This is a genomic window from Pseudoxanthomonas kaohsiungensis (genome assembly GCF_010211765.1).
Lineage (GTDB): Bacteria > Pseudomonadota > Gammaproteobacteria > Xanthomonadales > Xanthomonadaceae > Pseudoxanthomonas > Pseudoxanthomonas kaohsiungensis.
This window is the reverse complement of record NZ_PDWO01000001.1, coordinates 111,190-341,875: the sequence shown is the minus strand read 5'-3', so window position 1 is coordinate 341,875 and position 230,686 is coordinate 111,190. Positions and strand designations below refer to the sequence as shown.

Below are 230,686 nucleotides of genomic sequence, written 5' to 3'. Positions count from 1 at the left end.
CTGGAGCGCTACTCGCGCCACCTGCGCCTGGACGAGGTGGGCGTGGAAGGCCAGCGCCGGCTCGAGCGATCGCGCGTGCTGCTGGTCGGTGCCGGCGGGCTCGGTTCGCCGGCCGCGTTCTACCTGGCCGCCGCCGGCGTCGGCCACCTGCGCCTCGTCGACGACGACGTGGTGGACCGCAGCAACCTGCAGCGGCAGATCCTGCACGTGGAAGCGGCCATCGGCCAGGCCAAGGTCGAATCGGCGCGCGAGCGCCTGGCCGCGCTCAATCCGCGCGTGGTCGTGGAGGGCATACGCGAGCGGGCGACATCGGCCAACGTGGAGGCCTTGCTCGAGGGCATGGACGTGGTCGTGGACGGCTCGGACAACTTCCCGCTGCGGTACCTGCTCAACGACGCCTGCGTGAAGCTGGGCAAGCCACTGGTGTACGGCGCGGTGCAGCGCTTCGAAGGCCAGGCCAGCGTGTTCGACGCCGGCCGCCACCGCGGGCGTTGCCCGTGCTACCGCTGCCTGTTCCCGGAACCGCCGCCGCCGCAGTTCGCGCCCAGTTGCGCCGACGCCGGCGTGCTGGGCGTGCTGCCGGGCATCGTCGGCCTGCTGCAGGCGAACGAGGCGGTCAAGCTGCTGCTGGGCATCGGCCAGCCGCTGGCCGGACGCCTGCTCCAGTTCGATGCGCTGGCGATGCGGTTCCGCGAGGTCCGGCTGGCGCCCGACCCGCAATGCCCGGTCTGCGCGCCGGGGCGGCCGTTCCCGGGTTACATCGACTACGCTCGGTTCTGCGCGACGGGCGGCTGAGTGCCGTCCTCCATTCGACGGGCCGGTGGCCCACGCGCCCGCGCTTGCGCCGGCACACCTGGAGGTGAATGAGGATGGCCGTGGAAAGCGCGATGGGCGACCAGCTGGTCCGCGTGGTGGGGCTGCTGGGCGCGGCGGTGGTCATGGTGCCGCTGTTCCGGCGGCTGGGCCTGGGCTCGGTGCTCGGCTACCTGGCCGCGGGCCTGCTGATCGGGCCGTTCGGGCTGGGCTGGTTCAGCGATCCGCAGGCGATCCTGCACGTGGCCGAACTGGGCGTGGTGATGTTCCTGTTCGTGATCGGCCTGGAGATGCGACCCTCGCACCTGTGGAGCCTGCGCGGGGAGATCTTCGGCCTGGGTTCGCTGCAGATCGGCACCTGCATCGCGGTGCTGACCGGGGTCGCGCTGCTGTTCGGCCTGCCGGGCAAGGCGGCCTTCATCGGCGCGGCCGGCTTCGTGCTGACCTCCACGGCGATCGTCATGCAGCTGCTGAGCGAGCGCGGCGACATCGCCTTGCCGCGTGGGCAGAAGATCGTCTCGATCCTGCTGTTCGAGGACCTGCTGATCGTGCCGCTGCTGGCCCTGGTGGCGTTCATGTCGCCGCTGCCGGACACCGGCGCCGACAGCCGCTGGCTGGGCGTGGTCACCGCGGTGGCGGCGCTGGCGGGACTGGTCGCCGCCGGCATCTGGCTGCTCAACCCGCTGTTCCGGCTGCTGGCCGCGGTCAAGGCCCGCGAGGTGATGACCGCCGCAGCCCTGCTGGTGGTACTGGGCTCGGCGCTGCTGATGGACGTGGGCGGGCTGTCGATGGCCATGGGGGCCTTCCTGGCCGGCGTGCTGCTGTCCGAATCCACGTTCCGGCACCAGCTGGAGGCCGACATCGAGCCGTTCCGCGGGATCCTGCTGGGCCTGTTCTTCCTGGCCGTGGGCATGGCCCTGGACCTGCGGGTGGTCGCCTCCAATGCCGGCCTGATCCTGTCGCTGGTGGCCGCGCTGATGCTCGCCAAGGGATTGGGCATCTATGCGGTGGCCCGGATCATGCGCAGTCCGCATGCCGAGGCGCTCGATCGCGCGGTGCTGATGGCCCAGGGCGGTGAGTTCGCCTTCGTGTTGTTCGCCGCCGCCGCGGCAACCGGCGTGATCGACGCGCGCACCAATGCCAACCTGACCGCGGTGGTGGTGTTGTCGATGGCGTTCACCCCGCTGGTGGTGCTGGCCGTGCGCCGGCTGTTGCCGGACCGCAGCGGGCCGTCGATGGAGGGCATCGATGAAGCGCAGGACCTGGCCGGCAGCGTGCTGATCATCGGTTTCGGCCGCTTCGGCCAGGTGATGAGCCAGTCGCTGCTGGCCCGCGACGTGGACGTGACCATCATCGATACCGACATCGAGATGATCCGCAGCGCCGGCGAGTTCGGCTTCAAGGTGTACTACGGCGATGGCACCCGCCTGGACGTGCTGCACGCCTGCGGCGCCGACAAGGCGCGCGCGATCGCGGTGTGCATCGACGACCGGACCGCGGCCAACCGCATCGTCGAGTTGTGCCGCGGCGAGTTCTCCCAAGCCCGCCTGCTGGTGCGCGCCTTCGACCGCGAGCACGCACTGGAGCTGGTCGCGCTGGGCGTGGACTACCACATCCGCGAAACCTTCGAGTCGGCGGTGTTGTTCGGCCGCGCCGCGCTGGAGGAGATCGGCGTGGATGCGGACGAGGCCCAGAGCGTGTCAGAGGAGGTCCGGCGCCTGGACGCGGAGCGCTTCACCCTGGAGGTGGCCGCCGGCGACGTGCGCGCCGGCCGCCCGCTGATCATCGGCAATACCGCGCCGGCCACGCCTACGCCATTCACCACGCCGCGCCGCGAGTCGCAGCGGCTGGACCGGGCGGATGGGCGCGCCGAGGCTACCGACGCGTAGCGCCGGGTGGCGGTCCGTCGGCCGTGCGCATGAACCGGGCGAGCGCGGCGCCGTAGCGCCCATCGTCGGAGAGGTCGTTGTGGCCGGCCCCGGCGAAGTCCACCACCCGGGCCGGGCGCGGCAGCGCCTGCAGCAGGCGGTCGGTATTGGCCGGCGGAACGACGGCGTCGCGGCCGGCGCGCAGGACCAGCACCTCGCCGCCGAAGTCCTGCAACAGTTCCGCCGAAGGGTAGCGCTCGTGCATCAGCCAGCGTACCGGCAGCCACGGGTAATGGGCCTGGCCGACCTCGGCCAGGCCGTCGAACGGGGTGACCAGGGCCAGCCGCGCGACCGGACGGTGGGCGGCGACGTGCGCAGCCACGCCGCTGCCCAGGCTGCGGCCGACCACGCCGATGTCGCCGTCGGGATGGTCGCGGCGCACCCGGTCGTAGATCGCCAGCGCATCGGCCAGGATCGCCGCCTCCGAAGGCTCGCCGTCGCTGGCGCCGTAACCGCGGTAGGCGACCAGGTAGACGGTGCGGTCGGTGAACCAGTCGGCGAACGGCTCCCGCCATGACTCGACGCGCTCCGCGTTGCCGCCGAAGTAGAGCAGGGCGTCGCGCCGCCCGGGGTTCACCCGCCAGCCGCGCAGCCGGATGTCGCCCACCGGCACTTCGAAATCCGTCTGGGTCGCAGCCACCCGGGTGTGGGCCGGGTAGTAGACCAGCGCGTCCTGGCGGGCGTAGAGCAGGGCGGCAATGGCGGCATAGCCGAGCAGGATCAGCAGGCCCAGGCGCGCCGCGACCGGCCACCGCCGTGGCCGCTCAGCCATGGCGGCCGCGGGATGCCTCGAACGCCGCCAGCTGCTCCGGGGTGGCTTCGGCCTGGTGGCGCGACTTCCACTCGGCGAACGGCATGCCGTAGACCGCCTGCCGCGCCTGTTCCTTGTCCATGGGCACGCCAGCCTCCTGCGCCGCCTCGCGGTACCAGTCGGCCAGGCAGTTGCGGCAGAACCCGGCCAGGATCATCAGGTCGATGTTCTGCACATCGGTGCGTTCCTGGTTGAGGTGCTGCAGCAGCCGGCGGAATGCGGCCGCCTCCAGTTGTACGGTGTCGACCATCTGCTTTCCCTACCTCGCCACAGCCGAATCAGGGACAATGTGCCCACTCCGTGCTCCCGCCCGCAAGTTCCCCGATGACCGCTCGCATCCTCGATGGCCGCCGCGTCGCCGACGCCCTGCTCGACGAACTCAAGGTCCGGGTCGATGCCCGCCTCGCCGCCGGCCGCTCGCGACCGGGCCTGGCGGTGGTCCTGGTCGGCGCCGACCCGGCTTCGGCCGTGTACGTGCGCAACAAGCGCAAGGCGGCGGCAAAGGTAGGCATCGAGGCGTTCGACTACGACCTGCCGGCCGGCACCTCCGAGGCGCAGGTCCTGGCCCTGATCGACCAGCTCAACGCTGACCCGAAGATCCACGGCATCCTGGTCCAGCTGCCCCTGCCCGGGATCGCCGATGCGTCCGGCCTGATCGGCCGGATCGACCCGCGCAAGGACGTGGACGGCTTCCATCCGCAGAACGTGGGCCACCTGGCCCTGCGCCAGTTCGGCCTGCGCCCGTGCACGCCGCGCGGGATCATGACCCTGCTGGCCCACACCGACCGCCCCGTCCGCGGTCGCAACGCCACGATCGTCGGCGTGAGCAACCACGTCGGCCGGCCGATGGCGCTGGAACTGCTGATCGCCGGCTGCACGGTGACCAGCTGCCACAAGTTCACCCCGCACGAGGTGCTGGAAGCGCGCGTCCGCGATGCCGATGTCCTGGTGGTGGCGGTGGGCCGGCCGGGCATCGTCCCCGGCGAGTGGGTCAAGCCCGGTGCGGTGGTGATCGACGTGGGCATCAACCGCCTCGACGACGGCCGCCTGGTCGGCGACGTCGGCTACGAGGCCGCCGCGCAGCGCGCCAGCTGGATCACGCCGGTGCCCGGCGGGGTCGGCCCGATGACCGTGGCCACCCTGATGCAGAACACGATCGAGGCGGTCGAAGCCCTGGAACGGCACGGCTGATCGATCGCTCGCGGCCCGAAATCACGGGGCCGCGGGGCGGCAGGCCCCCGATCCGCCATGGGCCGGCCTGGTGGCGTTACCCGACAAGGCGGGCCGACCCGGGCGGTGATCGCCCCATGCCGCGGGCGGCGCGATCCCGGGATGCAGCGTGCCGCTTGCAAGGCTCGCCGGGCGGGGGTGCTTGGGGCGTATAATGGCGCGCTTCCCCACATCCGGGTATGCCGATGCTACGCATCCAGGCCGAAGCGCTCACCTACGACGACGTCTCCCTCGTCCCCGCCCATTCCACCGTGCTGCCCAAGGACGTGTCGCTCACGACGCGTTTCACCCGGGACCTGCGCATCAACCTGCCGATCGTGTCGGCGGCGATGGACACGGTGACCGAAGCCCGCCTGGCCGTGGCCATGGCCCAGCTGGGCGGCATCGGCATCCTGCACAAGAACATGACCGCCGAGCAGCAGGCCGCCGAGGTGGCGAAGGTCAAGAAGTTCGAATCCGGCGTGATCCGCGACCCGATCACGGTCAAGCCCGAGACCACCATCCGCGAAGTGCTGGCGCTGACCCGCGCGCGCAACATCTCCGGCGTGCCGGTGGTCGACGAATCGGGCCAGCTGACCGGCATCGTGACCCGCCGCGACATGCGCTTCGAGACCGAGCTGGACGACCCGGTCCGCCACATCATGACCAAGAAGGACCGCCTGGTCACGGTGAAGGAGGGCGCCGAAGACGGCGAAGTGCTCAAGCTCCTGCACAAGCACCGGATCGAGAAGGTGCTGGTCGTCAACGACGACTACGCCCTGCGCGGCCTGATCACGGTCAAGGACATCCAGAAGAAGACCGACAACCCGAACGCCGCCAAGGACTCGTCCTCGCGCCTGCTGGTCGGCGCCGCGGTAGGCGTGGGCGGCGACACCGAGCAGCGCGTGGAGGCGCTGGTGGCCGCCGGCGTGGACGTGATCGTGGTCGACACCGCGCACGGCCATTCGCAGGCGGTGGTCGACCGCGTGGCCTGGGTCAAGAAGAACTTCCCGCAGGTGCAGGTGATCGGCGGCAACATCGTCACCGGCGAAGCGGCGCTGGCCCTCTACGACGCTGGCGCCGACGCGGTGAAGGTCGGCGTCGGCCCGGGTTCGATCTGCACCACGCGCGTGGTCGCCGGCGTGGGCGTGCCGCAGATCACCGCGGTCGACCTGGTGGCCGAGGCGCTGCAGGACCGCATCCCGCTGATCGCCGACGGCGGCATCCGCTACTCCGGCGACATCGGCAAGGCGATCGCCGCCGGTGCCTCGACCGTGATGATCGGCGGCCTGTTCGCCGGCACCGAGGAATCGCCGGGCGAGATCGAGCTGTTCCAGGGCCGCAGCTACAAGAGCTACCGCGGCATGGGCTCGCTGGGCGCGATGGAGAAGGGCTCCAAGGACCGCTACTTCCAGGACGCCTCCGACGCCGACAAGCTGGTGCCGGAAGGCATCGAGGGCCGCGTCCCGGTCCGCGGCCCGCTGTCGGGCGTGATCCACCAGCTGATTGGTGGCCTGCGCGCGACGATGGGCTATGTCGGCTGCGCGACCATCGAGGAGATGCGCAGCAAGCCCAAGTTCGTGGTGATCACCGGCGCCGGCCAGCGCGAGAGCCACGTCCACGACGTGCAGATCACCAAGGAACCGCCGAACTACCGCATGGGGTGAACGGACGCGCTTGCGAGGCACTGCCCCGCGCGTCCGCGAACGCCCGGCCCGCAAGGGCCGGGCCGGGCAGCCACCCCCGACCGGTCCGCCACGGATGGCGGCGACAACCCACATCAACCAAGAGCCGCGCCGCCCGCCGATGACCGACATCCACAGCGACAAGATCCTCATCCTCGACTTCGGCGCGCAGTACACCCAGCTGATCGCCCGTCGCATCCGCGAGCTCGGCGTCTACTGCGAAATCTGGGCCTGGGACCATGACCCGGCCGAGATCGCCGCATTCGCGCCCAGGGGCATCATCCTGTCGGGTGGCCCGGAGTCGACCACCGTCGACGGCTCGCCGCGCGCGCCGCAGCAGGTGTTCGACAGCGGCCTGCCGATCCTGGGCATCTGCTACGGCATGCAGACCATGGCCAAGCAGCTCGGCGGCGACACCGAGGCCGCCGACCAGCGCGAATTCGGCCACGCCGAGGTCTCTCTGGTGGCCGCCGACCGCCTGTTCGAGGGGCTCAAGGACCACCCCGGCTCGCCGCCGCGCCTGGACGTGTGGATGAGCCATGGTGACCACGTCTCCATCGCCCCGCCGGGCTTCACCGTCACCGCGAAGACCGACCGGATCCCGGTCGCGGCCTTCGCCGACGACGCGCGCCGCTGGTACGGCGTGCAGTTCCATCCCGAAGTGACCCATACCAAGCAGGGCCAGGCGCTGCTGCGGCGCTTCGTGGTCGATATCTGCGGCTGCCAGATCCTGTGGACGGCGGCCCACATCATCGAGGACCAGGTCGCGCGCGTGCGCGAGCAGGTGGGCACCGACGAGGTGGTCCTCGGCCTGTCCGGCGGCGTGGACTCTTCGGTGGTGGCCGCACTGTTGCACAAGGCCATCGGCGACCAGCTGACCTGCGTGTTCGTCGACACCGGCCTGCTGCGCTGGAAGGAAGGCGACCAGGTGATGGCGATGTTCGCCGCCGAAGCCGACAAGGGCGGCATGGGCGTGAAGGTCGTGCGCGTCGACGCGCACGAGCGCTACTTCAAGGCGCTGGAAGGCATCGCCGACCCGGAAGCCAAGCGCAAGATCATCGGCAACCTGTTCGTGGAGATCTTCGAGGAAGAGTCGGGCAAGCTGAAGAACGCCCGCTGGCTGGCCCAGGGCACCATTTACCCCGACGTGATCGAGTCGGCCGGCAGCAAGACCGGCAAGGCCCACGTCATCAAGAGCCACCACAACGTCGGCGGCCTTCCCGAGCACATGAAGCTGGGCCTGGTCGAGCCGCTGCGCGAACTGTTCAAGGACGAGGTGCGCCGCCTGGGCGTGGAGCTGGGCCTGCCGCGCGAGATGGTCTACCGCCATCCGTTCCCGGGCCCCGGCCTGGGCGTGCGCATCCTGGGCGAGGTCAAGCCCGAGTACGCCGAGCTGCTGGCCCGGGCCGATGCGATCTTCATCGAGGAGCTGCGCGCCTGGGACCTGTACGACAAGACCAGCCAGGCCTTCGCCGTGTTCCTGCCGGTCAAGTCGGTGGGCGTGGTCGGCGACGCGCGCGCCTACGAGTGGGTGATCGCGCTGCGGGCGGTGGAAACCATCGATTTCATGACCGCGCACTGGGCGCACCTGCCGTACGAGTTCCTCGGCCGGGTGTCCAACCGCATCATCAACGAGCTGCGCGGGGTGTCGCGCGTGGTCTACGACATCAGCGGCAAGCCGCCGGCCACGATCGAGTGGGAGTGACCGCGGCGGCGAGCCCGGTCCGGGACCACGGCCGGTAGAAGAAGCGACAGGAGCCTGACATGCGCAACAGACCTTTCGGCCGCACCGGCCGCAGCGTGGCCCCGATCGGCTTCGGCGCCTGGGCGATCGGCGCGGCGTGGGGCAAAGTCGACGATTCCGAATCGGTGGCCGCGCTGCATGCCGCGCTCGACGCCGGTCTGGACTTCATCGACACCGCGGACGTTTACGGCGACGGACATTCCGAGCAGCTGATCGCGCGCGTGCTCAAGGAGCGGGGCGGCGCGCGCCCGTTCGTGGCCACCAAGGCCGGTCGCCGGCTGCCGGAGCAGACCGTGGCCGGCTACAGCGCGCAGAATCTCGAAGCCTGGATCGATCGCAGCTTGCGCAACCTGGACTTCGATGTGCTGGACCTGGTCCAGCTGCATTGCCCGCCGACCGACGCCTACTACCACCCCGAGGTGTTCGAGCGGATGGAGCGCCTGGTCGAGCGCGGCAAGCTGCGCCACTACGGCGTCAGCGTCGAGCGCGTCGAGGAAGGCCTGAAGGCCATCGAGTACCCCGGCGTGGCCAGCGTCCAGATCATCTACAACATGTTCCGCCTGCGTCCGGCCGAGCTGTTCTTCCGCCAGGCGCAGCGCCGCAACGTGGCGGTGATCGCCCGCGTGCCGCTGGCCAGCGGCATGCTCAGCGGCAAGTTCGGCCGCGATACCCGTTTCGAGGACAGCGACCATCGCCAGTTCAACCGGCACGGCGAAGTGTTCGACGTCGGCGAAACGTTCTCCGGCGTGCCTTACGAGGTCGGCCTGGCGGCGGTGGAGAAGCTGCGTCCCCTGGTGCCGGAAGGCGCGACGATGGCCCAGCTCGCCCTGCGCTGGATCCTGATGGACGAGGCAGTGACCGTGGTCATTCCCGGCGCGCGCACGGCCGCCCAGGCGCTGGGGAATATCGCCGCGGCCACGCTTCCCGCGCTGTCGCAGGCGACCCTGGACGCCGTGGCGCAGGTCTACGACCAGGACATCCGCCCCCACGTGCACCAGCGCTGGTGAGAGGGCGCGGATGGGGGGCATGAGCCAGGACGACCAGGCCACGCTCGACGAGCGCTGGATGCGCCACGCCTTCGCCCTGGCCGAGCGCGCCCAGGGCGAGTACGACGAGATCCCGGTCGGCGCGGTGCTGGTCGGTGCCGATGGACGGCTGCTCGGGGAAGGCTGGAACCGCAATATCCTCGACCACGATCCCAGCGCGCACGCAGAGATCGTGGCCATGCGCGAGGCAGGGCGGGCGCTGGGCAACCACCGCCTGGTCGGCAGCACCCTGTACGTGACCCTGGAACCGTGCGCGATGTGTGCGATGGCCCTGGTCCATGCGCGGGTGGCCCGCGTGGTGTACGGCGCGGCCGATCCCAAGACCGGCGCCTGCGGCAGCGTGTTCGACATGCTGGCCGATCCGCGGCACAACCATCGCGTGCAGGTGTCGGGTGGCGTGCTCGGAGAGGAGGCCGGACGCCGGCTGAGCAACTATTTCCGGGCCAAGCGCGGCCGGCCGTTGCTCTGAGTCGCGCCGTCGTCGCAAGCGCGCCGGCGTCATCGGGACCGGATCTGCCATCGCCGGGCCGTGGCTGGTAGAGCGGGGCTTGCCCCGCTGCCCGTTGCGAGGCGGTCCTGGCACGTGGGCAGCGGGGCAAGCCCCGCTCTACGCGTGCATGCGCAACGACGTGCGGCCTCAGCCGGGCTTGCGCTTGCCGGGGCGGTGGTCCATCTCTTCGTTGATCGCGGTCACCGCCAGGGTCGATTCGCGCGCCAGGAGCAGGCTGGCGGCGAACATCGACAGCACGCCGGCCGAGGCGAGCAGGATCGGCAGCGATCCCAGCCGGTGCCCGGTGAAGGTATCGACCGAGACCGCCAGGCTGGTGCCGACGAAGCAACTGATCGCCACGTACAGCAGCTGGCCGGCGCGCAGGATGTTCAGGCTGCGTCGGCGCTGCAGGGCGATGCGCCGTTCGTACAGCGCGCGCTCGCCGGCGTCGTCGACGTCGGCCAGTTCGCGCAGCAGGGTGCGGGCCCGGTCGATGATGCGCGCCAGGCGGTTGTTGGCCGACAGCAGCAGCGAGGCGGTGGCGGTGAGGAAGAAAGCCGGCGCCAGCATCGCGGCCAGCACGGCATGGGTGTTGGAGGAGTCCATGGGCGGGCGGTTCCGGGGGGCTGCGTTATCATGCCAGTCCGCGCGCGGCTGGCAAGCGCGCAGTACCGCGAAGCGAGGACGCATGGCCATTGCAGCAGCACAGGATCGCCTGATCTGGATCGACCTGGAGATGACCGGGCTGGATACCGGCAACGATTCGATCCTGGAGATCGCCACGGTCGTCACCGACTCGCAACTGCGCGTGCTGGCCGAGGGCCCGGAGCTGGCGATCGGCCATCCGGCGGCGGCGCTGGAGGCGATGGACGAGTGGAACCGCAACCAGCATCGCAAGTCCGGCCTGTGGCAGCGCGTGCTCGACAGCGAGGTGAGCCTGGCCCAGGCCGAGGCGCGTACCGTCACGTTCCTCAACGAGTGGGTGCCGGCCAAGGCCTCGCCGATGTGCGGCAACTCGATCTGCCAGGACCGCCGCTTCCTGCACCGGCTGATGCCGCGGCTGGAACAGTATTTCCACTACCGCAACCTGGACGTGAGCACGCTTAAGGAACTGGCCCGGCGCTGGGCCCCCGACGTGCTGGCCGGCGTGCGCAAGCAGGCCGCACATACCGCGCTGAGCGACGTCCACGACTCCATCGAGGAGCTGCGCCACTACCGCCGGCACCTGGCGAAGCTGGCGACCGACTGACCGCTCCCTGCGGCGATCCGGGCCAGGTGACGGAAGGCCAGGAAGGGATTCGGCGGCAGGAAAGCTCCCCAACGAAGAAGGCCCACCGATCGGTGGGCCTTCCTGCATCCGGCAGTACGGATCGCGTCAGCCGGCCTTGGCCCGGGCCAGGCGCAGCCAGGTGTCGACCACCGTGTCCGGGTTGAGCGACACCGATTCGATCCCTTCGGCCATCAGCCATTCGGCCAGGTCGGGGTGGTCGGACGGGCCCTGGCCGCAGATGCCCACGTACTTGCCCTTGGCGCGCGCGGCCTTGATCGCCATCGACAGCATCTTCTTCACCGCCGGATTGCGCTCGTCGAACAGGTTGGCGACGATCGCCGAGTCGCGGTCCAGGCCCAGGGTCAGCTGGGTGAGGTCGTTGGAGCCGATCGAGAAGCCGTCGAAGATCTCCAGGAACTCGTCGGCCAGCAGCGCGTTGGACGGGACTTCGCACATCATGATGATCTTCAGGCCGCGCTCGCCCTGGCGCAGGCCGTTGGCGGCGAGCACCTCGATGACCTTGCGGCCTTCCTCCAGGGTGCGCACGAACGGGATCATCACCCACAGGTTGTCCAGGCCCATGTCGTTGCGGACCTTGAGCACGGCCTTGCATTCCAGCGCGAAGGCGTCGGCGAACGACGGATCGACGTAGCGGCTGGCGCCGCGGAAGCCGATCATCGGATTCTCTTCCTCCGGCTCGTAGCGGTGGCCGCCGATCAGGTTGGCGTACTCGTTGGACTTGAAGTCCGACAGGCGCACGATCACCGGATGCGGTGCGACCGAGGCCGTCAGCGTGGCGATGCCTTCGGCCAGGCGATCGACGTAGAAGCCGACCGGGTCGGAGTAGCCGGCGATCCTGGCGTCGATCTTCTTCTTCGTCTCGGCGTCCTGCTTGCCGTACTCGAGCAGCGCCTTGGGATGCACGCCGATGTGGCTGGCGATGATCATCTCCAGTCGCGCCAGGCCGATGCCGGCATTGGGCAGCTGGCCGAAGTCGAACGCGCGCTCCGGGTTGGCGACGTTCATCATGATCTTCAGCGGCGCCGGCGGCATGTTGCCCAGGTCCGTGGTGGTGCGCTCGAAGGGCAGGGCGCCGGCATAGATGAAGCCGGTATCGCCCTCGGCGCAGCTGACCGTCACTTCCTGGCCGTCGGCGATCTTCTCCAGTGCGTTGCCGGTGCCGACCACGGCGGGCACGCCGAGCTCGCGGGCGATGATCGCCGCGTGGCAGGTGCGCCCGCCGCGGTTGGTGACGATCGCGCTGGCGCGCTTCATCACCGGTTCCCAGTCCGGGTCGGTCATGTCGGCGACGAGCACGTCGCCGGGCTGCACGCGGTTCATGTCGTCCAGCGAGCGGACCACGCGGGCCACGCCGCTGCCGATCTTCTGGCCGATGGCGCGGCCCTCGGCGACCACCTCGCCGCGCTGCGAGAGCGCGTAGCGTTCGATCTGGGTGGCCTTGGCGCGCGACTTCACCGTTTCAGGGCGCGCCTGCACGATGAACAGCTTGCCGCTGACCCCGTCCTTGGCCCATTCCACGTCCATCGGCCGGCCGTAATGCTGCTCGATGACCAGCGCCTGCTTCGAAAGCTCCTGCACGTCCTCGTCGGACAGCGAGAATTTCGAACGCAGCTCCGCCGGGGTCTCCTCGGTGCGCACGCGCTCGCCGGGGGCGTCCGAATAGACCATGCGGATCGCCTTGCTGCCGAGCGCGCGACGCAGGATCGCCGGCTTGCCCTGCTGCAGGGTGGGCTTGTAGACGTAGAACTCGTCGGGATTGACCGCGCCCTGCACGACCATCTCGCCCAGGCCGTAGCTGGCGGTGACGAAAACCACGTCGCGGAAGCCGGACTCGGTGTCGAGGGTGAACAGCACGCCGGAGGCGCCGACGTCCGAACGCACCATCAGCTGCACGCCGGCCGAGAGGAACACGTCCTCGTGCTTGAAGCCGTGGTGCACGCGATAGGCGATGGCGCGGTCGTTGTACAGCGAGGCGAACACTTCCTTGACCTTGTGCACGACGTCGTCGGCGCCGGTGACATTGAGGAAGGTCTCCTGCTGGCCGGCGAAGGACGCGTCGGGCAGGTCCTCGGCGGTGGCCGAGGAGCGCACCGCGACCGCGACGTCGCTGCCGCCGTTGTCGGCCGAAAGCTTGGCGTAGGCGCTACGGATGTCGCGGTCCAGTTCCGGCTGCAGCGGGGCGTCGATCACCCAGCCGCGGATTTCCTTGCCCGCGGCGGTCAGCGCCGGCACGTCTTCCACGTCCAGCGTCGCCAGCCGGTCGTAGATGCGCTGGTGTAGGTCGTTGTGGGCGATGAAGGCCTTGAACGCCTCCGAAGTGGTGGCAAAGCCGCCAGGGACCGACACGCCCAGGTTGGCCAGGTGGCCGATCATTTCGCCGAGCGAGGAATTCTTGCCGCCGACGCGGGCCAGGTCGGCCAGGCGCAGCTCGTGCAACCACAGGATGTTCTGGTTCAAGTGCGAGGCTCCATGGAGCCACCGCCCGGCCGGGCAGTGGCCGCCGTCCCGAGATATGTGGAACCGTTATGATGCGCCCCAGCATCGGGGCATATCAATCTTGTAAATGCGGCCGTTTTGGTGTGAGACGGAGAAAACGATTCCATGACCAGCAGCCGCCCGGTGTTCTACGTGTCCGATGGTACCGGTATCACCGCCGAGACCATCGGCCACAGCCTGCTCACCCAGTTCAGTGGCATGCAGTTCCTGACCGACCGCCTGTCCTTCGTCGACGATCCTGACAAGGCGCGCGAGGCGCGCGACCGCATCCATGCCGCCGGCGTCAAGCACGGCGTGCGGCCCATCGTGGTCAACTCCTGCGTCGACGTGCAGCTGAGCATGATCCTGGCCGAGAGCGGTGCGTTGATGCTGGACGTGTTCGCGCCCTTCATCGAGCCGCTCGAACGCGAGCTCGAGCAGCCGCGGCAGGCGCGCGTGGGCCAGGCGCATGGCATGGTCGACTTCGAGACCTACCACCGGCGCATCAACGCGATGAACTATTCGCTGACCCACGACGACGGCATGGCCTTCGACTACGAGGAGGCCGACGTGATCCTGGTCGGCGTGTCGCGCGCCGGCAAGACGCCCACCTGCGTCTACCTGGCGCTTCACTACGGGGTCAAGGCGGCGAACTACCCGTTGACCGACGGCGACCTTGAAAGCGATCGCCTGCCCCCGCGGCTGAAGCAGTGGCGGCGCAAGCTGTTCGGCCTGACCATCGATCCGGAGCGGCTGCAGCAGATCCGCCAGGAGCGGCGGCCGGACTCGCGCTACGCGAAGCTCGAAACCTGCCGGCGCGAGGTGCAGGCCGCCGAGGCGATGTTCAGCCTCGAGCGCATTCCCACGCTGAGCACGACCCATACCTCGATCGAGGAGATCTCGAGCAAGGTCCTGTCGACACTGGGGTTGCAGCGGGAGATGTACTGAGCGCCGGGCCGCGCCGGCCTCCCCAAGGTAGGCCCGGCACGGGCCGCGGTCAATGCTGCCGCGTTCGCATCGCAGCGTGTAGCATCGGTCGCATGCAGCAGGTCACCCCCATTGGCGCGCGCATCCCACGATTGAGCCGGTTCGGCTGGCTGATGGGCCTGTACGCGGAAAACCATGCGCGCCTGCAACGGCTGTTCGCGCCGGCGCGGCTGGGCGAGGGCAGCTACCTGTCGCGGGTCGGCGATGGCCTGGACGTGCGCCTGGATGTACTGGAGCGCCACCCGTACACCCTGGAACTGCGCCTGACCTACGATCTGCGCGACCCGCTCACCGGCGAGCCCGATCCTTCGGCCTACCTGCGCCTGTACGCCGATGCGCGGCAGGTGGAGACCACGCATTGCTATGTCGGGCGCCGCTGGCAGGACGTGATCGGCCTGTACCCACCGCCGGCCGAGCTGGTCGGCCACCGGTTGCGCATGAACACCTTCCTCGGCAAGTGGCTCGAATACCTGGCCGAGCGCGGCCACGGCGTCGCCACGCTGGCACCGGCGCCGCCGCGCGGCGACCTGCCGGCGCTGCAGGCGCGCGAGGCGGCCCCGCAGTAGCGCCGGCCGAACCGTGGCGCCCTCCATTCCCCTGTCGGTCCTGGACCTGGCGCCGGTGTGCGAGGGCAGCGACGTGGCCGCCGCGCTGCGCGACAGCCTGGCCCTGGCCCGGCACGTGGAGGCGCTGGGTTACCGGCGCTTCTGGCTGGCCGAGCACCACAACATGCCGGGCATCGCCAGCGCCGCCACCGCGGTGCTGATCGCCCACGTCGCCGCCGGCACGCGCACGATCCGGGTCGGCGCCGGCGGGATCATGCTGCCTAACCACTCGCCGCTGCAGGTCGCCGAGCAGTTCGGCACCCTGGCCGCACTGCATCCGGGGCGGATCGACCTGGGGGTGGGGCGGGCGCCCGGCACCGACCAGGCCACCGCGCGTGCGTTGCGCCGCTATTTCGAGGGCGCCGACGCTTTCCCGCAGGACGTGCGGGAGCTGCTCGGCTACTTCGAGCCGGTCGAGCCGGGGCAGGCGGTGCGCGCGGTGCCGGGGGCGGGCCTCGAGGTGCCGGTGTGGATCCTGGGCTCGAGCCTGTTCGGCGCGCAGCTGGCCGCCGCGATGGGCCTGCCGTTCGCCTTCGCCTCGCACTTCGCGCCCGACGCCATGGACCAGGCGCTCATGCTCTACCACCGCGACTTCCGTCCCTCCGCACGCCAGCGCCAGCCCTACGCCATGCTGGCCGTGAACGTGGTCGCCGCGGCGACCGACGCCGAGGCCCGCCGGCTGTTCACCACCGCCCAGCAGGCCTTCGTCAACCTGCGCCGCGGCCGCGCCGGGCTGATTCCGGCGCCGATCGACGACATCGAGGCCTACTGGACGCCCGAGGAGAAGGCCGGGGTGGAGCGCGCGCTGGCGTGCAGCGTGGTCGGCGGGCCGGAGACGGTGGCCAAGGGGCTGGCGGCCTTCGCCGCGCGCCACCGGCCGGATGAGCTGATGGTAGTGGCCAACATCCATGACCCGCAGGCGCGCCAGGAGTCCTACCGCATCGCGGCGCAGGCCTGGGGCCTGCAGGCGCCCGCCTGAATAGGGACCTCCGCCGGACTCGCTATTCAGGAAAAATCAGGGTATCGTGCGCGCACTGTGTTTGCTTTGGTCACCGTGGTTCGTGGCCTGATGGACCGATCTGACGATCGCTACATCGTTCCGCTTTGCCTAACACCTGCAACCCAGTACCGACCCGGGGGTTCCGTGGCCGGTTTTCCATATCCAAGTTGAGGAGTTAGCAAAATGTCCGATCGTCAGACCGGTACCGTGAAGTGGTTCAACGACGCCAAGGGCTTCGGCTTCATCACCCCGGAGAGCGGCGCCGACCTGTTCGTGCACTTCCGCTCGATCCAGGGCAATGGCTTCAAGTCGCTGCAGGAAGGCCAGAAGGTCTCCTTCATCGTCGTGCAGGGCCAGAAGGGCCTGCAGGCCGACCAGGTGCAGGCGCTGTAATAGCGCCGACCCGCCGCAAGGCAGGTCACCACGAAACGCCGGGGGCGCGAGCCTCCGGCGTTTTTCGTCATGGCGCCGGCGAAATGCGAGGATGACGGTCCCGCCCCACGGACCGCCCATCGCGATGATCACCGTCCACCACCTGGAGAGCTCGCGCTCGCAGCGCGTACTCTGGCTGCTCGAGGAGCTGGCGCTGCCGTACCAGCTGGTGCGCTACGCGCGCGACCCCAAGACCCTGCTGGCGCCGCCGTCGCTGCGCGCGATCCATCCGCTGGGCAAGTCGCCGGTGCTGGTCGACGACGGTCATACGCTGGCCGAGTCCGGCGCGATCCTCGAGTACCTGGTGGAGCGCTACGACACCGGCCACGCGCTTTCGCCGACGCCGCTGCCGGTGGATTCGCCCGAGCGGCTCCAGTACCGCTACTGGATGCACTACGCCGAGGGCTCGGCGATGCCGCCGCTGCTGCTGACCCTGGTCCTGGCCCGCATCCGCGACGCACGCATGCCGTTCTTCGCGCGTCCCGTCGCCCGCAGCATCATCGGCAAGGCCATGGCCGGCTTCGTCGGCCCGCAGGTGAAACTCCACCTGGACTGGATGGAATCCTCGCTGGCGCGGTCGGGCGGCTGGTTCGGCGGCGAGCGCTTCACCGCGGCCGACATCCAGATGAGCTTTCCGGTGGAGGCGGCGGCGGCACGCCACGGGTTGGCGGCGCATCCGCAACTGGCCGGCTTCCTGCAACGGATCCATGCCCGGCCGGCCTACCAGCGGGCGCTGGCGCAGGGCGGGCGGTTCGCGCTGGCGGGTGGTTGACGCGATGTAGGAGCCGATTCATCGGCGACACGGGCATCGCGGACACGAGGAAGTCGCCTGTGCCGACGGCGTCGGGTCGCCGATGAATCGGCTCCTACAAAAGGCGGAATCCGTCCCCATCTCGGTTGCATGCACATCGAATTCGACAATGCGTTCCTGCGCGAGCTGCCGGGCGACCCGGAAGCCGGCCCGCGCGTGCGCCAGGTGGAAGGGGCCGCCTGGTCGGCGGTCGCGCCGACCCCGGTGGCGGCGCCCCGGCTGCTGGCCGGTTCGGCCGAGGCGGCCGCGCTGGTGGGGCTCGATACCGCCGCATTCGATGCGCCGGAGTTCGCCCGGGTGTTCGCCGGCAATGCCTTGCTGCCGGGCATGCAGCCGTGGGCGGCCAACTATGGCGGACACCAGTTCGGCAGCTGGGCCGGCCAGCTCGGCGACGGCCGCGCGATCTCGCTCGGCGAGGCGCTGGGCCCGGGCGGCGGGCGCTGGGAAATGCAGCTCAAGGGCGCCGGGAAGACGCCGTACTCGCGCTTCGCCGACGGGCGCGCCGTGCTGCGTTCCTCGATCCGCGAGTTCCTCTGCAGCGAGGCGATGCACCACCTCGGCGTACCGACCACGCGTGCGCTGTCGCTGGTGGGTACCGGCGAGCCGGTGGTGCGCGACATGTTCTACGACGGCCATCCGCAGGCCGAGCCGGGCGCGGTGGTATGCCGGATGGCGCCGACCTTCCTGCGCTTCGGCAGCTGGCAGTTGCCGGCCTCGCGCGGCGACACCGCGTTGCTGCGCGGGCTCGCCGACTACACCCTGCGCCACCATTTCCCGGAGCTGGCCGGGCAGGGCGCCGCCGGCGACGCGGAGTGGTTCGCCCAGGTGTGCGAGCGCACCGCCTGGATGGTCGCCGGATGGATGCGGGTCGGCTTCGTCCACGGGGTGATGAACACCGACAACATGTCGATCCTCGGCCTGACCATCGACTACGGACCGTACGGCTGGGTCGAGGACTACGATCCCGACTGGACGCCGAACACCACCGACGCACAGGGTCGTCGCTACCGCTTCGGCACCCAGCCGCAAGTGGCCTACTGGAACCTGACCCGGCTGGCGCAGGCGCTGGCGCCCCTGTTCGCCGATGTCGCGCCGCTGGAGGCGGGGTTGGCGCGTTTCGGCCAGGCCTGGGACCGGGCGCAGCGCGACATGGTCGCGCGCAAGCTCGGCCTGGCGCAGTGCACGGACCAGGACCTGCGCCTGTTCGCCGAGCTGCAGGCGTTGCTGCACGAGGGCCAGCTGGACATGACCCTGTTCTTCCGTCGGCTGGCCGACGCCGACACCGCCGCGGACGCCGCCGTGGATCCGTCGCGCTTCGGCGAGGCCTTCTACGAGCCCGCCGCGCGCGCGGCGGTGGAAGCGCCGCTGCGCGACTGGCTGGCCAGGCGGCTGGCGCGGCTGGCGGACGATCCGCTGGATGCCGTTGCGCGCCGCGAACGCATGCGCCTGGCCAACCCCTGCTACGTGCCGCGCAACTGGCTGGTGCAGGAAGCGATCGACCGCGCCGCCCAGGGTGATCCGGACGGCGTGAGCGAGCTGCTTGAGGTGATGCGCCGCCCCTACGAGGAGCAGCCCGGTCGCGAGTCCCATGCCCGCCGGCGTCCGGAGTGGGCGCGCGACCGCGCCGGCTGCTCGATGCTGTCGTGCAGCTCCTGAGCGCGCGGTGGCAGGGCCGGCCGCGGACCGGCCAGGAGGCCCCGCTTCCGCCGGCTCGGCGGTCGCTGCGCTAGCATTGGCGCCCACGCAGACACGGACCGGACCGATGGACGATCCCACCCTGGCGTCCGACTGGGCGTCGCGGATAGTCGACGTGCCCGACTTCCCGACGCCGGGCGTGCTGTTCAGGGACATCATGCCGCTGCTGGCCGATGCGCATGCCTTCGCCGCCATGCTGGCCGCGCTGGCTGCGCCGTGGCGCGAGGCCGGCATCGAGGCGGTCGCCGGCGCCGAGTCGCGCGGCTTCATCCTCGGCGCGGCGCTGGCACGCGAACTGGGCGCCGGCTTCGTTCCGTTGCGCAAGCCCGGCAAGCTGCCCGGCCGCCTGCTCGAGGAAGCCTACGCGCTGGAATACGGGAGCGACCGCCTGCAGCTGCAGGCCGGGTGCCTGCCGGCCGGGACGCGCGTGCTGCTGGTCGATGACGTGCTGGCAACCGGCGGCACCCTGGCTGCCGCTGCCCGGTTGCTGCAGCGGCAGGGCGCGCAGCTGGTCGGCGCGGCGGTGCTGATCGAGCTGGCGGAGTTGCGCGGTCGCGAGCGCTGGCCCGGCGCCATCCCGCTGCACGCGTTGCTGTTGCGCTGAGCCGGACGACCCGTAAAACGGCGCGCGAGGCTCAGTGCCGTGGCCGTGCCGCGCGCGGCGCCATCCCGGTCCAGCGCTTGAAGGCGCGGCGGAACTCGCGGGGATCGTGGAAACCGATGGCGGCGCCGACCGCGGCGATGTTCGCCGCCGATCCGGTGAGGGTGGCCGTGTACGGCGAGAACCTGCTCGACAACCAGTACGTGAGCGGCCTGGGCACCTACGGCAAGACCGTGCTGGGCACGGTCGGCGCGCGGCTGACGCCGCCGCGGGTGTGGGGCGTGGAGTTCACCGCGGGGTTCTGAGCGGAAGGATCGGCGGCCTGGCACCGAAGGCGGGCCGCCGGTCGCTCAGAGCGGTCGCACGCGGAAGCGGCGACCCTTGATCTTGCCCGCTTCCAGCTGCTTCAGCGCCCGCGGCGCCTGTTCGCGGGCGATGGCCACGTAGGAACGGGTGGCGTGTATGGCGATCTTGCCGATCGCCTTGGCCGGCAGTCCCGCCTCGCCGGTGAGCGCGCCAAGGATGTCGCCGGCGCGCAGCTTGTCGGTCTTGCCGCCGTCGATGCGCAGCGTCGTCATCGGCGCCTGCACCGGTTGCGCCGGGCGACCGGTGGCCAGGGGCGAGGCCTCGCGCGGCGGCGGCGCGTCCTGCGCGGCGGCGACCATCTCCGCGCGCGCGTTCTCGCGCGGCGCCACCAGGCTCAAGGCCAGCCCCTTGCGGCCGGCGCGGCCGGTGCGTCCGATGCGGTGTCGATAGGCATCGACGTCGGTGGGCAGCTCGTAGTTCACCACCGCGGCCAGGTCTTCCACGTCGATGCCACGCGCAGCCACGTCGCTGGCGACCAGGACATTGCAGCTGCGGTTGGCCAGCTGCAGCAGCACCTCGTCGCGGTCGCGCTGTTCCATGTCGCCGTGCAGGGCCAGCGCGGAGAAACCGAACTGGCGCAGCGAGCCGGCCACTTCGTCGACGTCCTTGCGGGTATTGCAGAACACCACCGCCGATTCGGGCCGATAGCGCAGCAGCAGGCCGGCCACCGCCTTCTGCCGGTAGGCCGGTTCGACGTCGAAGAAGCGCTGCTCGATCGCCGGCGCGCTTTCGGCGCCTTCGTGCGCCACTTCCACCGGCTCGCGCAGGAGCTGCCGGGCCAGCTCGCGGATCGGGTCCGGGAAGGTCGCCGAGAACAGCAGGGTCTGGCGGTGCCTGTCGCAACGGCCGGCGATCTCGCGAACGGGTTCTTCGAAGCCCATGTCAAGCATGCGGTCGGCCTCGTCAAGCACCAGCGTGCGCACGCCGCCCAGGTGGAGTACCCGTTTACGGGCAAGTTCCTGGATCCGGCCCGGCGTGCCGACCACCACCTGCGGGTCGTGCGCCTGCAGCGAGGCGACCTGCGGTTCCAGCGCCACGCCGCCGGTGAGGATGCTCAGCTTGAGGTTGGGGATGCCGGTGGCCAGCTTGCGCAGCTGCTTGCCGACCTGGTCGGCAAGTTCACGGGTCGGGCACAGCACCAGCGCCTGCGCGCGCGACACGGAGGGATCCAGCCGCTGCAGCAGGCCCAGGCCGAAGGCGGCCGTCTTGCCGCTGCCGGTGGGAGCCTGCGCGATGAGGTCGCGGCCGTCCAGGATCGGCGGCAGCGAGGCGGCCTGGATCGGGGTGGCGGTCGTGTAGCCCAGCGCGTCGAGGCCGGGGCGCAGGGCAGGGGAAAGGGGCAGCGAGGCGAAGTCGGTCATGCGCCATTTTCGCAGGTCGCGCCGGCCAGCGGTGAAAGCTCCCGGTCCGGCCGACGGGTGCACGCCGGTACAATGCGCACATGCCCCTGATCACCCTCCAGAACGTCGACTACAGCGTCGGCGGCCCCTTGCTGCTGGAACACGCCGACCTGTCGATCGAGCCCGGCGAGCGCATCGCCCTGATCGGCCGCAACGGCGCCGGCAAGTCGACCCTGCTCAAGCTGCTGGCCGGCGAGCTGCAACCCGACGACGGCCAGGTCCGCGTGCAGGCCGGCGTGCGCGTCGCGCGCCTGGAGCAGGAGGTGCCCGGCGGTACCGAAGGCAGCATCTTCGACGTGGTCGCCGGCGGACTGGGTGACCTGGGCGCGTGGCTGGCCGAGTTCCACCATCTCAGCCACGCGGTGGAGTTCGATGCCGCCGCCCTGTCGCGGGTGCAGGCGAAGATCGACGCGGCCGATGGCTGGGCGCTCGACCGGCGGGTGGGCGAGGTGCTCAGCCGCCTCGAACTGGACGGCGAGGCGGTGTTCGCGCGCCTGTCCGGCGGCATGAAGCGCCGGGTGCTACTGGCGCGATCACTGGTCTCGGCGCCGGACGTGCTGCTGCTGGACGAGCCGACCAACCACCTGGACATCGAGGCGATCGACTGGCTGGAATCGTTCCTGAAGGAGTGGAGCGGCAGCGTCGTGTTCGTCACCCACGACCGCCGCTTCCTGCGGGCGCTGGCCACCCGGATCGTCGAGATCGAACGTGGCCAGGTCAGCAGCTGGCCGGGCGACTGGGCCAACTACGAGCGCCGGCGCGAGGAGCGCCTGCACGCCGAGGCGCAGGAGAACGCGCGCTTCGACAAGCTGCTGGCACAGGAGGAGGTGTGGATCCGGCAGGGCATCAAGGCCCGCCGCACCCGCGACGAAGGCCGCGTGCGCCGGCTCAAGGCGATGCGCGCGGAGCGTTCGCAGCGGCGCGAGCTGGCCGGCAACGTGCGCATGGAAGCGGCGCAGGGCGAGTCCTCCGGCAAGAAGGTGGTCGAGGCGCGCGGCATCTCGTTCGCGTACGGCGACCGGCCGATGGTCCGCGATTTCTCCACCGTGATCCTGCGCGGCGACCGGATCGGCCTGATCGGGCCCAACGGCAGCGGCAAGACCACCCTGCTCAAGCTGCTGCTGGGCGAGCTGCAACCGCAGGGCGGCGAGGTGCGGCCGGGCACCAACCTGCAGGTGGCGTACTTCGACCAGTACCGCGCGACCCTGCGCGAGGACTGGAACGCGATGGAGAACGTGGCCGGCGGCCAGGACTTCGTGGAACTCGGCGGCAGCCGCAAGCACGTGCTCGCCTACCTGCAGGACTTCCTGTTCACCCCGGAGCGCGCCCGCGCGCCGATCACCCGCCTGTCCGGCGGCGAGCGCAACCGGCTGCTGCTGGCGCGCCTGTTCGCCCAGCCGTCCAACCTGCTGGTGATGGACGAACCGACCAACGACCTGGACGTGGAGACGCTGGAGCTGCTGGAAGAGCTGCTGGCCGACTACGCCGGCACGCTCCTGCTGGTCAGCCACGACCGCGACTTCCTCGACAACGTGGTGACCTCGACCCTGGTGATGGAAGGCGACGGCCGCGTCGGCGAGTACGTGGGCGGCTATACCGACTGGCTGCGCCAGCGCCCGGCGCCAGCGGAGGCCTCGGCGCCCAGGCCCGGAGGCAAGCCCGCCGTTCCCGTTGAGGTCGCCGCATCCACCCCGCAGCCAGCCGCCGGCCAGGCCACCCGGCGCAAGCTCAGCTACAAGGACGCGCGCGAGCTGGAGCAGTTGCCGGCCCGGATCGACGCGCTGGAGGCGGAACTGGCCACGCTGGCCGCGGCGATGTCCAGCGCCGGCTTCTACCAGCAGGACCCGGGCGCCGTGGCCGCCCACGCCCAGCGCATGGCCGTGGCCCAGGCCGAGCTGGACGCGGCCTACGCGCGCTGGGCCGAGCTGGACGGCTGAGGCGCCAGGCGACTACGGGCCGGCCAGGAACGCCCAGAACGGCACGTCCGCTTCGGCCCACCACTGCGAGGCTTCCTGGAGGATGCCGAGCAGGACGTCGGTTTCGTGGGGCAGCGCCGCATGCAGCTGCGCGGTGCCGTCGAACAGCAGCGCATAGCCGGGGGCCGGCAGCCAGGACAGGTCGCGCAGCGCGTCCATCAGCGCGTCCCAGTTGCCGCCGCGGCCGGCCGGCAGGTCCAGTACGGTGGCCAGGCGCAGCAGCAAGGCGCGCTTGCCGTCGCAACCGGCCAGGTCGATGCGCAGCGCCAGCAGCCCGGCATCGCGGGCGGCGGCGGCCAGCGCGGGCAGGTCGGCGGAGTCCACCTCGAAGACGCCGGCCTGCGACGGATCGCCCAGGCCGATGTCGAATCCGGATTCGCTCATTGCATCGTTCCCGCCGCCGGCGGCTGGAAGCGCCGGAAGCTTTCGTAGTGGTCGGCGGTGTAGTACCACTCGCGCGGCGGTTGGCCGCCGGTCACGATCCGGCGCGCGCCGCGGTGCGACAGGCCGGGCGTGGGCACCGTGTATTCGCGGTAGTAGCCGCGTTCCTTCAGCGGCAGGCGGCGTTCGCGGTTGCCGAACACGCTGCCGTCCTGGCGATGGACGAAACGCCCGCCGCGCTGGATCCGCGCGATGACCGGCGCCGCCTCCGGGGGCAGGAACGCGGGCAGGGCGGTGGTCGCGCCTGCCTGCGCCGGGGCGGATGGCGTGGACCCGCGATCCTGGCCCGGCCCCAGGACGCCGGCCAGCGCCGCCAGCAGGAAGAGGGCGGCGAGCAGGGGCAGCAGCAGGCGGCTTCGCTGGCGCATGGTGCATGGACGGGCAGCAGGAATCGGACCGCAGTATGCGCGCGACGCTGCCGTGCTGTTTGAACGCCGGCGCACGCGTTGGCGGCGCTTCACGCCGGCAGAACCGCGCCTGTCGCATCCTGCACGCCCGCATCGCCCCGGCGCCGGGATGCAGCATTCTTCCCCGCATCTTGGTTGGGCGCGCCGGCATCCCTACACTGTGGCCTGCCGCGCCCCGCGACCGCCGGGCACGAAATCCAAGGAGACCACCGTGGCCTATACCCTCCCCGAGTTGCCGTATGCCTACGATGCGCTGGAACCGCACATCGATACGGAGACGATGAAGATCCACCACACCAAGCACCACCAGACGTACATCAACAACGTCAACGCCGCGCTGGAAGGCACCGAGTACGCCGACCTGCCGGTCGATGAGCTGGTGAAGAAGCTCAAGACGCTGCCGGAGAACCTGCAGGGACCGGTGCGCAACAACGGCGGCGGCCATGCCAACCATTCCCTGTTCTGGACGGTCATGTCGCCCAAGGGCGGCGGCGAACCCAAGGGCGACGTGGCCAAGGCGATCGACAAGGACCTGGGCGGCTTCGAGAAGTTCAAGGAAGCCTTCACCAAGGCCGCGCTGACCCGCTTCGGCAGCGGCTGGGCGTGGCTGAGCGTGACCCCGGACAAGAAGGTCGTGGTCGAGAGCAGCGCCAACCAGGACACCCCGCTCAGCGAGGGCAACACCCCGATCCTGGGCCTGGACGTGTGGGAGCACGCCTACTACCTGAAGTACCAGAACCGTCGCCCCGACTACATCGGCGCGTTCTACAACGTGGTCGACTGGGACGAAGTCGAGCGCCGCTACCAGGCCGCGATCAAGTAACCGGCCGCTTCCGGCTCCCGGCCGACCCCTGCACGGGGGCGGCCCGCGCTGGCCAACGCCCCCGCGTGCGACGCATGCGGGGGCGTTTTCGTTTGTGCCGCCTGCACCATACCCCCGCCCTGCCGCGGCTCCTTCCGGAGCCCGTCAACGGGACGCCGTGCTCCTGATCCTGCTCCCGCGGTCCGCGAGCCTTTCCTTCGGGCGTGGAGATCCAAAAACGAAGGCCCCGGCATCGCTTTCCGGCTCCCGGCCGACCCCTGCACGGGGGCGGCCCGCGCTGGCCAACGCCCCCGCGTGCGACGCATGCGGGGGCGTTTTCGTTTGTGCCGCCTGCACCATACCCCCGCCCTGCCGCGGCTCCTTCCGGAGCCCGTCAACGGGACGCCGTGCTCCTGATCCTGCTCCCGCGGTCCGCGAGCCTTTCCTTCGGGCGGGGGAGATCCAAGAACGAAGGCCCCGGCATCGCTGCGGGGGCCTTCCAGGTCAGGACTGCACGATCCGGCGGTCAATGCGTCGCCGGTTCGCCCTTGCCCTGCTTCTCCAGCCATTCCTTCGACGGTTCGTCCAGCTTGTCGCCGAGCATGCGCCGGACCACGATGAAGAACACCGGGATCAGCAGCAGGCCCAGGAACGTCGCGAAGATCATGCCGCCGATCACGCCGGTGCCGATCGCATGGCGGGCGTTGGCGCCGGCGCCGGTGGACAGCGCCATCGGCACCACGCCCATGATGAACGCGAAGGAGGTCATGAGGATGGGGCGGAAGCGCAGGCGCGCGGCCTCGATCGTCGCCTCGCGCAGGGTCTTGCCGGCCAGCCGCTGCTCCACCGCGAACTCCACGATCAGGATCGCGTTCTTGGCGGCGAGGCCAATGATCGTGATCAGGCCGATCTTGAAGAAGATGTCGTTCGGCAGGCCGCGCATCAGGCTGAACATCACCGCGCCGAGCATGCCCAGCGGCACCACCAGCAGCACCGCCACCGGGATCGACCAGCTCTCGTAGAGCGCGGCCAGGCACAGGAACACCACCACGATCGACAGCACCAGCAGCAAGGTGGCGGCGTTGCCGGCCAGGATCTCCTGGTAGGACATGCCGCTCCAGTCGTAGCCGAAGCCGGCCGGCAGGTCGTTCTGGACGATGTCCTCCATCATCTGCATCGCTTCCCCGGAGCTGTGGCCCGGGGCCGGCGAGCCGACGATGTTCACCGCCGCGTAGCCCTGGTAGCGGCTCAGCGACGGCGGCCCGGTGATCCACTCCGAATCCACCACCGTGCTCAGCGGGATCATGCCGCCGCCGGTGCTGGGCGTGTAGAAGCTGTCCAGCGATTCGGCGCCGGTGCGGAACGGGGCGTCGGCGCGCAGGTTCACGCGCTTGATCCGGCCTTCGTAGAAGAAGTCGTTGGCGTAGACCGGGGCCAGCATCAGGCTGATGGCGTTGTAGATGTCGCTGACCTGCAGGCCCATCGACTGCGCCTGCACGCGGTCGACATGCAGCTGCAGCTGCGGCGCGTCCTCCAGGCTGTTGGGACGGACGCCCACCAGCGCCGGGTTCTGCCCGGCCTGGCCCAGCAGCATGTTGCGCGCCTGGGTCAGCGCCGCCTGGCCCTGGCCGGTGCGGTCCTGCAGCCACATGTCGAAGCCGCCGAACTGGCCCAGGCCCTGCACGGTGGGCAGGTTGACCACGAAGATGGTGGCTTCCTTGATCCCGAACAGCGCGCCGTTGGCCTGCTGGATGAACTCGGGCGCGGTCAGGTCGCGGTCCTCCCACGGCTTGAGCCGGATGAAGGCCATGCCCACGTTCTCGCCCTGGCCGACGAAGCTGAAGCCGGCGACCTGCATCATGCTCTGGTAGCCATCGATGCCCTGCAGGCGCCCGCGCATGTCGTCGAACACGCGCTGGGTGCGCTGCAGCGAGGCGCCCGGCGGCAGCTGCACGATCGCCATGGCGTAACCCTGGTCCTCCTCGGGCAGGAAGCTGCCGGGCATGCGCGTGAACAGGAATCCGCACAGGATCGCCAGCACCGCGAACAGGACCATCCAGCGCGGGGCGTGCTTGACCGCGCTGCCGATGTGCCCGACGTAGGTGTGGCTGACCTTGTCGTAGTACTTGTTGAAGGTGCGGAACACCCAGTTCGAGTTGGCGTGGTGGCTGGGCTTGAGGAACGTGGCGCACAGCGCCGGGGTGAAGCCCAGCGCCAGGAACGCCGAGAACGCCATCGCGATGGCGATCGTCAGCGCGAACTGCTTGTAGATCTCGCCGGCCGCGCCGCCCTGCAGCGCCGAGGGGATGAAAACCGCGGCCAGCACGACCGTGATCGCCACCACCGCGCCGGTGATCTGGTCCATCGCCTTGACCGTGGCGTCGTAGGGCGACAGTCCCTCCTCGGTTATGATGCGCTCGACGTTCTCGATCACCACGATCGCGTCGTCGACCACGATGCCGATCGACAGCACCATCGCGAAGAGGGTCAGCTGGTTGATCGTAAAACCAATGATCGACATGCCCAGGAAGGTGCCGAGCAGGGCGACCGGGATCACCAGGGTGGGGATGATGGTGGCGCGGATGTTCTGCAGGAAGATCAGCATCACCAGGAACACCAGCACCACGGCCTCGACCAGGGTCTTGACGACCTCCTCGATCGAGATCTTCACGAAGGTCGTGGAGTCGTACGGCGACATCCAGGTCACGCCCTGCGGGAAGGTGGCCTGCAGCTCGTCCATCTTCGCCCGAACGGCCTCGGCCACGTTCAGCGCGTTGGCGCCGGGCAGCAGCTGCACCGCGAACGCGCCGATCGGCTTGCCGTCGAACTTGGTGTCGAAGCCGTAGGAGCCGGGGCCGAAGCTGACCCTGGCCACGTCGCGCAGGCGCACGGTCGAGCCGTCGCTGTCGGCGCGCAGGATGATGTCCTCGAACTGCTCCGGCGAGCTGAAGCGGCCCTCGGCCGAGACCGTGGCGGTGAACGCCTGGCCCTCCGGCGCCGGGTCCGAGCCCACCGAACCGGCGGCGAACTGCACGTTCTGCGCGCGGATGGCGGCCAGCACCTGGCTCGCCGACAGGCCGAAGCCCTGCAGCTTCTCCGGGTTGAGCCAGATGTTCATGGCGTACTCGGCGCCGAACTGCTGGATGCTGCCCACGCCGGGGATGCGCGAGATCTGGTCGATCACGCGCGAGCCGTTGATGTCGTTGAGCTGGTTGCGGTCGACCGCCGGGTTGTCGGAGATCAGGCCGACCACCATCAGGAAGCCGGCGTTGGCCTTGGCCACCACCACGCCCTGCTGGGTGACTTCGGTGGGCAGGCGCGGGGTGGCGAGGGCGACCTTGTTCTGCACCTGCACCTGGGCGATGTCCGGATCGGTGCCGGTCTCGAAGGTCAGGGTGATGCTGGCACCTCCGGTGGCGCTGGACGACGAGCTGAAGTAGAGCAGGTGGTCGATGCCGGTCAGCTGCTGCTCGATGACCTGGGTGACCGCGCGCTCGACCGTCGACGCGCTGGCGCCGGGATAGCTGGCGCTGACGGTGACCTGCGGCGGGGCGATGTTGGGATAGGACTCCACGCCCAGGCCGAGGATCGCGATCACGCCCGAGAGCGAGATCAGGATCGCCACGACCCAGGCGAAGACCGGGTGGTTGATGAAGAACTTGGGCATGGGTGGGCGTCCTTACTCGGCCGGAGCGGACTTGGCCGCCTCGGACTCCCGATCGGGCGCGGGCGCGCCACCAGCAGGAGCCTTGGCCGGTGCCTGCGGGGCGGCGCCCGCCTCGGCCGCCTGCGGCTGCCAGGGCTTGGCGGTCGCCGGTGCGCCTTCCTTGACCTTCTGCACGCCGGACACGATGACCTGGTCGCCCGTCTCCAGGCCGGCGGTGACGATCCACTGGTTGTCGCGGGTGCCGCCGGTGGTCAGGTTCCTGCGCTCGACGTTGCCGTCGGCGCCGACGACGCGGGCGAAGGCGCCGTTGGCGTCGCGCAGCACCGCCTCCTGCGGCACGAGGAACACGTCGTGCAGCTCGCCCATGTTCACCTTCAAGGTGACGAAGCTGCCCGGGAACAGCACGTAGCCGGGATTGGGGACCTGCGCGCGCATGGCGACCGCGCCCGTCTGCGGATCGACCGTCGTGTCCGAGAAGTCGAGCGTGCCCGGCTGCTCGTGGACGCGGTCGCCCGGCAGCACGACCTGCACGGAAGCCTTGCCGGCGCCCACCAGCGACACGTTGGCCGCCGCGCGCAGCTGGGCCAGTTCGTTGGAACCGATCGAGAAGTTGGCGTAGAGCGGATCGAGCTGGTCCACCGTGGTCAGCAGGGTCGCCTCGCCCTGGCCGACCAGCGCGCCTTCGGTCACCCGCTGCTTGCCGGCGCGGCCGGCGATGGGCGAGGTGACCTTGGCGTAGCCCAGGTCGATCTGCGCGTTGCGCACGCTGGCCCGGGCCGCCTCGACCGCCGCGCCGGCGCTGCGCTCGGCCGCCACGGCGTTGTCCAGGTCGTTCTGCGAGACGAACTTCTGCGGCACCAGCTTGCGCGCGCGCTCGGCCACCGCGCGGGCGTTGGCGTAGGTCGCCTCGGCCTGGGCCAGCTGGCCCTGGGCCACCCCGAGCGAGGCCTGGAGCGGCGCCGGGTCGATCTTTCGCGCACGTCGCTGCCTTCCTCGTACACGCGCCGCAGCAGCACGCCGGGCACGCGCGCGCGCACGTCGGCGCTGCGGTAGGGCGACAGCCGGCCGACGAGGTCGCGGGTCAGCGGCACGGTCTGCGGCTTGACCTCGATCACGCCGACTTCCGGCGGGGGCGGGGCGGCGGCCTCGTCCTTGCCGCCGCAGGCGGTCAGCGCGAGCAGCCCGCAGGCAAGGAGGAAGGGGGAGTGGAGGCGCATGGGAACTCCGGGGAAGGTGGGGGCTGGAGGGGGATTCAGGTACGCGAAACAGGCGGTGCGAAGGCGCGCAGGAAGCTGTCGACGGCGAATTCGGCCCACTGTGTCTGCAGGTCGGTTGTGTCGCGGTGAGGGACCAGGAAGCGCTGCCGGTCGAAGTCCAGGCCGACGATCATGCCCAGCAGCAACTCGGCCGCCGAGTGCGGATCGTCATGCCGCAGCAGCCCGCGGCGCATGGCCTGCCGCAGCCACGTGGCGAGGCGCTCCTGCAGGCCGTCTATCCATATGCGGTAGAGCGCCCGGACCTCGTCCGGGAACTGGGCGGCCTGGCCGGTGAGCAGCCGCGCGGTGCCGATGGTGCCCGGCTCCGACAGGCGGGCCAGGTGGTCGCGCGCGAACGCGACCAGCCCCGGGCGCAGGCTGGCCGCGTCGGGGACGCCGGCCAGGACGACGGCCCTGCGGCTTTCCTCGCTGAGCACCTGCATCAGCAAGGCCTGCTTGGAGCCGTAGCGCGCATACAGGGTCTGCTTGGAGCAGCCTGCGCGCGCGGCCACCGCGTCCATGCTGACCTGCGCGCCCTGTTCGCGGACCAGCGCGCGCACGGCGTCGTGCACCTGCTGGTGGCGGGCGTCGTCGACCGGTCGGGGGGGTGGCGGGGGCTGGGGTTTCCATCGGGACTGGACTATACCGTCCAGTTTACTAATGTGGAAGAGGCGATTTCTTCCGTCCTGCAGCAAGGCTGCGATGGTGCGCGCGGCTACAATGCGCGCACACACTTCCCGCGGAGTTTCGTTCCCATGAAATCCAGTTCCTCCGGTGGCAAACGGATGGCGAAGCCGGCAGCGGCCGGCGCCCGGGCGAAGAAGGCGGTCGCACCGGCCGCCGCGGCCGTGGGCCGCTTCTCGCTCGAGCCGGTGTACGCCGCGGCGCGGCGCCTGGTGCCGGCTGCGCGCCAGGCCGAGCTGCAGGAATTCCTCGGCGAGTTCTACCGGCGCCTGGAGGAGGACGAGTATCCGCAACACGCGCCCGAGGCCTGGGCCGCGATCGGCGCCGACATGCTCCAGTTCGTGCGCCGGCGCCAGCCGGGCACCGCCAACGTGCGCGTGTTCAACCCGACCCTGAAGGCCAACGGCTGGGAGTCGGCGTACACCGTGCTGCAGATCGTCAACGACGACATGCCGTTCCTGGTCGACTCGGTGAGCATGGCGCTGGCCGAGATGGGCGTGGGCGTGCACGTGCTCGGCCATCCGCTGGTGCGCATCGCGCGCGACGGCGAGGGCAGGCTGCAGTCGGTCGGCGACGGCCGGCCGGAATCGCTCATGCTGCTGGAGATCGACCGCCAGGCACCGGCGGCGATGCGCCAGATCGAGCAGCGCATCGGCGAGGTGCTGGCCGAAGTCCGGGGCGTGGTCGCCGACTGGGGCCTGATGCGCGAGCGCATGCAGGTGCTGGCCGACGACCTGGCCACCCGGCGCATGCCGGTGGACGATTCGGGGCGGCGCGAGGCGCAGGAATTCCTGCGCTGGGCCGCGGCCGACCACTTCATCCTCTACGGCTACCGCGAGTACAAGGTGGTCAAGCAGGACGGCGAGGCCGTGCTCGCGCCGGTGGACGGCTCGGGCCTGGGCCTGATGCGTGGCAAGGACAAGGCGCCCCCGCGGCCGGTGAAGTCGCTGGCCGCGCATGGCCTGAACCAGTCCGGGGCCAGCGAGGCCCTGATCCTGACCAAGACCAATGCCCGCTCGCGGATCCACCGCAAGGGCTACATGGACTACATCGGCGTGCTCGAGTTCGACGCCAAGGGCGCGATCACCGGCGAGCAGCGCTTCCTCGGGCTGTACACCTCCAGCGCCTACAACCGCCGGCCCTGGGAGATCCCGCTGGTGCGCGAGCGCTACGAGCACGTGATGCGCCGCAGCGGCCTGTCGCCGAGCAGCCACAGCGGCAAGGCGCTGCGCCATATCCTCGAGACGCTGCCGCGCGAGGAACTGTTCCAGGCCGGCGAGGACGAGCTGTACCGCACCGCCACCGGCGTGCTCGGCCTGCAGGAGCGCGTGCGCAGCCGGCTGTTCCTGCGCCGCGACCGCTACGGCCGCTTCTTCTCGGCCCTGGTCTACATCCCGCGCGAGCGCTTCAACACCGACGTGCGCCTGCGCATCGAGGCCCTGCTCAAGGATGCCCTGCAGGGCGAGCAGGTCGACTCGAGCGTGGTGCTGGGCGAGTCGCCGCTGGCGCAGCTGCACCTGATCGTGCGCCCGCGCGCGGGCGCGGCCGCCGAGCTGGACACCACCGAGCTCGAGCGCCGCCTGGCGCACCTGCTGCGCAACTGGCAGGACGACCTGCGCGAACTGCTGATCGCCCGCCACGGCGAGGCCGAAGGCCTGCGCCTGGCCAACGGCTACGGTCGCGCCCTGCCGGCCGGCTACATCGAGGACATCTCGCCGGAGCTGGCCGCCAACGACGTCGAGCAGCTGGCCGCGCTGACCGGGCCGGACGACCTGCGGCTGAGCCTGCACACGGTCGCACGCGAGGGCACCACCGGCCTGCGCCTGAAGCTCTACCGCCAGCACGACGACATCCCGCTGTCGGACGTGCTGCCGCTGATGGAGAACATGGGCCTGAAGGTCATCTCCGAGCACCCGTACCGGCTGCAGGCCAGCCTGCCGGAGGGCGGCAGCCAGCCGATCTACATCCAGGACTTCGAGGTCGAGCGGGTCGGCGGCGGTGGCGACATCGCCCAGCTCGCGCACGAGTTCGAGCAGGCCTTCGCCGCGATCTGGTCCGGCCGGGCCGAGAACGACGGCCTCAACCGCCTGGTGCTGTCTGCCGGCCTGGCATGGCGCCAGGTCGCCCTGCTGCGGGGCTACTGGAAGTACCTCCTGCAGACCGGCGTGCCGTTCTCGCAGAACTATGTCGAGGAGACCCTGGGCCGCTACCCGCTGCTGGCGCGCCTGCTGGTGGAGCTGTTCGAGGCCCGCTTCCATCCGGCCACCGGCCGGGAGACGGCCGCGGAGATCCGCGCCGGCCAGCTGCGGCTGGTCGAGCAACTGCGTGCGCTGGCGGCCGGTGACGAATCGACGGTCAAGGCCCTGCAGGAAGTGGTGGACGCCCGCAGCGGCGACCGCGACGCGCAGGAACGCACCACCCGCGCCACCTTGCTGAAGCTGCTGGACCGCGTCGCCAGCCTCGACGACGACCGCATCCTGCGCGGCTTCATCGGCGCGATCGACGCGACCCTGCGCACCAGCTACTTCCAGCTGGGCAGCGACGGCCAGCCGGGCCACTGCATCAGCTTCAAGTTCGATTCGGCGCTGGTGCCGGACCTGCCCAAGCCGCGCCCGTACCGCGAGATCTTCGTCTACGGACCGCGCGTGGAGGGCGTGCACCTGCGGTTCGGCCCGGTCGCGCGCGGCGGCCTGCGCTGGTCCGACCGCCGGGAGGACTTCCGCACCGAGGTGCTGGGCCTGGTCAAGGCGCAGATGGTCAAGAACACGGTCATCGTGCCGGTTGGCGCCAAGGGCGGCTTCTTCGTCAAGCAGCCGCCGGCCTCCGGCGACCGCGACGCGGTGCTGGCCGAAGGCGTGGCCTGCTACAAGCTGTTCATCCAGGGACTGCTGGACATCACCGACAACATCGTCAACGGCAGGATCGTCCCGCCGCGCGACGTGGTCCGCCACGACCAGGACGACCCGTACCTGGTGGTGGCCGCCGACAAGGGCACCGCGACGTTCTCCGACATCGCCAACGGGCTGGCCATCGCGCATGGCTTCTGGATGGGCGATGCGTTCGCCTCCGGCGGCTCGGTCGGCTACGACCACAAGGGCATGGGTATTACCGCCCGAGGAGCATGGGAGTCGGTCAAGCGCCATTTCCGTGCCCTGGGACGGGACTGCCAGAGCGAGGACTTCACCTGCGTCGGCATCGGCGACATGTCCGGCGACGTGTTCGGCAACGGCATGCTGCTGTCCCGGCACATCCGCCTGGTCGCCGCCTTCGACCACCGCCACATCTTCCTGGACCCGGATCCGGACGCGGCGCGTTCGTTCGCCGAGCGCGAGCGGATGTTCGGGTTGCCGCGTTCCAGCTGGGCCGACTACGACGCACGCCTGATCAGCAAGGGCGGCGGAATCCACCCGCGCAGCGCCAAGTCGATCGAGATCACCCCCCAGGTCCGCGCAGTCCTGGGCCTGGACGACGGCGTGAAGTCGCTGACCCCGAACGAGCTCATGTCGGCGATCCTTTGCGCACCGGTGGACCTGCTCTGGAACGGCGGCATCGGCACCTATGTCAAGGCCGCCAGCGAGCAGCACTCGGACGTCGGCGACCGCGCCAACAACGCGCTGCGCGTCAACGGCTGCCAGCTGCGCTGCCGGATCGTGGGCGAGGGCGGCAACCTGGGCATGACCCAGCTCGGCCGCATCGAGGCCGCGCAGGCCGGCGTGCTGCTCAACACCGACTTCATCGACAACTCCGCCGGCGTGGACACCTCCGACCACGAGGTGAACATCAAGATCCTGCTCAACGACGTGGTCCGCTCGAAGAAGCTGACCATGCCGGCGCGCAACAAGCTGCTGGCGTCGATGACCGACGAGGTCGCCCGGCTGGTGCTGTTGGACAACTACCGGCAGAACCAGGCCATCAGCCTGATGGAACGGATGAGCGTCAAGCGGCTGGGCTCCAAGCAGCACTTCATCCGCACCCTCGAGGCGCAGGGCCTGCTCGACCGCCAGATCGAATTCCTGCCTTCGGACGCGGAGCTGTCGGCGCGCAAGGCGCGCGGCCAGGGCCTGACCCGTCCGGAACTGGCGGTGCTGTTGTCGTACTCCAAGCTGGTGGCCTTCCAGCAGATGCTGGACTCGGACATCCCCGAGGACCCGTACCTGTCCAAGGAGCTGCAGCGCTACTTCCCGGTGCCGCTGCAGAAGAAGTACGCCGCGCAGATGGAGAAGCACCGCCTGAAGCGCGAGATCATCGCCACCGCGGTGACCAACCAGACGATCAACCGGATGGGCGCGACCTTCCTGCTGCGCATGCAGGAGGACACCGGTCGCAGCCCGGCCGAGGTGGCCAAGGCCTACACCATCAGCCGCGAGGTGCTGGGCGCCCGCGACCTGTGGACGCAGATCGACGCGCTGGACGGCAAGCTGCCGGAGGCCTCGCAGATCGACGCCCTGCAGGTGATCTGGAGCCTGCAGCGCTCGTTCGTGCGCTGGCTGCTCAACCGTCCCGGCCAGATGCCCAGCATCAGCGACGCGGTGGAGCGCTACCGCGACCCGTTCAACGACATCCGCGAAGCGTCGGGAGTGCTGCCGGATTCCCAGCGCCCCGCCTACGAGGCCGCGCTGCGCGAATGGCGCGACAAGGGCATGCCGCCGAAGCTGGCCCAGCAGCTGTCCGAACTGCCGTACCTGGAGCCGGCGTTCGACATCATCGAGCTCGCCCGCTCGCGCAAGCTCAAGCCGGTGGATGTCTCGCGCGTGCACTTCCGCCTGGGCGACGCGCTGGGCCTGCCGTGGCTGTTCGAGCAGATCGACGGACTGGCGGTGGACGGCCGCTGGCACGCGGTCGCCCGCGGGGTGATGCGCGACGAGCTGGCCGCGCACCATCGCGTGCTCGCAGGCCAGGCCATGTCGCTGCCTGGCCACGACGCCGACGCGAAGGTGCGCGCCTGGCTGGATCGCGACGATCCGACCCTGCGCTTCACCCTCGGCATGCTGGCCGAGCTGTCGGACCAGAAGTCGCTCGACTATCCGACCCTGTCGGTGGCCGTGCAGAAGCTGGGCCAGCTCGCCGCACGCGGCTGACCGCCGGAAGGGACGCCGGCCGGTGCCGGCGTCCCTGCTGGACATCCGTTCGCCGCGACCGGTTATCCTGCCGGCTCCCGACGGAGATCGTGATGAGCGCCAGCCCCCGCATCGCCTTCCTCGCCAGCGGCGCGCCCAATGCCCAGCAGGCGCTGGAGGCGATGGTCGCGCGCCACGGCCAGCGCCCGCCCGAAGAGGCGGATGTGATCTGCGCGCTGGGCGGCGACGGTTTCATGCTGCAGACGCTCCACCGCCACGGAGGCCTGGGCAAGCCGGTCTACGGCATGAAGCTGGGCACCGTTGGTTTCCTCATGAACCATTTCAACGCCGATGACCTGCTCGGGCGGATCGCCGCCGCCGAGCCGGCCAAGCTGCGCCCGCTGGAGATGGTGGCGCAGACCGAATCCGGCGCCAGCACCGGCTCGCTGGCCTACAACGAAGTCTCGCTGCTGCGCCAGACGCGGCAGGCCGCGCATGTGCGCATCCACCTCAACGGCCAGCCGCGGCTGGACGAGCTGATCTGCGACGGGGTGATGGTGGCGACCCCGGCCGGCAGCACCGCCTACAACTTTTCCGCGCACGGTCCGATCCTGCCGCTGGGCTCGCACACGATCGCGCTGACGCCGATCGCCGCGTTCCGCCCGCGTCGCTGGCGCGGTGCGATCCTCAAGGCCGACACCGAGGTCCGCTTCGAGGTGCTCGACCCGTACAAGCGCCCGGTCAGTGCCACCGCCGACTCGCACGAGACGCGCGACGTGGTGGAAGTGGTGATCCGCGAGTCCACCGATCGCATGGTGACGCTGCTTTTCGATCCGGAACACAACCTGGAAGAACGTATCCTGAGCGAACAATTCGTGGTATGACGTAACGCGCCGGCCCCAGTGCCGGCCCGCCGGGCGAAGTGGACGTGCCTTCCCGGCGCGACGACAGAACCAAGTCATCGAGCTTCAACGGAAGGGGAGGGGTCCCGTGAAGTTGGCGTATCTGATGCTGCTCTGCGCCATGTCGGCGCAGGCGGCTGCTGCATGCATGTTCACGAGCAACGTGACGCCGTTCGCTGCGGACACGTCGTCGCTGGTCGACAACGCCGGCATACCGGCGCCGGAGGTCGAGGCGTCCAGCCTGACCCGCGGCATCGGCGGCGGCGCGACCTGCGATTCGCTGGGCTTCATGTCGATCCAGCTCAAGTGGCCGCGCGGAAGCGACTACGACCTGGACGAGATCGGCTTCGAGTACCGCGTGGTCGGCGGTGACGCGCCCGCCGGCATGCTGCCCGAAGCGGTCGTCGTCGCGCCCGTCTCCGGGCGCAGGGTCGAACACCAGTTCACCTGGCAGGACGTGCCGGCCGGCGAACAGAAGCCCTTGTACCTGCAGCTGGAGGTGGGGGCGGTCACCCGCGACCGGCAACGGGGCGCGCCGGCGCGGGTCACGGTGCACGCCCCCGGCAGCTGACGTCGCCGGCGCCCGGCGGCGGCCGGTTGCGGGATAATGCCGGCATGGCCCGACCCGACGACAACAGCCCCCGGTTGCTCACCATCGCAGTGACCTCGCGGGCGTTGTTCGACCTGGAGGAAAGCCACGCGTTGTACGAGCGCGAGGGCGTGGATGCCTACGCCGACTACCAGCGCCAGCTCGAGGACGAGGTGCTCGAGCCGGGCGTGGCGTTCCCGGTGGTGCGCAAGCTGCTGGCGCTCAACCGCAGGCTTCCGCCCGGGGCCCCGCAGGTCGAGGTCATCCTGCTGTCGCGGAACTCGGCCGACACCGGCCTGCGCATCTTCAACTCGATCCAGCACCACGGGCTGGGCATCGTGCGCGCGGTGTTCACCGCCGGCGAGCCGACCTGGCCGTACGTGGCCCCGTTCGGCACCGACCTGTTCCTGTCGGCCAATCCGGAATCGGTGCGGCGTTCGCTGCAGCACGGCGTGGCGGCGGCGACGATCCTGCCGGCGCGCGCGGTCAATGCGCCGCGGGACCAGCTGCGCATCGCCTTCGACGGCGACGCGGTGATCTTCGGCGACGAGAGCGAACGGATCTCGCGCGAACAGGGCGTGGAGGCGTTCGGCCTGCACGAGCACCAGCGCGCGCGCGAACCGCTGTCCGGCGGCCCGTTCCGCAGCTTCCTGTCGGCCCTGCACGAAATGCAGGCGCTGTTCCCGCCGGGCGAAGACGCGCCGGTGCGGACCGCGCTGGTGACCGCGCGCTCGGCGCCGGCGCACGAGCGGGTGATCCGCACACTGCGCGAGTGGGGCGTGCGCCTGGACGAGGCGCTGTTCCTGGGCGGGCGCGCCAAGGGGCCGTTCCTGGCGGCGTTCGGCGCGGACATCTTCTTCGACGACTCGGCGCACAACATCGACAGCGCGCGCCTGCACGTGGCGGCCGGCCACGTGCCGCATGGCGTGGCCAATCCTGACTGAGTGTCGGCGCCGCGGCGCGGCGTTCGACGCGGGCAGCTCGTCGACGACTCGGCGCACAACATCGACAGCGCGCGCCTGCACGTGGCGGCCGGCCACGTGCCGCATGGCGTGGCCAATCCTGACTGAGTGTCGGCGCCGCGGCGCGGCGTTCGACGCGGGCAGCTCGTCGACGATTCGGCGCACAACATCGACAGCGCGCGCCTGCACGTGGCGGCCCGCCACGTGCCGCACGGCGTGGCCAACCCCGATTGAGCGTTCAAAGGCCGGGCCGGCGCGCGGCACAACCCCGCTGGGCCAGGCCTGCCGGCTTCAGCCGGTGGCTGCGAGCGGGCGCGCGCCGGCCAACTCCAGCAGGCGACCGGCGATGCGGGCCAGCGGCAGCACTTCCTGCGCCGCACCCAGCCGGTAGGCCGCGCCCGGCATGCCCCAGACCACGCTGGTCGCCTCGTCCTGGACCAGGGTCGCCGCGCCGGCCTGGCGCAGCTCCAGCAGGCCGCGCGCGCCGTCGTCGCCCATGCCGGTGAGGATCGCGGCCACCGCGTTGGCGCCGGCGTTCTGCGCGACCGACCGGAACAGCACGTCGACCGCCGGCCGGTGCCGGTTCACCGGCGCACCATCGTCGATCCGGCAACGCCAGCGGGCGCCGTCGCGGATCACCCGCAGGTGGCGGTCGCCCGGCGGCAGGTAGGCGTGGCCGGGCAGGATCGCCTCGCCATCCGACGCCTCGCGCACGAGCATCTGCGAGTGCCGGTCCAGGCGCTCGACGAAGGCGCGGCTGAAGCCGCCGGGGATGTGCTGGGTCAGGACGATGGCCGGCGCGTCGGGCGGCATCTGTTCGAGCACCACGCGGATGGCTTCGGTGCCGCCGGCCGACGCGCCGATGGCGATGAGCCGGTCGGTGGTGCGGAAGCGGGCGGCGGTGGCGATCGGCGGGCGCGGTGCGGCGGTCGCTTCCAGCCGCTGCGCCGGACGGGCCAGCGGCTGCACCCGGGCGCGCGCGGCCGCCTTCACCTTGGCGATGATCTCCGAGGCGTAGTCGCCCAGGCCGCGGGCGACGTCGAGCTTGGGCTTGGTGACGAAGTCCACCGCGCCCAGCGCCAGCGCCTGCAGGGTGATGTCGGCGCCGCGCTCGGTCAGCGAGGACACCATCAGCACCGGCATCGGCCGCAGGCGCATGATGTTCTCCAGGAACGCCAGGCCGTCCATGCGCGGCATCTCCACGTCCAGGGTCAGAACGTCGGGATTGAGCCGCTTGATCTTCTCGCGCGCCAGCAGCGGATCGGCGGCCGCGCCGACCACCTCGATCTGCGGATCGCTGCCGAGCAGCTCGGTCAGGATCTGCCGCACCACCGCCGAGTCGTCGACCACCAGTACCTTGATCCTGTCCATCAGAACAGCTCCACGCCGCCGCTGACCGGGGTGCGCGACAGCCGCGAGCGGATCGCCGACTCGGTCGCGGCGACCTCGGCATCGTGCGCATGCGGCATGCGGTTGACCATGACCTTGCCGGTCTGCGGGAAGAAGAACACCTTGCGCGGGTGGATGCCGCGCAGGTCCTCGGCCACCACCGGGATGCGCTCGGCGGCCAGGTAGGCCAGCACGAAGTCGGCGTTGCGCGTGCCCACCGGATTGCTGGTGAAGCCCTTGAGCACGTTGGCGCCACCGAAGACCTTGGCCTCCAGCCGCTTGCGGCTGGCGCCGCGCTTGAGCAGCTCGTTGATCAGCACCTCCATCGCATAGCTGCCGTAGCGCGCCGGCGCGCCGTCGCCGGTGTTGCCGTCGGGGAGCAGGAAGTGGTTCATGCCGCCGAGCTGCAGCATCGGGTCGCGGATGCACGCGGCCACGCAGGAGCCGAGCACGGTGACCAGGGCGGTGCCGTCGTCGACCACCAGGTACTGGGTGGGAAGAAGCTTGGCCGCCGGGACCTTGAACTGCGGGTCGCGGTAGCGCATCACCTCGTCGGCCTGCAGGGCGACGTTCATGCGCGCGCCGCCGGGTTGCGGCGGTACAGCGTGCGCCCGCAGGGCTGGATCAGGTCGGCCGCATGCAGGTAGTTCTCCGAGTGCCCGGTGTAGAGCAGGCTGGCCGCGTCCATCTGCGGCAGCAGCCGCGAGAGGATGGCGCGCTGGGTGGGCTTGTCGAAGTAGATCATCACGTTGCGGCAGAAGATCGCCGCGAACGGGCCGCCCACGTCGTAGCGTGGCTGGAGCAGGTTCAACGGCCGGAACTCGACCAGCGCCTGCAGGGCCGGGTTGACCCGGCAGCGCCCTTCGTTGGGGCCTGTGCCGCGCTGGAAGTAGCGCTTGCGCAGGTCCTCGTCCAGGCCGGAGATGCGATCGATGGCGTAGACGCCCCGCTGGGCGGTGGCCAGGACCTGGGTGTCGATGTCGGTGGCGAGGATGCGCACGGGCGGCGCCAGCGTGCCGAACGCCTCGCAGGCGGTGATCGCCATCGAGTAAGGCTCCTCGCCGGTGGACGCGGCGCACGACCAGAGGCGGATGGTGCCCTGGCCGCGCCCGAGCTCCTGCAGCTGGGCGTCGAGCCGCTCGAAGTGGTGCGGTTCGCGGAAGAACGCCGTCAGGTTGGTGGTCAGCGCGTTGGTGAAGGCCTGCCACTCCGCGCCGTCGGGGTCGGCGTCGAGCTGGTCGAGGTACTCGCCGAAATCGTGCAGGTCCAGCGCGCGCAGGCGCCGCGAGAGGCGGCCGTAAACCATGTCCCGCTTGCCCGGCGCCAGGGCGATGCCGGCGCGTGCGTGGATCATCTGGCAGACGCGGCGGAAATCGCGGTCGGAGAAGGGGAATTCCCTCTGGTCCGTCGGCGGGTGCGGCAGGTGGGTGGCGCTCATCTGGGTTCCGGCATGGGCGGAGGTAGGGTTCTGTCCCACCAGGGATATCGGCGCGGCACGACCGAAGTTGATGGACGCCCGGTGCGGTGCTGCCGATCCGCGCGCGGCAGGAAACGGGGCGTGGCGCTTGCCGCTTTCCCCGATCGAAGCCACAACCCCGACGATTGCCAGGGACGCCGTACCCAAGGGTGATGGCTCAAGTGGCACATGGATGTGCCACGGCCCTTCGTAAAGGCAGGATGTCGTCCCGAAGGGTGGGCCATCACCCTTGGGTGCGGCGGCCCCGGAAGGTGCCAGCGCTTCAGCCAGCTACTCCGAAACCAGCACCCGACCGGCGATTGCACGTGGTGAAGAAAAAAACCCCGGCAGGTGCCGGGGCTTTTCGGGGTCACAGGCGTTGCCGATCAGAACTCGGCCCAGTCGGCCTCGTTGATCACGGTGGCGGCATTGCCGGTCGCGCGCGGCGCGCGCGCGGCGGCCTTGCGCGCCGGGAATGGTACCGGTGCCGGCGTCGCTTGCACCGGCGCCGCACTGCCGCCGCCCTCGATGCGGAACACGGCGATGGCCTGTGCCAGGCTGGCGGACTGTTCCTCCATGGCGCGGGCGGCGGCGGTGGCCTCCTCGACCAGGGCCGCGTTCTGCTGGGTGGTCTCGTCCATCTGCACGATGGTCTGGTTGACCTGCTCGATGCCGGCGGCCTGCTCCTGCGAGGCGGCGCTGATCTCGGCCATGATGTCGGTCACCCGCTGCACCGAGGCCACGATCTCGCCCATGGTCTTGCCGGCCTGCTCGGCCAGCGCGGCGCCGTCGGCGACCCGGCCGGTGGAGTCCTCGATCAGCGACTTGATCTCCTTGGCCGCGGTGGCGCTGCGCTGGGCCAGCGAACGCACCTCGGTGGCGACCACGGCGAAGCCGCGGCCCTGTTCGCCGGCACGCGCTGCTTCCACCGCGGCATTGAGCGCCAGGATGTTGGTCTGGAAGGCGATGCCGTCGATGACCGAGATGATGTCGGCGATCTTGCGCGAGGAGGCCTGGATGTCGGCCATGGTGGTGACGACCTGGCCGACGACCTGGCCGCCCTGGGAGGCGACTCCGGCGGCGCCGATGGCCAGCTGGTTGGCCTGGCGGGCGTGGTCGGCGTTCTGCTTGACGGTGGAGGTGAGCTCCTCCATCGAGGCGGCGGTTTCCTCCAGGTTGGCGGCCTGCTGCTCGGTGCGGCGGGACAGGTCGTTGTTGCCGGAGGCGATCTCGGTGGAGGCGGTGGAGATGGCCGAGGAGGCGCCCTGGATGCGCGAGACGATGGAGGTGAGCTGGGCCACGGTGGCGTTGGCGTCGTCGCGCATGCGGGCGAACACGCCGTGGAAGTCGCCGTCCATCCGCGTGGTCAGGTCGCCGTCGGCCACCGCCTTGAGCAGGGCCGAGACCTCGTCCAGGTTGCCGTCGGTGGTTTCCATCAGCTGGTTCAGGCCCGCGACCATGGCCCGGAAATCGTGCTGGTAGGCCTGCGCATCGCCGCGCTGGGAGAAGTCGCCGGCGGCGGCGGCCGCGGCCAGGCGGGTGATCTCGGTGTTGATCGCCGACAGGTTGCGCTTGCACAGGTCCATGGTGTCGGTGATGACCGCCTTCTCGCCGGGCAGGCGGTCCATGTCCACCGACAGGTCGCCGGCGGCGTACTGGCGCATCACCTCCACGGCGCGCATCTTGACGCCGATGTGCTGGGCCACCAGCGCATTGGTGTCGCGGACCATGCGGCCGTAGTCGCCCGGGAAGCCGCTGTCGTCGATGCGGAAGCTGATCTGGCCCTCGTCATGGCGGACGGTCATCTCGGCCTGCGCGGCGAGCACCGCCTTCAGCTGGTCCTGCATGGTGCGCATCGAGGCCAGCAGGCGGCCCGCCTCGTCGCGGCCGTCGGCGCTGATCGCGTTGTCGAGGCGGCCCTGGGCGATCTCGCCGGCCACGCGCGTGGCGCGCTGCAGTGGACGCGACACGGCGCGGGCGATGGTCCAGCCGAGCAGCCCGGCGAGCAGGCCGAGCAGGCCCATGCCGGTCCAGATCGCGGCCACGGTGCGGGCATGCGCGCTGTCGGCGGCCGCCACCTGCGCATCCAGGCCGTCCACGTTGTACTTGATCAGCGCCTTCAGCGCGCCGGCGAACTCGCGCCGCGCCGCCCGCGACGCATCTTCGGAAATCGCCGTGGCGGTGGCGAAATCGTCGGCCGCGATCGCCTGGGCGATGTTGTCGTGCGAGCTGAAGTAGGCCGCGCGGGCTGCCTTGACCTTGTCGTAGAGCGCGAGCTCATCGGCCTTGGACTCGGCTTCGATCGCGTTGTACTCGGCCTCGGCTGCCTCGATGCTGGCGCGGGTGGTGGCCAGGCGCTTGTCGTAGTCGGCCAGTTCCTCGGCGTTGCCCTGCCGGCCCAGCTGCGCCAGTTCGTAGGTGCGGTACTCGTTGAGCAGCGAGAGCATCTCACCCAGATGCACGACCGCGGGCATCCAGTTGCTGCTGGTCTGCTTGATCTGGTCGTGGGCGGTGTTCAGCCGGAGCAGCGAGAAAAGGCCCAGGGCCACGGTCATCGCCGTGGTGGCGACGAAGGCCAGGGCCAGCTTGCGCGCGATCGGCAGGTCGTTGAACCACTTCATGTCGGTATCTCGTCTCGGTGGCGGCGCACCGCGGGGCGGGCGCGCACGGATCGATTCCGTGCATCCGGTATAGCGGCGCCGTGCACGGCGACTTGACGGGAGAATCCTGAACGTGCCTGGCACTTCCGGTATGCGGTGTTGCGCTCTCCCGCGCGATTGCCGCGGGATTGCGGCGGATGCGCCGCAGAAGGTGCGCACGAGGCGTCACGCAGCAGAAGCGGAGTAGTCGTCGTCACAGGAGCGGCAAACGCGAGCCGCAGTCCCTCGGGCGTCGCCGGGAGTGGCGCGGCGGCTGGCGATACCGGCCGGCGGATGCGGGTCTGCCGGGCTCAGGCCGCCTGCGGCAACTGCTGGCGCAGGCGAACCAGGCCGCCGACGTCGACGATCAGCGCGACATGGCCATCGCCGAGGATGGTCGCGCCGGAAATGCCGGGCACGCGCCGGTAGTTGCGCTCCAGGTTCTTGACCACGACCTGCTGCTGGCCGACCAGCTCCTCGACCTCGACCGCCAGCTTCTGCCCGTCGCCCTCGACCACGACCACCAGCGGCTCGGGTCCGGCGTCGCGGAAGCCGTAGTGGTCGGCGAGCGAAAGCATCGGCAGGTACTCGCCGCGCACGCGCAGCACGCGGCCTTCGCCGGCCACGGTGCGGATGTCCTCGGGCTGCGGCTGCAGCGCCTCGAGCACATGGTTGAGCGGCAGGATCAGGATCTCGCCGCCGGTGGACACGACCATGCCGTCGAGGATGGCCAGGGTCAACGGCAGGCGGATCACCACGCGGGTGCCGCGGCCGATGCCGCTCTCCAGCTGGACCTCGCCGCCCAGCGCCTGGATGTTCCGGCGCACCACGTCCATGCCCACGCCGCGGCCGGACAGGTCGGTGACCTGGTCGGCGGTGGAGAAGCCGGGCTGGAAGATCAGGTCCCACACCTGCGCGTCGGTCGGATTCTCCGGCACCTGCAGGCCGCGCTCCTGGGCCTTGGCCAGGATCCGCGCGCGGTCGAGGCCGCGGCCGTCGTCGGCGACTTCGATGACGATGTGCCCGCCCTGGTGCGAGGCGGCCAGGGTGATCGTGCCGGTCTCGTCCTTGCCGGCGGCGCGGCGCACGTCCGGCGCTTCCAGGCCATGGTCGATCGAGTTGCGGACCAGGTGCACGAGCGGGTCGGCGATCTTCTCGATCAGGCCCTTGTCCAGTTCGGTGCCTTCGCCGACCGTGCGCAGGCGGACCTGCTTGCCCAGGCGTGCCGAAAGGTCGCGGACCAGCCGCGGGAAGCGGCGGAACACCGCGTCCACCGGCAGCATGCGCACGCCGATCACGGCTTCCTGCAGGTCGCGGGTGTTGCGCTCCAGCAGCTCCAGGCCGGCGGTGAGGCGCTCGGACAGCGACGGGTCCAACCCGCCGCTGACCTGCTTGAGCATGGCCTGGGTGATGACCAGTTCGCCGACCAGGTTGATCAGCGCGTCGACCTTGTCGACGCTGACCCGGATCGAGGATTCGGCCTCGGCGGTGGCGGCCGGCGTGGCCGGAGGCGCGCCGGTACCGGACGCCGCCGGAGTGGCCGCCACGACCGGCGCGGTGGCAACCGCGGCGGCCGCGGCGGCCGCCTGCGGCCGGATGTCCAGCTCGCAGTCGTCCACCACCCAGGCGAACACGTCATCGATGGCGCTGCGCGGCACCTTGCCGCGCAGGCCGAGGTCCCAGGCGATGCACGCTTCGAGCGGATCGAGCTGGGTGAATCCGGGCAGGCGTTCGAGCCTGGCGTCGACCTGCAGCGGGCCCAGGTGTTCGAGCTCGCGCAGGATGCGCAGCGGATCGTTGCCGCTCATGAACAGCGAGGGCGCCGGGGTGAAGGCGATGTCCCAGCCGTCCGGTTCGGGCGTGGCGGCGGCGGTGGCCTGCGCGGTGCCGGCGCCGGCGCCCAGTTCGCGTTCCAGCCGTTCATGCATGGCGGCCACCGTGGCCGGGTCTGCCGGCTTGCCATGTTCGGCTTCGGCCAGCAGGGCGCGCAGCACGTCGACCGAACCGAGCATCGCGTCGACCGCGCTGGCGGCCAGCGCGCGCTTGCCGCCACGGACCTCGTCCAGCAGGGTTTCGAGGACGTGGGTCAGACCGGCCATCTTGCCGAAGCCGAACGTCGCGGCGCCGCCCTTGATCGAGTGCGCGGCGCGGAAGACCGAGTTCACCACTTCCGGATCGACGCTGCCGCCCTCCAGCGCGAGCAGGCCGGACTCCATTGCGTCCAGGCCTTCGCGGCTTTCCTCGAAGTAGGTGGCGTGGAAGCGTTGCAGGTCCATGCTCATGGCGACGCGGCTCGTGGGGGCGGGTGGCGGCGGAACTCAGCCGAGGACTTTCTGGACGGTGGCGACCAGCTGCTCGGGGTTGAACGGCTTGACCAGCCAGCCGGTGGCGCCGGCGGCCTTGCCTTCGGCCTTCTTGTCGGCCGCCGATTCGGTGGTGAGCATCAGCATCGGCGTGAAGCGGTAGTCGGGCAGGCCGCGCAGCGCCCGGATCAGCGAGATGCCGTCCATGTTCGGCATGTTCACGTCGGTGACGACCGCGTTGAAGCGCTGGCCCTGGGCGCGGCCCAGCGCGACCTGGCCGTCCTCGGCTTCGTCCACCGCGAAGCCGGCGGAAGTCAGGGCGAAGGAGACCATCTGGCGCATCGACGCCGAATCGTCCACTACCAGGATGCGTGCGCTCATGCGGCTTTCTCCACAGGGTTCTTCTTTTCCCGTCCATCGACGGTCGGTTCGTTGCTTCCCAGCCCGAGCGTGCCGCCCAGGCCAAGCAGGCGCGCGGCGTCGCGCAGCGGTTCGCTGCAGCTGGCCAGTTCGGTGCTGCGCCCGTGTTCGGCGCGGCTGCGGTAGAAGGCGCAGAGCACCTGCATCGCCGCGGTGTGGACGCGGCGCACCGCGCCGCCGTCCAGCGCCACCGCCGGGTCGTCCAGGTGCGCCGCCAGGCGCTCTTTGAGGTCGGCGCTGGCCTCGATGCCGAGGTCTTCGCCGAGGGACACGGTGTTCATCGCGTCTCCGCAATCGGGTTCAGGACAGGTAGCGGCCGGCACGGGCCGGTCTTTAGCGCGCACCGGCGCGGGCCGGGTCGAGCAGGCCGGAAGCGTCGAGCAGGATCACCGGATCGCCGGACTGGCGGGCCACGCCGCGGAACAGGTCGCTGTGGATGCGGCCGGCGCGGGTGCGGTCGGGCGCTTCGATCTGCTGCTCGGTGAGGTTGACGACATCCTCGACCGCCGAGACGCGCAGCCCCAGGGTTTCGCCCTTCTCCTCCAGCACGACGTAGCGGGTCGCCGCCGTGGCCGGCTGCGGCGCCTGGCCCAGGTGCACGCCGAGGTCGAGCACCGGCACGACCTGGCCGCGCAGGTTCATGATGCCCAGCATCGCCGGTGGCGTGCCGCGCAGCGGCAGCAGCGGCGTGGGCAACACCACTTCCTGCACCTTCAGCAGTTCCAGGCCGTAGGCCTGGCCGGCGCAGCGCAACCGCAGCCAGCGCGAACTGCGGTCGGCGGCGCGGCGGTGCGGCAAGCCCGGCTCCTGCGCCGACAGCGCGGCGATGGCCGCCCATGCCGGAGGGGCGGGGGATGCCGCTTCCGCGGAGCGCGGCGCCATGGCGGGCGTCGTCGGGGCCGGGGCCAGGGCGACCACGGCGGTCGGGGCGCGGGCCGGAGCGGGCGGCGGACGGTCCACGAGCAGCCCGTCCAGGTATTCGTCGAGGGCCGCCACCGCGCTCATGCGGCACGCTCCATGGGTTCGGCGTCGCCCGCCAGGATCCAGTCCAGCGCCCGGCGGTAGCTCGACAGGGCCCGGCCCGGATAGCCGCCGTCCTCGCCCACCGGCTGCACCAGCAGCTCGGCGTTGCACAGACGGGTGTCGACCGGGATCGCGTCTTCCCAGACCCGCTCGCCATGGTCGTCCTGCATCTTCCGCAGCGCTTCCTGGCCGGCGCGGGTGCGGCGGTCGTACAGCGTTGGCAGCACCGAAACCGGCAGCGGCCGCCGGCGCGAGCGCTCGACCATCTCCGCGGTGCGCCGCATGCCGGCCAGGCCGTGCAGCGCCAGCGGTTCGGCCTGGGTGGGAATGACCACCCGGTCGGCGGCGGCCAGTGCGTTGATCATCAGCAGGCCCAGCGTGGGCGGGCAGTCCAGCAGTACGTAGTCGTGTTGCCCGCTGTGCCGGGCCAGCGCCTGCGACAGCGCCAGGCCAAGGCCGGGCTGGTTGGCGCTGCGCCGCTCCAGCGTGGCCAACGCGGTCTGCGCGCAGACATGCGACAGGTGCTCGATCCGGCTGGGCCGGGCCAGGTCCGCCAGCGTCTGCGGCGGGGTGGAGAACAGGTCCAGCACCCCTTCCGGCGCCGGGTCCGCGGCGACGCCGAAGGCCCGGGTCAGCGAGGCGTGCGGGTCCAGGTCGACCAGCAGCACGCGCTGGCCGCGCAGGGCCAGGCCGCGGCCCAGGGCCAGGGTGGTGGTGGTCTTGCCCACGCCGCCTTTCTGGTTGGCGATCGCCCACACTCGCATCGGTCAGGTCCTCGTCCTAGGGATTGGCGCCGACCGCCACGCTGCCGGCACCGGCGACGGGGGATGCGTCCATCGTGGATATCGGCGCGGCGGCGGCGGTCTTGACCGCATCGTCGCGGCCGGCGTCGTCCGGGGCGGCCAGCACGATGAGCACCACCCGGCGGTTGCGGTTGCGGCCTTCGTCGGTCAGGTTGTCGGCCCGCGGCCGGTACTCGCCGTAGCCGACCATCGCCAGCCGCTCGGGCGCCACGCCCTGGGCGGCGAACAGGTGCACCACGCTGGCCGCGCGCGAGGCCGACAGCTCCCAGTTGGACGGGAACTGGGCGGTGGCGATCGGCTGGTTGTCGGTGTAACCCTCGACCCGCACCGGGTTGGGCGTGTCGTGCAGGACCGCGGCCAGCTTGGCCAGCACGCCGCGCGCCGACAGGTCCAGCGAGGCCGAACCGGTGTCGAACAGGATGTCGCTGTTGATCTCCACCTCCAGCCACAGCTCCGACCGCTTGACCGTGATCAGCCGGGCCTCGACCAGCGAAGCCAGCGCGCCTTCGATCTGCGAGGCGATGTCGCCGAGCTGCCGCTGCGCGCGTTGCACGGCGCGGGTATCGGCCATGTCCATCGGCTGGCCGGTGCGCAGGTGCGAGGCCAGCGAAGGCAGCAGCGTGGGGTTCGGGGCGGGCGAGGGCGCCGACGGACCCTGCTTGGCGCCGGACTTGATGGGCGAGGGCCGGTCGTAGTCCGAGCCCTGCTGCTGGTGGTTGCCCACCTGCACCGGGTTGATCGTGCGCGGCGCGCCGCCGAAGGCCGCGGTCAGCGCATCGGCCATGACCCGGTACTTGCCCTCGTTGAGCGAGGAGATCGCGTACATGACCACGAAGAACGCCAGCAGCAGCGTCATCAGGTCGGCGTAGGGGATCGCCCAGGCCTCGTGGTTGCCGTGTTCCTCGTGCTTCTTCTTGCGCGCCATCGCTGCCGGGCCTCAGTGCAGGAAGCCGGCGAGCTTGGACTCGATGTTGCGCGGGTTCTCGCCCTGGGCGATGGCGATCAGGCCTTCGATGATCATCTCCCGTTCGCCGGTGCGGCGGGCGATCACGCTCTTGAGCTTGGACGCCATCGGCAGGAAGAACAGGTTCGCCGAGGCGATGCCGTAGATGGTCGCGGTGAACGCGGCGGCGATGCCGTGGCCGAGCTTGCTCGGGTCGGCCAGGTTCTTCATCACCGCGATCAGGCCGAACACCGCGCCGATGATGCCCAGCGTCGGCGCGTAGATGCCCATGCCTTCGAACACCTTGGCCGCGGCCAGGTCCTGGTGCTCCTGGCTGTCCAGGTCGATTTCCAGCATGTGCCGGATCTGCTCGGGCTCGACGCCGTCGACCAGCATCTGCAGTCCCTTCTTCAGGAACGCGTCGTCCTGTTCGGCCACCTGCTGCTCCAGGCCGAGCAGGCCCTGGCGGCGGGCGATGTTGCTCCACTCCAGGATCTGCGCCATCAGCGCCTCGCGGTCGGCGGCCGGCGGCTTGAGGATCCAGCCGACGATCCGCAGCGCCCGCTTGAACACCGTGGGCGGGGTATGGACGAAGATCGCCGCGACCGTGCCGACGATCACGATGACGAAGGCGGCCGACGACCACAGCGAGCTGAGGCCGGCACCCTTGAGGATGCTGCCACCGACCAGTGCGACCAGCGCCAACAACAGACCGACAAGGCTGAGGATGTCCATGGACCCGCTATCGGCATCCCCCGGGCGGGACTTGAGCCGGCGCGGGCGTTACCCTTGCCCCGGGCCGCATCCGCGGCGTGGTGCGGAGACCGGCGATGACCCTGGAATTGCGTTGCCAGTGCGGCCAGCTGCAGGGCCGCGTGGACCTGGCGCGGGCGCAGGCGCGGGCAATCTGCTATTGCAGGGACTGCCAGGCCTTCGCCCGCTTCCTCGGCCAGCCCGGCCTGCTGGACGCGGCCGGCGGAACCGAGATCCTGGCCATGGCCCCCGATGGCGTGCACATCGATGCCGGTGGCGAACACCTGGCCTGCATGTCGATGAGTCCGCGGGGGCTGCTGCGCTGGTACGCGGCGTGCTGCCGCACGCCGCTGGCCAACACCTCGCGCGACCCCGGGCTCTATTACACCGGCCTGGTGGCCGCCTGCGTGCATGCGCGCCCGGGCGAACTCGACGCCGCGCTCGGCCCGGCCGACCGCCTGGTGGCCAATACCGGATCGGCGACGCGCCCGGTGAAGTCGGCGCCGCTGCGCTTCCTCGTCGGCGGCGTGCGCATCTTCCTCCCGGCCATCCTTGCGCGCCTGCGTGGCCGCCGCGCCGCCGCGCCGTTCTTCGACGCCGCGGGGCAGCCGGTGCGCGAACCGCAGGTGGTCAGCCGCGAGCAGCGCGAGGCTTTGCAGCGCGGCTGAAGCCAGCGGCGGACCCTTCTGCTGCATCGCGCCCGCTTCGGGACCGGTGCGCTCGACCCGTGATCAGGTCAGCGCGGGTCCGCGGGCGAGTGCGCCTCAGCTTGCGTCGCGTTCGTAGAGCGGGGCTTGCCCCGCTGCGCGGTGCGGGCGGCGCGGCCAGCCGGGCAAGCCCGGCTCTACGTGATGCGGGCCGCCGTCAACGGTGGCCGCCCGGCTTGTGCGCCCGCAGCCAGGCGGCCGCGGCTCGGCCGGCGCGCAGGCCGCTGGCGAAGCACGCGGTCAGCAGGTAGCCGCCGGTCGGGGCCTCCCAGTCGAGCATCTCGCCGGCGCAGAACACGCCAGGCAGCGCGGTCGCCATCAGTCCCCCGTCCAGCGCCTCCAGGCGCACGCCGCCGCCGCTGCTGATCGCCTCGGCGAGCGGCCGCGGACGCTGCAGCCGCAGCGGCAGGCGCTTGAGCGCGGCGGCCACGCGGTCCATGTCCGCCAGCGAAGCGGCATCGAGCACCTCGCGCAGCAGCGCGGCCTTGACTCCGTCGACACCGGCCTGCCGGCGCAGGTGCTCGCTGAGGCTGCGCCCGTTGCGTGGCCGGCCCAGCTCGCGTCGCAGCCGCGCCAGGTCGCGGCCGGGCACCAGGTCCAGCCACAGCGTCGCCTGGCCATCGCGGGCGATCGCGTCCCGCAGCGGCACTGACAGTGCGTACACCAGGCTGCCTTCGATGCCGCTGGACGTCGCCACGCACTCCCCTTGCAGCGCATGTTCCCTGCCGTCCGCGCCGATCCAGTGCGCGATGACCGGCTTCAGCGGCGCGCCGGCATGGCGTGCGGCGAAATGCGGGCTCCAGTCGACGTCGAAGCCGCAGTTGCTCGGCAGCAGCGGTGCCACTTCCACGCCGCGCCCGGCCAGCAGCGGCACCCAGGCGCCGTCCGAACCGAGCTGCGGCCAGCTGCCACCGCCCAAGGCCAGGACCGCCGCTGCGGGGCGCACGCGACGCTCGCCGTCGGGCGTGTCGAATCGCAGCGTCGTGCCGTCATCGTCCCATCCCAGCCAGCGGTGCTGGACATGGAACCGCACGCCCTGGTCCTTCAACCGGCGCACCCAGCCGCGCAGCAATGGTGCAGCCTTGCGGTCCAGCGGGAACACCCGGTCGGAGCTGCCCACGTAGGTCTCCACGCCCAGGCCGCGTGCCCATTCGCGCAGGTCGTCGGCGCCGAAATCGCGCAGCCATCCGGCCAGCGCCTGCTCGCGCGCGCCGTAGCGTCGCGCGAAGCCGGGCATCGGTTCGGCATGGGTCAGGTTGAGCCCGCCTTTGCCGGCGATCAGGAACTTGCGCCCGACCGAGCCCTTGCCCTCGAACACATCGACCTCGACCCCGGCCGCACGCGCGACCTCGGCGGCCATCAGTCCGGCCGGACCGCCGCCGATGATGGCCAGCCCGGGCAGTTCGGACGGGGATCCGGGCGCGGCCATGGCGTCAGTGCGGCTTGACGTCCAGCAGTTCGACCTCGAACACCAGCGAGGCGTTGGGCGGGATCACCCCGCCCGCGCCGCGGCGCCCGTAGCCGTAGCCGGAAGGAATCAGGAGAGTGCGCCGGCCGCCGACCCGCATGCCGGCCACGCCGTCGTCCCAGCCACGGATGACCTGGCCGGCGCCGAGCAGGAAGGTGAACGGCTCGTTGCGGTTGCGCGAACTGTCGAACTGGGTGCCACGCCTGTCGGGGGCACTTTCGTCGTAGAGCCAGCCGGTGTAGTGCACGGTGACGTCGCTTCCGGCCGTGGCCGTCGCGCCGGTGCCGACCCGTTCGTCGATGCGCTGCAGCTCGGCGACACCGCCTCCGGGTGGGACGCTGTCCGGTCCCTCGCACGCGGCGAGCAGCAGGGTGGGAAGCAGGAGGAGCAGGGCGGCGAGGCGGCGCATCGGGGCAGGTCTGTTCGCGGGGCGGCAAGGGTAACCGATGGCGGCCCGGGCGCCGCCGGCCGCTATGATGCGCCCATGGCGAAACTGCTCTTCCACCTGCGCAACGTGCCCGACGACGAGGCCGACGACGTGCGCCAGTTGCTCACCGCGCACGGCTTCGACTGGTACGAGACCCGGCCCGGACCCTGGGGGATCTCCGGTGGCGCGCTGTGGCTGCGCGACGCCGACGCCCATGCCGACGCGCGCCGCCTGCTCGACGACTACCAGCGTCGCCGCCGCGAGCAGGCCCGCGAACGGGAGGCGCGCGAAGGCCGCCAGGGCTTCCTGGAGCTGTTGCGCGAGCGTCCGGAGTTCGTGCTGCCGCGGCTGGCGGCGATCGTGGCCCTGGTCCTGCTGGTGCTGGCCTTGCCCTGGCTGCTGCTGCGCTGACCCGACCGACGCGGCCGCTGCCTGCGTCGGTCGCGTCCTGGTCAGGTCTGCCGTGGAGCGCGGCCCTACAATGCCGCCATGCTCAACCTTGCCGCCTACCACTTCGCCCCAGTGGACGACCCCCGAGCCCTGGCCGACCGCCTGCATGAGGCCGCCAGCCTGGCCGGGCTGAAGGGCACGATCCTGGTGGCGGGCGAGGGCATCAACCTGTTCCTGGCCGGCGAGGACGCGGCCTTGCGCGGCTTCGTCGCCGCGCTGCGCGAGGACCCCCGTTTCGCCACGCTGCAGGCCAAGTACAGCCACAGCGAGCGGATGCCGTTCGCCCGGCTCAAGGCCAAGGTCAAGCCGGAGATCATCAGTTTCCGCGACGACCGCGCCACGCCGCTGGCGGCCGGCCGTCGCGCGCCGGTGGTCGATCCGCCGACCCTGGCCCGCTGGCTGGCGCAGGGCCGGCGCGACGATGCCGGCCGGCCGGTGGTGCTGCTCGACACGCGCAATGCACAGGAGGTCGAGCACGGTACCTTCGCCGGTGCGCTGACCCTGCCGATCACCCGCTTCACCGAACTGCCCGGGGCGCTGGCCCCGCACCGCGATGCGCTTCGCGGGACGACCGTGGTCAGCTTCTGCACCGGCGGCATCCGTTGCGAGAAGGCGGTGCTGTGGATGCACCAGGACGGCATGGACAACGTGGTCCAGCTGGACGGCGGGATCCTCGGCTATTTCGAGCAGGTCGGCGCCGCCGGCTACGACGGCCGCTGCTTCGTGTTCGACGACCGCGTGGCGCTGGATCCGCAACTGCAGCCGCTGGCGGACTGAGCGCCGGCCGGGCGCGGACCGGCGCGGCACCGCACCCGCGAAGTTTTTTCAGGGGAAGGCTTGCGCGTTCACAAAAGCCTGCATACAATTTCGCTCCTCAGCTCGTGGGGCCATAGCTCAGCTGGGAGAGCGCTTGCATGGCATGCAAGAGGTCGCCGGTTCGATCCCGGCTGGCTCCACCAACTCCTCGCCGCGTGCGGCAGGAGGGGCAACAGGTTCCAAGTCCCCATCGTCTAGAGGCCTAGGACATTACCCTTTCACGGTAGCGACCGGGGTTCGAATCCCCGTGGGGACGCCAAACGGCAGACGGGCCCGCAGCAATGCGGGCCCGTTTTCTTTGGTGGCATCCGTCCTTTCGGGCGGCTTGCCGACCAGGGATTTGCCGGCTACCAGGCGTCAGCGCTGCTGGCGATGCTGTTCGTCCTGCGGACGCTGCTGCTGGTTGTCGCCCTTCTTCTGCTGATCCGGATCCTGCCACTGCTGCTGCTGGCGATTCTGGTCCGGCTGGCCCGAGGTCTGGTTCTGGCGGTTCTGATCGTTCTGGTTCTTCTGGTTGCCCATGATCGTCATCTCCGATGGAGCGGTCGGGTGACCGCACGGACAGGCTAGGGCGATGCGGGTAAAACGCAGGTCGACCGTCCGCTAGCGTGGCGTGATGCGTTCATCCGCGTGCCGCATGGGCTTAAGCATTCATGCCGCCGCAGGCCGTCGTTCAGCCCGGGCCTGAACGGTGGTTCAGGCGCGTTGCTTGATCCCCAGGCTGTAGCGTCCTGCCGCACCGGCATCCTTGTGCCGGACCGTAAGCCAGTAGTAGCCGGGCTGGAGCTTGCGCACGAGCCGCGCGTTGCGGCCTCGACCCAGGTCGTCGTCCCAGGCCAGCACCGCGCCGCGGTCGCCCGGGCCGTGCAGGGTAAGCACGGTGTCGGTCGGTCCTTCGGTAGTGATGATGAAGGTCGCCGCCGCGGCGACCTCGAAGTGGAAGCTGTCCACCTCGCCGGCCAGAGCCAGGTCGGTCTCCACCCGCGCCCCGCCGATCTGCAGCTCCTGCATCGCCGGCGCGTTGCGCGGGTACTGGCGCCTCATGAACTCGATATCCGTGGCCGAGAACTCGGTATTCCAGCCGATCGCGTAGGAACCGACGGTCAGCGAGTCGGGCACCGCGTACTGCATGATCGAGGCCGGATCGAAGGCGCTGTGGTTGGTGCTGTCCTCGTCGTAGACCTGGAAGATGTTGAAGTCGACGTCGTCGCGGTCCCAGCCCTGCTGCGCGTAGTAAGCGTAGACCTTGGGGCGGTCCCAGGGGATCTTGCCCGACGCCGCCGGATTCTGGTGCTCGTGGATCATGCCGAGCGCGTGGCCGAACTCGTGGCGCACCACGCGCTGGTATTCGCGCAACGGGGTGTCCGGCTCGAGCCAGCCGTAGTTCATGGTTGCCTCCGATGCCGGTACGGTCAGCGCATCGGTGCCCACCGTCGACCAGGAGAATCCTTCCTCGGCGAAGCTGATCCGGATCTGCGCCGGGCCGCTGTCGACGAACTGCAGCTGCAGGTTCGCCAGGGCCTCCCACTCCTTGGCGATGTCGCGCACGCGCGCCTGCACCTCGGGACGGCCGTCGAGGAAGCGGACCCGCAGCGTGCGCCCGTTCTGCCACAGCTTCATGCGCTCGACCGCGGCACGGGTCCGCCCGGACCCGGCGCGCATCGGGGTGATGCGCAGGTTGTCCACGCGCTCGGCGCTGGCCGCTTCGTCGGATGCTTCGCGCGCGGTGTCGGCGTGGGTCAGGCCGGGGACATACGGCGAGCAGATCCTGCAGGTGTGGGCCATGGGGGTCCTCGATGCGGCGATGAGTGGGTGCGGCGACGCGGGAATGCGGATCAGGTGTCGTCGTTTCCCGTATCCGGTGCGACCCGGATCCAGCCTTCGCGCAGCTCGGCCGGGCTCTCGGGCAGCAGGGCGGCCTGGGTGGCCGCCAGGATCGCGTCGGTGCGCCAGGTCGCGGGCGTGTCGCGCCAGAGGAAGTTCTGGTCCTTGCCGAACACCGACACCTTGGGCAGGCGCACCTGGCCTTCGACCGCCAGGTCGGTCTCCACCAGCACCGGCCCGGTGCGCAGCGAGGGCGCGATCGCCGCCAGCCCGGGACCGACCCAGTCGCGCGCCAGTGCCAGCTGCTTGCGCGGCAGCACGCCGGAGGTCAGCGTCGCCTTGCCCGACGGATGCATCAGCAGGGTGAGGGTGACGCGCTGGCCGATATGCAGCTGCAGGGTATCGGCATCGTCGCTGCCGGCGATGTAGGGATGGGCCAGCGGTTCGTTGGCCGGCATGCCGGCCGGCGGCGGATAGAGGCCGAGCTGGCCGCGGCTGCGTCCGGACTCCGTCGCCGCCCCGGCGATGGCCTTGTCGACCAGGCGGAAACGCGAGTAGTCGTCGTCGACGAAGAAGCCGAGCACGCCGTCGTCGCTGCGGGTGACCTCGCCGATCCGCACCGGGAACGCGTAGCGCGCGGCATCGCGTTCGGCCTGCTGCCATTGCTGCGCGTGCACCGGGTCGGACAGGTCGATGTCGTCCGGCGGACGCAGTTCCAGCCGCAGCTGCGCGCGCACCACCGCGATCGGGCGTCCGACCAGCCCCGCCACATGCTCGCTGCCCAGCGAAGCGAAGCTGTCCACCGACCACAGGGTGGCGTCGATCGCGCGCAACATCGCCGACAGCGCGCTCTCGTGCGGACCATCCGGGTCCAGCGCGCTGCCCTGGCGCGCGGCGGCATCGGCGGCAACCAGCGCGACGGCCAGGTCGCCGAGCGCCTTCTGCGCCGGCGCCAGGCCGTAATGCGGCCCGGCATCGGCCGGGCCCTCGCGGCCGGCGGCGATCTCCCACATCACGCCGCCGCTGCTCGGCTCGTGCAGCAGCTCGCCCACGGGCGCACCGCTGGCATCGAACATCTCCAGGCTTTCGTCCAGGTGGTCGGGCATGAGGAAGCCGGCGACCGGATTGACCTGCAACGCCGGTTCGATCTGGTCCACGCGCGCCTCGATGCCTTCGGCAGCGGGCGGGGTGCCTGCCTCGACCAGCCGGAACAGCCAGCGGGCCGGCCGCAGCAGGCGCGGCGGCAAAGCCAGTGCGCCCGGCTCTCCATCCAGCGAAGCGCGTGCCGGCGTCCGCACGGCATCCACGGGCACCTCAAGCGTGCGACCGAACGCGTCGAGCAGTCGCGCGCGGGAGAGCTTCAGCCGCCCGGCGAGCAGGGCATGCGGGGCATCCTCGGGTACCGGGTTGGCCACGCCGGCAGGCGTGGCCGGGCGGCGCAGGCCGTCGCTCGAGCGCAATCCAAGCAACTGGTGGCGCAGGCCATCGAGCGTGGCGGTCACCACGTCCAGGCCTTCGACCGCGTCGGCCAGCGTGCGATAGCTTTCCTCCAGGGCATCGTCGACCTGTCCGGCGTGTGCCCGGTCCAGCGCCTCCTCCTTCTGCAGCCAGTCGTCGATGGCCGAATGCAGCGTCTTGGCCGCACCCGTGGTGAGGGGCGAGCGGCCGCGCACGTACGCACTGGCGCCCTCGATCGCCAGGCTGGCGTTCTCGAGGTCGACCGCGCCCAACGACCAGGCCTGCAGGCTCGGCGGATCCAGTCCGTCGATGGCGACCTCCCATTCCAGCCACAGCGGTATCCACGGCTGCGCCCAGGTGGTGACGCCGACCGGATCGGGGTCGGCGCCCTTGAACAGCGAGAAGCGGCGCATCTGGTCGGCGACCCGCTTCTGCTGCTGCCAGGCGCCGGTGCGCGCCTGCTGGCGCGCGGCCATCGCACGCGCCGGCGTGGCCCGCGCCAGCACCGGATCGAAGGCCACGGTGGCGCCGTCGTAGGTGCCGTCGCGGCCGTAGCGCAGCGCCGATTCGGCCTTGAGCCGTTTCAGCAGCGCGGTGCGCCCGGTACCTGGCGGCGCGAGTGCCGCGGCGATCCACTCGTCGTGGTACGGGTCGTGCAGCAGGGCCTCGCGCGCCAGCGCCAGCACCTCCGATGGCAGCGAGCCGTTGCCGAGCGAGGCGATGAAGCGGTCGGCGGCGATCACCCCGTCGATCGAGGCGACCACGTGGCTGGGCCAGCGGCAGGTGAGCTTGCCATCAGCCGAGAAGCGGCCGTCGCTGCCGTGGCGCAGGCTGCGTCCGGCGCCGCGCACGGCCAGCATCGGCTCGGTCGGGAACGCATGGCGCGGCGCGGGCCGGTCGACGACGCGCGCCTCGGTGGGTGCCAGGACGTCGCCGACGCGGGAGCGGGCCAGGTCGCCGATCAATGCCTCGCTGGCGATCATCAGCGAGGGGCGCGCCTGCAGGGAGAAAATAGTCTGGGCCTGCAGCATCGGGCCCTGCGCCGCCGCACCGGTTTTCTTCAGGTGCGTGGCGCTGGCCTTGGCGCGCTTGCGGCCCACCCCCAGTCCGCCGACGCCGCCGGTCTGCACGCGCTTGAGGTAGCGGTCGTTGCCCGCCGAACCTGCGGGCAGGGACGCGAACGCCGCGCCGTGTTCGTGCTCCTCCAGTTCCACCGCGCCGTCGGCCGCGCCGAGCCGGTCGACCTTCTGCGCGGTGAACGCGGTCAACAGGCGATCTGCGCTGCGCCGCTCCTCCGGGCTCGCGCTGGCGGGCACCGCGAGCGCGGCGAGCAGGTCGTCCTCCTGCAGGCCCAGGGAGACCTCCAGCGAACGACTGTCCGGACGCCGGTCCAGCGCCGCCGCGCCGCGCACCGGCACGCCGTGGATCACGCCGTGCAGCAGGCTGGAACGCAGCTGCCAGGCGGGCGCGACGAAGCGCTCGACCGCATCGTTGGCGAAAATCGAGGCGGCCACGTACGGCTGCACCGCCAGCACGTTCCTGTCCAGCGGCACGAAGGCGCTGGCGCTGGCCGCTTGCGCGGCGGCGCGTGCCCGCCCGGCGGACTTCTTCGTCGGCCGCGGCGTGTCCCGGCGCCCGGCGCTGGACAGGCCCAGCGCCTTGCGCAGGTCGTCCTGGGCCTGTTGGCGGCTGCGCTCCCCGGCCTCGTCGCCCCATTCGTAGAGCAGGCGCCAGCGCAGGCCCTCGAGCAGTTCGTGCAGGCTGGCCCTGTCGCGCGCCGCATCGAGCGGATCGCGCGCTGCATCGCTCCACCAACCGGCGACCACGTAGCTGGCGCAGTCCTCTTCCACCCCCGGGCGCGCCAGTGCGTCGGCATCGTCGAGCGGATCGTGGAAGGCAAAGCGGTTGAGCACCGCGTCGTAAACACCGGACCAGGCCACCGAGCCGCCGACGGTACCGGTCAGCGCGTCGGCGTCGATCGGCGTTCCGGCCGGCGTGGCTGCGTTGGAAGCCTGGCCGTCCTCGGTCCATTGCGCCAGCGGAACCGCGACCGCCCGATCGGCTTCCAGTACCCAGCCGGTCACCACGGGGCGATCGGCGCCGCTGGGCAGCAACAGGCGCAGCACGACCCAGCGGTCGGGCAGCGGCGGCAAGGCCAGCCGGTTGGCGCTGCCGTCACCGGCTTCCTTCAATTCGCCGCGCAGCAGCGCGTCGGGCATGGCCCAGTGCAGGTGCACGCCAGCCGGACGCGGCTGCCCGGGATCGAACGGATCGGGCATGCCGTCCTCGACGTCCTCGACGGTCGTGCCGCCGGCGCCCGCGACCAGCATCGGCAGGCGCACCATCGGCTCGCTGCTGCCGGCGGGCACGTACAGGGCCTGCACGTCCACCGGCACCAGCAGGCGCCGCTCGCGCAACAAGTACTTGTCCCAGGTGGCGATCTCGCCCAGGTCGATGGCGGCGCGGTCGGCGGCCAGGAAGCGCTTGCTGCGCAATGCCGCGATCGTGGCGGCGTTCGGGTTGGCGGCCGCGCCGGCGGGTACGGGAGCGGCGTCCTTGCGGGTCCTGCGGCTCATCACGGACCTCCGTCGAGCTTGGACAGCAGCGTGGTTTTCCAGATGTCCAGGGCGACGGTCACCTTGAACTTGTCCAGCGGATAGAACCGCTGCTGCTCCTGGTTTTCCGGATCGCCGAACACCTGCCGGTACGGGAAGCGCAGCATCTGCAGGGCGAACTCGTTGGATTCCAGGGTGCCGCCGGAGTTGGGCGCCTTCGCTGCCAGGCGCCTGCGCAGCTCGTGCAGGTTGATCACGCCCGGTGCGTTGGCCCGGAACGGAACGGCCACCGAGTTGGCGTCCACCAGCGAGGTGAGCGGTGGCACGCTGTCGCCGTTGTCGCAATCGCGCACGTGCAGGCGCGACTGGCTCGCGCCCTGGCCGTTGCGCGTGGTGCGTACGCCGAACTGCAGGCCCTGGCGCGGCTCCTCCACGTGCACCACCGCCGGCACGCCATCGAACAGGACCAGCAGCACCGACGGCGCCAGCCGTTCCATGCGCAGCACCTTCATCCGGTACGGGCTGGACTCGGCCAGGGTGGTGAGCTGGTTGTCGGGCATCGAGTCGACCGAATAGGCGCGTACGTGCAGGTTCGGCCAGCCGGAAACCAGGCGCGAGCGCATGACGAAGCCAGTAATCGCGCCGCCATCGGCCTTGAGCAGCTTCTCTTCCTTCGGGCGGCGGATGTTGCGCTCGGCTTCGTCGACCTCCTTGCGGATATGCGGATAGGCCGCTTCGAGCTGGGCGCGGTCGGCGCTGCTGATCGTGCCCACGCTCAGCGCGCCCTGGACCAGCGCATCGGTCCACGCACGGTCCAGGTGGAAGAAGCGGACCGACTCCAGCGGCAGCAGTCCGGCGTCCGGCACCAGGTAGCTGAAGGGCACGCCATGCAGCAGCCGCAGGCGGCCGAGGAAGCGACGCAGTTCGCCGGGAACGACATGGGTGCCGTCGTCCGGGTCGTGGTCGGTGACCAGGTCGGCGTACTGGGTGGCCTTGGTCGCGGCCTTGAGCGCCACGTTCGCGGTGATGGCGAATTTCATGGCGCGTCCTCCATGTCGTCGTCGTCGGCGGGTTCGCTGGCCAGCGTGTCGAGCAGTTCGTCCAGTGCGTCGCGCCCGTGCGCGGCCGCGGCCGCCGCGCGTCCGCGGGCGGACCCGCGCAGGATCGCCTTCTTCGGCACGGCCACCTCGAGCGTGCGTTGCAGTTCGCCACGCAGCGCGGCCTGCAACGCCGGCAGCACGATCTTGTCCGATGGCGCCCGGCCGGGGCTGGCCAGCGGCGCCGCGGTGGCGTCCAGTGCGGCCAGCACGCCGACGCTGTCGGCCTGCTTGCGCAGGGCCGCGAGGTCCAGCCCGAGGCCTTCGGCGATGACGGCGTCGAGGTCGCCCGATACGCGCAATGGCCGACCCGGATCGGCGACCGGACGGCGCGTGCCGAACGTGGCCACGGTGTCGCGCGCGAATCCCTCGATCGCGTGCAGGGCGACCAGGCGCCCCAGGTCCACGCGCGTCCCGGCCAGCACCGGCAGGTCGAAGTCGACCAGCTCGGCCAGCAGTTCGCGCACGCGACCGGCGCCGAACTGCTCGCCTCGGAAGCGCAGCAAGGCCGATACCACCGACAGCTGCGACAGGGCCATCAGCCGGCCGATCTCGAATGCCGAGGCCAGGCCCAGGTCTTCGCGCCCGTCGGGAATCACCCGGCGCAGCTGGTCGGCCGAATGCGCCAGCGGCGCGGCGCCGGGGGCGGCCTCGCCGTTGCGCGCAGTGGGGAAGGGCACGCACGGGCCGCGATACCAGGCGCGCACCGGATCGCCGCGACGGGTGCGGTGGTCCAGGCCGATGTGGCCGGTCTGCACCAGTTCGGGTGTCGATGCCGTTTCGGGCTGCTGCTCGGGCAGGGTGCCGAGCAGGCCCACGTCCAGGTCCTGCATCAAGGTTTCGAAGCTGACGTCGCCAGCGGTGGTGAACGACCAGTGCGCCAGCACCGGAAAGCGCAACACCTTCTCCCGCGCATACAGCTCGATCGGCAGGCGGAAGCCCCTGGCCATGGTGTCGCGGACCAGCAGCCTGGCGTCGGGGTCGCTGGCCGCGGCGGCCACCTGGGCGGTGACCGGCGACCATTGCCGGGTTACCGGCACTTCCTTCATCGCGGCCGCGCCATCCAGCGCGGCGCCCATCGCCGAGGCGTGGACCTTGGGTGGATTGGCCGCGGCGGCGATGGGCACCTCGCGCGAGTCGCGGTGCACCGGCTGCGGCAGCGGCAGGCCGCCGAGGACGCGCAGGTCCGGACTCTGCGCCTGCAGCTTGCCCAGCACCGACCAGTCCTGGGCCAGCTCGAACACGAAGCTGTCGGCGATGGCCTGCGGCGGCGGCAATGCATCCAGCTGGCCTTCCAGGTTGACCAGGCACGCCATGTAGCGCACCGCCTTGCCGTTGGCGTGGTCGAACACCGGCAGCCGGTTGGCCAGCACGACCGCCAGCCAGCCATCGTCGTCGCGGTTGGCCAGTTCGGTGTCGTTGACGTCCACCTCGCGCACGTGGGCCAGCAGCGGCAGGTCTTCGCGGGTCGGAAAGATCTTTCGCACGACCGTTTCGGTCACCGCCAGGTACAGACCCTGTTCGACGTCGCGATCCTCGGGGTGGAACAGCGTCGTGCCCGGCGTGACGCACTCGCCGACCGCAGTGGCGGTGGACAGCTCGGCTTCGCCCTCGGCCACCACCACCAGCGCCAGCCAGGGCGTATCCGATGGATCCAGACCGCCGGCCGGATTGCGCTCCCACGGCAAGGTGCGTCGCTTGAGCACGACCTGCGGCAGACGTTCGCCGAACGCGCCCTCGGCATTGGCCGGCGGGAAGCTGGACAGGATCTGGTCGGTGGGCATCGTGTAGCGCGGCGAGGACACCTGGATGTGGGTGACCTCCGGTTCCACGTCGAACGGCGTGCCGTCCTGCCGCGTCCGCAACTGGTAGCGACCGGCGGTGAGCCGTGGCATCACGTTCGAGTGCAGGATGAAATGGCCTGTCTGCGGGGGCATCAGCGTCGCGCTCCATTCTTGGCTGTCTTGCGGGGCCGATTGGCCGCGGGCTTGCGCGCGGCCTTGCCGGTCGCCGATGCGACCTCGATATCCAGCGGACGACCGGACTGGGCGCGGGCGGCGATGCGCGCCTGGCGGCTGCGCACCGGTCCACGCCACGCCAGCCGGCTGCTCGTGTCGGTGCCGGCCACCGGCGTTGCCGCGAACGGGGCGACCACCGCATCCAGTCCGCGCGCACCGATGCTGGCCACCGCAGAACGTGCATCGATGCCGGTGGATGCCATCACTCCGACCAGCGACCAGTCGTCGTCGCTGGCGATGGTGACGACCACCGGCCTGTCGCCGTCGGCGACGATGTCGTAGGCCAGCACGCTGCGGTTGTCCATGACCAGCAGCACCGGCGGCCGGTCGCCGGTGGCATCGCGCGCTCGCACCGCGCCGTCCAGGCCCAGCAGCAGTTGCCGCGCCGCGGACGGGTCGCCGGCCAACGCCGGATCGTCGAGCACCACCAGCACCATGCGCACCGGATCGACGAACGTGGTGGCCACCGTGCCGGTCCCGCGGGCCAGCTCGGCACCGCCGACCCAGCCGGCGTGCTGGCGTTCGCGATGCAACGCCAGGCGCTGTCCGCGCGCGCGGACGACGCAGCCCGGGCCAATGGCGGTGGACCAGCCGGCGTAAGGCAGTTGCATGCCGGCATGCCAACCCGACAGCCCGTGCGCGGCAACGGTGTCGACCTCGGGTGTTCCCAGGCCGATCGCGACGATCCGCTCGGTGCCCACCGGCACTTCCAGCGTCGCCGACGCCTGGCCGCCGCCGACCCGTGCATCGGCCAGCCAGCGTCCGCCGTGCGCGAGCAGGACCACGCGTGCAGGCATGCCACTGACCGCCAGGTGCGGTCGCGGCCCGGAGCCGGCGACGTCGGCGCGTGCATTGGGCAGCTGCAGGACCACGGTCTGGCCGGCGGCCAGCGATGCGCCGGCAGGCGCAGTGGCACGGCGGCTGCGCGTGGCCGGTGCTGCCGCGGCCATGGCAGTGGCGAATCCCTCCAGCGCCGCCTGCTGCGCCGAGCCATGCCGGGCCACACTGGCCGTGGCCGCATGCGCGATCGCGGTAGGCGGCAATGCATTGGACGCCAGCACCGTGCCGCCGCGCAGCGATTGTGCAGGCGTGTCGATCACGGTCAGGCGCGCGGCGATCGACCGGCTGCGTCCGGCATCGACCGCGGCCAGCGTCGGCGGTGCGATCCGCCAGCCCTTGGCCGAGCCCTTGACCGTCGTGCGTGCCTTCGGCGCGACCGTCAGCCCGACGGTCGCGCCATCGAGCAGGCCGACCACGACCGGCGCATCGATGAAGTGGTCATGGTCGGCCACCGCGGGCGGGTTGGCGGCATCGGGCACGACCGTGGACTGGGCAATCTCCAGCCCTTCGGTCAACGCACCCACGCGCGGCGGGGACTGGCGTTCGCCGCGCAACGCGGCCAGTGCCGTGGGCGTGGCACTGCGCGACAGGTACTGGCGTGCGATGGCGAACGCGGCGGCAGTGTCGGCCGGCTGCTGCACCAGCGCGGCGACCGACTGCGCCGCGGCCAGCTGGGCCTGGATCGCATTGGGCCTGCGGCTGAACGGAAGTGGCTTGCGCTTGCCGATCTCCACCTGGTGGTAGGCGATCTGCGGGCCGCCGCCGGAGGGCAGGGCCTTGCACACCAGCTCCAGCTCGTTGAGCGCCCTGACCATCTCGCCCTTGGGCACCTTGCGCGCATTGGGATCCTGTTCCGGCCCCCATACGCCCAGTGGGAAGCTTCCGTGGGGGCGTGCCTTGTCGTCGAACGGGAAGCTGCGGTCGGCGCCGTCCGCGCGCCATGCCAAGGCGATGGTGGAGGTGGCCATGGCCGCGCCCATCGGCGCCACGCCCAGCCCGGCACTGGGCGGGTGCGGGGTCGACGCCTGCTGCCCGGGCTGCGGCAGGGTGCGCGCGACGCCGGTGGCCGGCACCGTGGTGGTGAAGGTCATCGAGAACTCATTGACCACCACGAACGGCCGCGACGCGGAGCCGTCCGGGGTGGAGTCTTCGCCGCGCGCAGGCAGCGCGCCGGTGTTGACCATCACCGCGTGCGGGCGCGCCTTGCCGTTGTCGGCCGCTTCCAGGTACTTGGCGACGAACGCTTCGGACCCCAGCACGTTGCGGTCGGCCTTCTCGCTGCCGCCGAACCTCACGGTCAGTTCGATTGGCCCGACCTCGAAGGTCGCGCTGCCGCGGAAGTCCGGGCCCAGCACGTGGATGCGCGCACCGATGTTGATCGAGAAGGTGATCTCGCCGAACAGCCAGGTGTCGATGGTCACGCCCGCGGCGATCCGCGCATAGGCGCTGACGTCGTAATGGAACGGATCGAAGAACACGATGCCGTGCGCGCCGAACTTCACCTCCGCCCACGCCGGGCCGAAGCGCGCTGAGACCTCGAAGTCGCCGCCGGCCATCAGCGCCTCGGAGGTCAGCGCGAAGTAGGTGCCGGCCTTGATGACGATGTTGCTGCCGATGCTCCAGCGCAGGCCCAGGCGCGGCACCACCGGGTAGCCGTCGCGGTGGAAATCAGGGTGGTAGCCGCCCAGGGTCAGCACGAACTCGCCGGCGCGCTGTCCCTTGAACCAGATCACGTAGGCGAAGCCGCCGGTGATCTTGACGTCCTCGTACAGCAGCCAGGAGTTGTCGGTGAGCTGGCCCTGCACCCATAGCACGCCCTCGCTGCTGGAGAACCGCACCAGCAGCGCCAGCTCGATCGACACCAGCGCCGCCTGCGGCCGCGGCAGCGCCATGCGCGCCAGGCCGAGCAGGTTGATGTCCAGGCCGTCGCCGATCTGCACGCCGACCACGGCGATGCCGTCCACCAGCGCGAAGCTGTTGAACGACATGCCCGCCGCGAACCAGAACGTGCCGCGCTGCATCGGGAAGTAGGACCCGAGCTGGCGCAGCTGGGTCATCGGATCGGCGGGGGAGGCGGCGATGTCCAGCGCCTGGATCAGCGGGTAGTCGCCGAACCTGGCCAGGTCCGAGGGCAGGCGCAGCTGGCGGTTGATGCCGAAGCCGCCGCCGATGCCGGTGAGGAAGAAGGCCGGCGGGCCACCGATGGGCCCGTTGACCGCGCCGATGGCGAAGAAGGCGGTGAACTTCTGCCCATCCTGTTCGCCTTCGCCGTAGCCGCCATAGACCGTCAGTCCGTAGACGGCGAAGCGGCCCAGCAGCATGCCCAGGTACTCGACGCCTTGGGGAGTGGCCTGCTTGAGCAGGCCGCCGGCGAGGGAGACGCCGCCGATGTCGGCCGAGACGGCCAGCCCGGCCAGGTCCACCTGCCAGCTGCCCGGGTTGAAGAAGTCGTCGTTGCCGGCCAGGTAGGTGATCTGCAGGTCGTCGACCGCGCAGGTCAGGCCGAACATCGACACCGACCCGTCCATCAGCAGCGAGATCCGTTCCAGCCGGCCCTGCAGCGAGGTCGCGCCGAATCCGACCTGCTCCAGGTACAACGGGCCGAAGCCGCGGCGGATGCCGATCCACCACGGACCCGCCCCGTCGCCGGCCGACAGCGACACGTTGACCGCACCGCCGTCGTGCGCCTGGATCGCCAGCGCCGGCGAGAACGCCGGTTTCGGCGGCGTCGGCCCGGTGTCGCGCATGATCCCGGCCGCGATGCCGTTGCCGCCCTGCGCGCCGGAGGCGGCAACCGCCAGCTCCGAGAACTGCAGCTGCAGGCCCCAGTCCGCCGGTGTGTCCCCATCGACATTGGCGAACACGTGCAGCGCCACCGAGCCGATGCCGATGCCCGCATCCAGCAGCGGCGCGCCGGAGCGGCCCACGCGCAGGCCGACGCCGCGCACTGCCAGCGAAGGCTTGAACGCCAGCGGACTGGTCTTCACCAGGCCCACGAACAACCCGCCATCGTCGCCGCCGGCGCTGGACGTGATCCAGTCGGCGTCGGTTTCCAGCCACAGGCAGACATCGCCCTCGACCAGGGCGAAGCGGTCGGCGATGCCGACCTGCAGTCCGATCCGGCCGCCGTCGCGGGCGATGCCGAGGGTCAGGCCCTCGATCGTGACCTCGAACTGCGCGTCGGCGATGTTCCCGAACAGCACCTGCACGCGTTCGAGCAACGTGTCCGGGTCGAACACCCCGTCGATCAGCTGGTCCGGATCGGCGGCATCCAGCAACACGCCCTTGAGCAACGCGCGCACGTCCGCGCCGCTCGTCGTGCCGAACGGCGTGTCAAGCAGGTCCTGCACCGGCTGCTGCTGCATCGCCATCGCGGCGACCACGTCGGCGACGACATCGACGACGCGCAAGGCCACCTGCGCCGGGTCGGCCGTGGCGATCGCCTCGGCGAGCAGGCCATCGCTGGCGACGATGTCGAACCCGCCGCCATCCAGGCGCCAGCGTGCGGCGAAATGCCGGGTGTCGTCGGCCGACAGCCCGACCATCACCCGGCGCCCGCCGACCGGCGCGGTGCCGACCGCCAGGCTGGCGAACGGGCGCAGCAGCACGCCGCCGGCGTCGATCCGCGCCGGACCGATCGCCACGGCCAGTTCGTCCAGGCCGGCCGCGCTGACCGCCAACGCCAGGCCCAGGGTTTCGATGCCCGGCACGGCGATGGCGGGCGCGCCGATGCGCACCCGGCCTTCGGCCGGGCGCCAGGCCAGCGTCACGCCGGCGACGGTCACGTCCAGCTGGGTCGGTACCGCGGTGGCCTGCACCGCGGCGGGCAGGAAGTCATCGAGCAGCGGCCCGATCGCCTGCAGCGCGCTGCCGGTGAGGGTCGGGATCGCACCGGCCAGCGCGGCGGCCGGATCGGCGGCCCACGCGCGCAGCGCCTGCGCGTCGAACCGGGATGGCGTGCCACGGCGCAGCGCCAGCGCATCGCCGACGGTACGCACGAGATTGCCGGGCGTGCCGGACAGCCCGGCCAGTTCATCGAGCAGGTGCGGCAGGGCCGCCTCGGCAACGCTGGACAGCGCCCCCAATCCGGCGAACGGCACCAGCGGGATGTCCGCACCGCTTTCCGGCCGCAGCAGCACGCGCAGGTCGCCACCCTCGAGCGCGATGGCCAGCGACTGGCGGCCGCCGACCGCACCGGCCAGTCCCAGGCGCGTTTCAAGCCCGATCCGCGGCGCGCCGGATGGCGCAATCGCCAGGGTCGCGCCGATGCCGCAGGCCAGGCGACCGCTAATGGCAGGCGCGGCAGCCCAGCTCGAGGAATCCACGTCCAGGGCCAGGCGCGCGCCGCCGCCATCGACCGCTACCGACAGGGCCACGCCGGGCGCGAGCGCCAGCGGCTGGCCGTCGCTGCCGGGCAAGCCCAGCATTGGCCGCAACGAATCGAACAACGCCTGGATGCGCACCGGATCGGCGGCCAGCGCGCCGCTGCTCTGCAGCCAGGCGACCGGATCGGCGAACATCCCGGCCAGCGGCCGCAGGGCGCGCTGCGCATCGCCGGCCGCACCATCGAGCATGCCCAGCGTATCGAGCACGCCGTCGAGCAGCGGCCGCACCGCGTCGTCGGCCCGGCGCATGGTTTCCACCGCCGCCTGCGCGGCGAGGCCTGGCGCCGCGCGCGCGGCCATCCGCGCCAGCGCCTGCGGGTCCGGCGCCGGCCACAGTTCGACGATCTCTTCGCTGCCGCCGGGCAACTGCCAGTCCAGTGCGATACGCAGCGGCGCCAGGTCCAGGCGCAGCTGCAGACCGCCGACCATCGGCAAGGCCGCATTGCCCAGGCTCGCATGACCGGCGATGCCATCGGGGCCGGCGGACAGGTCCAGCTCCCAGTCGAATCGGCCATGGCCTTCGCCTTCGACATAGGCACGGCGTGCGGGCAGGTCGATGCCGATGCCGCGCTGGCCCAGCAACGAGGCCACGGCGATGGCCAGTTCCACGCCTTCGCTGGCCAGGCGCTGGCGCAGCAGGCCCAGCGGGTCGTGGACGAACTGGTCCAGCGCGTCGCCGACCAGGCTGCCGGCGGCATCGAGGATGCCGAGCGCCCTGAGTACCTGCGACAACGCCAGCGAAGCCTGGCTGGCCAGGTCCTGGGTCAGGCGCTGCATGGCCGCCGACAGCAGCACGCGTGCCTCGGGCAGGATCGCGGCGACCGCATCGGCCGTGCCGGTCACCCTGCCCAGGGTGAGCGCTTCCCAGGCCTGGCCGTAGATGCGCGCGTCGTGCAGGACCACGCGCGAAACCGCCTGCGCATCGCCCACCAGCGGCACGGTCAAGGCCACCGAAACCGCACGCAGTTCGATGTCGTGCGCGCCGACGATCCAGCCGGTCGCGTCCTCGATCCGCAGGCGCACGTGCAGGGCGCGGGCCAGTTCCGGCAACCCCTCCAGGTCGCAGGCGGCCAGTTCGAGCTCGGCGCTGCCGCTGATGCGCAGCGTGCCGGCGGTGTTCACCGGCAGCGGCCAGCGCAGGCCGGCGCGGATGCCAGCGGCCGCGGCTGGCGCCGATGCGGTGCGCACACCCAGTGCGGCCGAAACGATCGTGGTGAGCGCACGGGTCACGTCCGCCTCGGACAGCACGCCGAAGATCGCCGCCACGCGCAGGCCGGCACGGGGATCGGGCAAGGGGTCGGCCGGCAGGCGCAGGTCGATCCCCGGATCGGCCTGCGTGGCCAGCTCCATCAGCGATTGCACCAGGCCGCGACCAAGCTTGAGGTCCGCCGAATCGGCGCTGTCAGGCGCGGGCAGCAGCCGCTGCAGCAGCCGCAGCGCATCGGCGGTGGGCTGGATCGACAGGGCGGTGAGCGACACCGGCGAAAGCGGCGTGCCGAGTGTTACTACATCGGTGACATGCGCGCACGCCGGGTCCTGCGCGGCCAGGCGCGCGGCATGGCCGGCGCCGGCCACGGCGACTAGTGCGACCTGGTTGTCGACCCCATCCAGCTCAAGCAGCCAGCGCTGCAGGCGCCGCGCCTGTTCGGGCGTGCCGTCGCTGCTGGCATTGCTCCCGCGGCAATCGGCGCGCGTGCCCAGGGCCACGAACCACTCACCGGTGGCCGCGGCCGGCAGCGCGAACATCGACGCATCCAGGCCCGCACCGCACAGGTCGATGCGGCGGCCGGCCGGCGCGTCGGGCCAGGCGTCGCTGCCGATCGCCACGTGCACGACGGTGGTCAGCGTCCGGCCCAGCAACGTCGGCAGGTCGATGCGCCCGTGCAGCTGCACCGACGACAGCGGCGCGGTATGCAGGCTCACGCCCGGCGGCGCGGTCGCCGGCATCACGATGCGTCCGTCGCCGCCGGCCCAGCGCTGCACCAGCGCGGTCAGCCCGCCTTCGACATCGCGGCCCTGCAGCAGTGCCTGCAGGTCGGCCGACAGGACCGAGCGGGCGAGCAGGGCGGCATGCAATGCCGCAGCCGACAGCCCGTCGTCTCCGGCTTGCCACCCATCGAGCAGCTCGTCGAGCGCCGGCACCACCGGCGGCATGCCGTCGGGCGCGAACCACAGCGCCAGCTCGGGCAAGGCATCGTCCAGCGCGATCCGGTACGGATCGTCCGGGCGTCCGATGCCCTGCAACGCGCCGGGCAGCGAGGGCGTGCCGGCGAACAGGTCCGCGGCCACGGCCAGTGCGCGCTCGCGCAGGTCGCCGGTCAGCAGCGACGGCAGCCAGGTGCGCAACGTGGCGGCCGGATCGTCGACAAGGTCGGCCAGGCGCAGCCGATGCGATGCCGGCGAGTCCGGCGGCGCATCCCAGCCCAGTACCGCGGCCAGTTCGGCGGGGAACCCGCCGGCCAGTCGTCCGATCTGGCCGGCGAGGGCTTCCACGCCATCCCAGTCGGCCGGCGTCAGATCGACGCTGCCATCGGCGGCGATCGCCGGCAGCTTGATCGGCCAGTGGCTGGCACTGCGATGCAACGCCAGTTCGGGCGCGTCGGCGGTCACCGACAGGCCAGCCGCAGGCGACCAGCCCACGCGTAAGCCGACATGGCCGGCTTCCAGCGCCAGGCCGTCGGCCAAGGTCAGTCGTGCCAGCGGCGATCCTCCGTGCGAACGCGTCGCCAGCAGCGCGTCGACCTGCCCGAGCAGTTCGATGCCGCGCGCCGCCAGGTCGATGCGGGCCAGGCGCGCGGCGATGCGCGATTCCACCGTCGAGACCGGACCGAGCGAGGCCACGCGCGTTTCCACGCCCAGGTCGACGAACAGGACATCGCCATCGCGCCACAGCTCCAGTTGCAGCGGCCCGGCCAACGCCAGCCGCCAGGGCTGCGCGCGCGTGCCTGCACCGGTCACCGGCAGCGCGTCCTGCGCGGCATCGGCAACGGCACGGCGCAGGTCTTCGAGCACGCTGGTCGCTGCCGCGGGCACCGCCAGCAGCGAACGCCAGTAGTCGGCGACGGCGGCGAGCGGATCGCTCAGAAGTTGCTGCGCACTGATCGCGCCCACGCCCGCCGGCGGCGCCAGTCCGGTCAGGCGACGCACCAGCGCCAGCGCATCGCCGAGGCCTTCGAATATCTCTTCGGCGATCTCGTCCAGCGCGTCGGCGGCGATCTGCCCGGCCGCGCCCATGACCGCGTCGGGCGTGCCCAGGTCCAGGGTGCCGTAGGAGGTGCCGCGCAGCACCACGCCATCGGCGGCCAGCACGAAGGTCAGCCGGCGCGAGGTATCCAGGGCGAAACCCAGGCGCAGCGTTTCCGCGCGGGCTTCGGGGGTGTCCAGCAGCGGGCTGGCGGCCGTGCCTGCCGCCGCCCACAGTCCCAGCGAGGGCAGGGCGAGGGCCTGGCCGCTGACCAGGTCCACCCGCATCAGGTCCGCGCGCGCTTCCACCCGCGCCGTGCCGTCGCCCAGCAACACCGACAGCGCCGGGGTCAGGCAAGGGTTGCCGGTCGGGCCATTGTCCACGCGCAACGCCAGTTCCAGTTGTGCCGCACCGCCCAGGTCGAAGCGGGCGGCACCGCCGGACACGCTACCGCCGAGCAGCGAAGCCAGGTGGCCAAGCCAGTCGGTGCGCGCCGCGGCATCGAGCAGGATCCCACGCACCCAGTCGGCGATGGCCAGGGCGCCGCGCGCCGGCAGCGCGGTGATCGGAAAGTCCGGCACCTGGTCGCCGTCGGACAGGCCCAGCAGCCCGGCCAGCGCGGACAGCTCGGCCGAGGCACCCGCCGCATCGGCCTGCGCCTTGACCAGCGACAGGACCAGGTCGAGCAGGGCGTCATCCAGTTCGTCGGCGCCGTTGGCCGACACATGCACATCGCGCGGCGCAGGCGCGCCGGGCAGTTGCAGGCCTTCCAGCAACAGTCCGAACACCGGGCCGGCCGGATCGGAGGGCGAGGTCGGCAGTTCGATTTCCAGGCCGATGCCGCCCAGCCGCGCCTGCCCGGGCACCGGAGCCGCATCGTCGAGGGTGATCGTGCTGCCCAGGCGGATCCGACCGCCGACCGAGCCCAGCAGCAGCGGCTCGACCGTCGGTCCGCCTTGCTTCTGCGCGCGGAACAGCGGGATGGCCACCGTGGTGGCCGAGCTCGGCCCGGTGGTCGAACAGCGCAGGCCGAGGCCGATATGCAGGCCTTCGGCAGGCCGGTCGTCCACGGTAATGGCAACCTGCAGTGGCGGGTCGTCGAGTTCGAGCAGCGGCAGCCAGGTGACGCCGTTGTCGGTGCTGCGCTCGTCGCCGCCCATCGCCTCGTCGATGAACGCCATCAGCGCTTCGCGTTGCGCCGGGTTGGCCAGCATCGACTTGAGGGATTGTTCGGGATTGGCGAACCAGTCCTGGTTCGGATCGCCGTCCGCATCGAACAGGCCCAGTGCCTTGCCCAGCTGGCCCAGTACGCCGAAATCGTCGGTGCCCAGGCTCATGGCTTCACCGCCGGGCTCTTCGAGGTGCTGGACTTGAGCGTGCTCGAACCGGAGAAGCGGAACCGGGCCATCGGCACGATCTCGATGCCCTGCCTGCGCGCCGACAGCTCCACCGGCACCAGCAGGTTGCCGCGCTGGTCCTTGCCCACCGCGGCGGCCATGCCGCCGACCAGTTCCAGCAGGCAGTTCCAGGCGAAGGCGACCAGCGCCTCGCTCCAGGCCGCCACCACCGGCTCCGGTCCGCTGGGACGGCCGGCGGTGGCCGCATACAGCCCGGCCGGTGCATTGGGTGAGCCGACCGCGAACAGCACGCCGACGTTGGCCTTGCCGACCTGGTCGCAGCGCACCGGCAGGGTGACCAGCAAGGTGCCATCGCCCGCCTGCACGCTGACCGCGGCGAAGTTCACCGCCAGTTCGCTGTCGCCCTGGACCCAGACCACCTCGGTGCGCTTGGTGGCGCGGAAGAATCCGGCGGCGCGCCGCGCGGCAACGCGCAACAGCGGGTCCAGTCGTGCGGCGGCGATGAACACGCCGGGAAACACGTCGCCCTCGGCCGTCCTAGTGCGCGTGGCGGCCTGGGGCAGGCGGCTGGCCTGGCGCTCGGCACGGATGAAGTCAGCGAACTCGGGAGCGACGGTCTCGGTCATCCGCGGAGCCCTCCAGTGGCAAGCGGGCAGACAGGCAGACGTGCGGCGCATGGCGTCGCAGGTCTTGCAGCAGGGGGAGCAAACGACAGTTGCCCTCTGTCCAACGCAGGGTCGCCGGGCGTCCGGCCAACGGCCGCATAACCATTCATTCCGGTGCTTTTGCGTCGCGCGAACGCCTTGGACCGCCTGCGGTTCTTGCGGATTCCGGGCGCGCATGCCGCGCCGGGGCGCCGGCGTGCCCGGATTTGCAATCGGGCGGGGCGGGGCACAGGATGGCCCGGACCGCCGCGACCGCGGCCCATGGGATGGGGTGGGGTATGGCATCAGCCGACGCGAAGATGTCCCGGTTCCAGCTCACCGCGATGGTGGTGGGCAGCATGGTCGGCGCGGGGATCTTCTCGCTGCCTCGCACGTTCGCCGGCGCCACCGGTCCACTGGGTGCGGTGATCGCCTGGATCATCGCCGGCACCGGCATGTACATGCTCGCGCGGGTGTTCCAGTTCCTGGCCGAGCGCAAGCCGCACCTGGATGCGGGCGTGTTCGCCTACGCAAAGGAGGGATACGGCGACTATCCGGGCTTCCTGTCGGCGTTCGGCTATTGGATCGGAAGTTGCATCGGCAACGTTTCCTACTGGGTACTGATCAAGTCGACCCTGGGGGCGTTCTTCCCCGTGTTCGGCGACGGCAACACGCTCGTGGCGATCCTGGTGGCGTCCGTGGGCATCTGGCTCTTCCACTTCATGATCCTGCGCGGCATCCAGCAGGCCGCCGCGCTGAACATGATCGTGACCATCGCCAAGATCATCCCGATCCTGGTGTTCATCGCCATCCTGTTCGTCGCCTTCAAGATGGACATGTTCCGCTTCAACTTCTACGGCGGCGGGCTGGAAGGCAGCATCTTCGACCAGGTGCGCGCGACCATGCTGGTGACCGTGTTCGTGTTCCTGGGTATCGAAGGCGCCAGCGTCTACTCGCGCTATGCCAAGGAGCGCAAGGACGTCGGCTTCGCCACCATCGTCGGCTTCGTCGGCGTGACCTCGCTGATGGTCCTGGTCACGCTGCTGCCGTACGCGGTGCTCCAGCGCGAGGACATCGCCGGCATCCGCCAGCCGTCGATGGCCGGCGTGCTCGAGGCGGTGGTCGGCCCGTGGGGCGCGGTGTTCGTCAGCGTCGGCCTGCTGATCTCGGTGCTGGGCGCCTACCTGGCCTGGGCGCTGATCTGCGCCGAGGTGATGTCGGCCGCCGCGCGCACGCGCGACATGCCGGCGATCTTCGCCCGCGAAAACAAGGCCAAGGTGCCGGCGGCGGCGATGTGGGCCACCAGCATCGTGATCCAGGTGATCGTCATCACGACGTACTGGTCGACCGATGCCTTCGCGTTGATGCTCAACCTCACCAGCTCGATGGCGTTGATCCCGTTCCTGCTGGTGGCCGGCTACGCGATGCAACTGACCACGCGCGGGGAGACCTACGAGACGAGTGCTTCGGGGATCCGCACGCGCGACATCGCCATTGCCGCGGTCGCCACCGTCTACACCGGTTACCTGGTGTACGCGGGCGGACTCAAGTTCCTGGTCCTGTCGGCCATCCTGTATGCGCCGGGCAGCCTGCTGTACGTCTGGGCGCGCCGCGAGCAGGGCAAGAAGGTATTCGAGCGCACCTCCGACATCGTGATCCTGGCGCTGGCCACGCTCGGCGCGATCGTGGGCGTCTACTGGATCGCGACCGGCTACATCGTCCTGTAGGGCGGCATGGCCGCACCGGCCCCGCAACGAACCGCCCCGGCCGAGGCCGGGGCGGTGGTTCGCGGCTCTGGCCGGCCTGTGACGTTACAGGCGGGTGACGCGCGTGGTGACGCCGTCGGATGCGACGTTGACGCGATCGCCGGCGCGGAACTGGTCCGGGCTGCCTTCCTGCACGACCGCCACGGTGCGGCCGTTGTCCAGCTGCACGGTGACTTCAACGCCGGGACGGGTGGTGCCGGCCATGGCATTGCCGGCCGCGCCGCCGGCGACCGCGCCGCCGACGGTGGCAGCGGTCTGGCCGCGTCCGCCACCCACCGTGTTGCCGGCCAGGCCGCCGAGCACCGCGCCGGTGGCGGTGGCCACGCCGCGCTGGTCGTTCTGGATGTTGACGGCACGGACCGCCGTGACGGTACCGGCTTCCACGTTCTGCGCACGCCCCGCCTCGGAGCGGGTGAACGTGTTGGGACTGCTGCTGGTAGCGCATCCGGATGCGACCAGCACGCCGATGACCAGGAACGCGCTGCCGATCGTTGCCTGAAGCTTCATATGCTCCTCCTTGCGTTGTGGAAGTGGAACCGCGGTGGGTTGGGACACTTCGGTCACGCCTGCCAGCGGGCATGGGGCGTGGATCTGCGAGGGCGACGGCGCCGCAGGAATGAACGGATGGACCCTTCATACTCCCCATGCACCGGGTACACAAGAGCCGCTGCAGCATCGTTGCAGCGCGGCAATCGACACGCCGCCGCGGCCGGTGTAAACATGGCTCCCGGCACGACCCGCCGCGCCGCGGCCCTCGCGCCGGCCGGTTCCAGCAAGGATGCCGGCGGCCGCAAGCCACACATCGCTAGGGAGACTCGAAATGTCCGGTTACGCGTATGGCGTCCATTCGGAAGTCGGTGTTCTTCGCAAGGTGCTCGTCTGCTCCCCCGGCTTGGCGCACATGCGCCTGACGCCGCGCAACAAGGACGACCTGCTGTTCGACGATGTGATGTGGGTCGACAACGCCAAGCGCGACCACTTCGACTTCGCCTCGAAGATGCGCGACCGCGGCGTGGACGTGGTGGAGATGCACCAGATGCTGGCCGAGACCGTGGCCATGCCCGAGGCGCGCAAGTGGATCCTCGACCACCAGATCAACGCCAACGAAGTCGGCCTGGACGTGATGGACGACGTTCGCGCCTACCTAGACAGCCTGCCGCCGCAAGAGCTGGCCAACGCGCTCATCGGCGGACTCAGCGTGCTGGAGGTGCCGGACGAGTTCGCAGGGCCCGTGCTCAAGGCCGCGCGCACGGCGCCGGACAAGTTCGGCTACCTGCTGCCGCCGTTGCCGAACATGCTCTATACCCGCGACACCACGTGCTGGATCTACCAGGGCGTGACCCTCAATCCGCTGTACTGGCCGGCGCGCCACGAGGAGACCATTCTCACCACGGCCATCTACCGGTTCCATCCGGACTTCACCAGCGCCGATTTCCCGGTCTGGTACGGCGATCCCACCGTCGACCACGGCAACGCGACCCTGGAGGGCGGCGACGTGCTGGTGCCCGGCAACGGCGTGGTGCTGGTCGGCATGAGCGAACGCAGCTCGCGCACCGCGATCCTGCAGATGGCCAGCTCGCTGTTCGCCAACGGCGCGGCCGAGAAGGTGATCGTCGCCTCGATGCCGAAACTGCGTTCGGCGATGCATCTGGACACGGTGTTCACGTTCGCCGACCGCGACGTGGCCACGTACTTCCCCAGCATCGTCGACCAGATCACTCCGATCACGCTCCGGCCCAGCGACAAGAAGCCCGGTTTCGAGGTGACGGTGGAGAAGAAGCACTTCAACGACGTGGTCGCCGAGGCGCTGGGATTGAAGAAACTGCGCATGGTTCCGGCCGGCGGCGACCACTACGCAGCCGAGCGCTCGCAATGGGACAGCGGCAACAACCTGGTCGCGATTTCCCCCGGCGTGGTCCTGGCCTACGACCGCAACGTGACCACCAACACCGCGCTGCGCAAGGAAGGCATCGAGGTGGTCACCATCGTCGGTGCCGAGCTCGGGCGCGGGCGCGGTGGCGGGCACTGCATGACCTGTCCGCTGATCCGCGACCCGATCTCGTTCTGACGCCGCCAGCCATGGCCGGCGCAACGGGGGAGGGCAGCGGCAGGGCCGCGCCTTCCTGGCAGCGGTCTTCCCGGGTACCTCCAGGGTCCAGATGAACACAGCCACGCGCGTCGCCTTACTTCGCTCCCGCAATCCTTCGCCCCTGGGCACTTCGGTACTGGCGGTGGCGTCGACCATGGTCCTGCTGGCCGCCGCGCCGGCCATGGCCCAGGTCGACACCGATCCCATCGCCGACCTGATCGACGAACCGGGCAGTGCCGGCCTGGGCTTCCTCTACCGCTTCGAGGAGTCGCCGTACCTCGATGCCGGGCAGCGCACCGACCTGCTGCCCCTGTACCTGTACGAAGGCGAGCGTTTCTACCTCAACGCCGATCGCGCCGGCATCAAGTTCATCGACGACGACACCCACCGCTTCGATGCATTCCTGGCCCGACGCCTCGAGGGCTTCGCCGAGGACGACATCCCCGACGTGCTCGAAGGCATGGAGCCACGCAACGCCGGTGCCGACCTCGGCCTGCGCTACCGCCACCACCTGCCCTGGGGCACGCTGCGCGCGACCGCGCTGCGAGACGTCACCGACACCTCCAACGGCAGCGAACTGCGCCTGGGCTACTCGTACACCTGGGCCGGCGACCGCGGGAACCTGCGCCCGGACATCAGCGTCTCGTTCCGCGATGCCGACCTCAACAACTACTACTACGGCGTCGAAGCGGACGAAGCCACCCCGGATCGCCCGGCCTACGCCCCGGGCAGCGGCGTGGACGTCACCGTCGGCCTGTACGGTACCTGGAGTTTCTGGCAGAACTGGCGGCTGATCGGCGGCGTGGCGGGCACCCGCCACGACAGCGCGATCGAGGACAGCCCGATCATCCGCGACGGGCTGCAGCCGGCGATCTTCGCCGGCGCGGTCTACGACTTCGGCACCGCGATAGCCCGCTGGGACGACACCGACGTGCCGCTGCTGGCGAAGGTATTCTACGGGCGCGCGGCCGGCGACGGCTGCCACATGGTCAAGATCATGACCCTCAGCTGCACGTCGCTGGACCACGACATCCCGAGCAGCGTCACCGGCGTGCACGTGGGCCGGCCGTTCGTGGAGCGCATCAATGGCTGGCCGATCGACTTCCACGGCTACGCTGGCTTCCTTTACCGCAACGAGATGAACCGGATATCGCCGGACGCCTGGCAGTTCGACGCGTACATGAAGGGCTTCTTCTACGGCTTCCCGTGGAGCGACCGGGTCAATACCCGCATCGGCATGGGCGCGGGCATCTCCTATTCCAACCACGTGCCATCGCCGGAAGTGGTGAGCCAGGCCCGGCGCGAGCGCCCGACCTCCAAGCTGCTCAACTACCTGGATCCGAGCATCGACGTCAGCCTGGGCGACCTGTTCGGCAACAAGGACTGGAAGCAGACCTACTTCGGCCTGGGCATCTCCCACCGCTCGGGCATCTTCGCCAGCTCGCGGCTGCTGGGCAGCGTGAACGGCGGCTCGAACTACATCTACGCCTACGTCGAGACCACGCTGTAGCCCGCCGCGGCAGCAGGCATCCGGGCGCGACCCGGATGCGGCCACTCCCGGCGCGCCAGGATCACCGACGCGGGTTTCAGGCGCTTCTGACCCGGTGCGCCGGCGTTTCCCGCGGGCGCCAGCCTGCGGCGGTGCATACGCTGCAGGCATGCGACCCCATGCACGCCGCGCGATCCTGCTGACCCTGGGCTGGCTTCCCTTCACCACGGAGGCGCAACAGGTGTTCAAGTGCGTCGCGGGGAACGAGATCGCCTACCAGTCAGCCCCATGCGCGGCGGGGCAGGCCACGGAGAAGACCTGGCAGCACGGGACCTACGCGCCGCCCGACGAATCCCACCTCCAGCGCATCCGGCAGATGGAGGCGGCCAGCCGCCAGCGGGACAAGGAGTGGCGCGGCAGCCCGGGTCCCGGGCGGTCGGGCTCCAGGCGATCTCGGACGAGCGACGGTGGCGCCAGCGGAAAGTCCTCGATAGGACGCTGCGAAGCGGCCAAGGCCCGACGCGACCGCGAGCTCTATCAACTGGGCCCGTGGCGGACGATCAAGGACCTGCGCAAGCGGGATGCTGCCGTGGCGGAGGCGTGCAAGCCTTGAGGCGCGGCGCGGCGCGGCGGGTCTTCGTCCGCGCCGGCGCGACGCCACCGCTTTGCCAGGACGCCGGCGTCGGGGCCTGCACCAGCTCGAAGCGCTTCGCCTAGGGGCTGTCGTGGAGGGCGCTGCGGCGCGCACCGGGGCTACGGGCGGTTGTTCCAGGCGGTGGCCCAGGTGACCCCCGACCAGGGCGGCTGCGCCGTTTGAACTGCGCGGAGGGCGTGCATCTCGCGTTGCGCCGTCTTGGCACGCCGCATGACGCTTGTGCTCCAGCGGCGCGGCGCCTAGCTCGACGCGCTCGTTGCCTGACCAGCACGGCTGGCGACCCTGGATTCACGTGGGTCTCCCAGATTGCCTTCGAAGGCCGGGCCACCCGGCCACAAGCGCTTCACCCAATGCGAGATGACATCCGCAGCCGCTTCGGGATTGCGCGCCCACCCGAAATGCCGGCGCCAGCGCCCGCCGTAAACTGCCCCCTCCAACACCACCCGCTGCACGCAGGCCGACCGTAGCGGTGCGATCAACTCGATCTGGGCGCCTTCCGGCGCCACCAGGTCGCCGTGGACGCCGACTGCGAGGACCGGCAACTGCAGAGAGGACATAGCCTTCGCCAGTTGCGCTTCGTCGACGCTGCTTCCCTCCAGGCGATAGCGGCCTGTCGTGGCGTTGTAACCCCAGTCGCGCATCAATCTTCTCGGCTGGTCTCCGCCGAACCCGAGCATGTCGCCCGGGTACCACGGTAGTAGTCCGGCGGCCAGGCGGATCAGCCGCACGATCAGGCGTGCCTTGAGCCTGGCTCCGGGAGGCCAGGCGCGATGGTGGGCGGTTCCGGCTGCAATGAGTACCAGCCCATCCGGCGGTTCGGGCATCCGGGACGAGGCGAGCAGGGCCAGCTGGCCGCCGAGGCTGTGCCCGCAGAGGATGACCGGACGGCCGGGAAACCGCTTCCGGATGCCAGTGACGATGGCGGGGATCTCATGCTCCACGATCTCGCGGTACCCGAAATCGCGCGCTCCGCGGCGCCGGCCGCCGCCGCTGAGCAGGTCGCAGGCGAGGGCATGCACCTGTGCGCGTAATGCAAGCGCCTCGGTGAAGCGGGAGTAATACCGACCCGCGACTCCCATCGCGGGAAGGACCACCAGGACGGGAACGGAATCTGCAGTGGACATGACATCACCTCCGGAAGGGGCGACACGATCCCTTTCCGGCGTCCCTTGCGCGTCTCCGACCGGTCAGTGGGTCGCCTGCCACCCTCGGCCTGGCGCGCAGGGGACGCCCGAAGGACGCGGGTTGCAGAAGCTCAAGGCGGGTCTCCAGCCCGCCTTGTCCGTCCCACCTGTCTCCCAGGATCACGACATGATTTGGCCAAAAGTGCTGATGTACTCGTTCCTCCCTGCCTTCCTCCTGCTGGACCTCGCGCGAACCGCGCATGGCGATGGCCTGCGCTCCTGGCGCGTGCGGGCGGCCCTGGTCAGCGGGGTCACGTTCGGGCTGGCGCTGGCCGCCGGCTTTGCCTACAAGGCGTTGCTGGGAGGATTCCATCTGCTGCCGGGCGATCGGTTGGGCCTCGTCGGGGGCATCGTCGTCGGCGCGCTTTCCTACGACCTGCTGCACTACGCATACCACCGTATGGCGCATCGAAGGACGTGGTTGTGGCGGATGGGGCACCAGATGCACCACAGCGCGGAGACTGTTGACGCCTGGGGCGCGTACTTCCTCCATCCGCTCGATGCATTGGTGTTCCTGCTGATCTCCAATACGCTGCTCGTGCCCGTCCTCGGCCTGGACCCGCTTGCGGCTGCGTGGGCGGTGGCGATCATCCGCTTCTGCGTCGTGTTCCAGCATGCGCGGCTGCGGACTCCGCGATGGCTGGGATGGTTCATCCAAAGGCCGGAGAGCCACGGCATCCATCACGAGCGTGGGGTGCATGCCTGGAACTACGCGAACTTCCCGGTATGGGACATGATCTTCGGGACGTATCGCAATCCGCGCGAGGCTGTCGCCACGGCCCATGGCTTCTATGACGGCGCGTCCGGCCGGATCATCGACATGCTCGCGTTCCGCGACGTGGCGCAGGAGATTCGCACGCCGGCCACAGGTTCCCGCGTCCCATGAGCGCCGCGCTGGTGGTTGCCGCATTCGCAGCGTCGGCGTCGGCGCTTCTGGTCTCGCATGTATTGATGCCAAAGCGGGTCGGCAGGGTACACCTTGGTGGCCACTACACGCGGCTGTCGCTGGAACACGACGGGCGCTGCCGGACTTATGGTGTCTACCAGCCCCGATCAGGCGCCACCGGCGAGGGTCTGGTGGTGGTGCTGCACGGATCGCGAGGCAGCGGTGCAGGGATACGGCGCTGGACGGGCAACACCTTCGACCGGCTGGCCGACGAACTGGGCATCGCGATCGCATACCCCGATGGATGGAAGGGCCACTGGAACGACTGCCGAAAGGCGGGCGCTTACGCCGCCAAGGCGTTGAACGTCGACGACGTCGGCTTCATCGACCGCCTGGTCTCGGCACTGGCCCCTGGGGGGCGCGTTGCCGTAGTGGGCTACTCGAATGGCGGCTACATGGGCCTGCGCTGGGCAATGCAGGGCGCACGCACGCCACAGGGGCTGGTGATGGCGGGTGTTGCACACGCAGAAGTAGCCCAGACGCAAGTGGTTGATTAATAAGCGCGCGATGAACAGATTGTCCATGATTGCTGCGTTGTCCCCAGCACTTTCGTCTCCTCAGTTATCAACGCCCCGCACTCCGCACACCCCAACGTCAATGCCCCGCACTCACGCCTCCCCACTTTTCGACGCTACGCACTGAAATCTGGTCACTTTCCCCGGGGCTGGGTCCATTTCAGACCAGCTGAGGCGGTCAGCAGGTCATTGGCGTCCTCATAGGTGCTCATGGACGCGAATGCCACCCAGACACAGGGATTGCCATCTAGCCTCGCCAGTGCCAATGGAACGGTCAGCTGGAGCCTCCTTTTATGCCCTGCATAAAGCTGCGGGACATACCTGGCCAAGATCGCCCGAAGACCTTCTGAGTAGTTTCGGCAGAGGACGTCGCACTGAACGCGACGGAGCAACCCCAAGGTCTGCTTGCGAAGACCCGCCGCCAGACCGGGCACATCGATAGCAAACGCATCCTCCAGGTGCACCAGGAACCTTGCACACACGGGATGGACTGACTGCAAGTTGAGAAAACGCTGATCGCCCATGGCCAGTGGGGGAAGGGAGCACACCACCGCCGAGGCCTGAGGTCGAAGCGGCTCTTCGTTCTCCTCAGCCACCATGCCAAGGAAGAAGGTGCGCTCACGAGGGCTCAGACTTCCTGGAGGCAAGGTAAGGGCTATTTCCCTTACCACCGAAGCGCAGCCGTTCTCCATGAAACGCGGCAAATGCAGCATCCTGGGAACAGCGTCTCGTAACCCCATCATCCGCCGCGCATCCTCAGCGGGACTCAACCGTTCGGAAGGCAGTTCTCGCTGGTAAGCGCGAGCAGGCGTGGGCGAGGGTGCGGATTCCGGCCGTCGTAACGTCGCCGGCAACTGCACCAGCTGGCTTAGCGCATGAGAACTCGGAACCTCGGGTGGGGTACCCACCAGTATTTGGCAGTGACGCATGGTTTGCGCCCACGTGAGGTAGGTATCCAGATAGCGCTCGGCCCCTTCGACAGGACGGCTGAGTCGGGCTGCGGCGGATTCGTTGAGAAGATCCATCCCACACGAACATGTCAGCAACTTCCGCCCAGCTCCGCTGGTCATGGCTAGGCTGCCGTCGCAACGGGGACAGTTCGTTCTCAGGTTGACGCCATGCCATGGGCAGTGGCTGATCCAAGGAAGCTGGTGGACATGGCAGTGGTAGCCTAACCGGATGCATGCCACGCAGTACCGTAATGGCGTCGTCACAGCGCTCGGCACCTGGTGTTCCCGGTAGGGCTTCCAGATCGCCGGATCCCACGTATTCGGGAGTTCGAGTTTGAGTGCTGCAGCCATGGCCTGGCGACGGCTTGGCGAGGTGGCAAGGACGTGGTGCAGGTCATCGTCCCGACGCACATAGAGACCGAAGAAACTGCGGAAATCAGCCGAGTTCAGTTGATTGAGGCGCGTTAGCCGGAGCAAACAACCGAACGCGGATTGGGCTGGCACCAACTCGAATCGATCCCCCACCAGACGCATCGGCATAGTGGATAGCGCGCTCATTTCCGCACCCGCTGCCGAGCATGTTCGAAGAATGCGAAGGCCGACGCTCGTAGGCCAGACCGAATGTCATCTCGCGTGAGTCCTGTGAAGTCTGGTCGATCACCGGCTACGTGGACGAGTACGTGATAGACGAAGACCTCGAAGGACACCATCAACCAGTCACTCGGGACGGCTAGTTCTTCCTGAGCGCAGAGTAGTTTGATCTCGGCGAGGATCGGATCGCGTTCCTGCTCCAAGCGCCACCCGTTTGCAAATGCCCGGGTTGCAAACGTTTCGCTAGCGGAAGGAGAGTCCACATGTGGATGGCGCAAGCCTTGGTCATACTCCCGGAGCGCCAAGGCAACATCACAGGCGTCTTGTTGATCCTTGTCATATTCGGGAATCTCCCACAGCAAGCCGGTGAACACGTGACGGTCAACGAAGTAACGCCCGTAAATATGCGGCGGAGCCAAGGAGGCGAGATCGTCGGCACCGCCACGTTTGTTGTCGTTCTGGCAGACAAAAAGGAAGAACAGGCTCAGACTTCCATTGAAGTGATTGTGGACCTTCGCAATGTGTTCGTAATCCTCGAGTGTGAGCAGTTCGGCCGACTCGACAACTATGATGACGAGATCAGCATCGGCGCGCCCCGCCTCTTCCTCGACCGCACGTATGATCCTGGCCGTGGAGTCTTGGGCATTGGCATTGCGAGCGCCCTTGAGTCCCATGCCAAGAACCATTTCGCGCAAGAAATTGCCCTCCGTATGTCGGTCCGGACTTCCCGCGACCATGCGCAAGAAGCCGATGTTGTAGGGACGCCATTTGAGCGTGAGTTCCAGGATGCGGGCCGCCGTGGTCTTGCCGGCGCGGCCAGAGCCTATGATTCGAAAACTCGGGCGGCCGTACATCAGTGCCAGTCCAAGATCTTGAGCCAACCGATCCTGAGGGCGGGTGATGATGTTGGGGCGAACTCGCCGGTTGAGAGGATGCGTTTCCAGGGTCATGTGAGCTACCTCAGCGCAACTGGAAACGGCCCGCCGGCGGGCGCATGCCAGCAAGCGGGGCAGAGGTATCACGCGAAGACGGCGCGGGGCGCGCGACAGCGGGAACATCCCCACTCAAGATCAGTCCGCTCGCCCAAGAGCGCATCTTGGCGGCCTCTGCGCGTACGCCGGCGTGGTACGCCATTACATTGTCCTGATGCAGAGTGTCCTCTGTCGTACGTGCCAGCGGGTTCCGATTCCACGCAGCGGCGCGGATACGAGTAGCGAGGGAATGGGGCACCTGGTTGTACGGCGCCATGACGTGCAGCGTCATCAGACGCTTGCCTTCATCGCTCCACAGGGTCATCTGACGGATGTCTTCCGGATTTTCATACGTAGCCGTAAAGCTATCACCGAGCAGCCCCCATTGACCGGTTAGCTGAGGCGAGCGATAGCGGCCGTAGTCCTGATAGACCAATGGCGGCACCCCGCTGGATTGTGAGCCTTTGATCGTCACCTGCATGCGCTGGACCGTGAGACGACGCGCGTGCTCTTCCGTATCCGGGCACCGCCATAGCAGGGCCCCCGATGCCAGGTGGCCATCGATCAATTCCTTGGGCGACCGCGGCTCGCGTGTGCTGAGACTGGAAACGTTATGGGCGGTGACATAGGTGTCGATCAGGTCTTCCATGAACTCCACGATCAGGGGATAGCGATCGCCTTGCAGCGTGGAGATGGCGTACTTGCTGCCCTGTGCCGTCTCCGGCATGAAGCCGCCGGCGATGTAGCGGAGCAATTCGTTCTCGATGATCTTGAACAGGGCCTCGATATGCGCTCGCCCCTGACCCATGCCGGAGCGGCCGAAATGCAGAATGCCCAAGTAGTAGTCCACCAGGTTTTCCAGCGACATCTTGGCCAGGTGGCTACTGTCGTTATCCAGTGCCGCCATCACACTTCGCGGCACGAGCCCATCCTGCAGATAGCAAGAGGGCATCCACGCGCGCGGCGAGTAGCGCATATCGGGCAGGAGAAGTTCGCGCGGAGTCCAGGGCCGGAGCGCCTTGGCGAACAAGGCCAGGACATCCAGTCGATGGTACTTGCGTCCCACCACCAACGACCATGCCAGAATGGCGCCGCTTGCAACGTCGACGATCACTAAGATCCACAACTGCTTCACGCGCTCCAGGCGATAGGTGCCGTCGGCCAGCGGCATCGCCATCCACGCCTCGACGTCAACCCGGTGCTCGTCAAACTCGATCCGATCGAACGGTTTCAGCGCAAACAAATGTTCGATGCGCGTAACGCTCGGGGCCTCGGGTTGCTCGGAGGCATACTCGGCCTCGCGAGTTTCCCGCATGCGACGCAGGCAGCTTTGTAGTGCACGGCGTCCACCATCAACCGTGTTGAGGGGATACGCGTCGGCATAGCCGTTGTCGCGTAGCATGGTGGCCATCGCCGTGTACAAGCGATTGAACGCAGGACTACGGCGTTGTCGATTGGGTAGGGCCCCTTTGAACTTTTGCACCAGGCGGCCCAGTTCAGGCAAGGCTTGCAGGACCATCTCGAACGCGAACGCATGGGCCTGCTGTGGCATGACCGCATGGCGGGGTGCCCGAATGGAAAAGCGCTTTTGCGGGATACATACGTCGTAGCCGATACGGCGCCCCGTCAACTCGCAACGCTGCACTGCATACCCAATCATGCGCGCCAGCGTCTTGCGATCTATAGCGTGGCGGGTCGCTACGGCCGACACACTAGCGCCTTCCAGGAGGCTATCCATGGCGCGGATGCGGTTATCGATGACGGCCCATTCCTCGTCCCCGAATGAGGCCTTGTTCGGCTTGGGGCAGGCGCGGATAGCCTCAACATCGGCCTCGGTCAACTGTGTACTCATCGAGCCGTACTCCAGATCAGTGAGCGTCGCATCAGTCGCCGCGTTGCATCTGTGGTCAACACCCCCAGGTAAATCAACTCGGCAACCACGATCAGCACGTGGCTGGGCGGGAACATCGCCAGGTCCTGTTGCAGCTGGTCGATCGTGCAGCGGGCATAACGACGTACGGCGGTGATCACCTCATGGCGCATCACCAGGTCGGCTTTGAGCCAGGATGCTGATTGCACCCAAGGCAGCAGCTGAAACGCCAGCTCGACGTGATGCTCCCGATTGCGCACCTGATCTTCCGTCACCAGTTGCAGATCAATGCCCGCGCCGTGGGCCGCCGCGCGTAACCGATCGATTTGTCGGGGGCGTCGGCGCCCGTCCGAACCAGGTAGCGTATCCGCGTCGGGAATCAGTAGCGCAAAGTGCTCACGTCCAGTGTTGTGTCGCCACCAGAAGGAGAGTTCGACCTGCTTCTCACCGACCTCGAGGTAGCGCGGTCGTTCGGTGACGGCGGTGACGCTTGGATCGAATTCCAGCTGCAGCCGGAACCCCAGCTGGAACGGACCGATCACGTCGACCTGCCGGTTCTCCTTGCAACTGCGAAAGCTGAAGACATCGAGTCGCTTGCGCTCAGTGCGGCTCAGCTCCCGCGCCGTGAAGTGACGCGGGTGTGCATTGTGGAGGGGGCTGGCCAGATCGACCGGCACAGCCTCCTTCCTCGGGGCGGCATGTGCCGCCCCGTTCTCGGAGTTCTCCAACATGTAGCCTCCCGGGCCTGGTCAGGTCGCGTTGGACTCGACGGCTGGCCGCGGGGCGCGCGGGCGCAGAGACCAGATCCGGAAAGCTTCTACGGCACCATCGGCGGTGACCCACACATCTGCGACTGCCCGCAATGCTCCGCAGGTGAGCTCGTGGCGATAGCGTCGCAACCCGCCCGGGCTTTCGGTAGGCGTCAGGCCGTAACCGGCAAGAATCTCATTAAGCGTGCTGCCGCGGGGAATGCCCGGCAAATCCGCTTGGAGGGGAGACGAAGGGTGGTCCCTCGACAACAGGGGGGCGAAATCGTTCATGGTGACAGCTCCAGAAGAGCCCCTTGCGGGGCGGGGGTTGACCCACGACGCAAGCGGGCTCTAAGCTGGAGGTGTTCGAGGCCTCCGGGCATCGCCGGCCCCTGTTGCAAGCAGGGGCCTTTTCATTTGCGGGGTAGGAAGTGATGACGCCTCGGGGTGTGCTCACGTTCCGGTCCCCGGAAGCGGGCGCCCAAGTTGGCAGGTCAGAGACGGATCGCAAGGATCCGTAGATTGGTTGTCGGTCCGAGCCACCAACCACTGGGCGACATCCAGCGTCAGAGCAAATCGCCCTCGGCGCCCCTCGATCCTGAACACCCTAATCGGAAGGCGTTGCTCGCGGCGCGCTTTGTCGAACGCTGCCTGCGTCCGGAAACCCAGGCTCCGAACCAAGTCTCGCCCGCCGATCAATGGGCCGTACTGTGCGATCAGGCTGGCTCGGTATTCTTCAAGGGCAGCCACCTGCGCAGTTTCCGGTTGAGGAATCATTGGTGGGATTGCCCAGTTGACGTAAGGCGCGGATAGTCACGATTCGGTGTTCTCTATTCCATCCACGTGACGCGAACGAAGCGGGCGTCACGTGGATTGACTGGGTTCGCAAGTTAATGGTATGGCCGCCCCTCTATTCAGCGAATGGGACATTCACAACCATTGCGGGTAAGACAGCCGTCCGGCGGATCCATGGATCGCATGGTCGCGTGTGCTCGGGGGGAGGCTTGCGCGGGAGTCTTGTCGGCATTCTTTGGCGTCACCGATCCGAAGAGCATTGATAGCCGGTTGGGTCGACGGACCAGAAGTCAGGGCGATGCCCGATTGCAAACTACGGGGATTTCGCGCTCGTGGCTCGAGGGAGCGCGCCCCAGCGACACAGTCGTCGATGCGCTTGAAGGGCCCACCTTGCGTGCGGATTTCCGGCGGATGCGTGACTTGCCGCTATGGCAATTGCTAGACACCGATGGTGGCGATCTCGCAAGGCGCGCCGATGAGGTGATTCGCAGCTCACCAGATCCCATGAGGCGACTCATGGAAGGGATAGGCGTTAAGTCCGGCGGAGAGAACTCGCGAACGCGCTTACCTGTCAGTCAACACATAATCCAGAGTCTTCGGGGGTACGATTCGCTTCTCGATTTTGATGCCCCTGACCTTGAAAATCTCACGTGCTTGGTGGCATGCGCACGCCACGGCGAACTTCAGAAGAGGAGACCTGCGCATAACTGCTTCCTTGCATTCATTTGGTGTGGCTGCGCGAATGGTTGCGGTAGATCCGGCTTTTGCGCGAAGTCATTGTAAGTTCTACACCGCCTTATCGAATGCATTGCTTCAACGTATCTCAGTAGGGGGTCTGGAGTTTGCCGTAACTAGGTCGGATTTTGATGAGGCGGTTGCGGCCGCACGTAGTGGGGCTCAAGCCGCCGGAACAGCGGTTGAAACATTTCTTACACTTCGACGTCTGCTCAGCAGTCCTGAAGCCAAGGGGGACGGACTCGCCAAGCTTGTTCCCGACCAAATGGACGCGCGCGAGTTTTGGACCAGATGCGCTGCGCTTATACGAAGCGAGAAGTGTGACGCCGTTTGGGCAGCCAAGCGCATTGGTCGAGAGTGGTCTGATGGTCGGAGGGGCGCTGTAAAGCGTCAACCGCGTAGTGCCGGAGGAGGTGCGGCGCAGCTCTACGCCACCCTTTGACCTGGTGTTGGCCGCGCTTTGAAGGCGCGTGCCACCCGTGTGAGAGAGCCGCAGCCGCCACGGCCACGTCGTCCTTATCATGTCGAGCGCAGTCTCATGGAATCTGCGAGATGGATATCTCAACTCAATAATATCGCTGAATCGACGCGGCAGGGGATCGAGGCAACCTGGGTACAGAATTAGCCTTCGGATGTCGGTTGGAGAATCACCGAATATTTCAGCACGACTGAGGCTAGGGCTGTTGAAGGCGAGCTGCCACTAGTTCCCTTGCAATCCTTGCAGGCCCTTCGTCTGGCGACTGCTCTGCAGAACCCGCGGAGCTACGGGCCTGGTCGGCGTAAGTCTCAAGGAACATTGCCGTGTGGAACCGATACTTGTGCGCCTCGCTCGGCAGCTCTATGTCTAGTTGCTTGGCAATCAGCTTGGCGTAGTTGAGCTGGGCCTCGGTCGGTGCCTTCAGGTCCCAGTCCATGGTGTCCGCCAGAAGCGATTCCAGACGTTGCTCGAGCTTCTTGACGAAGGTGTCCCGCACCCGTCGATCGCGGATCCGCTCGTACTGGATCGTCAGCGCCTCTTCCAGTCGCGTCGAGACGTACAGCTCGAGCGACATCTCGACGCTGGGATTTACCAGATAGAGGGCCATTGCTCGATGCCGGAGGGTGGGGTGGCGCGCCTGTCCTGGGTTGCGTGGGTATGCTACATGATTTTCATGTAACCGGTAGCCGTGCCATAGATTCCGTGGTCGCCCCTCCCTGGTGCGACCATGGCTGCCAAGACGATCTACAGCGAGGCCTACCGGCAGCTGGTGCAGGACCTGCGTACCCTGCGCGAGCAGGCCGGATGGTCGCAGACCGCGCTTTCCCATGAGATGGGTTGGCCGCAGCAGCGGCTGTCGGCGGTGGAGGCCGGGGCCCGGCGGCTGGATGTCCTGGAGTTCCTGCAACTGGTGCGCGCCCTGGGCCTGACACCTGAAGCGGGGATCGGCCTGGTGACCCGCGCCGAGGCCAAGGCGCCCGCGTCGCGCCCCGCCAAGCGGGACCGGTAGCCGGGCGTTCGTCGGACCTCGGCGGCCAGTGGGAGGAACGGGGTCCGGGAGTGCCTTGAGCGCGCGCCCTCGTGCGGACGATTAGGGGCCGTTATCGTGGCTAGCAGCCGACAAGTTCGCCTGCGCTGCGTGTTTTTGCGTCCGGCGGCCTCCAGATACCGTTCGAGGCTCATGAGCGGCACCCCGGTTCCGGACATGAAACCTGGGCGCTGCCCGGCCGGCGCAGTGCCCCCAGGATGGTGCACGTTCCGCGCTCGCCGCCGGCGCAGTCGGCAATGACCCGTTCCAGTTCCGACGCCATACGCTGCAACTCTGCGATGCGCCCCTGGATATCGGCCAGATGGGTGCGGGCCATGGCGTCGACGTCGCGGCACGACATGGTGGGGTCGTCGTCCAGGCGCAGCAGGCTGCGGATCTCCTCCAGGCTGAAGCCCAGCTCGCGCCCTCGGCTGATGAAGCGCAGCCGGTCGACATCGGCGGGGGTGTAGGAGCGATAGCCGCTGTGCGTGCGCTTGGGCGGCGACACCAGGCCCGAGCGCTCGTAGTAGCGGATGGTCTCCAGGTGGCAGCCACTGGCGGCGGCCGCTTCGCTGATCTTCACGTGCTTGACTCCGTAGCTACTACAGACTTTATCCTTCGCCGCATTCCGCCGCCACCCTGGCCGGGTGGCATCTGTTCGACGAGGACCCCGATGAGCGATTGCGGCTGCCACCATGAGGCAAAGAACGCACAGGAGCGGCGCGTACTGCGCATCGCCCTGGTGCTCAACGCCGCCATGGCGGTGATCGGCGGCCTTGCCGGCTGGGTCGCCCAGTCGACCGGCCTGCTGGCCGACGCCCTGGACATGCTGTCCGACGCCACCGCCTACGCGATCGGCCTGGTGGCCATTGGGCGCACCGCCCGCTTCAAGGCGAACGCGGCCTGGCTCAGTGGCAGCGTGCTGCTCGTGCTCGGTATCGGCGTGCTGGTGGAGGTGGGCCGGCGCGTCGTCTATGGCGCCGAGCCGCTCAGCGGCTGGATGATCGGCACCGCGCTGCTGTCGCTTGCGGTCAACGTCACCGTCCTGCGCCTGCTTGCCCCGCTGAAGGCGGGCGAGGTCCACCTGCGTGCCACCTGGCTGTTCACCCGCGCCGACGTGGTGGCCAACATCGGCGTCATCCTGGCCGGTGTATTGGTACTCTGGCTCGCCACCCCGTACCCGGATTACGTCATCGGCACCCTGATCGGCCTGTACGTGATCAAGGAAGCCATCGAGATCCTCGGCGATGCCCGCCGTGCCTGCGCCGAATCGAAATCGCCCTCTGCATGACCTCGCGCCGTCCCCCGCTGTCCCTCTGTCGCTGGCTGATGCTGGCGGCATTGGCGTTGAGCGTGGTCCTGCAGCCGGTGCTGGGCTCGGTGAGCGAATTGCACGAGCTGTCGCACGGCGCCGCGAGCGTGCACGACATCAGCGAAACCGGAGCGCCCGATGAAGAGGGCAATGCCGCCGGCACGCTGCACGTCATGCACCACTTGGCTCACTGCTGCGGGCATGTGGTGCCTACACCCGCTGCACCGCTGGTGCTGCCCCGGATCAGTCACAGCGAACCCACGAACCTGACGGACTCGGGCCTTGTGCCTAGCGGGCGATGGCTCGCCCCCTTCCGACCTCCGATCTCGGCCTGACGCCCCACCGGCGCTGATGCCGGCTTCTGGCCCTTTCCGATTGGAGTGTTTCCATGTCTGTGCGACTTGCGGCGTTCGCCGCACTGGTCGCCGTGTCCGCCATTGCATGGCCGGCGAACGCGGCTGATCGACTCTCCCTGGACGACGCATTTGCGCGCGTCGCCGAATCCCATCCCGATCTGCGCCTGCTCGGGGCGCGACACAACGTGCTCGCCGCCGAACTGGGCCGCGCAACCCTGCGCCCCCCACTGGTCGCCGGCGCCAGCGTCGAGAACGCTTTCGGCACCGGCGAGGCGAGTGGCCTGAGCGGCGCGGAGCTGACCCTGACCCTGGCGTCGGTGCTGGAGCGTGGCGGCAAGCTCGATGCGCGTCGCACGCTGGCGCAAAGTCGCATCGATGCCCTGGCGGTCGAGCGCGAGGCCCGGCGCCTCGACCTGCTGGCGGAAGTCGCGCGTCGCTACTTGGCGATGGTCGCCGCGCAACGCCAGCGCGAGATCGCCGAGCTCGACATTGCCCAGCGGCAACGTACCGTCGCCGGAGCGCGGCAACGGCTGCAGGCCGGCGCTTCGCCCGAGTCGGTCGTGCTGACCGCGCAGGCGGCCCTGGCCCGAGCGGAGTTGGATCGTGCCCGTGCCGAGCAACGCCATGCGGCGGCGCGGCAGCACCTGGCCGCCCTGTGGGGCGAGCGATCACCCACCTTCGACGCGGTGGCTGGCGACCCGACGGTCCTGCCCGAGGTGCCTGCGTTTGCCACCCTGGCGAGCTTGCTGGAACAGACGCCCGAGCTTGCGCAGTTCGTCGGTGAGCGCCGTATCCGTGAGGCGCGCCTGCAACTCGCGCGTGCCGATGCCAAGGCGGATCTGGATTGGGAAGTCGGCATCCGCAGGTTGCAGTCAACAGACGACTTGGCCCTCGTGGGCAGTGTGTCGATGCCGCTGGGCGCGAGTCGCCGCGCGCAGCCGGAGATCCGCGTGGCCGAGGCCGAACTCACCGCGCTGGAGATCGAACGCGAGTCCAAGGGGCTGTCGCTGTATTCGACACTGGCCGAAGCGCACGGGCGCTACCTCACGGCGCAGGTGGAGCTGGATCGGCTGCGCACCGACGTGATGCCCAAGCTCGCCAGGGCCGAAGCGGCGGCCGAGCGCGCCTACCGCGCCGGGGCCATCAGCTACCTGGAATGGGCGCAGTTGCAGTCCGAACGCACCGCCGCGCGCAAACAACAACTCGACGCCGCGTTTGAAGCCCAGCGCGCCCTTATCGAAATCCAACGCCTGACCGGAGCGCCTTTCGTGGCGGCACCGACACGGGCGACGCAAGGAGACACCCCATGAAGTGGATGCACCGGATCAGCGCGCTGACGCTGGCTGTCCTGTTGGGCGCTTGTGGCGGCGCCAAGCCCGCGGGTGAGCCCGGCCATGAAGACGAATCGCAGGCCGAAGCGGGCGGCCACGAAGAGGAAGGTCACGAAGAGGCGATGGATCGCACCACCATCGCCGCGAAGGTGGCGCAGGACGCCGGCATTCGCGTTGCACCGGCTGCCGCCGGGGTGATCGCCGACGAGCACGAAGTCCAGGGATTGCTCACGCCCGTCGAAGGCCGCGTCGCCAAGGTCATGGCGCGCTTTCCCGGCCCGATCCGTACGCTGCGCGCCAACGTGGGCGACCGCGTGCGGGCCGGGCAGCCGCTGGCCACGATCGAGAGCAACCTGAGCCTCACCACCTACACCGTGCCTGCGCCGATTTCCGGCGTGGTCCTCGCGCGCAACGCGTCGATCGGCACGGTCGCCGGCGAGGGCGCGGCGCTGTACGAGATCGCGGACCTGTCGGAGCTGTGGGTGGACCTGCACATCTTCGGCGCGGACGCACAGCACATCACCGCCGGCGTACCGGTGTTGGTTACCCGCATGAGCGATGGCGTCACCGCCGAAACCACGCTCGAACGCGTGCTGCCGGGAACCGCCACCGCGAGCCAGAGCACCGTGGCGCGTGCCACGATCCGCAACCTCGACGGCCTGTGGCGGCCGGGTTCCGCGGTAAAGGCGCGGGTGACGGTCGATCACCAGCCCGTTAACCTCGTGGTCCCGCTCGGCGCGCTGCAGACCGCCGGCGAGGACGATGTGGTGTACGTGCGCCGGGGCGACACCTACGTCACGCGCCCGGTGCGGGGCGGGCGCCGCGACGCACAGCGCGTCGAGATCGTGTCCGGCCTGAAGGCCGGCGAGCAGGTCGTGGTCGAGCAGAGCTTCCTCGTCAAGGCGGACATCGAGAAATCGACCGCCGAGCACGAGCACTGAGGTCGCCGCCATGCTCGAAAAAATCATCCGATTCGCCATCGCGCATCGGTGGCTGATGTTGCTGCTCACGCTCGCCCTGGTCGGGCTGGGCGTGTGGAGCTTCACGAAGCTGCCGATCGATGCCACGCCGGACATCACCAATGTCCAGGTGCAGATCAATACCGAGACGCCGGGCTACTCGCCGCTGGAGGCCGAGCAGCGCGTCACTTTCCCCATCGAGACGGCGCTGGCCGGCCTGCCGCGCCTGGACTACACCCGATCGCTGTCCCGCTATGGCCTGTCGCAGGTGACCGTCATCTTCGAGGACGGCACCGACATCTACTTCGCCCGCCAACAGGTATCCGAACGCCTGCAGCAGGTGAAGTCGCAGCTGCCGGAAGGATTGGACCCGGACATGGGGCCCATCGCCACCGGCATGGGCGAGATCTTCATGTACACCGTCGACGCCGATCCGACGGCGCGCAAGCGGGACGGCACACCGTATACGGCCACCGACCTGCGCACCCTGCAGGATTGGGTGGTGCGTCCGCAGATGCGCAATACGCCGGGCGTTACCGAGGTCAACACCATCGGTGGCTTCGAACGGCAGATCCACATCACGCCGGATCCGGCCAAACTGGTGGCGCTGGGCTTCACCCTGCATGACGTGGTCACGGCGATCGCGGCCAACAACCAGAACGTCGGCGCCGGCTACATCGAGCGCAACGGCCAGCAGTTCCTCGTTCGCGTACCGGGCCAGGTTGCCGATCTCGATGCCATCCGTGAGATCGTGCTGGACCGGCGCGAAGGCGTGCCGATCCGGGTACGCGACGTGGCGCTCGTGGGCGAAGGACCGGAACTGCGTACGGGTGCCGCGACACAGAACGGCCGCGAGGTGGTCATCGGCACCGTTGTGATGCTGGTGGGCGCCAACAGCCGGGAGGTATCGCAGGCCTCCGCGGCGAAGCTCGAAACGGCAAACGCGAGCCTGCCTGAGGGCGTCACGGCCCGTCCAGTCTACGACCGCACCGCACTGGTCGACCGCACGATCCACACCGTCGCCAAGAACCTCATCGAGGGCGCGATCCTCGTCGTCGTCGTGCTGTTCCTGCTGCTGGGGAACGTCCGCGCTTCATTGGTCACGGCGGCGGTGATTCCGCTGGCGATGCTGTTCACCGTTATCGGCATGGTGCGCGGCGGCGTGTCGGGCAACCTGATGAGCCTGGGCGCGCTCGATTTCGGACTCATCGTCGACGGCGCCGTGATCATCATCGAGAACTGCCTGCGCCGCTTCGGCGAGGCGCAGCACGCCCTCGGCCGCACCATGACGCGGGAGGAACGCTTCGACCTGACCGCGGTCGCGACGGCCGAAGTCATCCGTCCCAGCCTGTTCGGCGTCGGCATCATCACCGCCGTGTACCTGCCCATCTTTGCGCTGAGCGGCATCGAAGGAAAGATGTTCCACCCGATGGCGATCACCGTGGTGCTTGCGCTGACCGGTGCGATGCTGCTCTCGCTCACCTTCGTGCCGGCGGCCGTCGCCACCTTCCTGGGCGGCCGCGTCGAGGAGAAGGAAAACCGTCTGATGGCATGGACCAAACGCCGCTATGCACCGATGCTGGCCTGGTCGTTGAAGCGTCGGGGCTGGGTGCTAACTGGCGCTGCCGCCTTGGTAGTGCTGTGCAGCTTGCTTGCTACCCGTCTGGGCACCGAGTTCATTCCGAACCTGGACGAAGGCGACATCACGGTGCAGGCGCTGCGCATTCCCGGCACCAGCCTGACCCAGTCGGTAGCCATGCAGGAAACACTGGAGAAGACGCTGGCAGGCTTCCCGGAAGTGGAACGCGTGTTCGCCAAGATCGGCACTGCCGAAGTGGCCAGCGACCCCATGCCGCCGTCGATTTCAGACACCTTCGTGATGCTCAAGCCGCGTGAGGACTGGCCCGACCCACGCAAGCCGAAGGACGAGTTGCTGGAGGAGATGGAAGCGGCGATCACCAGGCTGCCCGGCAACAACTACGAGCTGACCCAGCCCATCCAGATGCGCACCAACGAGCTGATTTCCGGCGTGCGTGCGGACGTGGCGGTCAAGATCTATGGCGACGACCTCGACCAGCTGGTCCGCACGGCGGCGCAGGTGCAGCGAGTGATGGCGGCCGTGCCCGGTGCGGCCGACGTCAAGACCGAACAAGTCGCCGGCTTGCCGCTGCTGACCGTGGTGCCGGATCGCCAGGCGCTCGTGCGTTACGGGCTCAACCCAGGCGACGTGCAGGACACGGTGGCCACGGCCGTAGGCGGCGAGGTGGCCGGCCAGTTGTTCGACGGCGATCGGCGCTTCGATCTGGTCGTACGCCTGCCCGAAGGTGTGCGCCAGGACCCGGCCGCACTCGCCGATCTGCCGATCCCGCTGGGCAGCAACGGCGAGGCCGACGAATCGAGCCGGCCGGCAAGCTGGGTGGGCGATGCGCCACGCACGGTGCCGTTGCGGGAAGTGGCGCGCATCGAGTCCACGCTTGGCCCCAACCAGATCAACCGCGAGAACGGCAAGCGCCGCGTGGTCGTCACGGCCAATGTGCGCGACCGCGACCTCGGCGGCTTCGTCAACCAACTGCAATCGGCGATCGAAGCGAAGGTCCGGGTACCCACTGGCTACTGGATCGAATACGGCGGCACGTTCGAGCAACTGATCTCCGCGAGCCGGCGCCTGGCGATCGTGGTCCCGGTGACGCTGGTGATCATCTTCGGCCTGTTGTTCATGGCCTTCGGTTCGGCGAAGGATGCGGCCATCGTGTTCAGTGGCGTGCCGCTGGCGTTGACCGGCGGCGTAATCGCACTGGCATTGCGCGGCATTCCGCTGTCGATCTCCGCTGGCGTCGGCTTCATCGCGTTGTCGGGCGTTGCCGTGCTGAACGGCCTGGTGATGATCGCGTTCATCCGAAAGCTCCGTGAGCAAGGCGATTTTCTCGACAATGCGATCGTGGATGGGGCGCTGGGTCGCTTGCGCCCGGTGCTGATGACGGCGCTGGTGGCCTCGCTCGGTTTCCTGCCGATGGCGCTCAACGTAGGCGCAGGTTCGGAAGTGCAGCGCCCGCTGGCGACGGTCGTGATCGGCGGCATCGTGTCCTCGACATTGCTGACGCTGCTCGTGCTGCCGGCGTTGTATCGCTGGCTGCATCGGCAGGCGGAGGGTTCACCGCGGGCTGCGAACGCTTGATCGAAACTTCATGCAGGCTGCGGCCACTTAGGAGCACAAGACATGGGTGCAGGACACGATCACGGGCTGGGCGAAGTCCAGCATGAGAAACCGTTGTGGTGGGCCTTCGGACTCACCGCCGCCTTCCTGGTCGCCGAGGTGGTGGGTGGCCTCGTCACCAACAGCTTGGCGCTGCTGTCCGACGCGGCTCACATGGCCACCGAGGGTTCACCCCCGTTTTCACGGACACTTACGAGAAGGCCGATCGAGGCCATGAGGAGTGTTCATGTCGAAGCGAAGGAAGTTCAGTGCAGAGTTCAAGCGTGGCGCGGTTGAGCAGGCGAGCCAGCCGGGCGTCAGCTGCGCTCAGGTGGCACGGGAGCTGGGGATCCGGGACACGCTGCTGACCCGCTGGAAGCGAGAGGCCCAGAGCCAAGGCAAGGTGGCCTTCGGCGGCACCGGCACGCCCCGGGATGAGGAACTCGCCCGCCTGAAGCGCGAGCTGGCCCGGGTGAAGAAGGAGCGGGATTTTTTAAGAGAAGCGGCGACGTTCTTTGCCAAGGGATCGTCCTGAGGTATCAGGCGATCGAACGTTGCCGCGATGAGTTCCCGGTTCGGCTGATGTGCCGCTGCCTGCGGGTCTCGGCCAGTGGTTACTACGACTGGAGCAAGCGCCTGCCAAGCACCCGCCAGCTCGACAACGAGTGCTTGCTCGACCGCATCCGTGAGCTGCATGAAGACAGCCGGGGCACGCTGGGCGCCGGTCGGATGCAGGAAGATCTGGCCGATGCCGGCGAACCCGTCAGCCTGAACCGGGTGGCGCGCCTGATGGCTGAAGATGGCCTGCAGGGCTGGCCGCGGCCGAAGCGGCGTGGGCAGCGTGGCCGGCCCGCGCTGACGCCGCCGGGCGTGCGCAACCTGCTCGAACGGGACTTCACTGCGCTGGAGCCGGAGACCAAGTGGGTCACCGACATCACCGAACTCAAGACCGGCAGGGCAAGCTGTGCTTGTGCATCGTGCTGGACCTGTTCGACCAGCGCGTGGTGGGCTGGTCGATGCACCATCGGCAGGATCGGCAGATGGTGATCCGGGCCGTGCAGATGGCGGTCTGGCAGCGTCAGGGCAGCGACCCGGTGATCCTGCATTCCGATCGCGGCAGCCAGTTCCGGAGCGGCGACTACCAGCGTTACCTGGCGGCCAACGAACTGGTGTGCTCGATGAGCGCGGTGGGCCATTGCGGTGACAACGCGGCGTGCGAAGGCTTCTTCGGCCTGCTCAAGCGCGAGCGGGTCCACCGCATGACGTATCCGACACCCGATGCCGCCAGGGCTGATGTGTTCGAATACATCGAGCGGTTCCACAACCCGAGGATGCGGCGCAGGGTGGCCAGGAAAGACCGGAAGCTGTCAGCTCTTTTACAGCCGTCCGTGATTTCGGGGTAGAACCCCGCGGTACGGATGGTGCTGGAGCATCAGGGCGAGCACGGATCGCAGTGGGCGGCGATTGTCTCGATCGCAGGCAAGGTAGGGTGCACGCCCTAGTCGCTGCGTCGCTGGGTCCGTCAGGCCGAGCGTGACCGCGGCTTGCGCAGCGTGCCGACTACCGACGAGCAGGCGCGGATAAAGGCGTTGGAGCGGGAAGTACGCGAGCTGCGCCAGGCCAACGAGATCCTGCGCAAGGCGTCAGCGTATTTTGCCCAGGCGGAGCTCGACCGCCGGTTCAAGCCATGAGAGGGTCGGCAGGGATTCGTGTAAAAACGGGCCGAAAGTGAGCTAACTGCCTGTCGCAGCTGGCTTTCTTGGCCGCTCCAGAAAATCGAGGGTTGGGCAGCACTCTCCCGCCGGCACTTGGGCGCACCGCGCTATCTTCTGTTCGAGATCCCTCTCCAGCTGTCGCAGCTCGCGGATTCGTAGACGGACATCGACGAGCTTTCGCTCGGTCAGCTGACGGGTCTGCTCGCAGGAACGTTCGCCTGTGATCTCTAGCAGGCCAGCGATCTCGTCGAGGCTGAATCCCATCATCTGAGCGCGCCGGATGAACTGAAGCCGATTGACATCGTTTTCGTCGTAACGACGCACGCCTCCTATGGGTCGCTCGGGTTGACGCAGCAGCCTACGTCGCTGGTAGTAGCGCACGGTTTCGACGTGCACATCGGCCGCCGCCGCCAGCCGGCTGATCGTAAACGTGTTCGGACGCACGGCTTGACTCCGTACCTAGGTACAGAGGCTAGTATGCTCTGATGCAAACAACCCCGGCCAAATCGTCTGTTCCAGCCATCGTTGGCGCGAGCATCGCCGCCATTGGCGCATCGGTCTGCTGCGTCGTGCCGCTGGTGCTGGTCCTGCTGGGCATCAGTGGCGCCTGGATCGGCACCCTGACAGCTCTCGATCCCTTGAGGCCCTGGTTCAGCGCCGCCGCCGTACTGTCCTTGGCCGTGGCGTTTTGGATGCTGTATCGACCGGCGGCACGGTGCGGTGTGGATGGCAGTTGCATCGCCCCGGACGCTCTGCGACGCAGGCGACGTTGGCTCTGGTTGGCGACAGCCCTCATCGTCCTGTTGCTGCTGTTTCCCTATTACATCGTCTGGATTCTGTAGGAGGCGCGATGCACAAGTGGATACTGGCCCTGGTGGCTGCTCTGTCGGTCGGTGCCGCTCTTGCGACGCCCGCAACCGTAGTGATGCTCGATGCTGAGAACATGACCTGTCCCGCCTGCGGCATCACCATCAGGAAGGCGCTGGAGAAGGTGCCGGGCGTGGCCGATGTGAAGGTGGACACCCGGGCTGAAACAGTCACGGTGACGTTCGAATCGAGCCAGACGGATGCAGCCGGAATCGCGCGTGCAGTCACGGAAGCAGGCTTCCCGGCCAAGGTGCGGACTCGCGGTGAGTGACGTCAAGCTGGAAAGCGTCTTGACCTGCCCGGAGTGCGGCCATCGGGCGACCGAGACAATGCCCATCACAGCGTGTCAATTCTTCTATGAGTGCACGGGCTGTGGAGCGGTTTTGCGTCCGCATCAAGGCGACTGCTGTGTGTTCTGCTCGTTCGGAACAGTGCCATGTCCACCGATCCAACAGAACAATCCCTGTTGTGGTTGAACCGCGGACTCCGATAATAGTTGGACAGACAGGCTGCGAGATCGACTGTGCCACCCTGGAAAGCGCGCCGCTCAACCAGCGGTGTGCATGCGAAGTGGTCGACATCCTCCGTCTGCACGAGTCGATCCGGGGTGCCTTTCCGGAGTTCACGACTGATCCCGCCGTACACGCGCACTTATTTTCACCCTATGCCTTGTTCGTTGATCGGCCCGCGTTGGAGGCCATGGGACGAGTCGCGGCGGCGGTCTTCGACGTCGCAGGAAACCCGGGATATAGCCAACGGGTCCTGCAATGGGCCCCTGACATTGCAACCCATGATCCGGGTTCTGCGGGGGGCGTCCTGGGGCTGGACTTTCACCTGACCGTCGACGGCCCGCGGTTGATCGAGGTCAACACCAATCCAGGCGGGCTGCTCCTCAATGCCGTGCTGCTCGATGCCGTGAGATCTTGCGCGCCGGCTGCGTGGACCACCTGGACCACGGCGACGGAGGCCCATAGCGCGGCTGTAGCCGCCTGGCTTGACGATGCCCGGCAGCAGTCGGGCCGCGCGCCGTCCCGTGTGGCCATCGTGGACAGCGCCCCGCGGGAGCAGTTCCTCTACCCCGAGTTCGAGCTGTACGCGGACGCATTCCGGGAGCACGGCGTGGACTGCGTGATACGCGCGCCCGAGGATCTGAGGTTCGGCCCGGAGGGGCTTGCAGATGCCGACGGCCCGATCGACATGGTCTACAACCGGTTGACCGATTTCGCGCTTGAGGAAGCTTCGCATGCGGACCTTCGTCAGGCTTATCTCGCAGGGGACGTCGCACTCACCCCTCATCCGCGTGCGCACGCGCTGTTCGCCGACAAGCGCAACCTGGCGGTGCTTGGAGACGCGGCTTTGCTCGGCGGGTTTGGGGTCGATGCGGGTTTGACAGCCCTGCTGGCCGAGGTGATCCCGACAACGGTTGAAGTCGTCCCCGGAAACCGGGATGCGCTGTGGGCAGCGCGCAACGGCTACTTCTTCAAGCCTGCAGCAGGGTTCGGCAGCCGTGGCAGCTATCGGGGCGACAAGCTCACCCGGCGAACGTGGGAGTCGATGGCGTCGGCGACCTACATCGCACAGGCCTTCGCGCCACCGAGCATGCGGATCGTGCATGGGGGCCAGTCGCTCAAGGCGGACGTGCGCTGCTTCGCGTCCGAGGCGGGTGTGCTGTTGTTCGCGGCCCGGCTTTATCAGGGCCAGACTACGAACATGCGCACCCCAGGTGGTGGATTCGCAGCGGTGCTCACGACGCCACTGATCGGCGAGTAATCCTGGCTGGGGCCGCCCTGGCGGTATGCCGTGGACTACAGCCAGGCCAATGCTGATTCGGCCAGCTCGCGTTCCTCATCGATCGCGACGTTCCAGATGGCCGGCCCGCTCGCGGCATCGATCCGCGTGGCCCCAGCATCGTTGTCGTCAGGTGCCAGCGCCAGGCCAAGCCAGCCCAAGCGCGCGATGATCCGCGCCCGCAGACCCGGCGCGCGGTGGCCGATGCCGCCGGAAAAGACGACATGGTCGAGTCCGCCGATTCCCGTGGCCATGGCCGCGATGGACTGCGCGATCCGGACTGCGAAGAGGTCCATGGCAAGCTGGGCCTGCGGGCCAGGATCGGCAAGCAGCACGCGCATATCGCCGTGCCCGGCGATGCCGGCAAGACCTGCAGTGTGGGACAAACCATCTTCAATCGCTTGCGCGTCCAGCCGTTCGTGCCTGAGCAGGTACAGCAACGCACCGGGATCGAGATCCCCGGAGCGGGTAGGGCTCGGGATTCCCCCCAGCGGAGTGAGCGCCATGGTGGTGTCGCGGCTCCGACCGTCCTCGACGGCGCAGACGCTGCAACCACCCCCCAGATGCGCGAAGACGGCGCGGCTCCGCAGGATTCCGGCGTCCTGGCTGGCCACGACTCGCAGTGCAGAGGCGAAGGCGAGTCCGTGGAAACCGTAGCGGCGGACGCCCAGCGCATCCCATGCTTCGGGGATGGGCAGGCGCTGGCTCCAGGGTGCGAGTGTCACGTGGAAGTCCGTGTCGAAGGCCACGCCCTGGCGGGCTTGCGGCCAACGCAGGCGCGCGGCACGCGCGAACGCGAGGGCGACCGGCTGGTGCAAGGGTGCGAATGGCACCAAGGCATCCAGTTTCGCAAGTACATCTTCGTCGAGCTCGCTGGCGTTGCGCAGGTCGCCGCCATGTACGATTCGGTGGACCACCACGTCGGGGCCGGGCGCCGGTATCGACAATATTTCGAGCAGGGTGGCAAGTCGCTCTTGCGCATCCGCGCCGACGGCAATCTCGGCCCGGGAGCGCTCCACGACGCGTGGCTGCGCGCCTGGCCCCTCAGCGTGCAACAGATAGCACGCGCCCTTGAGGGTGGACGAGCCAACGTTGAGTGCCAGAAGCCGGCGCGTGGTCATAGGTGTCGCCAGTTCATGTTCATGGGGACCGTACCGCCCGGCGCAACAGCTGCGCATTGATCGCCACCACGATGGTGCTCAGCGACATGAGCACTGCACCAAGCGCGGGTTGCAGCATGATCCCCCATGCAGCGAGAACGCCGGCAGCGAGCGGGATGGCGACGATGTTGTACCCGGCGGCCCACCACAGGTTCTGGATCATCTTGCGATAGGTCGCCTTGCTCAATGCAATGATCGCAGGGACGTCGCGCGGGTCGCTGCGCACAAGTACGACGTCGCCAGCCTCGACCGCGACATCCGTCCCTGTGCCGATGGCGATGCCGACGTCGGCTGTGAGCAGCGCCGGCGCGTCATTGACGCCGTCGCCCACCATCGCGACGCGCTTCCCTTGGGCCTGCAGTTCCTCGATCTTTGCCACCTTGTCCTCTGGCAGGACCTCGGCGAAGACGGTGTCGATATTGAGCTCCTTCCCGACCGCATTGCCGACTGCGGTGGAATCACCAGTCAGCAGCACAACCTCCAGTCCGTTGTCGTGCAGACGCTTGACCGCATCGAACGATTCGGGACGGATGGCGTCAGCGATCGCGAACACGGCGAGCACCCGGTCGCCTTCCACCAGGTAGGTTGCAGATTGACCATCGGCTGCCGCTGATTCGGCAGCCCGCCGAAGCGTCTCCGGCGGTTCGACCGCGAGCATTCTCAACAGACCCGGCCCGCCAACGTGGAGCGAGCGCTCCTCGACGACTGCGCGCACGCCGCGTCCCGGCATGGACTCGAAGTCCTGCGACATCGGAACGTCGATGCCATGTTCCTTGGCGCTGGTCATCAGCGCCTGCGCGATCGGATGTTCAGCGTCGCGCTGGACCGACGCGGCCACGCGAAGCACCTCGTCGTCGGTGAGTCCATCGGCGGCAGTGGTCTTCACGACGCGGTGCGAACCGAGCGTGAGCGTGCCTGTCTTGTCGAACACGACCGTGTTCAGCAAACGGGCCTCTTCCAGGCCGCGTCGATCGCGCACGAGCAGGCCGTTCCGTGCGCCAATCGTGGTCGAGATGGCGGTCACCAGCGGGATGGCCAAACCCAGCGCATGGGGACAGGCGATCACGAGCACGGTCACTACGCGCTCGATCGTGAAGCTCCACGGTCGACCGAGGAGTGGCCAGACAATGGCGGTAACCGCGGCGGAGACGATGGCGATGATCGTGAGGTAGAACGCCGCCCGGTCCGCCAGGGCCTGGGCGCGCGAGCGCGACGTCTGGGCCTGCTCGACGAGCCTCATGATACCCGCGAGCGCGGTCTCGTCGCCGGTTCCCGTCACCTCGACACGCAACGAGCCCTGTCCGTTGACGGTGCCGGCGATCACCCGGTCGCCCGTCGACTTGTCCATCGGCTTGGACTCGCCGGTGATCATCGCTTCGTTGACGGCGCTGGTCCCTTCCTTCACGACGCCGTCGGCGGGAATGCTCGCGCCGGGCCTGATGAGCAGCAGGTCGCCGCGCTTCAGTTCCGCGACAGGGACTTCCTTCGCGGTACCGGCCTCATCCAACCGCACCGCCATATCAGGCAGCAGCTTCGCGAGTTCCTTGAGAGCGCCCTGTGCCTGGTTGATCGAACGCATCTCGATCCAGTGGCCGAGCAACATGATCGCCACCAGCGTCGCCAGCTCCCACCACAGGTCCAAGCCCTCGACAACGCCGAGCGTGACCAACGCGCTGTAAAAGAAGGCGACGGTGATCGCAAGCGAGATCAGCGTCATCATGCCCGGCAGGCGATTTCTCAGCTCGTGGTATCCGCCGCGGACGAACGGCGAGCCGCCGTAGAAGTACACGATCGTGCCGAACACCGCCGGGATGTACGCCGACCCCGGGAACTGTGGTGCGGTGTAGTCGAACCAATGCTGGATCATCCCGCTCCAGATCAGAGTGGGGATGGTCAGCAGCAGCGTGAGCCAGAACTTGTCGCGGAAGCTCGCCACGCTGTGGCCGGCGTGCTTGTCGTGCCCGGCATGGACGTCACCTTCAGCACCCGTGCGGGGATGCGGCGGTTGCTCGCCGTGCGCCTGATGATCTTGATGATGATGATTGTGTTGCGTCATGGGTCTGCCTTCCTGGATGCACTGATGCGCCGGGCACCAGCGGGGAGATAGATCAGTGTTCTGTTACAAGTGTCCCGATCTGGCGATGGCCATCACCAGCCGCAGTGAGAGCAATCCCGCAGCAGCGAAAGCCACCATAGCCAGGAAAGGCATGTGACCGAACACTTGCGGGCCGTCGGAATGCAGGCTCAACAGCGCACCGCTTACGTACAGGCCCAAGGTGACCAGGGCCAACGCCAGCCGGTTGCCCGTGCGCGCGATTGCCTCCTGCGTGGAACTCAGGCCATGGTGGTGTACGGAGAAGGCGGGTCGTCCGTCGCTCAGTTGCGCCTGCCGCAACAGGTCGGTGGCGATCTGTGGCAATTGGCGCGCAGTGCGGGCCAGCCGCATGGCAAGCGGCCTGTTGCCGCTGGGGCGGCTGGCTTCGGCAATGTCGGCGATCGCGGCCGCCTGCGCGGACAGCGTCCCCAGCAGGTCCAGATCCGGATCCAGCGCCCGCAGCGTGTTCTCGACCAGGAACAGCGTCCGGATCAGGGACAGCAGGTGGGCCGGAAGCCGGAAGCCAGCGCCCTGCCCAATGCGTGCCACGCGCCAGATTGCCTCGGCAATGGACCACTGCGCCAGCGGACGGCTGGCCATCTCGGCCAGGATCAGGTGGATCTCGCGCACATGCGAGCGGCGGTCGACCTGCGGCGGGAAGAAGCCCATGGCGATCGCTGCATCCAGCACGCCCTCGGCGTCGTCGGCCGCAATGGCCTCGACCATGCCGCCGAGCGCGAGCCGGGATGCAGGGACGAGCACGCCGATCGAGCCAAAGTCATGCAGGCACAGGCGACCGTCGTCAAAGAAGAACAGATTCCCCGGGTGCGGGTCGGCATGGAAGACGCCGGCGCCGAAGAGCTGATGCACGTAGGCACCGAGCAGCGCCCTTGCCAGTGCGGGAGCCGCCGCCGTTCCATAAGCGGCTTCCAGGCGGGTGCCGTGGCTACGATCCTGGACCAGCACGTCGCGGGTGGCGTAGGGCTCAACGACATGTGGCTGTGTGATGCCGGGCAGGGCATCGAGCACCTTCGCCATGCGGCGCATGTTCTGCGCCTCGTGACGCATGTCGATTTCATCGCGCAGGAATGCGCCCAGCTCGTCCACCAGTTCGAGGGGGCGGTGTCGCTTCAGAGGCGGCCAGATCCACTGGGCTACGCGCAGCGTGCGTCGAAGCAGCCGCAGGTCAGCCTGCACTTGAGCGTGGATGCCGGGCCGGGTGACCTTGACGACCACGTCGCGACCGTCATGCATGCGTGCCGGATGGATCTGAGCCACCGACGCGGCGGCCAGCGGATGGTCATCGAAGCTGGCGAAAAGCTCTTCGACGGAGGCGCCGAACGCATGCTCGACCATGTGTCTGGCCTGGTCAGCAGGAAATGCCGGCACGTCGCTGTGCAACCGCGACAATGCCTCGCGATAGGGCGCCGGCAGCAGGTCCCAGCGCAGGCTCAAACCCTGGCCCAGCTTGACGAAGGTGGTACCCAGCCCCACCAGGGTGGCGCTGACGTACGCGGGAAGCCGTTCGGGTCTGCGTCGGCGCAGGCGCAACACCGCGACCCCGAGAGTCAGTCCGGCCCAGGCGATCTGGCCTCCGCGGCGCACCGTGCCCGCCATCAGCGCGAGGTCCTGGCCGGCCGGCTCACGATGCCGGCCCCGCTTCCGCGCGCAGGATGGCGGTCGGATCGCCGCGACCATCCACGGCCGCCAGCTCCGCTTCGGACAGCAGGTTGTCGCGGGACTCGCCGAGGACGCCCGCAGCCGCGTCAACCACGTGCGCCCAGGTGCTGCGGTTGGCGAACAGCAGGCCCGGCACGTCCAGTGTGCCGCCCCGGTTGACGAAGCCCAGCGCCGCGGTGGTGGTGGGGCCGGTGTCGAGTCGGCGCAGCGCACCGAGGAAGGGCTCCGGACGGGTGTGGGTAACGAATACGCGCGGCCGGCCCACCGGAAACAGCGCTTGGACCGCACTGTCGGAGTGCACGTACCTTGCCTCCTCCGGATCGCGCGGGGCGCGAAATCGGCCGGGTTCGGCGAGATAGACGATCGCGGCCGACATTCCGCGTGCGGCCAGACGCGCCTGTGCGCGGCGCACTTCCTGCAGCTGGTACGCGCCGGTGGCCACCAGCAGGATCGCCGCCGTCTCCGGATCGCCGGCGAGGCATGTTGCGCCGGTCTCGGCCAGTGCCTGGGCCTGCTGCGGGGTCAGCTCATGAGGCACCGGACGCTTGGGAACGACCAGTGTGGTGACCGTGCCCCGTTGCGCGTAGGCGCGGGCGAGGGCGGCGGCAGCGCCATTGGCGTCCGGCGGGAACACCACGCGCGAAATGTCGGCCATTTCGCCCATGAGTGCCTCGGCCATGGTCGGATCCTGGTGGGACTGTTCGTTCTTCGCGTTCTCCCACGTGTGCGAGGTCAGCACCAGGGGCACGCCCAGCCAGCCGGGTGGGCGCCCGGCCTGGGCCTGGTGGCGGGCGAAGATCAGTTCCTGACGTACGGCGCCGAGCATCTTCGGTGCAAACGCCTCGTAGGTGACCACCAGGTTTAGCCCGCCCTTGTTGCCGAGCGCCGCGCAGACCACGGCTTCTTCGTTGAGCGCAGTGATGACCGCGCCGGTTGGCGATTCGGCGACGCCGGGCTCGGGCTCGTGCACCCGGTGCTTCATCGCGTCCAGGGTCCGGTCGAGCTTGTTGCTGCGCAGCTCATCGGGATTGCCCACGCGCACCCGCAGTCCCGGATTCGCCTCGGCGATGGCGACGAACTGCTCGTCGAGTGCGGTCATTGGCGAGCTCTCACCGCCGGCGCCGCGGTCGGCGATCGCCGGGACGCGGGGCGGTTCCACCTGGCGATCGGCCAGCGCATGGTCGCGCTCGCGCACCCGCTGCTGGAGATCGTGGCTGTTGAGTGCGGCAACGGCCTGCTCGAGCTCCGACGCGGCCACGAACAGCGCCGCTGCGCCTTCATTGAAGAGCGTGCGCGCCGCGGCATCCTTCGCCGGATTCCCCGGCAGCGGCAAGTTGTGCGAGGCGTTGGTCCCGGCGCCGGGGAAGCCGAAGCCCTTGACGGTTTCGGCGATGCCATAGGGCAGCCGCACGTCGGCGGGAACAGCGGCGCCCGCTTGCAGGCGCGACTCCATCACGTGGATGCCCCACGCGATGCTGGCCGGATCGCGCCCGTTCAGCGCGATCGGATCAAAGCCGTTCAATCGCAGGTGCCGGTCCAGCCACCGCTCGCCGCCCTGCTGGGTGATCTGGCTGCGCTGTTCGATGCGGCGCCCGTTGAGGATGATGATCGGGCTGACCAGTCCGCTGTCCTCGGCGCGCCACCAGCGTGGCGCCCAGTCGCTGCCACGCTGTTCCTCGAACGCACCGTCGCTGAGGAAGGCGACCAGGCGTTCATCCTTGAGCGGCGCATGCACGTACTGCAGCTCGGCAAAGCCGAGATAGCCGCCTTCCATCACGCCCCCGGCGGTGTGCGCATTGACGTGGGAGCCGAGGGGCGACGCCGGCGTTCCGTCCGGATTGAGGGTGTAGGCATAGAAGTCGCTTACGAACCGGCTCAGCCCTTCGCCGGTGCGGTCGTAACGTTCGGCGTGCCGGTCGGTCATGTTGCCAACCAGCACGTTCAGCGCGTCGATGGCGGCCACGCAGTGCCCCTGGCCCATCATCCACGCGCGGGTGACGCCATCCAGGGAATCCATCAGCAGGTAGCCGGCGTAGGCGGGCACCATGTTGAGGGACCCGCCGGTGTGGCCTTCAGGCGTGGTCTTGAAATCATCGACCTCCAGGGCCGCGCCGTCGGTACGAACGCGCTGGCTGTAGGTCATGTGCGCCACCAGCCACATGCCGGCGCTGGTGACGCGGTCGGCCGCGGCGAGCCGCTGCCATGCGGTGCCGGCATCCGGCGTGCGGCCCAGGGCGACCAGCTCGTGCACCATCTGGCGGACCCGGAGCTGGGTAAGCGGGTCATGTCGGATCACCCCGTAGCCGGCCGCCCAGTGGGCGAACGCGGGATCGGCCTGCCGGTGGGCGTCGGCGAGTTCAAGGATCCGCTGGCGCTCGGCGGCCGACAGCTGGTCGGCGGTGCAGCAGTTGAGATGCAGGTTCATGGGTCCTCCGGGGAATCGGTCGAAGCGGTCATCAGGGTCGATGCCGCGGCGGCGAGGTCCGCACCCAGCGCGATGGCGTTGGAGGGGTGGGAAATGGTGTCAGTGCTGACGATGCGGGCCAGGCCCGCCTCCTGCAGGCGGGCATAGGCGTCGCCTGCGAACACCGGATGGATGGCGACCAGCAACGGCGACGGCAACGACAACCGGCGCAGGTGTGCGAGGGTCTCCAGGATCGTGTGGCCGGACGACACGATGTCGTCGATCAGCACCGGAGTCCGACCAGCCACGGCTGCCGGGTCGGGCAGGCTGACGCGCACGTCGTAGTCGCCGTGCCGCTCCTTGGCCAGCACCTGGTAGGGCATGCCGGACAGGGCGGCGATGTCCGCTACCCACTGCTCGCTCTCGCTGTCAGGGCCGATCAGCACAGCGTCGGGGACGGTCTCAGCGATCCAGCGGGCCACGGCCGGCGTCGCCGATACGTGGACCGTCGGAATGCGGTAGAGCGACTGCAGGCGCTCGACGCGGTGCAGGTGCGGGTCCACGGTCACCAGCCAGTCGAAAGCCTCTTCGAGGAATTGCGCAAACAGCGGTGTACTGACCGCCTCGCCGCGATGGAAGCGGGTGTCCTGGCGCATATACCCCAGGTAGGCTGCGATGAGGCCGACCGAACGAGCCCCGAACTCGCGCGCGGTCCGGGCGGCGAAGCGCAACGGGAGGGCCAGGGCATCGGCGTTGCGCAGGCTGGCCAGGAGCGCCACATCGGCTCCGGCCAGTGCGTCGTCCAGGGTCACCAGCGACTCGCCATCGGGAAAGTGCCGCCAAGCCACAGGTGCAATGCGCGCCTGCATAGCCTGGTTCATGGTGCTGGCCAATGCTGCATCGGCCGGGAAAGGCATCAGCACACGGGTCATGGAACCTCTCCAAGGACGAAGGGTTGCAAGGTGGCGGCGTGCTCCAGCGCATAGGCCAGCTCGCCCGGAGACTCCGCATGCAGGGTCAGCAGAGGCTGTCCGCGCTCGACCGCATCGCCGACGCGCAGACTCGTTTCCAGGCCGGCGGTGGGGGATGTGGGTGCGCCGGCCAACTTGGCCAGCTTGGCCAGCCTGCGGTTGTCGATTTCCGTGATGCGGCCCGACGCGGATGCCGGAACGTCGGCGGTGAATGGCGCCCGCGCCGGTTCGCGGAAGCCTCCCTGGGCTTCGCAGATCGCCAGGAACTTGGCCAGCGCCCTCCCGGAATCCAGCACGCTGCGCGCGCGCTCCAGTCCGGTGCCGGCGTTGCTGCCCGGTGCCATGTCCAGCAGCGCCGCGGACAGCGCAAGTGCGCGTTCGCGAAGGTCGGCGGGTGCATCGGCTGCGTTGCGCAGCACCTTGAGCACATCGTGCGCCTCGAGCGCCGGGCCGATGCCCCGGCCCACCGGCTGGGTGCCGTCGGAGCGATGGATGCCCAGCTGCAATCCAAGCGCAGCCGCGGTGTGCGCAAGCCGTGAGCCCAGACTGTGGGCCGCAGCCTCGCTGCGCACCTTGGCGGTTGGACCCATGGGCATGTCGATCAGCACGTGGGTGGAGCCGGCGGCGATCTTCTTCGACAGCACGCTGGCGACCAGTTGGCCGTCGCTGTCGAAGTCCAGCGGCCGCTGCACCCGGATCAGGATGTCGTCGGCCGGGCTCAGGCGCACGTTGCCGCCCCAGACGATGCAGCCGCCCTCGCGCTCCACCACCCGGCGCATCGCCGCCAAATCGAGCGCCACCGGCGCCATGACCTCCATGGTGTCGGCGGTGCCCGCGGGCGACGTGATCGCGCGCGACGAGGTCTTCGGAATGCGGTAGCCCAGCGCGGCCACGATGGCCACCACGATCGGGGTGGTGCGATTGCCCGGCAGGCCACCTACGCAGTGTTTGTCCAGCACCGGCCCATCGCCCCAATCCAGGCGCTGGCCAACGGCGATCATGGCCCGTGTCAGCGAGGTCGTCTCGGCGTTGTCGAGGCGGTCGCCCGCGCTGGCCGTGACGAACGCGGCAAGCTCCAGGTCCGACAGCCTGCTTTCCATCACGTCCTGCACCAGGGCGAGGTACTGCGCGTCGTCCAGCCGCGCGCCGAATACCTTGGCCCGGAGCGCGCCTGCCGACGACGCGGGTTCCGCATGCCCGACCCAGGCCAAGGCATCGGGCATGGGATCCAGCAGCGTCCACGCGGCCTCCGACAGGGCTATCTCATCCAGGCCAAGCCGATCGTCGACAACCACGTTCAGCGTCGCCACCAACGTGCGGGCGTCCACGTCCAGCCTCACGCGTGTCATCGCGGCAAAGCCCTCCGAGCGGCAGACTTCGCAGTCGCGATGCATGTAGACCACCGGCTGCTGGTAGGTGTCGATGCCGGCACGGGTGACGCGCAGGCGGGTATGGCCTGCGGCCTGCCCGGTCATTGCGCATCCTCCAGTCCCACGCGCTCCAGGTGCTCGGGCACGCGCGCCCGCCAGCCCAGCTCGCGCTGCACGCGCCCGCGCAACGTGTCGGCTGCATCGGGCTCGCCATGGGTGAGATAGACGACGCGCGGCGCGGATGGCGCGGTGCGCATCCAGTCCAGCAGCTCCCCGGCGTCGGCGTGGCCGGAAAAGCCTTGCAACTGCACCACCTCGGCGCGCATGGGCACCTCGCGACCGAACATGCGCAAGCTGGGCTTGCCCGCCGCGAGCGCGGCACCGCGTGTTCCACCGGCCTGGTAGCCGGCGAGCAGGATCGCGTTGCGGTCATCGGGGCCGAACGCCTCGATGTGGTGAAGCACGCGTCCACCGGTGATCATGCCGCTGGCGGAGATGATGATCATCGGCCCGCGCTGGCGGTTGAGCGCCTTCGACTCTTCCACCGTGTTGACGAAGGTGGCCACGTCGAACATCCGCTGGCAGTCCTCTTCGGACACGTGGTGTTCGGAATGGTGGGCGTGGTAATGCCGGGTCGCGTTGATCGCCATCGGGCTGTTGAGGTAGACCGGCACGCGGGGAATCTCCTTGCGCTCGCGCAGCCGGGAGATATGCAGCATGAGCGCCTGGGCGCGGCCGATGGCAAAGGCGGGGATGACGATCACGCCCCCGCGGGCGGCAACGCGGCGGATGATGGGCGCCAGTTCCGCTTCCTGGTCGATGGGAATGTGTTCGCGGTCGCCATACGTGGACTCGCAGACCAGCACGTCACAGGCGGGCAGCGGCGTGGGCGGATTCATCAGCGATTCCTGCTGACGCCCCAGATCGCCACTGAAGTGCAGACGCTGGCCCTGGACGTCCAAGCTGAGGTGTGCGGCGCCCAGGATGTGGCCGGCGGGATGGAAGCGGACCTTGAAGCCCGACGCGACCTCGATGTCGCGCTCGTAGTCATGCCCCTTGAGCTGCTTCAGGCTGCGGCGGGCGTCCTCCTCGGTGTAAAGCGGTCGAGGTTCCTTGTGCTTGGAGTACCCCTTGCGGGCTGCGTACTTCGCCTCTTCTTCAAGCAGGTGCCCGCTGTCGGGAAGCAGCAGGCCACACAGGGACACGCTGGCGTGGGTGCAGTGGATCCAGCCGCGGAATCCCTGTTTGACCAGCGCGGGCAGGTAGCCCGAATGATCCAGATGGGCGTGGGTCAGGACCACCGCGTCGATGGACGCCGGATCGACTGGGAACGGTGCCCGGTTGCGGTCGCGCAGCTGCTTGTAGCCCTGGAAGAGACCGCAGTCGACCAGCACGCGCTGGCCATTGGCCTCGACCAGGTAGCGCGATCCGGTGACGGTACCGGCGGCACCGAGGAACTGCAGCGTCGGGCGGGAAGTCGAGGTCATGATGAGCTCCGGTTCTGGCAGGAAGTGATGGCGGACAGCGGGCACACGTCCGACGCAGATCGCGCCGGACGCGTGGCTTGCTCACGGTCGAATCAGCTCGACGATGTCATTGACCTTGGGCTTTCCGGAGATCACTTCAGCCTCTGCGTAGTGGTCGTCGAACAGCCCGGTGATGCGCACCTGACCGACGGCTTCCCGGCGAAAGCGCGGCCCGATATCCCGGGGACCGCGGTTACGGCGCTTGTGCCGGATCACATCCAGCACCTGGTCGACCTGGGCTCCGTCGGCCTTGCCGACGCAGACCACCAGTGTGTCGTCCTGCGTCTCCAGAACCTGGCCGCGCATCAACACGTTGTGGCGGAACCCGCCTTCGCTCGCGGAAGCAGCCCCCGGCAGTGCGAAGGAGAAGGCAAAGGCGCCCGCCAGCGCCAGCGCGGCGAACCAGCGATTGGGATTGGTGCGTGGGCCAGCAAAACAGGCGGCATGTGTGACGTTGTTCATTGTGTGGACTCCTTGAATGGATGTGAGGCGAAACAGCGAGACTGCGAGAGCACAAAGGGATGGAACACGACGGTCGGCCTTCATCGGACTTCCCCCGCCGATCGGACAGGACCGCGCCGGCGTCGCGGTATGAAGGCCGGCACCTCCTGCATGTAGCTCACGTAGTCCTCGCCGAAGCGGCTCAGGCAATCTCTCTCCTCACGACGCGCGAGGCGGGCATAGGCCCACACCAGCACCGGATAGCTGGCGAGCGTGAGCAGCGTGGGCCACTGCAGGAGGAAACCAGTCAGTACGAGTACGAAGGCGACGTACTGCGGGTGACGCATGCGTGCATACGCGCCCTCCCGGGCAAGCCGACCCTCACGCTGTGCCCGATACAGCACGGGCCAGGCTGCCGACAGGAGCCAGAACCCGCCGCCGATCAGGATGAAACTCGCCAGGTGGAATGGACCGAAATGCGGATTGGCGCGCCAGCCGAACCACATCTCCAGCAGATGGCCGGCGTCGTGGCTGAGCCAGTTGACCTGCGGATAGTTGGCGCTGAGCCACCCGCCCAAGACGTACAGCGTCAGCGGGAAGCCATACATTTCCGCGAACAGGGCCACGACGAAGGCGGAGAACATACCGAACCCACGCCAGTCCCAACGGGTCAAGGGCTTGTAGAAGCTCCAGGCGAAGAAGATGAAGAACGCGGCGTTGATGGCGGCCAGCAGCCAAAGGCCGTAGCCGGAGTCGGGTGCCTGCATGTCAGTGCCCTCCGTTCGAGGTGTCGGACGTTTCGTCGTTCAGTGCCCGCTTGCTACGGCTCTCATGCTGGCCATGGGGTGTGTCGTCGGCATTGCCGTCGCGCCCATGACTTCCGGAACCTCCATGACCGCCATGCCCCTTGTGCATGAACACATGCATCAAGGGACATAGCAGCAGGATGGCCAGGGGCAACCAGCGAAGCGTCCCCGCAAGGTGGGCGCGGTGCTCGACGCCGAGATAGAACACGGCCAGCGCCAGGAAGATCCAGAAGACCCAGCGTCGGGAGCCTGAGGGGGCAGGACTGGAGGCTGTCATGGCAAATTCTCCTCTGTGGGGCGGCGTCCAAGAAGTCGCCGGGGGGTGGACTTGACGAACCCGCCGCCTTCAGCAGCGGCAACAGATTCGATCAATGCGCAGACGTCATCGCCAGTCGGAATGGAGTCCGGAAGCTCCGCCCAGGCGTGGATGGCACGCTCCATTCGTCCGTGCATGGCGAGCAGCCTGTCCAGTTGTTGGCGGGTGTCGTCGAGCCTGCGCCGAATGATGTCCCGCACAAGCGGACAGGGACTATGTCGCAGCAGGCTGTGGTGGATGATTTCCTCGATTTCCCCCAGCGTGAAGCCAAGGTGTTGCGCCGTGCGAATGAAGTGCAGGCGAAGGAGCTCCGAGGTGGAGAACAACTGGTAGCCGCCCTCGGTACGCGTGGCCGCTTGCAACAGACCGCGCCGCAGGTAGTTGCGCACCACATGCACCGTGACATCGCCCTGCCGTGCCAGCTGGCGGACCGTCATCAGCGGCAGCGTCACTTCTTCCTTGGTCGTCATCGGCTTGCTCCCGGCGAGGTGTTGATCAGGCTAGACCTGTGTCTCGCACACAGGTCAACCGGCCTTGCGGTGGGCGAAGCCAGTAACGCGCGAATTGGCCGTAGACGGACGGATGTTCGCGGCCACAGTTGCATGAACCGTCGGTCCCTGCCTGCGTTGAACGGCCCCATCACTACTTCTCCTTGGGTGGTGCGGAGGAGGGGTGCGGCTTCCTGGCCAGCTGCCGCTGCTTGATCAGCGAGTACAGCGCCGGGATCACGACCAGGGTGAGGATGGTCGAAGACACCATGCCACCTACCATCGGCGCAGCGATTCGGCGCATGACTTCCGAGCCAGTACCGCTGCTCCACATGATGGGCAGCAGGCCCGCCATGATCGCGACCACGGTCATCATCTTCGGGCGCACGCGGTCGACCGCGCCTTCGATGATGGCCTCGCGCAGGTCCCGTGAATCCAGTGCCCGGCCTTCGGCCTGCCTCTGCGCGGCACGCGCTTCAAGTGCGTGGTCGAGGTAGATCAGCATCACCACGCCGGTTTCCGCGGCGACGCCGGCCAGCGCGATGAAGCCCACGATCACCGCGACGCTGGTGTTGTAGTCGAGCATCCACATCAGCCAGATGCCACCGACCAGTGCGAAGGGCACCGACAGCATCACGATCAGCGACTCGGTGACGCGGCGGAAGTTGAGGTACAGCAGCAGGAAAATCAGCGCCAGCGTCACCGGAACGACGACACGCATCTTCTCCGCGGCACGTTGCATGTATTCGTACTGTCCACTCCAGGTTACGTAGTAGCCAGGCGGGAACTGCACCTGCTCGGTGACCGCTTCCTGCGCAGCCTTCACGTAGCGGCCGAGATCGCTCTCGCGGGTATCGACGTAGATGTAAGCCGCCAGCATCGCGTTCTCGGTGCGGATGCTCGGCGCACCCTTCCTGACCTCAATCCGCGCCAGTTCGCCCAGCGGCACCTGGGCGCCGCCGGGCACCGGCACGAGGACTTGGCTGCCTATCCGGTGCGGATCGTCGCGGAGTTCGCGGGGATAGCGCACGATCGCACTGAAGCGTTCGCGGCCCTGGAGGATGGTGGTGACGATCTCGCCGCCCAGCGCGGCGGCCACCACGTTCTGCACCTCGCCCAGGGTGACGCCGTACTGGGCCAGGCTGCCAAGGTCGGGGGTGATGTCGAGGTAGTAGGCGCCGGTCAGGCGTTCGGCGAACGCGCTGGTCGTGCCCGGCACTTCGCGCACCACGGCTTCGATCTCGGTGGCCAGCGCGTCGAGTTGCTCAAGGTCCGTGCCGAAGAGTTTGATGCCCACGGGCGTGCGGATGCCGGTGGCCAGCATGTCGGTGCGCGCCTTGATCGGCATCGTCCAGGAGTTGGCGACGCCCGGGAACTTCAGCGCCGCGTCCATCTCGGCGATGAGCTTGTCGGTGGTCATGCCGTCCCGCCATTCGTCCTCGGGCTTGAGGTTGATGACGGTCTCGAACATCTCCAGCGGCGCCGGGTCGGTGGCGGTCAGGGCGCGACCCGCCTTGCCGAACACCGACTCCACTTCCGGGAAGCCCTTGATGATCCGGTCCTGCTGCTGCAGCAGCTCCGATGCCTTGGTCACCGACATGCCGGGAAGCGACGCGGGCATGTACAGCAGCGTGCCTTCGTTGAGCGTGGGCATGAACTCGCTGCCCAGGCGCGATGCAGGCCAGAGGCTGGCAAACAGGGCGACCAGCGCGAACATGACTGTGGCCATGCGGTGCCGCAGAACGACGTTGATCACCGGCCGATAGGCCGCAACCAGGAACCGGTTCACCGGATTCTTGTGCTCGGGCACGATCTTGCCGCGCACGAACAGCAGCATGAGTACCGGTACCAGCGTGATCGACAACAGCGCGCCACCGGCCATCGCGAAGGTCTTGGTGAATGCCAGCGGCTTGAACAGGCGCCCTTCCTGCGCCTCCAGGGCGAACACCGGCAGGAAGGAGACGGTGATGATCATCAGGCTGAAGAACAGCGCCGGCCCGACCTCGCGACAGGCATCGATGATCAGCTGGGTCCGGCTGCGGGAGCCGTCGGAGCGCTCGATGTGCTTGTGCGCGTTCTCGATCATCACGATCGCCGCGTCGACCATCACGCCAATCGAGATCGCGATGCCGCCCAGGCTCATGATGTTGGAGTTCATGCCCAGCATGCGCATCGCGATCACCGCGATCAGCACGCCGACGGGCAGCATGACGATCGCGACCAGCGCGCTGCGCGCATGGAACAGGAATACCAGGCACACCAGTGCGACGATCAGGCTCTCCTCGAGCAGCGTCGTGCGCAGGGTCTTGATCGCACGCACGATGAGATCGGAGCGGTCGTAGACCGCCTGGACGCTGACGCCCTCGGGGAGTCCACTCGCAAGCTGGGCGATCTTGTCCTTCACCCCCCCGATCACGGCCAGGGCGTTTTCGCCGAAGCGCGCAATGACGATCCCGCCCACAACGTCGCCTTCGCCGTCCAGGTCGACGATGCCACGGCGCTCATCGGGTACCAGTTCGACCCGGGCGACGTCGCCGATCAGCACCGGTGCGCCCCCTTCGGCGCGCAGAACCAGGCTCTCGATATCCTCGATACCGCGCAGGTAGCCGCGGCCCCGCACCATGTACTCGGTCTCGGCCATCTCGATCACGCGGCCGCCGACGTCGCGGTTGCTCTCGGCGATCACCTCGGACACGCGTGAAATCGGGATGTCGAACTCGCGCAGCCGGACCGGATCGACGGTGATCGAGTACTGGCGCACGAAGCCGCCGACGCTGGCGACCTCGGCCACGCCGGGCGCGGTGGTGAGCTGGTAACGCAGGTACCAGTCCTGCATCGCGCGCAGCTCGTCCAGCGAGTGGCGGTCGCTCTGCAGCACGTACTGGTAGACCCAGCCCACGCCGGACGCGTCGGGTCCCAGTGCCGGTGCCACGCCAGCCGGCAGGTTTTTCGACGCGACGTTGAGGTTCTCGAGCACGCGCGAGCGCGCCCAGTACAGGTCCGTGCCTTCTTCGAAGATGACGTAGATGAAGGAGGCGCCGAAGAACGAGAAGCCGCGGACGTCCTTCGACTTCGGCGTCGCGAGCAGGGCGCTGGTCAGCGGATAGGTGACCTGGTCCTCGACCACCTGGGGCGCCTGCCCCGGGTACTCCGTGAACACGATCACCTGCACGTCCGACAGATCCGGTTGTGCGTCCAGCGGCGTGTTCATCAGTGCGTAGATGCCACCGGCGACAATCGCCAGCGCCATCAGCAGCACCAGGAAGACGTTGCGCACCGACCATTCAACGAGACGGCCAAGCATGTCAGTGCCCCTCGTGGCTGGTGGCGGGAGCAGGTGTGCCGTGGTCGTTCATCGTTCCATGGTCGCCATGGCTGTCATGGCCGTCGGACGCGCCAGGATCGCTGGCGGCAGCCGGTGGATCTCCCGATGTCGCCGGTATGGCATGGCCTGCGTGGGGATCAGCGACCTCGTCAACATGACCTGCGTGCGGATCGACGGCGTCCTCACCGTGCCCGGCGTGTGGATCCTCGGTGGTGCCCGAAGGCGCGCCGTGTCCTGCATGACCCTCAAGCCCCTGGAGTGCCGACTGCAGGTTGCTTTCGGCGTCGATCAGGAAGTTGGCGGAGACCACGACCTGTTCGCCTTCGGCGATCCCGTCGAGCACTTCGATGCGATCGCCGCCACGGCGACCCAGGGTGACGTCGCGCGGTGCGAACCGGCCGGGGCCGGTCTCGACCAGCACCACCTGGCGCGTGCCGCTGTCGAGCACGGCCGAGCGCGGAACGGTCAGGACCGGTCCAGCACCCGGCTCCTCCAGCACCACCGTCCCGTAGAGCCCCGGCCGGAGGTCGCCGTCGGGGTTGGGCAGGGCGATGCGCACATCCACGGTGCGCGTCATCGCATCGATGACGGGCTGCACGAAGGTGACCGCGCCCTCGGCCACCTGGCCCGGCAGGGCCACGGTTTCAAAGCGTGCGGGCTGGCCGGGCTGGATGCCCGCGGCCTGCGCCGCCGGGACCTTCGCGATCACCCACACCGTCGACAGGTCCGCCAGGCGCAGGATGGTTTCGCCGGGCTCGAAGCGTGCGCCCTGGACCACCGGCTTCTCGATCACGACCCCGTCCGCGGGCGCGGTGAGCACCAGCCCCGTCTTGCCGAGTTGCGCGTCGCTGATTTCCCAGTTGCGCAGGCGGGTGCGTGCGGCATCGCGCAGGCGGGTCATCGATGCCGCGCTCGCGGGATCGGACCCGGCCAACCTGCGGGCGGTCTCGTCGGCCAGCCGGTATTCCTGCTGCGCCGCCGCCAACTGTGGGCTGTAGACGGAGAGCAGCGGCTGCCCGGCGCGGACGCGCATGCCGGTCTGGTTCGCGTACAGCCGCTCCACCCAGCCTTCAAAGCGGGGCGCGATCGCGTACTGCCGGGTCTCGTCGACCTCGACCGTGCCGCTGGTGCGCACGGTGGCGGACATGGCTCCTCGCTTGACCGCCTCGGTGCGCACGCCCAGCGCCTGCACCTTGTCCGGGGGCAGCACCACCGTACCCGGCGCCGCCGGCGGGGCGTCGTCGGCATAGACCGGGACGTAGTCCATGCCCATCGAATCCTTCTTCGGCACCGGCGACGTGTCCGCCAGGCCCATCGGATTGCGGTAATAGAGCACCTTGCGTTCCGCGGCCGCTGCCTCGGCGGACGTGGCTGCGGTGGGCGAATCGTTCGTGGCGCGGCCCGCCATCCAGCCGACGGCGAGTGCGGCGAGTGCGACGCCGATGGCGAGCGACAGGGTCTGGACACGGGTCATCGGATATCTCCTTCGATGGCGCGCACGGCGGCGGCGCCCAACAGTTCGTCACGCAGTGCATCGACCCGTGCGAGGTCGGCGCCCTGCCATTCATTGAGTGCTTCCAGCAGCGTCCCGAAGTCGACTTCGCCGACCTGGTAGCTGGCCAGTGCGGACTGCCAGGTGGCGTCGGCCTGCGGCATCAGCGTGTTCTCGACCAGCGCGCGGCGCTCGCGTGCGCTGGTCCACTGCGACCAGGCGGAAGCGCCGCGTTCCTCGACGGCCCGCAGCGTGGCGTCTCGGCGGGCCAGCGCCGCGTCTTCGAGCAGGCGCGATTCGCGCTCGCGTTCGCGACGCGCGCGCTGCTGGAACGGGATCTCGACCTCGAGCATCAGCTCGGTGCTTTCGATGCCGTTGCCGTACTGCATCGCACCCACGCCCAGGGTGATGTCAGGAAAGCGGTTGCGACGCTGCAGTACCACGTTCGTGCGCGCGGCCTCGGCGCGGGCCTGCTGCGAGCGCACCGCGGGGTGCGCATTTGCGTCATCCAGTGCCTCGGTGAGCGAGGCGCTGTGGACGACGAGGCGCGGCGCCTCATCGGGAGTCGCCAGCGGTGCATCGGAACGGCGTCCCAGCACCGCGTTCAACATGGCGGCTGCCTCCTGCTTGGTCGCGATGCGTTCGATCCGCTCGCGCTGCAGGCTGGTCTGCTCGACCTGGGCGCGGATGGCATCCTGCTGCGCGGCGCGGCCCAGCGCGTAGCGCACGCCGGCCATTTCTTCGACCTGGCGGAGCAGGGCGATGCGGCGATCGAGCACGGCCACGGCCTGGTCGGCGTGCCAGTAGCGTGCGTAGGCCGCCTCGGCATCGGACAGCAGGTCGCGCGCCGTGGCGATGCGGTCGAGTCCGGCCGCGATCGCATCCTGGCTGGCCGAGGTCCGCGCCAGGCCGCGCTTGCCCCAGAGCGGGAAGCGCTGGCGCAGCGCGTAGTTCACCTCGCGCTCGGCACCGACGGTGCGCCAGGGCTTGTCCGGATCGAGGCCGCGGAATCCAACCGAGGCCATCGGATCGGGCAGGGCACCTGCGGGAAGGATCCTCGCTTCGGCGGCCTGGGTTTCGAAGTCCATGGCCCGCAGCTCGGGGTTGTGTTCCAGAACCCAGGTGCGGATCGACTCGAGGCTGTGCCCCGGGATGGGTTCGGTGGCGGTCGCGGGCAGCGCCAGCGTCCACAAGCCGCCGGCGAACACGCAGGCAAGCAGGTGCCGGAGCAGTGGCCGACGGCGGAACAGCGGGTAAGGGTGCAGGCGCCTGGCCTGCATCGGGTCGAACAGGGATGCCATATCAGTGTCCTTGGGCCGACGCGACGCAGGTCGCTCGGACGAGGGCAGGAACACATGCCGTGACGCAGCCACGGCGCGAACGCACAGGACCGCGCCGCTCAGTTGTGCGGGCGGGTCAGCGTTCGGGCATCAGATCAGCAGGAGAGCCGCGGGATGGGCGGTGGGCCGGTGCCAGGCGGCCCTGGGGGGCGATTCCACCCAGCTGGGCGTGACCCCTGGGCCGGCATCGGCGACCTCGGCCACGACGAACCAGGAGACCCACGCTCCGACAAACAGCGGCGGGACCGGTGGGATGCGCCCACTGTCGGCCGAAATACCCCCCAAGCTGCAGTGCGCGGCACACACCGCCCTGTCCGCCGAGGGAAGCTCCGCGTCGCAGCCGTGGCCGTGGTCGTGGTCGTGGGGGGTATCCGCGCCGGCCGCGACTGCGGCGGCGGGTGTGCCCGGAAGATCCAGGCAGCCGCCATGGCTGGCCAGCGCGAGCTGAGACCAGAGCAATGCCGCCATCGCGAGGAGGGCGGTGCGCTGGAACCAGCTACGGTGACGACGGCGGATCATGGCTTGAGGTTACCTTTTGCTCGGTCAGATGCAACTGATCCAGATCAATCCCCCGGGCAGATCGGGTGACTGGACCGGCATGGCCGCTTTCGGTGTCGCCGAAACCGGAGCCGACCCGGCCAGGCGAAGCGCGCGGGCCACAACCGACACCTAGCTCAGTCTCATGGCGAGCGCCGCAACCATCGGGCTCAGCGGGATCCCCGAGCGCGAGTAGAGCGCGCCGGCGGCGGCCGGAACCAGCTTCAGGCTGATCGCTCGTCCGGGTACCCAGCCTCACTGAGCGCTGAGAGGAACGCGCCCCCGTCCATGTCGCTATCGACCCTCACCTGACGCGTCGGTGGGTCGGTTTCGATGCGGGCTTGGGGGTCCACACTGAGCAGTGCCTTCTTGACGGACTTGGCGCAGCCGCCGCATGTCATGTTTGGAATGTGGAAACGAAGCATCTTGATCTCCTGATCGACTGTGGTGTCGGATCAATATGGGGTTTGACAGCGTGGCAAGGTCAATCGGCTATCAGCAGAATGTTTGCAAGCTGCTCACGGCTGGCCGACAACGGCGCCGAGAACTCTTGCGAATGCACGTCCGACCATGAATGAGTCATCTGCCGCGGTTACGCGAGGAGGCGGGCGTGTCGGCCCCAAACCGAGGCGTCCTATGTGGACCCTGCGAACGCGACTCCGCCGCTGTTGGCTCGGCCAGATCCGCAAGGATCGGGCATTCCGGTCGGTCATCCCCGTGGCAGTGGTCGGCCAGATGCTCGAGCGTTTGCACCATCGCCTGCAGCTCGGCGATTCTCGTCTTCAGTTCGGCGGCATGGGAAAGCGCCATCGCCTTGACGTCGGCGCTTGCGCGGTCACGGTCGCGCCACAAGACCAGCAGTTCTGCGATCTGTTCGACAGAGAAGCCAAGGTCTCGTGCGCGACGGATAAAGCGAAGGCTATAAGCGTCAGGCGTGCTGTAGTGTCGGTAGCCGGCCTCAGAGCGCGCAGCTTTGGGGATCAAGCCGATCTGTTCGTAGTAGCGGATCATCTTCGCCGACACGCCTGAAAACTTGGCTGCTTCACCGATATTCATCATTCTCTTTTCCTGGTCACCCAAGGATGCTTGGTTCGACACGCTAGGCCGGCGTCCGCCACATCGATCCTGTCTTGGTGTTCAGTCAGGCGGCACCGTGTCTTGGGATCAATGTTCGATTGCCTGGCGCGGATTGGGCAATGCCGCCCCGCTCTGGGGCATCCCCGTACGGGTTTCGATCGTTATGGGAGCCTGGAAGCGCTTGAGCCGGAGCGCGTTGCCGAGCACGAAGACACTGGAGAGGGCCATCGCGGCCGCAGCGAAGATCGGCGAAAGCAACATGCCGTTCACCGGGTAAAGCGCACCCGCCGCGACCGGGATCAGCAGGGCGTTATAGGCAAAAGCCCAGAACAGGTTCTGCTTGATGTTGCGGATCGTCGCTCGGCTGAGCGCGATGGCATTCGTCACGCCGCGCAGGTCGCCCGACATCAGCACCACGTCGGCGGCCTCGATCGCCACATCGGTTCCCGTGCCGATGGCGAGCCCGACGTCCGCTTCGGCCAGCGCCGGCGCGTCGTTGATGCCGTCGCCCACGAAGGCGACCCGCGCGCCATTGGTCCGGAACTTCTTCAGCGCCGCGACCTTGCCGTCGGGCAAGACCTCGGCCGCGACTTCATCGATGCCGAGCTGCCTGGCGATCGCCGCGGCCGTCGCGGCATTGTCGCCGGTGATCATCGCGACCTTGAGTCCCAGCGCATGCAACGCCTTGATCGCCTCGGGCGTGGTCTCCCTGATCGGGTCGGCCACCGCGATCACCGCCGCCAGCCGGCCGTCGATCGCGGCATAGAGCGGACTCTTGCCTTGGTCGCCGAGACGCTGGGCGACAGGCAGGAAGTCCGACACATCGATACCGATCTGCGTCATGAATCGGTCCGCGCCGACGGCGACGGTGCGACCGGCGACCTTGGCCGACACGCCGAAACCCGGCGTGGCCTCGAAGCCCCCGACGGGTGCGAGCGTGATGTCCCGCTGCTTGGAGGCGTCGACGATCGCTTCTGCGATCGGGTGCTCGGAGCGGGTCTCGACCGCGGCGACAAACGCCAGGACTTCGTTGTATTCGAAGCCTTCGGCAGGCACCAGGTCGGTCAGCTCCGGGCGCCCCTTGGTCAGCGTGCCGGTCTTGTCGAGCGCGATGACACTCACATCGCGCAGCGCCTGCAAGGCCTCGCCCTTGCGGAAGAGAACGCCGAGCTCGGCCGCGCGGCCCGTCCCGACCATGATCGAGGTCGGCGTGGCCAGCCCCATGGCACAGGGACAGGCGATGATGAGCACCGCGACCGCATTGACGAGCGCGAAGGACAGCGCGGGCTCCGGTCCGAAGGCCAGCCAAACAAGGAAGGTCAGCGCGGCCCCGGCCATCACTGCCGGGACGAACCACATGGTGACCTTGTCGACCAGCGCCTGGATCGGCAGCTTGGAACCCTGCGCTTCCTCGACCAGGCGGATGATCTGCGCGAGCACCGTGTTCGCGCCGATCCTCGTCACGCGGAAACTGAAAGCGCCGGTCTTGTTGATCGTGCCTCCGACGACATCGGCGCCCACCCCCTTCGATACGGGGACCGGCTCGCCGGTGATCATGCTCTCGTCGACATAGGAGGCGCCCTCGACGACCTCGCCGTCCACCGGAATCTTCTCGCCCGGACGAACCAGCACGACGTCACCGGTCGCCACCTGATCGAGCGGAATTTCGACCGTATCGCCGTTGCGCTCGACGCGCGCGGTCTTGGCCTGGAGTCCGACCAAGCGCTTGATCGCCTGTGAGGTTCGCCCCTTGGCGCGCGCCTCCAGCGAGCGCCCGAGCAGGATCAGGGTCACGATGACCACGGCGGCCTCGAAATAGACGTTGGCGGTGCCCGGGGGCAGCACGTCGGGGACGAAGGTCGCGACGACTGAATAGCCGTACGCGGCCGCCGTGCCAACCGCGACCAGTGAATTCATGTCGGGGGCAGCGCGCAGCAACGCTGGTACGCCCTTGCGGAAGAAGCGTAGCCCCGGACCAAACAGCACGAGGGTGGCGAGCGCGAACTGGATATACCAGTTCGTCTGCTGACCCAGGACCCCCATCACCCAATGATGCATGGCGGGAATCAGGTGGGACCCCATCTCGAGGATGAAGACTGGCAAGGTGAGGACGGCGGCAATGGTCAAAGCCCGCCGCAGCCCCCGTGCCTCGCTCTCACGACGCTCGGCGTCATGATCGCCTGCACTTGCCGTATCGACGGACAAGCGGCGGGACTTGTAACCCGCCTGTTCGACCGCCGCTTCAAGGTCCGCCGTGGAAACGACCCCGGCAAGGTGGCGCACCCGCGCGCGCTCGGTCGCCAGGTTGACGTTGGCTTCGAGCACGCCCGGGATCTGTGCGAGCGCCTTTTCGACCCGGCCCACGCACGACGCGCAGGTCATGTCCTCGATCGCGAGCTCGGTGGTCTCTTCGCGCACCGTGTAGCCGGCACTCTCGATGGCGCGAACCGCAGCCCGCGGATCGGCCAGGCCAAAGAAGGTGAGGTCGGCACGTTCGGTGGCGAGATTGACCGCGGCTGTCTGCACTCCGGGGACCGCGTTCAGCGCCCGCTCGACGCGGCCAACGCAGGAGGCACAGGTCATGCCCTCGACTGGCAGGCTCAGGCGGGAGACGGCGGAGCTGGGTGGATTGGCGACCGGTCGGGTGGCGACGAAAGTCATGGAACTATCCCTGGAATATGCGCGGGAAGCCCAGCTTAAAGATTCCCACGATGGCAAGGTCAAGGCCCGGCAGCTCGGCAGGTCGCTACCGCGCAGCCAGCTCATGCACTGCCATCGTGCGGATGGCGATTGCGGCTGTTGAATCAGCTCGCTGGCCTCTGGACCGCTGTCTGTAAGACGATCGGTCGACCGAAACCGGCTCCGGTGATCAACGTCATGGACCGCGCGTTTCGAAGTTGGACAGCGCCGGCGGCACATTGTCGAGTGCCATCATGCGGCTGCCGGTCTCGGCGCCGGAGTTTGGCGAGTTCTGGAGCGAGGCCGGGCGGCATTTTTCTCGGACACCGGGCAGCAGATGGAGGCAGATCCTCGGCCTAGTCGAGACGGGATCTGATGCTCTCCATCTGGTCGATCTCGGAGCGCTGCGCTTTGGTGATGTCGTCACACAGCGCGAGCAGTTCGGCGTCACGCAGTCTGGCTTCCCGGCACATGAGGATCGCACCTGAGTGATGGGGGATCATCGAGTCGATGAACTGACGGTCATCTACAAGCACCTGCGCGCGCGTGGCGCCGAACGAGCCGAGCGTCACTGCGGCGAAGATTGCGTAAAGCGCCATGTTCAGGCCCTTCTTGGGGAACATGCCAGGCATTGTGGCGAGCATGAAGATCCCCATCGGAGCCCACATGGTCAGTGCCATGTAGAACATGTTCAGGTTGTTCCGGAAGTCGCGGACACCATCGATCATCGAAAACATGACGATGTACATCACCGCGAGACCGAGCACCATGTTGATCCAGAACAGCAGATAGGGACGCCCGCTGCCCTCGGCGTGCTTGTGATCTGTCCCTTGAACAGCGTGTGCCATGTTGCTTCTCCTAGTGTTTCCGGAACAGTGTCCCACCCGACGTCAACCATCCTGGAAAGCGTTGCACCGCGACAGTTACGGCAACGTGTGCGGTCGCACCTGGTTCTCGGGTGCGTCGGAGACGTACAGGCGGCACCAGTTAGGCCTGCCAGCGTGTGTGTCGTTGAAAGGTATGGTCAAGCGGGGCTGAGCGTCCCGAGCACTGAAACGACAATGAGGATCAGGATCGCCAGCGCAGCCTCGGCCGCAACGCTCTGCCGCAAGGCTCGCACCTCCTGCGAGGGATCTCCGCCGGCCAGCGCCCGTTCAAGGCGCGGCACCAGCGTCCATCGGTGCATTGCTCCCAGGCCCAGCATTCCGCCGAACAGGGCAAGCTTGAACAGCAACAGGTTTCCGTAGGTGCTCTGGACCAGCGTCGACAATGACCACGCGGTGAGATCACCGTAATGCGCGATGCCGGACACAATGAGCGCAGCAACGAAAATCGTTCCAAGCGTCGAGAATCCACGCAGGAAGTCATGCGTTGATCGCAGACGCCCGTTGCCCGCAGCGCCCTTGCCGCGCAGGAGCATTCCCAGGAACATCAGGACCGCTGCGATCCAGCCGCCTGCAGCGAGAAGATGGACGAGGCCCGCAGAGAGCCGGACCGCGCCTGCCACGCCCTCGCCAGCGGCGGCGTGGCCGTTCCATGCCAGCGAGGCGAGGGCGCCGCCCGCCAGCGTCGCCGCGAACGGGAAGGCGGCCTCCACCTTCCCGCGACGACGATGCCATCCGAGTACAAACACCATGGCGATCAGCAGCGCGCCTCTCGCCATGGCTGCGCGGCCTGCGGACGTATCAAACAGATACCAGCCGAGCGATTCGCGATCAACGTCGGCAATCGGCATTCCCATGATGCCCGCGGTCTTGAAGACGACATCGGCCCCGGTGAGCACGAGACCGACGGCGGCACTCACCAACAGAACGCCCATGAATGGCCACCCGGCCAGGGCGTGGGCGAGTGCCGGTCGACGCAAACCGTACCAACCGAACAGTGGGACGCCGAAAAGAAGCATGAGAACCAGGTACTCCAGGAATCTCAGTGCGTAAGCCGACAGGTCGAACATTCGCGACTCCTCAGCGCACCGTGAAGCTGAAGCTGCCCGGCATGGGGTGATTGTCACCACCGACGGCGCGGTATTCCACCGTATAGACGCCTGGAGCCAGCGGCTGGGGCAACTTGGCACGCAGGGTCTTGCCGTTGTTGACGATCTCGGTCGCGAAATTCTCGATCGGCATGGTGGAGCTGTCGTGCTTCATGACCAGCTTGAGCCGCGACGCTCGCGGAATCAGCGTCTCGTTGAACACGAGATCGATCTGGCTTGGGGAGGCCACGACCGCATTTGCTGCCGGTGTGGACTGCTGTAACGCCGCGTGGGCGCGCGCGACCTGCAGCGAAAACTGCCCTGCCGCGATTGCGAGTACGAGCGCGAAAGAGCGAAAAACGCTTGAAGACTTCATATGGACCTCTTTGTGAACTGATGCAAAGCCCCGTTGGTGGGCGCCGTGCCTTGTGAAATCGGAGGTGAGGATCCCGTCATCGCAGGCGGGACCCTCGATGCATCAAGCTGCCATGGCGCTGCAGCTTTCCGCGCATCGACGACACGCTTCAGCGCAACGCGCCATCTCAGGGTCGTTCATGGCATCGCATGCATCCGCGCACTGGCGGCAGATCTCCGCGCAGGCACCGCAAATGACGTTATGAACGCTCGTACCGCGCAGCATCGCGTCGGCGCTGGTGGCACAGATATCGGCACACGTCGCCAGCAGGGCGATGTGCTCCGGTGCTGCGTGTGCACCTCCCTTGGTCAGGCAATAGTTGATGGTCTCCAGGCAAATCGCATGGCATTGCGTGCAGTTGTCGATGCACGTGTTCATGGCCTGGGACCGGTGGTCTTCGGAATGGTGAGTCATGTGGATCTCCTGCTTCATCGCGGACGAGAATCGGCGCGCCCGCTACACCGCCCCCTGATTCGCCGATGGCTCAGTGCTGCGCGAATGGTTCGGTGGTTCCGTCGCGATGGACCAGCTCGACCGTGTACGGCTGCTGTCGCCCCTCCGGAACCTCCATGCCGGGAGAACCAAGCGGCATCCCTGGGAGGACCAGGCCGCGTGCGTCCGGCTTTTCTTCGAGGAGACGCTTGATGTCCGCGGCCGGGACGTGGCCTTCGATGACGTATCCGCCGATCTCGGCCGTGTGGCAGGAGCCCTTTGCATAGGGGACACCCAGCCGCTCCTTGAGCGGCCCCAGGTCATCCATGTCGTGCACATCCACGGTGAAGCCCGCCTTCTGCACGTGGTCGATCCAGGCACCGCAGCACCCGCAGGTCGGGGTCTTGTGGACGGTCATGCGTGGCAGGGCTGCTGGAGTCGCGTCGGCTGATTGGACGACAACCTGTGCGGAGGGCGAGGTTGTGGGTTGCGCGGATGAAGCATCCTGGGTGCAAGCACCCAGACCAGCCACGGCAAGGACCACAAAAGTCAGGCGGTGCAATCTGAGCGTAGTCATTTCAAACTCTCGACTCAGCGTTTGGTCCGCGAGGACCAGTGGATGTGGACGATCCGCCAGCCGTCGGCGGTCTGCTTCAGCACCATCGTTTCGGTGCTCTGGACGGTCAGTGGCTTGCCGTCCTTCTGGGCGTGCAGCTCGCTTTCGGTTCCGACCCACGCGAACTCGCCAGCGGTTCGTGCACGCTGACGGAGCAGCTGGCGATGGGCGCCCTTGAGGAACGCCGCATCGCTGACTGCGTGATGGCCCATGTATTCCTCGCGGCTGTGTTCGGCGCCCCCGGACTCGAGGATGAGAACGTCGGCAGCGAGCAGGGCTTCGACCGTGGCCAGATCGCCGCTAGACAGGGCGCTGTTGAAACGCTCCGCTACGGCGACCGCGGCCTCTGCAGTGACTGGGACGTCGACGTCCGCAGATGCCGCGGCAGCGGGGTGATGTGCGTGCGGCTGTGTCGCCTGCGCCATTGCGGGGGACACGACGGCCAGTGCCAGTGCGAGGGTGAACGAGATTGCTGTTGCGTTCATTGCGTGGGCTCCAAGGAGATCAATGGGTGTGCGCATGGCCGTCACCGGCCACGGGCGTGTGTGGTGCAGGGTGCGACTCCACCTTGCCGTTGGGATGGCGGTGGTCCACCAACCCGACTTCCGTGTCGCTGAGTGTCGGGCCGTGGTGATCGTCGTCCACGCCCGGCGGGTGCGCATGCGGCATGGAGTTGTTGCCCGGCTCGGATGGGGCAGGGTGATCCTCGGCCTTTTCGTCGTCATGGTGGCCTTGCGTCTCGCCGCCGCCATGCGAATGGCCCTCGCTGCTGTCGACAAGTTCCTTGTACGCAGTCGCGTCGAGCGTGGGCAGCACCTGCAGGAACGCGGCCATGTTCCAGATGTACTCGTCCCCCATGTTCTTGCCCCAGGCGGGCATGCCGCTAGCCTTGATCCCGTGCTTGATCACCCAGAACGCTTTGGCCACGTCGACCTTGTGTTTGCTGAGGTCTGGAGGCGTGGGATACAGGCCTTGGCTCAACTCGGTTTCGGCCATCGACGGAGCCAAGTGGCACCCTGCGCACATGGCCGCATAATTGCCCGCGCCCTGGACGATCCGTGTGCGATCGTCCAAATCCGACGGCACGTCCAGCTGTCCCAGACGTGCCACGATGGAGCGCTCGCGTGCGGTTTCGAGCAGGAAATGCACGGGCTTCGTGTGCATGTCATCGGCGGCGACGTTGTACACGCCGCCCCAGATGAAGCCCGCCGTACCGGCCACGACAACCAGCGGAACCCCGATCAACCAAACACGCTTGCGTGTCTTCGGTTGCATGTATGTTCTCCCATCAGAACCAGATTCGAACGCCGGCGACGATCCGGGTGTCGTCGATGTCACCGGACTGCGCGCGACGTTGGTCCGCCGTGCCCCCGTAGGCACGCTCCCACACCACCCCGACGTAGGGAGCGAACTGCCGATGGAACTCGTAGCGCAAGCGGAAACCGGCTTCGACCTTGCTCAGCCCACTGCCGATTCCCACCGCCGGATCGTCCTTGCTCCAGGCCTCGCCTTCGACCAGCCACTGGCCGATCAGCCGGTTGGTGAACAGCATTTCGTATTCGGCTTCCGCACCTACCCCGAGCTGACCGGACTCGCCTAGGTAGGCCGTCGCGGAGACTTCGAATTTGTACGGCGCAAGACCGATCACACCGAGCGCGGCATAGGTGCGCGACGGCCCGCCGCCGAAGGCGAAGTCATGGCGGACACCGGCGACTGCGTCCCACCATCGGGCGATCGCTCGGCCGTACAGCACTTCCACATCCGCCGACTCGGTGGATCCACCTGCACGCTCGCCCTCGCTGCGCAGCCAGAGCCGGTTCAAGTCGGAACCCACCCAGCCTTGTGCTTCCCAGGCCATGCCGGTGCCGTCCTCGTCCGCGTCCCACGCCTCTAGCCGGTCAAGCGCCCAGTAGGAATTGATCGATTCACCATGCATCAGGTGCTCGTCGAGGTCCGGGAACGCCGCAGCCCGATCTGTCGGCGTGACAACCGGGATTGGCTCGCGCGGCTCGGCCGTCGGCGGCAGGTCCTCGCTGACACCAGGTTGATGGCCCATGGAAGCGTGATCCATGCCCGAGTGATCCATGCCCGAGTGATCCATGCCGGAGTGATCCATCCCGGAGTGATCCATCGTGGAGTGATCCATCGTGGAGTGATCCATCGTGGAGTGATCCATCGTGGAGTGGTCCATCGTGGAGTGGTCCATCCCGGTGTGTTCGCTGTCGGCAGGATTCGCAGCTCCGTGCCGCATGTTCCCGTGGTTCATCGTCCCGTGATCGTCGGAACTCTTGTCCGGTGAAGTCGGTAGATGGCCGGCGTGCGGATCCGCGGGCCTTGGCGACGATGGTGACGCAGCCGGCTTGGCTGCCGGATGGTGTGCGGCGTGGTCCGTCTCCTGCGCCCACGCCGGGGCGCAACCAGTTGCAAGAACGAGTACGGACGTCAGGCCGATGGCTAGGGAGTGACGATTGGAACGGCTCATGGCGTTCATTCCTCCACCCGCACTTCGCGGAACATGCCGGCTTCCATGTGGTAAAGCAGGTGGCAATGGAACGCCCAGCGACCCAGCGCGTCGGCGCGCACGCGAAAGGCCCGCTTCGTACCAGGCGGCATGTCGATGGTGTGCTTGCGCACCATGAAGTTGCCGGACTCGTCCTCGAGGTCGCTCCACATGCCGTGCAGATGGATCGGGTGCGACATCATCGTGTCGTTGACCAAGACGACTCGCATGCGCTCGCCGTACTTCAGACGCAGGGGTTCGGCGTCAGCGAACTTCACTCCGTTGAACGACCATGCAAAGCGCTCCATGTGACCGGTCAGGTGCAGCTCGACCGTGCGACCGGGCTCACGCCCGTCGGGGTCGGGGAACGTGCTGCGCAGATCGCCGTAGGTCAGTACGCGTCGGCCGTTGTCGCGTAAGCCAATGCCCGGATCATCGAGTCTCGGCACAGGGGCCATCGTCTGCATGTCGACCAGCGGGTTGCCGGTTTCGGTGGCTGGATGCTCCTGCATCCCGCCGGCACCGTGGTCCATCCCGGCCATGCTCCCTCCGGCGGCCGTGCCTGCTGCCATCGACGACATGTCGTGACCGCTGTGGTCCATTCCGGCCATGGCACCGCCGGCCATCGCACCGTGCGACATCGAAGACATGTCGTGACCGCCGCCACCCATCCCGCCGTGGCCCATGTCGTCCATGGTGAGGAGTGGCTTGGGGTCGACGTCCGGCACCGGCGCCCGCAAGCCTTCCCTGACGGCGAGTGTTCCGCTGATGTATCCCGTGCGGCCGCTGTCCTGGGCAAAAATGGTGAACGCATCCTGCCCGGTCGGTTCGACAATGACGTCGAAGGTCTCGGCGGTGGCGATGCGGAATTCGTCGACCGTGACCGGATGCACGTACTGGCCATCGGCTGCGACCACGGTCATCTTCAGGCCCGGGATGCGCACGTCGAAGTAGGTCATCGCGGACCCGTTGATGAAGCGCAGGCGTACCTTCTCGCCGGACCGGAACAGTCCGGTCCAGTTGCCGAGCGAGGTCGTGCCGTTCAACAGGTAGGTGTAGGTGTTGCCGTTGACGTCCGACAGGTCGGTCGGTGTCATCCGCATCTGGCCCCACATCTTGCGATCTTCGACCGTGGCGGCCAGGCCGTGCTGTTTCACGTCGGCGAAGAAGTCGCCCACGGTCTGCTTGGAGAAGTTGTCGAAATCCGACCGCTTCTTGAGCCGGGCGAACAGACGCTGCGGATCCAGGTCGGTCCAGTCGCTGAGCATGACCACGTAATCGCGGTCATAGGCGAAGGGCTCGGGCTCGAGTGGCTCGATCACCAGCGGCCCGTAGAGGCCGGCCTGCTCCTGGAAACCGGAGTGGCTGTGGTACCAGTAGGTGCCGCCCTGTACGACGTTGAAGCGGTACTGGTAAGTCTCGCCGCGGTCGATGCCGTCGAAGCTGAGTCCCGGCACGCCGTCCATGTTGGCTGGCAGCAGGATGCCGTGCCAGTGGATCGATGCCTGGTGGCCATGGATGGAGCCTGGCGGCAAGGCATTGCGGACCCGCAGGTTGACGGTAGTGCCCTCGCGCCAGCGCAGCAGCGGTGCAGGAATCGAGCCGTTGACCGTGATGGCAGGACGCGTGGCGCCGGTGAAGTTCATCGGCGTCTCGCCGATGGTCAGGTCGAACTCGGTGCCAGAAAGTACGTTGGGCACGCCTTCAGCCTTGACGGCCCAGCTGGTGCGCGGCCAGAGGCCAAGCGCCGCGGCGGCGCCTCCGGCGGCAAGTCCTTGAACAAAGAGGCGGCGCGACGGGGAAGACAGCCCTCCGGCACGGCCGAAAGAATCGGATGACATGGGAACTCCGGGAAAGGTCGAGGGCTCGCGAAGCGAGCGTGACCCTGTCGGTGCGGACAACGCGGACAGGGTCCATCGGCGCCTCAAAGGCGCTCAGCGACACTTAGCCGATCGGAGGTCGGAAGAGATTGGTCAGGGCCGCGGACGCGTGCACCGACAGAAACGGTTCAGCGATCTGCCGGTAAAGAACTTCCACGACGGGAGACGCCGACCCTGCGAAGGCCGCGAAGCAATGGTGCATGCACGCACAGCAACTGTCCGTCTCACAGCAGTCGTCCCACGGCGATACCGCTCCGGCCTCGTCAGTGGCCTGGGGGTGATGGTGTTCATTGGCCCCCGTAGCAGCCGCTGCTCCTCCATGGCAGGCCGCCATGGCCTCGGCTGCTGTCGGTGCCGAGGTGACGTCACCGGCGGAGTCGCGCACGTGCTCCATGTGCATGGACGCGCCAGCGATGCCCGGACCGTTGGCGAGCAAGGCAACGACCAGGAACAATCGCATCAGGAGCGCGCGGAAAGTCATGCGCCTTAGTATACGTGCGGATATAAACTCCGGATGAATACAGTGACAACGCACGGGGGATCGAGCCGCGGGTCTTCGTCGCCTGCCTGACCCAACGTCGCCTCCCGCTTTTCGGCTACAGGGCCATGTCTTCGTAGCTGCGGGGATCGGAGACCGGTTCCAGGTGCCCGGTCACGCGCATGGCGGGAAACTCCGCCACGATCTTCTCCACCAGGTCTTCCATGGCGTCATGCCCGCGCAGCACCGTCCAGTCGCCGGGCACCAGCATGTGCATCTCCATGAACTGGCGGGCCCCGGACTCGCGCGTGCGCACGGCGTGGAATTCGATCCGGCCCGGTTCGGCGTGCGCGTCCAGGATGGCCTGGATCCGGGCGTTGTCCTCGGGGGACAGGGTCGCGTCCATCAGGCCGGAGGCGGATTCGGACATCAGCCGGTAGCCGACAACCAGGATGTTCACGCCCACCAGGATCGCGATCACCGGATCCAGCCAGTTCCAGCCTGTCAGCCACGCCAACCCCAGGCCCACCACGACCCCGACCGAGGTGTACACGTCGGCCATCAGGTGCTTGCCGTCGGCGCGCAGGGTGATGGAGCGGTGGCGCGTGCCGACCTTGATCAGGATCCGCCCGACGATGTCGTTGAGGACGGCGGCCATGATCGAAACGGCGAGGCCGATGCCGAGCGATCCCAGCGGCCGGGGGTTGAGCAGGCGATCGATGCCCAGGTAGATGATCGAGGCCGCGGAGACGAAGATCATGATCCCTTCAGCGCGGCGGAGAAATACTCCGCCTTGCTGTGGCCGAAGTGGTGGTCGTCGTCGGCCGGGCGGGCGGCGATGGTCAGCGAGACCAGGGCGACGATGGCGGCCACCAGGTTGACCATCGATTCGGCGGCGTCCGACAGCAGGCCCACCGAGCCGGTGATCGCCCAGGCGCTGCCCTTGAGCAGCACTGTCAGCACCGCGGTCACGATGGCCAGCCAGGCGTATTTCCTCAGGTCCGGCGTGGCTTCGGCCGGTCTGTCGCGGGGTTTCATGGCGACCATTGTCTGCTGTGCGCGCGGGTCCGGCCAGCCGAAGCCTGTCGCCTCACGATCACCAGGGTCGCCCGGAATCTCCACGTGGCCCGTACGTACACGTTGTCATTGCGGCGCGCGCCGGGCGATTTCCTCGCGCGGCGGAGGATGCCCCCGTTGGTCATGGTCTACCACACCCACCGCATCCCGAGCAGTTCGTCGCTGACCTGAAATCGCTCAGCAACAGCTAGCCGTTGGGGCGCCGAGTAAACGATACCGGCGCCGTGATCGTAGGCCGCTTTGGCCGGAAGCGAACATCGATAGGGCAGGGGATTAGGGATGTTTATCGGGGGTAGGGAAGGGCCGCTTCCGACCCGAAGCGGACGTCGCCTCGACTTGCGCCGGCAGGCGACAGTCATCGCACGGCATTTCCCCACGATTGAGAATGTTGATGCCCTGCTGGCTCCTGAGGATCTACTTGAAATCGGTCCGGATTGCTTGGATCAGAAGCGGCTGGAGACATGGTGCAGTGAACTGAAACATGGGCCGCTTACTGGGAGCACACGGCTTCGTTGGCCCGAGTGACGGTTTCTCGAGGCGCGTTAACGTATTGGGTGGCCCATCACGTGAGGTGGCCCAGTTCGGAACTGTCACCTTGGCGTCGGCCGTTGGCGACTGGTTTCTGCTGTTGTTGATCGTTGAGCAGGAACCTCCGCATCAGATGAGCTGAGACTCTGCGGGCAGTGGGGAAGATTCACTGCGGTAAACAGATCCCTCGGGTGCATTTGCTGCATCTTATACCGCCTATTCGAACCTCTTCAGTGTTCAGCGAACCAATTTGGGAATATCGGCGTAGCTGATCATGGAGGGCTGCAGATCGGAGATTCTGCAACCGGGCTTACGATGGATCCTCTGCGAATGAACTGTTGTGATGCCGAGTCTGCAAACATCGCGGCGGCTTCTTGGCGGTCCATGCGCTCCACCGTCTGCCGAATCGGGGGCGGATTGTTCGCTGAATCTAAAGCCGATGGGTGGTTTGTAGGCGGTACAGTGAATTCGAGGCAAGTCTTGGGGCTCTAAGGGGCGGTTGTGCGATGTGGCGGGGGTGATTCCTCAGAGGTGGTCACCGGAGCCAATCCCAGGCCAGTTAGAGGGATGGCAGGGAATCATTACAAAAGCAGCCTTTGGGAGCCTAACGTATTGATTGGCTTTTGCTTTGCCAAGTATCGTGCTGAGGCCACGAAGTGGCCTATTAGCCCAAATCGTCGATGCTGAATACTCGGCCTCCGCAGTCCAGTCCTTGCCGCTGCCGGCACATGTCCTTCGCGCTTACGGGGCTGAATCACCGCCTGACCAATAAGGTAAACGGTAGCTACCACCTCCCCGCACTGAACGGATTTCACTCCTTACTCGGAATGTTCCAGGCAACTTGCGTAGCGGCGATGTCCTTGCTACTACCGCCCCGTCCTGCAGGCTGAAGACTGATACTCTGACCTGGTGCTCGTCGGGGAAGCCACGGAATGGCAACTGATTGAGTAGTTCCAGAGTTTCAGAAAGCAGGACGGACCGAGCATCGCGGGTGGCGGGCTGCTTTTCATTTCCAGCCGTCGGCAGAACCCCAGCCCTTCCTAGAACATCCTCTACTGTCGCGCACATCAGATAGAAGGCTGGTAGAACTTCGCGCAGCGTTAGTGCAAAGGAATAGCCCTCGGGATCGTCGCGCCCCGACCGCCGAAACTTGATGGGTCCCTGCACCCCATCACCAATGGGTCCCGCGACCATATAGCCGTGGGTCACCAAGTCGCCGAGGCTCATCTCAATCCAGCTCAGGCAGAAACCGTCATGCTTGATAAAGTTGATCGGCATTTTAAATAGGCGGTTGATTTGATCATCAAGTCGTCGTTTTGCCGATTGCGCCTCTTGGCTCTTCTTCTGTCCCGATGTACTCGTAAGCAATGTCCGGGCAAGAACTCCTAGGTAGTCATTCAAGGCCGCACAGCGATGCATCAGCAGCTCCGTACCACTGAGGATGCTGCGCTTTCGATGCGCCTGTGATTTCCCATCCAGGCTGCCGAAGTCCAGTGAGATGAGCATGTCGTGCAACTGCTCGATCAAGGTCCAGAACGAATCGGTGATCTTGCTCGTTGGGTGTGCAACATTACTCCGGTCTAACGTCGCGACAAGTTCAGGTGAAAGATCGGAGGCACGAAGCACTAGAGACGGCAATGGCGATCGGGCACCACTTAGCTGCTTCATAATTTGATCCCGCGAGCCAGAGCGTGGAATATCGGAAACGTGTGGTCTGGCTACCTTGAGTGTAAAGCTAGAGAACGCAACAGTGGCGCCGCCACTCAAGACGATCCAGAATTCTCTGGTCGCCAACCTAGCAACGCTAAGAAGTCTTCAGATGGAGACGAATCCTCTTTCCAGCGATCCGACCACACCTCCGCTCCTGAGGTGGTACTCGATGAATGCCCGAGAACAGGCTGTCTGGAGTGCGGCTTACATCGCCTGCGCACTGGACCCGGCGCGCGCGGCGCAATCGGCCGACAAGGCTGTATTGGCATTGCGATCTCTGGCCATCGATGAAAGCCAGTTCATTGGCCCTGAGTACGATGCCGCACGATACTGCTCGGACATGACGTTCGAGAGGTTCAGTGGCTGGTATCCAATCGCACTAAAGATTGCCTCGCGCAATCAGATCCTCCGGGAGCCTAGTGCGGATGAACTGCGTCAAGCGTTCGAAACGTATCGAATGTCCACCACGGATTTCTTCTAACGTTTCGGTCGCTCGGCTTAGTCGAGCACCTTGCCGGAGTAGTCCAAGGGGGCGATTTCCTTCTCCAAGTCCAAGGTGTAATCGCCGAACCGGTTGATGTGGCTGGTGCGGTATGGAGACAGCCCCGCCAGAACCTCAGGGGTCAATTCGATTCCGGTCTTGCGCAATTCACCTAGCGTTCGCGTCATGCCTTCCACGTTGTGCAAGATGACCATGTTGGCGACCAACTGGCTGTACTTCACGATCTTGCGCTGCTCGTGCAGCACGTTTTCGGCGATGACGCCTTCCCCGCCGAAGAACACCCACTTCACGAAGCCGTTGAATTCTTCGCTCTTATTGGTCGCGGCATGGATAGTCTTGCGGATCTCGACATCGTCGATGTAGCGCAACAGGAACAAGGTGCGTATCACCTTGCCAAGCTCTCGAAAAGCGAAGTACAGCTTGTTCTTGCGACTATAGGTGCCGAGACGCCTCAGGATCGAAGACGCTGTGATCTTTCCAAGGCGAATGGAGATCGCAACGCGCAACATGTCATACAGGTGGGTGCCTATCAGCTGCCAGTCGATACTGTCTCCGAAGAGGGCTTGGATGTTTTTATAGGGCTTGCCCGGTTCGGGACGGAAAAAGGTCAGGTCCTTGATGTTCCGGATCCGGGGCATCAGCTGGATACCCAGTAGATGAGCTAGGCCAAAGACCGGATAGCTCTGGGCTTGGGTATCGCCATGGACGATCTCCGGCTGGATGTCGGAGGTGTTTGCCATCAACCCATCGAGGATGTAGATGCCTTCGTGTACCCCGCACGGGATGAAGTGGCTGAACAACGCCACGTACTTGTCCGAAACATGGTAGTAGCCAATGCCACCATAACCGCCATAGCGGATGTGGTACTCCGACAATAGATTGTCCTCGTACACGCTCCACTTGGTGCCATCTGCCGACGCGCTGCGTCCGCTGCCCCAATAGCTCGGTAGGTCAAACTTGTTGTACATGTTGATGACATCGTTGGTCGCCCTCTCCAGCGTGCCCTCGTCAACGAACTTTAGATTCAGCCAGGCAATCTGCCGGCGACTGAAGCCTTTCACGGACCGCGCCGTCTGGGTTGGCCCCAGGTTGCAGCCGTAACAGAACAGTGTGGTGATGACCCGCCTCGGCAGGTCGTCGACCTGGGCTTCGGTACCGGCAAAGGGGCGGAAGTGTCGGTGTATTTCCAGCCATTGCGCCGATTCGATCAGGACGTCCACGATGCTGGTCGCCGGCATGCGCTCGGTGATGAGCTTGTCGACGGTGGCGACGGCGCTGGAGATCTCCGGTCGCTGTGCCTTCCGCAGGACAAGGCGGCCGTCGACCATGTCGGCATGCACGTTCTCGGGGAAGCGCTGGTCGACCGCATCGGCCAAGGCAATCAATTCGCGGCGCAACTCGGATACGAAGGTCTCGGCGTCCGTGGGTAGTCCAGCGACTTCACCATACGCTTCCAGTTCGTGAGCAAAGGTGACTTCGTCGACCAGCTGTTCGCGGTAATCATCGAATCGCTCGCTGTGCGGAATGAACAGGTCGCCAGACTTGAGCTCGTCTTTTACCTGAACCAGAACCGCCAGCTCGAAGTACTTGCGATGCATCCAGCCCGTCCCCAACGTGTTGGCCCTCTTGCCGAAGACATGCTGCCGCCAGGCCTTGGGCATCCACTCGAAGTCTCGGTCCTCATCCAGGCCCAGGGACGCTACCTCGATCAGTTCGTGGCGCCTGTTGCGCAGAGACAGCACCGCTGCGATCAGCGGCTCCATGCCCGCGTCCTGGCTAGTGGATCGCAGGGTCATCAGCTCCAGGCCGTTGAACAGCAACGGCCGAATCACGCCGTAGGGCTGCAACATGAATGGAAGATAGTTGCGTCCGGCGTAAGCCATGTGTTCGTCGCATTCGGCCAGCAACGTGGCCACTTCAGCTCGCAAGCTGCCGCCGATTGCGTCCACCCGTTGGGCGTCGCTGCCCTCCAACTGGAAGGCCTGCAAGACTTCCTTGAGCTGGCCGATCAGATAGTCGGCGCGTTTAGCGTGCTCCAACTGGTAGGCGATCAGCTTCTGTTGCGCCAGATTCTCCAGGCCACGGACCTGCTTGATGAATAGCTCGGCGGCATCATCCAGCGTCTTGGCATACTGGGCGCGGATGAAGATGGCGGCCAAGGCGTAGCGCTTATCCTTGGTCAGCTCTGCCAGCTCACTGGCATCGTAAGCGCGCGCCATGGTCCGGAACTGCTTGAGCTTGGGGACCGGAACGTCGATGGGAGGCAGCTGGTCGGCCAGCTGCTGCAGCATGCGGATGTGCTGGAGGTAGGTCCGAACCTCCTTATTGGTCGGACGTCCCGGCTCGCGCTTAAGAGTCTGCCAGCCGGTAAAGCGAGACCCTTCCTTGGCTTTGAGCAATTCGTCAATTAACTTTCTGGCTTTAGGGGTCAGTGCTTGGCTGATACTGGCGAAGTAGGCGCTGTTCACCTTCTCGCGTGCGCCGATCGCCACTAATTCCAGTGTCCGGAACGCCGGCAACTCGTAACGATGATGAACTAGTTCCTCAAGCAGGACGTTGATAATGTCGCCAACAACATGCTTGGTCTCAGCGGCCGAGACCGCCACCGTTTTCAGCCATGCCGTCCCTGCTTGGTCCAATGGCCGCACGCCCAGAAATTCGCGCAGCAGTCCAATGTGGCGCTGTTTGCCGCCGGAAGTGTCATAGCTTTCCAGGCGCCCAGATTTCAATGCACCACGCAGCCGGGTCGCCTGGGCGATGTGCTGAAGAATCCTGTCCGGCACCTCAGCTAGCCGGGTGAAGTAGGCCAGCCGCTGGAACATCTTCAGATGGATGACCACGGCCAGCTGCGTGGTGGGCACTTTGGTGATGCTCCGCACGAAGGCAATTTCAGCGTCCGTGGGGGTATAGATTTCTGCCAGTTCCTTGGCGGTGGGATCAGGCTTCAGGCGTGGATAGGCTGTCTCGTGCAGGGTGGCCATCGGATCTCGAGGTAGTTGTCAGTCCCAGTGGCGTCCATCGCCGCTGATGAGGGAGGCTTCCAGGAAGCAATGATGCGTATCTGCCATGCGATGCAAGTCATCTAGTAGGATGGCCAGTCGTTCGTCCAGATCTTGCTCTGTAGCCTCCACTACAAATATGCGGTACTCAGTGCCCTCGACATTGAGGCGTTGGGCCTGAAATGGCGCTAGGCAGATCTCCTCGATTCGGGCACGCGCCTTGGCCATGCCCCGGCCTCCACGGGCGAATGGGTTCAGAACCAGACGCAGTGTCAAACTCTGCCGTTCAAGCACATGGGGGGCTGGCAGGACCGACTGCGCGACCGGCTGGGCAGTAGCCGGCAGGCTGGCCTCGATCCGCTCCCGTGCGAATGGGTCACGTCCATCCAGGTAACGCATGGCTGAGTGCACATCCCGCCAACCCACGTACTCCATCAACGCTTTCATATCCCAGCCTTGGTCGTTGGCCCAGGTTGCAAAGCCATGGCGCAACGAATGGCTGCTATAGGCATGCGCGTCGGCGAACCCAGCGCACACGAGCAGATCTCTCATCAGTGGAATTAGGCTATTGGGATGGAGGGGCTCTGCGCCCACATGGCCCCAGCGGTCTACCCCACGGAACACCGGACCTGTCCGCAAGTCGGCCATTAGGATCCAGTCCTGCGTCGCCTCAACCGGACACAGGCGCGACAGTGCGGGCACCTTGTAGGTGGCACCGGCCGCCTGCCGGTCTCCCTTGCTGCGTGGCAGGAAGCAGGTCATCCCTTCGCCGGGCACCGGTTTCAAGTGCTCCACCTCCAAGCGGAGCAGCTCATCGCCACGGAAGCCTCGCCAAAACCCCAACAGGACTAAGGCCCGGTCGCGCCGATGCCTCAGCCCTGCCGGTCGGTCCCTCCGCTGATCGGCGGCCTCGATGGCTCCGGCTAGCCAGTGGTCGAGCTCTGCCAACCGCCGGATCTGCAGGGGCTCAGCTTGCTTAACCGGCGCCGGATGCAAAGTCTGGATGCCTTTCAGGACTTTGCGTACCAGCGCGGATCGAGTCGGATCGACAAAGCCATGGTCCCGATGCCACGCAGCCAAGGCTGCAAGCCGGTGGCGCAATGTGCTGACGGCCAGCTGGCCGGCGTAAGTCGCCAGGTAGCGGGCCACGCTGTCCGGCGTGGCAGGGAGGTGTCCTTTCCACTCCACCTCGAAATGACGAAGAGCCGAGGCATAGCTGCGCCGTGTGTTGTCGCGGGTGGCAGCCTCAAGATATGCATCCAGACTGCTCATGCGGCAGATCTGCCCAAGGCCATAGAAATGACCCCATGACAACTTCCGGAAGTGACAGCGTCGTCGATGCGCATTACGGGCCCGACTCCCTAGTCGTTTCGGACTTTACCTGCTCATACATCTCGATGTTAGCAACTCGAGCGCGGGTCAATCTACGGACATGCACAGCGATCCTCCCGTGCAGCGATTAGGGGTGCAGCCGCCGGCTACTGGCCCCAATCACATCGGCCCCGGCCCCTGGTTGCTCGTCGCGGACATCGTTATCGATGCATCATGATGTTCATTGGATGCAACTAGACAGTCGCGGACAAGGAGACGGAATGCAGTACGCATTGGTGGAGGGGGTACCGCAAGAGGCCACGTCAGGAGCTAATGGTATATGCGGCCAATGCGGGGCGCCGGCCGTCGCCAAGTGTGGCCCTAAGGTCATGCATCATTGGGCGCACGCGGGACGCAAGAACTGCGATCCCTGGTGGGAGAACGAGACGGAATGGCACCGCGCCTGGAAGAACCTGTTTCCGTCACAGTGCAGGGAGGTCTCTCACACGGCGCCCACTGGGGAAGTTCATCGGGCGGACATCAAGTCACCGGGCGGGCTTTATATCGAGGTCCAGCACTCAGCCATGACCGACGCCGAGCGCTCGTCTCGTGAGGAGTTCTATAAGAACCTCGTGTGGATAGTTGATGCCCGAAAATTCGCCTCGTCCTTCTCGCTGCACCACATACTCCCTGACCCCTCGTTGAAGTGGGCGCAGGACTTGGCTTGGGTGCGTGTGAGCCGCCCGCCGAGCAGCCACAGTGCCAACGGCATGTACTTCAAATTCTCTCTCATCGCCAAAGACAAGGCCGAGTGGCCCGAAGGAAATATGCATGAAGTTTTTTCACTTCACCACATCATGGGACAGGTAGAGGCATCCTACATCGGACACCATCAGTACCACTGGAGGCGTCCGTACACGACTTGGTTGAGTGCCACGTGTCCGGTGTATTTGGATTTCGGAACTGAGCGAATGATGCGCTTGGAAACCTACCCAGTGGGCAATATTCCTTGCGTCCGGTTGATCAGCAAAAGCCGGTTGATCGCAGATTTGTTGTCGAAGACATCCGCCGGCGATGTGTGCTTATAGGAAGAAAGACTCTGTCCTGGAGCATCAACAAGCGATCAAAGGCTGAGGGGTCGCGATTCTTCGGCTGCAACTGACCAACGTGGACGCGATCTAACGCTGTGGACTCGTTGACAACGAATCTAAATGAACCGTACCACTCATTCGTTGGACAGTCGCCACATCCCCCACCAAGCCAGTGGCGCGAGAATGACCACGCTGGCCATCCCTGGGAAATATCCATAAGGCTCGTTGGCCAGTACTGGCATCAGGAAATGGGCCAACTCGGTAAGCCCCATAGAGGCGAAGAACGTCCACGCCAGATATCGACCGAGTTCGTAACCGCGCCGCAGCAGCAACGGGATTGCCAGCCATGCGCCCACGGGGATCACTAGCAGCCCGATAGCCACGCCTACGGACATCCCAGGGGCTGGATCCCCCGTAATCCTATTCGATACCGCCTCGAAGAATGCGGCCTGGTTCTCCTCGACCTTATGCAACAACAGGAATGCGGCCAGCGTCAGCCAGTATGGCAGGCGAACAGAGCCCCAGAGGGGAGCGGCTGGTACCAGGAGCCACAGGGCGAAGCCCCCGCCATACCCGACCAGGAACAGGCTGGCGTACAACGGCCCCAGGTAGACATAGCCCAACCACGGAACCAACAGGGAGAACGCGGCGGCCGACAGCACCAGTAAGGAACCTTTTCGCGGCTTTTCCACTCGGATCCTCCCAAATAGTGGCGTAGGACCCATGCAGGGCCCTTCACCACATTGTTATTGTGTCCGGGTGCCACCTCTAGGTAGCGTATACGTCCCATGATCCGCTGGCTTGCAAATCCGAGGCGAATGATCGCTGCACTGCTGTTGGCGGTGCTGGTGACGTTGCCTGTCTTGGATGCCTTTGCCTGCGCTTTCGAGGGAACGGCGGCTCATGCCACCAGTGAGCTGCAGGCCGGTCCGCATGACGATGAGGGCGACACCCGTTCCCATGGGGCATGTGGCCACCACCACTGTCACCATGCGTCCGCCAACATCCTGCCGGATGTGGCCATGCGCAACGCGCCGCTCAAGCGCTTGCTCCCGGTCGGTTATGCCGACCCCTTGCCCTTGGCGGGCATCCTGGAAGGACCGATGAGGCCTCCGCGGGCCTGATGTGCGTTTCCCGCGATTTGCGGGCTTCCCACGTCATCGTCTGATCCAGGAGTTCTTCCATGTTGATCATGCTTGGCCGTCCACGATGGACGGTTGGGCTTGCAGTGGTCGTTCTGGCCATGGTGTCGCCCGCGTGGGCGATGCAAGCGGCCACCGATTCTGCCCCCACCTATGAGTCCCTGATCGAGCGGCTCGACGCCATGCCGTCGACGCTCGAAGCGCAGGCACTGTCCGATGCGGCCCAGGCTCGCGCCCAGCAAGCCGCCGCCTTGCCCAATCCCACCCTGTCCTACGACCGCGAGAACTTCTCCGGCAGTGGACCCTACAGCGGTAACCGCGCCGCCGAGAACACGTTGGCGGTCAATCAGCCCCTGGAGTTGTGGGGCAAACGCCGGGCCCGAATCCAAGCCGCCCAGTCGGAGGCCTTGGCTGCCGACCTGCGGGCCGGGCAGCAACGGTGGTGGTCGGCTGGCCAACTGGCCCAGGTGTATTCGGCAGCCGAAGCTTCTGAGCGGCGCTATGCGTTAGCTACCGAAGCCCTGTCGCTGATCGAGCAGGACGCCCAGGCGGTGGCTGCCCTGGTCAGGGAGGGACGCGAGGCCACATTGCGCAGCGTCCAAGCCCAGAGCGAAGTTGAAAGCGCACGCGCGACCCTGGATGAAGCACGAGCGATTCGTGATGCTGCCTTCGCCCGGCTCAGCGCCTGGGCGATGCTTCCGACGCCTGTCGCAACGGTAGGCAATAGCCTGCTCGACCGGGAGCCCAAGGCCTCGTTGGTCCAAACCAACGATCCGCTGTCCGTTCAGGTCGCACAGGCCGAACTCGAGGCGGCCAGCCGTCTGGTCACCGTCGAGAAGCGTCGTGCGCTGCCAGACGTCAGTGCCGCCGTGGGACTGCGCCGCTTCGAGGAAACGGGCGATGACGCCATGACGGCAGGCATCACTCTGACCGTGCCACTGTTCGATCGCAATCGCGGTGGGATACGTGCGGCTTACGCGGACCAGCGCGCCGCCGAGGCACGACTGACTGCGCAGAAGCAAGCCGCCTATGCCGATCGCCTTGCGGCGCAAGCGACGCTCGAGGCATCCAACAGCCGCACCCGAGCGGCCGATAGCGGCGTGGCCGCGGCCGAGGAAGCCTATCGCCTCTCGCGGGTCGGGTTCGATGCCGGCCGCATTTCACAGTTGGAACTTCGTAGCTCGCGTGCGGCACTCATCGCCGCTCGCAACGCCGCTGTGGACGCGCGCCAGGCGCGCGTCATGGCCGAAATCGATTTGGCGCTCCTTGAAGGACGCGCCCCCTTTGGGGAGACACCATGAACAAAAAGAACAATCGCCTCTGGCTCGCTGCGGCGATCCTGCTGGCATTGGGCGCCGGCTTCGGGCTGGCGCGTCTGTTGGGCACGCCTGCCACCGAAAGTGCCGACCAGCACGCGCAGGCCGATGACCATGACGATGAAGGCGATGGACATGCCGAAGGCAAACCTGAGGCTGAAGGCGAGGAAGGGCTCATTGCACTGACGCCGGACCAAATCAAAGCTTCGGGTATCGATGTGGTGGCCGTAAGCCGCGGTGGTGGCCACGAAACCCGCCTGAGCGGCCGGGTCGAGCCAGCGGTGGGTGCCCGTGCGTCGATCGCCGCGGCCATTGGTGGCCGCGTTGAGCGCGTGCTGGTAGCGCCCGGATCACAGATCCAGACGGGAGAGCCGCTGGTGGTGGTCGTCAGCGGCGAGGCAGCGACTCTGCGGGCCAGCGCGGACGCAGCGTCGGCTGAGGCCGAGGCGGCACGGTTGGTGCTGCAGCGCGATCAGTCCTTGGTCGATCAAGGTGTGGTGGCCCGCCAGGAACTGGAGGCGTCCCGCGCGCGATCGCTTGCGGCCGACGCCACCGCCCGCGCGGCCCGCGCCCAAGTGGCCGCCGCCGGCTCGCCCGATGCGCAGGGGCGCACCACGATCGCCAGTCCGGTGACCGGGGTGGTCGGCGCCGTCCAGGCCACACCGGGCGGGTTCGTGAACGCGGGCGACATCGTCGCCAACGTCTCCGACCCCACGCAGACCGAACTGGTGTTCACCGCGCCACCGGCCTTGGTGACACAGGTCAGCCCGGGTATGCGGATCGAGGTGACCGGTCCATCGGGCAACTTCGAAGCCACCATCATTGGCGCTGCGGCCGACGTGCGCGAACAGAGCGGCGTGGCGATCATCCGCGCTCGTGCAGAGGCGGCCGACCTGCCGCCGGCGGGGTCGCCGGTTGCGGGCGTGGTGGTCGCTGCTGACAAGACCGACGTTCTGACGGTGCCGGCCGATGCGGTGCAGGCCATCGAGGGTCGCTCAGTGGTCTTTGTCGCAGGCACCGATGGCTTCCGCGCTGTGCCGGTCTTGGCCGGACGTCGCGCCGGCGGACACGTGGAGATCCTCAATGGGCTGTCCGGCGATGAGCGAATCGCCAGCAGCAACGCGTTCCTGCTCAAGGCCGAGTTGGCCAAGGGCGAGGCCGAGCACGGGCACTGAGGACGACGATATGTTCAATCGACTTATTGCGCTGGCCGTCCGCTTTCGATGGCCCGTGGTCTTCCTCTCCGCGCTGATCGCTGCCTACGGCTTGTTCCAGCTGAGCCAGCTGCCGATCGATGCGGTGCCCGACATCACCAACCGCCAAGTCCAGATCAACACCATCGCCCCGGCGTTGGCTCCCGGCCAGATCGAACGCCAGGTGACCTATCCGCTGGAGACGGCGCTGGCCGGAATTCCGGGCCTGACCAGCACCCGTTCGCTTTCCCGCAACGGATTTTCTCAGGTCACCGCGATCTTTACCGACCAGACGGACATCTGGTTCGCCCGCCAGCAGGTGGCCGAGCGCATGCGCGAAGTGCAGGAGGATCTACCTGAGGGTGTGACACCCATGATGTCGCCGGTCACCACAGGCCTGGGTGAGGTCCTGATGTGGACAGTGGACTTCACTACGTTTGACGAGAACGCGCTGGCCCAGCCTAACCAGCCCGGTTGGCATGCTGGTGAGGTCTACCTGACGCCGGAAGGTCAGCGCCTGGCCACACCGCAAGAGCGTGCCACCTATCTGCGCACCGTCCAGGATTGGATGATTGCCCCGCAAATGCGCGGAACGCCCGGGCTGGCCGGCGTCGACACCATCGGCGGCTACGTCAAGGAATACGCCGTACAGCCGGACCCGGCACGCCTGGCCGCCTACGGCCTCGGATTGCCCGACCTGGTGCAGGCGCTGGAGCGCTCCAACGTGCAAGCCGGTGCGGGCTTCGTGCAGCGTGCCGGTGAGGGGTTGGTGGTCCGTGCCGACGCCCTTGCCCAGACCGCCGACGACCTGGGGCGAGCGCCTGTCGCCAACCGCGACGGCCTGGTTATCCGGGTCTCGGACGTGGCTACGGTAGGCATCGGACGCGCGCCACGCTTGGGTACCGCCACCCGCGACGGCCATGAGGCCGTGCTTGGCACCGCGCTGATGATCGCCGGGGGCAATAGCCGCACGGTCGCTCAGGCTGCGGCTGCCCGCCTGGAGCAGGTCAACAAGTCGCTGCCACCGGGAATCGTGGCCGAGCCCGTGCTCGACCGCAGTCAATTGGTGAACGCCACCATCCGTACGGTAGCCCGCAACCTCACTGAAGGCGCACTGCTGGTGGTGCTCGTGCTGTTCCTGATGCTGGGCAACATACGCGCTGCGGCGATCACGGCGCTGGTGATTCCACTGTCGTTCCTGTTCGCGGTGATCGGCATGAACCGCTTCGGGATCAGCGGCAACTTGATGAGCCTGGGCGCGCTGGACTTCGGCATTCTGGTTGACGGTGCGGTGATCGTGGTGGAAGCCACCTTGCTGCTTCTGGCCAAGCGACAGGCTGAGTTGGGCCGACCATTGGCGGTGAGCGAGCGGATGAAGGTGGTCGTGGAGGCCTCCAGCACGATGATGCGGCCGGCCGCATTTGGTCAGTTGATTATCCTGCTGGTGTTCGCGCCGATCCTCACGTTGCAGGGCGTGGAGGGCAAGACGTTCCAGCCGATGGCGGCTACCTTCATGCTGGCTCTCATCGGCGCTTTCATCTTCTCCTTCACCTTCGTTCCGGCCATGGCGGCCTTGCTGGTGCGAGCGCCTAAGGAGAAGGCGTCGGCCGGTCATGCGACAGACCATGCGGGCGAGCATGAGACCCGTTTGATTCGCGCGGTGCGACGGCGTGCTGAACCCGTGATCCGCCAAGCCGTGGCCCGGCCCAAGGCGGTGCTGGCCGGTGCCCTGCTCATGCTGGCGATCGGTGTGACCGCCTTCGTCTCGCTGGGTCGTGAGTTCATGCCCACGCTGGATGAAGGCAATCTGGCCATGCAGGCGCTGCGGATTCCCTCCACCTCCCTGGAGCAGTCTCTGGCCATGCAGCTTGCGCTGGAGAAGACCATTGCTGCCGAGCCTGAAGTGGCGACCGTGTTCTCCCGCACCGGTACGGCAGAAGCGGCCATCGACCCCATGCCGGTCAATATCTCCGACAGTGTGATCGTGCTCAAGCCCCGTGATCAGTGGCCCGACCCAAAGCTGGACAAGGAGGCGTTAATTGAGCGACTGGAGTCCCGGGTGGGCGACCAAATCGGCAATGCCTTTGAGTTCAGCCAGCCTATCGAGCTGCGCTTCAACGAACTGATCTCCGGCGTACGTACAGACTTGGCAGTGATGGTATTCGGTGACGACTTCAACACCTTGCAGTCGGTCGCCGACCAGGTCGCCCTCAAGCTGCGGGGCATTGACGGCGCAGCCGATGTACGGGTTGAACAGGTCTCCGGCCTGCCGACACTGACAGTGCGGATCGATCATGCCGCCGCGGCTCTGTATGGACTAACAGCCGCTGATGTCAGCGACGCCTTGGCCATAGGCGTGGGCGGAGCGAGTGCAGGCCGGATCTTCGAGGGCGATCGCCGCTTCGACGTGGTGGTCCGATTCAATGAAGAAGCCCGCAATGATCCTGCTCAGCTGGCCGCCCTGCCGATTGCAACGCCGAACGGCGCTGTGGTGCCGCTGTCGTCGGTGGCACGTATTGAGGTAACAGAGGGGCCCAACCAAATCAGCCGCAATAACGGCAGCCGGCGTGTTGTGGTTCAGGCCAACGTCCGTGGTCGCGACCTTGGCGGATTCGTGGGTGAGGCGCAGGCGGCGGTAGCAGCCGTCGAGGTGCCCGCCGGCGTCTATCTGACCTGGGGTGGCCAGTTCGAGAACCTGCAGCGTGCCGAACAACGGCTCTTGCTGGTGATCCCTATCGTGTTTCTGCTGATCGGTAGCCTGCTGTACATGGCGTTGGGCAGTATCCGCGAGGCAGCGCTGGTCTTCGCCTGTGTGCCATTGGCGCTCGTAGGCGGCGCGTTGGCACTCCTGCTGCGCGGCATGCCATTTTCTGTGTCCGCAGCCGTGGGCTTCATTGCGGTCTCGGGCGTGGCCACGCTCAATGGCCTAGTGTTGATGCAGGCTATCCGCGAACGCCTAGATGCCGGCGATGCGCCACTGGAAGCTGCCGCCGCCGGTGCAGCCAGCCGTCTGCGCGCGGTGCTGACCACTGCTCTGGTAGCCATCGTCGGATTCATCCCGATGGCTTTGTCCACCAGTGCCGGCGCCGAGGTGCAGAAGCCGCTGGCCACGGTCGTCATCGGTGGCCTGATTAGCGCCACGGTCCTGACGCTGCTGGTGCTGCCGACCTTCGCTGCGCGAGCTGCGGCCAGGGCTGCGAAAGAGGAGACCTGATGTGAGTGACGACCCAGCCCGGCAGAAATCGATACTGCGGCAGGTGCTGCTATGGAACCTGGGCCTGTTTGGCGGGCTTGGTGTTGCCGGCTGGGTCGCTGACTCCAGTGCGCTGACGGCCAACGCGGTCGACAACGCATCGGATGCGGCCGTCTACTTGATTAGCTACCTGGCGATCGACCGCCAGCCGGCCTGGAAGCGCTGGGCGGCGATGCTTTCGGGGATCATGTTGCTCCTATTTGCATGCTTCGTATTGGCCGATGTCGTACGCCGCTGGTTGGGGGATGCCGAACCCGTGGGCATGACGATGATGGTGCTGGCTTTGGTCGCCGCAGGCATCAACCTGTGGTGCTTGGTGCTGCTCCGGCGGGTTCAGTCAAACGACGTAAACATGCAGGCAGCCGAAACCTTCAGCTTCAACGACTTCATTTCCAACGGTGGCGTACTCATCGCCGGAGGGCTGGTCCTGTGGATCGGCTCACCTTGGCCTGACCTGGTCGCCGGTGCACTGATCGCCCTGGTCGCGATTGTGGGAGGCATAGGCATCCTGCGTAGCGTCCGTGCGGACAAGAAGCAGTCTTAACCATCTAAACGACTCCCTAGCAACACTGCCCGTGTCCTTCAATGGCTAACCCGAGGTAGCCCGTCATGACCGAGAAACTACGCCTGGATATCCAAGTCCTGCTGCCCGAGATCGACAGCGATGCAGATGGATGCGTGGATCGGCTGGTCAGCGACCTGCAGGGGCGGCCGGGCATCGAAGGGGTGCATCTTCGGAAGGGCGAAGGCGACCAGCCAAGCCAGCTGTGTGTCCATTACGACCCTCAGGTCCAGTCCTTGGCCCGAATCCGCGAGGTGGTGCAAGCCGCCGGGGCGCAAGTCACCGCACGCTTCGGGCACGTGCTGTGGGAGGTAGATGGCATCGGGCATGAACGGCGCGCGCGGACGGTTGCCGAATTCTTGCGCTCACAATCTGGCGTGATGGAGGCCGATGCCAGTGCGGCCGGGACGGTGCTGGTGGAGTTCGACCGCGATCAGATATCCGAGGAGAAGCTCAAGGGCGCTCTGTCGTGGATGGGCGTCACTCGACGGGTCAAACCCTCCGACGACAAGGTATTGGTCGAGTCGACGACGCTCGATCAGTCTCACGAGGATAAGGGCCACACGCACGGTGCCGACGAGAAACATTCCCATGCCCCAGGCGACGGCCATGCGTACGCCCATGGTCAGGTATTGGGCCCCAATACCGAGTTGATCTTCGCCTTGACGTGCGGCGCGTTGCTGATCGCCGGCTACCTGGTAGAGAAGCTGGTGCCTACGGCGCCGGGCTGGTTGCCGGTTGCCTGCTACGTAGCTGCCTATTTCTTCGGTGGTGCTTACACGCTGCGCGAGGCGATCGACAACCTACGAATGAAGCGGTTCGAGATCGACACGCTGATGCTGGTGGCCGCTGCCGGCGCGGCGGCACTGGGCTCATGGGCCGAAGGCGCCTTGTTGCTGTTCCTGTTCAGTCTCGGACACGCACTGGAGCACTACGCGATGGGCCGGGCCAAGCGGGCCATCGAGGCCTTGGCGGAGCTGGCGCCTGAGACTGCCACGGTACGGCGCGATGGGCAGGTGCATGAGATCCCAGTCGAGGAGCTGGCGGTGGGCGATGTGGTGATCGTGCGGCCCAACGAACGCATGCCTGCCGACGGCTTCCTGGTAGCGGGTACCTCCAGCGTCAACCAGGCCCCAGTCACCGGTGAGAGCATCCCGGTGGACAAGCGCCCGGTCGATGATTACGCGGTAGCGCGATCTAAGCCCGACGCGGTGGACGCGGCCTCGCGGGTATTCGCCGGTACGATCAATGGCAGCGGCGCGATCGAGGTCGAAGTCACACGTCGTTCTACCGACTCGGCACTGGCCCGGGTGGTGCGCATGGTCAGCGAGGCTGAGACGCGCAAGTCGCCCACGCAGCGGTTCACCGACCGCTTCGAGCGGATCTTCGTCCCAGCCGTCCTCGTCCTGGCCGTACTGCTGTTGTTCGCCTGGGTGGTGATCGACGAGCCCTTCCGCGACAGCTTCTACCGCGCGATGGCGGTGCTGGTTGCCGCCAGTCCGTGTGCTCTTGCCATTGCCACGCCTAGCGCGGTCCTGTCCGGTATTGCCCGGGCCGCTCGCGGTGGCGTGCTCATAAAGGGCGGTGCCCCATTGGAGGAACTCGGATCGCTGAAGGCGATGGCGTTCGACAAGACTGGCACCCTCACCGAGGGTCGGCCACGAATCACCGATATTGTGCCTGTCGATGGCACAACCGAAGAGGATCTGCTCGCGGTGGCGGTGGCGGTTGAATCATTGAGCGACCATCCGTTGGCCGCGGCGATTGCACGCGACGGCCGTGCGCGGCTGGAGGGGCGCGCCATTCCCACGGCCACCGACCTGGTAAGCCTGACCGGCCGGGGTGTGGCGGCTACCCTAGAGGGGGAGCCGGTCTGGATTGGCAAGGCGGAAATGTTCGGAAGTGAGGATATCCCTGCACTTGGCACCGCCGCCACCCAGGCAATTGAGGAACTGCGCCAAGCTGGACGGACCAGCATGTTCGTTCGCCAAGGCACGCGTGATCTGGGCGCCATCGGCCTGTTGGATACACCACGAGACGGAGCTCGCGAGACACTGCAGCAGCTGCGCGAGCTGGGCATCGAGCGAATGATCATGATCTCCGGCGACCACCAGCGGGTGGCTGAGGCAGTGGCTGGCCAAGTTGGACTGGACGAGGCTTGGGGTGACCTAATGCCTGAGGACAAGGTCGAAGCCATCCGAAAGCTGCGTGCACAGGACAAGGTGGCAATGGTCGGTGACGGCGTCAATGATGCCCCTGCCATGGCCAATGCAACGGTAGGGATCGCGATGGGTGCAGCTGGATCAGACGTAGCCCTGGAGACCGCGGACGTCGCACTCATGGCTGACAACTTGCGGCACCTGCCGTTCGCAGTGGGCTTGAGTCGTCATACACGCGGGGTGATCCGACAGAACGTGTTCGTCAGCTTGGGGATCGTCGCTTTCCTGGTGCCGGCGACGATTCTTGGCTTGGGTATTGGGCCCGCGGTAGCCATACACGAGGGCTCAACCTTGCTCGTGGTGTTCAACGCGCTTCGCCTGCTCGCGTACCGAGGCAAGGCCACAGCATCGGAATGATGTCAGCGTGAAGCGATTGCGAAAGTTTCTGCGCCGGGCACCAATGGGGTTGTTGCTGTTGATCACCATGTCCAACCCCATTCTTGCAGCCGTGGGTGAGTTGCACGACGCCTTTTCGAGTGCAGCCGCAATGCACCACGGCGACATAACGGCGAGCCCAGTGGCTCAGTCCGCTGGGGCAGAAGATCATGATGCGGGCTCCAAGGATCTGTTGCATGCATTGGTGCATGGCGCTCACTGTTGCGGCCACCTGCCTGCGATTTTGCAGATGTCGGTCCAGATCACAGTGCGCAAGCTCTTAGTCACCGCACCCAATACCCAGGCCGAAGCCAAGCCTGCTGTTCGTCCTTTCGAATTGAATCGCCCTCCCATCGCAGTGTGAATCGACACCGGGGTGTCCCGGTGCTTTTTCCCATTGCCGAGATTGGAGGGCTCTATGCCTACATTCACGATGGCGCATTGCGCCATGCTTTGCGTTGCCGCTTCAAATCACCTGGGTGCAGGCTGTAAGACCGGGGGTGCCGGGTACGAGATTCACGGTCGTACCTCGGTGGCGCCATGACAGCCATTCCTCATGAGAATGTCCTCCGTTGGTTGGCGGGAATCGGCAGACGAATTGCAACCAGCCTGGGGAAGCGCCCGAATATTGCGCTCGAGAGTCTGATTCTTCTGGTATCGGCCTACTTTGTTGCGGTAACCAATACAGCGTTCTGGAAGGCCTTGTCAGCTACGGGCGTCTTGGAGGGGTCGCGGGGATTGGCACTGGTTCCTTCGCTGGCAGTAGCGATAATGGGATTCCATGCCGCAGTACTGGCTGCATTCCTCAACCGATGGATTGCCAAACCAGCACTGACCATCCTGATGGTGCTGACAGCTGCGGTCGCCTTCTTCGCGGACAGCTACGGGGTCCACATGGACCAAAGCATGATCCGCAACATGCTCAAAACCGACGCGTCCGAGGCGGCCGAACTGTTCACGCCTGGACTGCTCGGATACGTCTTTGTGTTCGGCATTATTCCGACGATCGCAATCTGGCGGACAAGGCTGATTGTTGTGCCGTGGCGCCGCGCCGCCTTCCGTCGAATCACCTTCATCATGTCGATGTTGGCGCTTACCTTGACTGCGGTGCTTGCTACCTTCAACGACCTTTCGCCGCTGATGCGCAATCACAAGGCATTGCGATACCTGATAGCTCCAGGAAACTACATCGTTTCCACTGCCAGGGAGATCGAGCGCCAGAGGCGCCCGAAAAAAAACGCTCTGCACGTGGTCGCACCAGATGCGGCCCAAGTTGCCCATGCCCCTGGTTCCAAGCCTCATCTTCTAGTGATCGTGGTGGGGGAAACGGTGAGGGCAAAGAACTGGGGCTTGAGCGGTTACGCGCGACAAACGACCCCTCAACTCGCGTCGCTTGACGTGATTAACTTCCAGGATGTGACGGCTTGCGGGTCGAATACCGAAGTCTCGGTCCCCTGCATGTTCTCGCCCTTCGGTCGTAGATCCTACGACCAAGACAGGATAACTTCGTCAGAGTCCTTGCTCCATGTTCTGGAGCGAGCTGGAGTGAGGACGCTATGGCGTGACAACCAAACCGGTTGCAAGGGTGTATGCGATGGATTGGCATTCGAGTCCTATCGCGAGCCACGAAAGGACGATCATTGCGACTCGCAGGCATGCCGCGATGCAGTCATGTTGGATGGTCTTCATGACGCCATCGATGACAACCCCGGAGACGTGGTCGTAGTCCTCCATCAGCTGGGAAACCACGGGCCAAGCTATTTCAAGCGGTACGCGGACCAGTTCCGCCGTTTTGTTCCGGACTGCCGTAGTGCGGACTTGGGGAGCTGCTCTCGCCAGGAGATCATTAATGCCTACGACAACGCCATTCTTGCCACTGACGACTTCCTCGCCCAAGCCATCCGCATGCTGGCTGATGACGCGTCACACGATACTGCCATGATCTATATCTCAGACCATGGTGAATCGCTTGGAGAAGCCAATGTGTACTTGCATGGCCTTCCTTACGCGATTGCCCCGGATACCCAGATCAAGGTGCCGCTTACCGCATGGCTGTCTGAAGGAATGGTGGAGAGCAACGGAATCGACGTGTCGTGCGTTGAGGCGCGCTCGCGCATGCATGCCAGCCATGACAACTTGTTTCATTCCGTTCTCGGTCTGATGCAGATCCAAACGAACGCATATGAGCGGGACCAGGATCTGTTCGCCGATTGCCAGCGGCCCCCATCAAGCGGGCGCGCCGGACTTGGCCCTTCGGAAAAACAGCGGCCGACAGACTAGCTATTGAGAAAAGCGGCAGGCCCTTGGAGGGCCGCAGTGGTCGCCGTCTTAGCCGATGACTGCTTGGACGTATTTGCCTGGGCCAAGGCACTGCCGGCCAGGGACTTGGCGGTTTTGCTGGCGCCCGGATCCCGCAGGACCGATGAGGCGGTCCTGGTGACCTTCGGCCCCGATTGTTCGCGCTTGGACATCACCGATTCCTTTCCGTGGCGACTAAGGAAGCCCAATCGCGCCTGCCACGGTGGGGCGCGACTGGAGGAAGTTCAAGCAACCTTGCGCAGCGGCTGCTGCAGCTCGGCCACGTCGAGCGTGAAGTCGAGCGGGACCTGGATCGGTTCGTCCGGCTCGCGCTTGTCGTTGTAGACATCCACGTCGGTCTTCAGTTGCAGACAGTCTCCGACGATCTGCTGGCGGCGCTGGGCGAAGGAACGCACGAAGTGGTTGTGCGGCGCCTCTGGGTCGTCCAGGTCGGCCCAAAGCGACAGGGTCTTGTTACCCTTCTTGTGGGTGGCCGCGTGCTTGGCCCGATACCGGCGCCCGTGCTTGTCGGTTCGATATTCTTCGCGCCAGACTTGGGCAATGTCCGCCGCGATAGCGTCAATGATCGTTTTCGGGTTGGGCTTATGCAGTCCGTTGTGCAAGGCCCAAGCTGCGACGTCGTGGGGGTCGAGGAGGCCGTCGTTGCCCGTCTCGGCCTTGTAGCGCTCGACGTAGTCTTTCACCTGATTGGTATAAGCGGACATTGCGGTACCTCCTTCAGTCGGTCTGGACCACGCCCCAGCCGTCGGTACGGGCTGAGCTGGTGACAAAAGAGCGCACCTTGACCTGGTGCTTCCGGAACAAGTCGAACCGGCGTAGGCGACGCTGCAGCTGGCCAACGACCAGGCCTGGATGAATGTTCAGGCGCTGAGCGAACTGCAGGACACGCTCCTCCTTGAAGAACGGGGCGACCCGAGCCACGAAACCACTCATCTCGGTTTGGTCGACGCAGAACTGGGCCGCCTCCTTATTGGCGACCTTTTCTTCCTCGCTGATCTGATCGCTCGGTTCGGAGTCGATCTCCTGATCCAAGATGTAGCCACGATCGCGACCGTGGCGCTGGAGGACATGCTCCAGTTCATGGCGAAGTACGAACCAGAAGTTGTCGATCCGATCCAGGCGCAAGGTCATGGCCACCACCGGCCGGTCTTCGGCCAGCCAGAAACAGGCGCCGTCGATCTTGGTGCCGGCAATGGGTTCTACGATCACGAAGCGCACCCCGCACTCGTCCAGAATCCGGGCCACGTGCCGGGTTTCCTCCGGAGCCGTCCGCAGCGCCGACAATCGCGGCAGCGCCGAGCGCAATGCCCCCTCGTCGTAGGCACCGTTGACCAATTCACTGGCAACCTGGCGGGCCCGGCGCAGCCAAGCCAGTTGCAAGGCAGTGGGGGCAGCCTCGGCATCCGTCTTGCGGGCGGCATGAGAAAAGGTGAGTGGCTGATCCAGACGCGTGATGTCGAAGAACTCCAAGAACTGCTGCTCAAGCACCTCGATGCTCTTACTGGCGGTGATCCAGCCGCGCTTGGTCATCTCCCGCACGGGAAAGCGGTTGTACAGGTCGGCACGGCGGGCGATCAGGTTGTCAGCCAGGCGAACCTTGGAGAGCTGGTACTGGCTCTCCAGGTTCATCCACACCTCCGCACCGGTGCCCAGCGACTCACCCAGCTGGATGGCCGTCTCGGGCGTGATCGCCTTCTTGCCGGCGATGATCTCGTTGATCAGGCGCACCGGGCGACCCATGATCTCGGCCAGCTCGGTCTGAGACCAATTGCGCGCCTCCAGCTCCTCACGCAGGAATTCGCCCGGTGGAAAGATTTCGGCGAACGTGTTCATGGCGTGTCCTCGGGGGTGTTAGTGGTAATCGGCAATGGAGACAACGACGACTTGCTTCCCTGCATCGTCTTCTTCGAGGCGGACAATCAGCCGCCATTGATCGTTCAGGCGCATGGAACGCTGCCCGGCCCGGTCGCCCTGGAGCTTTTCGTAGTGCAGCGACTTCATGGCATAAAAGGCGCGCTCGTCCGAGGCGGCGCGGATGAACTGTAGGCGCTTGCGAAAGGCCTTAACTAAGGCGCCGTCCATGCCGTTGGTGAAGTTGGGATCTGCCTCCAAGCGTTCCAGAGTGGGATCCTCAAACCTGACTTCCATGCGGTCGGCAACCTCGATATGCGTCTTTTACACTTAGTGTAATAAGCGCAACTTTTAGTTGCAAGTCCTTGCAACGTGTGCTCTAGCTACGGCCTCCCTCAAGCCGGATCCTCGATTTCGTACTGGTTGACCCCTGGTTCGATCCGAAAACCGGGATCACACGGGATAATCCAATATTATCCCGCCTCACTATGGGCCCTAAGTCCTAGGGAACTTCGCTCGTTGATTAGCATGTAATTACATGGTATGTAATACATTACGAAATAACGCGGAGGGTTGGCTTATGGCCCGATCAGGCTTGTACAAAGGTGACGTGCAGCGTGCTCGCGACAGCTTGCTGGCGCAGGGCAAGAACCCTTCTGTGGACGCCGTGCGTGTGGCGCTGGGCAACACCGGCTCGAAAACCACCATCCACCGCTACCTCCGGGAACTGGAGGGGGAAGAAGGTCGTCCGGTGGGAGCGAAGGCAGCGGTCAGCGAGGCATTGCAGGACCTGGTCACTCGCTTGGCCACGCGCCTGCATGAGGAGGCCGAAGAGCGCCTCGACGAAGCCCAGCAACGCTTCACAGCCCGGGTTCAGGAGCGCGACCAGGCGATCGAGCAAGGCCGACAGGAGGCCGCCGCCCTCAGCAACCAGCTCCAGCGCACGGAAACGGCCCTGCAGGCCGAGCGTCAGGCTCACGAGGCTACTGGCCGCGAGCTCGGCGCCCGCACAACCGAGGTTGCCCAGCTTCACGAACGCATTGCCGGCCTGACGACGCGGCTGGCCGAACACGAGGCCCATGCCCAGTCTCTGGAAGAGAAGCATGCACATGCCCGCGAAGCGCTGGAGCACTACCGCACCACGGCGAAGGAACAGCGCGATCAGGAGCAGCGCCGGCATGAACACCAGCTACAGGAGCTTCAGCTGGCCCTACGGCAGGCCAACGAGACGTTGGCCACGAAGAATCAAGAGCTGCTCCTGCTCAATCGCGACAACGGCCAGTGGCTTGAGCGACATGGCCGACTGGAGAGAGAAGTGTCGCTAACCCGGCAGGCCCATGAGGCCCAGCAGGCCGAACTCGATGCACTGCGCTTGACCGCATCTGAGCACCGCGCCCTGCAGGTTCGTTGGAATCAGGACCACCAGGCCTTGGAATCCCTGGAGGCTGAGCTGGCACAGGTGCGTACCGAGCTGGCCAGAGAGCGTGATCGGCGGGAGTCCGCTGAAGCCCAAGCCTCGCGGCTGCAAGGGCACCAGCAGGCCATTGACCAACTATTGGTGCAACTGCGCCAAAGCGACGCCGGGGTCTCGGCCAGCGAGAAGGCCAAGAGGTAAGGTCGGGCCAAGGAGCGTAGGAGGCGGCTTTCAGCAATACCGCCTCTGGCATGTCTACAATCGATCCTGACTACCGTGGCTGCGACGCAGACCGTGCCATGCCCTTCGACATCACACAGATTGCAAGACAGCACCAGTTTTTCCAGAACGCCATGGGCGCCTCGTACAGTGCTGTCCAGTCCTTCATCGAAGAGCAGGAGCGCTGGCGCGAACGCCTGCTGAAACCATCGGCCGCATACCAATCGATCCTGGATCGTGCCAGCGCACAGCAAGATCTCATGGATCGGTACAGGGATCTTATTTCTTCATCGCGCATGCTTGAGGTGAGCAAATACTGGGATCCAAGCCAAACACTCTCGTGGCTCGACGAAGCTCGCCGCGCCACCGAATCGTTTAATGACGTTTTCGAGAAGAACCGCAAGCTGTTGGATCAGATTGCAAGCTTCACTGATCCGTTCCTCGACCTGGTAGAACGGCTGAAACTTGAACAGATTGCTCCCTGGGCCTCCCAGATGGAAGCAACGGTCGAGCATGTCCAGAGGATGCTGCAGTCCTTACCGGACGATGACGATCCGGAGTGGGACTCCTTGGGCAGTCGCTTGGAAGATGTCAACGTCGCCATAGCGAACCTCCCCCCAACAGGAGCCACTAAGCAACAGATCCGGGCCATAGGGATAACCTGGGAGCAGTGGAATGCCCTGTTTTGGGTGCTGAGCACACTTTTGACCGTTCTGACGATGATCGAAACACATGCACAGGGGCGTTTTGCTCGTGAGCAAGCAGCCCAACAACAAATTGATAGTGCGCGTGCCGCTCAAGAAGAGCGGAAGTATCACGAACAATTGCTTGCTGCGATCGCGTCCTTGGCGAATCATTCGCCCATTCCCCAGGCCCGCTATGTGGTGGGCCCCAGGGAAGTAAGGGTGAAATCGGCTATAAGCAAAGGGCTCACTCTAGATCTGGCCTACCCCAATCAAGAAGTGATAGCCACAGGAGAGCAGGGTCGTTGGATCAAGATCAGGTACCGCAACCACCTTGAAGAGCGTGATGTCGAAGGCTGGGTGCTAAAGAAGTACCTGACGCGTCAACGAACATCCACGATCGATCCGGGTTCGGATGAGAATCCGTCGCCATAGAAGTGGGAACGGATTTGCTATATTTGTCTCTAAATGAGGCCAACTTCGATGACAAAGAAAGAAAAGACGAGCGAGAAGCTGGCCAGCCATTCGTCAAAAGTGATGCGTGACCCTTACGCTACGAAGACCGCAAAATCGCTAGCGGGAAGCGCGCTGTCGCAAACGCGTACCGACAAGAAGACGTCGTCGAAGGTGGCCACCAAGGCCTCGGAAGTCATGAACGACAAGCGCAGCTCAAAGTCGAGCAAATCTTTGGCCGGTAGCGTGCTGTCGCAAGCAGGGAGTTTTCCCGTCAAATCGTTTCCCATTTATGGCAGCTCGCTGACCAAGGCTGAGCGCTCGTCGGCAGTTCGTAAAGTGGCCTCGAAGAAGAAATAGGGGCACCAATGGCACGGGCGAAAGTGGTCGTCGACCCTGATTTCGTTTTTATCAATTGTCCCTTTTCTGACGACTTCAAACAGCTTTTTCAGTGCATGCTGTTTACCGTAGTTGCCTGTGGATTCAGGCCACGCACGGCGTTGGAAGCAGCTGACGGCGGTGATGTCCGCCTGGATAAAATCGTACGACTTGTTCGTGAATCGTCGTACAGCATTCATGACTTGTCGGCAGTTGAACTCGATAGCGTGAACAACCTTCCGCGCTTCAACATGCCATTTGAACTGGGGATGGTGATCGGCTGCAAGAAACTCGCTGGAAGATCGTACGCGTCCAGATCGCTCCTCATCCTTGAGCACACTCGTTACACAACCCAGAAGTGCCTGTCGGATATTGCTGGCCAAGATCCAACCGCCCACAACGGAAATCCTCGGACTTTGACCAGAGTCGTCCGAAACTGGCTATCTCAAGAATCCAAACGAACAAATATACCGGGCGAGCGGAAGGTGTTTGAGGCCTATCAGAGATTTGATGCTGAGCTATCAGATATCTGTAATGAAGCCGGCTTGGACATTGAGACGTTGAACTACCCTGATCTGCTCGGCTTCATCCAGGAGTGGCTGAAGCGACAGTAGGCGAATCTTTAGGGAGCACTGCAATGCAAGACCCTGATGATCGGTTTGGCATGCCTGAAAGTGCCTTTAGTGCCGCTCGAGCTTCTCACGGCCCCAACAACCCGTTCGTCCGCCTCGGCATGTATGTGCCAACGCGCAGAGAAGTAGCCGAATCTGATCCTGAGTGGTTGTATTCGGTTCTTGAGGAATGGATGTGGGAGAGTCCTGCAGAACTCATTCCCAACAACCCTCAAATCTCGGATGTCCGGCAGGTGCTTCTAGGCCGACTCGACGCAATCGAGCCTCCTGTTGTTAGGCTAATTGCCCTGTGCGACAGCTACCTCAAAACGTGACATCTTCAGCGCTCCAGTGCACGGATAGCATTGGGCCAGTTTGAGTGCGGCAGGCTCTCAAGCCGCCGTGGTCGGCAATCAGGCAAGGCTTGCGCGGCCTACGTCAAGAACAAGAACTCCTTTGTTTTTCAAAGCGATAGCCACTATGCGGCTGTATTTGTAACGATTCCCGGCCGACCCTCAGTTACGAAATACCGGGCCCACCCTGTATTTCGCATAATGTGCATTATGTCTTATGGACTCGAGGCTATTGCCCCCACGGCCTATGGCGGCCTTCCCGGGCCTGAGGTAAATCTGGCCGCGCCACGGGTCCGGGGTCGTGGCCAGGGTCAGTGTCGTGTTCCCCGTACTCGATACCGGGGCAGCCATGGCGCGAGCGACGCGAAGCTTGAGGACGATGCTTCAGGTCCGCGCGGTACTCCTGGGGATCCTGGCCGGCCTGCTGCTATCCGCCGGTGGCACGTCCGCCGCGACGCCGGCGACATCGTCCCCGGTGCTGGCCACTGGCGCGGGCCAGGCCTCCGCGCCGGCCAGCTCGCCGGCTGCCGAGGCGACGGTCCGCTTCTACAACCGCGACATCGTCACCCTCCGCAGCGAGTTCCTCGGGCGTGGGCCAGAACTGCGGGCGCGAACCAGCGAAGCGACGATCCGCCGCGTGGTCGAACGAGGCACCCCGGCGAAGATCGAGTTCAAGGAATCATCCGAAGGCACGCTCGTGCTGCTGGGCGACGAGCTGACCATGATCCTGACGCCCGCGGACCTGGATGTGCTCAACGGCGAGACGATGGCCCAGGCCCGCGCCGGCGTGGCGCGGCGCCTCGGCGATGCGGTGACCACTGCCCAGCGCGAACAGGCGCCCGCGAGGCTGCTTCGTGGCGTGCTGTGGACCGTGCTGGGCACGGCCATCGCGATCGCCGCGGCCCTGGGCGTGCTGTGGCTGGGCAGGCGGCTGCGCGGGCGCGTCAAGCGCTGGCTCCAGCGCACCGAAGAGGCCGCTTCCCCGGGCTCGGTGCGGCATCTGCTCACGGGGGTGCGGATCGTCGGCGACTGGCTGCTGCGCATCCTGGTCGCGGTGGCGCTGTTCCTGGTCGCCGAAGAATGGCTGCGCTTCACCCTGGGCCAGTTCGGTTTCACCCGGCCCTGGGCCGACGCGATGACCGGCTGGATGCTGGACCTGCTGCGCGGTTGGGGACATGCGATCGCCGGTGCCCTGCCCGGCCTGTTCGCGGCGATCCTGATCTTCCTGCTGGCGCGGCTGCTCACCCACACCGTCAGCTTGACCTTCCGCGGCGTGGCCGAAGGCCGGTTCCAGCTGTTCGGCATCGACCAGGTGCTGGCCGAGCCCACCCGCAAGCTGGTCAACGTGATCATCTGGCTGTTCGCGCTGGCGATGGCCTATCCCTACCTGCCCGGTTCGGACACCGATGCCTTCAAGGGCCTGAGCGTGCTGGTCGGCCTGATGGTCTCGCTGGGTGCCTCGGGCATCGTCGGCCAGGCCGCCGGCGGCTTCACCATCCTCTACTCGCGCACGATGTCGGTCGGCGACTACGTGCGCAGCGGCGAGGTCGAAGGCGTGGTGCTGCAGATCGGCCTGTTCACCACCCGCCTGCGCACCGCCGCCGGGGTGGAGGTCAGCATTCCCAACAATGTCGTCCTCGGTGGCCAGCTGCACAACTTCTCGCGCCATCCCGACGGGCCGGGGATGTGGATGGAGACCGGCGTGACCATCGGCTACGACACGCCGTGGCGGCAGGTACACCGGCTGCTGCTCGCCGCGGCCTCGCGCACGCCGGGCGTGGCGCGCGAGCCGGCGCCGTTCGTGCTGCAGACGGCGCTTTCGGACTTCTATGTCGACTACCGGTTGCGGGTGCGCGTGGCCGACCCGCTGCGGCGGTTCCCGGTCCTGAGCGAACTGCATGCGCAGATCCAGGACGCCTTCAACGCCGAGGGCGTGCAGATCATGTCGCCCAACTACGAGGCCGATCCCGACCGGCCGAAACTGGTCCCGCGCGAACACTGGGAAGGACTGCCGGTCCCGGCGCCGCCGACGGACGCGCCCTCGCGCCTGGACTGACCGCGGCTCGCGGCGCGGCGACCGCGCCATCCCCGCCCTACTCCTCCGGTAATCCCGGCGGCGAGCGCCGCCACGCCGGCCCGGACGCTGCGGCCTCACCGGCCTGGTAAAGCGATGTCATCAGGCGACATGGAAGACGCAGGTGGGCTACACGCGGCCGTTCCGACAGATGCCGCGCGACGCTGCACCCGCCCTTGACGCGGCGCCAGCGCGGCGCGATGTTGGGCGCCAGGCAAGTCCCTTCCCGTCGTTGGTCCAGGGGTGAGCTTCATGATGCGGATCATGGTCCTGTCGGCGCTGGTGTCATCGCTTGCCGCGTGTGCCCATTCGGGCCCTTCCCTCAGCACGGCCGAGCGCCTGGACCTGTAACGCGCACACGCCGGGCCACCCGTGGCCAGCTTCCAGATCAGCCGCGTCGCCGGCGTCAACCGCTGGACGCCGCTGGGCGACCAGGCCCTGGCCATCTGGAACACCTCGGTGCAAGGCTACCTGCTCGAGTTCCGTACGCGCTGTGCCGGTCTGTCCCTGGCCAGTTCGATCACCATCAGCAACTCCATGGGGATGGTCAACCCGCGGCTCGACAGCGTGCAGCCGCGCGCGGCCAACGGCTCGGCCATCTCGCAGCCGTGCCGGATATCCAGCGCCCGCCCGCTCGACGGCCGGGCCTTGAGCGAGGCCAAGCGCGAACTGCGCGAGGCCAGCGTGATCGAGCGCGCGGCGGACGTGGTGCCCGAGGAAGACTGACCCATCCATCCGCGCGCACGCCGCCGATCGGCAGGCTGCGGGTGGTCGCGGTGCCGGGGAACCGTCGGCGCGGCGATCGCGTACGCCGCGACCACGTCCGCGCTGTATGGCCGCCTCGCGTGGGGTGCGCACCGCGGGTTGGCGCGCCTGCCGGCTGCGTCCGGCCGCTAGTGCCGGGCGCCTGGCCCCGCTCAGGCGGCGGCGGTCACCACGATCTCGACCTTCCACTGCGGGTCGGCCAGGGGCGCCTGGACGGTGGCCCGCGGCGGCGTATGGCCCGGTGCAACCCACGCGTCCCAGGCCTGGTTCATGCCGGCGAAGTCGGCGATGTCGGCCAGGTAGATCTGCGCGCGCAGGATCCGGGTCTTGTCGGTGCCGGCCTGGGCCAGCAGCGTGTCGATCGCCTCGAGTACCTGGCGGGTCTGGCCGACGATGTCGAGGGACGCGTCCTCGGGCACCTGTCCGGCCAGGTAGGCCACGCCGTTGTACACGGCCAGTTCGGACATGCGCGGGCCGACATCGAAACGCTGGATCACGGGGAATCTCCTGGCAGGGGCGATAGGACCGCCGGCGGCGGCGGCGCAGCATACACCGGCGCGCCTCAGCGGATGCGCTGGGGTTCCAGGGCCGCGGCGCTGGCCTCCAGCAGTTCGCGCAGCACCTGCGGCGAGGCGTCGGCCAGGCGCCGCAGGTACAGGCACGACCTGCCGATGCGGTGGCGTCCCAGCCTGGCCAGCAGGGACTCGCGCCCGGTGAAGCCATCCATGACGTAGAGCGACAGCTCCCTGCCCTTCGGCGAGAAACCGAGCAGGGGCCAGGGCTGGAGCCGGCCGTCCGCGTAGCGCTGCGCGTACTGGCCGAAGCCGACGATGTTGCCGCCCCACACCACCGGCGGTTCCCCGGTGACGGACTGCATCAGCGCGGCGAGTTGGCGGGCGTCCTCGCGCCGGGCCTCGTCGAGTCCGGCCAGGCACGCGTCCAGCGACATGGCGGTGGGTCGGGTCTTGGGTTCGCTGGCCATGGGCCGGTCTCCTCGATCTGCCGCTGGCTGGCGGCGCGCCGCCCGGGCCGCCGGCGCGGCTGCCCGGCCCGGCCTGCCGGCTGCGAGTGTACGCGGCCGCGCGCCCGGGCTTAACTTCGGGCCCGCCGCGCCGATACGGCAACGACACCCACGTGCGCGCCCCCCATGCTCATCATCGTCGGCTTCATCATCGTGATCCTCAGCGTGCTCGGGGGGTTCGTGCTCTCGCACGGCAAGCTCGGCGCGCTGTGGCAGCCCTACGAGGTGCTGATCATCTGCGGCGCGGCGTTCGGCGCGTTCCTCGTGGCCAACCCGCTGAAGGTGGTCAAGGGCGCGCTGCTCGGCATCCCCGGCCTGCTCAAGGGCGCGCGCTACAAACGCTCGGACTACGTGGACATCCTGTCGATGATCTACGACGTGCTGGTCAAGGCGCGCAAAGAAGGCATGATCGGGATCGAGAAGGACATCGACAACCCCGGGTCCAGCCCGGTGTTCTCCAAGTACCCCAGGTTGCTGGCCGACCACCACCTGATGGAGTTCACCACCGACTGCCTGCGGCTGATGGTGAGCGGCAACATGGAGCCCCACGAGCTGGAGCAGCTGCTGGAGATCGAAGTCGAGACCCACCACCAGGAGGCGGTGGAGCCGGCGCATGCGCTGCAGGTGCTCGCCGACTCCCTGCCCGGCTTCGGCATCGTCGCGGCGGTGCTGGGCATCGTGATCACCATGGCCGCCATCGGCGGCGAGGTCGCCGAGATCGGCCACCACGTCGCCGCGGCGCTGGTCGGCACCTTCCTGGGCATCCTGCTGGGCTACGGCTTCGTCGGCCCGCTGGCGGCCTCGATGCAGCACCGCGCGCACGAGGAAGGCAAGGCGTTCGAGATCATCAAGATGGCGCTGGTGTCGAGCCTGCGCGGCTACCCGCCGACGGTGGCGGTGGAGTTCGCCCGCAAGCTGCTGTTCTCCGACGTGCGCCCGGCCTTCGCCGACCTGGAAGCGCACCTGCGCGGCAACCGCTGAGCGGCCATGGACAAGACCCAGCCGATCATCATCCGCCGGATCAAGAAGACCGCCGGCGGCCACCATGGCGGTGCCTGGAAGGTCGCCTACGCCGACTTCGTCACCGCGATGATGGCGTTCTTCCTGGTCATGTGGCTGGTGGGCATCGCCAGCAAGGAACAGAAGGCGGCGGTGTCCGAGTACTTCAAGAACCCCAGCGCGGTCGAGGGCACCGCCGCCATTCCCGGGACCAGCTCGCTTGGCCCGGGCGGCGCCTCGGACAAGATGATCCCGACCGCCAATGCGCTGTCGATGCCCGGTGGCGTGGGGCCGCGCGTCGGCGACCCGGGCGAGGCCACGCGCAGCCGTATTCCCACCGACGCGCAGGAAGACGCGCGCGCGGCGGCCGCGGCCGAGGACCGTCGCCAGCTGGACGAGCTGCGCAAGGAGCTGGAAGCGGCGATCGAGAAGAGCCAGGCGCTGGCGCCGTTCAAGGACCAGTTGCTGATCGACCTCACGCCGGAGGGATTGCGGGTGCAGATCGTGGACCGCATGAACCGGCCGATGTTCGACCTCGGCAGTTCGAGCATGAAGGACTACACGGTCGAGGTCATGCACGAACTGGGCACCCTGTTGTCCGGCACGCCGCACAAGATCGCGCTCGCCGGCCATACCGACGAGACGCCGTTCCAGGCGCCGCGTGGATACGGCAACTGGGAGCTGTCCAGCGACCGGGCCAACGCCGCCCGACGGGCGCTGCTGGAGGGCGGCCTGGACGAGGCCCGGATCGCGCGCGTGGTCGGGCTGGCCTCCTCGGTGCCGTTCGACCGCGCCGATCCGCGCGCGCCGACGAACCGCCGCATCAGCATCGTGGTCCTGAACCGGACGCCCGATGCCGGCATGGACGCGCTGGCGAGCGCGCCGGCGAACCCGGCGACGCAGGCGATCGCAACGGCGCCTGAATTGGTACCACCGCTGGCGTCTCCCGCCCCCCCGCCAGCGCGCCCTTATAGGCATACACTCGGGGCATGGTCGGCTCATCCGGGAGGGTGCCATGCTGCCTGCATTGACATTGATGGCCGCGCTGGCGCTCGCGCCGCAGGCGACGAACGCCGGGACACCGGCGGCGGTTCCCACCATCGAACAGGTCATGGCCGTGCCGGCGCCGTTGCGCGCCGAGGTCCACGCGCGCGTGGTCGAACCCGGCGGTACGCGCAACGAACAGCTCGAACGGCTCGCCGACTACGTGTTCGGCGACGATGGCCTGGCGCTCGAGTACGACAACGAGGTCACCCGCACGGTGGCCCAGGTCTACCAGGACCGCAAGGCCAACTGCCTGTCCTTCACCCTGCTGTTCGTGGCGCTGGCGCGCGAAGCCGGGCTGGAGGCGCAGGTGCAGGAAGTCGGCGAAGTGCTGGCGTGGTACCAGGACGAGGGCGTGATCTACAACGCCAACCACGTCAACGTCGGCGTCCGCACCACCATGCAGTGGCAGGTGGTGGACGTGGACACCAACATCCTGGCCGCCCGCAACCGCCCGCGCAGCATCGATGACCGCCGCGCGATGGCCCATTTCCACAACAACCGCGGCGCCGAGCGGATGGCTTCCGGGGATGCGCCGGGCGCGTATGCGCTGCTGCGGGCCGCGCTGGAGGACGACAAGACCTTCGTCCCGGCCTGGAACAACCTGGGCGTGCTGCTGCTGCGCGAGGGCGACGCGCGCGGCGCCGAACGCGCCTACCTGACCGCGCTGCGGCTCAAGAAGGACCACGCCGCCACCCTGAGCAACCTGGTCACCCTCTATCGCCGCAACGGCGATGAAGCGATGCAGCGGCGCTACGAATGGCGCCTGGACCGGGTACAGCGCACCGATCCGTTCCACCAGTTCATGCTGGCGCTGGAATGCGAGAACAGCGGCGACTACGATTGCGCGATCGCCCGCTACCGGCGCGCGATCGCGCTGCAGGGCGAGGAGCACCAGTTCCACTTCGGCCTGGCCCGGGCCTATTTCCTGTCCGGCGACCTGGCCCGCGCGCAGCGTGAGCTGGGTCGCGCCTATACGCTGGGCGGCAACGAAAGCGTACGCAGCGTCTACCGGCAGAAGCTCGACGGGCTGCGCCGCTGGCGCGAGCAGGCTTCCAGCCAGTTCGTGCCCTGAACACGACAACGGAAGGCATGGATGGTCGATTTCGAACTGGAAGGCGAATACGTCGAGTTGAACCAGCTGCTGAAGCTGGCGGGTCTCTGTGACAGCGGCGGCGCGGGCAAGGCCCTGGTCGCCGCTGGCGAAGTGCGCGTGGACGGCACGGTGGAGCTGCGCAAGACGTGCAAGATCCGGGCCGGGCAACGTGTGCGGTGCCACGGCGTGGAGATCCGGGTGGTACCGGCGGGCTGATCCGGCCGCCCGCCGGCCCGCGGACCGGTATCATGGCGCCTCGGATCGTGCGCGAGGGGGACGCCGCATGCCGACACGGGCTTCCCCGGAACCAGAGGTGGCCGCCTTGCCGGGTGCCGCGCTTTCGAGCGTGGCGCCCGAACGACTGGCGCGCATGCCGCGCCGGGTCTATCCGTTGCGCATCCTCGGCATGGGCCTGGGCGGCCTGCCGCTGGCGGTAGTGCTGCATGAGATCGATGCCCCCGCTGCCTGCTGGGCCTGGCTGGTCTTCACCGCCCTGCTGTGGCCGCACCTGGCGCTGTGGCTGGCACTGCGCAGCCGTCATCCGCACCGGACCGAGGTGCGCAACCTGCTGTTCGATTCCGCCCTGGCGGGGTTGTGGGTGCCCCTGATGCACTTCAACCTGTTGCCGAGCGTGTTGCTGTTGACGCTGGCGACGGTGGACAAGATCAGCACCGGCATCCCGCGCCTGTGGCTGCAGTCGCTGCCGGTGGTCCTGGCCGGCATGGCGCTGGGCTGCGTGATCGCCGGACCGGCGTTGCAGCCGGTCACCAGCATGGCGGTGATCCTGGCGTGCCTGCCGATGCTGCTGATCCACACCATCGCGGTGAGCCTGGCCGCCAACCGCATGATCGGCCGGATCCGCGAGCAGAACCGCGAACTGGACCGCCTGCACCGGGTGGACGCGCTCACCGGGCTGGCCGGCCGCCGCCATTGGCAGCAGCAGGCCGACGCCACCCTGCGGCGCCTGCGCGAGCAAGGGGCGCCGGCCGCACTGCTGATGCTCGACATCGACCGGTTCAAGGACATCAACGACCAGTACGGCCACGCCTCCGGGGACGACGTACTGCGCCTGGTGGCCGGCGTGCTGCGTCGCCGCCTGGGCGAGCACGACAGCGCGGGTCGCTTCGGTGGCGACGAGTTCGCGGTCGTGCTCGCGGGCGTCGATCGCGACACCGCGCGTGGCCTGGCCGAGGGCATGCGCCGCGACCTGGAGGCCGCCGCGGCGACGCTGCGCCTGCCAGGCCTGTCCTGTTCGATCAGCGTGGGCGTGGCGCAAGCCGATCCGCGCCATGCCAGCGTGCGCGAATGGCTGGAGGCGGCCGACGCGGCGCTCTATGCGGCCAAGCATGCCGGACGCAACCGGGTGGTGGTGGCCGACGCGGCTGGCATCCAATGACGGTCCAGGTTCCCGCATCCTTGGCTGCCGCCTGCCGGCCTGTCCGGCCGCCCATCTCCTAGAATGGGCCGCCGCAGGCCGCACGAGCCACTGGCACGACGAGGAACGTGATGACGGAGCGTTTGCCCACCTGGGTACAGGACTGGCTCGGCACGGTGTTGCCGATCGGCGAAGTGCTGCTGGTCCTGGCGGTGGCCTGGTTGCTGCAACGGCTGGTCCGGGCCATCGTCCGGCGCCTGGTGGCCAACCGTGGCCTGCCGCTGGAGATGGCCACGGTGCTGCGGCGGGTGTCGGCCACGCTGATCAGCTGCGCGGCGGTACTGCTGGTGCTCGAACGCATGGGCGTCTCCGGCACGGTGCTGTGGACCGCGTTCACCGGCTTCGCCGCGGTCGGCGCGGTGGCGTTCTTCGCCGCCTGGAGCGTGCTGTCGAACATCTTCTGCACGGTGCTGATCTTCAGCACCCGGCCGTTCCGGCTGCAGGACCACATCGAACTGCTGGAGAACGGCGAGAAGCCCGGGCTCAAGGGCCGCGTGGTCGACATCAACCTGATCTACACCACGCTGCTGGAGGTGGGCGCCGACGCCAGCGACGAGGGCAGCGTGCTGCAGGTTCCCAACAGCCTGTTCTTCCAGCGGACGGTGCGCCGCTGGCGGGGCCAGGGCGTGCCGGCGCGGTGGCTGCCCCCTGCCCCTTCAGGCGACGGCTGAGCCAGGCCGGCGCACGCGCGTCAACGCAGCTGGCTGTCCTTGCTGCCGCGGCGGTTGTAGGCGCTGAAGCCGTTTTCCTGGTCATGCGCCTCCTGGCAGGCCACGCACAGGCGTACCCCCGGTATGGCCCTGCGCCGCGCCGGCGGAATCGGCGCATCGCATTCTTCGCAGCGTTCCAGGCCGGGCCCCGTCGGCAGCTGGCGGCGCGCGCGCTCGACCGCGTCCTTCACCGTCGCGTCGATCTGGTCATTGACCGCCCCGTCGCCTGCCCACCCGGTCGCCATGTCGTTCTCCTGGATGCGTCGCCTTCCACGACAGCGTGCCCGGAGCGACTTGAACAAAGCCTAAGGCCGTCCTCCTGACCAACCGCGCCCGGTTTGACCAGCCGTCCGTCCCCGGACGACACCCGCCTGCCGCGCCACCTGACTGGCGGCGGGCAAGCGCTTTTTTTACCTGAATCGCCCGCATGGATCCCGGCGCCGGGGTCGAGACTTGCATGCCCGATCGCGAGTGGCGAGGCTGGCCCCTTCCGCATGCCCCCGCAGGAACCCCGATGCCCGATCTGCTGCGCCGTCACCTGTTGTGGACCGGTGCGCTCGCGCCGCTGGCGCTGGCGTTGCCGTCCCCGGCCAGAGCCCAGGTGCCGCCCGCACCCGCGGCCCTGTCCGCCGGTTCGACCGCCGAGCAGGCCACCGCCGGCCTGGACCTGCGCGGCAGGACCATCCTGGTGACCGGCTGCAACTCCGGGATCGGCCTGGAGACGATGCGCGTGCTGGCATTGCGTGGCGCGCACGTGATCGGCACCGCGCGCACATCCGACAAGGGCAAGGCGGCCTGTGCCAGCGTGTCGGGCCGGGCCACGCCGGTGGTGCTGGACCTGGCCGACGTCCGCTCGGTGCGCGACTGCGCCGCGCAGGTGCACCAGCTTGCCCCGCGCCTGGATGCGCTGGTCTGCAACGCCGGCATCGTGCTCGACGACTGGGAGAAAGTGGACGGGTTGGAGAAGCAGTTCGTGGTCAACCACCTGGGGCATTTCCTGCTGGCCGAGCAGTTGCTCGACCGCGTGGTCGCGGCGCAGGGGCGCGTGATCGTGCTTGGCAGCGGCGACCATCGGAATGCGCCGGCAGGCGGGATCCAGTTCGCCCGCCTTTCCGGTGAAGGCTGGTACCGCAGGGGCTACAGCCATTCCAAGCTGGCCAACGGCCTGTTCTCGCTGGAGCTGGCGCGGCGCCTGCAAGGCACCGGCGCGACCAGCAACTGCGTCACCCCGGGCCACACCCGCACCGCGATCCTGCGCAACAGCGGCAACAACTACCGCGAAGATGCGCGCACGCCTGCGCAAGGGGCGGCAACGCCGTGCTATGCAGCGGTCCACCCGGCGATGGCCGGAGTCAGCGGCGCCTACCTGCGCGACTTCACCGCCGGCGAGCAGAGCGCCCAGCAACAGGACGCGGCGATGGCCGCGCGCCTGTGGGCGGTGTCGCACGAACTGGTCGCGCGTAACGCCTGATCCCCATCCTGGCCCGCAACGCCCGCGCGTGCGGCTCAGGCCGCCGGCTTGGGCAGCGCGTGCCAGGCCTTGAGCAGTTCGGCTTCCTTCTCGCGGCTGATGCCCGCGCGCAGCTTGGCCTGGCGTTCGGCGGGCTGCGAGGCCAGCCAGGCCAGCAGCTCGCTGATGGTGGTGTCCAGCGGCCGGAAGGTCAGCCCGGCGGCGACGGCGCGGGCATTGCTGACCTGCCCATAGCCGCCGTACGGACCCTGGTCGCGCGGCACCCAGATCGGCAGTTCGATCTGCTTTTCTTCGACGAAGGCCGGGCTGACGTGGGTGAAGCTGGCCGCGCTTCCGGTGACGCGCTTGCTGGCCTCGAGCATGGCGTCCATCAGCAGCGGCTCGCGTGGGCCGACGGCGTTGAAGGTGCCGAAGGTGCGGGCTTCGGCCAGCCGGATCATCCACTCGCCCAGGTCGCGGCCGTCGATGACCTGGATCGGATCCTTGCCATCGCCGGGCACCAGCACCTCGCCACCCTGGGCCACGCGGTGCGGCCAGTAGGTGAAGCGGTCGGTCTCGTCGCGCGGGCCGACGATGTAGCCCGGTCGCACGATGGTCACCGCATCGCCGAACTGCTTGCGCGCCTCGGCCTCGCTGAGCGCCTTGAGCGCGCCGTAGAGGTTCTCGATGTCGGCCATCAGCGTCTGCTGGGTCTCGGCCATCGCATCGGCGCCCTTGTAGGCGGCCAGCGGCGCATCCTCGGTAATGCCCGGCCTGCTGCCGTCGGCATAGACCGAGATGGTCGAAATGAACAGGTAGTGGCCGACATTGCCGGCCAGCACCTGGCCGGCATCGCGCACCCAGAACGGCAGGCTGGTCGGGTTGTCGATGCATACGTCCCAGGTGCGGCCCTTGAGCGCCGACAGGTCGCCGGCGTTGCGGTCGCCGTGCAGCTGCTCCACCTCGCCCGGCCATTCCGGCGAGGGGCGCTTGCCGCGGTTGAACAGGGTCACCTGGTGGCCACGCGCCAGCGCGTAGGCGACCTGGAACGGTCCGGTGAACCCGGTACCGCCCAGGATCAGGATGCGCAGCGGTTTGCCGGCGCGCGCCACCGGCGCAGGGTTGGCGGCGAATCCGGGAAGCGTGGCGGCGGCGGCCGCCAGGGCGCCGATCCGGATCAGGTCACGACGTGTGGTGCGCATGCGGCTGTTCTCCTGGCGGGAGGGGAGCAAGGTCCGTTCGTGCCTCCCCATGGCGTCGGGATTGATAGCATTCCTCCGGCACGGCCGCCCATGACGGAAGTGGGGGGGCGGACCGGCATACGGTGATGCGATCGGTCCCGGCGGCCTCTCCACTGAAACTCGATGACCAGCTCTTCATGGGCGCGCCGGCACGATGCGATGGTCCCCTTCCCCAGTCCCCTGCCCGCCCGGAGCCCGTCCATGGAACCCACCGTCCACGCCTTTTCCGAACTGTTCGCTCAGCTGGGACTGCCGGACGATGCGGCCAGCATCCGTGCCTTCATCGCCACGCATGCGCCGCTGGCCGACGACATCCGCCTGGAGGAAGCGCCGTTCTGGACGCCGGCGCAGGCGCAGCTGCTGCGCGAGGAACGCATCGACGATGCCGACTGGGCGATCGTGGTCGACCAGCTCAACCTGGCGCTGCGCGCACCGGCGCACTGAGGCCGGCCGCAGCAGGCGACGCGGCGATCAGGCCTTGCGCAGGAACTCGGTCTTCAGCACCAGGCCCTTGATCTTCTCCGAGTGGCCTTCGATGTGCAGCGGGTCGTCTTCCACCAGGCGGATGTTGCGGATCACCGTGCCCTGCTTGAGCGGAATCGAGGAGCCCTTGACCTTGAGATCCTTGATCACGACCACGGTATCGCCTGCGGCCAGCAGGTTGCCGTTGCTGTCGCGCACCACCATGGCCTGCTCGGTCACCGGATCGGCGGTCCACTCGTGCCCGCAATCGGGACAGGTCCACAGCGCACCATCGATATAGGTGTTCTCAAGCCCGCACTGCGGGCAGCTCGGCAACGTAGGCACGACCGTTTTACTCGACGTCAGGGGCCGCACAGTTTACCCCGCGCCACCGACCGTGCCCGTGGCGCGGCTTCAGGCCGCCGTGTCGCCGGCTACTGCGGCTCGCCCGGTGGCGGCATCGATGCCGGGCGGGCGCAGCCGTTGATGGGCGTGCCGCCATCGATGACCAGGACTGCGCTGTACGGGAACTGCGCTCCGGACATCGAGTCCTGGCAGGGATCCGCCGTGACGGTGAGCTCGACCGCACCGCTGGCATCGACGGCGCGCACGGTGCGGGTATCGCCGGTGGTCTGGCTGCTGGCCACCGCCAGCTCCCGCTCGCCCTCGATTCCACGCAGCAGCAGGGACGGCCCCGGACCACGCACCTGCGCCTGCCAGAACGGCTCGTTGGTGGAGGCGACCAGCTCGCCGTCCAGTTCCGACTCCACTGCCGGCGCCGCAGCGTCGGGCATGGCGGTCGCGTCGGTCTCGGCCGCCGGCGCGGGGGTGGGCGTTGTTGTGATCCGGTCCTGGCAGGCGGCCATGGCGAGGCAGAGCGCGACGCCCAATGCGGTCCGGGTGGTGAACGGAAGCAGGTGCATGCAAGTTCTCCTCGGCGACGTTCGTCGCGCCGATCATGCGCCGGCCCCGTCGCCTGCGCCACTGCTCAGCGCGAAGCGGTGGCTTCCATGCCATCGGCCGGGTTGGCGACTAGCAGTTCATCCACCGGATAACCCAGGTCGCGCGCCTGCTCGACCAGCGCCGCGTAGCGCTCGGGGGCCAGGGCGGGTTCGCGCGACAGGATCCACAGGTGGTCCCGGTCGGGACCACCGACCATCGCCCAGCGGTACTCCGGATCCACCGCGATCACCCAGTATGGCGCCCAGGCCAGCGGCAGCCAGGAGGTCCAGCCGGGCGCGAAGCGCACCCGCAGCGACCCCGGCGCCCCGGGCACGGGCTGGGCGACGCCGACCGCCTCGATCCGCTCGCCGTCCTTGCGCACGCAGGTGTTGCGCACTTCAAGTGTGCCGTCTTCCCTCGGCGTGTACGTGGCGGTGGTATCGCGTGCGCACTTGCGCTGGAAGAACATGGGCAGGTGCGCGACCTGGTGCCAGGTGCCGGCATAACGCTGCAGGTCCAGCACCGGCACCGGCTTGTGCATCGGCGGTTGCGCCGCAGCCCTGCCGGGGACGGCCAGCAGGCAGGCCAGGCCCAGGGCGATCGTCGTGGAAGCGCGCATCAGGTGGCTCATGGGTTTCCGGATGGAAAAAGGTTGACAGGGCCGGCGTGACGGGACGGTGTCGCCGGTGTTATCGCGGCGTCACGTGACGGCCTACCGTGGATACGGTCACAGCTGCGACTCCACCGGCAGCACTCTCATCAGCCAGGCCTGCGCGCGTTGCGATGCGGTCGCCTCCGGCTCGCGGGTCCAGGTCGCGTCGCCATCGCTCCAGCGCAGGCGGCCCTGCGCGTCCAGGGTGGCTTTCCAGGCATGCGCAGGCGCGGTCTGCTGGGCGAACAGCGCGGCCAGCTCGGACGCCAGTGCCGGGTGCTCGACCAGGATGCCCTGCTCGCTGTTGAGCGAGGTCGAGCGCGGATCGAGGTTGTAGGAGCCGACGAAGATGGTCCCGTCATCGATCACCATCGCCTTGGTATGCAGGCTCGATCCCGATGAACCCTTCAGGCTGAAGTTGGCCGGACCGCCGCCGGGCTTGAGCTCCCATATCTCCACGCCCTGCTCCAGCAACGGGCGCCGGTAGCGGCTGTAGCCGCCATGCACCGCGGCGACGTCGTTGGCCGCCAGCGAGTTGGTCAGCACCTGCACCGTCGCCCCGCGCGCTTCCGCCGCCGCCAGTTCGGCGGTGCCGCGCGCGCCGGGCACGAAGTAAGGCGAGATGACCAGCAGCCGCCGGGCCGCCCGCTGCAGTTCCGGCAGCAGGACCTTGACCACTTCCGAGCGTTCCTCCGCCGGCAGCGTGGCCTTGAGCGGATCGTCGCTGACGAAACGCCAGCGTGGACTCCAGTGCAGCGCGCCGCCGCCTTCCAGCAGCCGCTGTACCTTGGGATCCTCGCGCAGCACCTGCGCGTACGGGCTGCCGTGCAGGTCGGCCGCGGCCTGTTCGAGCACGCCCCGCAGCGCCTGCAGGCGTTCGGGCGAGGACTGGTCCGGGGAAAGCTGGGCGATCGGATAGTTGGAAGGCGAATCCCAGAACCGCTCGAAGTTGCGCGCGACCTCGCCGACCGCCGGGCCGACGATCAGCAGGTCCAGGTCGACGAAGTTCGGGCCGTCGCTGGCGGCGAAGTACTCGTTGCCCAGGTTGCGGCCCCCGACCAGCGCCATGCGTCCATCGACGATCCAGCTCTTGTTGTGCATGCGGTGGTTGAGCCGCTTGAAGCCGGTGCCGAACTCGCCGGCCAGGCTGAGCGTGCCGGAGCGGCTGGCCAGCGGGTTGTAGAGCCGCACCTCGATCCGCGGGTGCGCATCGAGCGCGGCCAGGCCGGCATTCTTGGCCCGCGCATCCAGGTCGTCGGCGAGGATGCGCACGCGGACGCCGCGGTCGGCGGCCTGCAGCGCCTGCCGCGCCAGCATCCGCCCGGTGAGGTCGTCGTGCCAGATGTAGGTCTGGATGTCCACGCCGGTTACCGCGGCCTGGGCGCTGTAGGCACGCAAGGCATACGCTTCGGCGCCGTCGCCGACCAGGCGGAAACCCGATTGCCCCGGATGCGCCGCCTCGGCCGGCAGCGTGCGCTCGGCGATGGCGCCTTCGGTCGCCGGGGGCAGCAGCGCATCGGGAGGGGTTTCGGCGCGCGGCGGCAGTTGCGCGCAGCCGGCCAGGAGCGCCAGCGCCAGCCACGCGCAGGCGCGAGGGATGGACGGGCAGCGGACTGCCATCCTGCCGCGACGACGACCTTCGGCTCCCCGCATGGCCCCTCCCCCGGTGCCCGTGCCTTCCGGCGCACCCCTGCGATGGCGCCGTGAGCGGTGAATAGCACATCCGCCGCCGACAATCCCGCACCCCGCGCATGCGCCGTCCATGTCACATCCCGGTTTGACCCGCGCGGCCGTCCGCGTGGCGCCGCTGCCCGCGGCGGGCGATCGTTGGCGGACGGGACGCCCGGTTCAGGCGCCGAAGCGCAGCAGCCGGTAGGTGTACAGGCCCAGTGCGGTGAGCAGCAGCGAGCCGAACAGGTGCGCCGCCACGCCGAGCAGCGCGGTTCCGTACTGCTGCCGGGTCAGGTGCTGGACGATCTCGGCGGAGAAGGTCGAGAACGTGGTCAGCCCGCCCAGCAGTCCGGTGACCAGGAACAGCCGCCACTCCGGCGACACGCCGGGCCGGTAGGTGATCCACCCCAGCGCGATGCCGATCACGTAACCGCCGACCAGGTTGGCAGCGAGTGTCCCCAGCGGGATCGGGCTGCGCGACGGATTGAGCCAGACCGAAAGGCCCCAGCGCATCCACGCGCCGATCGCCGCGCCGGTGCCCACCGCGATGAAGGAACGAACCATGTCCACTGCCCTGCTCCGTGCCCGTGCCTGTCCGGCAGCCTGAGGCCAAGCGTAGCGGATCAGTCGCCGGACGGGCGGCGCGCCTGGCTGCGCGCGGCGCGCAGCCGGTCGAGCTTGTCCTTGAGCTTGATCTCCAGGCCCCGCTCGACCGGTTCGTAGTACACGCGCTCGCCCATCGCGTCCGGGAACCCGGTCTGGTCCAGGGCGATCCCGCCCGCGGCGTCGTGGTCGTACTGGTAGCCCCTGGAGTAGCCCAGCTGCTTCATCAGCTTCGTGGGCGCGTTGCGCAGGTGCAGCGGGACCTCGGCGGTGCCGTACTGGCGCACGTCCGCCCTGGCCGCGTTGTAGGCGTTGTAGGCGGCGTTGGACTTGGCGGTGCTGGCCAGGTAGATCGCGACCTGGGCCAAGGCCAGGTCGCCTTCCGGGCTGCCCAGGCGCTCGTAGGTGTCCCAGGCGTCGACCGACATCTGCAGCGCGCGCGGGTCGGCCAGGCCGATGTCCTCCACCGCCATCCGGGTCAGGCGCCGCGCCAGGTAGGCCGGATCGCAGCCGCCGTCGAGCATCCGCGCCAGCCAGTACACCGCCGCGTCGGGATTGGAGCTGCGCACCGACTTGTGCAGCGCGGAGATCTGGTCGTAGAACTGTTCGCCGCCCTTGTCGAAACGGCGGGTGCGATCGGCCAGCACCTGCATCAGGGTCGCCTCGGTGACGCGGCCGCCCTCGTCGGCGGCCAGCTCGGCGGCGATTTCCAGCAGGGTCAGTGCGCGGCGTACGTCGCCATCGGCCGCGCCGGCGATCTCGCGCAGCAGCGCATTTTCCACTTCGATGCCCTGCCCGCCCAGGCCACGTTCGCCGTCCTCCAGCGCCCGCCGCAGCGCATCGGCGATGTCGTCCACCGACACCGCTTCCATCACGTGCACGCGGCAGCGCGACAGCAGCGCCGAGTTCAGTTCGAACGACGGGTTCTCGGTGGTGGCGCCGACAAAGACGATACTGCCGCGCTCGATGTGCGGCAGGAACGCGTCCTGCTGGCCCTTGTTGAACCGGTGCACCTCGTCCACGAACAGGACAGTGCGGCGCCCCTCGGCGAAGCGCTGCGCCGCTTCGGCCAGCACCTGGCGCACGTCCGGCAGGCCTGACAGCACCGCCGAGATCGCCCGGAAATCGGCGTCGGCATAGCGGGCCAGCAGCAGCGCGAGGGTGGTCTTGCCGCACCCCGGCGGGCCCCACAGCACCATCGAATGCACGCGGCCCGATTCGACCGCCCGGCGCAGCGCAGAGCCCGGTGCCAGCAGGCGGCGCTGGCCGACCATCTCGTCCAGGCTGCGCGGCCGCATGCGCTCGGCCAGCGGACGCATGGCGTCCTGGCGCCCGCTGTCCACGGCCAGCAGGCCGTCATCGGACCCGGGGGAAGAAGCGTTTCGGCGCGCGCGGCTCATCGCGCCATCCTAGCGCCTGGCCTCACCGGGACGCCTGGTTGCGCAGGCCGGCCGGACCTGGGATCGGCGTGGCCCGGTCACTGGCCGACGACGTCGACATCCTCGCCCGGCTTGAACTGGAAGGTGCCCGCGGCGAAGGCCGGGTTGCGCTTCCAGGCCTCGAAGCGGATCTCGGTCTTCTGCCCGACCAGGTCCAGCACCTGCATCCGGGCCAGGCCCTGCGCGCCGAAACCCAGCCGCGCCATCTGGAAGTTGGCCTGCGCGTCGACCTTCGGGGTCAGGGTCAGCCACTGCAGGCCATCGCTGGCGGCGGCTTCCTCGCTGACGTCGAACTGCTGGTCCAGGCGCTTGGGATCGAACAGCGCCACCAGCGGGCTGTTGCGCTCCTCCTCGCCCTGCGGCCGCACCGTGGCCTGCTGCAGGTCCGGCTCATAGACCCAGACCTTCTGCCCGTCGGCCACGATCAGCTGCGCGAACGGCTTGACGTATTCCCAGCGGAACAGCCGCGGCGCCGACACGGCCACGCTGCCGGCGCTGCTTTCCTTGGCCCGGCCGTTGGCATCGAAGACCTGCTGGCTGAACTTCCCTTCCAGGCCCTTGAGCCCGGTGGTGAACCGGGCCAGGTCCTCGCGGGCGCCCGCGAAAGCGTGGCCGGCCAGGAGCAGGCCCAGGCCGATGCCGGCGGCGAGGCGGAGAGCGGTGCGCGATATGCGGTGCATGGCGTGATCGACGGAGGATGGATGGCGGAAGTGTGCGGATAGGAAGCTGAACAGGCGTGGATGCCCGGGTGTTGGCAGATGGCGTGGGCGGACGGCGTGGACGGAACGCCAATGGAAGCTGCCGTGCAAGCTCGGCCGGCGCCCCCTTTCGTAGAGCGGGGCTCCCCCCGCTGCCCGTCCCCGCCCGGTCAGTCGCGCGGCGGCGGCGGCGCCAGCACGCTGCGGTCGCCGTTGTGCTCGGGCCCGCTGACCACGCCCGCCGCTTCCATCGCCTCGATCAGGCGTGCGGCGCGGTTGTAGCCGATCTTCAGCCGCCTCTGCACTCCGGAAATGGACGCGCGGCGGGTCTCGGTGACGATCCGCACCGCCTCGTCGTACAGCGGGTCGGACTCGTCGCCGCCGCCGCCGGATTCGGGCAGGCCGGTGGCGCCGACGACCACGCCATCGCCCATGGTCTGCAGTTCGTCCAGCACGCCCTCGATGTAGTCGGCGCGGCCGCTGGCCTTCAGGTGCTCGACGACGCGGTGCACCTCGTCGTCGCTGACGAAGGCGCCGTGGATGCGCTCGGGCATGGCCGTGCCCGGCGGCAGGTAGAGCATGTCGCCGTGGCCGAGCAGGGTCTCGGCGCCGGACTGGTCCAGGATCGTGCGCGAGTCGATCTTGCTCGACACCTGGAAGGCGATGCGGGTCGGGATGTTGGCCTTGATCAGGCCGGTGATGACGTCCACCGACGGGCGCTGGGTGGCCAGGATCAGGTGGATGCCGGCCGCGCGCGCCTTCTGCGCCAGCCGCGCGATGAGTTCCTCGACCTTCTTGCCGACGATCATCATCATGTCGGCGAATTCGTCGATGAAGATGACGATGAACGGCAGCGGTTCCAGCGGACGCGGCGCCTCGCCCAGTTCCGGGTTCGGCTTGAACAGCGGGTCCATCAGCGGCTGGCCGGCGTCCTGCGCGTCGTGGACCTTCTTGTTGAAGCCGGCCAGGTTGCGCACGCCGACCGCGCTCATCAGCTTGTAGCGGCGCTCCATCTCCGCCACGCACCAGCGCAGGCCGTTGGCGGCCTCCTTCATGTCGGTGACCACCGGCGCCAGCAGGTGCGGGATGTCCTGGTAGACGCTCAGCTCGAGCATCTTCGGATCGATCATCAGCATCCGCAGGTCTTTCGGGCTGGCCTTGTACAGCAGGCTCAGGACCATGGCGTTGACCGCCACCGACTTGCCCGAGCCGGTGGTGCCGGCGACCAGCAGGTGCGGCATGCGCGCCAGGTCGGCCACCGTCGGCCGGCCGGCGATGTCCTTGCCCAGGGCCAGGGTCAGCGGGCTGGCGGACCTGTCGTATTCCTTCGAGCGCAGCAGCTCGGAGAGGAAGATCATCTCGCGGCTGGTGTTGGGGATCTCCAGGCCGATCACCGACTTGCCCGGGATCACGTCGACCACGCGCACCGACTTCACCGACAGGCCGCGGGCGATGTCCTTGTCCAGCGAACTGATCTGGCTGACCTTCACGCCCGGCGCCGGCTCCATCTCGAAGCGGGTGATCACCGGGCCGGGATAGGCGCCGACGACCTGCGCGTCGATGCGGAAGTCCTTGAGCTTGAATTCGATCTGCCGCGACAGCGTTTCCAGGGTCTCCTCGGAGTAGCCCTTGGTCTGCGGCTTGGGGTCGTCGAGCAGGGCCAGCGGCGGCAGGCCGTCGGCGGTGCCGCCGGTGCCCTGGAACAGCGGGATCTGGGTCTCGCGCTTGGCCCGCTCGCTCTTCTCCACCACCGGCGCGGCCGGCGGTTCGATCCGCACCGGTTCACGCCGGGCCTGCCTGACCGCATCGGTCTTGCGGACCTCCTCGCGCTCCTCGCGCAGGTCGCGGGTGCGCTTCCACTCCTCGGCCTGCTGGGTCTTGCGCCGCAGCAGGTCCGGCAGCGCCAGCACTCCGGCGCCGATCCGCTCCATCACCCAGAACCAGGACAGGCCGGTGGCCAGGGTGATGGAGACCAGCAGCAGGACGACCAGGAACAGGTTCGCGCCCAGGGCACCGAAGCCCGCCGCCAGCGACTGCCCGACCAGCCGCCCGATGACGCCGCCGGCCTGGCCGACGTCGCCCGCGTGCAGGCGCAGGTGCAGCAGCCCGGTGAGCGCGATCAGGAACGCGACGATCCCGACCAGGCGCAGGGCCGGCCCGAGTTCGTCCTCCTCGCCCAGCCCGAACAGCGCGATCCAGGCGATCGCGCCGAGGATCACCGGCAACACGAAGGCGGCGTAGCCGAACAGCTGGATCAGGATGTCGGCGATATACGCGCCGGCCAGGCCGCCGAGGTTCTGCACCTGGCCTGTCACGCTGCCGCTGTTGGACCAGCCGGGATCGTCCGGCGAATAGCTCACCAGGCACGCCAGCAGGTACAGCAGCAGCGGCGCGATCACGATCAGGGCCAGGTCGCGCCACAGCCGTTGCCGTCGCGGGCTGGCGGCGTCGCGCTCGGCGCGCGCAGCGTTGCCGCGGCTGGACTTGCTGCGTTCCGTCAATGCCTTGGCCACGTCGACGTTTCGATCCCCGGGTCTGGAACTGCTCGCAGAATGCGATGTTAGGCCTTGATCTTAAATGCTTCTGTCGCCGATTGCCTAGCCGCCGTGCCGGCCGGCGGCGGCGACGGGCCGCCGCGCCGGCAGGATCGCCGCCGCCGGCGGCACCGAGCGGTTGCGCCCCCGCACGCGGGAGTTCCCGGCGCGCTCGCCGGGGAAGCCGAGCCCCGCCCTGGCGTCCCAGCGTTCCGTCCTTCGCCTTGATTCACCCCGGTGCGGCCTCCACTCTATGCGCTGCTTCCCACTCGTCGCCACGGACTGCATGACCACCAAGCACTCGCGCCTGCTCATCCTCGGTTCCGGCCCCGCCGGCTGGACCGCCGCCGTCTATGCCGCGCGCGCCAACCTCAAGCCGGTGGTGATCACCGGCCTGCAGCAGGGCGGCCAGCTGATGACCACCACCGAGGTCGACAACTGGCCCGGGGACGCCCACGGCCTGATGGGCCCGGACCTGATGGCGCGCATGCAGGCCCACGCCGAGCGCTTCGATACCGAGGTCATCTTCGACCACATCCACACCGCCGACCTGTCGAAGCGGCCGTTCACCCTGTCCGGCGACAACGCCACCTATACCTGCGACGCGCTGATCATCGCCACGGGCGCGACCGCCAAGTACCTGGGCATCGAGTCGGAGGAGAAGTTCAAGGGGCGCGGCGTATCGGCCTGCGCGACCTGCGACGGGTTCTTCTACAAGGACCAGGACGTGGTCGTGGTCGGCGGCGGCAACACCGCCGTGGAAGAGGCGCTGTACCTGTCCAACATCGCCCGCAAGGTCTACCTGGTCCACCGCCGCGACACGCTGCGCGCGGAGAAGATCATGCAGGACAAGCTGTTCGCGAAGGTCGAGGCCGGCAGGATCGAGCCGGTATGGCACCACACCATCGACGAGGTGCTGGGCGACGACGCCGGCGTGACCGGGGTGCGGGTCAGGTCCACGCTCGACGGCAGCACCCGCGACCTCGCCGCGCACGGCTTCTTCGTGGCCATCGGCCACCATCCCAACACCGGCCTGTTCGAGGGCCAGCTGGCGATGGACAACGGCTACCTGGAGATCCGCTCCGGCCTGGGCGGCAACGCCACCGAGACCTCGGTGGCAGGCGTGTTCGCCGCCGGCGACGTCGCCGACCAGCATTATCGCCAGGCCATCACCTCGGCCGGCTTCGGCTGCATGGCCGCGCTGGACGCCGAGCGCTTCCTCGACAAGGGCGAGTAGCCGCCCTTGCATGCCGCCCCGTCGGTGGTTTGCGCGGCGGCGGGCGCCCGGTCATGCACAGCCGGGCCGGGCGTTGCGGAGCGCGTGGTGCGCCATGGACGGCGACACATCCGCCTGGAGAGGCAGGGGCTGCCGGGATAAATGAAAGCCTCTTCCCCGTTCGCGAATCCGCAGACCCCGCCTTGATGCCGACCGTACGCATCCTCGATTCGCTGGCGCAGGTTCCCGCCGCTGACTGGGACGCGCTGGACGACAGCGGCAACCCCTTCGTCCGCCATGCCTTCCTCGAAGGCCTGGAGCGGCACGGCTGCCTGCGTGCCGACTGGGGCTGGACCCCGCGCCACCTGACGCTCTGGGAGGGCGGACGGTTGCTCGCCGCCGCGCCTGGCTACCTCAAGACCAACTCGCACGGCGAGTTCGTGTTCGACCATGCCTGGGCCAACGCCTATGCGCGGCATGGGCTGGACTACTACCCCAAGTGGCTGTTCGCGGTGCCCTACTCTCCGGTGACCGGGCCGCGCCTGCTCGCCGGCGGCGAAGCGGTGCGACGCGCCCTGCTGGAGGCGATCGCGCGCCAGGCCGACGAGGACGGCCTGCCTTCGGCCCACGTCAATTTCCACACCCAGGACGAGGACGCCCTGTTCGATGCCCGGTGGTTGCCGCGCATCGACGTGCAGTACCACTGGCACAACCGCGACGGCTGGGCGGATTTCCCCGGTTTCCTGGCGGCGATGGACCACAGGCACCGCAAGAACATCCGCCAGGAGCGGGCGCGGGTGGCCCGCGCGGGAGTGGAGTTCCGGCGCCTGCACGGCGACGAGGCGGGTCCGGCCGAGCTGGACCTCATCCACCACTTCTACCTGCAGACCTTCCGGGAGTACGGGAACGCGCCAGCCCTGACCCGGGAATTCATCTCGCATATTGCGCGAGAAATGTCTCGTAACTTTATGATTGTTATTGCATATCATGCGGGGCAGGCCGTCGCCGGGGCGCTCTTCCTGCGTGGCCGCGATACGCTCTATGGTCGGTACTGGGGCAGCGACGCAGTGCTGCCGGGGCTGCACTTCGAGACCTGCTATTACCAGGGCATCGAGTACTGCCTGGAACAGGGCCTGGCCCGTTTTGAACCCGGCGCCCAGGGCGAGCACAAGCTGGCCCGGGGGTTCCTTCCCGCGTTCGTGCGCAGCCGGCACCGCATCGCCGATCCGCGGTTCCAGCCGGCCCTGCGCGACTGGTGCCAGGAAGAGGCGCGCTCGGTCCGGCGTTACGCGGCGGCACTGGCCACGCGCGGGCCGTTCCGCGACCCGCCCTGAGCCGCCGCCCCCTCCCTACAATCCACCATGGCCCGACGCCCCGTCCTCCTGTCCGGCGATCCCCATGCCCCCTTCCCCGACGTGTCGCTGGCGCTGCGGCAGCCGGACGGGCTGCTGGCGGTGGGTGGCGACCTGTCGGTCCCGCGCCTGCTGGCGGCTTACCGCAGTGGCATCTTTCCCTGGTACTCGGAGGGCCAGCCGATCCTGTGGTGGAGTCCCGACCCGCGGACGGTGTTCCGCACCGGCGCGGTGCATCTGTCCTCGCGCTTCCGCCGCGAACTGCGCCGCCTGCGCTGGCAGGTGCGGGCCGATACCGCCTTCGACGCGGTGGTCGCCGCCTGCGCCGCGATGCCGCGGCCCGGACAGGACGGCACCTGGATCGTCCCCGGGATGCGCCGTGCCTACGCGCACCTGCATCGCCTGGGACATGCGCATTCAATCGAGGTCTTCGACGAGGAGGGGCGGCTCGCCGGCGGGATCTACGGCGTGGCGATCGGCCGGATGTTCTTCGGCGAGAGCATGTTCAGCGCACGCAGCGGCGGCTCCAAGGTCGCGCTGGCGGCACTGGCGCGATGGCTGGACGAACGGGGCTGGCCGCTGATCGACGCGCAGGTGGGCAACCCGCACCTGGAATCGCTTGGCGCCGAGGCGTGGCCCCGCGCCCGCTTCATGGACGCGCTGGCTGCGCTCACCGCCGCCCCGGGCCTCGGCGGCAGCTGGACCGGCGAATTCGGGACCATTCCGGCCTCGGGGCTGGCCGGACCGACGGCTGATTAACATAATTTTTGCCTTCGGCGCCAGTCTCGCGTAAAATGCGCGGCTTTCCGCCCGCCCGCCCCCTGACTGGAACCGCATGTCGAAAGACGACTCCATCGAGTTCGAAGGCACCGTCATCGAGACGCTGCCCAACACCACGTTCCGGGTTCGCCTGGAGAACGGGCACGAGATCATCGCCCACATCTCCGGGCGCATGCGCAAGAACTACATCCGCATCCTCACCGGCGACAAGGTGAAGGTCGAGATGACCCCGTACGACCTGACCAAGGGCCGTATCACCTACCGAATGAAGTGATGCGCGGCCTTGCGCCGCGGCATCCAGCAAAGGCGGCCGATGGCCGCCTTTTTTTTGCCGTGCGCCGGCGCGCCGGACCACGCCGTTCGCACTGACGCAGGCACGTCGATGTGCAGCGCACATGAACAACGCATTACCGAAACGGCATCCATGACCTTGGTCATTGTCACCACAGGCAGGTCCGGAAACGCATCAGCGGCCATAGCCTTGTGCGCGTCCAATCCGGACCACCCCGAGCCCCTATAAGCCATGAACATCAAGCGTCTTTGCACTGCAGCGCTGCTCGCCGGCGCCGCCTTCGCCGCCAATGCCGCCGACAACACCCCGATCGCCGACTGCGTCGACCTGGGCGCGAACCAGGAGATCGTGCGTTCGGGTGGCGCGCAGAGCATGCTGCTGCGCGACGGCGATACGCACTACCTGGTCGGCTTCCGCGGCGATTGCAGCTCGCTGGCCACCGCCTCGAGGATCGAGATCAGCACCGATGGCACGGCCAACCGCCTGTGCCCGAAGGGCACCAAGGTCAAGACCAACCGCGCCACCTGCAGCGTCGGCAAGGTCGAGGCGATCGACGCCGAGCAGTTCGCTGCCGGCAAGAAGCGCACCTCGCGCTGATCGAGGACCTTATCCCGGCGTCGCCCGCCGCCCACTCGTCGTGGCGGCGGACGATGGCGTGGAGAAGAGTGCCGCCGCTGGCGCCAGCTGCCAGCGGCGGCTTTTTTTATCGCGACCGCGCGCCGGGACTAGACAGTCGCCGGCAACAGCCGCTCCGGCTCGGACTGGCTTTCGACCACCAGCTGGCCGTCGACCACGTCGATGTTGACCCGGCCGCCATCGACCAGCTTGCCGAACAGCAGCTCGTCGGCCAGCGGTCGCTTGATCCGGTCCTGGATGACGCGGGCCATCGGCCGCGCGCCCATCAGCGGGTCGAAACCGTGCTGGGCCAGCCACTCGCGCGCCGTCGGCGAGGCGGTCAACGCCACGTGCTTCTCGTTGAGCTGCATCTCCAGCTCGATCAGGAACTTGTCGACCACGCGCAGGATGTGCTCGAAGCCCAGCGGCTGGAACTGCACCACCGCGTCGAGGCGGTTGCGGAATTCCGGGCTGAAGCTGCGGCGGATCACCTCCATCGCGTCGGTCGAGTGGTCCTGCCGGGTGAAGCCGATCGAGCGCCGCGAAGCCTGGGCCGCCCCTGCATTCGTGGTCATCACGATCACTACATTCTTGAAGTTGGCCTCGCGCCCGTTGGTATCGGTCAGCACGCCGCGGTCCATGACCTGCAGCAGGATGTTGAAGATGTCCGGGTGCGCCTTCTCGACCTCGTCCAGCAGCAGCACGCAGTGCGGGGTCTTGACGATCTTCTCGGTCAGCAGGCCGCCCTGGTCGAAGCCGACGTAACCCGGGGGCGCGCCGATCAGGCGCGAGACCGAGTGCGGCTCCATGTATTCGGACATGTCGAAGCGCACCAGCTCGATGCCCAGCTGCAGCGCCAGCTGCTTGGTCACCTCGGTCTTGCCCACGCCGGTCGGGCCGGCGAACAGGAAGTTGCCGATCGGCTTGTCCGGGTTGCCCAGGCCGCTGCGGGCGAGCTTGATCGCCGAGGCCAGGGTCTCGATCGCCGGGTCCTGGCCGAAGATCACCATCTTCAGGTTGCGCTCCAGGTGCTGGAGCACGTCCTTGTCGGTGGCGCTGACCTGCTTGGCCGGGATCCGCGCCATCTTGGCCACGATGGTCTCGATCTCCTCGACGTCGATCAGCTCCTTGCGCGTCTCCAGCGGCAGCAGCCGCTGGCGCGCGCCGGCCTCGTCGATCACGTCGATGGCCTTGTCGGGCAGCAGCCGGTCGGCGATGTGCTTGACCGACAGGTCCACCGCCGCCTGCAGCGCCTCGTCGGCGTAGGTCACGCCGTGGTGCGCCTCGTAGCGGGGCTTGAGGCCCTGCAGGATCTCGTAGGCCTCGCCCACCGTCGGCTCGACGATGTCGATCTTCTGGAAGCGGCGGGCCAGGGCCCGGTCCTTCTCGAAGATGCCGCGGTATTCCTGGAAGGTGGTCGATCCGATACAGCGCAGCTCGCCGGAAGCCAGCGCCGGCTTGATCAGGTTGGACGCGTCCATGGTCCCGCCCGACGCCGAACCGGCGCCGATGATGGTATGGATCTCGTCGATGAACAGGATCGCGCCGGGAATCTTCTTGATCGAGCTCAGCACGCCCTTGAGCCGCTTCTCGAAATCGCCGCGGTACTTGGTCCCGGCCACCAGCGCGCCCAGGTCGAGCGCGTAGATCACCGCGTCCGACAGCACGTCGGGCACCTCTCCCTCGACGATGCGCTTGGCCAGGCCCTCGGCGATCGCGGTCTTGCCCACGCCGGCCTCGCCCACGTACAGGGGGTTGTTCTTGCGCCGGCGGCACAGCACCTGGATCGTGCGCTCGATCTCGTCGGCGCGGCCGACCAGCGGGTCGATCTTGCCGATCCGGGCCTGCTCGTTGAGGTTGGTGGCGTATTCGGCCAGGGCATCGCCCTTGCCCTCGCCGTCGCCGCCTTCGGCCTTGCCCTCGCCTTCGCCGGGCGCGGGCTGGCCGCCGTCCTGCTCGTCGCCGAGCTTGGCGATGCCGTGGGACAGGTAGTTGACGACGTCCAGCCGGGTGACGTCCTGCTGGGTCAGGAAATAGACCGCATGCGAGTCCTTCTCGCCGAAGATCGCCACCAGCACGTTGGCGCCGGTGACCTCCTTCTTGCCCGAGGACTGGACGTGGTAGACCGCCCGCTGCAGCACCCGCTGGAAGCCCAGCGTGGGCTGGGTGTCGCGGCCGTCGTCCTCGGCCAGGCGCGAGACCGAGGCCTCGATGGCCTGGTCGAGTTCGCCGCGCAGGCGGTTGGAATCGGCGCCGCAGGCCCGCAGCACCGCCTGGGCGGACGGGTTGTCGAGCAGCGCCAGCAGCAGGTGCTCGACCGTCATGAATTCATGGCGTGCTTCGCGTGCGCGCTTGTAGCACTGGCCGATGGTCTGTTCGAGGTCTTTGCTGAACATGGCGGACTCCGTGAGATGCCAACAATATGCGGCCTGTCGTCCGGAATTCCACAGTGCCGGCGGATCGCAGCGTTCAGCCGGCGGCATGGCCCGGGCCGCCGGCCCTGGCCCCCGCCCCGGCGAGGCGACATCCCGGGGTCAGGCCTTCTCCATGGTGCAAAGCAGCGGGTGCTGGTTCATCCGCGAGAACTCGTTGACCTGGGCCACCTTGGATTCGGCCACTTCGCGCGTGAAGACCCCGCAGACGCCGCGCCCGCGGGTATGGACGTGGAGCATGACCTGGGTGGCCTGCTCCAGGTCCAGGCTGAAGAACTGCTGCAGGACCGCCACCACGAAGTCCATCGGGGTGTAGTCGTCGTTGAGGAGGACCACCTGGTACATCGGCGGCGGGGCGACTTCCGGCTTGCCGGGATCGACCAGCGCGCCGTGCTCGTGTTCGTGTCGTGGGGTGTGGGGCATGCCCCGATTATACGGGCGCCTCCGCGATGGACTCGATCGCGCCGGCTGCCGGACAATGGCTGCGACCCGCGCACGCGCGCGCCTCCCGCCAGAGCCCATGTCGCCATACCGCCTCGCCTGTGCCTGCCTTTTCGCCTTCGCTTCGCTGGGGGCGCACGGCGCCGGCCAGGCGGCGTCCAAGGCCGATCCCTCGATCGCGCCGCTGCTTGAGGAGCTGGGCTACGAGTACGAACTGGACGAGGACGGCGATTACAAGATGGTCATGGCGCTCGACGGCGGGCGCACCCAGATGGTCTTCATCCGGTCCGGCGTGGAAACCTACGGCCGGCATCGCGTGCGCGAGATCTGGTCGCCGGCCTACCGGGCCGATGCGGGCGCTTTCCCCGGTCCGGTCGCCAACCGGCTGCTGGAGGCCTCCCATGCGCTCAAGCTGGGCGCCTGGGTGAACAATGCCGGCTTCGCCGTGCTGGTGGTGAAGGTCGACGCCGGCATCGATGCCGAGGCACTGGACCAGGCGATCGGCGCGGCGGTCACCAGCGCGGACGAGATGGAGCGGGAGCTGTCCGGCGATCCCGACAGCGACGAGTTCTGAGCATGGTCGCCACCCTGCCCGGCCAGGCCTGGCACCCGGACGTGACCGTGGCCACCGTGGTCGCGCTCGAGGGCCGGCTGCTGCTGGTCGAGGAAAGGATCGACGGCCAGCTGGTGCTGAACCAGCCGGCCGGTCACCTGGAACCGGGCGAGAGCCTGGTCGAGGCCGCCGTGCGCGAGACCCTGGAGGAAACCGGCTGGCAGGTCCGCCTGGAAGCGTTCGTGGGCAGCTACCAGTGGACGGCCCCCGGTGGCCAGCAATACCTGCGCTTCGCCTTCGCCGGGCAGGCGCTGGCCCACGACCCGTCGCGGCCGCTGGACGAAGGCATCGAGCGCGCCGTGTGGCTGGCCCCCGCCGAACTGCGCGCACGCACGGCCCAGCACCGCAGCCCGCTGGTCTGGCGGGTGGCCGCCGACTGGCTGGGCGGGCAGCGCCATCCGCTGTCGCTGGTGCAGGCGCTGTGACCGCCATACGCACCATGGTCGGGGTGTCCGGCGGGGTCGACTCGTCGGTCGCCGCCTGGCTGCTGGCCCAGGCCGGGGAGCCGCTGGCGGGACTGTTCATGCAGAACTGGGACGACGACGGCAGCGGCGACTGCCGCGCGGAAGAGGACCGGCGCGACGCGGTCGCGGTGTGCGGGCGGATCGGCATCCCGTTCCACTTCCGCGACTTCTCGAAGGAATACTGGGCCGGGGTGTTCGAGCATTTCCTGGCCGAATACGCCGCCGGGCGCACCCCGAACCCGGACGTGCTGTGCAACCGCGAGGTGAAGTTCAAGCATTTCCTGGACGCGGCCCGCGCGCTGGGCGCCGAGCGCATCGCCACCGGGCACTACGCCCAGGTCGCCCGCGAGCGCGGATGCTGGCGGCTGCTGCGCGGCGCCGACCGCGACAAGGACCAGAGCTACTTCCTGCACCAGCTCGGCCAGGCGCAACTGGCCGCGACCCTGTTCCCGATCGGCCACCTGCCCAAGGCCCAGGTGCGGCAGATCGCGCGCGACGCCGGCCTGCCGACGCATGCGAAGAAGGACTCCACCGGCATCTGCTTCATCGGCGAGCGCGACTTCCGCGAGTTCCTGGGTCGCTACCTGCCGGCGCAGCCGGGCGAGATCCGCGACCCCCGGGGCGTCAGGGTCGGCGAGCATCCCGGCGTGTTCTATTTCACCCTGGGCCAGCGCGAAGGCCTGGCTATCGGCGGCGTCCGCGGCCGTGCGGCCGCGCCCTGGTACGTGGTCGGCAAGGACGTGGCGCGCAATGTCCTGTACGTGGACCAGGACCGCGACAGTCCCTGGCTGCTTTCGTCGGTGCTGCGGAGCGGGCCGATGCACTGGGTCGAAGGCGCCCCACCCGCCTCCAGCTTCGAATGCACCGCGCAGGTGCGCTACCGCCAGCACGAGGAGCCCTGCCAGGTGCAGGTCCAGGACGATGGCACGCTCCAGGTCCACTTCGAGCGCCCGCAACGCGCGGCCACGCCGGGCCAGTCGCTGGTGCTGTACGACGGGCCGGCCTGCCTGGGTGGCGCGGTGATCGAAGCCACGGACGCACCCACGCCAGCTTCGTAGGCGCCGGGTTCGCCCGCGAGCGAGCCTCGTCGGCCGGTTGAGGCATCGCGATGCCGGCGCTCGGCTCGCCCGCGAACCGTGTCCTGCGAGGGCCCTCCGCCGCAGGCGCGGGAGATGCCCGGTTAGAATGCCGCGCATGAACTTTTCCTACGACGACCGCGTGCTGGCCCTGGCCGGCCTGGCCCAGGCCCTGCAACAGGTACGCCGCATCGCCGAAACCGGACAGAGCCAGGATGCCGCCGCCCTCCCCGTGCTGGAGAGCGTGTTCCGGATCGACGCCGGGTCGGCCGCCGAGGTCTACGGCGACGGCGCGCGCGTGCTGGAGCCGGGGCTGCGTGCACTGGGGGACTACCTCTCCAACCGCAGCGAGGACCCGCTGCTGCCGCGCCTGGCGCTGGCCACGCTGCAGCTGGAACGGCGCTTCTCGGGCGAACCCAACACCCTGGCCGCGGTCGGCAACGGCCTCGATGCGCTGTCGGCGCAGGCCGCATCGCTCGGCTGCGGCCACCCCGAGGTGCTGGCGGCGCTGGGCGGCCTGTACGCCGACACCATCAGCCACCTGCGGCCGCGGATCATGGTCCAGGGCAATCCGCACTACCTGGGCCAGGCCGGCGTGGTTTCGGAGATCCGCGCGCTGTTGCTGGCCGCGGTGCGTTCGGCCCTGCTCTGGCGGCAGCTGGGCGGCAGCCAGTGGCAGTTCCTGTTCGCGCGCCGGGCGATGGTCGAGTCGGTGGCCCGGCACCTGCGCTGAGCGGCGTCCCCTGCTGCGGCGCTTGCGCGGCGACACAAGCCATGGACCGGCGTGGTGCGTCCAACACCGGGCGGCAAGTCGGCTAAAGGCACCGGGTGGGCGGCCGATACTGCTCACGTGGTTCCGCAGAGATCGCCCATGGACTCCCGCTTGCTAATCCGTATGGCCGCGCCGCTGGCGCTGACCCTCCTCGCCCCCCTTGCCTTCGGCCTTGACTGGCCGACACCGGTACGCTGGGCGATCCTCACCACGCTCACCCTGAGCTGGTTCGGCTTCGCCGCCTGGCTGCTGCTGCGCGGCAGCGGACTGGCGACGCAATCGCCGGAGCACCAGCGCGTGATGCGCGAGCAGGAACAACTGCTCGCCGAGCTGCGCAGCTTCGTCGGCAAGGAGATCGATGGTTCGCGCCAGGAAGTCGAGCGTGCCCGCGACCTGATCCGGCAGGCCGTCGCCGGGCTCGGCGCCAGCTTCGACGCGATGAACCGCAAGTCGCGCCAGCAGGGTACGGCCATGGCCCGGATCATCGCCGACCAGGACGGCAGCGGCGGGGTCGACGTGGCCCGCTTCGCCCAGCACGCCAGCTCGCGCATGGAGCAGCTGGTGGAGGCGCTGGAACAGGTCGCCGGCCAGAGCACGGTCACCGTGCAGCACATCGACCAGATGGCCCAGCACCTGGACGGCATCTTCGCCCTGCTGGAGGACGTCAAGTCGATCGCCGACCAGACCAACCTGCTGGCGCTGAACGCGGCCATCGAGGCGGCCCGGGCCGGCGAGGCCGGTCGCGGCTTCGCGGTGGTCGCCGACGAGGTGCGCAACCTGTCGGAACGCTCGACCACCTTCAACGAACAGATCCGCAAGCTGGCGCACAGCTCCAAGGACGCCATCGCCAAGGTGCGCGAGACCGTCACCCAGATGGCCTCCCGCGACCTGGACCGCTCGCGCGAAGCGCGTGCCGAGGCCGCGCAGATGCTGCAGAACGTGGCCGCGATCAACAGTTCCCTGGGCGACGGCATGCGCGAGATCTCCGAGTGCGGCCGCGCCATCGACGGCTCCGTCGCCGAGGCCGTGCGCGCCCTGCAGTTCGAGGACATCGCCACCCAGGCCCTGGGCGGAGCGCACGTGCACCTGGACCGGCTCGACGCGATCAACCGCGAAGCCCTGGCCCTGCAGGACCTGCTCCACCGCAGCAACGGCGCCGGCGACGAAGACGTGCTGCGCGCCCTGCAACGCCTGGGCCAGCGCCTGCGCGACCTGCGCGGCGAATGGGAAGCGCCGCCGCACAAGCCGGTCGCACAGCAGACCATGGGCGCCGGTACGGTCGAGCTGTTCTGAGCACTGCACCGGCGGTGATGCCGTCGCGGTCCGGATGGACCGCTTCCAGGCCCCGGCCGCACGCCGGGGCCTTCGCCTGTATCCGCAGCGAGGCCGTCATGGACGAGGATCAGCTGGCAACGGCGCGGCAGGCGGCGGACACGTCCACCGCCCACCCCGGCAAGCCGGTGGACAAGGTCGCCCTCGCGCGCCTGGAACAGCTCGCGATACAGGAGCTGTCGGCCGCCCGGCCCCTGGCCGGCGCCGGGTACGAGCAGGACGACACCCTGCTGGCGTGCATCCACTGGGACCTGGGTACGCCGCCGCGCTGAGCGGACCGGCTCCGGCGTAGCTGCAGCCCGGGCACGCGTCCCTGGTGGGATGGAGCACCGCCGGCAGCGCATGCGCACCTGGCTGACCGCACGGCGCCAGGCGTCCCGCGCCCGTCGAGGCGGGCGCGCGATCCAGGCCTTGAACTGCAACGCCCACTTCCCGCCCCGTCGGAACGGTCTCCGGGACGATCGAAAGCACCCACGGCCGCGGACAGGTTCGGGCGCACCATGGAAAGAGCGGCACGCCGCCCTCGCCTGCCCATCGGTCACCTCGTCAGGCTACGGCTCCGCGTGGCGTCGCTGCGCGCACCGCGGTCCAGGCATGGTGTACGGCGTGTCCGCCGACTTCGGCAAGCGTGCCCGCGATGCTGCGCACCGCCGCCGCTGCGGCGCCGCCGGGCGCACGGCGGCGACAATGGCGTTTGGCCGTTGCGGTGCGACGGTGGCCAGGGCCGCTGGCGATGGCGGCGGTGCCGGCGCTTGCCGGCGTGTGGCACCGTCAGAGGTTGCGGCCGGCCAGTCCCGGGATCCAGGCGCCCGACAGCGGCTCGATGGACAGCTGGCGCAGCCATTGCGCCAGCTCGCGCGGCGGCAGCGGCCGGGTGTAGAGGTAGCCCTGGATCTCGTCGCAGCCCCAGCGCGCCAGCTGCGCCTGCTCCTCCAGCGTCTCCACGCCCTCGGCGACCACCCGCATGCCCAGCGCATGGCCGAGGTGGATGATCGCCTGGGTGACTTCGCCGGCATTGGCATCGCGCAGCATGTCGGTGACGAAGCTGCGGTCGATCTTCAGGCGCTGGACCGGGAACCGGTTCAGGTACTGCAGGTTGGAGAAGCCGGTGCCGAAGTCGTCCACCGCCAGTTGCACGCCGTGGCGTTCGAAGACCGAGAAGCAGTGGCGCAGGCTGTCGCTGTCGACGATCAGCGCTGATTCGGTCAGCTCCAGCTCCAGCCGGCCCGGGGGCCAGCCGGCGCGCTGGCACAGCGTCACCACGCGTTCGGCGAAGCCGCGGTCGCGCAGCTGCACGCCCGAGACGTTGACCGCGATCCGGCCGAAGTCCAGCCCGGCGGCGTGCCAGGCCACCGCCTGGCGGCAGGCCTGCGCGATCACCCAGTCGCCGAGGCGGACGATCTCGCCGCACTGCTCGGCGACGGGAATGAACTCCCCGGGATGGCAGGCGCCGGCCGGCCTGTGCCAGCGCAACAGGGCTTCCACGCCCGGCGCCTGGCCGTCGCGCAGGCTGACCTGAGGCTGGTAGACCAGGCTGAATTCCTCGCGCTCCAGCGCACCGCGCAGGGAGTGCTCGATCTCGAGGCGGCGACGGGCGTGCCGCTGGATGTCCTCGTTGTGCAGCTGGCAACTGTTGCGGCCCTGCTCGCGCGCCGCGTGCAGGGCGGCGTGGGCCGCGCGCAGCAGGTCGTCGAACGCGTGCCCGTCGCGACCGAGCAGGGCGATGCCCACGCTGGCGCCGACCTTGAGCTGTTCGCTGCCGAACGCCAATGGTTCGGCCAGCACCGCGATCAACCGCCGCGCCAGGTCCTCGGCCATCGCCGGATCGGCCGGGCCGCGCATCACCACCAGGAACTCGTCGCCACCCAGCCGCCCGAACAGCTCGCCGCTGCCCAGCGCGTGGTGCATGCGCCCCGCCGCGGCCTTGAGCATGGCGTCGCCGGCGGCGTGGCCGAAGGAATCGTTGATGCCCTTGAAGCCGTCCAGGTCCAGCAGCAGCAGCGCCAGGCCGCTGCCGGCGCGGTCATGGCTGGCGAGGATCGCCTCCTCGGTCTGCGCACGCAGCAGGAAGCGGTTGGGAAGGCCGGTCAACAGGTCGTAGTGGGACAGCAGTTCGATCCGCTCGCTGGTCTCGCGCTCGCGGGTGATGTCCCGGTACAGGGCGACCAGCCGCGGCACCATGCCCTCGCGCCGGTCCATCTCCACCATCACCTGCACCCAGACGCGCTGGCCGCTGTGGCGGTAGAAGCACAGCTCCAGCTGCTCGGGCGCGCCGCCGGCGGCCAGCCGGCGCAGCGCGCCCTCGAACGCCTCGCGCGAGTCGCGGGTGTACAGCGCCAGCGCATCGTCCAGAGTGAGCGGGCCGTGCGGCATGCCGTGGATCCGGTAGCACTCCTCGGTCCACTGCACCCGCCGGCTGACCGGCTCGATCTCGCATCCGCCGATGTGGCCCAGCGATGACACCCGGTCGAGCAGCTCGGTGCGCCAGCGCAGCAGCGCATCGGCGCGGCGCTGGCCGGTCACGTCCTGCAGCTGCCCGAGTACGCGCACGATGTGGCCGCCGGCGTCGAGCTCCGGCCGGGCCCAGGCCAGGACCTGCAGCGGCTCGCCTTGCGGGCCGTCGAGCACCAGGTCGAACTGCACCGGCTGGCCATCGCGACGCATGCGGCGCCAGGCCCGGCGCAGCGCGCTGGCGGCGGGCCGCGGCATCCGCCGCAGCCAGGCGCGCGCCGAATCGCCCTCCTGGCGCGGGTGGCCGGTCAGGCGATAGAGGTCATCGGGCCACCAGCCGGTGTCGGTCTCCGGATCCCAGGACCAGGGCACCATCGCTGCCAGCCGCTGGATCTCCTCGAGCAGCGCCTGCTGCTTGCGCAGCTCGCCCTCGAGCTGCTTCTGCGCGTCGATGGCGGTGTGCGTGCCGACCATCCGCAGCGGCCGGCCGTCGGCCGACCAGGACACCACCCGGCCGCTGTCGCGGACCCAGCGCCAGCTGCCGTCGGCGTGGCGTACCCGGTGTTCGCCGGCGTACATGGGGCTGTGGCCGTCCAGGTGCGCGCGTACCGCGGCCCGCACCCGCTCGATGTCGTCCGGATGGACCAGGGCCAGCGCCGATTCCAGGTTCGCGTCGGGAACGTCGTCGGCGGTGTAGCCGAGCATCGCCAGCCAGCTCTCGGAGCGGAAGATGCGGTTGGCGGCGATGTCCCAGTCCCACAGTCCGTGCCCGGCGCTGTCCAGCGCCACCTGCCAGCGGCCGGAATCCTCCGGGTCGGGAATCCCCAGGGTGTAGGCGAGCACGCCGCCCTCCGGCGCCCGCACCGCCCGCAGCCAGCCGTCGAGCCGGCGCTGCGGCCCGGGCAGGCTGCAGGCCACCGCCTGCAGGCGGCCGTCGGCGAGGAGCTCGCGCAGGTCGCGCAGCACCGGCGCGTAGCGCGCGGCCGATGCCTGCAGGCCGAGCGCCTGCGCGGCCGGATTGGCGGCCAGCGGCATGCCGTCGCGGTCCAGCACCAGAAGCGCACTCTCGATCGGGTGCTGCATCAGGCTCGCGATCGCCCCTGAATCCACGCCAGCACTCCATGCAATCGCCCGCAGCGGGCCGTCATGCAGGTAGCGGCCGACGCCCGCGTTTTTTGAGCGGCTGGCCTGCGACGTGACCGCTTGGCGCACTGATATGCTTGCCCGGCAAGGCAGAGGGGGATTGGATGCGGCAGCAGGACGAAGCGATGGAAGGCGACGCCGCGCGGCCGGTGGTCGTGCCGCGGGCGCGTGCCCTGGTCTGGCGCATCCCGCTGCTGTACGTCCTGCTGGGGATCTGCTGGATCCTGTTCAGCGACCAGCTCACCGCCGCGCTGTTCGACGACGCCGCGGCCATCACCCGCTGGCAGATGTGGAAGGGCGTGGCCTACATGGTCGGCACCGGCGTGCTGCTCTACCTGCTGCTGCGGCCACTGGTGGAGCGCCTGCTGGAGGCCCAGCGCCGGATCACCGACTCGGAAGCGCGCTACCGCGAGATGTTCGAGTGCAACACCAGCCCGATGTGGACCTACGATCCGGAGTCGCTGCGGATCGTGGACGCCAATCCGGCGGCGAGCGAATTCCTGGGCTGGTCCCGCGGCGAGCTGCGCGGCATGGAACTGCACATGCTCTGGCCGGCCGAAAGCCGCGGCCACTTCGAAGAGGGGATCGCCGCGATCCGGGCCGCGCCGGGCCAGCCCTGCGCGCGCATCGATCGCCTGCGCACCAGCGATGGCAGCTTCCGCGACGTGGAGATGCGCAGTTCGGAACTGGTCCTGTCCGATGGCCAGCGCATCCGCCTGATCGTGATGCACGACCGCACCGCCGAGCTGCAGTCGCAGCGCTCGCGCGAACACGCCATGTCCCGCCTGCAGGAGGCGCAGCGGCTGGCGCGCCTGGGCTCGTTCGAGGTCGACGCACGGACCCGGCGCGGCCATTTCAGCCCGATCCTGCTGCGCCTGGTCGACCAGGCCGGCGACGACGACCGGCCCCGGGCCCTGGAGGAGGTGCTGGTCGCGGCCAACGCCGATACCCAGTCGCGGCTCGAACACATGCTCGACGAGCTGGGCGCGGGGCAGCTGCAGAAGATGGACGTGCTGCTGCCGTTCCTCGGCGCGGGCGGCCAGGAGCGCCTGCTGCGCGTGCGCGTGCAGCGGGTCGAGGAGGACCGCCGCTGGATCCTGCGCGGCACCGCCCAAGACGTGACCGAAGAGCAGCAGACGCGGCGCCTGCTCGGCGAGCGCGAGCAGCAGTTCGCCGAGCTGATGCGGATCCTGCCCGACGGGGTGATGCTGCTGTCGGCCGAGCACGTGATCTACGCCAACCCCGCCTGCGCAGGCCTGTTCGGGCGCCGCACCGAGATGCTGCTCGGTGAGCCGCTTTCGTCGCTGGTCCTGGAAGAGGACCTGCCGGCGCTGCGCGACTACATGCAGGCCGGCACCGGCAGCGAACCCTCGCCACGGATGCGCCGCGGCGACGGCAGCTGCTTCCGGGTATCGGTTTCCTGCAGCAACGCGCGCTACGGCGGGCAGGACTGCAAGCTGCTGGTGGTGCGGGACCTGAGCGAGCCCGAGCGCATGCGCATCGCGCTGGCCGCCAGCAACCAGGAACTGCAGGCCATGGGCCGCCAGCTGTTCACCGCCCAGGAGGACGAGCGCCGGGCGATCTCGCGCGAGCTGCACGACGACATCGGCCAGGCGATCACCGCGATGAAGCTGTCCGCGCACGCGGCCATGGGCGAGGAGGACGGCGCCCGCCGGCTCGAGGACCTGCAGGCGCTCGCCGGACTGGCCGACGCGACGCTGGACAAGCTGCGCAACCTCTCCACCCTGCTGCGCCCGCCGCAACTGGACGCGCTCGGCCTGGAGGCGGCGCTGCGCTGGCATGCCGGCGTGCTCCTGCGCAACTCGCCGGTGCACCTGCGGCTGGACATCCAGCCGCTGCGCCAGCGTCCGCATCGGGAAGTCGAGCAGGCCTGCTTCCGGATCGCGCAGGAGGGGCTGACCAACGTGATGCGCCACGCCGGCGCGCGCAATGTCGGCGTGGCCCTGGCCGACGTGGACGGCGCCTGGCTCCACCTGCGCATCGAGGACGACGGACGCGGGTTCGAGCCGTCCCAGGCGCAGGGTCTGGGGCTGGTGATCATGCGCGAGCGCGCGCAGGGCGTGGGCGGGCAGTTGCGCATCGACGCCCTGCCCGGGCGCGGCACCCGGATCGAACTCGACCTGCCGTACGACCAGCAGCTCGCGGACTGACGCCTGGATGTCCGGCCACCTTCCCTACCCCGCCCCGTCCGCCACGCCCGGGCCCGCCCGCCTCGGGGCCGGGCACCCGGTGCTGCAGCGCCTGGTCGAGGACGCGATCGCCGGTGGCCCGCGGCTGATGGTGGTCCACCTGGACATCGACCATTTCGCCTCGGTCAACGAGAACATGAGCGTGGCCGTCGGCGACCTGGCCCTGGACCTGCTCGCGCGCCGGCTCGAGGCCTGGCTGCACGGCCGCGGCCACCTGTGGCGGCACGGCAGCGACGAATTCGTGGCGGCGATCCCGTTGCCCGCCGGCGGTCCGGACGCGAGCGACCTGGCCCGGGACCTGCAGCGCGAGGCCGAACAACCGCTGAGCGTCCTGCCCTACACCCTGTTCCTGACGGTCAAGCTGGGCGTGAGCTGCTGCCCGGAGCACGGCCAGGACGCGGACACCCTGCTGCGCCACGCGGAGATCGCCGCGCGCCAGGTCGGCCACAGCGACGAGCGGATCCAGTTCTACGGCGGCCAGAGCCTGCAGAACGTCCACAACGAGAGCGTGATCGCGCGGCAGATCGTCGACGCGGTCCCGAACGGCGAGCTGCGGCTGAGGTTCCAGCCGGAAATCAGCGCCCGCGACGGCCGCGTGATCGGCATGGAGGCGTTGCTGCGCTGGCAGTCGCCGAGCCTGGGCATGCTGGTGCCGGAGCGGTTCATGCCGACCGCCGAGCGCCTGGGCGTGATCGTGCAGATCGGCGGCTGGGTGCTGGAGAACGCGATCGAGCAGGTAAGGCAGTGGCGCGAATCGGGATTCGACGACCTGTTCGTCACGGTGAACGTATCGACGCTGCAGTTGCAGCGGCCCGGCTTCCCCGACGAGGTGCTGGCGCTGCTGATGCGCGCCGGGGTGCCGCCGGAGTCGCTGGTGCTGGAGATCAACGAGAGCGCGCTGGCGGCCAACGTCACCCCGGTGTACGAGGGCCTGGTGGCGCTGCGCCGCGAAGGCGTGGGCCTGGCCCTGGACAACTTCGGCACCGGCGACTCGAGCCTCAGCTCGCTGGTGCGCTACCCGGTCGACAAGCTGAAGATCGACCGCAGCTTCATCCGCAGCTCGCCCGCCGGCGAGCGCGAGGCGGCGATCGTGCGCGCGATCATCGCCATGGGCCACCAGCTCAACATGAAGGTCGTGGCCAACGGCGTGGAGACCGAGGCCCAGCTGGGCTACCTGCGCCGCAGCGACTGCGACATGTTCCAGGGCTACCTGTTCGGCGAGCCGATGCCCGCCGACATGGCCAGCACCACCCTGCGCCGCCGCTACCTGCGCCCGGAGCTGTTCGCGGCCAGCAAGCAGGACCAGACCCTGCTGCTGGTCGACGACGAGGAGAACGTGCTGCGCTCGCTGGTGCGCCTGTTCCGCCGCGACGGCTACCGGATCCTGGCGGCGGGCAACGTGCGCGATGCGTTCGACCTGCTGGCGACCAACGAGGTCCAGGTGATCCTGTCCGACCAGCGCATGTCGGACATGAGCGGCACCGAATTCCTGGGCCGGGTGAAGATGCTCTACCCCGATACCGTGCGCATGGTCCTGTCCGGCTACACCGACCTGGCCACGGTGACCGACGCGATCAACCGCGGCGCGATCTACCGCTTCCTGACCAAGCCGTGGAACGACGACGAGCTGCGCGAGCACATCCGCCAGGCCTTCCGCACGCACCGCGAACGCCAGCCCCTGGCCGGCCCGCCCTAGCCCCGGGTGGGCGCCGGTCCTAGACCGCCTCGACCGTGGCCTGCGGCTGCCGCACCGGCAGCACGATGCGGAAGCGCGAGCCCTCGCCGATGCGGCTGTCCACGTCGATCCGGCCGTGGTGCTTGGCGACGATGCCGTAGGAGATCGACAGGCCCAGCCCCGTGCCCTTGCCCACCGGCTTGGTGGTGAAGAACGGATCGAAGATGCGGGCCTGCGCCTCCGGCGGGATCCCGGGCCCGCTGTCGGCGATCTCCACCCACACATGGTCGCCGTCGTGGCCGGTCTGCACGCGGATCGTGCCGCGCTCGCCGATCGCCTGGCCGGCATTGATCAGGATGTTCATGAACACCTGGTTGAGCTCGGACGGCAGGCATTCCACCGGCGGCAGCGTGCCGTAGTGCTTCTCCAGCGTGGTCTTGTACTTGAGCTCGTTCCAGATGATGTTGAGGGTCGACTCCAGGCCGGCGTGCAGGTCCACCAGCTTCCACGACTCGTCGCGCTCGCTGCGCGAGAAGTCCTTCAGGTCGCGCACGATCCGCGTGACCCGTTCGATGCCCTCGCGCGATTCGGTCATCAGCTGCGGCAGGTCGCGGCTGATGAAATCGATGTCCAGGCGGGCGCGGGTCTGGTCGATCTCCGGGATCATCGCGCGCGGATCGGGCGAGCGCAGCGCGCGTTCGTAGGCCTCGATCAGCGCGAACAGGCTGTGCAGGTACTCCTGCAGGCTGCCCAGGTTCGAGTGGACGTAGCCGATCGGGTTGTTGATCTCGTGCGCCACGCCGGCGGCCAGCTGGCCGATCGAGGCCAGCTTCTCCGATTGCAGCAGCTTCTCCTGCGCGGCGGTCAGGCGCACGTTGAGCTCGGCGTGCCGGCGCAGCAGTTCCTGGTCGTGGAAGCGGACCTGCCGCAGGTCCTGCATCAGCACCAGGAAGTGCTCGCCATGCTCGGCGCCGAAGTAGACGTGCACCATCAGGATCGCGTCGCCGCCGAAGGACAGGTGGCCGCTCCAGCGGCCCTCCGCGCGTGCCTGCGCCAGGGCGTCGCCGGGCAGCAGCTGCTGCAGGGTCAGGCCGCTGGACAGGTCGCGCGGATAGCATTCCCCGCACAGCCTGTGCGCGGCGGCGTTGGCGTAGACCAGCCGGCTGGCACCGTCGTACAGCAGGATGCCCTCGAACATGCGCCCGGCCAGCCCCTGGATGGTCTGCAGGGAGGGCAGGACGGTGGCTGCAGGTGTGTTGGTCACGGCGATGGCACGCGCTCCGGCGGCATCCGGTTCTGGAGGGCGATTCTAGCCGGTGCCTGCTGCGTACTGCGGGCGCGCGCGGCGGCCGGGTTCAGGCGACGGCGAGGTCGCGGCGCGGCTGCAGCTGCTGGGCCTGGCCCTGGGCATCGTAGGCCGGGGCGCTCTCGGCGCGACCGAGGTGGCGCAGCGCCCAGTTCACCTCGCGCCGGCGGCGGGCCAGCAGCGCGCCATTGCTGCGGTTGGCCTCGGCCAGCTCGGCCAGCCGCTCGCCACGCCCGCTGGGGAGGTCGGCCTCGAGGTGGCGCAGCGATTCGAGCTTGTCGCGGGTCGACCGCACCAGCAGCTCGATGTCGTGTTCGAGCAGTGCGCGGCGCTCGTCGGCCAGCGCGGCGGCGAGCCGGTCGAGCGCTTCGTCGCTGGCGACGGCGTCCATGGATCAGCCGCCCAGCTGCTTGTCCAGGTCCAGCATGCGCTCGGCGATCTTCGCCGGGTCGATGCGGTAGCTGCCCGACTCCAGCGCCTGCCTGACCTCGGCCACGCGGGCCTGGTCGATGGCCGGGGCGGTCGACAGTTCGCGCTGCAGGGCCTGCAGGCTGGTCGCTTCGCCGGTCAGGCGCAGGCTGTCGCCGGCCTGGGCGGCTTCGACCGGGGACGAGCGATCGGCGCCGGCGGGGGCGACGCGGCCGCCCACGGGGCCGGTGCTGCGCACGGCGGGGGGCGGGGTGCCTTCGATCTTGTGGCTCATGGCGATGAGTCCTTTACGGGGTACGCCGGGGTATCGGCTGGGTCGGGAGGGAACTTTAGGGCCGTTCCGGAAATTTTTTCGCAGGTCGGTTCAGCGGCTGACGACGACGTCCCCACCCGGCCCGACCCGGCCCTGCAGGACGCGGCGGGTGGATAGGTTCTCCACCGCGACCCGCTCGTTCTCGCCGGCATCGCCGAGGGCGCGTCCGGATACCCGGACCTCCACCCCGCCGCGCCGCGATACCAGCGCCACCGCGTCGCCGCGGCGGACCAGCCGTGGCGCGGCCAGGTCGCCGGCCGACAGGACGGTGCCTGCCGGCAATGTCCGCCGCGCGACCTGGCCGGCGGCCTGGGCCACGTCGGCCAGCGCCGCACCGGCGATGCGCGAGGTGTCGCGCGCCTCGGTGGCCACCGCATCGGCCGGGATCGCCTCGCCCGCGGCCACGCCCCGGACCAGAACCACCACCGGCTGGCTGCGCCGTACCTTCACCGGCACGAACAGCCGCCAGCCTTGCGGACAGGACACTTCGACCGTTCCGGCCGTCGCCTGCCGGGCCTCGAGCGCCTGGCCGCAGGCCGGCATGCGCAACGCGGGGTCCAGGCTGGCTTCCGCCTGTCCCCCGGGTACCGCCTGCAGCGCGGCCGCGCGGATCGATTCCACCGGCTCGAAGCCGGTCGCGGCCAGCGCCACCGTCATCGGCAGCGCGAGCAGGAACATGAGCATGGGGCGCAGCAGGAGCATGGCGGCCTCGCCGGTGGAAACTGGGCGGGGCCCATGCAAGCACCGTGCCGCGGCCGCGCTCAAGCCTCGCCGGCCAGCGCCGATACCGGGGGCATGTCGCACAACCTGCTCAACCGCATCGACCAGCGCACCCGGCTGGCCGGCCACAACCGCCTGGCGCTGCTGCTGTTCCGGCTCGGCGGCCGGCAGCTGTTCGGGGTGAACGTGTTCAAGGTGCAGGAGGTCCTGCGCCGGCCGCCGCTGTTCCAGCTGCCGGGCCTGCCGGCGCAGTTCGCCGGCGTGGCCGACGTGCGCGGGCGCTCGGTGCCGGTGCTGGACCTGGGCCAGGCGATCGGCCATCCCGAGCACGATCCGGCCGCGGTGAGCGACGGCACCCACTACCTGGTGGTCACCGAGTTCAACCGTTCGGTCCAGGGCTTCCTGGTCAGCGACGTGGAGCGGATCGTCAACATCGCGGTGGAGGACATCCACCCGCCGCCGGACCTGGGCTCGCAGAGCAGCTACCTGACCGCGGTCACCCGCTTCCAGGACGCGCTGATCCAGGTGATCGACGTCGAAAGCGTGCTGGCCGACATCACCCAGGCGCGGATGGACGCGACCCTGGACCCGGCGATGGCCCTGCCCGCCGGCAGCCCGCCGCTGCAGGTGCTGGTGGTGGACGACTCGCGCGTGGCCCGGCAGCAGATCCGCAGCGTGCTGGACCAGCTGGGGGTCGGCGTCACCCTGCTGTCCGACGGCCGCCAGGCGCTGGACCACCTCCTGCAGGTGCACGCCGGCGGCGAGAACCCGGCCCAGCGCTACGCCATGGTCATCTCCGACATCGAGATGCCGGCGATGGACGGCTACACCCTGACGACGGAAATCCGTCGCCACCCCGGCCTGGCCGGACTCTACGTGCTGCTGCACACCTCGCTGTCGGGGGTGTTCAACAACGCGATGGTCGAGCGGGTGGGCGCCAACGCGTTCGTGGCCAAGTACAGCCCGCACGAGCTGGCCGAACACGTCCTGGCGCGCCTGCAGCAGGTCGCCCGCGCCGCCTGACGGCGCTCCCGCCGCGGCTTCTGGCACGCCGCTTGCCTGTGTGACGGCAACGGTCCGTCCGGAGGCAGCATGTCCAACCCGATCACGTCCTACATGGGGCTCCACGCCGATGCCCTGCCGTTGCGCGAGCAGCGGATGAAGCTGATCGCCAGCAACCTGGCCAATGCCGACACCCCCGGCTACCGGGCCCAGGACATCGACTTCAATGCCGCCCTGGACGCGGCGCGGCTGCAGCGCGAAGGCCTGCCCGGCACCGGCCTGGCCGCGACCCGCGAGGGCCACCTGTCCGACGCGATCGCCACCGGCCAGGCGCCGTTCCATTTCGCCCGCCAGGCCAGCCAGCCCAGCCTCGACGGCAACACCGTCGACCCGGATGCCGAGCGTGCCGCCTACGGCCGCGCCGCGCTGGAGTACCGCGCGTCGCTGAGCTTCCTCGAATCCAAGGTGCGCACCCTGCTCACCGCGATCACCGGCCAGTAGTCCGGACCACGGAGAGCATGCCGCCATGAGCAACCTGCCGATATTCGACATCGCCGGATCCGCGCTGCAGGCGCAGTCGGTGCGCCTGAGCACGATCGCCAGCAACCTGGCCAACGCCGATTCGGTGGCCGGCTCGCCCGAGGCGGTCTACAAGCCGCTGGAGCCGGTGTTCCAGGCCCAGGCCAGCGGCACCGACCCGGCGCTGACCGGCGTGCGCGTGCGCGAGATCGCGCAGAGCGAGGCGCCGCCGGTGCGCCGCTACGAACCGGGCCACCCGCTGGCCGACGCCGACGGCTACGTGTTCTCGCCGGACGTGGATCCGGTGGCGCAGATGGTCAACCTGATCTCGGCCTCGCGCAGCTACCAGGCCGGGGTCGAGGTGATCACCACCGCCAAGGAACTGGCCCTGGCCACCCTGACCATGGGCCGCTGAGGAACCCGCACATGAGCACGATCGCTTCCGACATCTACTCCAGCCTGGGCCTGTCCGGCGCGGGCGGAAGTTCCGCCCCCAAGAAGGAAGAGTCGCTGGGCCAGGCCGATTTCCTGCGCCTGATGACCGAACAGCTGCAACACCAGGATCCGCTCAAGCCGATGGAGAACAGCGCCTTCCTCGGCCAGCTGGCGCAGTTCTCCACGGTCCAGGGCATCCAGGACCTCAACAGCCAGGTGCAGAACTTCTCCAGCGCGCTGGGCAACGACCAGGTGCTGCGCGGCGCGGCGCTGGTCGGGCACCAGGTGCTGGTGCCGTCGTCGAAGCTGGCGCTTGGCGCCGAGGGCGGGGCCAGCGGCGTGGTCGCCGCACCGGGCGCGGGCACCGTGACCTTCACCATCTCCGACGCCAACGGCCAGAAGGTCCACGAGTTCAGCGTCGCCGCCTCCAAGGCCGGCGAAGTGGCGTTCGACTGGGACGGCACCGACGCGCTGGGCGAACGGCTGCCCCCCGGCAGCTACGGCGTGAGCGCCAGCCATGCCGCCGCCGACGGCACGACCGGGAAGGTCGACACCTACGTCAAGGGCACCGTCGACAGCGTCACCGTCGGCAGCGACGGGTTGTACCTGGACCTGCCCGGGCTGGGCACCGTCCCGCTCGATTACGTGCTCCGCGTCAGCTGAGCCATCCATCCGAACGACACGCAAGACTCACGCAGGAGTCCGCCATGAGCTTCAATACCTCGCTGTCCGGCATCAACGCGGCCAATTCCGACCTCAACGTCACCGCCAACAACATCGCCAACGTCAACACCACCGGGTTCAAGGAATCGCGCGCCGAGTTCGCCGACCTGTTCTCGTACACGACCTACGGCCTGTCGCGCAACGCGATCGGCGCCGGCGTGAAGGTCAGCAACGTCGCCCAGCAGTTCTCGCAGGGCAACATCGACCCGACCGGGCGCAGCCTGGACTTCGCCATCGACGGCGAGGGCTTCTTCACGGTCAACAAGAACGGCAACACGCTGTACACCCGCGCCGGCAACTTCCAGACCGACAACCAGGGCTACGTGGTCACGCCCGATGGCGCGCGCCTGCAGGTGTTCGCGCCCAACGCCGGCGGTGCAGGCTTCGACGTCGGCCGCCTGAGCGACCTGCAGCTGCTGACCACCGACAGCCCGCCGGCGCAGACCGGCATGGTCAACCTGATGGTCACCCTGCCCGGCAACGCCTCGCCGCCGGTGACCACGCCGTTCGACCCGGCCGATCCGAACAGCTACAACGCCTCCAGCGGCGGCGTCACCGTGTACGACTCGCTGGGCGTGAGCCACGTGCAGACCTCGTACTTCGTCAAGACCGCCAACCCGAACGAGTGGCAGGTGCACAACTACGTCGACGGCACCTCGGTCGGCGCGCCGACCACGCTGCAGTTCTCCGGCAGCGGCACCCTGGTCAGCCCGGCCAGCGGCCAGATCACGATGGATCCGTTCACCCCGGCCACCGGCGCCGGCGTGCTGAACATGACCCTGGACATGAGCGGCAGCACGCAGTACGGCAGCACCTTCGCCCTGCGCGACGTGCGCCAGGATGGCTACGCGGCCGGCAAGCTCAGCGAGATCAGCGTGGCCGAGGACGGCGTCGTGTTCGCCCGCTACACCAACGGCGACGACGTCGCCCTGGGCCAGGTCGCGCTGACCAACTTCGTCAACCCGCAGGGCCTGCAGTCGCAGGGCAACAACCAGTGGGGCGCGACCTACGCCTCGGGCACGCCGCGCACCGGCGCGCCGGACAGCTCGGACTTCGGCCAGATCCAGGCCGGCGCGCTGGAGTCGTCCACGGTCGACCTGACCGAGCAGCTGGTGAACATGATCGTGGCCCAGCGCAACTTCCAGGCCAACGCGCAGATGATCTCCACCCAGGACCAGGCCACCCAGACGGTGATCAACATCCGCTGACGCGGATCCGGCGGACGGAGCTGACGCATGGACAAGGCCCTCTACATCGCCATGACCGGTGCCCGCGCCACGCTGCAGGCGCAGGGCACGGTCTCGCACAACCTGGCCAACGCCGATACCGCCGGCTTCAAGGCCGCGCTCGCCAACACCGAGGCGTTCCCGGTGCGCGGCGCCGGCCATGCCTCGCGCACGGCGGCCATGCACATCGACCAGGGCTTCAATGCCCTGGCCGGCGCCCAGCAGGTGACCGGCAACCCGCTGGACGTCTCGCTGCAGGCCGACCGCTGGCTGGCGGTGCAGTCCCCGGACGGCGGCGAGGCCTACACCCGCGCCGGAAACCTGTCGCTCACGCCGAACGGCCAGCTGGTCACCGGTGGCGGCCATCCGCTGGTGGACGACCAGGGCAACCCGGTCACCCTGCCCCCGCACCAGGCGCTGGAGATCGGCCAGGACGGCACGATCTCGATCGTGCCGCTGGGCGAAGGCGCCGACACGATGGCCATGGTCGGCCGCCTGCGCGTGGTCGAGGCCACGCCCGACCGGCTCGCGCGCGGGCTGGACGGGCTGATGCGCAATACGGATCCGCAGCGGCCGCTGGCGCAGGCGGCCGGTCCGGTGATGGCCACCGGCGCGCTCGAGCAGAGCAACGTCGATGCGGCGGGCGCGCTGGTGCAGATGATCCAGCTGCAGCGCCAGTTCGAGATGCAGGTCAAGGTGATCAGCCGCGGCGACGACAACGCGCAGGCGGCCAATTCGCTGCTGAGGCTGGGCGGCTGAGGCTGACTAGTAGTGACCGGCGCGAGTGGCGCCGGCTACCGCCACGACCTTGAGCCGCGGCTGCCTGGACGTACGAGCTGGAGCCACCAGGCCTGGAGCGGCCGTGAACTGCAAGCCGACCATCGGTGCTGGAGCGGCGGTGACGTCCGGGTTCTGAAGCATCGGGCCCAGAACGGGCGGTGACGTCCAGAGGCCGAAACCATCGGTCCCGGAAGGGGCCGCCGTGACCCGGGGGTATGGCGCCTCCCTCGGGCGGACGTCCTGTCCGTACTCGGGTCGTGGCACATCCATGTGCCACTGGCGCCATACCCCCGGGCCACGACGTCCTCGGGCGGCTTACGGGTCGTAGCTTCGGTTGGAGAGCGGGCCAGCGCTTCGCCGGCGGCGAACGCATGGGGTCGGCGACCTGCTTCGTAGGAGCACAGCTTGCTGGCGACACGGGCGCCGGATCCCCGTGGGCGCTCTCCGTGCCGGCTGCGTCGGGTCGCGGGCGCCTTTCCACGGACGCATGTCCGGTCTCCCCGGCTCCTACAGGAACCCCAGGCCGGCACCGGTACTGATGGCACCGCGTGAGGAGCCAGCACGGCTCCGCGGTCGAAGCGACGACCGCAAAGCATCCCGAAGACGCGTCGGGTCGGGGGTGTCGTGGCAGCGGCCATGGATGGCCGCGGTAGCGAGTGCGTACAGGGATGTACGCCCGAGCGGCCACGACACCCCCGGCCCGGCGCGGCTCCCACCGAGCCGACGCTGTTCCGCCACCCCTGCAACGGCGCGGCTCCCACCGAGCCGACGCTGTTCCGCCACCCCTGCAACGGCGCGGCTCCCACCGAGCCGACGCTGTTCCGCCACCCCTGCAACGGCGCGGCATCCACCGGAGCCGATCTGTTCTGCCTAGCGTGCACCGGGAGCGGCTCCCCGCCGGGATGGTGCACGCCCGGATCAGCCCCCCACTCCCCGCGCTGCCGCCGTTCTGGCACGCCGCATGCATCTACCCCGGCGTCAATCCGTCCTTATCGAGGTCACGCGTCATGAATCAGGCACTCTGGGTCGCCAAGACCGGCTTGGACGCGCAGCAGACGCGCATGTCGGTGGTGTCCAACAACCTGGCCAACACCAACACCACCGGCTTCAAGCGCGACCGCGCCAACTTCGAAGACCTGCTGTACCAGCAACTGCGCCAGCCCGGTGGCTCGACCTCGGCGCAGACCCAGCTCCCGTCCGGCCTGCAGCTGGGCACCGGCGTGCGCGTGGTCTCCACCTCCAAGGACTTCCAGCAGGGCAACCCGCAGCAGACCGGGCGCTCGCTCGACGTGATGATCAACGGCCGCGGCTTCTTCGAAGTGCTGATGCCCGACGGCAGCCCCGCCTACACCCGCGACGGCAGTTTCCAGGTCAACGCCCAGGGCGAACTGGTCACCAGCAGCGGCTACCCGGTGCAGCCGGGCATCCAGATCCCCGAAGGCGCGCAGTCGCTGACCATCGGCAACGACGGCACGGTGACCGTGCAGATGGCCGGTGAAGGCCAGTCGCTGGAAGTGGGTTCGCTGACCGTGACCGACTTCATCAACCCCGCCGGCCTGCAGGCCCGCGGCGAGAACCTGTACGTGGAAACCACCGCGTCGGGCCCGGCGCAGAACGGCACGCCCGGCCTCAACGGCCTGGGCCTGCTCGAGCAGGGCGCGCTGGAGGGCAGCAACGTCAACGTGGTCGAGGAACTGGTGAGCATGATCGAGACCCAGCGCGCCTACGAAATGAACGCCAAGGCCATCTCCACCACCGACTCGATGCTCGGCTACCTCAACACCAACGTCTGACGCGCGCGCCCGCCGCGCCGCAGGAGACCTACCGTGAACAAGCGCCTGACCCCTTCCCTCGCCGCCCTGCCCGCCGTGCTGCTGCTGGGCGGTTGCGTCGCCGCCGGCGATGTCCGGCCGTACCCGGCGATGGCGCCGATCGTCCCGGTCGTCGCGCCGGTCGCGGCGGCCACCCCGGGCGCGATCTACCAGGCAGGCCCCGGCCTGTCGCTGTATGCCGACCGCGTCGCCCGCGACGTCGGCGACATGGTCACGATCACCCTGGTCGAATCGACCACTGCCCAGACCAGCGCCAGCACCCAGGTGGCCAAGAACAGCGAGATCGGCATCGCCGCGCCGGAGATCTTCGGCGCGCCGGTCACCTACAACGGCCGCGACATCCTGTCGGCGACCGCCAGCGGCGAGCGCGATTTCGATGGCCAGGGCAAGAGCAGCCAGAGCAACCGCCTCCAGGGCAGCGTGACCGTCACCGTGATCCAGCGCCTGCCCAACGGCAACCTGGTGGTCCAGGGCCAGAAGAACATGCGCCTGAACCAGGGCGATGAGCTGGTCCAGATCCAGGGCATCGTGCGCCCGGCCGACATCGCCCCGAACAACACCGTGCCCTCCAGCAAGGTCGGCGAGGCGCGCATCGTCTATGGCGGCCGCGGCGCCATCGCCCAGTCCAATGCGATGGGCTGGCTGGGCCGGTTCTTCAACACCCGCCTGTACCCGTACTGAGGCCGTATATGCGAGTCCTTCGCAAGAGCCCGCGTCCCGAAATGCGAGTCCCTCGCAAGAGCCCGCACATCCATGTGCGGGGATTCAACAGGAAAATCCCCGCGCTGTTTTGCGCGCTCGCGCTGCTGGTCGGATTCCTGCCGGCAGCTCACGCCGAGCGGATCAAGGACCTAGCCCAGGTCGGCGGCGTGCGCGGCAACGCGCTGGTCGGCTACGGCCTGGTCGTGGGCCTGGACAACAGCGGCGACCGCACCAGCCAGGCGCCGTTCACCGTGCAGAGCCTGAAGAACATGCTCGGCGAGCTGGGCGTCAACGTCCCGGCCAACGTCAACCCGCAGCTGAAGAACGTGGCCGCCGTGGCGATCCATGCCGAGCTGCCGCCGTTCGCCAAGCCCGGCCAGACCATCGACATCACCGTGTCCTCGATCGGCAATGCGGTCTCGCTGCGCGGCGGCTCGCTGCTGATGGCCCCGCTCAAGGGCGCCGACGGCCAGGTCTACGCGATCGCCCAGGGCAACCTGGTGGTCGGCGGCTTCGGTGCGCAGGGCAAGGACGGTTCACGGGTGTCGGTGAACATCCCCAGCGTCGGCCGCGTCCCCAACGGCGCCACGGTCGAGCGCGCGGTGCCGAGCGCGCTGGACGGCGGCGGCGACATCACCCTGAACCTGCATCGCAACGATTTCACCACCGTCTCGCGGATGGTCGATGCGCTCAACAACGCGTTCGGCGCCGGCGCCGCGCGCGCGGTCGACGGCGTCACCGTTTCCGTGGCGGCCCCGGCCGATCCCGGCGCGCGGATCGGCTTCCTGGCCCGGGTCGAGAACCTGGAGCTGACGCCCGGTTCTGCGCCGGCCAAGGTCATCGTCAACGCACGCACGGGCACGGTCGTGATCGGCTCGCAGGTGCGGGTGATGCCGGCGGCCGTGGCCCACGGCGCGCTCACCGTGACCATCGCCGAATCGGTCGATGTCAGCCAGCCCAATGCCTTCGGCGGCGGCCAGACCGTGGTCGCGCCCTCCTCCACCGTGAGCACCTCGCAGGAAGGCAGCCGCATGTTCAAGTTCGAGGGTGGCACCACCCTGGACGAGATCGTGCGCGCGGTGAACGAGGTCGGCGCCGCCCCCGGCGACCTGATCGCGATCCTGGAAGCGCTGCGCCAGGCCGGCGCGCTGCGCGCGGAGCTGGAAGTGATCTGATGCGCATCGGCTCGCCCTCGCCGATCGACCTGGCCGCCGGCCCGCAGAAGGCCGACGCGGCGCGCATCGACCATGTCGCGCGCCAGCTCGAGGGCCAGTTCGCGCAGCTGCTGGTCAAGAGCATGCGCGATGCCAGCTTCGGCGACTCGCTGTTCCCCGGCGAGAACCAGACCTTCCGCGACATGTACGACCAGCAGCTGGCCAAGGCGCTGACCGACGGCAAGGGCCTGGGCCTGGCGCCGATGATCGCGCGCCAGCTCGGCCGCCAGTCCGGACTGCCCGCCGATGCCGCGCCCGCGCTCGACACCCGCCTCGGCCCGGCCGCGGGCCCGACCCGCGCCGCGGCGGCGGCGCTGGCCTATGCACGCCAGGCCGGCGCGGCGACCAGCGCGGGCCTGGCGGACGCCGGCTCGACCCCCGAGATCGATCGCGCACTGGACGTGATCGCCGGCCGCGAGCCGGGCCCTGCGGCCGCGGCGCAGGCCTCGCCGCTGGACGCGCTGGTCGCCCGGCTGATGGCCGGTGCGCAGGTGCAGGACACCGGCGCGGCGGTGCCGGCCGCCGATGCCGCGGCCGCGACCGAAGCCGCCGCCGGCTTCGCCCCGCGCAGCCCGGAACAGTTCGTGGCCAAGATCTGGCACCACGCCCAGGCCGCGGCCCGCGAACTCGGCGTCGACGCCCGCGCCCTGGTCGCGCAGGCGGCGCTGGAGACCGGCTGGGGCCGCAAGCAGATCCAGCGCGGCGACGGCGACAGCGCGCACAACCTGTTCGGGATCAAGGCCACCGGCTGGAAGGGCGAGCGGGTCAGCAGCGGCACCCACGAGTACGTCAACGGCGTGCGGGTGAGCGAGAAAGCCGAGTTCCGCGCCTATGCCTCGCCGGCCGAAAGCTTCGCCGACTACGTGCGGATGCTGAAGAACAACCCGCGCTACCGCCAGGCGCTGCAGTCCGGTGGTGACGTCAGGCGCTTCGCCCAGGCCCTTCAGAACGCCGGCTATGCGACCGATCCTTCCTATGCGGCCAAGATCGCCGCGATCGCCAACGGCCCGACCATCGGCCGCGCGGTCGATGCGATCGCCGGCATCGCCGCGCGCACCGGCGCCGAGGCGGCCGCCGGCGCCGCGCGCGTGGTGGCCGGCTCCGCAGCCGCTTTCAGGAGGTAACCCCCGATGTCCGTCCTGTCCACCGGTACCGGCGCACTGATCGCCTTCCAGCGCGCCCTGGCGACCGTCAGCCACAACGTGGCCAACGTCAACACCGAGGGCTACAGCCGCCAGCGCGCCGAGTTCGCCACCCGCAGCCCGACCGACTACGGCTACGGCTTCGTCGGCAACGGCGTGAAGATCGGCGACATCCAGCGCATCGCCGACCAGCTGGCCACCTCGCGACTGCTCGACAGCGGCGGCGAGCTGGCCCGGCTGCAGCAGTTGTCCGGCCTGTCCAACCGGGTCGACAAGCTGTTCTCGGACAACGCCACCAACATCGCCGGCATGTGGTCGAGCTTCTTCGACTCCGTCAGCGCCCTGTCGTCCAATGCCGCCGGCACCGCCGAGCGCGGGGACCTGCTGTCCCAGGCCGACGCGCTGGCCACCCGCTTCCGCCAGCTGGACGGCCAGCTGCAGGCGCTGGACTCGGAAGTGAACAACGGCCTGGTCGCCGGCTCCCTGGAGATCAACCGGCTCGCCGCCGAGATCGCGCGGATCAACGGCACCATCGGCGGCAACCTGTCGGCGGCCTCGCCCGACCTGCTGGACCGGCGCGACCAGCTGGTCAGCGAACTGGTCGGCTACACCGGCGGCACCGCGGTCGCGCAGGACGGGGGGATGCTCAACGTGTTCACCGCCGGCGGCCAGCCGCTGGTGGTCGGCAACCAGGCCTCGACCACGACCACGGTGGCCGATCCCTACCGCCCGGAACGCCTGCAGCTGGCCTTGAGCACCCAGGGCACCACCGTGGCGCTGGACCAGCGCACGCTGGGCGGGCGCATCGGCGGACTGGCCGAGTTCCGTGCCAGCGTGCTGGATCCGGCCCGCGCCGAACTGGGGCGCCTGGCCGCCAGCATGGCCGAGACGTTCAACGCCGGCCACCGCGCCGGCATGGACCTGTACGGCGACATGGGCGGCGACCTGTTCTCGCTGCCGGCACCGACGGCCGTCGGGCATGCCGGCAACACCAGCGGCGCCAGCCTGCAGGCCACGCTCGCCGATACCGGGGCGCTCACCGGGCAGAACCTGGTGCTGCGCTTCGACGGCAGCGCCTGGACCGCGACCCGTGCCGACACCGGCGTGGCGGTGCCGATGACCGGTACCGGCACGGCCGCCGATCCGCTCAGCGTAGGCGGCATCGCGCTGGTCGTCTCCAGCGCGCCGCCGCCGGCCGCCGGCGACCGCTTCCTGCTCCAGCCCACCGCCGGCGCGGCCGCGGGCATGGGCGTGGCGATCACCGACCCCTCGCGCATCGCCGCCGCCACCCCGGTATCGGCCCGCGCCGACCTGGACAACGTCGGCACCGGCGCGCTGTCCGGGCTCAAGGTCGACGATGCCGGGGATCCGGCGCTGTTGAACGATGCGGTGGTCGAGTTCATCGATGCCGGCCAGTACACCATCGACGGCACCGGACCCTACCCGTTCACGCCCGGGCAGACGATCAGCGCCAACGGCTGGAGCGTCACCCTCGACGGCGCGCCTGCCGCCGGCGACCAGTTCCGGATCGCGCGCACCGCCGCGCGTTCGGGCGACAACGGCAACGCCGCGCTGCTGGCCAACCTGGACGATGCGCGGGTGCTCAACGGCGGCACCGTCAGCCTCAACGGCGCGCTTGGCGGCCTGACCACCCAGGTCGGCTCGGCCGCGCGCCAGGCCCAGTACTCGGCCGACGCCCAGCAGGTGATCCACGACGAGGCGCAGGCCGCGCGCGATTCGATCGCCGGGGTCAACCTCGACGAAGAGGCGGCCAACATGCTCAGGCTGCAGCAGGCCTACCAGGCCGCGGCGCAGGTCATCTCGACGGCCGACACGATGTTCCAGTCCATCCTCAACGCGGTGCGCTGATGACCGATCGCATTTCCACCGGGATGATGTACGGCCAGTCGCTGTCGGGCATGCTGGTCCGGCAGAAGCAGCTCAATACCCTGCAGCAACAGCTGGCGACCGGGCAGAAGCTGGTCACGGCCAAGGACGACCCGGTGGCCGCCGGCACCGCGGTCGGCCTGGACCGCGCCCTGGCCGAGCTGGAACGGTTCGGCAAGAACGCCAACACCGTCGCCAACCGGCTGGGCCTGCAGGAGAACGTCCTGGCCCAGGCCGGCGACTACATGATCCGGGTCAACGAACTGGCGATCCAGGCCAACAACAGCAGCCTGTCCGACCAGGACCGCCAGGCCATCGCCGCCGAACTGCGCTCGATCTACGACGGCATGCTCAGCGTGGCCAACAGCACCGACGGCAGCGGACGCTACCTGTTCGGCGGCAGCGCCGACGACGCGGCCCCCTTCAGCCGCACCAGCGGCGGCGTGGCCTACCACGGCGACCAGACCCAGCGCCGGGTCGAGGTCGCGCCGGAGACCTTCGTCAAGGACGCCACGCCGGGCAGCGAGATCTTCATGCGCGTGCGCACCGGCGACGGCACCATGGACGCATCGGCGCAGGCCGCCAACACCGGTACCGGAGTGATCGCCGGATACGGCCGCGACAGCGGCGGTGCCTGGAACGGCGAGTCGTACCGCATCGTGTTCACCGGCGCCGGCGCCTACGACGTGCTCGATGGCACGGGCGCCACCGTCGGCGGCGGCACGTGGAGCGCCGGCGAAGACATCACCCACGGCGGTGTACGCATCGCCATCGACGGCCAGCCGGCGCCCGGCGACGCCTTCGACGTCGGTCCGGCCGGCACGCGCGACGTGTTCGCGACCCTGCAGAACCTGATCGGGACGCTGGAGTCCAGCCCCGCCTCGCTCGCCGGGCAGGCGGCGCGCCAGAACGCGCTGCAGGCCGCGATGCGCGACGTGGCGCGCGCGTCGGAACAGATGATCGACGCCCGCGCCGCCGGCGGTGCGCAGCTGGCCGCGATCGACGACGCCGGCGCGGTGCGCGAGGCCAACGACGTGACCGTGCAGGGCACGCTTTCCGAGCTTCGCGACCTGGACTACGCCGAGGCGATCACCCGCTTCCAGCTGGAAAGCACCGCCCTGCAGACCGCGCAGACGGTGTTCACCCGCATGCAGGGCCTGTCGCTGTTCAACCTGCTGCGCTGACGCGGCTTCGACCGCATCCGGCATCGGAAGGCGCAGTCCGCTGCGATGTTCTTCCGCTTCTTCCTTGTTGCCACGCTCCGGCATGGCTGCAAGGCCGCACGGGCCGCAGCGCGTGAGCCAAGAAAGCACCGGCTCCGGAACGTGCCGCTGGCGACGGGGCGTGCCCGCCGATCGGCCCGAAGCCGGAGCCTCGGCGTCGGTCGGGGCCGCCGGGATGGTTGCCGCTTCGTTCGGTAGGCCTGCGACGACCCACGTCGGTTGCCGCTTCCTGTAGGAGCCCATCCTCATGGGCGACCGGGCGCGAAAACCATGAAGGCGTCGCCTGTGCCGACTACTTCGGGTCGCCGATGAATCGGCTCCTACATGGAAGAGCCTCACGAGCCGGCGTCCTCGGGCGACCTGGATGGCTGTCGCTTCGTTTGGGAGGCCTGCGACGACCCGCGTCGTTTGTCGCTCCCTGTAGGAGCCCATCCTCATGGGCGACCGGGCGCAGAACTCATGAAGGTGTCGCCTGTGCCGGCGGAGTCGGGTCGCCGATGAATCGGCTCCTACATGAAGGGCCCCATGACCCGACGTCCTCGGGCGACCTGGATGGCTGTGGCTTCGTCTGTCAGGCACGCGATGACCGCGTCGTTTGCCGCTCCCTGTAGGAGCCCATCCTCATGGGCGACCGGGCGCGAAAACAATGAAGACGTCGGCTGTGCCGACGGCCTCGGGTCGCCGACGAATCGGCTCCTACATCGAGAACGAAGCGACGACTTCGAAGCGCTCCGAAGACGCGGTGGGCCGGGGGTGTCGCGGGAGCGGACAGGGATGTCCGCGCCGGATCGTCGGCACAGGGATGTGCCGCCGATGCGGCCGCGACACCGCCGGCCCACCGCGGCTCCGACCGGAGCCGACCACCACCGGCGCTCCAGCCTTTGCCGTGTCCTTCTCCTGGCCAGACAAGCCGGACTAAATTTCCCGATGCCGGTGCCGTTACCGGTACCGGCGGGCGAACCGCCACGGTGGCGCAGCGGCAGGCGGCAGCGGAAAAACCGGGTAAATCGAAAAATTTCACCCGGACCCGCTAAAGCTTCTTGACAAAGCGCCGTTATCCAAACCAGCAGCGGCATCGGTCAACTTGATGACCCCCCTGCGGAGGCTCCGGCCAAGGCTCTGAAACCTTCCCGCCGGGATAAATCGCTTAGGAGAATCAAAATGGCACAAGTCATCAACACCAACGTGATGTCGCTGAACGCGCAGCGCAACCTGTCCACCAACAGCGCGAGCCTGGCGACCACCATCCAGCGCCTGTCCTCGGGCCTGCGCATCAACAGCGCCAAGGACGACGCGGCCGGCCTGGCGATCAGCCAGCGCATGACCACCCAGGTCCGCGGCATGGACGTGGCCGCCCGCAACGCCAACGACGGCATCTCGCTGGCCCAGACCGCCGAAGGCGCGCTGAGCTCGATCGGCGAGAACATGCAGCGTATCCGCGAGCTGGCCGTGCAGGCCGCCAACGGCACCAACAGCGCCGAAGACCGCGCCGCGCTGCAGAAGGAAGTGACGCAGCTGTCCGACGAAATCACCCGCGTCAAGAACAACTCCAGCTTCAACGGCACCAAGCTGCTCGACGGCTCGACCGCCAGCTTCACCATCCAGGTCGGCGCCGACGCCGGTTTGGACAACCAGATCGACATCAGCACCGTCGACATGACCGCCACGGCCACCGCCGTCGCCGCCCTGGACATCTCCTCGGCCTCCGGCGCGACCGCGGCGCTGACCGCGATCGACACCCAGCTGCAGACGGTCAACACCGCCCGCGCCGACCTCGGTGCGATCCAGAACCGCTTCAGCTCGGTGATCTCCAACCTGCAGAACAGCTCGGAGAACCTGTCGGCCGCCCGCAGCCGCATCCAGGACACCGACTACGCGAAGGAAACCGCGGAACTGACCCGCACCCAGATCCTGCAGCAGGCCGGTACGGCGATGCTGGCCCAGGCCAAGTCGGTCCCGCAGAACGTGCTCAGCCTGCTGCAGTAAGCCGGCGACCCCGCAACACAGAGCGGTTCCATGCAACACGGAAGGCCCCTCCCGCAACGGAGGGGCTTTTCCGTTTCCGGGCCGGCACGGGTGCCGGCGGCACGGAACTTGCCTGTGCCGGGGTCGACACCCGGCCACCACGCGCTCAAGGGCGGCGCGCGTCGGCCGATAGGACCTGAAAGGCACCCCCGCACGACGGCAAGGGCCCACGCGAGGACGGCAACATGGCGAACCAGATTTCCGCATCCGGCTCCGGCCTGGACATTCCCTCCCTGGTCTCCCAGCTGGTGCAGGCCACGCGCACCCCGACCGAAACCCGGATCAACAGCGCCGGAAGCGCGGCGACAGCCAAGCTGTCGGCCATCGGCCAGGTCAAGAGCGCCATGACCTCGCTGCAGTCGGCGCTGGAGAAGATGGCCTCGGCCGCCGATGCGCCGTCCTACAAGACCACGGTCGGCACGGGCGCCGGCTACGCGGCGAGCGCCTCGTCCAAGGCCGTGCCCGGCGACTACAGCGTGGAGGTCGTCCGCCTGGCCACGGCGCAGAAGCTGTCCTCGGGCGCGTACGCCAAGGACGCCACGGTCGGCAGCGGCTCGCTGCGGATCGCCTGGGGCGCCGGCGCCGACGATGCGCTGGACGTCGCCATCGGCGCCAACGCGACCCTGGCCGACATCGCCTCGGCGGTGAACCGGGCGGCGGGCGGCAAGGGCGTCACCGCCAGCGTGGTCACCGCCGACGATGGTCAACACCTGGTATTCAGCGCGGCCTCGACCGGTTCGGGGGGGGCGCTCGCCATCTCCGCCAGCGGCGGCGACGGCGGCCTGGTCGCGCTGACCAATGGCGCCGGCGGCGGCCTGACCCAGACGGTGGCGGCCGCCGACGCGCTGGTCCGGGTCGACGGCTTCGAACGCACCTCCAGCAGCAACACCATCGCCGACCTGGTCCCGGGCGTCGACCTGACCCTGACCAAGGCCGCGCCCGGCACCAGCCACACGCTCAACGTCGCTTCCGACAACACCAACCTCAAGGCCGCGATCGGCGCCTACGTCACCGCGTACAACAGCGTGGTCGGGACCCTGAAGTCCACCAGCAGCTACAACAGCACCACGCGCACCGCCTCGGCGCTGACCGGCGACTCGCTGGTGCGCACGGTCCAGCAGCAGTTGCGCGAACAGGTCAGCGGCAACGTGCTGGCGCTCAAGGACCTGGGCGTCACCGTCAGCAAGGAGGGCGTCATGAGCTTCGACGCCACGTCCTTCGACCAGGCGATCGCCGCCGACCCGGGCAAGGCGCAGGCGATGTTCGGCAAGGAAGGCCTCTACGGCGGCGCGGTGGCTTCGCTGCTCGACCAGCACCTGGACTCGATCAGCGGCACCCTGGTCCTGCGCACCGAGAGCATCAACAAGCAGATCTCCGGGCTGGAGGACGAACTGGACCGGCTGGACGTGAAAATGGAGCGGTTGTCGGAGCAGTACACCCGGCAGTTCACCGCCATGGAAACCATGATCGTGCAGATGCAGAGCAGCGCCAGCTCGCTCAACAGCCTGCTCGCGCAGTCCGAATGACAACCGCACTCAAGCCCGGCGGCCCGCCGGCCGATAACCATCCTGTCCGGCACGCCGCCGGCGCACCCGCTCGACCGGCACCGCAAACAGGGGAATGACAGCATGTACGGGACCAGCCGCCACTTCGCCGAGCAGTACCGCAAGACCGGCGTGTCCGCCAAGGTGACCGAGGCCGACCCGCACCGCCTGATCTCGCTGCTGTTCGAGGGCGCCAGCCAGCGCATCCGCCTGGCCCAGGCCGGCCTGGCCCAGGGCAACCCGGCCAGCAAGGGCAAGGCGATCGGCGAAGCCTGCGCGATCATCGGCCACCTCAACGGCTCGCTGGACCACGAGGCCGGCGGCGAAGTCGCCGCCAACCTCTCCTCGCTCTACGACTACATCGTGCGGCGCCTGACCGAGGCGAACCTGCACAACGACGGCATGGCCCTGGCCGAATCGCTGGACCTGCTGGGCGAGATCGAGTCGGCCTGGAACGCGATCCCGCAGGCGCAGCGTGCGATGGCGGTGGCGCCGTGAGCGAGGCCGCCGCCCGCCTGGCCGCCCTGCGCGCCGGACTCGACGCGATCGCCGCGGCGCTGGAGCAGGATTACCTGGCCGTGCTGCCGGGGATGATCGACCGCCACGATGCCGCGGTCCGCGAATTCTGCGCCCTGCCCGGCGCCAACGCCAATGCGACGGAAGTGCGCGCCCTGCGCGACGCCCAGCAGGTCCTGGTCGAGCGGATGCGCGAACGCCAGGCCCGCCTGCTCGAACTGATCCGGCGCCAGCGCCAGACCTCGCAGGCCGCCACTGCCTATGCCGGCGCCGCCGCCGGCTGACCTCCATCAGACCGCCCGCCCCACGACCCATGAACGACGCCACGCCCGACGCGCTGCACGATGACCTGGTGGACCTGCGCGACGCGCTCGAGCGCGAGGACTTCCGCTGCGCCGGGGACGTGCTGGCCCTGCACGACCGGCGCATGCGCCAGTACATCGACACCGTCGGCATGCAGGCGCCGCTGCTCGCCCTGCGCGAACTGTTGACGCTGCAGCACCGGCTGCAGGCACCGGCGCTGAGCGTCCACGCCACCGGCACGCTGCAATGAACGCGCACTGGCCCGCACCGGCACGCGCTGCCGAAACGGCGCTGTTCGACGACACCCTGGCCTGCGACGCCATCCTCCCGGCCGGCTTCGTGCCCGGCCCGGGCACCGGCCAGCCGCACGAGGCGGAGGCGCTGCTGCGCAGCCTCGCCCAGGTCGAGGACCTGCGCGGCGAAGACGGCGCCGAGGAGAAGCGCGGCGAGCTGCCGCAGCTGGCCCAGCGCATGGACGCCAAGCTGGACCTGGTGCTGGCCCTGCTCGGCCGCCTGGTCCGGCAGTCCTCGCCGGGGCTGCCGGCCCTGCCGCTGCGCTGGTCGGTGCACGGCGTCCGGCTGGAACTGCCGGCAGGCCCCGAACCGGACGGCCATGGCCACGGCCTGGTCCGCCTGCAGCCATCGGAGTGGTTGCCGGACAGCCTCGAACTGCCGGCCACGGTCCTGGCGACGGCCTCGGCCGAGGGGCGCCGCTGGCTGTGGCTGCGCTTCGCCGACCTGCCGCCGGGGCTGGAGGATGCGCTGGAGCGGCAGCTGTTCCGCATGCACCGCCGCGAGGTCGCCGCACGCCGGCGCTGAGACGTCCGTCCTTTTCCCGGTCCGCCGCCTGGGCTAAGGTGGCTGCCTGTTCCGGGGAGCACCCAACCGCCCGTGCGTGTCCTGATCGTCGACGACCACACCCTGGTCCGGGCCGGGCTCAGCCGCCTGCTGCAGACCTTCGCCGGCGTGGACGTGGTCGCCGAGGCCAGCAACGCCGACCAGGCCATCGACCTGGCGACGATCCACCGGCCCGACCTGGTCCTGCTCGACCTCTCCCTGCCGGGCCGCACCGGACTGGAGGCGCTCAGCGTGATCCTGGAGCGGGCGCCGGGGACGCGGGTGGTGATGATGTCCATGCACGACGACCCGCTGCACGTGCGCGATGCCCTGGACCGCGGCGCGGCCGGCTTCGTGGTCAAGGACGCGGCGCCGATGGAACTGGAACTGGCCCTGCGCTCGGCGCTGGGCGGCGACGTGTTCCTGAGCCCGCGCATCTCCTCGCGGATGATCGCCCCGCTGCTGGGCAAGGCCAAGCCGGCCGGGGTGGCGGCGCTGCCGCCGCGCCAGCGCGAGATCCTGGCCCAGATCGGCCGCGGGCTGAGCAGCAAGGAGATCGCCGCCGACCTGGGGATCAGCGTCAAGACGGTGGAAACCCACCGCGCGCGGATGATGGAGGCGCTGGGCTGCCGTCGCGCCAACGAACTGGTGCTGCTGGCGGTCAAGCACCGCCACGAGCTGGGCTGACGGCCCGCCGTCGCCGCACCCGGCCGCCGCGCCGGCCCGTGCCGGAAACCCGTGGCCATGTAGGGGAATCCCCGACACCGGGTCAGGAAAACGACCACCCGCCTCGGGTATGCCCCGATTCAATTCCCGTCGCGCCGGGCGCACGATGGCTCCATCGCGCCAGGGGAGTCCGGCGCACGGGGAACAAGCCATGAAAGCCAGCGTCTCGGTCCAGCTCGGCCAGCAACTGCACCTCACCCCGCAGTTGCTGCAGTCCATCCGCCTGCTGCAGCTCGATGCCCAGCAGCTGCAGATGGAAGTGGCGCGGGTGCTCGAGCAGAACCCGATGCTCGAGCTGGACGAGGAGGCCGCGACCGCCGATGCAGGCGCCGTGCCGGAATCCGGCGCCGATGCGGTCCAGCTGGAAACGGCGGCCTTCGACGAACTGCCCGAATCCTCGATGTGGGACGTGGCCGGCGCCAGCTGGAGCGGCGAAGGCGAGGACCGCATGCAGCGCATCGCCGAGCCCGGCTCCAGCGACCCGTGCGTGCGCGTGCTGCAGCGCCTGGCGCTGGAACTGGATCCGAAGTCGCTGGAGATCGCCGCGTTCTGGCTGGAGCACTGCGACGACGCCGGCTACCTGGAAGGCGACCACGAGGCCCTGCTGCTGCGCGCCTGCGCCCGCTTCGACGTGGCCGCGCCGCGGATCGAGGCCATCCGCCAGCGCCTGCTGCACGGCGAGCCGGCCGGCCTGGCCGCGCGCGACGTCGGCGAATGCCTGCAGGCGCAGCTGGCCGCCCTGCCCGCTCCCTGCGCCGCGCGCCCGCTCGCCGCGCGCATCCTCGAGCATTGCGTGGCCGAACTCGCCAGCCACGACCACGCCGGCATCGCCCGCCGCCTGCACGCCGAGGAGGCCGACGTGGCCGAAGCGGTGCGCCTGGTCCTGTCGCTGCAACCGCGGCCGGCGCAGGCCGAGGCCGGGCAACCGGACGATGCGGGTTACGTCATCCCCGACGTGGTGGTGTGGCATGCCGACCGCCAGTGGCGGGTCGCGCTGAACCCGGCCACCGCGCCGAAGCTGGCGGTCAATGGCGCCTACGAGCGCGCCCTGGCCCAGGCCGGCGACAGCGAAGGCGCCGGCCGCCTGCGCGAGCTGCTGCAGGAAGCGCGCTGGCTCACCCGCGGCCTGTCGATGCGCTACGACACCCTGCTGCGGACCACCCGGGTGATCGTCGAGCGCCAGGCCGCGTTCCTGGAGCGCGGCGACGAGGCGATGGCGCCGCTGACCCTGAAGGAAGTGGCCGACGCGATCGGCATGCACGAATCGACCGTCTCGCGGATCACCAGCGGCAAGTACGTGCAGACCCCGCGCGGCACCTTCGAACTCAAGCACTTCTTCGCCGTGCGCCTGGAAGGCGCCAACGTCTCCGGCGCGGCGGTCAAGGCGATGGTGCGGCGGCTGATCGAGTCCGAGCCGGCCGCCCGGCCGCTGGCCGACGATGCGATCGCCGCGCTGCTGGCCCGCCAGGGCGTGAACATCGCGCGCCGCACCGTGGCCAAGTACCGCGAACAGATGTCCATCGCCCCGGCGCGCGAACGCCGCCGCGGCACCGCCCCCCTGCTGGCCCGCGCGGGCTGAGAAGGAACCAGACCATGCGTACCCTCCGCGTCCTGCTGGTGGACGACCACGACGGCTTCATCAACGCCGCGATGCGCCACTTCCGCAAGGTCGAGTGGCTGGACATCGCCGGCACCGCCGGCAACGGCCTGGAGGCGATCGAGCGCTCCGAGGCGCTGCGCCCGGACGCGATCCTGATGGACCTGGCGATGCCGGAAATGGGCGGGCTGCAGGCCACGCGCCTGATCAAGGCCCAGGACGAACCGCCCTACATCGTGATCGCCAGCCACTTCGACGACGCCGAGCACCGCGAGCACGCCATGCGCGCCGGCGCCGACGGCTTCGTCAGCAAGCTGTCCTACCTGCAGGAAGTGATGCCGATCCTCGAGCGCCTGGCGCAGGGAGAGGCCTCGTGAGCGAGTCGCGCATCCTGGTCATCGACAGCCAGGCCGAGCGCGCCGAGCGCGTCTGCGGCCTGCTCGAATTCATGGACCTCAACCCGCGCTGGGCCGCCTGCGCCGGCGACGTCGCCACCGCCCGCCAGCGGCCGACCGACTGGATGGCCGTCGTGGTCGGCGAGCTGGACGACGCCGACGCCGCGCGCGGGTTCTTCGCCTGGCTGGGCGCCGCGCCGCTGCCGCCGCCTGTCCTGTTGCTGCAGGGTGATACCGCTACCTTCGCGGCCGGCCACGGGCTGCACGAGGCCGGCGTGTGGCCGCTGGAATCGCCGATCCGCCATGCCCAGCTGGAAGCCTGCCTGCGCCGGGCCAGCCTCAAGCGCCTGGACGCCGAGGCCCAGGCCGGGGCCGCGGTGCAGGACAACGGCCCGACCGGCAACAGCGTCGCCGTGCAGCGCCTGCGGCGGATGATCGGCCAGGTCGCCCCGTTCGACACCACGGTGCTGGTGCTGGGCGAGTCGGGCACCGGCAAGGAAGTGGCCGCGCGCGCGATCCACCAGCAGTCGGCCCGCCGCGACGGGCCGTTTGTGGCGATCAACTGCGGTGCGATCCCGCCGGACCTGCTGGAAAGCGAGCTGTTCGGGCACGAAAAAGGCGCCTTCACCGGCGCGCTGACCGCACGCAAGGGCCGCTTCGAAATGGCCGAGGGCGGCACCCTGCTGCTGGACGAGATCGGCGACATGAGCATGCCGATGCAGGTCAAGCTGCTGCGCGTGCTGCAGGAACGCAGCTTCGAGCGCGTCGGCGGCAACCAGACCATCAAGTGCAACGTGCGCGTGATCGCCGCGACCCACCGCCACCTGGAGGACCGGATCGCCGAGGGCAGCTTCCGCGAGGACCTGTTCTACCGCCTCAACGTGTTCCCGATCGACATGCCGCCGCTGCGCGAGCGCCGCGACGACCTGCCCGCCCTGGTGGAGACCATTGCCGGCCAGCTGGCACGCACCGGCCGCGGTGAAGTCCGTTTCGCCCGCGACGCGCTGGCCGCGCTGGCCGGTTACGCCTGGCCGGGCAACGTGCGCGAACTGACCAACCTGGTCGAGCGCCTGGCCGTGCTCAACCCCGGCGGGCTGGTGCGCCTGGACGACCTGCCGGCGCGCTACCGCGCCCACGTGCCGGCCGGGACCACGCCGGCGCCGTTGGAGGTCGCGACGGTGCAGGCCAGCGACGATGCGGCCGTGCCGGCGGCGCCGGCACCGGCCGGCACCGTCCCCGCCGCCGACCCGGCCGCCCTGCCCGAGGACGGCCTGGACCTGCGCGAGCACATCGCCCGGATCGAACTGCAGCTCATCCGCGAGGCGCTGGAACGCAGCCAGGGCGTGGTCGCCCATGCCGCCCAGCTGCTCGGCCTGCGCCGCACCACCCTGGTGGAGAAGCTGCGCAAGTACGGGATCGAGCGCGAACAGGCCGAACTGGCCGGATGAGCGCCGACGCACACGCGCCGGCGTCGCCCCTGGCCGAGTGGCGCGACGCCCGCGGCAACCGGGTGCTGGCGCCGGCCGGGATCGGCGGCCTGTCGACCGTGTTCAAGGGCGCCGGCTGCACCCTGGAGATCGACGCGCGCGCTCGGCTGGGCGCGGTGACGGTCGAGTTCCACGGCTCCAACGCCCATTGCCGGATCGGCGCCGGCGGACCGGACGGCAGCTTCACCGCACTGATCCGCCTGGGCCAGTGGCTGCGGGTACGCCGGCCGGCCGGCGTGCAGGCGCAGCTGCTGGACGCGCACCTGGCGGCCGCTGTCCCTCCCCGCCTGGGCGTGCTGGTCGTGCCGGATGCGCGTGCGCCCGGCGGCGCGCAGGCCACCGTGCACAGCCTGGCCGCGCACGCCCGGCCCGGCCTGCGGGTGCAGGCCAGGGTGGCGGGTGCGCCGGTCGACGCCGCCGGGTCCATCGACATGCAACCGCTGCCCTGGGACGAACGCGACCCGGCCGGCGCGCTCAATGCCGCCATCGCCGGCTGGGACGTGGGATGGCTGCTGGTGGTCGAGGCCGGCGCCGAATTCACCGCCGGCGGCTTGGCCCGCCTGGCGGTCGCGCTGGCCGCCAGCGGCAGCCTGCGCGCGCTGTTCGCCGACGAGTGGTACCGCGATGCCGCCGGCAACACGGCGCCGGCGCTGCGCCCGGACCTCAACCTGGACCTGTTGCTGGGCAGCCCCTGCGCCATGGCCGGGCACTGGGTGTTCCGCCGCGATGCGGTGCTGGCCGCGGGCGGCTTCGACCGCGCGCATGCCGGCGCCCACGAACTGGACCTGGTCCTGCGCCTGCTCGAACGCGACGGACTGGACGGGATCGGCCACCTGGCCGAACCGCTGCTGGTCTGCGCGCCGCCGCGCCGCGCCGACGCCGCGCAGCGGAGCGCGATCGCCCGCCACCTGCACGCCCGCGGCTACGAACAGGCGCAGGTCCATGAGGCCGGGCCCGGCCTGCACCGGATCGACTACGGGCACCCGGCCCAGCCCCGGGTGTCGCTCATCGTCCTTGCTCCGGACAGCCTGGCGGTGCTGGAGCGATGCGTGCTCTCGATCCTCGAGCACACGGCCTGGCCGGACTACGAACTGCTGCTGGTCGACAACGCCAGCACCCCCGAGGTGCGCGACTGGATGCACCAAGTCGCCGGCCTCGCTGCCGGGCGCGTGCGGGTGGTCGCGACAACCGGCCCGCTCGCCCCGTCCACCGCCCGTAATCTCGCCGCCGCGGACGCGAGCGGGGTCTTCTGCCTGTTCCTCGATGCGGACGCGGCGGCGGTGCAGCCGCAATGGCTGCACGCCCTGCTCAACCACGGCCTGCGCCCGGAAGTGGGGATCGTCGGCGCACGCACCGTGGCGGCCGACGGCACCGTCACCCATGCCGGCCTGCTGCCAGGGCTGCGCGAGGGCGCTGGCCGGATGTTCCTCGGCAAGCCGATGCAGGCCGGCGGTTACATGGACCGCCTGCGGGTGGCCCAGGACTGCTCGGCGGTCTCAGGCAGCTGCCTGCTGGTCGAGCGCGGCCTGTTCGACCAGCTCGGTGGATTCGACGCCGCCGCATTCCCGGACGCGGGCGCGGATGTCGACCTGTGCCTACGCGCCGGCGCGCTCGGGCGGCTGGTGGTCTGCACGCCCGAGGCGCTGCTGCTGCACGGGCCCGAACCGGCGCCGCTGCCGGAGCCGGCATTCGATGCCCTGTGCGAGCGCTGGCTGCCGGCGTTGGCGCGCGATCCCGCCTACAACCCCAACCTGCGCCTGGACGTGGCCGCTGGCTTCGAGCTCGAGCAGAGCGAGCTGACTTGGGATCCGCTGCCCTGGCGACCGCTGCCGCGGGTGCTGGCACTGCCCAGCGATGGCCACGGCAGCGGGCACTATCGGGTGCTGCAGCCGTTCGCGGCGTTGCGCGCCGCCGGGACGATCGACGGTGCGGCGTGCCCGCGGCCGCTGGACGTGGTCGAGGTCGAGCGCTTCGCCCCGGACGTGCTGGTGATGCAGCGGCGCGTGGCCGATGCCGACCTGGCCCGCCTGCGCCGGCTGCACCGCTTCTCCCCGGCCTTCAAGGTCTACGAACTCGACGACTGGCTGCCGGACCTGCCCGCCGCCAACATCCACCGCCGGCACATGCCGCGCGACGTGGCCCGGCGCCTGCGCGAGGGCCTGGCCCATGCCGACCGCTTCGTGGTCTCGACCCCGGCGCTGGCCGAGGCCTGCGCCGGCTGGCACGCCGACATCCGGGTCGCGGAAAACCGGCTCGACCCGCGCCATTGGTCCGCGCTGCCGGCGCCGGGCAAGCGCGCCGGCAAGCCGCGCGTCGGCTGGGCCGGCGGGGTCAGCCACGATGGCGACCTGGCGGTGATCGCCGAGGTGGTCCGCGCGCTGGCCGGCGAGGTGGACTGGGTGTTCTTCGGCATGTGCCCGGAACCGCTGCGCCGCCACGTGGCCGAGTTCCACCCGGGCGTGCCGATCGGCCAGTACCCGCGGGCGCTGGCCGCGCTGGGCCTGGACCTGGCGGTGGCGCCGCTGCAGGACCACCCGTTCAACACCTGCAAGAGCAACCTGCGCCTGCTCGAGTACGGCGCCTGCGGCTACCCGGTGGTGTGCAGCGACCTGCCGCCCTACCGCGGCGACCTGCCCGCCACGCGCGTGCGCAACCGCCGGCAGGACTGGATCGAGGCCATCCGCATGCACCTGGCCGACCGCCCGGCCAGCCTCGCCGCCGGCCAGGCGCTGCGCGCGGCGGTGCGCCGGGACTGGATGCTGGAAGGCGCCGGCCTGGACGCCTGGCGCCGGGCCTGGCTGCCGGACTGACGTCGCCGGTGCCCGCATCTGTGCGGGGCGCCGGATCCAAGAATGCCTTGCCCGTCCCGACGACCTCGCGTCGCGGGCAAGCCCGGCTCCTACAGCAGCCGCGTCCCCGTAGGAGCACAGCTTGCTGACGACCGCTGCGCCGGATCCACCAAGGCGTCGCCCGTGCCGACCGCGTCGGGGGCACGCCCGGAGCCCGCCGCCGGGAACCCGGCACCGTCGCGGCACGCCGCTTGCATCGAACCCGGCGTGCACCGCCCGGGGGTCCCATGACCGATTCGATCAGCTCCGTCCTGTCGCAGATCCGCGCCTACCAGAGCCAGCTGGGCCAGGCCCCGCGGGTGGCCGGCGACATGGCGCGCAGCGATGCGATCCAGGGGCTGCAGGGGCTGCAGGCGCCCGGCCAGGCCGGCGCGGTCTCCGGCCCGAGTTTCAGCGAGACCCTGCGCAGCGCGATCGACGGCGTCAGCGCCGCGCAGGAGAAGGCCGGCGCCTTGCAGCGCGCCTTCGAACGCGGCGACCCCGGGGCCGACCTGGCCCGGGTCATGGTCGCCTCGCAGCAGTCGCAGGTGGCGTTCCGCGCCACCGTGGAAGTGCGCAACCGACTGGTACAGGCGTACCAGGACGTCATGAACATGCCGCTCTAACGCAGGGACCGGACCGCGATGGCGCTTTCGATCACCAAGGATTCCTTCAACCGCGAGCAGGCGACCGAAAAGGCCGCCTCGGCCGTGGTCAAGCTGCAGGAGATGCAGCTGGGCCGCAAGGCCGGCACGCTGCTGATGATCGCGCTGGCCGTGGCCGTCGGGCTCTACGTGTTCTTCTGGTCGCAGAAGCCGGACTTCAGCCCGCTGTACACCGGCCTGGACCCGAAGGCCACCGCCGAGGCCGCCGACCTGCTGCGCGCCGCGCAGATTCCGTTCAAGCTCGACCAGGCCACCGGCGCGATCTCGGTGCCCGAGGCCAACCTCCACGACGCGCGCCTGAAGCTGGCCGGCTCCGGCCTCACCGACAGCGGCCGGCTCGGTTTCGAGTTGATGGAGCGCGACCCCGGCTTCGGCGTCAGCCAGTTCGTCGAGAACGCCCGCTACCAGCACGCGCTGGAAACCGAACTGGTGCGCACCATCGCCACCCTGCGCCCGGTCCGCGACGCGCGCGTGCATCTGGCCATCCCCAAGCCCTCCGCGTTCACCCGCCAGCGCGAGGCCGCCAGCGCCTCGGTGGTGCTGGAGCTGCGCTCGGGCGCGCTGCTGGAGCGCAACCAGGTCGACGCCATCGTCCACCTGGTGTCGTCCTCGATCCCGGACCTGGCGCCGGAGCGGGTCACCGTGGTCGACCAGAACGGGCGCCTGCTCAGCAGCAACAGCGCCGACAGCGAGTCGGCGCTCAGCGCGGCCCAGTTCGAACAGGCGCGCCGCCAGGAAACCTCGTACAACCAGCGCATCCGCGAACTGCTCGAGCCGCTGACCGGGCCGGGCCGGGTCAACGCCGAAGTCACCGTCGACATGGACTTCTCGATCACCGAGGAGGCGCGCGAGCTGTTCAACGCCGAACCGCCGAAGCTGCGCAGCGAGCAGGTCTCGGAGAACAGCTCGGCGGCCGAAGGCCCGCAGGGCATCCCCGGCGCGACCAGCAACACCCCGCCGGGCGCGGTCGCCGCGCAGCAGGCCAACGGCACGCCGGCGCCTGCCGGTGCGGCTCCGGCCGCGGCCACCGCGGCGGCCGCGGCGCCGACGGAAACCTCGCGCAGCGCCACCCGCAACTTCGAGCTCGACCGCACCCTGCAGCACACCCGCCAGCCGGCCGGCCGCATCCGCCGGGTCACCGCGGCGGTGCTGGTCGACCACGTGCCGCGCCCGGGCAAGGACGGCAAGCCGGCGCTGCAGGCGCTCAGCGCCGAGGAAATCAAGCGCGTGGAGGACCTGGTCCGCCAGGCCGTGGGCTTCGACGCCGCGCGCGGCGACGTGGTTTCGGTGGTCAACGCGCCGTTCGTGCGCGAGGACGGCCAGGCGGTCGAGCCGGCGAAGTGGTGGGAGGACCCGCGCCTGCGCGACATCGCCCGCCTGGTGCTCGGCGCCCTGGTCGTGCTGGCGCTGCTGTTCGGCGTGCTGCGCCCGGCCCTGCGCCAGATCGCCGGCCCGGCGCCGAAGGCGAAGTCCCGCGCCGAGGCGCTGGCCGAGCAGACCGCCGAGGTGTCGCTGGTGGAAGACGAGTTGCCGGCGCTGGCCGACGACGTCGCCCAGATCGGCCGGAGCCGGCAGCCCATGGCGCTGCCGTCCGATGCCTACGAGGACCGCCTGCGCAACGCGCGCGA

Annotated in this window: 196 protein-coding genes, 2 tRNA genes and 8 pseudogenes (2 of these 206 running past the window's edge); 109 read left to right on the top strand and 97 right to left on the bottom strand. The window is 68.5% G+C overall.

The window, feature by feature from the left end; all coding sequences use genetic code 11:
- Both moeB and CSC66_RS01555 read left to right on the top strand, forming a co-directional pair.
- Positions 1-795: the 3' portion of a molybdopterin-synthase adenylyltransferase MoeB gene (moeB, locus tag CSC66_RS01560; protein ID WP_162375549.1), read on the top strand. 345 nt of this gene lie to the left of the window's left edge; the window shows 795 of its 1,140 coding nt (coding positions 346-1,140); its start codon lies beyond the left edge, outside the window; the stop codon is at positions 793-795.
- 74 nt (positions 796-869) lie between these two features.
- Positions 870-2,702: a monovalent cation:proton antiporter-2 (CPA2) family protein gene (locus tag CSC66_RS01555; protein ID WP_162375547.1), complete on the top strand. Its 1,833-nt coding sequence runs from the start codon at positions 870-872 to the stop codon at positions 2,700-2,702.
- Here the strand turns inward: CSC66_RS01555 and CSC66_RS01550 are convergent.
- Both CSC66_RS01550 and CSC66_RS01545 read right to left on the bottom strand, forming a co-directional pair.
- Positions 2,689-3,513, bottom strand: a complete 825-nt coding sequence (locus CSC66_RS01550) for an alpha/beta hydrolase (protein WP_162375545.1) — start codon at positions 3,511-3,513, stop codon at positions 2,689-2,691. The two genes, CSC66_RS01555 and CSC66_RS01550, sit on opposite strands and share 14 nt — an antisense overlap.
- Positions 3,506-3,802, bottom strand: a complete 297-nt coding sequence (locus CSC66_RS01545; RefSeq protein ID WP_162375543.1) for a DUF1244 domain-containing protein — start codon at positions 3,800-3,802, stop codon at positions 3,506-3,508. Before CSC66_RS01545 ends, CSC66_RS01550 begins: the two co-directional genes overlap by 8 nt.
- A gap of 74 nt (positions 3,803-3,876) precedes the next feature.
- Here CSC66_RS01545 and folD point away from each other — a divergent pair, with 74 nt between their 5' ends.
- The 5 genes from folD (at position 3,877) to tadA (ending at position 9,705) form a co-directional block, all read left to right on the top strand.
- Positions 3,877-4,743, top strand: coding sequence for a bifunctional methylenetetrahydrofolate dehydrogenase/methenyltetrahydrofolate cyclohydrolase FolD (gene folD / locus CSC66_RS01540; RefSeq protein WP_162375541.1), 867 nt, complete (start codon positions 3,877-3,879; stop codon positions 4,741-4,743).
- Between the two features lie 224 nt (positions 4,744-4,967).
- On the top strand, positions 4,968-6,428 hold the full coding sequence (guaB, locus tag CSC66_RS01535) for an IMP dehydrogenase (protein ID WP_162375540.1): 1,461 nt from the start codon (positions 4,968-4,970) through the stop codon (positions 6,426-6,428).
- Between the two features lie 139 nt (positions 6,429-6,567).
- Entirely contained in the window at positions 6,568-8,151 is a 1,584-nt protein-coding gene (gene guaA / locus CSC66_RS01530; protein ID WP_162375538.1) for a glutamine-hydrolyzing GMP synthase, read from the top strand.
- Positions 8,152-8,210: 59 nt separating this feature from the next.
- Positions 8,211-9,197 (top strand): aldo/keto reductase, encoded by a 987-nt coding sequence (locus CSC66_RS01525; protein ID WP_162375536.1) that lies wholly within the window; start codon positions 8,211-8,213, stop codon positions 9,195-9,197.
- Positions 9,198-9,216: 19 nt separating this feature from the next.
- Positions 9,217-9,705 carry a tRNA adenosine(34) deaminase TadA gene (gene tadA, locus CSC66_RS01520; protein WP_379655839.1) on the top strand — a complete coding sequence of 163 codons (489 nt, stop codon included), beginning with the start codon at positions 9,217-9,219 and terminating at the stop codon, positions 9,703-9,705.
- A 168-nt stretch (positions 9,706-9,873) separates the two neighbouring features.
- On the opposite strand, the gene CSC66_RS01515 is transcribed toward tadA, so the two are convergent.
- The gene (locus tag CSC66_RS01515; RefSeq protein WP_162375533.1) at positions 9,874-10,332 is read right to left on the bottom strand and encodes a DUF2721 domain-containing protein; all 459 of its coding nucleotides are present in this window, start codon (positions 10,330-10,332) and stop codon (positions 9,874-9,876) included.
- An 82-nt stretch (positions 10,333-10,414) separates the two neighbouring features.
- Here CSC66_RS01515 and orn point away from each other — a divergent pair, with 82 nt between their 5' ends.
- On the top strand, positions 10,415-10,975 hold the full coding sequence (gene orn, locus CSC66_RS01510; RefSeq protein WP_162375531.1) for an oligoribonuclease: 561 nt from the start codon (positions 10,415-10,417) through the stop codon (positions 10,973-10,975).
- A 126-nt stretch (positions 10,976-11,101) separates the two neighbouring features.
- On the opposite strand, the gene ppsA is transcribed toward orn, so the two are convergent.
- The gene (gene ppsA / locus CSC66_RS01505; protein WP_162375529.1) at positions 11,102-13,474 is read right to left on the bottom strand and encodes a phosphoenolpyruvate synthase; all 2,373 of its coding nucleotides are present in this window, start codon (positions 13,472-13,474) and stop codon (positions 11,102-11,104) included.
- A 144-nt stretch (positions 13,475-13,618) separates the two neighbouring features.
- On the opposite strand from ppsA, the gene ppsR reads away from it, so the two are divergent.
- From ppsR to CSC66_RS01470, 7 genes are all read left to right on the top strand, one after another.
- Complete coding sequence (gene ppsR / locus CSC66_RS01500) at positions 13,619-14,440, top strand: posphoenolpyruvate synthetase regulatory kinase/phosphorylase PpsR (protein WP_162375527.1); 822 nt, start codon at positions 13,619-13,621, stop codon at positions 14,438-14,440.
- A 92-nt stretch (positions 14,441-14,532) separates the two neighbouring features.
- Entirely contained in the window at positions 14,533-15,045 is a 513-nt protein-coding gene (locus tag CSC66_RS01495) for a DUF1249 domain-containing protein (protein WP_162375525.1), read from the top strand.
- Between the two features lie 13 nt (positions 15,046-15,058).
- Complete coding sequence (locus tag CSC66_RS01490; protein ID WP_202935571.1) at positions 15,059-16,063, top strand: LLM class flavin-dependent oxidoreductase; 1,005 nt, start codon at positions 15,059-15,061, stop codon at positions 16,061-16,063.
- A 204-nt stretch (positions 16,064-16,267) separates the two neighbouring features.
- A complete protein-coding gene (locus tag CSC66_RS01485; RefSeq protein WP_052629443.1) occupies positions 16,268-16,477 on the top strand; it encodes a cold-shock protein in 210 nt (69 codons plus the stop codon).
- A 124-nt stretch (positions 16,478-16,601) separates the two neighbouring features.
- On the top strand, positions 16,602-17,288 hold the full coding sequence (locus CSC66_RS01480) for a glutathione S-transferase family protein (RefSeq protein ID WP_162375523.1): 687 nt from the start codon (positions 16,602-16,604) through the stop codon (positions 17,286-17,288).
- A gap of 129 nt (positions 17,289-17,417) precedes the next feature.
- Positions 17,418-18,983, top strand: coding sequence for a protein adenylyltransferase SelO (locus CSC66_RS01475; protein WP_162375522.1), 1,566 nt, complete (start codon positions 17,418-17,420; stop codon positions 18,981-18,983).
- A 106-nt stretch (positions 18,984-19,089) separates the two neighbouring features.
- Entirely contained in the window at positions 19,090-19,626 is a 537-nt protein-coding gene (locus CSC66_RS01470) for an adenine phosphoribosyltransferase (protein ID WP_162375520.1), read from the top strand.
- Between the two features lie 31 nt (positions 19,627-19,657).
- Here CSC66_RS01470 and CSC66_RS01465 read toward each other — a convergent pair whose 3' ends face one another.
- Complete coding sequence (locus CSC66_RS01465) at positions 19,658-19,819, bottom strand: helix-turn-helix domain-containing protein (RefSeq protein ID WP_238394201.1); 162 nt, start codon at positions 19,817-19,819, stop codon at positions 19,658-19,660.
- Between CSC66_RS01465 and CSC66_RS17530 the strand changes: the two genes are divergently transcribed.
- On the top strand, positions 19,743-19,928 hold the full coding sequence (locus CSC66_RS17530) for a hypothetical protein (RefSeq protein WP_238394229.1): 186 nt from the start codon (positions 19,743-19,745) through the stop codon (positions 19,926-19,928). The two genes, CSC66_RS01465 and CSC66_RS17530, sit on opposite strands and share 77 nt — an antisense overlap.
- A 45-nt stretch (positions 19,929-19,973) precedes the next feature.
- Here the strand turns inward: CSC66_RS17530 and dbpA are convergent, their stop codons facing one another.
- Positions 19,974-21,350 carry an ATP-dependent RNA helicase DbpA gene (dbpA, locus tag CSC66_RS01460; protein ID WP_162375517.1) on the bottom strand — a complete coding sequence of 459 codons (1,377 nt, stop codon included), beginning with the start codon at positions 21,348-21,350 and terminating at the stop codon, positions 19,974-19,976.
- Positions 21,351-21,430: 80 nt separating this feature from the next.
- Between dbpA and CSC66_RS01455 the strand changes: the two genes are divergently transcribed.
- Complete coding sequence (locus CSC66_RS01455; RefSeq protein WP_162375515.1) at positions 21,431-23,326, top strand: ATP-binding cassette domain-containing protein; 1,896 nt, start codon at positions 21,431-21,433, stop codon at positions 23,324-23,326.
- A 12-nt stretch (positions 23,327-23,338) separates the two neighbouring features.
- Here CSC66_RS01455 and CSC66_RS01450 read toward each other — a convergent pair whose 3' ends face one another.
- Together CSC66_RS01450 and CSC66_RS01445 are read right to left on the bottom strand one after the other, a co-directional pair.
- On the bottom strand, positions 23,339-23,749 hold the full coding sequence (locus CSC66_RS01450; protein WP_162375513.1) for a barstar family protein: 411 nt from the start codon (positions 23,747-23,749) through the stop codon (positions 23,339-23,341).
- A complete protein-coding gene (locus tag CSC66_RS01445) occupies positions 23,746-24,174 on the bottom strand; it encodes a guanyl-specific ribonuclease (protein ID WP_162375512.1) in 429 nt (142 codons plus the stop codon). The genes CSC66_RS01450 and CSC66_RS01445 overlap by 4 nt, the downstream gene beginning before the upstream one ends.
- Positions 24,175-24,424: 250 nt before the next feature.
- On the opposite strand from CSC66_RS01445, the gene CSC66_RS01440 reads away from it, so the two are divergent.
- Positions 24,425-25,036 carry a superoxide dismutase gene (locus CSC66_RS01440; protein WP_162375511.1) on the top strand — a complete coding sequence of 204 codons (612 nt, stop codon included), beginning with the start codon at positions 24,425-24,427 and terminating at the stop codon, positions 25,034-25,036.
- A 505-nt stretch (positions 25,037-25,541) separates the two neighbouring features.
- On the opposite strand, the gene CSC66_RS01435 is transcribed toward CSC66_RS01440, so the two are convergent.
- The 3 genes and pseudogenes from CSC66_RS01435 to CSC66_RS01425 all read right to left on the bottom strand — a co-directional run bounded on the left by CSC66_RS01435 (position 25,542) and on the right by CSC66_RS01425 (position 30,498).
- Positions 25,542-28,682 (bottom strand): multidrug efflux RND transporter permease subunit, encoded by a 3,141-nt coding sequence (locus tag CSC66_RS01435; RefSeq protein WP_162375510.1) that lies wholly within the window; start codon positions 28,680-28,682, stop codon positions 25,542-25,544.
- 12 nt (positions 28,683-28,694) lie between these two features.
- Positions 28,695-29,899, bottom strand: a pseudogene (locus CSC66_RS01430) (efflux RND transporter periplasmic adaptor subunit).
- Between the two features lie 35 nt (positions 29,900-29,934).
- Positions 29,935-30,498, bottom strand: a complete 564-nt coding sequence (locus CSC66_RS01425; RefSeq protein WP_238394199.1) for a TetR/AcrR family transcriptional regulator — start codon at positions 30,496-30,498, stop codon at positions 29,935-29,937.
- 195 nt (positions 30,499-30,693) lie between these two features.
- On the opposite strand from CSC66_RS01425, the gene CSC66_RS01420 reads away from it, so the two are divergent.
- From CSC66_RS01420 to CSC66_RS01405, 4 genes are all read left to right on the top strand, one after another.
- On the top strand, positions 30,694-35,700 hold the full coding sequence (locus CSC66_RS01420) for an NAD-glutamate dehydrogenase (RefSeq protein WP_379655840.1): 5,007 nt from the start codon (positions 30,694-30,696) through the stop codon (positions 35,698-35,700).
- 92 nt (positions 35,701-35,792) lie between these two features.
- Positions 35,793-36,563 carry an NAD kinase gene (locus CSC66_RS01415; protein WP_162375509.1) on the top strand — a complete coding sequence of 257 codons (771 nt, stop codon included), beginning with the start codon at positions 35,793-35,795 and terminating at the stop codon, positions 36,561-36,563.
- 106 nt (positions 36,564-36,669) lie between these two features.
- Positions 36,670-37,152 (top strand): hypothetical protein, encoded by a 483-nt coding sequence (locus tag CSC66_RS01410; RefSeq protein WP_162375508.1) that lies wholly within the window; start codon positions 36,670-36,672, stop codon positions 37,150-37,152.
- A gap of 44 nt (positions 37,153-37,196) precedes the next feature.
- A complete protein-coding gene (locus tag CSC66_RS01405) occupies positions 37,197-38,114 on the top strand; it encodes a 5'-nucleotidase (RefSeq protein WP_162375507.1) in 918 nt (305 codons plus the stop codon).
- A 309-nt stretch (positions 38,115-38,423) separates the two neighbouring features.
- On the opposite strand, the gene CSC66_RS01400 is transcribed toward CSC66_RS01405, so the two are convergent.
- The 11 genes and pseudogenes from CSC66_RS01400 to CSC66_RS01350 all read right to left on the bottom strand — a co-directional run bounded on the left by CSC66_RS01400 (position 38,424) and on the right by CSC66_RS01350 (position 49,843).
- Positions 38,424-39,503 (bottom strand): protein-glutamate methylesterase/protein-glutamine glutaminase, encoded by a 1,080-nt coding sequence (locus CSC66_RS01400; protein ID WP_162375506.1) that lies wholly within the window; start codon positions 39,501-39,503, stop codon positions 38,424-38,426.
- Entirely contained in the window at positions 39,503-40,096 is a 594-nt protein-coding gene (gene cheD, locus CSC66_RS01395) for a chemoreceptor glutamine deamidase CheD (RefSeq protein WP_162375505.1), read from the bottom strand. The genes CSC66_RS01400 and cheD overlap by 1 nt, the downstream gene beginning before the upstream one ends.
- Positions 40,093-40,959, bottom strand: coding sequence for a CheR family methyltransferase (locus CSC66_RS01390; RefSeq protein WP_162375504.1), 867 nt, complete (start codon positions 40,957-40,959; stop codon positions 40,093-40,095). The genes cheD and CSC66_RS01390 overlap by 4 nt, the downstream gene beginning before the upstream one ends.
- Positions 40,960-41,363: 404 nt before the next feature.
- Positions 41,364-43,598 carry a methyl-accepting chemotaxis protein gene (locus tag CSC66_RS01385; RefSeq protein WP_162375503.1) on the bottom strand — a complete coding sequence of 745 codons (2,235 nt, stop codon included), beginning with the start codon at positions 43,596-43,598 and terminating at the stop codon, positions 41,364-41,366.
- 329 nt (positions 43,599-43,927) lie between these two features.
- Positions 43,928-45,898: a chemotaxis protein CheA gene (locus CSC66_RS01380; RefSeq protein WP_162375502.1), complete on the bottom strand. Its 1,971-nt coding sequence runs from the start codon at positions 45,896-45,898 to the stop codon at positions 43,928-43,930.
- Between the two features lie 36 nt (positions 45,899-45,934).
- Positions 45,935-46,300, bottom strand: coding sequence for a response regulator (locus CSC66_RS01375; protein ID WP_162375500.1), 366 nt, complete (start codon positions 46,298-46,300; stop codon positions 45,935-45,937).
- Positions 46,297-46,620: an STAS domain-containing protein gene (locus tag CSC66_RS01370; RefSeq protein ID WP_162375499.1), complete on the bottom strand. Its 324-nt coding sequence runs from the start codon at positions 46,618-46,620 to the stop codon at positions 46,297-46,299. The genes CSC66_RS01375 and CSC66_RS01370 overlap by 4 nt, the downstream gene beginning before the upstream one ends.
- A gap of 52 nt (positions 46,621-46,672) precedes the next feature.
- Positions 46,673-47,332: pseudogene (locus CSC66_RS01365) on the bottom strand (chemotaxis protein CheW); the annotation flags it as partial.
- A gap of 8 nt (positions 47,333-47,340) precedes the next feature.
- Positions 47,341-48,126, bottom strand: a complete 786-nt coding sequence (locus CSC66_RS01360; protein ID WP_162375495.1) for a ParA family protein — start codon at positions 48,124-48,126, stop codon at positions 47,341-47,343.
- Positions 48,127-48,142: 16 nt separating this feature from the next.
- Positions 48,143-49,090 (bottom strand): flagellar motor protein MotD, encoded by a 948-nt coding sequence (gene motD, locus CSC66_RS01355; RefSeq protein ID WP_162375493.1) that lies wholly within the window; start codon positions 49,088-49,090, stop codon positions 48,143-48,145.
- A gap of 12 nt (positions 49,091-49,102) precedes the next feature.
- A complete protein-coding gene (locus CSC66_RS01350) occupies positions 49,103-49,843 on the bottom strand; it encodes a flagellar motor protein (protein ID WP_162375491.1) in 741 nt (246 codons plus the stop codon).
- A 95-nt stretch (positions 49,844-49,938) separates the two neighbouring features.
- Here CSC66_RS01350 and CSC66_RS01345 point away from each other — a divergent pair, with 95 nt between their 5' ends.
- Positions 49,939-50,529 (top strand): DUF6151 family protein, encoded by a 591-nt coding sequence (locus tag CSC66_RS01345; RefSeq protein ID WP_162375489.1) that lies wholly within the window; start codon positions 49,939-49,941, stop codon positions 50,527-50,529.
- A 196-nt stretch (positions 50,530-50,725) separates the two neighbouring features.
- On the opposite strand, the gene CSC66_RS01340 is transcribed toward CSC66_RS01345, so the two are convergent.
- Together CSC66_RS01340 and CSC66_RS01335 are read right to left on the bottom strand one after the other, a co-directional pair.
- On the bottom strand, positions 50,726-51,997 hold the full coding sequence (locus tag CSC66_RS01340) for a TIGR03862 family flavoprotein (protein ID WP_162375488.1): 1,272 nt from the start codon (positions 51,995-51,997) through the stop codon (positions 50,726-50,728).
- A 4-nt stretch (positions 51,998-52,001) separates the two neighbouring features.
- The gene (locus tag CSC66_RS01335; RefSeq protein ID WP_162375486.1) at positions 52,002-52,445 is read right to left on the bottom strand and encodes an FKBP-type peptidyl-prolyl cis-trans isomerase; all 444 of its coding nucleotides are present in this window, start codon (positions 52,443-52,445) and stop codon (positions 52,002-52,004) included.
- Between the two features lie 75 nt (positions 52,446-52,520).
- On the opposite strand from CSC66_RS01335, the gene CSC66_RS01330 reads away from it, so the two are divergent.
- The 4 genes from CSC66_RS01330 to CSC66_RS01315 all read left to right on the top strand — a co-directional run bounded on the left by CSC66_RS01330 (position 52,521) and on the right by CSC66_RS01315 (position 53,988).
- A complete protein-coding gene (locus CSC66_RS01330) occupies positions 52,521-52,874 on the top strand; it encodes a DUF6164 family protein (RefSeq protein ID WP_162375484.1) in 354 nt (117 codons plus the stop codon).
- 78 nt (positions 52,875-52,952) lie between these two features.
- The gene (locus CSC66_RS01325) at positions 52,953-53,690 is read left to right on the top strand and encodes a sulfurtransferase (RefSeq protein WP_162375482.1); all 738 of its coding nucleotides are present in this window, start codon (positions 52,953-52,955) and stop codon (positions 53,688-53,690) included.
- 106 nt (positions 53,691-53,796) lie between these two features.
- Positions 53,797-53,872, top strand: a tRNA-Ala gene (locus CSC66_RS01320).
- Positions 53,873-53,912: 40 nt separating this feature from the next.
- Positions 53,913-53,988: transfer RNA gene (locus tag CSC66_RS01315), tRNA-Glu, on the top strand.
- Positions 53,989-54,086: 98 nt separating this feature from the next.
- On the opposite strand, the gene CSC66_RS17425 is transcribed toward CSC66_RS01315, so the two are convergent.
- From CSC66_RS17425 to CSC66_RS01285, 7 genes are all read right to left on the bottom strand, one after another.
- Positions 54,087-54,251, bottom strand: a complete 165-nt coding sequence (locus CSC66_RS17425; protein WP_202935570.1) for a hypothetical protein — start codon at positions 54,249-54,251, stop codon at positions 54,087-54,089.
- Between the two features lie 174 nt (positions 54,252-54,425).
- On the bottom strand, positions 54,426-55,514 hold the full coding sequence (locus tag CSC66_RS01310; protein WP_202935569.1) for a M12 family metallopeptidase: 1,089 nt from the start codon (positions 55,512-55,514) through the stop codon (positions 54,426-54,428).
- 50 nt (positions 55,515-55,564) lie between these two features.
- Positions 55,565-59,587 carry a hypothetical protein gene (locus tag CSC66_RS01305; RefSeq protein ID WP_162375480.1) on the bottom strand — a complete coding sequence of 1,341 codons (4,023 nt, stop codon included), beginning with the start codon at positions 59,585-59,587 and terminating at the stop codon, positions 55,565-55,567.
- Positions 59,587-60,606, bottom strand: coding sequence for a hypothetical protein (locus CSC66_RS01300; protein WP_162375478.1), 1,020 nt, complete (start codon positions 60,604-60,606; stop codon positions 59,587-59,589). The genes CSC66_RS01305 and CSC66_RS01300 overlap by 1 nt, the downstream gene beginning before the upstream one ends.
- Positions 60,603-62,600, bottom strand: a complete 1,998-nt coding sequence (locus tag CSC66_RS01295; protein ID WP_162375476.1) for a hypothetical protein — start codon at positions 62,598-62,600, stop codon at positions 60,603-60,605. Before CSC66_RS01295 ends, CSC66_RS01300 begins: the two co-directional genes overlap by 4 nt.
- Positions 62,600-72,427, bottom strand: coding sequence for a DUF6603 domain-containing protein (locus tag CSC66_RS01290; RefSeq protein ID WP_162375474.1), 9,828 nt, complete (start codon positions 72,425-72,427; stop codon positions 62,600-62,602). The genes CSC66_RS01295 and CSC66_RS01290 overlap by 1 nt, the downstream gene beginning before the upstream one ends.
- Positions 72,424-73,074, bottom strand: a complete 651-nt coding sequence (locus CSC66_RS01285) for a hypothetical protein (RefSeq protein ID WP_162375473.1) — start codon at positions 73,072-73,074, stop codon at positions 72,424-72,426. The genes CSC66_RS01290 and CSC66_RS01285 overlap by 4 nt, the downstream gene beginning before the upstream one ends.
- Before the next feature lie 272 nt (positions 73,075-73,346).
- On the opposite strand from CSC66_RS01285, the gene CSC66_RS01280 reads away from it, so the two are divergent.
- Positions 73,347-74,819 carry a basic amino acid/polyamine antiporter gene (locus CSC66_RS01280; protein WP_338016006.1) on the top strand — a complete coding sequence of 491 codons (1,473 nt, stop codon included), beginning with the start codon at positions 73,347-73,349 and terminating at the stop codon, positions 74,817-74,819.
- Between the two features lie 84 nt (positions 74,820-74,903).
- On the opposite strand, the gene CSC66_RS01275 is transcribed toward CSC66_RS01280, so the two are convergent.
- Entirely contained in the window at positions 74,904-75,365 is a 462-nt protein-coding gene (locus CSC66_RS01275) for an outer membrane lipoprotein (protein WP_162375469.1), read from the bottom strand.
- A 313-nt stretch (positions 75,366-75,678) separates the two neighbouring features.
- On the opposite strand from CSC66_RS01275, the gene arcA reads away from it, so the two are divergent.
- The 3 genes from arcA to CSC66_RS01260 all read left to right on the top strand — a co-directional run bounded on the left by arcA (position 75,679) and on the right by CSC66_RS01260 (position 79,049).
- Positions 75,679-76,926: an arginine deiminase gene (gene arcA, locus CSC66_RS01270; RefSeq protein WP_162375468.1), complete on the top strand. Its 1,248-nt coding sequence runs from the start codon at positions 75,679-75,681 to the stop codon at positions 76,924-76,926.
- 91 nt (positions 76,927-77,017) lie between these two features.
- Complete coding sequence (locus tag CSC66_RS01265) at positions 77,018-78,457, top strand: MipA/OmpV family protein (protein ID WP_162375466.1); 1,440 nt, start codon at positions 77,018-77,020, stop codon at positions 78,455-78,457.
- Between the two features lie 148 nt (positions 78,458-78,605).
- A complete protein-coding gene (locus CSC66_RS01260) occupies positions 78,606-79,049 on the top strand; it encodes a hypothetical protein (RefSeq protein ID WP_162375464.1) in 444 nt (147 codons plus the stop codon).
- Positions 79,050-79,330: 281 nt separating this feature from the next.
- Here the strand turns inward: CSC66_RS01260 and CSC66_RS01255 are convergent, their stop codons facing one another.
- Positions 79,331-80,215 (bottom strand): alpha/beta fold hydrolase, encoded by an 885-nt coding sequence (locus CSC66_RS01255; protein ID WP_162375463.1) that lies wholly within the window; start codon positions 80,213-80,215, stop codon positions 79,331-79,333.
- A gap of 121 nt (positions 80,216-80,336) precedes the next feature.
- On the opposite strand from CSC66_RS01255, the gene CSC66_RS01250 reads away from it, so the two are divergent.
- Both CSC66_RS01250 and CSC66_RS01245 read left to right on the top strand, forming a co-directional pair.
- Positions 80,337-81,161 carry a sterol desaturase family protein gene (locus CSC66_RS01250; protein WP_162375461.1) on the top strand — a complete coding sequence of 275 codons (825 nt, stop codon included), beginning with the start codon at positions 80,337-80,339 and terminating at the stop codon, positions 81,159-81,161.
- Positions 81,158-81,718, top strand: coding sequence for an alpha/beta hydrolase family protein (locus CSC66_RS01245; protein ID WP_162375459.1), 561 nt, complete (start codon positions 81,158-81,160; stop codon positions 81,716-81,718). Before CSC66_RS01250 ends, CSC66_RS01245 begins: the two co-directional genes overlap by 4 nt.
- A gap of 152 nt (positions 81,719-81,870) precedes the next feature.
- Here the strand turns inward: CSC66_RS01245 and CSC66_RS01240 are convergent, their stop codons facing one another.
- The 6 genes from CSC66_RS01240 to CSC66_RS01215 form a co-directional block, all read right to left on the bottom strand.
- Positions 81,871-83,244 (bottom strand): hypothetical protein, encoded by a 1,374-nt coding sequence (locus tag CSC66_RS01240; RefSeq protein WP_162375457.1) that lies wholly within the window; start codon positions 83,242-83,244, stop codon positions 81,871-81,873.
- Positions 83,241-84,227, bottom strand: a complete 987-nt coding sequence (locus CSC66_RS01235; RefSeq protein WP_162375456.1) for an ATP-binding protein — start codon at positions 84,225-84,227, stop codon at positions 83,241-83,243. Before CSC66_RS01235 ends, CSC66_RS01240 begins: the two co-directional genes overlap by 4 nt.
- 10 nt (positions 84,228-84,237) lie before the next feature.
- Positions 84,238-86,100, bottom strand: coding sequence for a hypothetical protein (locus CSC66_RS01230; RefSeq protein WP_162375454.1), 1,863 nt, complete (start codon positions 86,098-86,100; stop codon positions 84,238-84,240).
- Positions 86,097-86,849 (bottom strand): hypothetical protein, encoded by a 753-nt coding sequence (locus CSC66_RS01225; protein ID WP_162375452.1) that lies wholly within the window; start codon positions 86,847-86,849, stop codon positions 86,097-86,099. The genes CSC66_RS01230 and CSC66_RS01225 overlap by 4 nt, the downstream gene beginning before the upstream one ends.
- Positions 86,850-86,867: 18 nt before the next feature.
- A complete protein-coding gene (locus CSC66_RS01220; protein ID WP_162375450.1) occupies positions 86,868-87,158 on the bottom strand; it encodes a hypothetical protein in 291 nt (96 codons plus the stop codon).
- A gap of 1,913 nt (positions 87,159-89,071) precedes the next feature.
- On the bottom strand, positions 89,072-89,482 hold the full coding sequence (locus tag CSC66_RS01215) for a hypothetical protein (protein WP_162375449.1): 411 nt from the start codon (positions 89,480-89,482) through the stop codon (positions 89,072-89,074).
- Positions 89,483-89,602: 120 nt separating this feature from the next.
- On the opposite strand from CSC66_RS01215, the gene CSC66_RS01210 reads away from it, so the two are divergent.
- On the top strand, positions 89,603-89,884 hold the full coding sequence (locus CSC66_RS01210; protein ID WP_162375447.1) for a helix-turn-helix domain-containing protein: 282 nt from the start codon (positions 89,603-89,605) through the stop codon (positions 89,882-89,884).
- 169 nt (positions 89,885-90,053) lie between these two features.
- Here CSC66_RS01210 and CSC66_RS01205 read toward each other — a convergent pair whose 3' ends face one another.
- Entirely contained in the window at positions 90,054-90,485 is a 432-nt protein-coding gene (locus CSC66_RS01205; protein WP_024867893.1) for a MerR family transcriptional regulator, read from the bottom strand.
- A gap of 90 nt (positions 90,486-90,575) precedes the next feature.
- On the opposite strand from CSC66_RS01205, the gene CSC66_RS01200 reads away from it, so the two are divergent.
- From CSC66_RS01200 to CSC66_RS01170, 8 genes and pseudogenes are all read left to right on the top strand, one after another.
- Positions 90,576-91,193 (top strand): cation efflux transmembrane domain-containing protein, encoded by a 618-nt coding sequence (locus CSC66_RS01200; protein WP_162375446.1) that lies wholly within the window; start codon positions 90,576-90,578, stop codon positions 91,191-91,193.
- The gene (locus tag CSC66_RS01195) at positions 91,190-91,549 is read left to right on the top strand and encodes a DUF2946 family protein (RefSeq protein WP_162375445.1); all 360 of its coding nucleotides are present in this window, start codon (positions 91,190-91,192) and stop codon (positions 91,547-91,549) included. Before CSC66_RS01200 ends, CSC66_RS01195 begins: the two co-directional genes overlap by 4 nt.
- 53 nt (positions 91,550-91,602) lie before the next feature.
- Positions 91,603-92,880 (top strand): TolC family protein, encoded by a 1,278-nt coding sequence (locus CSC66_RS01190; protein ID WP_043689475.1) that lies wholly within the window; start codon positions 91,603-91,605, stop codon positions 92,878-92,880.
- Positions 92,877-93,842: an efflux RND transporter periplasmic adaptor subunit gene (locus tag CSC66_RS01185; RefSeq protein WP_081770103.1), complete on the top strand. Its 966-nt coding sequence runs from the start codon at positions 92,877-92,879 to the stop codon at positions 93,840-93,842. Before CSC66_RS01190 ends, CSC66_RS01185 begins: the two co-directional genes overlap by 4 nt.
- A gap of 10 nt (positions 93,843-93,852) precedes the next feature.
- Entirely contained in the window at positions 93,853-97,035 is a 3,183-nt protein-coding gene (locus CSC66_RS01180; protein WP_162375444.1) for an efflux RND transporter permease subunit, read from the top strand.
- Between the two features lie 42 nt (positions 97,036-97,077).
- Positions 97,078-97,296, top strand: a pseudogene (locus CSC66_RS17765) (cation efflux transmembrane domain-containing protein); the annotation flags it as partial.
- 4 nt (positions 97,297-97,300) lie between these two features.
- Positions 97,301-98,456, top strand: a pseudogene (locus CSC66_RS01175) (IS3 family transposase).
- A 15-nt stretch (positions 98,457-98,471) separates the two neighbouring features.
- A pseudogene (locus CSC66_RS01170) lies at positions 98,472-98,746 on the top strand (transposase); the annotation flags it as partial.
- Positions 98,747-98,786: 40 nt separating this feature from the next.
- Here the strand turns inward: CSC66_RS01170 and CSC66_RS01165 are convergent.
- The gene (locus tag CSC66_RS01165) at positions 98,787-99,212 is read right to left on the bottom strand and encodes a MerR family transcriptional regulator (protein ID WP_043766636.1); all 426 of its coding nucleotides are present in this window, start codon (positions 99,210-99,212) and stop codon (positions 98,787-98,789) included.
- A 41-nt stretch (positions 99,213-99,253) separates the two neighbouring features.
- On the opposite strand from CSC66_RS01165, the gene CSC66_RS01160 reads away from it, so the two are divergent.
- The 4 genes from CSC66_RS01160 to CSC66_RS01145 all read left to right on the top strand — a co-directional run bounded on the left by CSC66_RS01160 (position 99,254) and on the right by CSC66_RS01145 (position 101,405).
- On the top strand, positions 99,254-99,610 hold the full coding sequence (locus tag CSC66_RS01160) for a mercuric transporter MerT family protein (RefSeq protein WP_017355168.1): 357 nt from the start codon (positions 99,254-99,256) through the stop codon (positions 99,608-99,610).
- 8 nt (positions 99,611-99,618) lie between these two features.
- On the top strand, positions 99,619-99,906 hold the full coding sequence (locus CSC66_RS01155) for a heavy-metal-associated domain-containing protein (protein WP_028917132.1): 288 nt from the start codon (positions 99,619-99,621) through the stop codon (positions 99,904-99,906).
- Positions 99,836-100,111 carry a GDCCVxC domain-containing (seleno)protein gene (locus tag CSC66_RS17520; protein WP_255683533.1) on the top strand — a complete coding sequence of 92 codons (276 nt, stop codon included), beginning with the start codon at positions 99,836-99,838 and terminating at the stop codon, positions 100,109-100,111. Before CSC66_RS01155 ends, CSC66_RS17520 begins: the two co-directional genes overlap by 71 nt.
- A gap of 94 nt (positions 100,112-100,205) precedes the next feature.
- Complete coding sequence (locus tag CSC66_RS01145) at positions 100,206-101,405, top strand: hypothetical protein (protein ID WP_162375443.1); 1,200 nt, start codon at positions 100,206-100,208, stop codon at positions 101,403-101,405.
- Positions 101,406-101,440: 35 nt separating this feature from the next.
- On the opposite strand, the gene CSC66_RS01140 is transcribed toward CSC66_RS01145, so the two are convergent.
- The 30 genes and pseudogenes from CSC66_RS01140 to CSC66_RS00995 all read right to left on the bottom strand — a co-directional run bounded on the left by CSC66_RS01140 (position 101,441) and on the right by CSC66_RS00995 (position 136,696).
- Complete coding sequence (locus tag CSC66_RS01140; RefSeq protein ID WP_162375442.1) at positions 101,441-102,544, bottom strand: hypothetical protein; 1,104 nt, start codon at positions 102,542-102,544, stop codon at positions 101,441-101,443.
- A gap of 19 nt (positions 102,545-102,563) precedes the next feature.
- Positions 102,564-104,639, bottom strand: a complete 2,076-nt coding sequence (locus tag CSC66_RS01135) for a heavy metal translocating P-type ATPase (protein ID WP_238394197.1) — start codon at positions 104,637-104,639, stop codon at positions 102,564-102,566.
- A gap of 63 nt (positions 104,640-104,702) precedes the next feature.
- Positions 104,703-106,295, bottom strand: a complete 1,593-nt coding sequence (locus CSC66_RS01130; protein ID WP_162375441.1) for an ABC1 kinase family protein — start codon at positions 106,293-106,295, stop codon at positions 104,703-104,705.
- Positions 106,296-106,320: 25 nt separating this feature from the next.
- Positions 106,321-108,783, bottom strand: coding sequence for a phosphoketolase family protein (locus tag CSC66_RS01125; RefSeq protein ID WP_238394196.1), 2,463 nt, complete (start codon positions 108,781-108,783; stop codon positions 106,321-106,323).
- Positions 108,780-109,694: a ribose-phosphate diphosphokinase gene (locus CSC66_RS01120; protein WP_162375440.1), complete on the bottom strand. Its 915-nt coding sequence runs from the start codon at positions 109,692-109,694 to the stop codon at positions 108,780-108,782. Before CSC66_RS01120 ends, CSC66_RS01125 begins: the two co-directional genes overlap by 4 nt.
- The gene (locus CSC66_RS01115) at positions 109,691-111,208 is read right to left on the bottom strand and encodes a thymidine phosphorylase family protein (RefSeq protein WP_162375439.1); all 1,518 of its coding nucleotides are present in this window, start codon (positions 111,206-111,208) and stop codon (positions 109,691-109,693) included. Before CSC66_RS01115 ends, CSC66_RS01120 begins: the two co-directional genes overlap by 4 nt.
- Positions 111,205-112,590, bottom strand: a complete 1,386-nt coding sequence (locus CSC66_RS01110) for an MBL fold metallo-hydrolase RNA specificity domain-containing protein (RefSeq protein WP_162375437.1) — start codon at positions 112,588-112,590, stop codon at positions 111,205-111,207. Before CSC66_RS01110 ends, CSC66_RS01115 begins: the two co-directional genes overlap by 4 nt.
- A gap of 81 nt (positions 112,591-112,671) precedes the next feature.
- On the bottom strand, positions 112,672-113,091 hold the full coding sequence (locus CSC66_RS01105) for a hypothetical protein (RefSeq protein WP_024867875.1): 420 nt from the start codon (positions 113,089-113,091) through the stop codon (positions 112,672-112,674).
- Between the two features lie 80 nt (positions 113,092-113,171).
- Positions 113,172-113,837 (bottom strand): methyltransferase family protein, encoded by a 666-nt coding sequence (locus CSC66_RS01100; RefSeq protein ID WP_162375435.1) that lies wholly within the window; start codon positions 113,835-113,837, stop codon positions 113,172-113,174.
- Between the two features lies 1 nt (position 113,838).
- Positions 113,839-114,153, bottom strand: coding sequence for a DUF2933 domain-containing protein (locus tag CSC66_RS17675; RefSeq protein ID WP_162375433.1), 315 nt, complete (start codon positions 114,151-114,153; stop codon positions 113,839-113,841).
- Positions 114,150-114,662: a MerR family transcriptional regulator gene (locus CSC66_RS01090; protein ID WP_141480896.1), complete on the bottom strand. Its 513-nt coding sequence runs from the start codon at positions 114,660-114,662 to the stop codon at positions 114,150-114,152. The genes CSC66_RS17675 and CSC66_RS01090 overlap by 4 nt, the downstream gene beginning before the upstream one ends.
- 172 nt (positions 114,663-114,834) lie before the next feature.
- On the bottom strand, positions 114,835-117,984 hold the full coding sequence (locus tag CSC66_RS01085; protein ID WP_162375431.1) for an efflux RND transporter permease subunit: 3,150 nt from the start codon (positions 117,982-117,984) through the stop codon (positions 114,835-114,837).
- A 1-nt stretch (position 117,985) separates the two neighbouring features.
- Positions 117,986-119,479: an efflux RND transporter periplasmic adaptor subunit gene (locus CSC66_RS01080; RefSeq protein WP_055765270.1), complete on the bottom strand. Its 1,494-nt coding sequence runs from the start codon at positions 119,477-119,479 to the stop codon at positions 117,986-117,988.
- The gene (locus CSC66_RS01075) at positions 119,476-120,798 is read right to left on the bottom strand and encodes a TolC family protein (RefSeq protein ID WP_238394193.1); all 1,323 of its coding nucleotides are present in this window, start codon (positions 120,796-120,798) and stop codon (positions 119,476-119,478) included. The genes CSC66_RS01080 and CSC66_RS01075 overlap by 4 nt, the downstream gene beginning before the upstream one ends.
- A gap of 129 nt (positions 120,799-120,927) precedes the next feature.
- Positions 120,928-121,356, bottom strand: coding sequence for a hypothetical protein (locus CSC66_RS01070; RefSeq protein WP_162375429.1), 429 nt, complete (start codon positions 121,354-121,356; stop codon positions 120,928-120,930).
- A 242-nt stretch (positions 121,357-121,598) separates the two neighbouring features.
- A complete protein-coding gene (locus CSC66_RS01065) occupies positions 121,599-121,799 on the bottom strand; it encodes a heavy-metal-associated domain-containing protein (RefSeq protein WP_100322961.1) in 201 nt (66 codons plus the stop codon).
- A gap of 154 nt (positions 121,800-121,953) precedes the next feature.
- Positions 121,954-122,430 (bottom strand): Cu(I)-responsive transcriptional regulator, encoded by a 477-nt coding sequence (cueR, locus tag CSC66_RS01060; protein WP_162375428.1) that lies wholly within the window; start codon positions 122,428-122,430, stop codon positions 121,954-121,956.
- A gap of 108 nt (positions 122,431-122,538) precedes the next feature.
- On the bottom strand, positions 122,539-125,112 hold the full coding sequence (locus CSC66_RS01055) for a heavy metal translocating P-type ATPase (protein WP_162375427.1): 2,574 nt from the start codon (positions 125,110-125,112) through the stop codon (positions 122,539-122,541).
- 374 nt (positions 125,113-125,486) lie between these two features.
- Positions 125,487-125,978 (bottom strand): DUF305 domain-containing protein, encoded by a 492-nt coding sequence (locus CSC66_RS01050; RefSeq protein WP_141480889.1) that lies wholly within the window; start codon positions 125,976-125,978, stop codon positions 125,487-125,489.
- A 176-nt stretch (positions 125,979-126,154) separates the two neighbouring features.
- Positions 126,155-127,084 (bottom strand): copper homeostasis membrane protein CopD, encoded by a 930-nt coding sequence (gene copD, locus CSC66_RS01045; RefSeq protein ID WP_162375426.1) that lies wholly within the window; start codon positions 127,082-127,084, stop codon positions 126,155-126,157.
- A gap of 10 nt (positions 127,085-127,094) precedes the next feature.
- Positions 127,095-127,478, bottom strand: coding sequence for a copper homeostasis periplasmic binding protein CopC (gene copC / locus CSC66_RS01040; protein ID WP_162375425.1), 384 nt, complete (start codon positions 127,476-127,478; stop codon positions 127,095-127,097).
- A 102-nt stretch (positions 127,479-127,580) separates the two neighbouring features.
- A complete protein-coding gene (locus CSC66_RS01035) occupies positions 127,581-127,949 on the bottom strand; it encodes a four-helix bundle copper-binding protein (RefSeq protein ID WP_238394192.1) in 369 nt (122 codons plus the stop codon).
- Between the two features lie 52 nt (positions 127,950-128,001).
- Complete coding sequence (locus CSC66_RS01030) at positions 128,002-128,526, bottom strand: DUF411 domain-containing protein (RefSeq protein WP_024867864.1); 525 nt, start codon at positions 128,524-128,526, stop codon at positions 128,002-128,004.
- Between the two features lie 14 nt (positions 128,527-128,540).
- On the bottom strand, positions 128,541-129,050 hold the full coding sequence (locus CSC66_RS01025) for a nuclear transport factor 2 family protein (RefSeq protein WP_024867863.1): 510 nt from the start codon (positions 129,048-129,050) through the stop codon (positions 128,541-128,543).
- A 19-nt stretch (positions 129,051-129,069) separates the two neighbouring features.
- The gene (locus CSC66_RS01020; protein WP_037072878.1) at positions 129,070-129,840 is read right to left on the bottom strand and encodes a c-type cytochrome; all 771 of its coding nucleotides are present in this window, start codon (positions 129,838-129,840) and stop codon (positions 129,070-129,072) included.
- Positions 129,841-129,853: 13 nt separating this feature from the next.
- Complete coding sequence (locus CSC66_RS01015) at positions 129,854-130,831, bottom strand: copper resistance protein B (protein ID WP_238394190.1); 978 nt, start codon at positions 130,829-130,831, stop codon at positions 129,854-129,856.
- A 221-nt stretch (positions 130,832-131,052) separates the two neighbouring features.
- Positions 131,053-132,906 carry a copper resistance system multicopper oxidase gene (locus tag CSC66_RS01010; protein WP_162375423.1) on the bottom strand — a complete coding sequence of 618 codons (1,854 nt, stop codon included), beginning with the start codon at positions 132,904-132,906 and terminating at the stop codon, positions 131,053-131,055.
- 103 nt (positions 132,907-133,009) lie between these two features.
- The gene (locus CSC66_RS01005) at positions 133,010-133,426 is read right to left on the bottom strand and encodes a CopL family metal-binding regulatory protein (RefSeq protein WP_162375422.1); all 417 of its coding nucleotides are present in this window, start codon (positions 133,424-133,426) and stop codon (positions 133,010-133,012) included.
- Between the two features lie 115 nt (positions 133,427-133,541).
- A pseudogene (locus CSC66_RS01000) lies at positions 133,542-134,461 on the bottom strand (cation diffusion facilitator family transporter).
- A gap of 1,308 nt (positions 134,462-135,769) precedes the next feature.
- Positions 135,770-136,696 (bottom strand): hypothetical protein, encoded by a 927-nt coding sequence (locus tag CSC66_RS00995; RefSeq protein WP_162375421.1) that lies wholly within the window; start codon positions 136,694-136,696, stop codon positions 135,770-135,772.
- Positions 136,697-136,847: 151 nt separating this feature from the next.
- On the opposite strand from CSC66_RS00995, the gene CSC66_RS00990 reads away from it, so the two are divergent.
- Positions 136,848-137,219, top strand: coding sequence for a hypothetical protein (locus CSC66_RS00990; RefSeq protein WP_162375420.1), 372 nt, complete (start codon positions 136,848-136,850; stop codon positions 137,217-137,219).
- A gap of 17 nt (positions 137,220-137,236) precedes the next feature.
- Here the strand turns inward: CSC66_RS00990 and CSC66_RS00985 are convergent, their stop codons facing one another.
- Together CSC66_RS00985 and CSC66_RS00980 are read right to left on the bottom strand one after the other, a co-directional pair.
- A complete protein-coding gene (locus CSC66_RS00985; RefSeq protein ID WP_162375419.1) occupies positions 137,237-140,221 on the bottom strand; it encodes a Tn3 family transposase in 2,985 nt (994 codons plus the stop codon).
- Positions 140,222-140,239: 18 nt separating this feature from the next.
- Positions 140,240-141,511, bottom strand: coding sequence for a site-specific integrase (locus CSC66_RS00980; protein WP_162375418.1), 1,272 nt, complete (start codon positions 141,509-141,511; stop codon positions 140,240-140,242).
- A gap of 623 nt (positions 141,512-142,134) precedes the next feature.
- On the opposite strand from CSC66_RS00980, the gene CSC66_RS17420 reads away from it, so the two are divergent.
- Positions 142,135-142,638 (top strand): hypothetical protein, encoded by a 504-nt coding sequence (locus CSC66_RS17420; protein ID WP_202935567.1) that lies wholly within the window; start codon positions 142,135-142,137, stop codon positions 142,636-142,638.
- 137 nt (positions 142,639-142,775) lie between these two features.
- On the opposite strand, the gene CSC66_RS00970 is transcribed toward CSC66_RS17420, so the two are convergent.
- Entirely contained in the window at positions 142,776-143,333 is a 558-nt protein-coding gene (locus CSC66_RS00970) for an HXXEE domain-containing protein (RefSeq protein ID WP_202935566.1), read from the bottom strand.
- A 126-nt stretch (positions 143,334-143,459) separates the two neighbouring features.
- Between CSC66_RS00970 and CSC66_RS00965 the strand changes: the two genes are divergently transcribed.
- From CSC66_RS00965 to CSC66_RS00930, 8 genes are all read left to right on the top strand, one after another.
- Positions 143,460-143,765, top strand: coding sequence for a hypothetical protein (locus CSC66_RS00965; protein ID WP_162375416.1), 306 nt, complete (start codon positions 143,460-143,462; stop codon positions 143,763-143,765).
- Between the two features lie 59 nt (positions 143,766-143,824).
- A complete protein-coding gene (locus CSC66_RS00960; protein WP_162375415.1) occupies positions 143,825-145,084 on the top strand; it encodes a TolC family protein in 1,260 nt (419 codons plus the stop codon).
- Positions 145,081-146,274, top strand: coding sequence for an efflux RND transporter periplasmic adaptor subunit (locus tag CSC66_RS00955; RefSeq protein WP_162375414.1), 1,194 nt, complete (start codon positions 145,081-145,083; stop codon positions 146,272-146,274). Before CSC66_RS00960 ends, CSC66_RS00955 begins: the two co-directional genes overlap by 4 nt.
- A gap of 10 nt (positions 146,275-146,284) precedes the next feature.
- Entirely contained in the window at positions 146,285-149,506 is a 3,222-nt protein-coding gene (locus CSC66_RS00950; RefSeq protein ID WP_162375413.1) for an efflux RND transporter permease subunit, read from the top strand.
- Position 149,507: 1 nt separating this feature from the next.
- Complete coding sequence (locus CSC66_RS00945; RefSeq protein WP_238394189.1) at positions 149,508-150,089, top strand: cation efflux transmembrane domain-containing protein; 582 nt, start codon at positions 149,508-149,510, stop codon at positions 150,087-150,089.
- Between the two features lie 65 nt (positions 150,090-150,154).
- Entirely contained in the window at positions 150,155-152,683 is a 2,529-nt protein-coding gene (locus CSC66_RS00940; protein WP_162375412.1) for a heavy metal translocating P-type ATPase, read from the top strand.
- Positions 152,684-152,690: 7 nt separating this feature from the next.
- Entirely contained in the window at positions 152,691-153,065 is a 375-nt protein-coding gene (locus CSC66_RS00935; RefSeq protein WP_162375411.1) for a hypothetical protein, read from the top strand.
- A gap of 176 nt (positions 153,066-153,241) precedes the next feature.
- Positions 153,242-154,981, top strand: a complete 1,740-nt coding sequence (locus CSC66_RS00930) for a phosphoethanolamine transferase (protein ID WP_162375410.1) — start codon at positions 153,242-153,244, stop codon at positions 154,979-154,981.
- Positions 154,982-155,244: 263 nt separating this feature from the next.
- Here the strand turns inward: CSC66_RS00930 and CSC66_RS00925 are convergent, their stop codons facing one another.
- Genes CSC66_RS00925 through CSC66_RS00915 form a run of 3 tightly spaced genes read right to left on the bottom strand, consistent with a single transcriptional unit; the run spans position 155,245 to position 157,168 of the window.
- Positions 155,245-155,724 carry a hypothetical protein gene (locus CSC66_RS00925; protein ID WP_162375409.1) on the bottom strand — a complete coding sequence of 160 codons (480 nt, stop codon included), beginning with the start codon at positions 155,722-155,724 and terminating at the stop codon, positions 155,245-155,247.
- 13 nt (positions 155,725-155,737) lie between these two features.
- The gene (locus CSC66_RS00920) at positions 155,738-156,853 is read right to left on the bottom strand and encodes a HigA family addiction module antitoxin (protein WP_162375408.1); all 1,116 of its coding nucleotides are present in this window, start codon (positions 156,851-156,853) and stop codon (positions 155,738-155,740) included.
- An 18-nt stretch (positions 156,854-156,871) separates the two neighbouring features.
- Positions 156,872-157,168, bottom strand: coding sequence for a type II toxin-antitoxin system RelE/ParE family toxin (locus CSC66_RS00915; protein ID WP_162375407.1), 297 nt, complete (start codon positions 157,166-157,168; stop codon positions 156,872-156,874).
- A gap of 283 nt (positions 157,169-157,451) precedes the next feature.
- Here CSC66_RS00915 and CSC66_RS00910 point away from each other — a divergent pair, with 283 nt between their 5' ends.
- The 7 genes and pseudogenes from CSC66_RS00910 to CSC66_RS00880 form a co-directional block, all read left to right on the top strand.
- Complete coding sequence (locus CSC66_RS00910; RefSeq protein WP_162375406.1) at positions 157,452-158,486, top strand: DNA-binding protein; 1,035 nt, start codon at positions 157,452-157,454, stop codon at positions 158,484-158,486.
- 98 nt (positions 158,487-158,584) lie between these two features.
- Positions 158,585-159,622 carry an SH3 domain-containing protein gene (locus CSC66_RS00905; protein WP_162375405.1) on the top strand — a complete coding sequence of 346 codons (1,038 nt, stop codon included), beginning with the start codon at positions 158,585-158,587 and terminating at the stop codon, positions 159,620-159,622.
- Between the two features lie 48 nt (positions 159,623-159,670).
- Positions 159,671-160,000: a hypothetical protein gene (locus tag CSC66_RS00900; RefSeq protein WP_202935565.1), complete on the top strand. Its 330-nt coding sequence runs from the start codon at positions 159,671-159,673 to the stop codon at positions 159,998-160,000.
- A gap of 8 nt (positions 160,001-160,008) precedes the next feature.
- Positions 160,009-160,632 carry a hypothetical protein gene (locus tag CSC66_RS00895; protein ID WP_162375404.1) on the top strand — a complete coding sequence of 208 codons (624 nt, stop codon included), beginning with the start codon at positions 160,009-160,011 and terminating at the stop codon, positions 160,630-160,632.
- A 23-nt stretch (positions 160,633-160,655) separates the two neighbouring features.
- Positions 160,656-160,964, top strand: a complete 309-nt coding sequence (locus CSC66_RS00890) for a hypothetical protein (RefSeq protein WP_162375403.1) — start codon at positions 160,656-160,658, stop codon at positions 160,962-160,964.
- A gap of 397 nt (positions 160,965-161,361) precedes the next feature.
- The gene (locus CSC66_RS00885; RefSeq protein ID WP_162375402.1) at positions 161,362-163,038 is read left to right on the top strand and encodes a mechanosensitive ion channel family protein; all 1,677 of its coding nucleotides are present in this window, start codon (positions 161,362-161,364) and stop codon (positions 163,036-163,038) included.
- A 381-nt stretch (positions 163,039-163,419) separates the two neighbouring features.
- Positions 163,420-163,782, top strand: a pseudogene (locus CSC66_RS00880) (DUF6491 family protein); the annotation flags it as partial.
- A 191-nt stretch (positions 163,783-163,973) separates the two neighbouring features.
- On the opposite strand, the gene CSC66_RS00875 reads toward CSC66_RS00880, so the two are convergent.
- Both CSC66_RS00875 and CSC66_RS00870 read right to left on the bottom strand, forming a co-directional pair.
- Entirely contained in the window at positions 163,974-164,318 is a 345-nt protein-coding gene (locus CSC66_RS00875) for a RidA family protein (protein WP_162375400.1), read from the bottom strand.
- Positions 164,319-164,383: 65 nt separating this feature from the next.
- Positions 164,384-164,803 (bottom strand): DUF1801 domain-containing protein, encoded by a 420-nt coding sequence (locus CSC66_RS00870; protein WP_162375399.1) that lies wholly within the window; start codon positions 164,801-164,803, stop codon positions 164,384-164,386.
- A 165-nt stretch (positions 164,804-164,968) separates the two neighbouring features.
- On the opposite strand from CSC66_RS00870, the gene motA reads away from it, so the two are divergent.
- From motA to CSC66_RS00840, 6 genes and pseudogenes are all read left to right on the top strand, one after another.
- Positions 164,969-165,823, top strand: a complete 855-nt coding sequence (gene motA, locus CSC66_RS00865) for a flagellar motor stator protein MotA (protein ID WP_162375398.1) — start codon at positions 164,969-164,971, stop codon at positions 165,821-165,823.
- Between the two features lie 6 nt (positions 165,824-165,829).
- Positions 165,830-166,636 (top strand): annotated as a pseudogene (gene motB, locus CSC66_RS00860) (flagellar motor protein MotB); the annotation flags it as partial.
- 220 nt (positions 166,637-166,856) lie between these two features.
- Positions 166,857-167,960 carry a transglutaminase domain-containing protein gene (locus tag CSC66_RS00855; RefSeq protein WP_162375397.1) on the top strand — a complete coding sequence of 368 codons (1,104 nt, stop codon included), beginning with the start codon at positions 166,857-166,859 and terminating at the stop codon, positions 167,958-167,960.
- 21 nt (positions 167,961-167,981) lie between these two features.
- A complete protein-coding gene (locus CSC66_RS00850; RefSeq protein ID WP_162375396.1) occupies positions 167,982-168,197 on the top strand; it encodes an RNA-binding S4 domain-containing protein in 216 nt (71 codons plus the stop codon).
- 97 nt (positions 168,198-168,294) lie between these two features.
- Complete coding sequence (locus CSC66_RS00845) at positions 168,295-169,377, top strand: sensor domain-containing diguanylate cyclase (protein WP_238394188.1); 1,083 nt, start codon at positions 168,295-168,297, stop codon at positions 169,375-169,377.
- 110 nt (positions 169,378-169,487) lie between these two features.
- A complete protein-coding gene (locus CSC66_RS00840; RefSeq protein ID WP_162375394.1) occupies positions 169,488-170,087 on the top strand; it encodes a mechanosensitive ion channel family protein in 600 nt (199 codons plus the stop codon).
- 20 nt (positions 170,088-170,107) lie between these two features.
- On the opposite strand, the gene CSC66_RS00835 is transcribed toward CSC66_RS00840, so the two are convergent.
- Positions 170,108-170,371: a DksA/TraR family C4-type zinc finger protein gene (locus tag CSC66_RS00835; RefSeq protein ID WP_162375393.1), complete on the bottom strand. Its 264-nt coding sequence runs from the start codon at positions 170,369-170,371 to the stop codon at positions 170,108-170,110.
- A 269-nt stretch (positions 170,372-170,640) separates the two neighbouring features.
- On the opposite strand from CSC66_RS00835, the gene CSC66_RS00830 reads away from it, so the two are divergent.
- The gene (locus tag CSC66_RS00830; protein WP_162375392.1) at positions 170,641-171,597 is read left to right on the top strand and encodes an SDR family NAD(P)-dependent oxidoreductase; all 957 of its coding nucleotides are present in this window, start codon (positions 170,641-170,643) and stop codon (positions 171,595-171,597) included.
- Between the two features lie 35 nt (positions 171,598-171,632).
- Here the strand turns inward: CSC66_RS00830 and CSC66_RS00825 are convergent, their stop codons facing one another.
- Complete coding sequence (locus tag CSC66_RS00825) at positions 171,633-172,778, bottom strand: NAD-dependent epimerase/dehydratase family protein (RefSeq protein WP_162375391.1); 1,146 nt, start codon at positions 172,776-172,778, stop codon at positions 171,633-171,635.
- A 240-nt stretch (positions 172,779-173,018) separates the two neighbouring features.
- On the opposite strand from CSC66_RS00825, the gene CSC66_RS00820 reads away from it, so the two are divergent.
- Positions 173,019-173,261: a DUF2789 domain-containing protein gene (locus CSC66_RS00820; protein WP_162375390.1), complete on the top strand. Its 243-nt coding sequence runs from the start codon at positions 173,019-173,021 to the stop codon at positions 173,259-173,261.
- Positions 173,262-173,288: 27 nt separating this feature from the next.
- Here the strand turns inward: CSC66_RS00820 and CSC66_RS00815 are convergent, their stop codons facing one another.
- The 8 genes from CSC66_RS00815 to CSC66_RS00780 form a co-directional block, all read right to left on the bottom strand.
- On the bottom strand, positions 173,289-173,624 hold the full coding sequence (locus tag CSC66_RS00815) for a zinc ribbon domain-containing protein YjdM (RefSeq protein ID WP_162375389.1): 336 nt from the start codon (positions 173,622-173,624) through the stop codon (positions 173,289-173,291).
- Positions 173,625-173,713: 89 nt separating this feature from the next.
- Entirely contained in the window at positions 173,714-174,202 is a 489-nt protein-coding gene (locus tag CSC66_RS00810; protein WP_162375388.1) for a hypothetical protein, read from the bottom strand.
- A gap of 65 nt (positions 174,203-174,267) precedes the next feature.
- On the bottom strand, positions 174,268-174,852 hold the full coding sequence (locus CSC66_RS00805; RefSeq protein WP_379655845.1) for a lipocalin family protein: 585 nt from the start codon (positions 174,850-174,852) through the stop codon (positions 174,268-174,270).
- A 96-nt stretch (positions 174,853-174,948) separates the two neighbouring features.
- Complete coding sequence (locus CSC66_RS00800) at positions 174,949-176,493, bottom strand: phospholipase D family protein (protein WP_162375387.1); 1,545 nt, start codon at positions 176,491-176,493, stop codon at positions 174,949-174,951.
- 228 nt (positions 176,494-176,721) lie between these two features.
- Positions 176,722-177,108 carry a fluoride efflux transporter CrcB gene (gene crcB / locus CSC66_RS00795; RefSeq protein ID WP_162375386.1) on the bottom strand — a complete coding sequence of 129 codons (387 nt, stop codon included), beginning with the start codon at positions 177,106-177,108 and terminating at the stop codon, positions 176,722-176,724.
- A 59-nt stretch (positions 177,109-177,167) separates the two neighbouring features.
- Positions 177,168-178,547 carry a replication-associated recombination protein A gene (locus tag CSC66_RS00790; protein WP_162375385.1) on the bottom strand — a complete coding sequence of 460 codons (1,380 nt, stop codon included), beginning with the start codon at positions 178,545-178,547 and terminating at the stop codon, positions 177,168-177,170.
- A gap of 77 nt (positions 178,548-178,624) precedes the next feature.
- A complete protein-coding gene (lolA, locus tag CSC66_RS00785; protein WP_162375384.1) occupies positions 178,625-179,266 on the bottom strand; it encodes an outer membrane lipoprotein periplasmic chaperone LolA in 642 nt (213 codons plus the stop codon).
- A gap of 188 nt (positions 179,267-179,454) precedes the next feature.
- Positions 179,455-181,797: a DNA translocase FtsK gene (locus CSC66_RS00780; RefSeq protein WP_162375383.1), complete on the bottom strand. Its 2,343-nt coding sequence runs from the start codon at positions 181,795-181,797 to the stop codon at positions 179,455-179,457.
- Positions 181,798-182,104: 307 nt separating this feature from the next.
- On the opposite strand from CSC66_RS00780, the gene trxB reads away from it, so the two are divergent.
- The 4 genes from trxB to infA all read left to right on the top strand — a co-directional run bounded on the left by trxB (position 182,105) and on the right by infA (position 185,440).
- Positions 182,105-183,055, top strand: coding sequence for a thioredoxin-disulfide reductase (trxB, locus tag CSC66_RS00775; RefSeq protein WP_162375382.1), 951 nt, complete (start codon positions 182,105-182,107; stop codon positions 183,053-183,055).
- A gap of 185 nt (positions 183,056-183,240) precedes the next feature.
- The gene (locus tag CSC66_RS00770; RefSeq protein WP_162375381.1) at positions 183,241-184,368 is read left to right on the top strand and encodes a GNAT family N-acetyltransferase; all 1,128 of its coding nucleotides are present in this window, start codon (positions 183,241-183,243) and stop codon (positions 184,366-184,368) included.
- 27 nt (positions 184,369-184,395) lie between these two features.
- Entirely contained in the window at positions 184,396-185,145 is a 750-nt protein-coding gene (gene aat, locus CSC66_RS00765; protein WP_162375380.1) for a leucyl/phenylalanyl-tRNA--protein transferase, read from the top strand.
- A gap of 76 nt (positions 185,146-185,221) precedes the next feature.
- Entirely contained in the window at positions 185,222-185,440 is a 219-nt protein-coding gene (gene infA / locus CSC66_RS00760; RefSeq protein WP_052633646.1) for a translation initiation factor IF-1, read from the top strand.
- Here infA and CSC66_RS00755 read toward each other — a convergent pair.
- Entirely contained in the window at positions 185,425-185,661 is a 237-nt protein-coding gene (locus tag CSC66_RS00755; RefSeq protein ID WP_162375379.1) for a hypothetical protein, read from the bottom strand. The genes infA and CSC66_RS00755 overlap by 16 nt on opposite strands.
- 28 nt (positions 185,662-185,689) lie before the next feature.
- Between CSC66_RS00755 and CSC66_RS00750 the strand changes: the two genes are divergently transcribed.
- Positions 185,690-186,055 (top strand): hypothetical protein, encoded by a 366-nt coding sequence (locus CSC66_RS00750; RefSeq protein WP_162375378.1) that lies wholly within the window; start codon positions 185,690-185,692, stop codon positions 186,053-186,055.
- Between the two features lie 128 nt (positions 186,056-186,183).
- Here CSC66_RS00750 and clpA read toward each other — a convergent pair whose 3' ends face one another.
- Complete coding sequence (gene clpA / locus CSC66_RS00745) at positions 186,184-188,469, bottom strand: ATP-dependent Clp protease ATP-binding subunit ClpA (RefSeq protein ID WP_162375377.1); 2,286 nt, start codon at positions 188,467-188,469, stop codon at positions 186,184-186,186.
- 138 nt (positions 188,470-188,607) lie between these two features.
- Positions 188,608-188,928, bottom strand: coding sequence for an ATP-dependent Clp protease adapter ClpS (gene clpS, locus CSC66_RS00740; protein WP_162375376.1), 321 nt, complete (start codon positions 188,926-188,928; stop codon positions 188,608-188,610).
- Positions 188,929-189,025: 97 nt separating this feature from the next.
- Between clpS and CSC66_RS00735 the strand changes: the two genes are divergently transcribed.
- From CSC66_RS00735 to CSC66_RS00710, 6 genes are all read left to right on the top strand, one after another.
- Positions 189,026-189,520 carry a type III secretion system chaperone family protein gene (locus CSC66_RS00735; protein WP_162375375.1) on the top strand — a complete coding sequence of 165 codons (495 nt, stop codon included), beginning with the start codon at positions 189,026-189,028 and terminating at the stop codon, positions 189,518-189,520.
- 2 nt (positions 189,521-189,522) lie between these two features.
- Positions 189,523-189,984 (top strand): NUDIX hydrolase, encoded by a 462-nt coding sequence (locus CSC66_RS00730; RefSeq protein WP_162375374.1) that lies wholly within the window; start codon positions 189,523-189,525, stop codon positions 189,982-189,984.
- A gap of 14 nt (positions 189,985-189,998) precedes the next feature.
- Entirely contained in the window at positions 189,999-191,081 is a 1,083-nt protein-coding gene (gene mnmA / locus CSC66_RS00725) for a tRNA 2-thiouridine(34) synthase MnmA (RefSeq protein ID WP_379655849.1), read from the top strand.
- 136 nt (positions 191,082-191,217) lie between these two features.
- Positions 191,218-191,832 (top strand): high frequency lysogenization protein HflD, encoded by a 615-nt coding sequence (hflD, locus tag CSC66_RS00720; protein WP_162375372.1) that lies wholly within the window; start codon positions 191,218-191,220, stop codon positions 191,830-191,832.
- A gap of 138 nt (positions 191,833-191,970) precedes the next feature.
- On the top strand, positions 191,971-193,164 hold the full coding sequence (locus CSC66_RS00715) for a methyl-accepting chemotaxis protein (RefSeq protein ID WP_162375371.1): 1,194 nt from the start codon (positions 191,971-191,973) through the stop codon (positions 193,162-193,164).
- A gap of 98 nt (positions 193,165-193,262) precedes the next feature.
- Positions 193,263-193,475: a hypothetical protein gene (locus CSC66_RS00710; RefSeq protein WP_162375370.1), complete on the top strand. Its 213-nt coding sequence runs from the start codon at positions 193,263-193,265 to the stop codon at positions 193,473-193,475.
- Between the two features lie 499 nt (positions 193,476-193,974).
- Here the strand turns inward: CSC66_RS00710 and CSC66_RS00705 are convergent, their stop codons facing one another.
- Positions 193,975-196,764, bottom strand: coding sequence for a bifunctional diguanylate cyclase/phosphodiesterase (locus tag CSC66_RS00705; protein ID WP_162375369.1), 2,790 nt, complete (start codon positions 196,762-196,764; stop codon positions 193,975-193,977).
- Between the two features lie 158 nt (positions 196,765-196,922).
- Between CSC66_RS00705 and CSC66_RS00700 the strand changes: the two genes are divergently transcribed.
- Positions 196,923-198,968 carry a sensor histidine kinase gene (locus CSC66_RS00700; protein ID WP_162375368.1) on the top strand — a complete coding sequence of 682 codons (2,046 nt, stop codon included), beginning with the start codon at positions 196,923-196,925 and terminating at the stop codon, positions 198,966-198,968.
- Between the two features lie 7 nt (positions 198,969-198,975).
- A complete protein-coding gene (locus CSC66_RS00695; RefSeq protein WP_162375367.1) occupies positions 198,976-200,703 on the top strand; it encodes an EAL domain-containing protein in 1,728 nt (575 codons plus the stop codon).
- Positions 200,704-200,722: 19 nt separating this feature from the next.
- Here the strand turns inward: CSC66_RS00695 and CSC66_RS00690 are convergent, their stop codons facing one another.
- The 4 genes from CSC66_RS00690 to flgA all read right to left on the bottom strand — a co-directional run bounded on the left by CSC66_RS00690 (position 200,723) and on the right by flgA (position 203,414).
- Positions 200,723-201,952 carry an ATP-binding protein gene (locus tag CSC66_RS00690; RefSeq protein WP_379655850.1) on the bottom strand — a complete coding sequence of 410 codons (1,230 nt, stop codon included), beginning with the start codon at positions 201,950-201,952 and terminating at the stop codon, positions 200,723-200,725.
- Between the two features lie 85 nt (positions 201,953-202,037).
- Positions 202,038-202,379: a flagellar protein FlgN gene (locus CSC66_RS00685; protein ID WP_162375366.1), complete on the bottom strand. Its 342-nt coding sequence runs from the start codon at positions 202,377-202,379 to the stop codon at positions 202,038-202,040.
- A gap of 3 nt (positions 202,380-202,382) precedes the next feature.
- The gene (flgM, locus tag CSC66_RS00680) at positions 202,383-202,691 is read right to left on the bottom strand and encodes a flagellar biosynthesis anti-sigma factor FlgM (protein ID WP_162375365.1); all 309 of its coding nucleotides are present in this window, start codon (positions 202,689-202,691) and stop codon (positions 202,383-202,385) included.
- Between the two features lie 90 nt (positions 202,692-202,781).
- Positions 202,782-203,414: a flagellar basal body P-ring formation chaperone FlgA gene (gene flgA, locus CSC66_RS00675; RefSeq protein WP_162375781.1), complete on the bottom strand. Its 633-nt coding sequence runs from the start codon at positions 203,412-203,414 to the stop codon at positions 202,782-202,784.
- Positions 203,415-203,525: 111 nt separating this feature from the next.
- Here flgA and CSC66_RS00670 point away from each other — a divergent pair, with 111 nt between their 5' ends.
- From CSC66_RS00670 to fliF, 25 genes are all read left to right on the top strand, one after another.
- The gene (locus CSC66_RS00670) at positions 203,526-204,473 is read left to right on the top strand and encodes a chemotaxis protein (RefSeq protein WP_162375364.1); all 948 of its coding nucleotides are present in this window, start codon (positions 203,526-203,528) and stop codon (positions 204,471-204,473) included.
- 69 nt (positions 204,474-204,542) lie between these two features.
- Complete coding sequence (gene flgB / locus CSC66_RS00665) at positions 204,543-204,953, top strand: flagellar basal body rod protein FlgB (RefSeq protein ID WP_162375363.1); 411 nt, start codon at positions 204,543-204,545, stop codon at positions 204,951-204,953.
- A 25-nt stretch (positions 204,954-204,978) separates the two neighbouring features.
- Positions 204,979-205,386, top strand: a complete 408-nt coding sequence (flgC, locus tag CSC66_RS00660) for a flagellar basal body rod protein FlgC (protein WP_162375362.1) — start codon at positions 204,979-204,981, stop codon at positions 205,384-205,386.
- A gap of 11 nt (positions 205,387-205,397) precedes the next feature.
- Positions 205,398-206,069 carry a flagellar hook capping FlgD N-terminal domain-containing protein gene (locus tag CSC66_RS00655; protein ID WP_162375361.1) on the top strand — a complete coding sequence of 224 codons (672 nt, stop codon included), beginning with the start codon at positions 205,398-205,400 and terminating at the stop codon, positions 206,067-206,069.
- Positions 206,070-206,113: 44 nt separating this feature from the next.
- A complete protein-coding gene (gene flgE, locus CSC66_RS00650) occupies positions 206,114-207,337 on the top strand; it encodes a flagellar hook protein FlgE (RefSeq protein WP_162375360.1) in 1,224 nt (407 codons plus the stop codon).
- A gap of 27 nt (positions 207,338-207,364) precedes the next feature.
- On the top strand, positions 207,365-208,114 hold the full coding sequence (locus tag CSC66_RS00645; protein WP_162375359.1) for a flagellar basal body rod protein FlgF: 750 nt from the start codon (positions 207,365-207,367) through the stop codon (positions 208,112-208,114).
- A 1,028-nt stretch (positions 208,115-209,142) separates the two neighbouring features.
- Positions 209,143-209,928, top strand: coding sequence for a flagellar basal-body rod protein FlgG (flgG, locus tag CSC66_RS00640; protein WP_162375358.1), 786 nt, complete (start codon positions 209,143-209,145; stop codon positions 209,926-209,928).
- Positions 209,929-209,961: 33 nt separating this feature from the next.
- Entirely contained in the window at positions 209,962-210,648 is a 687-nt protein-coding gene (gene flgH, locus CSC66_RS00635; protein WP_162375357.1) for a flagellar basal body L-ring protein FlgH, read from the top strand.
- 41 nt (positions 210,649-210,689) lie between these two features.
- Positions 210,690-211,844, top strand: a complete 1,155-nt coding sequence (locus CSC66_RS00630; RefSeq protein WP_162375356.1) for a flagellar basal body P-ring protein FlgI — start codon at positions 210,690-210,692, stop codon at positions 211,842-211,844.
- Positions 211,844-213,007 (top strand): flagellar assembly peptidoglycan hydrolase FlgJ, encoded by a 1,164-nt coding sequence (flgJ, locus tag CSC66_RS00625; protein WP_162375355.1) that lies wholly within the window; start codon positions 211,844-211,846, stop codon positions 213,005-213,007. The genes CSC66_RS00630 and flgJ overlap by 1 nt, the downstream gene beginning before the upstream one ends.
- 6 nt (positions 213,008-213,013) lie before the next feature.
- A complete protein-coding gene (gene flgK / locus CSC66_RS00620) occupies positions 213,014-214,894 on the top strand; it encodes a flagellar hook-associated protein FlgK (protein ID WP_162375354.1) in 1,881 nt (626 codons plus the stop codon).
- Entirely contained in the window at positions 214,894-216,096 is a 1,203-nt protein-coding gene (flgL, locus tag CSC66_RS00615; protein ID WP_162375353.1) for a flagellar hook-associated protein FlgL, read from the top strand. The genes flgK and flgL overlap by 1 nt, the downstream gene beginning before the upstream one ends.
- Positions 216,097-217,296: 1,200 nt before the next feature.
- A complete protein-coding gene (locus CSC66_RS00610; protein WP_162375352.1) occupies positions 217,297-218,121 on the top strand; it encodes a flagellin domain-containing protein in 825 nt (274 codons plus the stop codon).
- Between the two features lie 224 nt (positions 218,122-218,345).
- The gene (gene fliD / locus CSC66_RS00605) at positions 218,346-219,686 is read left to right on the top strand and encodes a flagellar filament capping protein FliD (protein WP_162375351.1); all 1,341 of its coding nucleotides are present in this window, start codon (positions 218,346-218,348) and stop codon (positions 219,684-219,686) included.
- 102 nt (positions 219,687-219,788) lie between these two features.
- Positions 219,789-220,202 (top strand): flagellar export chaperone FliS, encoded by a 414-nt coding sequence (gene fliS, locus CSC66_RS00600; RefSeq protein ID WP_162375350.1) that lies wholly within the window; start codon positions 219,789-219,791, stop codon positions 220,200-220,202.
- Positions 220,199-220,504 (top strand): hypothetical protein, encoded by a 306-nt coding sequence (locus CSC66_RS00595; RefSeq protein ID WP_162375349.1) that lies wholly within the window; start codon positions 220,199-220,201, stop codon positions 220,502-220,504. Before fliS ends, CSC66_RS00595 begins: the two co-directional genes overlap by 4 nt.
- Before the next feature lie 29 nt (positions 220,505-220,533).
- A complete protein-coding gene (locus CSC66_RS00590) occupies positions 220,534-220,773 on the top strand; it encodes a hypothetical protein (RefSeq protein WP_162375348.1) in 240 nt (79 codons plus the stop codon).
- Complete coding sequence (locus tag CSC66_RS00585; RefSeq protein ID WP_162375347.1) at positions 220,770-221,342, top strand: PilZ domain-containing protein; 573 nt, start codon at positions 220,770-220,772, stop codon at positions 221,340-221,342. The genes CSC66_RS00590 and CSC66_RS00585 overlap by 4 nt, the downstream gene beginning before the upstream one ends.
- Positions 221,343-221,414: 72 nt before the next feature.
- Positions 221,415-222,047, top strand: coding sequence for a response regulator (locus CSC66_RS00580; protein WP_162375346.1), 633 nt, complete (start codon positions 221,415-221,417; stop codon positions 222,045-222,047).
- Between the two features lie 190 nt (positions 222,048-222,237).
- A complete protein-coding gene (rpoN, locus tag CSC66_RS00575; protein WP_162375345.1) occupies positions 222,238-223,665 on the top strand; it encodes an RNA polymerase factor sigma-54 in 1,428 nt (475 codons plus the stop codon).
- A 14-nt stretch (positions 223,666-223,679) separates the two neighbouring features.
- On the top strand, positions 223,680-224,060 hold the full coding sequence (locus tag CSC66_RS00570; protein ID WP_162375344.1) for a response regulator: 381 nt from the start codon (positions 223,680-223,682) through the stop codon (positions 224,058-224,060).
- On the top strand, positions 224,057-225,526 hold the full coding sequence (locus CSC66_RS00565; RefSeq protein WP_162375343.1) for a sigma-54 dependent transcriptional regulator: 1,470 nt from the start codon (positions 224,057-224,059) through the stop codon (positions 225,524-225,526). The genes CSC66_RS00570 and CSC66_RS00565 overlap by 4 nt, the downstream gene beginning before the upstream one ends.
- Complete coding sequence (locus CSC66_RS00560; protein ID WP_162375342.1) at positions 225,523-228,375, top strand: glycosyltransferase; 2,853 nt, start codon at positions 225,523-225,525, stop codon at positions 228,373-228,375. Before CSC66_RS00565 ends, CSC66_RS00560 begins: the two co-directional genes overlap by 4 nt.
- Positions 228,376-228,641: 266 nt before the next feature.
- A complete protein-coding gene (gene fliE, locus CSC66_RS00555; protein WP_162375341.1) occupies positions 228,642-229,019 on the top strand; it encodes a flagellar hook-basal body complex protein FliE in 378 nt (125 codons plus the stop codon).
- Positions 229,020-229,037: 18 nt separating this feature from the next.
- Positions 229,038-230,686 carry the 5' portion of a flagellar basal-body MS-ring/collar protein FliF gene (fliF, locus tag CSC66_RS00550; RefSeq protein ID WP_162375340.1) on the top strand. It continues 70 nt past the right edge of the window, so 1,649 of the gene's 1,719 nt are visible here — the first part of the coding sequence; it begins with the start codon at positions 229,038-229,040; its stop codon lies beyond the right edge, outside the window.

Bases quoted from the DNA above. Each gene is read 5' to 3' on its own strand.
- CSC66_RS01075 (WP_238394193.1), bottom strand. From the start codon at position 120,798: ATGGCATCCCTGTTCGACCCGATGCAGGCCAGGCGCCTGCACCCTTAC.
- CSC66_RS01215 (WP_162375449.1), bottom strand. From the start codon at position 89,482: ATGGCCCTCTATCTGGTAAATCCCAGCGTCGAGATGTCGCTCGAGCTG.
- CSC66_RS01480 (WP_162375523.1), top strand. From the start codon at position 16,602: ATGATCACCGTCCACCACCTGGAGAGCTCGCGCTCGCAGCGCGTACTC.
- CSC66_RS17530 (WP_238394229.1), top strand. From the start codon at position 19,743: ATGGCGGCGCCGACCGCGGCGATGTTCGCCGCCGATCCGGTGAGGGTG.
- CSC66_RS01200 (WP_162375446.1), top strand. From the start codon at position 90,576: ATGAGCGATTGCGGCTGCCACCATGAGGCAAAGAACGCACAGGAGCGG.
- CSC66_RS00930 (WP_162375410.1), top strand. From the start codon at position 153,242: ATGACAGCCATTCCTCATGAGAATGTCCTCCGTTGGTTGGCGGGAATC.
- CSC66_RS01495 (WP_162375525.1), top strand. From the start codon at position 14,533: ATGCAGCAGGTCACCCCCATTGGCGCGCGCATCCCACGATTGAGCCGG.
- CSC66_RS00770 (WP_162375381.1), top strand. From the start codon at position 183,241: ATGCCGACCGTACGCATCCTCGATTCGCTGGCGCAGGTTCCCGCCGCT.
- CSC66_RS01030 (WP_024867864.1), bottom strand. From the start codon at position 128,526: ATGACTACGCTCAGATTGCACCGCCTGACTTTTGTGGTCCTTGCCGTG.
- CSC66_RS00905 (WP_162375405.1), top strand. From the start codon at position 158,585: ATGCCCTTCGACATCACACAGATTGCAAGACAGCACCAGTTTTTCCAG.
- CSC66_RS01435 (WP_162375510.1), bottom strand. From the start codon at position 28,682: ATGCCCAAGTTCTTCATCAACCACCCGGTCTTCGCCTGGGTCGTGGCG.
- CSC66_RS00855 (WP_162375397.1), top strand. From the start codon at position 166,857: ATGCTGCCTGCATTGACATTGATGGCCGCGCTGGCGCTCGCGCCGCAG.
- CSC66_RS00900 (WP_202935565.1), top strand. From the start codon at position 159,671: ATGACAAAGAAAGAAAAGACGAGCGAGAAGCTGGCCAGCCATTCGTCA.
- CSC66_RS01405 (WP_162375507.1), top strand. From the start codon at position 37,197: ATGGCCCGACCCGACGACAACAGCCCCCGGTTGCTCACCATCGCAGTG.
- CSC66_RS01280 (WP_338016006.1), top strand. From the start codon at position 73,347: ATGGCCCGGACCGCCGCGACCGCGGCCCATGGGATGGGGTGGGGTATG.
- flgL (WP_162375353.1), top strand. From the start codon at position 214,894: ATGACCGATCGCATTTCCACCGGGATGATGTACGGCCAGTCGCTGTCG.
- hflD (WP_162375372.1), top strand. From the start codon at position 191,218: ATGAACTTTTCCTACGACGACCGCGTGCTGGCCCTGGCCGGCCTGGCC.
- CSC66_RS00810 (WP_162375388.1), bottom strand. From the start codon at position 174,202: ATGCACCTGCTTCCGTTCACCACCCGGACCGCATTGGGCGTCGCGCTC.
- CSC66_RS01135 (WP_238394197.1), bottom strand. From the start codon at position 104,639: ATGACGCAACACAATCATCATCATCAAGATCATCAGGCGCACGGCGAG.
- CSC66_RS00965 (WP_162375416.1), top strand. From the start codon at position 143,460: ATGATCGCTGCACTGCTGTTGGCGGTGCTGGTGACGTTGCCTGTCTTG.
- flgK (WP_162375354.1), top strand. From the start codon at position 213,014: ATGTCCGTCCTGTCCACCGGTACCGGCGCACTGATCGCCTTCCAGCGC.
- CSC66_RS01290 (WP_162375474.1), bottom strand. From the start codon at position 72,427: ATGAGCCTGGGCACCGACGATTTCGGCGTACTGGGCCAGCTGGGCAAG.
- dbpA (WP_162375517.1), bottom strand. From the start codon at position 21,350: ATGACCGACTTCGCCTCGCTGCCCCTTTCCCCTGCCCTGCGCCCCGGC.
- CSC66_RS01210 (WP_162375447.1), top strand. From the start codon at position 89,603: ATGGCTGCCAAGACGATCTACAGCGAGGCCTACCGGCAGCTGGTGCAG.
- CSC66_RS00895 (WP_162375404.1), top strand. From the start codon at position 160,009: ATGGCACGGGCGAAAGTGGTCGTCGACCCTGATTTCGTTTTTATCAAT.
- CSC66_RS00790 (WP_162375385.1), bottom strand. From the start codon at position 178,547: ATGAGCCGCGCGCGCCGAAACGCTTCTTCCCCCGGGTCCGATGACGGC.
- rpoN (WP_162375345.1), top strand. From the start codon at position 222,238: ATGAAAGCCAGCGTCTCGGTCCAGCTCGGCCAGCAACTGCACCTCACC.
- CSC66_RS01025 (WP_024867863.1), bottom strand. From the start codon at position 129,050: ATGAACGCAACAGCAATCTCGTTCACCCTCGCACTGGCACTGGCCGTC.
- CSC66_RS01390 (WP_162375504.1), bottom strand. From the start codon at position 40,959: ATGAGCGCCACCCACCTGCCGCACCCGCCGACGGACCAGAGGGAATTC.
- CSC66_RS01190 (WP_043689475.1), top strand. From the start codon at position 91,603: ATGTCTGTGCGACTTGCGGCGTTCGCCGCACTGGTCGCCGTGTCCGCC.
- CSC66_RS01015 (WP_238394190.1), bottom strand. From the start codon at position 130,831: ATGAACCACGGGAACATGCGGCACGGAGCTGCGAATCCTGCCGACAGC.
- CSC66_RS01415 (WP_162375509.1), top strand. From the start codon at position 35,793: ATGAGCGCCAGCCCCCGCATCGCCTTCCTCGCCAGCGGCGCGCCCAAT.
- CSC66_RS01455 (WP_162375515.1), top strand. From the start codon at position 21,431: ATGCCCCTGATCACCCTCCAGAACGTCGACTACAGCGTCGGCGGCCCC.
- CSC66_RS00685 (WP_162375366.1), bottom strand. From the start codon at position 202,379: ATGGACGCCGTCGCCAGCGACGAAGCGCTCGACCGGCTCGCCGCCGCG.
- CSC66_RS00850 (WP_162375396.1), top strand. From the start codon at position 167,982: ATGGTCGATTTCGAACTGGAAGGCGAATACGTCGAGTTGAACCAGCTG.
- CSC66_RS00670 (WP_162375364.1), top strand. From the start codon at position 203,526: ATGTCGCACAACCTGCTCAACCGCATCGACCAGCGCACCCGGCTGGCC.
- guaB (WP_162375540.1), top strand. From the start codon at position 4,968: ATGCTACGCATCCAGGCCGAAGCGCTCACCTACGACGACGTCTCCCTC.
- CSC66_RS01155 (WP_028917132.1), top strand. From the start codon at position 99,619: ATGCACAAGTGGATACTGGCCCTGGTGGCTGCTCTGTCGGTCGGTGCC.
- CSC66_RS01005 (WP_162375422.1), bottom strand. From the start codon at position 133,426: ATGACTTTCCGCGCGCTCCTGATGCGATTGTTCCTGGTCGTTGCCTTG.
- clpS (WP_162375376.1), bottom strand. From the start codon at position 188,928: ATGCCCCACACCCCACGACACGAACACGAGCACGGCGCGCTGGTCGAT.
- CSC66_RS00995 (WP_162375421.1), bottom strand. From the start codon at position 136,696: ATGAAGCAGCTAAGTGGTGCCCGATCGCCATTGCCGTCTCTAGTGCTT.
- CSC66_RS00695 (WP_162375367.1), top strand. From the start codon at position 198,976: ATGTCCGGCCACCTTCCCTACCCCGCCCCGTCCGCCACGCCCGGGCCC.
- copC (WP_162375425.1), bottom strand. From the start codon at position 127,478: ATGAAGTCTTCAAGCGTTTTTCGCTCTTTCGCGCTCGTACTCGCAATC.
- CSC66_RS01420 (WP_379655840.1), top strand. From the start codon at position 30,694: ATGAAATCCAGTTCCTCCGGTGGCAAACGGATGGCGAAGCCGGCAGCG.
- CSC66_RS01230 (WP_162375454.1), bottom strand. From the start codon at position 86,100: ATGAGTACACAGTTGACCGAGGCCGATGTTGAGGCTATCCGCGCCTGC.
- CSC66_RS00920 (WP_162375408.1), bottom strand. From the start codon at position 156,853: ATGAACACGTTCGCCGAAATCTTTCCACCGGGCGAATTCCTGCGTGAG.
- CSC66_RS01335 (WP_162375486.1), bottom strand. From the start codon at position 52,445: ATGCGCCGCCTCGCCGCCCTGCTCCTCCTGCTTCCCACCCTGCTGCTC.
- CSC66_RS01020 (WP_037072878.1), bottom strand. From the start codon at position 129,840: ATGCAACCGAAGACACGCAAGCGTGTTTGGTTGATCGGGGTTCCGCTG.
- CSC66_RS01300 (WP_162375478.1), bottom strand. From the start codon at position 60,606: ATGAAATTCGCCATCACCGCGAACGTGGCGCTCAAGGCCGCGACCAAG.
- lolA (WP_162375384.1), bottom strand. From the start codon at position 179,266: ATGCACCGCATATCGCGCACCGCTCTCCGCCTCGCCGCCGGCATCGGC.
- CSC66_RS00585 (WP_162375347.1), top strand. From the start codon at position 220,770: ATGAACGCGCACTGGCCCGCACCGGCACGCGCTGCCGAAACGGCGCTG.
- flgE (WP_162375360.1), top strand. From the start codon at position 206,114: ATGAGCTTCAATACCTCGCTGTCCGGCATCAACGCGGCCAATTCCGAC.
- CSC66_RS01010 (WP_162375423.1), bottom strand. From the start codon at position 132,906: ATGTCATCCGATTCTTTCGGCCGTGCCGGAGGGCTGTCTTCCCCGTCG.
- CSC66_RS01375 (WP_162375500.1), bottom strand. From the start codon at position 46,300: ATGAGCGCACGCATCCTGGTAGTGGACGATTCGGCGTCGATGCGCCAG.
- CSC66_RS00955 (WP_162375414.1), top strand. From the start codon at position 145,081: ATGAACAAAAAGAACAATCGCCTCTGGCTCGCTGCGGCGATCCTGCTG.
- CSC66_RS01340 (WP_162375488.1), bottom strand. From the start codon at position 51,997: ATGGCCGCGCCCGGATCCCCGTCCGAACTGCCCGGGCTGGCCATCATC.
- CSC66_RS01245 (WP_162375459.1), top strand. From the start codon at position 81,158: ATGAGCGCCGCGCTGGTGGTTGCCGCATTCGCAGCGTCGGCGTCGGCG.
- CSC66_RS01130 (WP_162375441.1), bottom strand. From the start codon at position 106,295: ATGGCGGGCACGGTGCGCCGCGGAGGCCAGATCGCCTGGGCCGGACTG.
- CSC66_RS17420 (WP_202935567.1), top strand. From the start codon at position 142,135: ATGACCGACGCCGAGCGCTCGTCTCGTGAGGAGTTCTATAAGAACCTC.
- CSC66_RS00655 (WP_162375361.1), top strand. From the start codon at position 205,398: ATGAGCACGATCGCTTCCGACATCTACTCCAGCCTGGGCCTGTCCGGC.
- CSC66_RS00570 (WP_162375344.1), top strand. From the start codon at position 223,680: ATGCGTACCCTCCGCGTCCTGCTGGTGGACGACCACGACGGCTTCATC.
- clpA (WP_162375377.1), bottom strand. From the start codon at position 188,469: ATGTTCAGCAAAGACCTCGAACAGACCATCGGCCAGTGCTACAAGCGC.
- CSC66_RS00910 (WP_162375406.1), top strand. From the start codon at position 157,452: ATGGCCCGATCAGGCTTGTACAAAGGTGACGTGCAGCGTGCTCGCGAC.
- CSC66_RS01185 (WP_081770103.1), top strand. From the start codon at position 92,877: ATGAAGTGGATGCACCGGATCAGCGCGCTGACGCTGGCTGTCCTGTTG.
- CSC66_RS01345 (WP_162375489.1), top strand. From the start codon at position 49,939: ATGACCCTGGAATTGCGTTGCCAGTGCGGCCAGCTGCAGGGCCGCGTG.
- CSC66_RS01235 (WP_162375456.1), bottom strand. From the start codon at position 84,227: ATGACCCTGGAAACGCATCCTCTCAACCGGCGAGTTCGCCCCAACATC.
- CSC66_RS00710 (WP_162375370.1), top strand. From the start codon at position 193,263: ATGGACGAGGATCAGCTGGCAACGGCGCGGCAGGCGGCGGACACGTCC.
- aat (WP_162375380.1), top strand. From the start codon at position 184,396: ATGGCCCGACGCCCCGTCCTCCTGTCCGGCGATCCCCATGCCCCCTTC.
- CSC66_RS01070 (WP_162375429.1), bottom strand. From the start codon at position 121,356: ATGATCCGCCGTCGTCACCGTAGCTGGTTCCAGCGCACCGCCCTCCTC.
- arcA (WP_162375468.1), top strand. From the start codon at position 75,679: ATGTCCGGTTACGCGTATGGCGTCCATTCGGAAGTCGGTGTTCTTCGC.
- CSC66_RS00825 (WP_162375391.1), bottom strand. From the start codon at position 172,778: ATGCGCACCACACGTCGTGACCTGATCCGGATCGGCGCCCTGGCGGCC.
- CSC66_RS00820 (WP_162375390.1), top strand. From the start codon at position 173,019: ATGGAACCCACCGTCCACGCCTTTTCCGAACTGTTCGCTCAGCTGGGA.
- CSC66_RS01370 (WP_162375499.1), bottom strand. From the start codon at position 46,620: ATGAACACCGTGTCCCTCGGCGAAGACCTCGGCATCGAGGCCAGCGCC.
- CSC66_RS00700 (WP_162375368.1), top strand. From the start codon at position 196,923: ATGGAAGGCGACGCCGCGCGGCCGGTGGTCGTGCCGCGGGCGCGTGCC.
- CSC66_RS01525 (WP_162375536.1), top strand. From the start codon at position 8,211: ATGCGCAACAGACCTTTCGGCCGCACCGGCCGCAGCGTGGCCCCGATC.
- CSC66_RS01350 (WP_162375491.1), bottom strand. From the start codon at position 49,843: ATGGACATCCTCAGCCTTGTCGGTCTGTTGTTGGCGCTGGTCGCACTG.
- CSC66_RS01485 (WP_052629443.1), top strand. From the start codon at position 16,268: ATGTCCGATCGTCAGACCGGTACCGTGAAGTGGTTCAACGACGCCAAG.
- CSC66_RS00950 (WP_162375413.1), top strand. From the start codon at position 146,285: ATGTTCAATCGACTTATTGCGCTGGCCGTCCGCTTTCGATGGCCCGTG.
- CSC66_RS00560 (WP_162375342.1), top strand. From the start codon at position 225,523: ATGAGCGCCGACGCACACGCGCCGGCGTCGCCCCTGGCCGAGTGGCGC.
- CSC66_RS01100 (WP_162375435.1), bottom strand. From the start codon at position 113,837: ATGCAGGCACCCGACTCCGGCTACGGCCTTTGGCTGCTGGCCGCCATC.
- CSC66_RS01050 (WP_141480889.1), bottom strand. From the start codon at position 125,978: ATGGCACACGCTGTTCAAGGGACAGATCACAAGCACGCCGAGGGCAGC.
- CSC66_RS01080 (WP_055765270.1), bottom strand. From the start codon at position 119,479: ATGACCCGTGTCCAGACCCTGTCGCTCGCCATCGGCGTCGCACTCGCC.
- CSC66_RS00610 (WP_162375352.1), top strand. From the start codon at position 217,297: ATGGCACAAGTCATCAACACCAACGTGATGTCGCTGAACGCGCAGCGC.
- CSC66_RS01330 (WP_162375484.1), top strand. From the start codon at position 52,521: ATGGCGAAACTGCTCTTCCACCTGCGCAACGTGCCCGACGACGAGGCC.
- CSC66_RS01450 (WP_162375513.1), bottom strand. From the start codon at position 23,749: ATGAGCGAATCCGGATTCGACATCGGCCTGGGCGATCCGTCGCAGGCC.
- CSC66_RS01445 (WP_162375512.1), bottom strand. From the start codon at position 24,174: ATGCGCCAGCGAAGCCGCCTGCTGCTGCCCCTGCTCGCCGCCCTCTTC.
- CSC66_RS01265 (WP_162375466.1), top strand. From the start codon at position 77,018: ATGAACACAGCCACGCGCGTCGCCTTACTTCGCTCCCGCAATCCTTCG.
- CSC66_RS01380 (WP_162375502.1), bottom strand. From the start codon at position 45,898: ATGAGCATGGACCTGCAACGCTTCCACGCCACCTACTTCGAGGAAAGC.
- CSC66_RS00630 (WP_162375356.1), top strand. From the start codon at position 210,690: ATGCGAGTCCCTCGCAAGAGCCCGCACATCCATGTGCGGGGATTCAAC.
- CSC66_RS00835 (WP_162375393.1), bottom strand. From the start codon at position 170,371: ATGGCGACCGGGTGGGCAGGCGACGGGGCGGTCAATGACCAGATCGAC.
- crcB (WP_162375386.1), bottom strand. From the start codon at position 177,108: ATGGTTCGTTCCTTCATCGCGGTGGGCACCGGCGCGGCGATCGGCGCG.
- CSC66_RS01305 (WP_162375480.1), bottom strand. From the start codon at position 59,587: ATGAGCCGCAGGACCCGCAAGGACGCCGCTCCCGTACCCGCCGGCGCG.
- flgA (WP_162375781.1), bottom strand. From the start codon at position 203,414: ATGCTCATGTTCCTGCTCGCGCTGCCGATGACGGTGGCGCTGGCCGCG.
- CSC66_RS00750 (WP_162375378.1), top strand. From the start codon at position 185,690: ATGAACATCAAGCGTCTTTGCACTGCAGCGCTGCTCGCCGGCGCCGCC.
- CSC66_RS01160 (WP_017355168.1), top strand. From the start codon at position 99,254: ATGCAAACAACCCCGGCCAAATCGTCTGTTCCAGCCATCGTTGGCGCG.
- CSC66_RS00890 (WP_162375403.1), top strand. From the start codon at position 160,656: ATGCAAGACCCTGATGATCGGTTTGGCATGCCTGAAAGTGCCTTTAGT.
- CSC66_RS01085 (WP_162375431.1), bottom strand. From the start codon at position 117,984: ATGCTTGGCCGTCTCGTTGAATGGTCGGTGCGCAACGTCTTCCTGGTG.
- CSC66_RS17520 (WP_255683533.1), top strand. From the start codon at position 99,836: ATGCAGCCGGAATCGCGCGTGCAGTCACGGAAGCAGGCTTCCCGGCCA.
- CSC66_RS00885 (WP_162375402.1), top strand. From the start codon at position 161,362: ATGCTTCAGGTCCGCGCGGTACTCCTGGGGATCCTGGCCGGCCTGCTG.
- CSC66_RS01310 (WP_202935569.1), bottom strand. From the start codon at position 55,514: ATGGCCCACACCTGCAGGATCTGCTCGCCGTATGTCCCCGGCCTGACC.
- CSC66_RS01035 (WP_238394192.1), bottom strand. From the start codon at position 127,949: ATGAAGCAGGAGATCCACATGACTCACCATTCCGAAGACCACCGGTCC.
- CSC66_RS01140 (WP_162375442.1), bottom strand. From the start codon at position 102,544: ATGACCACGCGCCGGCTTCTGGCACTCAACGTTGGCTCGTCCACCCTC.
- flgJ (WP_162375355.1), top strand. From the start codon at position 211,844: ATGCGCATCGGCTCGCCCTCGCCGATCGACCTGGCCGCCGGCCCGCAG.
- CSC66_RS01120 (WP_162375440.1), bottom strand. From the start codon at position 109,694: ATGACCCGTGTGCTGATGCCTTTCCCGGCCGATGCAGCATTGGCCAGC.
- flgC (WP_162375362.1), top strand. From the start codon at position 204,979: ATGAGCAACCTGCCGATATTCGACATCGCCGGATCCGCGCTGCAGGCG.
- CSC66_RS17675 (WP_162375433.1), bottom strand. From the start codon at position 114,153: ATGACAGCCTCCAGTCCTGCCCCCTCAGGCTCCCGACGCTGGGTCTTC.
- tadA (WP_379655839.1), top strand. From the start codon at position 9,217: ATGAGCCAGGACGACCAGGCCACGCTCGACGAGCGCTGGATGCGCCAC.
- motD (WP_162375493.1), bottom strand. From the start codon at position 49,090: ATGGCGCGCAAGAAGAAGCACGAGGAACACGGCAACCACGAGGCCTGG.
- motA (WP_162375398.1), top strand. From the start codon at position 164,969: ATGCTCATCATCGTCGGCTTCATCATCGTGATCCTCAGCGTGCTCGGG.
- copD (WP_162375426.1), bottom strand. From the start codon at position 127,084: ATGTTCGACCTGTCGGCTTACGCACTGAGATTCCTGGAGTACCTGGTT.
- CSC66_RS00870 (WP_162375399.1), bottom strand. From the start codon at position 164,803: ATGGCCAGCGAACCCAAGACCCGACCCACCGCCATGTCGCTGGACGCG.
- cheD (WP_162375505.1), bottom strand. From the start codon at position 40,096: ATGAACGTCGCCCTGCAGGCCGACGAGGTGATGCGCTACCGCGACCCG.
- CSC66_RS01090 (WP_141480896.1), bottom strand. From the start codon at position 114,662: ATGACGACCAAGGAAGAAGTGACGCTGCCGCTGATGACGGTCCGCCAG.
- CSC66_RS00915 (WP_162375407.1), bottom strand. From the start codon at position 157,168: ATGGAAGTCAGGTTTGAGGATCCCACTCTGGAACGCTTGGAGGCAGAT.
- CSC66_RS01180 (WP_162375444.1), top strand. From the start codon at position 93,853: ATGCTCGAAAAAATCATCCGATTCGCCATCGCGCATCGGTGGCTGATG.
- CSC66_RS00805 (WP_379655845.1), bottom strand. From the start codon at position 174,852: ATGAGCCACCTGATGCGCGCTTCCACGACGATCGCCCTGGGCCTGGCC.
- flgB (WP_162375363.1), top strand. From the start codon at position 204,543: ATGTCCAACCCGATCACGTCCTACATGGGGCTCCACGCCGATGCCCTG.
- CSC66_RS00925 (WP_162375409.1), bottom strand. From the start codon at position 155,724: ATGTCCGCTTATACCAATCAGGTGAAAGACTACGTCGAGCGCTACAAG.
- ppsR (WP_162375527.1), top strand. From the start codon at position 13,619: ATGACCAGCAGCCGCCCGGTGTTCTACGTGTCCGATGGTACCGGTATC.
- CSC66_RS01475 (WP_162375522.1), top strand. From the start codon at position 17,418: ATGCACATCGAATTCGACAATGCGTTCCTGCGCGAGCTGCCGGGCGAC.
- CSC66_RS01240 (WP_162375457.1), bottom strand. From the start codon at position 83,244: ATGAGCGCGCTATCCACTATGCCGATGCGTCTGGTGGGGGATCGATTC.
- flgG (WP_162375358.1), top strand. From the start codon at position 209,143: ATGAATCAGGCACTCTGGGTCGCCAAGACCGGCTTGGACGCGCAGCAG.
- CSC66_RS00990 (WP_162375420.1), top strand. From the start codon at position 136,848: ATGGAGACGAATCCTCTTTCCAGCGATCCGACCACACCTCCGCTCCTG.
- folD (WP_162375541.1), top strand. From the start codon at position 3,877: ATGACCGCTCGCATCCTCGATGGCCGCCGCGTCGCCGACGCCCTGCTC.
- CSC66_RS01110 (WP_162375437.1), bottom strand. From the start codon at position 112,590: ATGACCTCGACTTCCCGCCCGACGCTGCAGTTCCTCGGTGCCGCCGGT.
- CSC66_RS17425 (WP_202935570.1), bottom strand. From the start codon at position 54,251: ATGGGCAACCAGAAGAACCAGAACGATCAGAACCGCCAGAACCAGACC.
- orn (WP_162375531.1), top strand. From the start codon at position 10,415: ATGGCCATTGCAGCAGCACAGGATCGCCTGATCTGGATCGACCTGGAG.
- fliE (WP_162375341.1), top strand. From the start codon at position 228,642: ATGACCGATTCGATCAGCTCCGTCCTGTCGCAGATCCGCGCCTACCAG.
- fliS (WP_162375350.1), top strand. From the start codon at position 219,789: ATGTACGGGACCAGCCGCCACTTCGCCGAGCAGTACCGCAAGACCGGC.
- CSC66_RS01065 (WP_100322961.1), bottom strand. From the start codon at position 121,799: ATGCTTCGTTTCCACATTCCAAACATGACATGCGGCGGCTGCGCCAAG.
- CSC66_RS01545 (WP_162375543.1), bottom strand. From the start codon at position 3,802: ATGGTCGACACCGTACAACTGGAGGCGGCCGCATTCCGCCGGCTGCTG.
- CSC66_RS00980 (WP_162375418.1), bottom strand. From the start codon at position 141,511: ATGAGCAGTCTGGATGCATATCTTGAGGCTGCCACCCGCGACAACACA.
- infA (WP_052633646.1), top strand. From the start codon at position 185,222: ATGTCGAAAGACGACTCCATCGAGTTCGAAGGCACCGTCATCGAGACG.
- CSC66_RS01275 (WP_162375469.1), bottom strand. From the start codon at position 75,365: ATGAAGCTTCAGGCAACGATCGGCAGCGCGTTCCTGGTCATCGGCGTG.
- CSC66_RS01220 (WP_162375450.1), bottom strand. From the start codon at position 87,158: ATGAACGATTTCGCCCCCCTGTTGTCGAGGGACCACCCTTCGTCTCCC.
- guaA (WP_162375538.1), top strand. From the start codon at position 6,568: ATGACCGACATCCACAGCGACAAGATCCTCATCCTCGACTTCGGCGCG.
- CSC66_RS01515 (WP_162375533.1), bottom strand. From the start codon at position 10,332: ATGGACTCCTCCAACACCCATGCCGTGCTGGCCGCGATGCTGGCGCCG.
- CSC66_RS01115 (WP_162375439.1), bottom strand. From the start codon at position 111,208: ATGACCGGGCAGGCCGCAGGCCATACCCGCCTGCGCGTCACCCGTGCC.
- flgM (WP_162375365.1), bottom strand. From the start codon at position 202,691: ATGAGCCACAAGATCGAAGGCACCCCGCCCCCCGCCGTGCGCAGCACC.
- CSC66_RS01225 (WP_162375452.1), bottom strand. From the start codon at position 86,849: ATGTTGGAGAACTCCGAGAACGGGGCGGCACATGCCGCCCCGAGGAAG.
- CSC66_RS01555 (WP_162375547.1), top strand. From the start codon at position 870: ATGGCCGTGGAAAGCGCGATGGGCGACCAGCTGGTCCGCGTGGTGGGG.
- CSC66_RS01055 (WP_162375427.1), bottom strand. From the start codon at position 125,112: ATGACTTTCGTCGCCACCCGACCGGTCGCCAATCCACCCAGCTCCGCC.
- CSC66_RS00730 (WP_162375374.1), top strand. From the start codon at position 189,523: ATGGTCGCCACCCTGCCCGGCCAGGCCTGGCACCCGGACGTGACCGTG.
- CSC66_RS01125 (WP_238394196.1), bottom strand. From the start codon at position 108,783: ATGAACCTGCATCTCAACTGCTGCACCGCCGACCAGCTGTCGGCCGCC.
- CSC66_RS00830 (WP_162375392.1), top strand. From the start codon at position 170,641: ATGCCCGATCTGCTGCGCCGTCACCTGTTGTGGACCGGTGCGCTCGCG.
- CSC66_RS01400 (WP_162375506.1), bottom strand. From the start codon at position 39,503: ATGGACAGGATCAAGGTACTGGTGGTCGACGACTCGGCGGTGGTGCGG.
- CSC66_RS00960 (WP_162375415.1), top strand. From the start codon at position 143,825: ATGTTGATCATGCTTGGCCGTCCACGATGGACGGTTGGGCTTGCAGTG.
- trxB (WP_162375382.1), top strand. From the start codon at position 182,105: ATGACCACCAAGCACTCGCGCCTGCTCATCCTCGGTTCCGGCCCCGCC.
- CSC66_RS00645 (WP_162375359.1), top strand. From the start codon at position 207,365: ATGGACAAGGCCCTCTACATCGCCATGACCGGTGCCCGCGCCACGCTG.
- CSC66_RS01260 (WP_162375464.1), top strand. From the start codon at position 78,606: ATGCGACCCCATGCACGCCGCGCGATCCTGCTGACCCTGGGCTGGCTT.
- CSC66_RS01470 (WP_162375520.1), top strand. From the start codon at position 19,090: ATGGACGATCCCACCCTGGCGTCCGACTGGGCGTCGCGGATAGTCGAC.
- CSC66_RS01325 (WP_162375482.1), top strand. From the start codon at position 52,953: ATGCTCAACCTTGCCGCCTACCACTTCGCCCCAGTGGACGACCCCCGA.
- CSC66_RS01105 (WP_024867875.1), bottom strand. From the start codon at position 113,091: ATGAACAACGTCACACATGCCGCCTGTTTTGCTGGCCCACGCACCAAT.
- mnmA (WP_379655849.1), top strand. From the start codon at position 189,999: ATGGTCGGGGTGTCCGGCGGGGTCGACTCGTCGGTCGCCGCCTGGCTG.
- fliD (WP_162375351.1), top strand. From the start codon at position 218,346: ATGGCGAACCAGATTTCCGCATCCGGCTCCGGCCTGGACATTCCCTCC.
- CSC66_RS00985 (WP_162375419.1), bottom strand. From the start codon at position 140,221: ATGGCCACCCTGCACGAGACAGCCTATCCACGCCTGAAGCCTGATCCC.
- CSC66_RS01360 (WP_162375495.1), bottom strand. From the start codon at position 48,126: ATGCGAGTGTGGGCGATCGCCAACCAGAAAGGCGGCGTGGGCAAGACC.
- CSC66_RS00735 (WP_162375375.1), top strand. From the start codon at position 189,026: ATGTCGCCATACCGCCTCGCCTGTGCCTGCCTTTTCGCCTTCGCTTCG.
- CSC66_RS00800 (WP_162375387.1), bottom strand. From the start codon at position 176,493: ATGGCAGTCCGCTGCCCGTCCATCCCTCGCGCCTGCGCGTGGCTGGCG.
- CSC66_RS00840 (WP_162375394.1), top strand. From the start codon at position 169,488: ATGACGGAGCGTTTGCCCACCTGGGTACAGGACTGGCTCGGCACGGTG.
- CSC66_RS01385 (WP_162375503.1), bottom strand. From the start codon at position 43,598: ATGAAGTGGTTCAACGACCTGCCGATCGCGCGCAAGCTGGCCCTGGCC.
- CSC66_RS01195 (WP_162375445.1), top strand. From the start codon at position 91,190: ATGACCTCGCGCCGTCCCCCGCTGTCCCTCTGTCGCTGGCTGATGCTG.
- CSC66_RS01255 (WP_162375463.1), bottom strand. From the start codon at position 80,215: ATGTCCACTGCAGATTCCGTTCCCGTCCTGGTGGTCCTTCCCGCGATG.
- CSC66_RS00940 (WP_162375412.1), top strand. From the start codon at position 150,155: ATGACCGAGAAACTACGCCTGGATATCCAAGTCCTGCTGCCCGAGATC.
- CSC66_RS01295 (WP_162375476.1), bottom strand. From the start codon at position 62,600: ATGCCCCCGCAGACAGGCCATTTCATCCTGCACTCGAACGTGATGCCA.
- cueR (WP_162375428.1), bottom strand. From the start codon at position 122,430: ATGAATATCGGTGAAGCAGCCAAGTTTTCAGGCGTGTCGGCGAAGATG.
- CSC66_RS00715 (WP_162375371.1), top strand. From the start codon at position 191,971: ATGGACTCCCGCTTGCTAATCCGTATGGCCGCGCCGCTGGCGCTGACC.
- CSC66_RS00590 (WP_162375348.1), top strand. From the start codon at position 220,534: ATGAACGACGCCACGCCCGACGCGCTGCACGATGACCTGGTGGACCTG.
- CSC66_RS01550 (WP_162375545.1), bottom strand. From the start codon at position 3,513: ATGGCTGAGCGGCCACGGCGGTGGCCGGTCGCGGCGCGCCTGGGCCTG.
- CSC66_RS01285 (WP_162375473.1), bottom strand. From the start codon at position 73,074: ATGACCGAGACCGTCGCTCCCGAGTTCGCTGACTTCATCCGTGCCGAG.